The organism is Micromonospora radicis (assembly GCF_003583405.1).
GTDB classification, from domain to species: domain Bacteria; phylum Actinomycetota; class Actinomycetes; order Mycobacteriales; family Micromonosporaceae; genus Micromonospora; species Micromonospora radicis.
The window spans coordinates 1-224,563 of record NZ_QXEC01000007.1 but is presented as its reverse complement, the minus strand read 5'-3'; the positions used below and the strand labels follow the sequence as shown (position 1 = coordinate 224,563).

Here is a 224,563-nt window from a genome sequence, read left to right as displayed (position 1 = left end):
CGTACGCCGCAGCCGACCGGCGGGGGTGGCGGGGGGGGGGGGGGGGGGGGGGGGGGGGGGGGGGGAGGGGGAGGGCGATGCCGAAGGAGCTTGTCCAGTACCTCGGCGTCCCGGGTGAAGATCGCCCGCAGCACGGGCCGGGACATCGCCTCCAGGAAGAACCGGCGCATGTACCGGTGCAGGGCGATCTCCGTTGGGTCGTCGCGCATCGCGGCCACCACTGCGCCGAGCATCGCGGCGGCCTCCCGCGCGCCGACCGCGAAGAACACCTGCTCGCGGCTGCGCCAGTGCAGGTACACGGTGGGCCTCGCCCGGGCCGAGTCGCCTGGCGTCCGTAGACCTGCCGCAGGGCCCCTTCCGCAACGCTTCGTGTTGGGGAAGGGGCCCTGCTCAACATTCGTGTGCTGGACTGCTGTTCACTTCAGGTGGTACGCCTTGGTGATCCGTTGGGTCACCGTGTTGCCGGCGCTGTCCTTGGCGGTGGCGCGAAGCGACACGTGGCCGGCGCCGTTCGGGTGTTGCAGGGTGGCACTCCAGTCCCGGCCGGCCTTCTTTACCGTGGCCTGTTGCCAGGTCGTTCCGCCGTCGTAGGAGACCTCGACGGTGAGCGACACCGTCTTCGCCGCGGCGGTGCCGGTCTGGCGCTGCACCTGGATCGGGATGACGAAGGGGCGGCCGGCCGGGGCGGCGTTGCCGTCGTCGAGTGACGGCGTGAACCTGATCACCGAGGCGGGCTGCCGGACGTAGCGGTTGCCGACGTTCCGCGACTGGAAGGTCCAGCTGGCGGACACCTCCGTGCTCAGGCTCGTGAAGCTCTGCCGCATCGACGACTCGATCCGGTAGGTGGCGTTGCCGTCGGGCAGCTCCCACGACCCCACGCCGAACGGATACTCGCTGACCAGCTTGCCGTTGCGGTAGAGCGCCGTGCGTACGGTGTCAAGCACCGTGCCGCCGGTGTGCCGTGCGGCGTCGCTGTGCAGCGGCACGCTGAAACTCAGGTAGTTGCCCCACCGGATGATGCCGTCGTCCGACGTGCGCGGTGCGGGGAACGAGGGCCCGTAGGGCCCACGGTTCCAGGTGTCCTGATAGGTCCGGCCGGCCTGGTACGTCGTCGCGTCCGACGACAGGTCGGCCACCCAGTCAAGCCGTCCCTCCTCGGCCGGCACACCGAACAGCAGGAAGCCATGCCAACTGCCGCTGTTGGTGTTGAAGTACTCGACGCGCTTGCCGGGGACCGTGGTGGGCAGTTCGAGGCCCCACACACCGGTCTGGTAGTTCCTGATCTCCGGGTAGGTGAACTTGATGGCCTCCGTGCCGGGGTAACCGATGGGGAACTGTTGCTCGACCCTGGCCAGGTCGCCACTGCGGTAGTGCTTGTTAAGGCCGGTCGGCATGCGGCCCGGGAAGGTCTCGCCCACGCCGTAGAAGTAGCTGCTGTGGTCGGTGTCGAGGTCGGCCCAGTGGCTGATCACCACGCCCTGGAATCGCTCGGGTGCGACGGGCCGGCCGAGTTGGCCGGTGGCGAGACCGGTGAAGTCGGAGGCAAGGATTCCCCAGATCTGCACGTACTCGTCACTGAGGTACCTGGCGTTGACATCGACCAGGCCCGGTGTCGCAGATCGTTGCGGCACGGTCATGCGTACCGGACGCGCCTGTCGCGTGTCGATGGTGAGCGTGGTGGCACTATCCACCACCAACTCGGGCTGCACCAGCAGCGTCGCGGTCCCGTTCTCGGGGTCGAACAGGTGGCTGTTCACCCCGTACCGGCCCTTGGGCAGGCGCAGCTGCGCGGTACCCGAAGGGTCGTAGGCGGACACGACGTCGAAGCCGTCCAGCTGGTTGAGGACGGTGCGGTAGTCGCCCGTCGCGGCACCGTCGGCACCCAGGTGACGGATCGTCACCGGGTAGCTCTCCTCCTCCTTCTCGACCGCCAGCGGGGTGACCACCACGGTGTCTGCCGAGCTGGCGACGAGCCGGCCGCTGTAATGGCCGTTCGGGCTGCTGATGCTGGTGTCGGCCGTGACGGTGACCGAGACCGAACCTTGGGCGGGCACCACGACTCGCGGCGTGCTCACCGTGAACATGCCGGCCGGCGCCGGTGCGCCACCGGGGCCGGTGGGGTTCCACGCGAGGTCCAGGGTGACCGCCTCGGTGCCGGTGTTGCGCCAACTCACCGTGCGGGTGATCGGCGCGTTGTCGTCGTGCGGCCAGAGTGCCCGGCCGAACGACACACTCGCCGGCTCGCTGACCACCCGCTGGGTGATCGCCCGCGCCAGGTCGACCCGACCGGCGCCGGCCTCGAACACGGTCTGCTGCGCATCGGGCTTAGCCGAGGCCATGAGCAGGGCCTTGAGCTGTTCCGCCGGCAACTCGCCGTGTTGCTGGGCGAGCAGCGCCGCCGCGCCGGCAACGTGCGGCGTGGCCATCGACGTACCGGAGAGCACGACGTAGTCGTCTCCACCGGGGTATTCGGACAAGGTGCCCTTGCTGCGGGCGGCGAGGATGTCCACCCCCGGGGCGGTGATGTCCGGCTTCGGCCCACCGTCACCGGCTCGCGGGCCCCTGCTGGAGAAGTCGGCCAGGTTGTCGGTGCGGTCGACCGCACCGACGGCGAGTGCCGCGTCCGCGCTGGCCGGCGAGTTGACCGTGCCGGCCCCGCCGTCGTTGCCGGCCGCGACCACGAACAGCGCCCCGGTCTGCTTGGTCAGCCTGTCGACTGCCTCCTCCAGCGGGTCGATGCCGGGTTCGTCGTACCCACCCAGGCTCATGTTGATCACGTGGGCCCGCTTGTCGACGGCGGCCCACTGCATACCTGCGAGGATCGCCGATTCGGAGCAGCCGTAGTCCTCGCAGACCTTGCCGGAGTAGAGGGTCGCGTCCGGGGCCACGCCCCGGTTACGGCCTCCGGAGGCGGCGCCGCTGCCGGCGATGGTCGAGGCGACGTGGGTGCCGTGCCCGACGGTGTCGCCCGGGTCCTCGTCCTCGCTGAAGTTGACCGCGTCGGCGATGCGCCCGACCAGATCCGGGTGTTCGGCGTCGACGCCGGTGTCCAGCACCGCCACCCGAATCCCCTGACCGGTGAGTCCGGTCTGGTGCGCGGCGGGAGCGCCGATCTGCGGGGCGCTGTGTTCCAGACGTACCTTCCGTTTGCCGTCCAGCCAGACCCGCTCGACGCCGCCGGTCGCCGCCCGGGCGGCCGACCCGCCGCCGGTGACCGTGCCCCAGAACTGGCCAGGCTGTCGCTTGTCGGCGGTGGCCGCGACAGCACCGACAGCGGCCAGGTCGCGGGTCACGGTCACTCCGGCCGGCGCTGCCGTACGCCGCGCCGCGCCGTTGCCGTAGGTGAGGATCAGCGGGATGTTCGCCCGTGTGGCGTCGTCGTAGCCGGCGGCGATCAGCCCCTGCACGTCGAAGAGCCGGGGGTCGACCCGGCCATCGCGCACCAGCGGCAGGGCATCCTGCGGGATCACCAGCAGCTTGTCCCCCTGCCGCTGCGTCACGAAGCGCATGCCCGACCGGCCCTCGCCGGGACGGACGCTCGCCCCGCCCGCGGCGCGGACGGTGACCCGGTCCCCGGTGATCAGGGTGACGGTCGCCTGGCCGGTGGACACCGGTTGACCGGGGCTTAGGTGGGGGAGCCGTGGTGGCTCCGGCCGGTACGGGGTGGCCGTAGCAGTGCCCGGTACCCCGAGTACCAGGCCCATCACCAGCCCGAAGCCAGCGATTCTTCTACCTCGACGCAACTGATTCCTCCCTCGGAAGCGTCTTCGTCGATGAGAGGCCCATCGACAGCCGAAAGAGTTGCATACTGAGTATGTAGACACAAGTCGAGAGGTCAACGGCGTCGACCCCTCCTCGGCGATCGACACCATCGCCAGGCCGAGGTCGGCGGTGAGCGCGCCGTACGAGGCGGTCTGCGCGAGCAGGCTCAACGCATCCAGAACGTCCGGCGGACGCGACGCGGACACCGGTGCCGACCGCACCGCGGCCAGCACCAGATCCAGCACGCCGCTGGCCCGGCCCGGACCAGCGGGGCGGCCCGGTCGGGGCGGCCTGCCACGAGGGCGGCCCGCGCCGCCGCGAGCGTGCGTTCGACCCGTCCGGCGGGATCCTGGGAAAGCTCGGCCGCCCGTTCCAGGAAGGCCGCCGCGGCCACCACACCGCCGCGCGACTGAGCGCGGGCGGCCGATCGTACGAGTTCGGCGGCGGCACCGTCGTCGGGGCCGGCGCTGGCCTGGGCGCGGTGCCAGGCTCGCCGGTCCGGATCGGTGTCGGCGCTGGTCGCCTCGGCCAGTGCCCGGTGCGCCTGTTGCAGTTCCGACCGGATGCCGCCGGGTAGACCGCGGAGCGGGCCAGTGGGTGGCAGAAGCGGACGCCGCGAGAAGCGTCGGTCGTCGACGTGAGCCGGGGCGGCACCGACGCCACCCTCGCCACGCCGATCTGACGCGCTGGCCACCGCTGCGAGCCTCTCGCGGACTGGGCCGGACAGTGCCGTCCGGCACCCCGCCTCAGGAGGGAACGACAGTGACGTGGGCGGGACGGTCCGTGCCGCCATCGGCCATCCGGCTCAGCGCCCGGTCGACGCTGTCCAGGTCGAACGACTCTCCGGACAACGCCCGCAGATCCACGGCGTCGGTGGCCAGGATCTGTAGCGCGCTGGTGAGGGCCCAGGACTGTCGGGCGGCCACTCCCCGCACCGTCACCTCCCGCTGGTACAGCAAGTCCGTCGGCACGGCGTCGGTCAGCCGGCCCCGTTTGGCGCCCGCCACCACGATCCGGCCACCGAGGGCGGCGCACCTGATCGCGGTCGGGAGGGTCGTCGTGGCCAGCGGGACCGCGTCGACCACCACGTCGGCCCCGGCCCCGGCGGTCATCGCGTTGACGACGTCGGTCAGATCCTCGTCGTCGACCTGGACCACGCGGTCGGCGCCGAGGCGGCGGGCGGCCTCCAACCGTGCCCCGTCGCGGGCGGTTCCGGAGACGATCACCGTGCCGGCGCCGAGCAGCCGGGCGGCCACGACGCAGGCGAGCCCGCTCTGACCGGGGCCCTGGATCACCACGGTGTCGCCCGGCCGAAGTGCACCGGCGTCGCGGATCCAGGACAGTCCGTTGGACAGCGGGATGGCCAGGGTCGCGGTGTCGGCGGCAACACCCTCGGGGAGCGGGTGGTGCAGGGCGTGCGCCGGCACCGTCAGGTACTCGGCGAACCCACCGAGGGGATCGGCCCCGGGCCGCAGCGTGTTGGCCCCGTATCTGGTGCCGTACGGGCATCTGCGGTGGGCGCCGGCCAGGCAGTGCCCACAGCTGTGGCAGGGGATGAGTTCTTCGAGCAGGATCCGGTCACCGGGGCGTAGGCGCCGCCGGGAAGCGGCCGCGGCGCCGATGGCGACCACGGTCGCGGCGATCTCGTGCCCCATGACGACCGGATAGAGCTGTTCGTCCCGTTCGCCGGTGTAGATGGAGACGTCGCTGCCGCAGACGCCGCAGGCATCCACCCGTACGAGCGCCTCGTCGTCGGCGGGACGGCGCAGCGGCATCCGTTCGATGGTGATCGCGCGGGGTGCACGCAGGACTGCCGTGCGGCTCTCAGCCGGCAGAGTCATCCGATACCTCCTGGAGACGGGTCCGGATCATCGGTCGTCGTTCAGGCGGCCCGCAACGCGAACGTTCCGGTGACCGGAATCGGATGCCGGCTCCGGTGGCCGTACCACTGAGTGAGTCGGGTTTCTTGGCCCAACTCTCGACCGGCGCCAAGCATGTCCCCACCAGTGAAAGCGACGGCACCGAGTTGAGGGAGTCACGTTGACGCGACCAGGCAGGGGACTCAAGTTCGGCGCGTTCATCTCGCCTATCCATTCGAACAAGGTCAATCCCACCCTCGCCCTGCAGCGGGATGTCGAGTTGGTTGAACTGCTCGAACGGCTCGGGTTCGACGAGGCGTGGGTCGGCGAGCACCACTCGACGGGGTGGGAGTACATCGCCTCGCCCGAGGTGTTTCTCGCCTACGCGGCGGCGCGTACCCACCGCATTCGCCTCGGTGCCGGCGTGGTGTCGCTTCCGTACCACCATCCGCTCAACGTGGCCGATCGGTTTGTCCTGCTGGACCACCTCAGCCGGGGGCGGGCGGTGCTGGGGGTGGGGCCCGGAGCGTTGCCGTACGACGCCGAGGCGATCGGTATCGACACCGTCGAGACCCGGCCACGCATGGAACAGTCACTCGACGCGATCATGGCCCTCCTCAAGGGGGACCGGGTCTCCATCAACACCAACTGGTTCCAGTTGGATCGGGCGGCGTTGCAGCTGATGCCGTACCAACCCGGTGGTCTCGAAATCGCCGTCGCGGCGACCATCTCGCCCAACGGGCCCCGGTTGGCCGGCCGGCTCGGCGCATCCCTGCTGTCCATGAACGCCACCCAGCGCGCCGGTTTCAACGTGCTCGCCGAGCACTGGAGCATCATGGAGGAACAGTCGCAGCGCTATGGCACCACCGTGGACCGTGGGGCCTGGCGGATGGTCGGACCGATGTACCTGGCCGAAACCGAGGAGCAGGCACTCAAAGACGTCGAGAAGGGCCTCGACGAGTGGTGCTACTACGCCGGAACCGTCAGTACCCTGCCCATCCTCCCGCCGAGCGGGAAGGTCGACGGCTCCTGGGCCAAGACCCTCGTCGACACCGGCTTCGCCGTGATCGGCACCCCTGAGCAGGCCATCGCCCAACTGGAACGGCTCCAGGAGCAGACCGGCGGCTTCGGCACCTACCTCATCTGGGCCAACGACTGGGCCTCGGTGGAGAACACCCGCCGCTCGTACGAGTTGTTCGCCAGCGAGGTCATGCCGCACTTCAGCCCGGGCAGCCAATCCCTGATCGAGGCTGAGGAGTGGGCGGTGCTGCGGCGGCCCGATCTCACGCCGTCGGTGCTCGCCGCGCGCGAGAAGGCCCGGATGCAGTTCGAGATCGAGCGTGCGGCCTCACCCACGCCCGGATCGGCCACGGGCTGACCATGGAAACGCTGTGGAACGCGCTGCTCGGCGTCAACATGCGCCACCTCGACGTCGGTGGCGTCCGTACCCGCATCGTGGAGGCCGGGTCCGGGCCGCCACTGATCCTGCTACATGGCACCGGCGGTCACGTCGAGGGCTGGGCCCACAACGTGCGGGCGCTGTCGGCGCACTTCCGGGTCGTCGCGATGGACCTGGTGGGCCACGGGCTCAGCGACAAACCCCGCGACCTGGCGTACGTCGTGAGCGACTACACGGCGCACGTACGTGCGCTGCTCGCCGCGTTGGGCATCAGCCGGGCACACTTCGCCGGTGTCTCGTTGGGGGCCTGGGTGGCGTCCTGGTTGGCGATGGAAAGTCCCGACCTGGTCGACCGGATGGTCAACTGCGTCGGCGCGGTGTTCCGCTGGCCCGAGGGCGAGCAGGAGGTGGAGTCCAGTGAACGCCGCCGCCTGATCCGGGCCAACAACGCGCTCACCGCCGTGACCCGGGAGACGGTCCGGGCCCGCCTGCACACCCTCTTCCACGACCCGACGCTGTGCTCGGAGGAGCTGGTCGACCTGCGGCTGCGGCTGTATTCGCTGCCCGGCGTACCGGAGCTGCTGCCGAAGCTGCACCACATGATCCCCTACGACTCGCCGGCGCGGCAGCGCTTCGGCCTCACCGAGCAGCACCTGGCGAAGATCGCCGCGCCGACCCTCTACCTCTGGGGTGAACACAACCCCGCAGGCTCGGTGGCCGGGGCACGCCGCGCCGCCCGCCTCACCCCGCACGGCGAGCTGATCGTCATCCCCGACACCGGCCACTGGCCGCAGTGGGAACGACCGGCCGCGTTCAACGCCCACGTCATCGAATTCCTCCGCCGCACCGAGTCGTGAAGGAGTTGCCACGATGCTCCAGCGAATGGTGGTCTGTGCCGCACACAGCCCGTTGATCGACAGCGCCGACGCCGGTACGGCGGGGCGCGACTTCCTGCAGGCGGTGGCCGAGGCGAAGGACCGGATCGCCACCTTCGACCCGGAACTGGTGGTGTTCTTCGGTCCCGACCACTCCCGGGCGTTTACCAATCTGGTGCCGGCGGTGACCGTGGTGACCTCCGCCCACGGCTACGGCGACTGGGGCACCTCCACGGCGGCGTACGCCGTGGACACCCAGGTCGCCGAAGAGTTGGGCGCCGCGCTCGTCGATCGGACCTTCGACGTGGCGCTCGGCGCGGACATCGCACTGGACCACGGGTTCGGTCAGACCTTCCAGCAACTGTTCGGCACGCTCGGTGCGCTGCCCAGCCTGCCGATCGTGCTGAACTGCGCCAGGCCGCCCCGGCAACGGGTCGACCGGGCCATCGAACTGGGGCGCGCCGTGGGACAGGTGATCGCCGGCACCGGTCGCCGGGTGCTGTACGTGGCCTCCGGCGGCCTGTCCCACCAGCCACCGTCGATGCGGGCACACGTCACCACACTGCCCGAAGCGCAACGCGAGGCGGTCGCCCGGCGCAGCATCGCGCAGGCGGCCGAACACATCGACGCGGACTGGGACGACCGGTTCCTGCGCCACCTGTGCACGTCGGACTGGGCCGCGCTGCGCCGAATCGACGACGTCGAACTCGACGCCGTCGGCTCCGGCACCCACGAGATCCGCACCTGGGTCGCGGCCTGGGCCGCCGCCGCGCCGTCCCAGGGCGACTTCACCTACCGCCCGGTTCCCGAATGGATCACCGGGATGGGCGTCGCGGTCGGCGCCGGCTAACCCGATGCGCACCAGCGACGACATTGACCCGAGAAACCAAGGAGAGGTTGGCCTGCCATGCTGATCGTAGGAATCGGCGGAACCGTCAGCCCGGTCTCGTCCAGCGACCAGGCGCTGCGGACCACGATGACGGAGATCTCCCGGCTCGGCGCCGACACCCGGCTGTTCACCGGGGAGTTCCTCAAGGCGCTGCCCACGTACGACCCCACCGCACCGGCCCGTACCGCCGCCGCGGCGGACTTCGTCGGCGAACTGCGCCGCGCCTCCGGCATCGTGCTCTCCGGTGCGGCGTACCACGGCACGGTCTCCGGCATGTTCAAGAACGCCCTCGACTACACCGAGGACCTGGCGCTGGACAGCCCGCCCTACTTCTCCGGGCGGCCGGTCGGCTGCATCGCCGTGGCGAAGGGCTGGCAGGCGGGGGTCGGCACGTTGACCACGCTGCGCAGTATCGTGCACGCCCTGCGCGGCTGGCCGACACCGTACGGCTGCGTCGTCAACACCAGTCCCGGCGCCGGCCCGGGCAGCGGCCTCGACGGTGCCCGCGACGGCCTGTGCCTGCTCGCCGGAGAGCTGTACCAGGCGGCCCAGTTGTTCGACTCCCGCGCGACGGTGGCCGCCAAGTGACCGACCCGGAGATCGGCCGCACCCTGCGCCACGGCCCGTTCACCACCAACTACCACGATGCCGGCGACGGTGAGGTGGTCCTGCTCATCCACGGCTCGGGGCCCGGCGTGACCGCGTGGGCGAACTGGCGGCTGGTGCTGCCGGAACTGAGCCGTACGCACCGGGTGCTCGCCCCGGACGTGGCCGGCTTCGGTTACACCGAGACCAGCGGCGACGAACACGGTCTCGACGTCTGGCTGCGCCACCTGACGAGTTTCCTCGACGAACTGGCGGTGGAACGGGTCCGCGTCGTCGGAAACTCCTTCGGCGGCGCACTCGCCCTCTGGTTCGCCGTGACCCACCCGCACCGGGTCGAACGGATCGTCCTGATGGGCAGCGTCGGCACCGAGTTTCCGCTGACCGCCGGTCTGGACGCCGTCTGGGGATACGAACCCTCGGTCGAGGCGATGGAAGAGCTGTTGACCTACTTCGTGCACGACCGTTCCGCCCTGCCGCCGTCGCTGGCCGAGCAGCGGTACCGGGCCTCGACCAAGCCCGGCGCGCAGGAGCGTTGGGCGGCCATGTTCCCCGCCCCCCGGCAACGGTGGATCGACGAACTCGCCGTCTCCCGATCCCGGCTGGCGACCCTGCGGCAACCGACCCTGCTGGTGCACGGACGCGAGGACCAGGTCATTCCGCTGGAGTCGTCGCTGCGGCTGCTGGACGCCATCGACGACGCGACGCTGCACGTGTTTCCGCACACCGGACACTGGGTGCAGATCGAACGCGCCGACGAGTTCACCCGACTCGTCGTCGACTTTCTCGGCGGCCGGGCCGCCGGTGGTGCCGCGACCGAACGCGCGGGAACCGTGGGCGGCGATCGTGACCGATGACCGGATCCGGGCCGCCGCCGCCGCGCTGGAGGCCGCCGAACGTCACGCCCGACCGGTCGGTCGCGTGTCCGGTCCACCCTGGTGGATCCGACCACAGGACGCCTACCGGGTGCAGTTCGCGCAGATCGAGGCGCGGACCGCTGCCGGCGCCCGGACCGTCGGCTACAAGGTCGGCCTGACCAGCACCGGCATGCAGACCCTGCTCGGTGTCGACGAGCCGGACTTCGGCCACCTGCTCGACGACATGCGGATGCCCGACGGTGGCGTGCTCGACGCGACCGAACTGCTCTGGCCACGAGCCGAACCGGAACTCGCCCTGGTCCTCGCCGCGCCGCTCGGATCGACGCAGGTGACCGCCGAGGAGGTACGGGCCGCGACCGGCACGGTGCACTGCGCGCTGGAGATCGTGGACAGCCGCATCGAGAACTGGGACATCGCCTGGCCGGACACGGTCGCCGACAACGGATCCGGTGCGCGGTTCGCCCTCGGACCGGGACAACCCTGCCCGGCCGACGTCCGCCCGCTGACAGCGACGCTGCGCAAGAACGGCGCGACGGTGGGTTCGGCGCCGTTGTCCGAGGTCATGGGCGATCCGCTGCACGCGGTGGCGTGGCTGAGTCGCACGCTGTTCCGGCTCGGCGTCACCCTGCTGCCCGGTCAGGTCGTCCTGTCGGGATCGCCCTGTGCCGCCACCGACATCACGGCCGGAGACGAGATCACGGCCGAGATCGCCGGCCTGGCGCCGGTACGCCTGTCGGTCCGTCCCTAATCCGACCCCACCCCCGCCGGAGGAGAACCATGGTGAACATCCGCGGCGCCGACACGCCGACCGACCGGCTCCGCTGCGCCGTCGTCGGCTCCGGCAACATCGGCTCCGACCTGCTGTTGAAGCTGCGCCGCTCGACCGTGCTCGAACCGCGACTGCTGGTCGGCATCGATCCCGCGTCCGACGGCCTGCGGCGGGCCCGCAGGCTCGGCATCGAGGCCACCGCTGGCGGAGTGGACGCGCTGCTCGCGGCGGCACCCGACATCGACCTCGTCTTCGAGGCCACCTCGGCGGCGGCCCACCTCGCCAACGCACCCCGCTACCGGGCGGCCGGGCTGACCGTGCTGGACCTCACCCCGGCCGCCGTCGGACCGTACGTCGTACCCGCGGTGAACCTCACCGAGGTCCGGGCCGAACCGAATCTCAACCTGGTGACCTGCGGCGGCCAGGCGACCGTGCCGATCGTGGCGGCGATCTCCCGGATCGCGCCGGTCTCCTACGCGGAGATCGTGGCCACCATCGCCAGCCGGGCCGCCGGACCGGGCACCCGGGCCAACATCGACGAGTTCACCGAGACCACGGCCGACGCCCTGTGCCGCGTCGGCGGTGCCGCCCGGGGCAAGGCGATCATCATCCTCAATCCGGCCGATCCACCGCTCATCATGCGCAACACGGTGTTCGCCGCCGTCGCCGCCGACACCGACGTCGACGCGGTGACCGAGTCGATCGAACGGATGGTCGAGACCGTACAGGGCTACGTACCGGGGTACCGGATGAGCGCCCCGGTCCAGATCACCCCGCGCGGCGGCCCTGACGGCGGCCTCCGAGTGAGCGTGTTCCTCCAGGTCACCGGTGCCGCCGACTACCTACCGTCGTACGCCGGAAACCTGGACATCATCACCGCGGCGGCCATCGCCACCGCGGAGCGGATCCGACCGGAGCTCAAGGCGGAGGTGGGCGCATGAGCACGACCGACTCCCCGGTGGTCGATTCGACCGACCACGTCCCACCGCTGACGGGCCGGCGCATCCAGATCTGCGACACGACCCTGCGCGACGGATCCCACTCGGTGCGGCACCAGTTCTCGGCCGACGACGTGGCCACCGTCAGCGCGGGCCTGAACCGGGCCGGGGTGCCGATGGTGGAGGTCACCCACGGCGACGGACTGGGCGGGTCGTCGTTCGCCTACGGCTTCGCCCGCTGCCCGGACGACGAGCTGATCCGTACGGCTCGGGCCCAACTGACCGACTCACAGTTGGCGGCTCTGCTGCTGCCCGGCGTCGGCACCATCGAGCACCTGCGTCGCGCCGCCGATCAGGGGCTGGACGTCATCCGCGTGGCCACCCACTGCACCGAGGCGGACATCGCGGCCCAACACCTCACCGAGGGCCGCGAACTGGGCCTGGTGACGGTGGGCTTCCTGATGATGAGCCACATGCTGCCGCCGGACCGGCTGGCGGCTCAGGCTCGGGTGATGGCCGACGCCGGCGCCCAGGTCGTCTACGTCGTCGACTCCGCCGGTGCGCTGCTGCCGCATCAGGTGAGCACCCGGGTCGCCGCACTGCGGACGGCACTGCCGCCGGAGGTGTCGGTCGGGATGCACGCGCACAACAACCTGGGCTCCGGCGTACCCAACGCCCTCGCCGCGGCGATGGCCGGAGCAGACCATCTCGACGGCTCGTGCCACGGACTGGGCGCCGGTGCCGGCAACGCCGCCACCGAGGTCCTGGTCGCCGCCCTCGACCGGTGCGGCGCCGAGACCGGCATCGCCACCCAGGCCCTCATCGACGTCGCCGCGGACGACGTGGCGCGCATCTGCGCCGGGAACCTGCCCGCGCTGGACCGCACCGCCCTGCTGCTCGGCTACTGCGGCATCTACAGCTCGTTCCTGCTGCACGCTCGTCGAGCCGCGCAGCAGTACCAGGTCGCCGAGGCGGACATCATCCGGGCCCTCGGTCGGCATCGTCCCGTCGGCGGCCAGGAGGACCTGATCATCGACGTGGCGATCGCGCTGGCGCAGCGCCGCCAACCCTCCTGATCACACATCGGTCCGACGTTCCGACGAACGGAACGCCTTTCTTGTCCACCGGATCGCCGTCTCGCAGCCTGGTGGCACGGCATCAGGGTCCAGCCTCACCCGGATCCACTCGGCGATCGAAACCCCTGTCCCCGCTCAGGAACACTTAAGTGAGGTCTTCGATGCAACGTCCGTTTCTCGCCTTCTCCAGCGCGGCCCTGCTCCTGCTGATTACCGCCTGTGGCGGATCCACCGACACCCCCAGCCCCGCCGACGCCGCCGCTTCCCAGACCGGCCCGTGCACCCCCACCAGCGTCAAGGTGGCGACGCTGCCGGCTCTCGACGCCGCACCGATCTACCTCGGCAAGAAGAAGGGCTTCTTCACCGACGAGGGGATCGACCTGACGGTCGGCCCGGCCCCGGGCGGCTCGGCGACCATCGCGGCGGTCATCTCCGGCGAGAACCAGTTCGCCTACACCGCCACCCTGCCGTACATGCAGGCTCGGCTCAACGGCCTGCCCATGGTCGCCCTGAACAACGCGCAGTGGCAGGTCAAGAGCGTTGACGTGGCGGCCTCAAACGGGCACATCTTCGTCAAACAGGACAGCCCGGTGCAGAGCATCGCCGACCTTCAGGGCAAGACGATCGGCGTCAACGCCCTCAAGGGTCTGCTCCAGGTGGCCGCGACCAACGCGCTGGTGAAGGCCGGCGCCGACCCTGACAAGGTCACTTTCGTCGAGGTGCCGTTCCCCAGCACGGTGGACGCCCTCGCGGCCGGTCAGGTCGACGCCATCTTCACCGGCGAGCCGTACACGACGCTGGCCAAGCGGGCCGGCTACCGCAAGGTCGCCGACCCGTACCTGACGTTCACCCACCCGTTCCAGAGCGCCATCTACGCGACCTCGAAGAAGTACCTGCAGGATCGGCCGGATGCCGTCGCCTGCTTCCAACGGGCGCTGATCAAGTCGCTGAACTACGCGACCGAGCACGTCGACGAGGCGCGGGAGACCACCGCCGAGATCACCCAGCTGACCCCCGACGTCATCGCCGAGATGACCGCGCCGCACTGGGCGCCGGGCATCAACGTCGACTCGGCCCGGGAACAGGCCGAGGTGGCGGTCAAGTACGGGATGTTGGACAAGATGCCCGACATCGACGAGATCTTCGCCGACGCCGTACGGGCCTCATGATCCTGCACCTGTGGCGACCGGACGCGGCCGCGGGCACCAGCTCGCGGTCGCGCACCCGGCGCACCCGCAAAGCGCTCAGCGTGGCCGGCTCCACACTGCTGGCCCTGGGCTGCTGGCAGGGGATCGCCGCCTTCGCCGGCCTGCCGGCTGGCGCCTTCCCCAGCATCACGGAACTGGTCCGAGCGGCCGGCGTGGAGATCACCCAGCCGACGCTCTGGCAGGCCATCGGGCAGACCCTCAGCGGCGCGATGACCGGGCTGGCCATCGCGATCGCCGTGGGCCTGCCGCTCGGCGCGGCACTCGGCAGCAGCGACCGTGCCTTCCGCGCGGTCCGCTTCGTGCTGGAGTTCCTGCGCGCCACCCCCGCTCCGGCGATCCTGCCGCTGGTGGTCCTCCTGCTCGGCAGCGGACTGCGGATGCAGGTGCTGATGGTGGTGTTCGGCTGCGTCTTCCCGGTACTGCTGCAGACCGTCTACGGCGTACGCGACATCGATCCGCTGGCCCTGGAGACCGCCCGAGCCTTCCGGGTCGGCCGATGGCGCGCCTTCCGGTCGGTGACCCTGCCGGCGGCCCTGCCGTTCGCGTTCACCGGCATCCGGATCGCCGGCTCGATCGCGCTGCTGGTGGCGGTCGCGGTGGAGGTCCTGGTCTGGTCCTCCGGCCTGGGCGCGGGGATCAACAACGCGGCCATCGCCAACCGCCCGGCGACGATGTACGTCTTCATCGCCGTCACCGGCGCACTGGGTATCGCGATGAACGCGGCCACCTCGGTGGTGCAGCGCCACTTCCTGGACTACCAGCCCTCAGCGAGGACGTCATGACCCGCCTGGCCGGCCGGATCGGCCGATTCGCCTGGGAGATCGCCCTGCCGATCGTCGTGCTCAGCTACTGGTGGCTGGCGACCGCCGACGGTGACAACCCGTTCTTCCCACCCGCCAGTCGGGTGCTGGAGGCGTTCTGGTCCAACTGGTTCGACGAACGGTTCGTCAGCGACTTCCTGCCCAGCATGGCCCGGCTCGGTGCCAGCTATCTGCTCGCCGTCGGTATCGGCGTCGGGGCCGGCCTGCTGTTGCGGCTCTGGCGCCCGCTCGGGGAGATCGTCGAACCGCTGATCAGCTTCCTGCGCAGCATCCCGTCCGCGGCCCTGCTCCCGTTCGCGGTGCTGCTGTTCGGCATCGGCACCAACATGCAGGTCTTCCTCATCACGTTCGTCTGCGTCTGGCCGATCCTGCTCAACACCATGGACGGGGTCGCCGACACCGACCCCACCATGCTGGACACCGCGCGTGCCTTCCGGATCGGTCACCGACGGCGACTGACCCGGGTCGTCCTGATGGCCGCCGCGCCCCGGATCGCCAGCGGGATGCGGGTCAGCCTCTCGGTGGCCGTCGTCGTGATGCTCATCAGCGAGATGTTCGCCAGCACCAACGGCATCGGCTACGTGACCATCCAGGCGCAGCGGACGTTCGCCTTCGCCGACATGTGGTCCGGAATCCTGATGCTCGGCCTACTCGGCTATCTGCTCAATCTGCTGTTCGTCCGCGCCGAACGGCTGGTCCTGTCCTGGTACTACGCGAGCAAGGGCCGCTGAGGCCCGGACCAACAGAGGAGGTTGCCGTGGCGCCACTGCTGTCCGTGGAGGGAATCGGCAAGATCTACGGCGAAGGGAGATCGGCCTATCGCGCCATCGATTCGGTCACCTTCGACGTCAACGAGAGCGAGATCGTCACCGTGGTCGGGCCGTCCGGCTGCGGCAAGACGACACTACTGAAGTGCATCTCCGGTCTGCTGCCGCCGACCGACGGGCGCAGCGTCCTGAACGGCATCCCGGTCACCGAGCCGCCGGAAGGACTCGGCATCGTCTTCCAGGACTACAGCAGATCGCTGTATCCGTGGATGTCGGTCGCCCACAACGTGGCCTTTCCCCTGGCCGGGAAGGGAATTCCGAGAAACGAGATCAACGACCGGGTGGAGCGTACCCTCGCCGCGGTCGGGCTGCGCGGACAACAACGCAAGAAGCCGTTCCAGCTCTCCGGCGGCATGCAGCAGCGCGTCGCGATCGCCCGGGCGCTGGCGTACCAGCCCAAGGTGCTGTTGATGGACGAACCGTTCGCCTCGGTGGACGCGCAGACCCGCGCGGAACTCGAGGACACCGTGGTGGCGCTGCGCGCCGAGTTCAACGTGACGGTCCTGTTCATCACGCACGACATCGACGAGGCGGTCTACATGGCGGACCGCATCGTGGTGCTCACCCCACCACCGACCACCGTCAGCGAGATCGTGGAGGTCTCTCTGCCGTTTCCCCGTGACCAGATCGGCACCAAGGAACTCGCCGAGTTCGTCAAGCTCCGCAGCCACGTCTACCGGGCGGTCAAGAACCGCTGGGACGACCGGCAGCCGGGCCAGTGACGGCCCCGTCCCACTCAGCGGGGCACCACGGTAGGCAGGGCCGGCGATCTTTCCGATGCTGGGCCAGAGACAGGGAGGAAAGGATGACCACAAGCGTGAACGGTGCCGAGGGAAACGCGCTCGACCTGGTGCTTCCTGACCGGGTGCACCGCGACGTCTACACCGACCCGACGGTCTTCGAGATGGAGATGGAGAACATCTTCATGCACACCTGGGTCTACGTCGGACACGAGTCGGAGATCGCCCGTCCCGGCGACTACAAGACCACGGAGGTCGGCAACAAGCCGGTCATCCTCTCCCGCGACCGCGACGGCGCCATCCACGTGCTGATGAACCGCTGCCGGCACCGCGGCGCCACGGTGTGCCAGTGGCCGACCGGTAACGCGACCTCCTTCCGGTGCCGCTTCCACGGCTGGACCTACGACCAGGCCGGGCGGCTCACGGGCGTGGCATACCAGGAGGGCTACTCGGGCCTGGACAAGTCCGCGCTGTCGCTGGAGTCGGCACCGCTGGTCGAGTCCTACCGGGGACTGGTCTTCGCCTCGTTCGACCGGGACGTGCCGACACTGCGCGAGCACCTCGGCCCGGCGCTGGAGTTCCTGGACCGCTTCATCGACCACATCCCGGGCCACGGACTGCGGGCGGCACCGCAGGCACAGCGGCTGCGCTACCCCGCCAACTGGAAGATCCAGATGGAGAACAGCCTGGACGGATACCACGCGAACTTCACCCACGCCTCGTTCTTCTCGATCATGCAGGCACGGACCGCGCAGCCCGCCCAGTACGTCTCGGCCAAACGCACCTCCGACTCGGTGGCCCTCGGCAACGGGCACGCGATGCTCGACCAGCGGGTGGCCGCCGGCCCGGCACTACGCCGCCGGCTGGACACCCTGCCCGGCGCTCCGGCACCCGGGACGGACCTGGACGCGCTCTTCGGCGTACCGGACGGCGAGCAGCTCTACGCCGCCACCCCCGGACCCGGCTTCAACCTGGCCATCTTCCCCAATCTGGCGCTGGTGGGCATCCACCTGCGAGAGATCCACCCGGTGTCGGTGGACCGCACCGACGTGGTGCTGCGCCCGATGCTCGCCGACGGCGGCCCGGACCCGATCAACCGTCTCCGGCTGCGCTACCACGAGTTGTTCTACGGGCCGAGTGGTTTCGGGCAGCCCGACGACCTGGAGATGTTCGACCGGATCAAGGAGGGAAACTCCGCCGGCACCGACCCGTGGATCCGGCTGGATCGCGGCCTGGACCGGGAGGTGACCGAGGCCGACGGCTCCCAGCGCGGTGACATCACCGACGAGACACCCCAACGAGGCCAGTACCGGCAGTGGCGTGCGCTCATGGCCAAGCAGTGGTGACCGGCGCCCCCAACAGGTTCGTCCACGAGTCGATGAGGAGTGTGGTGATGGCGGTCGAAACCGTCCCGGCCGAACTCGCGGTCCTGCTGCGCCGGGAGGCGATGCTGCTGGACCAGCGGGACTACCACGGCTGGCTCGATCTGTTCACCGAAGACTGCCGGTACTGGATGCCCGTCGACCCGGACGCCGCCGACGAGCCGGACACCCTGTGTCATGTCTTCGACGACCACGCGCGGCTCACCGACCGGGTCTGGCGTACGGCCAACGGCGCACACACCGAGGATCCACCGGCCCGCACCGCCCGGGTACTCGGCGAACCCGTCCACCTGGCCCGCGACGCCGACGAGGTCTCCTGCTTCACCCCGTTTCTGCTGCTCTACAGCCGCCGCGGTCGGCAGGAGACCTTCGGCGGCAGCTACCAGCACCGGGCCGTGACCACCCCGGACGGCTGGCGCATCCGGGAGAAACGGATCCGACTCATCGACGGGCAGAGCGCCCTACCGGCCCTGACCATCATCTTCTGAGACCGAACCCATGTCCGACCCCGACGACGGCCTGATGGCCAGCGAGTTCGCCCTGGTCCGAGTGACCGTCGACCGGAGCGCGAACGGCCCCCGACTCAAGGTCGAGGACCTCGAGAACGGCCGCACCGTGTACCTGGAACCGCTGGAGTTGTCCAGCTTCTGCGCCGCAACCGACGACGACCGCGCGGCCTGGCTGCGGGTCGGCGCGTACCGCCGCGGCGCCGCCCCGGCGATCGACGAACCCTAGGAGGTGAACATGCCACCGACCGTGGCCGACACGATGCTCGACGTGCTGCGCGACTGGGGGATCGATCGGATCTTCAGCTGTCCGGGCAGCACCGAGGCGGCCGTCCTCGACGCGCTGACCGGCCGGACGGATCCACGCCTCGTGCTCACCACCCACGAGAGCGTGGCGGTGTCGATGGCCGACGGCCTGGCCCGGGCGACCGGCAACCCCACGGTGGCGTACCTGCACGCCAACGTGGGACTGACCAACGGCCTGAGCCACCTGTACGCCGCGCAGCTGGCCCACTCGCCGGTCGTCGTACTCAACGGGGTCAAACACCGGTCGGTACAGTCCCACGACGGCTTCACCACCGCCCGCCGGATGGCGGAACTGGTCCAGCAGTACGTCAAGTCGGCCTGGCAGTCGCAGACCGCGCAGCTGGTCCCGGAGGAGGTCAACCGGGCGATCCGGGCGTCGGTGACCGAGCCGGTCGGGCCGGTGTGGCTGGCGCTCGCCCAGGACCTGCTGGAACAGCGATGGACCGGCACCGCGCCGGACGTGTCCGCGTTCCGCTTCGAGTGTCGTGGCGCGCCGGCGCCGGACGCCGTGCGGGCCGCCGCCGACCTGATCCGCGCCGCCGAACGCCCCCTGCTGGTCGCCGGCAACGAGGTGGCTCGGTCCGATGCCGTCGACGGGGTCGTCCGGCTCAGCGAACGGTGCGGCATTCCCGTCCTGCACGAGGAGTTGCGCAGCTTCGAGCGGCCGGGCTTCCCGACCGACCACCCACACTTCCGGGGCCGCTACCACCCGCAGCATCCGCTGGTCCGCGCCGCCGACGTGATCGTGTTCCTCGGCGTCCGGCTGTTCAACGAGTTCGAGCCACCGACATCGCCGCAGATCCCGCCCGCGGCGCGGGTCGTGCACGCCCACCCCGACCCGCGCCGCCTCGGCGAGCTGCACGGGGTCGACGTCGCCCTCACCGGAGACCAGGAACTGGTCGTGTCCGCGCTGCTGACCGCACTACCCGACACACCTACCCGGCAGGTGCCCCCGCGTCCGGGCGACGAACCCCGGCCGACCGGCGGCCCGCGGACCGGGCGGCGGCTGCGCACCACCGACGTGATCGAGGTGCTGACCGACGTGCTGCGCGACCACGTCCTGGTCGCCGACGCCACCACCGCCGGCGACGAACTGCAACGCCGCGCCGTCCAGCGCGGCCCGGAGGACTTCTTCACCACCGGCTCGGGCTCGCTCGGCTGGGGCATGGGTGCCGCCCTCGGCGTCCAACTCGGCCTTCCCCATCGGCGGGTGGCGGCGATCGTCGGGGACGGGGTGTTCCAGTTCGGCATCCCGGCGCTCTGGTCGGCCGCCCGCGACCGGATCCCGGTCACCTACGTCGTGCTCAACAACGAGGGGTACGCCGCCGTCGGCCGGGCGCTGCGCCGGCTGGACGGGCGGGCCGTGCGGGTCGACGACTATCCGGGAGTCGACATCGCCGGACCACGCATCGCTGAGGTCAGCACCGCCATGGGGGTACCGGGCAGCCGGGTGGAGACCCTCACCGAACTGCGTGAACGCCTGGTGGCCAGCCGGGACGTCGAGCACCCGGTGCTGGTCGAGGTGATGACGGACCCGGCGGAGTTCCGCGGGCACGACCTGTAGAGGGGAGAAGTCATGGCGTACCCGACGTTGGGCCTGCACATCGACGGCGAGTGGATCGGGCCGGAAGGGCACCAGGTGCGGCCGGTCGTCGACCCGGCCACCGGCGCGGTACTGGCCGACCTCCCCCTGGCGGGGCAGGTTGACCTCGACCGTGCCCTGGCCGCCGCGGCACGCGGCTTCGAGCGGTGGCGCCGCACCCCACCCCAGCACCGCGGCGCCGTGCTGAAGGAAGCCGCCCGACTGCTGCGGGAGCGGGCCGAACACATCGCCGTCACCGCCACCCTGGAGCAGGGCAAGGCGGTGCGGGAGTCCCGCGTCGAGGTGGCCATCTCCGCCAACCTGCTCGAGTGGGCAGGGGAGGAGACCACACGGCTCTACGGTCGGGTCCTCGCCCGCCCCGGTGGCACCCGCAGCCTCGTGCTCAGACAACCCGTCGGGCCGGTGGCCGCCTTCGCGCCATGGAACTTCCCGATCGCCAACCCCGCACGCAAACTCGCCTCGGCCCTGGCCGCCGGCTGTTCGGTCATCCTCAAACCGGCGGAGGAGACCCCCGGCGCGGCGATCGAGGTACTGCGGGCACTCGTCGACGCCGGACTGCCACCCGGCGTCGCCCAGCTCGTCTTCGGCGTACCGGACCAGGTGAGCCGGCACCTGCTCGCCTCACCCGTGATCCGAAAGGTCTCCTTCACCGGTTCCGTCGCCGTCGGCCGGCACCTGATGCGACTCGCCGCCGACGGACTGCTGCGCACCACGATGGAACTCGGCGGCCATGCGCCCGTGCTGGTCTTCGCCGATGCCGACCTGGAGCACGCGCTGGACGTCCTGGTCGCCGGCAAGTACCGCAACGCCGGTCAGGTCTGCGTCGCACCGACCCGCTTCTACGTCCAGGAGGGCGTCCTGGACACCTTCGTCGACGGCTTCCTCGCCCGCGTCGCCCGGCTGCGTGTCGGCCACGGGTTGGACGAGCAGACGGTGATGGGACCAGTTGCCAACCCTCGCCGCGACGAGAGCCTGCACCAACTGGTCACCGACGCACAGGAGCGCGGCGCCACACGGCTGACCGGCGGCCGGCGGGCCGGGCTGTTCTGGGATCCGGTCGTGCTCACCGAAGTGCCGCCGGACGCCCGGATCATGGTCGAGGAACCCTTCGGGCCGGTGGCGTCGATCAGCTCGTTCCGCACCCTCGACGAAGCCATCGCCCTGGCCAACCGGCTGCCGTACGCCCTGGCCGCCTTCGCCTGGAGCGAGTCGGCCCGCACGGTGCTCGCCGTCGGAGACGGCGTCGAGGCCGGCATGGTCGGCATCAACACCGACCGGATCAGCGGTGCCGACAGCCCGTTCGGCGGCATGAAACACAGCGGACACGGCAGCGAGGACGGCCCCGAGGGGATCGAGGCGTACCTCGCGACCAAAGCCATCCACCAGAGTTGAGGTCAGGCATGCCAAAGGTCTTCTACACCGACGCCGACGGGGTCGTCCGCGCGATCGACGGCGAGGTGGGCGACACCGTGATGGAGCTGGCCGTCCGCAACGGCGTACCCGGCATCGTGGCCGAGTGCGGCGGCGCCTGCGTCTGCGCCACCTGCCACGTCTACGTGCGCGCCGACTTCGGCGACCGACTGCCCCCGATGGACGAACAGGAGGACGACATGCTCGACGGCGCCGCGGCGCCGCGGCGTCCGGAGAGCCGACTGTCCTGTCAGCTCACCCTCACCGCCGAGCTGGACGGCCTGAGCGTCACCACACCGGCGACACAACTGTGAGCGGGATCCTCATCGTCGGCGGCGGGCAGGCGGCCGTCCAGCTCGCGGCATCGCTGCGCGAGTACGGCGTGGACCGGCCGATCCGCCTGGTGGGCGCCGAGTCGTGGCAGCCGTACCAGCGACCGCCCTTGTCCAAGGCGTTCCTGGCCGGTCGGGCGCAGCCGGGCGATCTGCTGTTGCGGAGCATGGACTTCTACCACGCCAACGACATCGATCTGGTCGCCGGCGAGCGGGTGGTCGACATCCGGCTCGGTGCCTGCGGTGGCGTCGCCGAGACGGACTCGGGTCAGCGGTACGCCTTCGACCAGCTCGCCCTGACCACCGGCGGCGGACCGCGCCGACTGGCGGTCGACGGCGCCCGGCTCGACGGCGTGCACTACCTACGCGACGTCGCCGACGCGCTGCGGCTGCGGGCCGACCTGCCGGGCCGGGAGTCGGTGGTCGTGATCGGCGGTGGATTCGTCGGCCTGGAGGCGGCGGCGACGCTGCGCGCCCAGGGGCTGACCACGACCGTGGTGGAGGCCGCCGACCGGCTGCTTGCCCGGGTCGTGGCACCCGTGGTCTCCGACTTCTACCGGTCGGCCCACCAGCGTCGGGGAATCGACGTCCGGCTCGGTACCTCGGTCGAGGCGATCACCGGTGACCGGGGCCGGGTCACCGGGGTACGCCTCGCCGACGGCACGACGGTGCCGGCCGACCTGGTGCTGGTGGGCATCGGCATGGTCGCCCACACCGACCTCGCCACCCGCATCGGCCTCGACTGTCGAGGCGGGATCGTCGTCGACGAGTACGCCCGCACCGGGCACCCTTCGGTGGTGGCGGCCGGGGACTGCACGGCCACCCGGCTGCCTGGCGCGGGACTGGTTCGGCTGGAATCCGTCCAGCACGCCACCGATCAGGCGCGGGTCGCCGCCGCCAGCCTCGCCGGGCGCCTCCAGCCGTACCGGGCGACGCCGTGGTTCTGGTCCGAACAGGGCGACCTGATGCTGCAGATGGCCGGACTCGTCACCGGTCACGACCGGGTGGTGGTCCGGGCCGGACCGGACCCGGAACGGTTCTGCGTCCTCTACTACCGCCGGGGTCGGCTGCTCGCCGGGCATGCCGTCAACCGGCCGGCCGACTACCTGGCCGTGCGGCAGGCGTTGAGTCGGGGCGCGTCGATCCCGCCCGACCTCGCCGCCGACCTGAACACCCCGCTCAAGCAGATCCCGACGGAGCCGGTCCCATGCACCTAGCCTGTTATCTGGACCTTCGCAACCCACCGGGCTGGCGGCGCCGGTCCGCGGACGTGTTCGCCGCCGCCCTCGACCTGGTCACCGAAGCCGAACGGCTCGGCGCCTCCCGCATCTGGCTCAGCGAGCACCACTTCTTCGAAGACGGTTACCTGCCGCAGCCGCTCACCTTCGCCGCGGCGATCGCGGCCCGTACCAGCCGCATCCGGGTGGGCACCGCCGTGCTGCTGGCCGGCCTCCGCCCCGCCGTCCAGGTCGCCGAGGAGTCCGCGGTGGTGGACCTGATCAGCGACGGTCGACTCGATCTCGGCGTCGGCGTCGGTTACCGGATCCCCGAGTACGCCGCGTACGGCGCCGACATCACCGACCGGTACGGCCTGCTCGAACGGCGCATCGGGGAGATCCGCACGTGGTGGCGTGAGCGGGTCACCCCGCAGCCGGTGCAACCGGAGATCCCCTTCTGGGGTGGCTTCTTCGGCCCGCGCGGGGCCCGACTGGCCGGTCGGCTCGGGATGGGGTTGCTGTCGATGCGACGCGACGTGGTGACGCACTACCTGGCGGCGTGCACCGCGCCGGCCCGGATCAGCGCGAACGTCCAGGTGATCGTCTCCGACGACCCGGAGCGGGACTGGCCACGGATCAAGCCACACCTGGAGTACATGTGGAACAGCTACCACGCCTACGGCGCCGAGGGAACCGGCAAGCCGCCGCCCCCGCCGATCGACGCGGAGGCGTGGCGGCGCTGGACGCCCGACGGGCAGCCCCCTCGGTTCCAGGTGCTGACCCCGTCGGACACCGTCGCCCACATCAAGACGGTGACGGCCGGTCTTCCGGTGGGGGAGCTGTACGCCTGGTCCAGCATCGCCGGGATGCCCGACGACCTCGTCCAGCGGCACCAGCGGCTGTGGCTGACCGAGGTGGCACCCGCGGTCGCCGACCTCGACCCGAGCGCGACGCCCGCGATTCGGCAGGAGATCGGCGATGAGTGAGCCGCAGGTCCGACTCTGCATCAGCTTCGCGGTACTGCCCGGTCGGGCGTCGGCCTATCTGCAGGCGTGGGCGCCGCACCGCGCCAAGGCCCTGGCGGATCCCGGTTGTCTGCAGTACGAGCTGTTCGCCAGCCTGGGCACGCCGGAGCGTCTGGTGCTGCTGGAGCTGTGGCGGGACCGGGCCGCGTTCGACGAACACTGGCACCGCGAACTCAGCCGCCAGGCGGGCGGCGCGGAACACCGCGATCCCACGGTCGAGGCCGTGGCCGAAATCTACTGGGAACGCACCCGGTACCGCTGGAACGTCACCACGGCCGACTGGGACCGGGTCAGCCTGCCAAAGGAGAACCGATGACACTCTGGGATGCCGACGAACAGGTCAGGCGGGGCCTGGCCAGGTACGCATCCGTCCTGGGGGAGCAGTCGGCGCAGACCATCGCCGCGCGGATCGGCGCCGCCCGCGAGGACGGCCCTGACGCGGCGACGGCCGCCGCCGTGCCGTTCGCGATGACCTGGGGCTGGCTGCTGGAGCGGCCCGGTCTGTCCCTGCGGGACCGCAGCCTGGCCCTGGTCAGCGTAGACGTGGCGACCCGCGCGCACCGGGCGCTACGGGAGCACCTGCGTCTGGCGCTGCACAGCGGAGTGTCGGCTGAGGAACTGCGCGAGCTGTTGCTGCAACTCGGACCGTACGTCGGGTTCCCGCCCACCATCGAGGCGCGGGAGATTCTGCGCGAGGTGCTCGCCGTCCAGCCCACCGAGCCCTCCGACTGGGGTCTGCTCGGCGCCCCGGCGGCGTTGTGGCGGCTGCGTGTCGTGGTCCGCGACGTCCGCGCGGCGGCCATGGAGCACGCCCGGCTGCTCGGCTTCACCCACTGGCGGGTGGCCCGGCTCGACGGCCGCACGGTGCGCACCACGATGCACGGTCGTGCCTGTGACGGGGAGATTCTGGTGGCCCGCTCGACACACGACGGCGTCGTCATCGAGCTCGTCGAGCCGGTGAGCGGGGCGACCAGCTTCCAACAGCAGCTGGCCACCCGGGGTCCGGGCGTGCACGACATCTGCGTACTCGACGCCGACGTCGAGACCACGGGCGCGGCGGTGGACCGGCTTCGTGGGTACGGCGTCGCGCTGCGACAGACGATGGAGCTCGACGGGGCCCGGATGCACTGGCTGGACACCCGGGGGCAGATCGGCGGCTACCAGCTCAGCCTGGGCGCGCAGTCCATCTGGGACGAGCGGGTGAACGCCGAGGAACATTGGGACCTGACCGGGCTGGCCGACCCGAGGCTGGCCTACGCCGAGGCGCCGGTGGCGCACCTGGGTGTGGTGGTACGGGATCTGGAGGCCGCCACCCGTGCCTACGCCGCGATCTTCGGGCAGGGGGAGTGGCCGGTGCTGGAGTTCGACAGCCGGCTCGGGTCGCTGACCGACGCGCGGTACGAGGGCCGTGCGGTGCCGGAGGCGTTCGTCTCCAGTTCGGCGGCGGTGGGTGGGCGACGGGAGGCCCAGTTGATCGGCGGTGGCGCGGCCGGGGTGAAGCCCGCGACACCGGATCTACGGGTCGAGGTCATCCAGCCGGTCAACGGACCGAGCCGGTACCGGGAGGGCTTCCTGCGGCAGCGGGGCGAGGGCGTGCACCATCTCTACTTCGGCCCGGTGGCGGACCAGGCGGGTTGGGTGCGGTTGGAGTCTGCTCTCGCCGAACGGGGTGTCGATCGGGTCACCTACGGTCGGGCCTTCGACGAGACGGTCGAGTACGCGTACTTCGCCACTCTGGAGCGACTCGGATACGACCTGGAGGTGTTCCTGCACCATGCGGCTATCGACCGGAGTCGGGTCGCTCGGTACGTGATGCGGCACCGGTGATCTCCGGATCGGCGGGCCGCAGCGTGTCGAGTTCGGCCAACACCAGGTCGATCAGGGCGTCACGGCTGCCCTCCGGCATGGCGACCCGCTGCACCACGTGCGTGTGCATCCATCGGACGACCAGGGTGATCAGCAGCATCAGTCGCTGGGTGGTGCGTTCGGTCGGGCGCCAACCGGCGTCGACGAGCTGACGGACCGCGGCCTCGGCGCTGCGTCGCTGGACGTCGATGAAGTGTTCGGCGATCTCCGGGCCGGCCACGATCGCCTGCACCACCAGGGTGACCAGTACCGACTGCTGCTCGGACTGTCGGGCCACCCGGTCGAGCCAGGCCGAGACCGAGGCCCGGTCACCCGGTCGGGCTTCGCCGAGGGAGGCCACCGAGGCGTTCAGCGACAGCCCCTGGGCGGAGGCCACCGCGAAGGCGACGTCGGCCTTGCTCTGGAAGTGGGTGTAGAAGGTGGTCCGGCCGACGTTGGCGCGTTCGGTGATCTCCTCGACGGTGGCGGCGGCGTAGCCGTGTTGGGAGAAGACCTCTAGTCCCGCCGTGATGAGCCGCTGGCGGGTCAGCTCCTTCTGGGCCTCCCGCAGGGGGCGCTGTCGGGGGCTGGCTCCGGTGCTCGCGGTGGCCCGGCGGCGACGAGGGGGCGTCGAGCCGTCAGCCATGGACACCGCGCCACCTCCCCGTTGCGTTCGGGGCCAGATGGTACGCGGCCGACTCCCGTGGTGGTTGCCGGGGGCGTCCGGTGGCGGGAATCCTCTCGTCGCCCGTACCTCGTGCCGTGCCTCTCCGACCTGCATCTTTACCGAAAGATTTCCACCAGGTGACCGTTGACACATTTCCCGCGTGCTTCCTACTGTGTGGGGACACTCATTGAACAAGTGTCGGTGAGCGGTCATACGTCGATGAATCACGCGGCGTGGGTGGCGACACATCCCCCTCAGGAGCCGTCAATGACCGATATAGCCCCCTCTGACCCCCTAGCCGAAGCCCTGGCCGAGGTGCAGAACACCCCGGACAAGTCCGTCATGGGACGCGGGCTGATGATCATCGAGGCGCTCAGCCGAGCCGGCCGACCACTCAGCCTCGCCACCCTGGCCAAGGTCACCCAGCTACCCAAGTCGACGGTGCACCGGATGGCCAGCCAGCTCGCCGACCTCGGCCTGCTGGACCGCACCGAGACCGGCTTCAGCCTCGGCCTGCGGGTCTTCGAGTGGGGTAGCCAGGCGGCACGCCAACGGGACCTGCGCCGCGTCGCCATCCCCTTCCTCAGCGACCTCTACACCCGACTCCGGGAGACCATCCACCTGGGCGTCCTCGACGGCCGGGACGTCGTCTACGTGGAGAAGCTCGAAGGCCACACCGCGGTACGCTGCCCGACCACCGTCGGCGGCCGCCGGCCCGCCCACTCCACCGCTCTCGGCAAGGCCATGCTCGCGTTCACACCCGGCGGCATCGAGGCCGTCTGCCGGCAACCACTGCCCCTGCAGACCAGCCACACCGTCATCGCGCCCGGCCTGCTCTACCGCCAGCTGCTCAAGGTGCGCGAGACACACGTCAGCATCGAAATCGAGGAGGCGTTCGTCGGCGTGGCCTGCGTCGCGGCGCCGATCCTCTACCCCGACGGCACGGCCGCCGGCGCCGTCTCCATCACCTCTCCGGCCCTGCGCTTCCAACCCAGACACACCGCACCCGTCGCCCGCGAGACGGCGCGACGGATCTCCGCCAAACTGGCCGAGGTCGTCGCCGAACGCCGCGACGCCGAGCTGTCCACCGGCGAACACCACTGACCGTCCGGAGCACCCGTCCTGCTCACCGGGATGCTCCGCTGGGCGCCGCGGCGTGTGACGTCGAGGATGGACCTCCTACACGAGACCGGAGGGTGCGATGACGCCAGGACCGCGACCACGGACCACCCTGGTCACCGGCTCAGCCTCGGGTATCGGGGCCGCGACCGCCCACGCCGTGCGGGCCGCCGGACACACCGTGATCGGCCTCGACCGCGACGGCGCCGACATCCGCGCCGACCTCGCGACGCCGAACGGCAGGCTGGCCGCGCTCGGCGAGCTGGCCGGCACCCGGCTGGACGCGGTCATCGCCTGCGCCGGCCTGCGCGCGCCCACTCCGGACACCGTGTCCGTCAACTACTTCGGCGTGGTCGATCTGCTCACCGGTCTGCGGCCCCTGCTGCTCGACTCCCCGGCACCGAGAGTCGCCGTGATCAGCTCGGTGGCATCGATCCTCGCGGTCGACGACGCGATCGTTTCCGCCTGCCGCGACGGAGACGAACCCCGCGCCCGCCGGGAGGCGTCCGCCGTCCGCGTCAATCCCGACGGACGCCCGATGGTGTACGCATCCTCCAAGGCCGCCCTCGCCGCGTGGGTGCGTCGAACCGCGCCCACCCACGGCTGGGGCGGCAGCGGAATCCTGCTCAACGCTGTCGCGCCCGGCACTATCGCCACCCCGATGATGTCCGACCTGACAGGGTCGCCGGAGTTGCTCGAGGACTGGCTACGTCGGCTGCCCAACACCGCCGACAGGCTGGGCCAACCAGAGGAGATCGCGGCGCTGCTCACCTGGCTGACCGGCGTCGAGAACTCGATGCTCACCGGGCAGGTGATCTTTGCCGACCTGGGCACCGAAGCGATGCTGCGCGGCGACACCCTCTGGTAGCCCGTGCACGGCGACCCGCGACAACCTCCCAGCGGGCTCGATCCGGACATGCGGCGGGTTCCACCCGGCGATCGACGATCTGCTGGATCCGCTCGGCGCCATCGGAAGGCAGGCACGGACCGGACCTCGAAGCGGCGTCTGCGGGTGCGGGCGGTCGGACCGAGCACGCATTCCGAACAGCGCCTGCCACCGAAGCGAGGCGGCCGCCGGGGCGCCCGGACGCCGACCACGAGCCGCCGGGATGGATGGTTCACAGCAGCTTGTCCAGGGTGATGGGAAGATCGCGGATCCGCTTGCCGGTGGCGTTGTAGATCGCGTTACCCACCGCGGCGGCCGAGCCGACGGTGCCCAGTTCGCCGAGCCCACGGGCGCCGAGGTTGTTGACGACGGGGTCGGGCCGGTCGAGGAAGTGGATGTCGATGTCGGGGATGTCGGCGTTGACGGGGACCATGTAGTCGGCCAGGTTGCCGGCGGCCAGCCGTCCGGTGTCGAGTTCGAGCGGGTTGTCCTCCAGCAACGCGTGACCGATGCCGAAGATGACGCCGCCCACGAGCTGACTCCGGGCGGCCTGGGCGTTCACGATCCGGCCGGCGTCCACGACGGTGGTGAACCGGGTGACACGGGGTTCCCCGGTGTGCCGGTTGACCCTGACCTCGCAGAAGTGGGCGCCGAAGCTGTGGAAGTGGTACCCCGCCACCTCCGGGCCGGGCTGGGCCGTCGCGGTGGCCTCGACGCTCCGGCGGCCGATCGTGGTGAGCAGACGACCGAAGGGCATCGCGCGGCCCGCCCCCCGTAGCTGGCCGTTGACGTAGGTCAGGTCCCCGCTGTCCGTACCGTGCCAGGGCGACTGCGGGTTGGTGACCGCCTCCTGGATGAGCGCGGCGACCACCGCGGTGACGGCGGCCTCGACGGCCGGCACCGTACTGGCCGCGGCGGTCGATCCCACGGACGGGGCGCCCTGCGGCAGTGCGGTGTCACCGGCTTCGGAGCTCACCCGACGCAGCGGGATGCCCAGCCCGTGGGCTCCGGTGATGGCCAGCAGCGTGGTCGCACCGGTGCCCGTGTCCGCAGTCGCGGAGGAGACCAGGGCGGTGTCGTCGTCGCGCAGCTGGATCCGGGCCTGGATGGGTTCCGGTCTGCGGCCGCCCGGGTAGATGGCGCTGGCCATTCCCATCCCGACCAGCCACTGCCCGTCGACCCGGCTGCGGGGCGTGGCGCGGCGGGCCGACCAGCCGAAGCGTCGGGCGCCGATGCGGTAGCAGTCGTCGAGGTGCTTGCTCGACCACCCACGGTCTGTGCCGGGCGCCACGGTGGCGTAGTTGCGCAGCCGCAACGCGACCGGATCGAGGCCGGTGGCGACCGCCAGTTCGTCCATCGCGGTCTCCAACGCGAAGGCGCCGGGGGCCTCGTTGGGCGCCCGCATCGCGCAGGTCGGCGGTACGTCGAGCATGACGTGCCGCTGGTCGAACTCCACGTTCGGGATCTTGTACAACACCGCCGAGGTGTCCACGGCCGGCTGCATCCACCGGTAGCCCACGAACGGCACGGCGGCGTCGCTGACGTGACGGACCGCGTTGAGGACCCCGTCGCGGGAGGCACCCAGGGTGATGCGCTGATCGACCGCACTGCGGTGGCCGACCACGGTGAACACCTGTTCCCGGGCCAGGACCAGCATGACCGGGCGGTTCAGCTGGCGGGCCGCGGCTGCGGCCAGGGCGGCGTCGAACCACGGGAACACCCGGCTGCCGAAACCACCACCCACGTACGGGGCGATCAGGCGCACCGCCGCTGGGGCAACGCCGAGCCGCATGGCCGCCACCATGGCGGAGGTGTGGGGCAACTGCGCGCCGCTGTGCAGGGTCAACTGGGTCTGGTCGCTGTTCCACTCGGCGAGGACGGAGTGGGGTTCCATCGCGACGGGATGCTGCATCGGCTGGTGGAAGGACGCCTCCACGACGACGGCGCTCGCGGCCAGCGCCGCCTCGATGGAGGGGACGCCCGGGGCGAGGACGGTGCTGCTGGGCGCCGGCACCCCGGGCGGTCCGGTGGCCGGTACCCGAGGCTCGTCGGCCAGGGACAACCGCGGCGGCTGCTCGTCGTAGCTCGTGCGCACCAGCCGGGCGGCGTCGCGTGCCTGCTCGGACCGCTCGGCCACGACCATGGCGATGATCTGTCCCCGGAAGCGGATCTGGGTGTCCTCCAGGGGCGCGTAGTTCTCCCCGGCACCGGGCACCGCCCGCAGTCCGAGCCGGTTGAACGGGCTGTATACCTGGATGACGCCGGGAGCGTTCTGCGCCGCGACCGTGTCCATGGCGGTGATCGAGCCCCGCGCGATGGTGCTGGTGACCAGGTAGGCGTGCGCCGGCTGCACGGCCGGGTTCGAGGCCGGATAGTCGGCCGAGTACCGGGCGGCTCCGGTGACTTTCGCCCGACCATCGATGCGGTCGATGTCACGTCCAACGGGGGAGACGGTCATCGTGACTCCTGACTACGCGGGACAGCGTCATGTGCTCGTCGCGGCCGGGTTATGCCGGCGCTGTGATGCAGGTGGGTGGCCGTCCAGGCCGGCGGGAAGCCCGCCGACGACGAAACGGCACGATGGATGGGTACCCCGGTGCGCAGCGGCACGCCGGTGCCACCGAGTCGCTGCGCGACGATCTCCGCCGCGATGGACAGCGCGGTCTCCTGTGGGGTGCGGGCGCCGATGTCGAGCCCGATCGGTGAGTGCAGCCGGCCGAGTTCCCGGTCGGTCAGGCCGGCCTCGCGCAGTCGCGCCAGGCGCTGTTCGTGGGTTCGCCGTGACCCCATCGCCCCCACGTAGCCGACCGGCAGTCGCAGGGCGGCGGTGAGCAGCGGTACGTCAACCTTCGGGTCGTGGGTGAGCACACAGATGACGGTGCTGCCGTCGAGGCGTTGTGCCGCCAGATAGCGGTGCGGCCAGTCGACGACGACCTCGTCGGCGTACGGGAACCTGTCCGGCGTGGCGAACGTGGCCCGCGCATCGCAGACGGTCACCCGGTAGCCGAGGAAGACGCCCAGGCGGGCCAGCGCCGCGGCATGGTCGATCGCCCCGAAGATGAGCATCCGTGGTGCCGGCGTGTTGCACTCGACCAGCAGCGTCATCGGCTCCTGGCAGTAGCCGTCCGCCACGCCGATCTCCACGACCCCGCTCGTCCCGGTGTGCAGCAGGTCCGTCGCGTGCCCGGCAGCCACCTCATCGAGCCGTTCGTCGCCGAGGCTTCCCTCGTAATGGCCGCCGGGACGCACCACAAGCATCCGTCCGAGGTGGGCGTCCGGGCCGCGCACGAGCGTGGCCACGGCGACCGGCTTGTCCTGCGCGGCATCGGCGTACGCCGCTTCCAGGCCGGGTTCGGCACCGGGGTCGTGGTGGCGCAGAAACAGTGTGATCGTCCCACCGCAGGTGAGACCGACGCCGATGGCGTCGTCGTCGGTGTAGCCGAACCGCAGGGTCTTCGGGCTGCGGTCTGCCCGCAGCATGTCCTGGCACGCCTGGTAGACGGCGGAGTCGACGCAGCCGCCGGAGACGTTGCCGAGCACGGCGCCGTCGGCGTCGACGACAAGCGAGGCACCGGGCTGGCGCGGTGCGCTGCCCTCCACCCGGGTGACGGTGGCGGTCACGAAGGGTGTCCGGCTGCGGACCCGTTCGAGGATCTCGGTGGCGAGTTCAAGCATGAGCGCCGCCGCTGCGAGCCGGCGAGCTCACGGCCTCGGGCCGGTCGTTCATCGGCTCTCCGCCAGGACGGTGAGGGCCCGCACCAGCGTCCGTCGCAGCAGCGCGGGCTTGAACCCGTTGTGCGGCAGCGGCCGGGCCCCGTCCGCGGCGGTGCGCACCGCCGACTCGAAGACGTCGGGGGTGGCCGGCCGGCCGGTCAGGGCTCGTTCGACCGCCGGCAGCCGCCAGGGTTTGGTGCCGACCCCACCGGCGGCGATCCGCGCGGAACGGATGGTGCGACCGCGCCACTCGATGGCCACGGCCGCCGAGGTGAGAGCGAACTCGTACGACTGCCGGTCGCGGATCTTCAGGTAGACGGAGTTCGCCGCCCACATCGAGCGGGGGACGGTGATGCCGGTGATGAGCTCGCCCGGCCGCAGCACGTTCTCGACGTCGGGTGTGCTGCCGGGCAGGGCGTAGAACCCGTCGAGTGGCACCGTACGGGTGCCCCGGCCACTGACCAGATGCACGTGGGTGCCGAGTGCCACCAACGCGACGGCCAGATCGCTGGGATGGGTCGCCACGCAGGCGTCGCTGGTGCCGAGGATCGCGTGCGTACGGTTGATCCCGGTCAGCGCCGCGCAGCCGGTCCCCGGCTCCCGCTTGTTGCAGGGCGTGCTGACGTCACGGAAGTAGCCGCACCGGGTGCGCTGTAGCAGGTTCCCACCGATGCTCGCCATGTTCCGCAGCTGAGCCGACGCGCTCAGCTGCAACGCCTGAGCGATCATCGGATAGTCCCGACGCACGTTGCGGTCGGCGGCGACATCGCTCATCCGCTCGAGGGCACCGATGTGCAGCCCGTCCCGGTCAAGCTTGATGCCCCGCAGCGGAAGCCGGTTGATGTCCACCACCCGGGCCGGCGTCATCACGTCGAGCTTCATCAGGTCCACCAGGGTCGTGCCGCCGGCCAGGAAGGCCGTGTCCGTACCGGCCTGCGTGACGGCCTCGCGGACCGCGCGCGGCTGGGTGAAGGTGTAGGCCCGCATCAGCGCATCACCTTCTGGGCGTCGCTGATCGCCGCCACGATGGACGGATAGCAACCGCAGCGACAGATGTTGCCCGACATGCGCTCGCGGATCTCGTCGTCGGAGCGTGCATGGCCTTCCTGGACCATGCCGACCGCCGACATGACCTGCCCCGGCGTGCAGAATCCGCACTGGAGGCCGTCGCGTTCGATGAACGCCTGCTGCATCGGGTGCAGCCGGTCGCCCCGGGCCAGACCCTCGATCGTGGTGACCTCCCGCTTGTCGACCGTGACCGCAAGGGTCAGGCAGGACAGCACCCGCCGGCCGTCGACGTGCACGGTGCAGGCCCCGCACTGGCCACGGTCACAGCCCTTCTTCGTGCCGGTGAGCGCCAACTCCTCCCGCAGGGTGTCGAGCAGGGTGACGCGCGGGTCCACCCGTACCGTGACCGGCTCGCCGTTGACCGTGACCTTGACGGTCACGGGTTCGACGCTCGCCGCCTCGGCAGCCGGCGCGGCCTGCGCCCCGCCGGCCGCCAGCGGTACCGCCACGGCGACGGCGGCGCCGCCGCCCAGAACACTTCGCCGGGACACACCCGACCGGCCAGCGTCGTCACTTGGATTCATCGATTCTCCCGGATGGACGTCGGACGGGGTCTCTTCCTCCACCCTGACCACCGCGGGTGATGGCAGCCAGGGTCTGTCGATCCCAGGCTCGCCACGACAGTCCCGTCGGGACGTCACCGTTCGTCGATGTCGTACCCGGCGGCCACGTCACCGCACTCGACCACGGTGACGTGGGCGGCGTGTCGGCGTAGGTATCCCCGGGCTCCCTGGTCGCCACGGGCGGCGGTGATGACCTCAGCCCAGTGGTCACGACCGAGCACCACCGGGTGGCCGGGTTCACCGCCGTAGCCGGCACGGGTCAGGCAACCGGCGTGTGCCTGCGCCAGCAGTCGGGCCACCGCCGTCGGGGAGACCCCCGGCATGTCGACCAGGTGCACGCACACGGCCGAGACGTCCGGCATCCGGGTGGCCGTGTCGAGGCCGAGCCGTAAGGACGATCCCATGCCCTCGGCCCAGCCCGGATTGTCGACCACCCGAACACCTGCCAGGTCGACGACGGCTCGGGTCCGGTGGGCGCCGGCACCGAGCACGGCGATCAGCGGGTCACAACCGCCGTCGCGAAGCACGCGCAGCGCCTGCCCGAGAAAGACGGGTGCCTTGGGACCGCCGTAACGCCGGCCTGCCCCACCGGCCAGGACCAGGCCAGCGACCCGGTTGTCCGCAACGTCGGGAGGATCCACCTCAGCCCGCCGATCTGGTCGTCATGTCGTACTGGTGCTGCCCACTCTTGCGGGCCATGCCGTCGATCGTCGAGTGAAACCGCCGCGGCGACCACGGTCCGTCGGTCACAGGTTCATCGAGTCACCGCTGCGGATCGAGATGGGGGGATCGGCGGAACCTGGTTTCCTCCTCGTTGACAAGGTAAGAAACCAGCAGTACGCGAAAGGGGAGCGTCGTGATCGATCGCAGCGGGCTGGCGGAGTTCCTCCGTAGTCGGCGGGAGGCACTGCAGCCGGAGGACGTCGGGTTGCCGCGCGGGCAGCGCCGTCGGACGAACGGGTTGCGGCGCGAGGAAGTCGCGTCGTTGTGCCACATGTCGGCCGACTACTACTCGCGGCTCGAGCGGGAGCGCGGTCCGCAGCCGTCGTACCGCATGCTGGCCTCGATCGCCCAGGGTCTGCATCTGTCGCTCGACGAGCGCGACCACCTGTTCCGGCTCGCGGGCCACAACCCGCCGCCCCGGGGCAGCTCCGCCGACCACATCAGTCCCGGTCTGCTGCGGGTACTCGACCGGCTGGACGACACGCCCGCGCAGATCAACACGGAACTGGGTGAGACGCTGCGGCAGTCACCGCTGGGTGTCGCGCTGACCGGCGACACGACCCGCTTCACCGGCCCGGCCCGCTGTGCCGGGTACCGGTGGTTCACCGACCCCGCCGCCCGGCAGCTCTACGCGCCCGAGGAACACGCCTTCCTGACCCGGATGTACGCCTCAGGGCTGCGTGAACTGGTCACTCTCCGCGGGCCGGGTTCCCGGGCGGCGCAGCTGACCGAGTTGCTGCTGGCCCGCAGCGAGGAGTTCCGGCGGGTGTGGGAGGACCACGAGATCGGGATACGACCGCACGAGGTCAAGCGCTTCGTCCACCCGGAGGTCGGCGAGCTGGAGCTGAACTGCCAGCGGCTGGTCGATCCGGGCCAGGCTCACGTGTTGATGGTCTACACCGCTGTTCCCGGCACCGAGAGCTACGAGAAGCTCCAGATGCTGTCGGTCATCGGCCCCCAGACGCTGCGCTGAGACCGCCTGCGACGACGGGACACTCAGCCCTGGACGTGGCTGCGGGGCCGGGCCGACGAGCTGCCGGTCACGTTGCTCTCGGCGATGTCGCTCAGCACGGCGGACGCGGCGAGTTCGTCGCGTGCGGCGAGCCGATCGAATCCGTGGACGGCGGGGTAGGCGTAGGGACCCAGGGTCGCGATGAGGACCGCGCCGATGGCGAGGACGCCCATCAGGAGCGGGATGACCGGGTCGTAGGAGCCGAACGTGTCGTATGCCAGGCCGAGCAGCAGCGGCCCGAAGGCGGAACCCAGCAGGAACGCGGCCTGGACCGGACCGAGGATACGCCCGAAGTGGCGGGTGCCGAGGTAGCGGGTGAGGAGCACGGCGAGCAGGTCACCCTCGATCCCGAAGGCGACACCGATGAGGGCGACCGCGACGGCGGCACTGGTGAACGGCGGATGCAGGAAGAACAGCCCGCCGATGGGGGCGAGCATCACGATCGGCCCGACGACGGCGCCATGCACGCGGTCGATGATGAAACCACCGGCCACCCGCCCGACCAGGGAGGAGAGACCGAAGATGACGAGCAGCGAAGCCGCCTGGGCAGCGCTCAGCCCCCGATCGGTCATCATCGGCACGAGATGCACCTGAAGGCCGATGACCACGACACCGACCAGACCGAGCCCGAGGGCGATGCGCCAGAAGTGCCGGGTGCGGACCGCGTGGTGGAACGTCAGACCCGGGAGTTCGAGGCTGACCTCGCGGCCCGCCACCTGCGTCTCCCTGACGAGTCGTCCGTGGACGTGCCGTTCCGCCCGGGCCCGCACGAACAAGGTGACCATCGTGACCGACACGACGACGGTGATCAGAGCCAGGCACACGTAGGCCAGCCGCCACCCGACGGTGTCGATGAGCACACCCGCCAGCACCGGGGCCAGGGCCGCGCCCAGGCCGATGATGCCGGTCACGATCCCGATTGCGAGGGCGCGGTTGTTGTCGAACCAGCTCACCACCGCTCGGGTGGCCGGGACGACGGTCCCGCCGCCGAAGAAGCCCACGAAGAAGCAGGGAACGAAGTAGACCGGTGCGATCGGTGGCACCACCGCGATCAGCGCCATCGAGACCGCGAACAGCACGAAACTCGGCACGAGGATGTATCGCGCGGCGAAGCGGTCCACGACCTGCGCCACGATGAGCATGCCGAGGGCCATCCCGACGGCAGCGACCGAGTAGGCGCCGGTGACCGTGGTGCGGCTGAAGCCGGTCTCCTCGGCGATCGGCAGCACGAACAGCCCGATGGTCGCCAGGTACATCTGGGGGCCGACGGCGGCGGCAGTGCCGCCGCCGACAACCACCCACCACGGGCTCCGGGTCTTCAACGTGCGATTGGCGCCGGTACTCATGGGACTCTCCGATTGCTCGCGCGGGCTGATGGTTCAGGTCGTGACGAACGCGGTCCTGGTGAGCTGCTCGGAGACCCGCCAGACCCGCGCGGCCTCGTCGACGCTCCGCAGCGGCGGGTACATCTTCTGCTCAGCCGGCGGACCCCCCAGGTTCCCCGGGCCGCTGGGCCCGTAGAGAACACCGGACCTGGCGCCCGGGTCGGTGGCCGCCATCAACGCGGGCAGCTTCGCGGTCTCGACCGTGCCCAGCAGAATGCCACGTGCGGACAGGGCGCGGATCAGCCGGTACTGAGGGATGGCCTGGCCCCGACCCATCTCCGGCCGAGCGGCCAACAGACTGGTGGGAGCAACCCCCGGGTGGGAAAGGTTGCTGGTGATCCCCCACCCGTGCGTCCTGCTACGACGATCCAACTCCAGGCCGAACAACCCGAACGCGATCTTCGACTGACTGTAGGCACGCATCACGTCGTACGAACGGTCCCAGTTCAGATCGTCCCAGTTGATCCTGCCCCGACGCGCGGCGACGCTGACCTGGGAGGTCACCCGGGCGCGCCCAGCGGACAGCAGCGGCAGCAACCGGGCGACCAACGCGAAGTGGCCCAGGTGGTTGGTGCCGAGCTGCAACTCGAACCCGTCGGCGGTGTGCTGCCGGTTCGGCGGTCGCATCACACCCGCGTTGTTGATCAGGAGGTGGATCGGGCGACCCTCGTCTCGCAGGGTGTCACCCAGGGCCGCGACCGACTCCAACGAGGAGAGGTCCAGGCTGCGCAGCGACACCTTCGCCCCGGGAACAGCCTGCCGGATCGTCGAGATCGCGGTCGCGCCCTTACTCGGGTTACGCACCGGGAGGATCACCTCCGCGCCGGCCGCGGCCAACCGCATGGCCATCCCCAGTCCCATCCCGTCACTCGCCCCGGTGACCACCGCCAACTTCCCCGCCAGATCCGGGATCGCTATGTCGATCGACTTACGTGGCATCTGCCTGCTCCTGCTGCTCGATACGTCGTCTTGCCGTTACGGCACTGAGACTCGTGCACCGCGAGAGCGGCAACCAGGGTCTGCCGATCCGTGTCTGCCGATCCGCCGAGGCGATCGGTGATCATGAGCACCGCCACCAGAGGGGGATCGACAATCCGTGGATGCCGACGGGCAACCACGGTAGAACGGGTACAGAAGTACGGCGCTGGAGGAAACGGACATGATTGATCGAGCCGGACTGGCCGAGTTTCTGCGTCACCGGCGGCAGGCACTACAGCCCGAAGATGTCGGGATGCCCCGGGGACAACGCCGCCGGACCGCGGGCCTTCGCCGCGAAGAGGTCGCCTCCCTCTGTCACGTCTCCACCGACTACTACAGCCGACTCGAACAGGAGCGTGGACCGCACCCGTCCGAGAACCTGATCGCCGCCATCGCCCAGGGCCTGCACCTGTCCCTCGACGAACGTGACCATCTGTTCCGCCTCGCGGGCCATCATCCGCCGCCACGAGGCGCGGACAGCGAGCACATCGGCCCCGGCCTGCTGCGCATCTTCGATCGACTCACCGACAGCCCCGCCGAGATCGTCACCGAACTCGGTGAGACGCTGCGCCAGACCCCGATGGGCGTCGCACTCACCGGCGACACCACCCGATACTCCGGCCCTGCCCGCAGCTTGCCGTACCGGTGGTTCACCGATCCGACCTCCCGCGCCCGATACCACCCACACGACCACCAGCAGATGTCCCGCGTCTTCGCCTCCGGCGCGCGTAACCTGGCCACCGTTCGCGGACCCGACTCCAAGGCCGCCCGCCTCGCCCAGTTCCTGCTCGCCGAGAGTCGCGAGTTCGCCGAGCTGTGGCACGAACACGAGATCGGGTTGCGCTTCAACGACGGCAAGCGCTTCGTGCATCCCGAACTCGGCGTCCTGGCGCTCGACTGCCAGACACTCCACGACCCGGGCCAGTCACACCGCCTTCTCGTCTACACCGCCGCGCCCGGCAGCGAGACCTACCGCAAGCTGGAACTACTCGCCGCTATCGCCGCGCAGCAGCTGCCCGAGAGCGTCCCGCAGGTGGCGAGCTGACCGTCGCTCACCGGGCGAGAGAAGAGCGAACGACCGGGTGGCCGAGAACCGACGCCGGCGTGCACCCGCCGCGGGGTGACCACTTGAGGTTCCCCTCGGGACCGGACATCTCGAAACCAGACAGCGGTCTGGGGAAGGACGTCCTGGTGTCACGTCCACCGAGGTTTCCCGCGCGCGAGCAGATCGGTGTAGGTGTCGACGGCCCCGGTGTCGTGGTGGCAGCCGCGCCGGAGAAGGCGGTGTTGGCCACGTACGCCTCGCGCAGCACCGGCACCGCGACCGTCGCCTCACCCACGTCGCTCAGCCGCCCGCAGCGGTCGGCGAACTCACCTGCGGTGCGTCATCTCGTCGGCTGTCAATGGGTTGACCAGACTGTAAATCTTCTTTACCGTCCTGTTTCGACGCGTGTCTGCAGCTACCCCACGACAGCACAGGGAGCGGAATGTCCAGACTGCGCACGACCCTGGCCGGCGGCCTCGCCGCCGCACTCGCCTTCGCCGGCGTCCTGGTGGCCGCGCCCACCGGCGCGCACGCCGCGACCGCCAGCTTCGCCAAGGTCCAGGACTGGGGCGGCGGCTACGAGGCCCGATTCACCGTCCGCAACGACACCAGCACCACCATCACCAGCTGGCGGGTCGAGTTCGACCTGCCCACCGGATCCACCCTCGGCAGCTACTGGGACGCCCTGCTCACCAGCAGCGGCAACCGGCACACCTTCACCAACCGCTCCTGGAACGGCACCCTCACCGCCGGCGCCACCACCACCTTCGGCTTCATCGTCAACGGCAGCGGCACCCCCACCAACTGCACCGTCAACGGTGGATCCTGCACCGGTGGCGGAGCCGGCGACACCCAGCCGCCGAGCGTGCCCACCAACCTCCGAGCCACTGCCACGACCTCGTCGAGCATCTCGCTGGCCTGGAACGCCTCGACCGACAACGTTGCCGTCACCGGCTACGACGTCTACCGGGGCGGCGCCCTCGCCACCACCGTCACCGGCACCACGGCCACCATCGGTGGCCTGAGCCCGTCGACGTCGTACAGCGTCTCGGTACGCGCCCGCGACGCCGCCGGCAACACCTCGGCCCAGACCGGCGCGCTGACCGTCACCACCGCGGCCGGCGGCGGCAGCGGCGGCACCCCCGCCGCGACCAACGGCCAACTGCGGGTCTGCGGCGTCCAGCTCTGCAACCGGTTCGGTCGGCCGATCCAGTTGCGGGGCATGAGCACCCACGGCATCCAGTGGTACTCCCAGTGCGTCAACAACGCCTCGCTGGACGCGCTCGCCACCGACTGGAACGCCGACGTGCTGCGGATCTCGATGTACATCCAGGAAGGTGGCTACGAGACCAACCCGCGACTGTTCACCGACCGGGTGCACGACTACATCGAGCGGGCCACCGCCCGTGGCATGTACGCCATCGTCGACTGGCACATGCTCACTCCGGGCGACCCCCACCACAACCTGGCGCGGGCCCGTACCTTCTTCACCGAGATCGCCCAGCGACACAAGGACAAGACCAACATCCTGTACGAGATCGCCAACGAGCCGAACGGGGTGAGCTGGTCGTCGATCAAGAGTTACGCCGAGCAGATCATCCCGGTCATCCGGGCGCAGGACCCGGACGGCGTGGTGCTCGTCGGCACCCGCGCCTGGTCGTCGCTCGGCCTCTCCGAAGGCTCCTCGGAGACCGAGATCATCAGCAACCCGGTCAACGCGACGAACATCATGTACACGTTCCACTTCTACGCCGCCTCGCACGGCACGTCCTACCTGAACGCGCTGTCCCGGGCCGCCGACCGGCTGCCGATCTTCGTCACCGAGTTCGGCACCCAGACCGCCTCCGGCGACGGGGCGAACGACTTCGCCCGAGCCCAGGAGTACCTCGACCTGATGGCGACCAAGAAGATCAGTTGGGTCAACTGGAACTTCTCCGACGACTTCCGCAGCGGTGCCGTCTTCACCACCGGCACCTGTAACGGCAGCTCGTACACCGGCACCGGCGTCCTCAAGCCGGCCGGCATCTGGATCCGCGACCGGATCCGCACCCCGGACAACTTCCCGACCAGCTGACGTCACGGGGGGCGGGCGGCCGATTCGGCCACCCGCCCCCGCATCGCGCCTGGACCGGCAGCTGCGCGGGCCGTCGGCAACCGCGCAGGCGGGGCCTGGCCACCCTCGTCGGTGAGCCCGGTTGTCTTGACCACGAGGCAGCTGGCAGCGTCAGCACCAAGATCGAGGACCACCGCCAAGCCGACGACGATTCCACCAGGCAGCAGCGGCCAGCCTTGTTGTTGCCGGGTGGCAAGCTCGTCGCCATGATCGAGGATCTCGCGAAGGACTTCCTGCACGGCCGGTTGAAGGTGATCCGTGAGGTGCTGGTCTGGAAGCTCGATGGCCTGTCCGAGTACGACATCCGGCGTCCCCTGACGGCGACGGGGACCAATCTCCTCGGCCTGGTGAAGCATATGGCGACCTTGGAGGCCTGGTACTTCGGTGAGGTCTTCGGTCGCCCGTCCCCGGAGCCGCTGGGGCGATGGCAGGACGCCGACGGCAGCGACCTGTGGGTGAGCCCGGACGAGACCCGCGAACAGATCGTCGACTTCTACCAGCGTGCCTGGAAGCATGCGGACGCGACGATCAACGAGCTTCCCATCGACGCGCCTGGCCACGTGCCATGGTGGTCACACCCTGACGTGAAGCTGCTCAACATCGTGATCCACGTCCTTCAGGAGACCACCCGGCATGCCGGCCAGGCTGACATCCTGCGTGAGCAGCTCGACGGTCGGACCGGGCTGAGGGCCGAACACGAGGAAGAGATCGACACGGCGGCCCGCGCGACATACCGCGCGAAGATCGAGCGGGCGGCGCGGGCAGCGCCGGCGGCGCGGGCCATGCCGGCCAATCTGCCCCACAGGGCGAAGTCGAGACTACGCCCTGATCAGCCCGATCATCGGCGGCCCCGGCTGCTGATCGACATGCCCGCGGTCACCTGCCGGCGCCTGCGAACCGTCGCAAACCCCGACCCAGCCCGCGACGGCGGACGGAAGTGCGATCAAAGCGATCGGTTCCTGTTCCCGCCGGATCGTGCGGGCTTGCATGCGGCGGAGCCGAGCAGCCGGCCCTCCTGGACGGCACCGAGCCACCGCAACGACGCGGCGCGCAACTCGTCGAGTGCCTCGTGTAACGGCGGGATCCGGTCGTCGTCGATGACCGACGCCTCGACCGCGTACGCCGCGTGCTGTATCGCCAGCAGCGTCCGTGCCAGCGACTCGTCGCCGCCGGGCTCGATCTCCCTGATCTCCACCGGCCGAATCTGGCCGAGGTGATCAGGCATGCGCCAGCCGGTTCCCGCAGGTCGAGACCGCGGCCAGGAGGGTTTATCCCGCCACCGATCTGGTATTCGCGGTCCTGACCGCAGTCAACCCGGTGACCGCCACCGTCGACCGCATCGGCTGCCACCCGCTGAGCAGCCGGTCGTGACGAACACGCGCGCGCCGGTAGGGGAGGAGCCGCATGAACGGCCGACCGAACATCGTCCTGGTACACGGCGCCTGGGCCGACGGATCCAGCTGGAGTGGTGTCGTCGAACGCCTGCAGGCCGCCGGCTACCACGTCACGGCGCCGCAGTTCCCGCTGACCTCGACCGACGACGACGTCGCCCGACTACGTCAGGTCCTGAACATGCAGGACGGCCCGACGATCGTGGTCGGGCACTCCTATGGCGGTCAGGTCATGACCGCGCTGGGCACCGACGCACCGAACGTGGTCGGGCTGGTGTACGTCACGTCCTTCGCACTGGACCAGGGGGAGTCACTGCAGGCGCTGCTGGCCCAGGGCCCGATGCCGCCGGCACTGGCGCATCTGATCACCGACGGCCGAGGCTTCATGTGGCAGCCGCAGGACGACTTCGTGCAGCACTTCGCGGCCGATGTCGAGCCGCAGCGGGCCATGGTGATGCACGCCGTTCAGCAGCCCATCGCCGATTCGACGTTCCCTTACCAGATGGGTGTGCCGGCATGGCGGTCCCTGCCGTCGTGGTACCTGGTGGCCACCGAGGACCAGGCGATCCCGCCGGAGGCGCAACGTATGTTCGCCGACCGGATGGGCGCGACCATCGGTGAGGTCGCCGCCAGTCACGTCGCGATGGTCTCGCACCCCGACGAGGTGACGCAGTTCGTCAAGACCGCCGCCGAGAGCCGCACGGCGATGCCGGCGGGCCGCAACCGGCGGTGACCCCGGCCGGCTGCGGGTGCGGACGTCACCCACCGTCACGGCACTCCCCGTGATCGGACGGCCCCTGGGCAGGGTCACCGGGCGGCGCGCAGCGTGAGAACGTACTGCGCGGTCAACGCGACGGGCCGGTCCTGGTCACGCGACAGTTCCGCCAGGACGCGCGTCGCCGCGTTGCCGGGGATGTCCGCCAGCGCCTGGGCCAGCCGTCGACGTGCCGCCCCCGCCGCGGTATCCCGACCGAGGCCGGCGACCAGCCCGGTGACGATCTGGTCGACCCGCCGAGGATCATCCGCCAGGACGCTCAACGCGTCGGCCGCCGCCACGTCGTGCACCCCGTCGACCACCATGTCGATCAGCGTCGGGACCGCCTCGGTCACACCGCGTGCCCCGAGCGCCAGAGCCGCGTCCCGACGCACCGCGACGTCGGAGTGTGCGAGGGCGTCGCGCAACAGTGCGGTCGCCGTGCCGGTGGGGATCTCGGCGATGGCCCGGACGGCCCGCCGGCGTACCTCGGCGTCGTCCGCGTCGAGGCCCACCGCCAGCAGCGTCAGAGCACCGTCGCCGGACTGCGCCAGGGTCCACCGGAGCGCACCGGCGACGTTCGGGTCCGTCTCCCGCAGCGCCGCCTCGACCAGTGCCTCCACCGGCACCCCCACCTCCCGCGCGGCGGACAGCGCCGCGCGTTGACGGTTGCCGGCGCTCTCCGACCCCAACCCCTGCAGGAGCGCGACGACCTGCAGGACCTCCGACCAGTCGGCGGGCTCGGCGGCACCGATGCGACGCAGCCGGGTGAGTAGCCGCGTCTCGGCGGCGATACGTTCCCGGGTCTGCGCGATGAGCTGCTCGACGAGCGTCGCCGGGGTGAAGGCGGGGTCGTCGAGCGCGGTGCCGACGTCCCGCAGCGTCAGCCCCAACGACCGCAGCATCTCGATGTGGAAGATCCGCCGGATGTCCTCGTCGGAGTACTCGCGATAGCCCGACCCGGTACGGCCCGTGGGCCGCACCAGGCCGAGCGTCTCGTAGTGCCGCAGCATGCGGGCGCTGACCCCGGACCGTCGTGCCACGTCACCGATCAACACCGTCGGTCACCCCTGCTGACTGGTCGTGCCGCGGGCGACGATCTTCTTCGCCTCCTCGATCGCGAACTCGAAACCGCGGTCCGGGTCACGCCACAGGCCCCGGGTGGCGACGGCGTGTCGGCGTACCCGCGGGTCGGCGGCGTTCGCCGCGGCGTCCAGGATCGGCGCGCTCACCTCACCGAGCGCGATCAGCGCCCGGCTCAGGCTCAACTGCGTCTCCCGGCCACCACGACCGAGTTGGGTCGCCAGTCCGGCAGCCAGCGCGGGTTCCGCTCCCTCCGGTACCAGGGCCACCGCCGCCCGCCAGGCGCTGCGCGCCACCTCGTCGTCGGCGTCGGTCAGTAGCGCCGTGGTGATCGCCGGCCAGGCCCGCCGGTCGCCGATCTTGGACAGGGTGTGCAGCGCCTGGCTGCGGGCCTGCGCCCGGTCCGCGCGCAGCTGCGCGACCAGCACCGGGACGGTCAGCTCCGCCGGGTGGCGGGTGAGCGCCCAGGTGAGCATCTCGCGTACGGCGAACTCGGGTTCGACCGCGCACCGCGCGACCAGCGGGTCGACGAACCGGGGCCCGGGCGTCGTGCCGAGCGCCAACGCCGCCCGCAGCCGCACCGACGCGCTGCCGCTGGTCAGTCCCGGGAGAACTGTGTCGGTCATCAGGTCACCTCCTCGGGGCAAGCCTCGACCTTGTCACCGTGTCAGGGTCAAGCGGCAGCGGGGTGCGTTCTGCGGGACGCGATCTCCGGTGCCGACCGTCGGCCCGGTTGCTAGGCTGAATCCGCGGGGTCAGCCGCGCCGAACGGGACGAAGAGCCCGACGGGACGAAGAGCCCGACGGGACTAAGAGCCCCCACAGCACAACAAGCCCCACCGAACGAGGAGCGCGACATGCAGTCGGGGGACGACGACATCTCAGGGTGAGCAGCCCCGCCGCCGACCGGCCGACGCCGGGGCGGCCCGCCGCACACCGCCCTGTCTGTCCTGACCGGGGCGCCGGTCGCGTCCCGGCTCGTCCTCCCGAGGTCACCATGTCCGACGTCTGCGTCGTCTGCACCAACCTGTCCTTCTCCTGGCCCGACGACACCGTCGTGTTCCAGGATCTGTCCTGCACCGTGCCGCCCGGCCGCACCGGCCTGGTGGCCCCCAACGGCGCCGGCAAGTCCACCCTGCTACGCCTGATCGCCGGTCAGCTCACCCCGACCGGCGGCAGCGTGACCGTCGAGGGGGTGCTCGGCTACCTGCCGCAGGATCTTCCGCTGACCGGTGAGCCCACCGTGGCCGAGGTGCTGGGGGTCGCCCCCGCGCTGGCCGCGCTGCGCGCCATCGAGGCCGGCGACGCCAGTGCGGAGAACTTCGCCGCCGTCGGCGACGACTGGGACGTCGAGGAGCGCAGCCGCGCCGAACTCGACCGGCTCGGCCTGGGCGAGGTGGGCCTGGACCGCCGGCTGCACACCCTCAGCGGCGGTCAGATCGTCTCCCTCGGCCTGGCCGCCCAGCTGCTGCGCCGCCCCGACGTGCTGTTGCTCGACGAACCGACCAACAACCTCGACCTCGACGCCCGGCACCGGCTCTACTCGGTGCTGGAGAGCTGGCCCGGCTGCCTGCTGCTGGTCAGTCACGACCGGATGCTGCTGGACCGGATGGACCGCATCGCCGAACTCGACGGTGGGCAGCTGCGGTTGTTCGGCGGCAACTTCACCGCCTACGAAGCGGCCGCCCAGGCCGCGCGGGAGTTGGCCGAACGCCAGGTACGCAGCGCCGAGCTGGAGGTCAAGCGGGAGAAGCGGGAGCTGCAGCAGGCCCGCGAGCGGGCCGAACGTCGGGCCGGCAACGCCGCCCGCAACCTCGGCAACGCCGGCCTGGCCCGCATCGTCGCCGGTGGACTCAAACGCAGCGCCCAGGAATCCGCCGGCCGGGCCCAGCAGACCCACGCCAACCGGGTCAGCGACGCCCAGGGCCGCCTCGACGAGGCCAGCCGGGCGCTGCGCGACGAGCAGACCCTCACCCTGGACCTGCCGGAGACCGACGTACCGGCCGGCCGCACCCTGATCGAGGGACGGCAGCTCCAGCTGCGGTACGACAGCCGACCGTTGTTCGCCGACGACGGTCTGGAGCTGACCATCCGGGGGCCGGAACGGATCGCGCTGACCGGGCCCAACGGTGTCGGCAAGTCTTCGCTGCTGCGCCTGCTCACCGGCGAACTCGAAGCCGAGGGCGGGCAGCTGCGCCGGGCCGACGGCCGGGTCGCGTACCTGTCACAGCGGTTGGACCTGCTCGACGCCGACCGTACGGTGGCGGAGAACCTCGCCGCGTACGCCCCGGACCGGCCGCAGTCGCAGCGGATGAACCTACTGGCCCGCTTCCTGTTCCGGGGCGCCCGCACCCAGCTGCCGGTCGGCGTGCTCTCCGGCGGCGAACGGCTGCGCGCCACCCTCGCCTGTGTCCTGTACGCCCAGCCCGCGCCGCACCTGCTGCTGCTCGACGAACCCACGAACAATCTGGACCTGGTCAGCGTCGGCCAGCTGGAGAACGCCCTGAACTCCTACCGGGGCGCGTTCGTGGTGGTCAGCCACGACGAACGGTTCCTGCGCGACATCGGTGTACGGCGGTGGCTGCGGTTGGACGGTGACGGTCTGCGGGAGATCCCCGCGCCGGATCCGCGCTAGCGGGCCGGACGGCGCAACGGCGCGTCGAGCACCGCCACGCCCTGCCGGGACGGCGGGCGGTGCTCGACGGTTCCGGTGTCGGGCGTGGCGGCGATACAGTGGACTGGCCCTACCGGGGGAGGCGTCCATGACGTCGAATGAGCCAGTCCTGCCAGCTCCGTCGACTCAGCCGGCTGAACCAGTCCGGTCACCGCGTCGCCTGCTCGCGCGCCGGGCCGCCGGCGAGCCGGTGCCCGCCGCCGTCGTCGGCGTCACCCCACCGGTGCACCCGGCCGCCGATCTCAGCCTGGGTCCGGGCAACGGCCGGAACTACTGGTGGCAGCAGCTGGGTGAGCCGGTCCGTGACCGCATGATCGCCCGGGTCGGGCCGCGAGTCGACTGGTGGGCCGGCCGTCACCCCACCGACCAGCAGCGACCGTACGCCGTCGTGCTCGGCCCGCGGGGACTCGCCATGTGCACGCCGACGGCGAACGACCGCGGTGGTCGGGCCCAACTGCTCACCGTGGTGCCGTTCGTCCCGTCGTCGCTACGCCACGCGGTGGTGGTGCAGAAGCCCAGCGGGTGGCTGCCGGGCCGGCTGCGGTTGCCGGCCGCCCCGACGACCGCACCGGCGCCGCCGGACCTGCCGCTGCCGGTGGGCCTGCGTGACCTGCTCGGCAACCTGCCGGCCGACGCGCAGGCGCGCGTCCAGTGGCCGTTCGTCAACGGCGACGTGCTGACCGACAGCCGCCACTACTACCAGGGCAACGGCGACGAGCTACACGTCTGGGCGTACCTGGTCGGGCGGCGTTGGGTGACGTTCGTGTCCGGTCGGGGCAGTGGGCGTTCCGTCCCGGCGCATCGTAGGTCGTGGCAGCTGATCTGCCGGCAGGCGGAGGTGGCGCAGGGATGAGACCGGCGACCGACGACCCCGACTGGTACACCTTGCTGGGCGTGCCGGCGGACGCCACCGAGACCCAGATCCTGCGCGCGTTCCGGCGCGCGGCCCTGGTCCACCATCCCGATCGAGGCGGCGACGCCGACCGGTTCCGGTTGCTCTACCGCGCCCGCGAGACGCTGCTGGATCCGTCCCGGCGGGCCGCTCACGACCGGCGTCGCCGCGGCACCGGCACGGCACAGCGCGACTCGCCCCGGTATCCGTCGTCGGGGCCGGATTCGTCGGGGCCGGATTCGCCGTCGGCGCCGGACGAGCGGGTCGCCGACCCGTTCGAGTGGACGGCGGGCGCCGGGCCGGGCGGCGAGGACACGTCGAGTCGCAGCGCGGCCGCGCAGTCGCGGCGCGACCCGTTCGCGGCGGCCGGGACCGGCTACTCGTGGCGACGCAGCGACCGGTTCGCCTGGTGGCGGGCCGGCTGACCGTCCGATCGCGGCCGTGGGGTCAGTCGCACTTCCCGGGGCTGCCGAGCCGGGCGGGCACCAGCAGCCACTGGCCGATCACGATGGTGGTCCGGTCACCCATGTCGTTGATCTTCTGTAGGTGCCTGACCGTGGTACAGCGCCGCGCGGCGATCCTGGTCAGGGTGTCACCCCGCTTCACCACGATCGCGTCGTTCAGCAGCAGTGCGTCCAGGATCGGATTCGACGGGTCGAGGTACGGCCGGTAGAAGTAGGACGAGAGCGGGTGCGGCCAGGCCGGGTCCGCCCAGCGCGGGTCGTTGACCGACGGTAGCCCTGGCTCCCGACCGGGCAGCGCCGGCCAGGGCTGCTGACCTGGCAGCGTCGGCCAGCTCGTCCGCAGGTTGCTGGCGGCCGGTGGACGATCCAGCGGGTCGTCCCGGCCGATCACCGTGATGCCCCAGAGCCCGGCCAGTACCACCAGTACCACCAGGGTGACCCGGCGCACCGAATCCTGCCGGCGCAGCTCCTCGGCGACGAAGTCGGGTAGCCGCCCGGCGATGTCGACCCCGGTGGTCGGCCCGGCCGGGGCCGACACCGTCCGCAGCAGCAGCGGCACCGGCTCGCGTACCGCAACCCCGCGCCGGACCAGTCCCCGTCGCAGCGCGCCCACCGCCGCGGCGTCGTGGGCGGCAGCGGTCACCAACGCCTCCAGGTCCGCCAGCTCCGCCCGGCCCCGGTCGGTGTCGTCGCCCGGCACCAGCAGGTAACCCGCCGTCCAGCTCAACACCCACCGCGCCTGGCCGGTACCGGCCAGTGCCTGGCCGACCAGCGCGAACAGTGCCTCGGCGAGTTGCTCGCGGGGCTCCGCCGCCTCGGTCAGCCGGCGAGCCAGCTCGTCCTGGCGGCCCTGCGCCAACAGGTCGAGGACCGTGGCGAGAGTGGCGCGCGCGGACCTGTCGACGGCCCGAGCGGCGGCCAGCAGCCGGCCGGCCGGCTCGATCGCGAACGCCTCGGCGGCCACCTCCGCCCAGGTTTCCGGCGACAACTCCGTGGGCCGGGTGCGGGCCAACCCGTACACCTTCTCCTGCACGGCCGCCACCGGCGCCGGGTCGACGACCAGCGGTGGTGGCTGGTCCGGCGGGTGCGCTCCACCCGTCGACTGTGCCTCGATCGACGCGAGGCGCCGCGCCAGCGGCGGATGGGAATCCAGCCACGACCGGTTCGCCTCGACCGGATTCCGGCGCAGCTCCGCCAACCGCTGCCGGACCTGCGGGTCGTCCACCATGGTCGCGAACGTGCCGAACAGGTCCGCCGGCACGAAACCCAACCGCTGCACCGGCTGGACGAACATGCCCGTGAAGCCGCGCCACGCCTGCCCGAGTGCGTGGACCTCGCGCAGCGCCTCGGCGGCCTCGGCCGGACCGACCATCTCCGCCGCGCGGGCGTCGGCCTCCAACTCCTGACGTCGGCGCACGGCGAGCGACACCCACAGGAACACCTTGGCGTACGCGCCGACCACCAGCTGGTAGAACCACGGGTAGCCGGAGACACCCTGTCTCGTCCGCGCGGTCATCCGCAGCCGGAACAACGCCGACTCCAACGACGCCGCGCCCCGGTGGACGACCGCGCCGAACCGGGTGTGCCGGCCGGCGTAGTGACCGAACTCGTGGCACAGCACCGCCCGCAGGTGCGTCGGCGTCACCTGGTTCAGCAACGGCACGCCGAGATACAGGGTCCGCTCGCCGACGGCGAAGCCGAGCAGCCGGGCTTCCTCCGACACCGCCGCGTTGACCTCCGGAGTGAGGAAGATCCGCGTCGGCGCCCTGGTCTCCAACTCGCGGGCCAACTCCTCGACCAGCCGCCACAGCTCGGGGGCGTGCCGGCGGGGCAGGAACACCGCACCGGGTGGCGGTTGCTCCACCCGGCTGACCGTCGCTATCCCGTAGAGCAGTGCGAAGATCGCCGCGATGCTCCCACCGACCACCAGCGGCCAGCTGCCGTATCCGGACGGTCTGCTGAACGCACCCCAGAGCACCAGTACGACGAACAGTGCGTTCACGGTGACCAGCACGAAGGCCAGCAGGTAGACACCGGCCAGCAGCCCGACCGCGAGCAATCCGCGCAGCCACCCGAGTGCCGCGCCGGCCGCGACCACCGGCCACGGGCGAGCCCGGCGTACGGCCGCGCCGGCGCTCACCGGTCCTCCCGGAGCCGGTCGGCCACCGCCGCGCGGGCCCGTTCGACCAACTGCGGATCGGTCTCGACGGCGGCCCGTACCCAGGACTGGGTGTCCAACAGCACCCCGACCAGACGGTCCTGGCCGACGCCGACCCGAGGTGCGCCGAACCCGCCCAGCCAGCCCGTGCCCATCCCGGCCACCAGCGGCTCCCGCCCGGTCACCTCGTCGGCCGCCATCCCCAGCGCCTCCCTCAACGTCTGCCGCGCCTTGGCCACGTTGGCGGCCACCCCGCCGCGCGTCATCCGCAGCGCGGCGGCGATCTCCTGCTGCGACCAGCCCTCCAGACAGAACAGGGCCAGCGTGATCCGTTGCCGAGGCGGCAGGGTGGCGAGCAGCCGCAACACCTCGCGTGCCTCCGCGGTCTGCTCCGGCCCCGCCTGGACCGGCACGGGTAGTTGGAGCAGCCGTTCCTGACCGGTCTTGCGCCTGCGGTACACCTTCCACAGGCGCTGGACCATCACCCGCCGGACCCATGCCTCCGGCACGTCGTACTCCGCGATCCGGTCCCACACCCGGTACGCCTCGACGAACGCCTCCTGCGTCGCGTCCTCGGCATCCGCCCGGTCACCGCACAGCATGATCGCCTGCGCCAACACACCGGAGTACGCGTACGCGAAGAATCCGGCGAAGTCGCGCCGGGCGGTCACCGACCCACCTCCGGCGGCGCCGAGCGGACGGTCACCCGCGTACCGTCCGGCGCGGCGGCCTCCACCACCGCGCCCGGCCCGGCGGCCCGGACCAGGAACGCGAGGGCCTGTGCCCGGGTCCGGATCCGGGCCGGCCCGGTGTAGAGCGACACCAGTGCGTACGCCAACCGGGCGCCCGTCACCACGATCACCAACACGACAGCGTCAACCATGTGCCGCGTCCTTCCTCCGGTGCTGACCTGACATCCGAATACAGCCAGCAGCGCCCGGAAGGTTTACTCGGGCGGTTGACTCGATTATGCGGGCGCCAACCACTCCGCGAACCGCTCGCGTCGCCCAGCCGACGCCCGACGGATACGCGGCCACCGTCGGGCGCCACGCACGGTGGCGGGCCGCGCTCGATCCGGGATCGAGTGGCCTCCGCCCCAGTGGGAAGGCACTCGATCCCGGATCGAGCGTGATCATCGAAGCTGGACCGCGTCGACCTCGATGGTCGGGATCAGAACGGGCTCAGGATCAGGGCGGCGGAGTGGGGGTCGCCGTCGTGGACCAGGGACTCGAAGGCGCCGACGTCGTCGAAGGCGAAGGCGTACGCCTTACCGTCGCGCATGTTGGCGTGGACGATCCGGGCGTAGTGGTTCGTGGGGCTGTTGCGGTAGAACTCCGCGGCGTTGGTGCTGGGTTGGGTGTGGACGGTGCCCAGGGTGCCCCCGGTTCAGCGCGGCGCACAACGTCCGGGAGATCGGTCCGACCACCTGGTCGTTGGGGGCGGGTAGATCGCCGTCGCAGCCCCACACGCTGGCCGAGGAGGGCCGGTTGAACGACGCGACGACCTGACCGGCGCCGTTGGTGAAGGTCAGGACGCTGCCGGAGGTGCGGCCGTAGTAGCGCACGTCGGGCCGGTCACCGAACGGTGTCACGGTCAGCGTCCGAGAGGTGTACGCATTCCACGCCGTGGCGATGTACGGGTCCAGGTAGGTCGGGCTGAACAGGCCGGCACCGGCGGCCTTGCCGGGTGCCAGCACGCGCAGCACCGTACCGTCGCTGCGGGTGTGCACGGTGTTGGCCCAGCCGGCCTGGGCGCGGATGCCGTTGACGATGGCGTTGCGTCCGCCGGAGACGACGTCGCCGGTGCGCCGGGTGACGCCGTTGGCGCCGGTGACGGCGACCGCGTGCGGCACCGCGAACATGTCCACCTGCGAGCTGTGAGCCACAGGCCGGCGTCGTTGTAGGTGAACTCGCTCCAGTCGAACAGGATGTCGCGGTTCGGGTCGCCGGCCGCCCATGGGGCCGGCTGGACCAGGCCGGTCGGGGTGAGGAAGAACTTCTCGCCGAAGGAGAAGTAGACGCGGCCGGAGAAGCCGCGGGGGAACCGGATGGCCGTGGCGGCTCCGGTGGCCGGCCCGGGGATGGACGCGTCGGGTGCCGGCGACGGCGGGATCTGCCCGCCGGACCAGGGGACGAAGGTGCCGGCCTGGTTGACGTAGTGACCTGGTCGGCGAGGCCGGCGTGCGGCAGTTCGCCGAGTGGAGCGGCTCCGGCGGGAGCGGGTCACTCCCAGCGGAACAGCAGCCCCGCGACCAGGACGCCGACGACGACGGTCGTGCCGAGGCCGACCAGCTGCGCGGCGCCGACCGCCGTACCGGACCAGGCCGCGGAGATCGCCGCCACGGCCGCACCGAAGGGCAGCCAGCCGCCGATCGTGGCGAGCGGCGCGGGTAGCGCGTCCGGGCCACCGAACATGCCGCCGAGGGCGCCGACGAGGAAGAAGAAGACCAGACCGATCGCGACGGCGGAGTTCGGCGTCGGCGCGACCGCCGCGACGATCATGCCGGCGGCGTACATCGCCGCCATCACGAGCACGAAGACACCGAGCGTGACCCCGATGTCCGCCGGTGCGCCGACCCCGAACACCAGGAACGCCACGCCGGTGGCGAGCGCGATGCCGACGAGCGCCTGGAGCACGCTCGCGATCACCTGGGCGGCCAGCACCATGCCGGGTGACGCGGGGGTGACCGCGAGCCGGCGGAGGATGCCGGACCGCCGGTAGTAGGCCAGGAAACTCGGCATGTTGATGATGCCGATCATCGCGACGACCATGGCGAGCACCAGCGGGAGGACGAAGACCTCCAGCGCGGTACGCCCGTTCGCGACCACCTGCCCGCCGGCCGAACCGGCGCTGGTCAGCAGGATCAACAGCGGCAACCCCAGCGGTACGACCAGGCCGGCGGTGTCCCGCAGGACCATCTTCACCTCGCACCCGATCAGCGTGACCAGCGACCGGACACCCGGCCGGTACGCCGTGACCGGTGCGGGTACGGACACCTGACTCATCTTGTCTCCTCCAGATCCTTGCCGGTCAGCGCGACGAACGCGTCGTCGAGGGTGGCCGTGCCCGACCGGGCGACCAGCCCGGCGGGGGTGTCCAGCGCGAGCACCCGGCCGCCGTCGAGGACGACCACCCGGTCACACAGTCGTTCGACCTCCTCCATCGCGTGGCTGACCAGCAGCACGGTCACGCCCTCGGCCCTCAGCTGCTCGACGGTGCTCCACATGCGCCGCCGGGCCTTCGGGTCCAGCCCGGTGGTCAACTCGTCGAGGATCGCCACCCGCGGGCGCCCGGCCAGGGCCAGCGCGATCGACAGCCGCTGCTGCTGGCCGCCGGACAACTTGTCGAACACCGTTCGGCGCTGCCCGGCGAGGTCGACCAGATCCAGCAGCTCGGCCGCGGACCGGGGATCGGGATAGAAACTGCGGTACAGGTCGACCAGCTCCGAGACCCGCAGCGCGTGGTGCAGGTGGGCGTGCTGCAACTGCACGCCCAGCACCTGTCGCAGCCGCGCCCGGTCGGTTCGCGGGTCCAGCCCGAGGACCCGGACCCGCCCCTCGTCGGGTACGCGCAACCCGGCGATCATCTCGACCGTGGTGGTCTTCCCCGCGCCGTTGGTGCCGAGGACGCCGACGGTCTCACCGACGTCCACCCGCAGGCTCACGTCGACCACCGCCCGGACCGCCCGGTAGCGCTTGGCCAGGTGCTCGGCGAGGATCGCCGGCTCGGTATCGCTCATGCCCTCCGACGCTAGGCAACGGGCGACCCGAACTCCTGTCCCATAAGTCACCAGCTGCGGCCATTACTTTCGGCACCGGCTCTGGCCGGCGTCCCGACCTAGAGTGGTGGCGTGCGGCGGATGGGGACGGAAGAGTGGTCTGGCCTGGTGATGCTCGTGGTCGCGGTCGCCGTGGCCGCGCCCGGGCTGTTCGGCGCCGTCGACACCGAGATCCCCCGGGCTTGGTGGATCGTACTGTTCGTCCTGTTCATGTCGGCCCTGCTCACCTCGGTCGCCGGCATCACCCGGCGCTGGCTGCCGTACGCGGCGCTCGGCACGACGGTCGTGGCGTCGACCGCACTGGTGCTGACGGCACCGAGGATGGGCATGCTGCCGATCCTGCTGGTGCTCACCGCGGCGGTGAGCGTGTACGTCGTACCGCTGGCGGTGGGCCTGGTCGTGGTCGGGGTCAACACCGCGGTGATCGCCCTCGCCGCCGCGGCCACCCCGCGCACACCGGCGGACATCGCCGTGACCGTCGGCTTCTACCTGCTCATCCAGCTGGCCACGGTGCTCAGCTCGGTCACCCTGCTGCGGGAGCAACGGATGCGCCGCGAGCTGGCCGAGGCACACGTCGACCTGCGGGCCGCCAGCGTCCTGCTCTCCGAGTCGGCCCGGACCGCGGAACGCCTGCGGATCTCCCGGGAGCTGCACGACCTGATCGGCCATCAGCTCACCGTGCTGACCCTGGAACTGGAGACCGCCCGGCACCTCGACGGCGACCCGGCCCGTGAGCACGTCGAGCGGGCCAACCGCGTCGCCCGGGACCTGCTCGGCGACGTACGCGGCACGGTGGGGCGACTGCGCACCGAACCCTTCGACCTCGAACAGGCCCTGCTGCGAGTGGCGGCCGACCTGCCCGGGCTCGACGTGTCGATCGACGTCTCGGCGGCCGTCGCGGTGGACGAGGAGAAGAGCGCCGCGTTCGTCCGCGCGGCTCAGGAGATCGTCACGAACACGATCCGGCACGCCGACGCCCGGGAACTGTGGATCACGGTGACCGCCGACGGGACGTACACCGTGCTCGACGCCCGCGACGACGGGCACGGTGCCTGCGATCCGGTTCTCGGCAACGGACTGCGTGGGCTGCGCGAACGCTTCCAGGCACTCGGCGGCCAACTGGTCGTCGACGGTGCCGACGGTTTCCGGGTGACCGCGCGGGTGCCGGCGACATGACCCGCGTCGTGGTGGTCGACGACCAGACCCTGGTCCGCCAGGGCATCCGCGGCCTGCTCGAAGTCGCCGAGATCGACGTGGTCGGCGAGGCCGACGACGGACGGGCCGCCCTCGACGTGGTCGCGGCCAGCTCCCCCGACGTGGTCCTGCTCGACCTGCGGATGCCCCGTTACGACGGCATCTGGACCCTCGACCAGCTGCGCGCCCGGGGCGTCGACATCCCGGTGCTGGTGCTGACCACCTTCGACGACGATGCCCTGGTGCTCGGCGCCCTCCGCGCGGGCGCCCGCGGCTACCTGCTCAAGGACGTGACGCTGGCGCAGCTCACCCGGGCGATCCGGACCGTCGCCGACGGGGGGACCCTGATCGCGCCCTCGATCACCGACCGGATGTTGCGGGCGATCCGCTCCGGCCCCTCCCCGGTCGGACCGCAGGCGCTGCCGGTCCAACCCCTCACCGAACGCGAGCAGGAGGTGTTACGGCTGGTGGCGCACGGCTACAGCAACCGCGAGATCGCCGAAGGGCTCTTCCTCGCCGAGGGCACCGTCAAGAACCATGTCTCCACGATCCTCACCAAACTCGGCGCGCGGGACCGCACCAACGCGGTGCTGCGGGCCCTGCACGAGGGCATCCTCGACTGACCGGTCCGGAGCGGCAGCCGGTGCGGTGCGGTAGCCGGTGCGGTGCCGTGCGGTAGCCGGGCCGGCGCGTACGGCGCCGGCCCGGACGATCCGCTCAGAAGCCGAGCACGCTCCGGCCGCCGACCACCGGCAGGCGCAGCTCACTGTGCTTGGGCGCCACCCGCAACTCGGTGCCGCCCAGCGGCAGCAGGGTGTGTGCCTGGTCGGTGGCGAAGACGACCACGCCGATGCGGTGCCCGGCCGGGAAGACGTAGTCCTTCGGCTGCAGGGTCCACCGCAGGTCGTGCAGCTTGCCCTGCTTCAGCGGCTGGGTGCGGGCCGCGCTCACCCGGTTCTGCGGGTCCATCCAGCCCCGCGTCACCACAGTCGGCGTGCCGGTCGAGCCGACCGGCCCATAGTCGACCAGATACGCGGTGAGGTTCGCCGCCGACCTGTTGTCGATCGCCATCCGCAGCCGCATCTCGGGGCGCCCGGAGACCCGGACCTCCCGGGCCAGCTCGGGGGAGCGGTACACCAGCCGGTGCGGGTTCGCCTCGTCCGGCGCGGCCACCAGCGTGTTCGGGGACAGGGTCCGTCCCTCGTCGACGAAGCTCTGCTCGACGGTGGCCTTCGGCGGCCTACCGGTGCCGAGCGTGCCGGGACCGGCGGCGTCGGTCGCGCCCAGCGCCAGTGGCACCGTACGGCTGGCCGGGTCCGGCCAGTTGCGGTACGTGGTGTAGCCGCGGTCCTCCCGCTGCAGCACCGCGGTCGGCTCGTCCATGATCCCGTTGCGGACGTTCCACAGCCAGTAGTCGAACCAGCGGTTCTCGGTCTGCTTGTAGGTCCAGGTCCGGCCGTCGGGCAGCGTCACCGCGGCGGTGTTGCCCGGCCCGCTGTGCCCACCCTGGTGCAGCCAGATCTTGCGCGGCACGTCGCGCCGGGTCAGCTCGTCCCACCAGCCGGCGAACTGCTCGGTCCGCACGTTCCAGTCGTTGAGGCCGTGCACCACGAAGACGCTGGCCTTGACCTTGCGGGCGTCGAGGTAGTCGCGGTCCTGCCAGAACCTCGTGTAGTCGCCGGTGACCCGGTCCTGCCCGGTGGTCAGCTCGGCGATCTCGTCGGCGCACTGGCCCTCGGCCCGCGCCCGACCGGCGGTGTACTGGGCCAGGATGTCGGCGTCCTCACCCTGGTAGCCGCCGGGTGCGACGACCAGGCCGTTGGCCCGGTAGTAGTCGTACCAGCTGCTGATCGCGGCCACCGGCACGATGGTCTTCAGCCCCGAGACCCCGGTGGTGGCAACCTGGTTCGGCAGCGTGCCGTTGTAGGAGACACCGGTCATGCCGACCGCGCCGGTGCTCCAGTCGGCGGAGACCGGCGCGCCGTTCTCGTCGTACCCCTTCGCCCGCCCGTTGAGCCAGTCGATGACCGCCTTGGTGCCGAGCGTCTCGGCCTGGTCGCCGCTGGTCGGGCAGCCGTCGGAGTCACCGGTGCCGACGCTCTGGCCGAGCACCACCGCGTACCCGCGCGGCACGTAGTAGTCGTCCAGCTGGCCGGGCAGGTTGGCCTTGGCCACCGCCCGCTGCACCGTCACCTCGGCCGACCGCCGGTCGGACGGGTGGGTCACCTGGCTCTGCGGCAACTCGTCGACCAAGACGCTCGGGTACGGCACACTGCCCCAGGTGCCCTTGCGGTACGGGCTGTGCTCGAAGATGACCGGCACCTTGAAGCCGTCGGTGGCGGTCTCCCGGGGCCGGGAGATGTCGATGGCTACCCGGTCGGGGCGACCGTCGTGGTCGGTGTCCAGCGGGGTCTCCACGTACACCCGTTCCTCGATCGCGTCGGCGAGCGAGAACACCGGTTGGGTCATGCCGTCACTGACCACGATGCCCGGTGCGGGGCTCGTGGTGGACGGGGGCTGGGCGGAGACCGGCGCGGCGCTGATCAACAGCGCCCCGGTCACGCCGACGCCCAGGAGGGCCAGATGGGGGGTTCGACGCACGTGTGTGTCCCTTCGCTCGCAGCTGGTGGCCGGAGTCGACCAGGAGTGGATGGAGATCGATGATCCACATGCTAGTCCTGGTCACCCCTCCGGCGGCACCCCCGCGCCGCCCCCGCGCCGCCACCACCCCCGGCCGCACCACCCGGCCACGACAGCCGGTCACCGCACCCGGTCACGACACCGCCGCGGACCCGTCCGCTCCCGCCGTCGAGGTTACGGATGCCGGACCCGGGCCGCCGTCCTGCCCGGCCACGCCGAGCACGCCCGCCAGCCCGCGTAGCACCGCCGGGTCCGCGGCATCGGCGCGGGCGAACACGAAACGGTCCGGTCGCAGGACGACCTGCCGGCACCGGTGCCGCCGCAGCCAGGCGACGATCGCGCCGTCGACGTCGACCACGTCGACCCGCCCGCCTGCCGGCTCGGTGGCCGGTAGCTCCGTGGCCTCGGTACCGGCCGGATGCACCACGACCCACCGGATCGACATGCCGGGCGGACCGACCGGTCCGGTCGATGTGGACGGCGCGGCGGTGTCGAGGACCGCGAAGTCGGCACCGAGCACCTCGTCGAGCAGGACCGGCATGGTCGAACCGGCCACCACGACCCGGGGCTGCGGGAACATCGTGCCCACCGGTCCGTCGCGCCGCCCGTCGGCGAACAGCCCCCGGTCGTACGCCGGCAGCGGTTTGAACTCGAACCGCCGGACGAACCGGCGTACCCGGGGAATCGCCTGCGCGGCCCGCAGCGCGGTGTCCCGCAGCCAGGCGGCGCGGCGACTGCGGGCCAGGAAGACCCGCCCCAGGCGCACGCTGGTCTCCGCCATCGCCACGGTGTGCGGACGCCGCTCGGTCTCGTACGTGTCCAGCAACGCCGGCCCGGCGCCGCCGGCGAGCACCAGCGCCAGCTTCCAGGTCAGGTTCGCCGCGTCGCGCAGCCCGCTGCACAACCCCTGCCCGAGGAACGGCGGCATCTGGTGGGCGGCGTCGCCCAGCAGGAACACCCGCCCCTCCCGCCACCGTTGCGCGACGAGGTGGTGGAACGTGTAGACCACCGCCCTGGTGACGGTGAACCGGGCCGGGTCGACGTACGGCTCGACCAGCTCGGCCATCCGCTCCGGCCGCGTCATGTCGGACTCCGTCTCATCCGGTCGGAGCATGAACTCCGCCCGGTAGCTGCCCCGGGAGCCGGGGGAGACGAACGCCGGACGCCGCCAGTCGCAGACGAACGTGGTGTGCTCCTTGCGGACCGCCTCCGGCGGCAGGTCACCGGAGACCGCCAGCCACGGTTCGGCGTAACTCGCCCCGGCCAACGGAATCCGCACCGCCGTCCGGGTGGTGCTCCGCGCGCCGTCACAACCCAACACGTACCTGGCCCGCACCGGGTACGTCCGGTCCGTGGTCACGTCCCGCAGCACCAGGTGCACCCGCTCGTCGTCCTGCCGCAGGCCCACCAGTTCGGTGCCCAGGCGCAACTCGACCTCGTCGAACCGGTCCAGGCCGGCGCGCAGCGCCTGCTCCAGCAACGGCTGGTCGAAGAAGTTCAGCGGCGCGTGCCCGAAACCGAAGTCGACCTCGTCGAAGGCGATGGTGGCGAACGTCCGGCCCGCGGCGTTGACGTAGTCGGCGCGCGACGGCTGGTGCAGGTCACCGGCGATCCGGTCGAGCAGGCCGGCCTGCTGGTAGATCCGCAGCGCCTCGTCGTCGCAGGAGAACGCCCGGGGCTGGCCGTGTGCGCCGGTGCTCCGCTCGACCACCAGCGTGCGTACCCCACGCAGGCCGAGCAGGTTCGCGGTCAACGCGCCGACCGGGCCGCAGCCGACCACCACGACATCTACCTCTCCGGCGGCCGGGTACGGCGCCGGCTGAGCGGGCTTCATGACTGTTCCTCCCACGGGACCACCCGGACACCCGGGCTCAGAGCTGAGGTGACCAGCACAGCAGCCGGGTGTGGAAGGCGTGTGGAGATGTCGTTGAGGCGCCTCAGGTGCCGGCCGGATCCGCCCCGGTCACGTCGGCGTCCGCCCGTGCCCGGGGCGGGAACCGGGCCAGCAGCAGGCCGGCGCCCTGGTCGGCGGCGAGCCGGGCGCCGGTGGCCAGCGCGGCCGGATCGTCGCGGGCGAGTCCCCGTACCCGGTGCAGCTCGGCGGCGAGTACCGTCTCGCCGAGCCGGTCCACCACGGCCAAGCCCTGCCGCGCCAACGCCGCCGCGGTCTCCCGGTCACCCGCGGCCAGGTACGCCTCGGCCATCCCACTGAAGGTGACGGTGCGGGTGGCACGCAGCCCGGGACGGTAGATGGCCTCCGCCGCGGCCCGCATCGCCGCCAGCCGGTCGGTCGCGCCGCCGCGGGCGGCGGCCCACTCCCCGAAGAACTCCCCGGTGGCCACGAAGTGCGGCATGCCGTTGGCCGCACCGATGTCCCGGCACCGGGTGGCGGCGGACCGCACCGTCGACACGTCCCGTTCCTGCATGCCCAGCCACGCGGCGAACAACGCCGCGTTGGCCCGGCCGTACGGGTCGTCCAACTGCTCCGCCAGCCGCTCGGCGTCCCGGATGTCCCGTCGGGCCGCGACCGGGTCACCGCGCAGCGACCTGACCAGGGCGCGGAAGTTGTAGGCGGCCAGCACCGGCAGGCGACCCACCTGCCGGCCGAGGAGCCGCGTGTCCAACGTCCGGAGCCGGTCGATCGCGGCGGTGAGCCGCTGGTCGGCCACGTCCAGCCGGCCGGTGAAGTAGCCGACCACACCGAGCAGGTACGCACCGGCCGCGACGGTCAGCTCCGTACCACCGGTGTGGCTCTCGGTCTGGACCAGCCGCTCGGCCAACTCGGCGCACCCGGCGAAGTCGGCCTGGTTGGCGGCCAGCTCACCCAGCGCCCACAACGCCGGCCGTACGTCGGTGCCCGGGTCGACCCGCCCCAGCAGATCCCGGGCCCGGGCGCAGACCTGGTCGACCGCGTCGGCGCCGACGCCCACCGTCATCTGCAACAACGCGGCCCGATGCAGTTGTACGTCGAGTTCGGTTCGGGCCGCCACGGTGGACCCGGCGGCCATGGCCAGCTGGCGTGCCGCCCGACCCAGGTGACCGAGGGCGTCCTCGTAGGCGAAGCGTCGGGTGGCGTCGTCGGCCGCGGCCAACGACCACCGTAGATGCGCCGCGCCGTGGCCGAGCCCGACCGCCTGCCCGTAGTGGTGTGCCAGCTCGGCCGGACCGGCGGCCCCGGACCGCTCGAAGGCACCGGCCAGTCGCGCGTGCAGCACGCCCCGCCTCGGCGGGGCCAGCTCGGCGTAGGTGACCTCGGCGAACAACGGATGGCGCAACCGCACCCCGCCCGGCTCCCCCTCGGTCACCAGCTCGGCCGTGTAGGCCGCGGTCAGCGCCTCGGCGACGCTCTCCGTCGGCATCCGCAGGACCTCGGCCATCGTGGTCGCGTCCAGATCGCGGCCGGCCACGCTGAGCAACGCCAGGCAGTCGCGGGTGGTCGCGGGAAGTCCACCGAGGCGCAGCCGGACGGTGTCCCGGATGCTCGGTGGCAGGTCCGGGCCCGCCGGATCGGCCCGGGCCCGGAGCAGCTCGGTGATGAAGAACGGGTTGCCGCCGGTCCGGGCGACCAGCCGCGCCAGCACCGGCCCGGCCGGCGGCACGCCGGTACGCCGGCAGACCAGGTCGGCCACCGCGTCGGCCGTCAGCCCGGTCAGCCGGAGCCGATCGAAGCCCGGCCCGCGGGCCAGCTCCGCCACCGTCGCCACCAGCGCCGGATCCTGCTCGTACGGCCGCAGTGTGGCCAGCACCAGGGTGCGGGCCCGGGCCAGTACCGGGGCGAGGAAGCGCAGCAGCAGCAACGAATCCGGGTCGGCGGCGTGCAGGTCGTCCAGGACGACGAGCAGCCCGGCCGGCTCGGCCGCCGTGCGGACCAGCTCCGCCACCGCCTCGTACGCGTGGAACCGGGCCGCCGGATCGGGCGTCACCTCGGCGGCGGCCCCGGGTGGCGGCTCGGCGGCGAACCCGTCGAGCCGGCGCAGCGACCCGCCGCCCCCGTTGCGGGGCATGGCCGCGAGGGCCCGCACCACCTGTCGCCACAACCAGAACGGTGGCGGCTGCCCGAGATCGGGACAGCGCCCCCACACCACCGCGACACCCCTGGACTCGGCGACCGCGCCGACCGTGGCGGCCAGGCTGGTCTTGCCGATGCCCGCCTCGCCCACCACCACGGCACTGCGGCCGTTTCCGCGGGTCGCCTCGGTCAACGCCGTCACCAGCCGGGCCAGTTCGCCACCCCGGCCCACCAGCCCGCCACCCGGGTCACCGGGGCTGCTCCGGCCACCCGGCCCCGCCACGCCTGGCCCACGCGCGGCGACCGGGGCCGCCGGGGCGGTCGGTACGGCGACCACCGGAGCGACGCTCTGGTCCAGGATCGACGCGTGCAGTTCGCGCAGCTGCGCGCCGGGGTCGACCCCGTACTCGCCGGTCAGGATCCGGCGCCCCTCGTCGTACGCGGCCAGCGCCTCGGTCTGCCGGCCGGCGCGGTACAGCGCCAGCATCAACTGGCCGCGGGCGGTCTCCCGTACCGGGTGCGCCGCCACGAACTGGCGTAGCTCCGCGAGGACCGCCGCGTGCCGTCCGGCGGCGACGGCCGCGGTGAACCGCCCTTCCTCGGCGAGCAGCCGCAGCTCGGTCAGCCGGGCCACCTCCGGGCGCACCACGGTCAACTCGGCCGCCCCGGTCATCGGCTCGCCCCGCCAGAGCCGCAACGCCTCGGCGTAGTCGCGTTCGGCGGACACCGGGTCGCCGGCCGTCAGCCGGTCGGCCGCCCGGCCCACCAGCCGCCGGAACCGGACCGCGTCGACGTCGTCGGGGTCGACCCGCAGCTGGTAACCCCTCGGCTGGCTGAGCAGGACGCGGGACGCCGCGCGGGGGGAGCGCTGCGGCTCCACGGCCCGGCGCAGCCCCGCCACGTACGTGCGCAGGGTGGTGTCGGCGCTGGGCGGCGGTCGGCCGTCCCACAGGGCGTCGACCAGCCAGTCGACGGCGACGAACCGGTTCGGCCGGAGCAGGAACAGCACCAGCAGGGCCCGCTGCTTCGGCCCACCGAGCGGCACCACCCGCCCGTCCCGGACCACCTCCGGTGGCCCCAGCACCCGGAACTGCACCCCACCACCATGTTCCTCGGCCCACCCTGGCCCGGCCGAGTATGCCAGTCACCGCGCTCCGGGCCGGGCCTGCGGCCGGACTCGCGGCGGCCCCGTCAACCCATGCTCTTGGCGCCGTCGATCGCCTCGCGGACGATGTCGGCGTGGCCGGCGTGCTGGGCCGTCTCGGCGATGATGTGCAGAAACACCCGCCGCGCCGACCAGCGGGCCCCCGCCTCGAACCACGGTGCCTCGGGCAGCGGTTGACCGGCGTCCAGATCCGGCAGGGTGCGGACCAGTTCGTCGGTGCGCCCCGCGACCTGGTCGTAGGCAGCGAGCACACCGGCGAGCGTCTCACCCGGCAGCATCCGGAACGAGTTCGCGTGCTGCTCGTAGGCGGCCGGATCGGCCCCGCTGGACAGCGCGGCGGCACCCTCCACGATGAAGCCGGCCCAGCCTGCCTCGATGTACGCCGTGTGCTTGATCAGCCCGCCCACGCACAGCTCGCTCGCGGTGCTGTGCTGCCCGGCCTGCTCGTCGGTCAGGTCACGGGCGGTGTGGCGCAGGAAGAAGCGGTGCTTCTGCAGCGTCTCCAACAGGTCGGCGCGCTCGGGCGGCAGTGTCGCCGTTGCCATGGACGGCTCCTCTCGTCGGCGTCAGCCGCAGGCTAGCGGCGACCCCTGACATTCCGGGCCGGCCGGTCGCCGGTCAGTCGCCGTTGGCCAGCGTCTCCCGCATCCGCCTGATCTCGACGCTCTGCTCGACCGTGGTGCTGCTGGCCCACTGGTTGATGATCGGGTCGGTACCCAGCACCAGCGTCTCGCCCGCCATGTCGATCGCGCCCTGGTGGTGGTCGGTCATCATCGTCACGAAGAGCCGGTCGAACTCCGCGCCGCGGGCGGCGGTGAGCCGGTTGAGCGCCTCCGCCGACTGCATGCCACCCATGCTGTGCCCGTGGCCGGCACCGGCGTCGCGGTTCAGACCCCGTTCCGTCAGCCAGGTCTCCAACATCTTGATCTCCGGTTCCTGGGCGGCCAGGATCCGCTCCGCGATGAGCTTGAGCCCCGCGTTCTCGGCTCGATCCGGAACCAGCCTCGCCATCACCAGCGCCTGCTCGTGGTGCGGGATCATCATCGTCACGAAGCGGATGTCGGCGTTGTTGTGCGGCTCGCGGGCCATCGGCGTCATCTCGTTCGCCGGGACGGACTGCGCCGACTCGCCGGGCCGTCCGGGCATCAGCACCGGAGCGGTGGAGTCGGGCAGGCCGGGCAGCTCGATCGGGTCGGGAGTGCCGGTCGTCGCCGTCGGCTGCGCGTCACCGTCGGGCCACCAGACGACCAGCGCCACTCCGGCCGCGAGCACCGCGAGTACGGCCAGTTCGATCAGCAGAATCCTCCGCGATCGCCCGCGAAGCGCCCGGATCAGTACACCTAGCACAACTTGCTCCCACCGTTGGTCCGAGGATGGCCGGGATGGTAGCGCGGCCCTGACCTGCGGCGGGAGGGCTGCGATCTGAGAAAGGACGCATTGCGCCCCACCTGGTGCAATTTGCGCCCGCCGATCGCTGCCGCTGTTGCTGAACCGTGACCAGAAGGCCGAAGAACTCAGCCGACTAACAGGGTTAACCTCCCGCTACCCCTGCTCACCCATGACGAAGGGTGTCCTACATGTTCGATCCAACCCCACGAGGGAGCCGAAGGCTGGCGCTCAGCCTGGCCGCCGCAGGCGCCCTTCTCCTCGCGGCCGTCGGGGCGGCAACACCCGCCAGCGCCGCCGAGAACACCATCCCGGCGGTGGACGAGATCGTCCACAGCCCGAACCTGACCCAGATCGCGAACGTCCCGAAGTTCGGCGCGTTCGCCACCGAGGCGTCGTACAACTCGGACCTGGCGTTCCAGGGCAACTACGTGTTCGCCGGCAACTACAACGGCTTCAACATCTTCGACGTCAGCGACCCCGCCTCGCCGCAGGTGGTCAGCCAGGTCGTCTGTCCGGGTTCGCAGGGTGACCCGTCGGTCTTCGGCGACCTGCTGTTCCTCGCCGTCGACGCGGTCCGCAGCGACGACTCGTGCAACAGCGCGGGTGGTTCGGTCGCCAACCCCGACCACTGGGAGGGCGTGCGGATCTTCGACATCAGCGACAAGTCCAACCCGCAGTACATCAAGTCGGTTCGCACCGACTGCGGGTCGCACACCCTGACGCTGGCGCCGAGCAAGGACGGCAAGGACGTCTACGTCTACGTGCAGTCGTACGGCCCGCCGGCCAACGGCAGCGGGGCGTACTGCAAGCCGCCGCACGACAAGATCTCCATCATCAAGACGCCGCTGGCCGACCCGACCAGCTCCGCCGTCGTCGCCACCCCGGTGCTCTTCCCGGACGGCGGCAACACCAACACCAGCGGCTGCCACGACATCACCGTCTACCCGGAGCTGGACCTCGCGGCCGGCGCCTGCATGGGTGACGGCGTGCTGATGGACATCTCCGACCGGACGAACCCGGTGATCCTGAGCCAGGTGCGCGACACCAACTTCGCGTTCTGGCACTCGGCCACGTTCAACAACGCCGGCACCAAGGTGCTGTTCACCGACGAACTCGGTGGCGGCAGCGGCGCGATCTGCACCGCCAACTACCGGACCAACCAGGGCGCGAACGCGATCTACGACATCGTGGGCACTGGCGCCGGCCGGCAGCTGGTCTTCAAGAGCTACTTCAAGATTCCGCGGCTGAACAGCCCCCGGGAGAACTGCGTCGCCCACAACGGCTCGCTGATCCCGGCCATGGGCCGCGACATCATGGTGCAGGCGTGGTACCAGGGTGGCATCTCGGTGATCGACTTCACCGACTCCGCCAACCCGGTCGAGATCGCCTTCTGGGAGCGCGGCCCGCTCTCGGAGACCCGGTCCATCCTCGGTGGCTCGTGGTCGACGTACTGGCACAACGGGTACATCTACTCCAACGACATCCAGAAGGGTCTGGACGTCCTCAAGCTGGATGACCCGCTGACCAACAACGCCCGGGCGATCGCCTTCGACGAACTGAACGTGCAGACCCAGCCCAGCTACCCGGCCTGCACCACCATCCTGCGCGGTAAGCAGAACGGCAGCCTGACCATCAACTCCGGCATCACCTGCATGGACGGGGTGACCCAGAACGGGGCGATCAAGGTCAACCCGGGTGCCGGCCTGATCGTGTTCAACTCGAACCTCAACGGCTCGATCCACGCGGTCAACGCCTCCGTGGTGTCGATCGTGGAGAGCAAGGTCAACGGTTCGGTGGACGCCATCGGCGCCACCATCCGCGACAGCAAGGTCAACGGTTCGGTGCGGACGAGCTGATCCGCATCCCCCGTACGACAGCACAACAGCTCCGGCCCGGCGGTCCTCCGCCGGGCCGGAGCCCTGCTCGCCTGTCGTGGCCGCCCGGTGGTGGGCGCCACGAGACCGTGGTCAGGGCTTGCGGGCCACCGCACCGTACGCGTCGATCGCCTCCGCGTCGGCGTCGTCCGGCCGCCACAACGTGATCGGCACCAGACCCGGCTCCACCATCGTCAACCCCTCGAAGCAGCCGGCGATCTGCTCCGGGCTGCGCAGGATGTACGGCACGCCGCCACTCTGCGCCAGCCGCTCCGCACCGGCGACCACCGACGGGCTGGTGTCGGTGCCGTCCCAGAACACCAGGTGGCTGCCGGACGCGGTCGCGCCCATCACCGTCCCGACGATCGAGCGCACCGACTCCAGGTCCGGCTCGTAGCCCATCACGCCCATGAACATCACCGCGACGGGCTGGTCGAAGTCCAGCGTCTCCGCCGCCGCGGCGAGGATCTTCTCCGGGTCGTGGTAGTCGGCCGGCACGTACGTGGTGACCCCCTCGGTGGTCGTGCTGCCCAGCAGCGCCCGGGCGTGCACCAGCACCATCGGGTCGTTGTCCACGTAGACGATCCGCGACTCGGGTGCGACCGACTGGGCGACCTCGTGGGTGTTCTGCAGGGTGGGCAGGCCGGTGCCGATGTCCAGGAACTGCCGGATGCCGGCCTCGGCGGCCAGGTGCCGCACCACCCGGATGAGGAACCGACGGGACTGCTGCGCCATCACCACGATCTCGGGATAGACCTCGGCCACCGCGTCACCGGCCGCCCGGTCGGACTGGAAGTTGTCCTTGCCGCCCATCCAGTAGTTCCAGATCCGGGCGGCGTGCGGGATCTCGGGTTGCAGCTTCGCGGCGAGTTCGGAATCCGGGCCGGCCATGCCAGGCTCCAATCGAGAAAGTCGTCGGGGTGAGGACCACTGCTGTGGTACGACCGGCACATCGTACCGACGAGCCGTCCACTGTCGACGCGAGCCGTCCCGTCGCCGGCAAGCGACCGGTCTCGGCTACCCGGTCGTCGCCTCGGCGGTGAGCAACTGGTCGAGCGTGATCGGCAGGGACCGGATCCGCCGGCCGGTGGCGTGGTGGACGGCGTTGGCGACCGCCGCGGCGATGCCGGGCAGGCCGACCTCGCCGACCCCCTTGGTGCCGATCGGGGTGGCCCGGTCGGGCGCGCCGACGAAGACGACGTCCACCTCGCCGACGTCGGCGTTGACCGGCACCAGGTAGTCGCCGAAGGTGGCGTTGTCGACGCGGCCGGTACGGGGATCGGTGACGGTCTCCTCCAACAGCGCGTGACCGATCCCACCGACCGTCGCCCCGATGATCTGGCTGCGGGCCAGCTTCTCGTTGAGGATCCGCCCGCCGTCGACCACGGACACGACCCGGGGGATCCGCAGCAGCCCGAGGTCGGGGTCGACGTGCACCTCGACGAACTTGGCCGCGAAGGCACCCGCGGTGGCCATGCCGATCTCCTGCGGGTCGGGCGGCGTGCTCGTTCCGTCGGCGGTCAACTCGTCGAGCCCGTGCCGGTCGAGAATCGTCACGTATCCCTCACCCTGCCGCGGATCGGCCCGGTGGTAGATGCGCCCGCCGCCGACCGCGACGTCGTCGACGGTGCAGCCCCGCAGCGGCGACCGGATGTCCGTGGCGACCAGGTCGAGGAACTTGCGGATCAACTCGCGGCAACCGGCGTACACCGCGTTGCCCAGCGCGCCGGTCAGACCCGAACCACCGGCCTGCGGTGACATCGGCATGTCCGAGTCGCCGAGGTCGAACCGGACCTGGTCCAGCGGTAGCCCCAGCAGTTCCGCCGAGAGCTGCTGCATCACCGTGTACGTCCCGGTGCCGATGTCGGTGGCGGCGCTGCGTACGTAGCCGGTGCCGTCCCGCCCGATCGAGGCCCGGGCCTGGCAGGGCACCTGCCACCGGGGGTAGGTGACCCCGGCCATGCCGTAGCCGACCAGCCAACCGCCGTCGCGCATCGCGCCGATCCGCGGATCCCGGCGGGCCCAGCCGAACCGCTGGGCGCCCACCGTGTAGCACTCCCGCAGCGCCTTGCTCGACCAGGGCAGGCCGAACTGCGGATGGACCTCGGCATAGTTGCGCAGCCGCAGGTCCAGGGGGTCCATCCCCAACCGGTACGACAACTCGTCGAGCGCCGACTCCAGGGCGAAGTTCGCCTGCGCCTCGCCGGGCGCCCGCATCGATCCGGGGGCTGGGATGTTCAGCCGCCGCTGCCGGTCCCGGGTGGTCACGTTCGCGCAGGCGTACGCGCCGGCACTGGCCATCGCCAGCGGCTCGAGGTTCTCGTCGTCGACCGAGAGGGTCTGGGTAGCCTGGTGCTCGATGGCCAGCAGAGTGCCGTCGCGCCGCGCACCGATCCTGATCCGCTGCACCGTGTCGGGGCGGTGACCGACCCCGGTGAACATCTGCGGGCGGGTCAGCGTCAGCTTCACCGGCCGCCGCACCGTACGCGCGGCGAGCACCGCCAGGATCACGTGCGGCCAGACCCGCAGGCCGGAGCCGAAGCCGCCACCGACGTACTTGGCGTAGACCCGCACCGCGTCTTGCGGCAGCCCGAACACCTGGGCGAGGGTGACGTGGGTGTTGGACGTCCACTGGGTGCTGTCGTGCACGGTGAGCTGCTCGTCCTCCCAGACCGCGACGGTGGTGAAGAGCCCGAGCGGGTTGTTCGTGTTCGCCGCGGTGGTGTAGGTCGCCTCGTGCACCACGTCGGCGCCGGCGAGACCGCCCTCGACGTCACCCCGGTCGGAGTCCATGCCGAACGGGTTCTCGCGCAGCTCACCGGCGGGATCGTCGATGGCCAGCACGGGCTCGGTGCGGTCGTAGGCGACGACGACGGTACGCGCGGCGGCCGCCGCCTGGTACGCCTTCTCGGCGACCACCACGGCCACGTACTGCCCGTGGTAGCGGATCCGGTCGTCCTGCATCGGCATCGGTGGGGTCGGTCCGAGGTTGGTCGCCGGCCCGTCGGCCAGCCGCGGCGCGTTGCGGTGGGTGATGACCGCCAGCACACCGGGCATCGCCTCGGCCGCAGCGGTGTCGACGGCGGAGATCCGGCCCGCGGCGATCGTGCTGCGGACCAACGCCACGTGGGTCGTGCCGGGATAGCTGACGTCGGAGGGGTAGGCGGCCGCGCCGGTCACCTTCAGCGGCCCGTCCACCCGGTCCACGCCGGCCCCCACGACCGTCGTCGGCTCGGTCATCGTCATGCCGGGCCTCCCGCCACGGTCTGCAGGGCGCGCACCATGGTGCGTCGGGCCAGCTCCGGCTTGAAGGCGGTACCCGGCACGGTGAACGGGTCGGCGAGTTCGGCCCGCGCCGCCGCGCGGAAGGTCTCGGTGTCCGGCGGTGCGCCGGTGAGGACGCGTTCGGCCGCCCGGGCCCGCCAGGGAACCGTGCCGACCCCGCCGAGACCGACCCGGGCCTCGGCGATCGTGCCGTCCTCGATGACGAGGACGGCAGCGACGGAGACCAGCGCGAACTCGTACGACGCCCGGTCACGTACCTTCAGGTAGCCGGATCGGGCGCCGGCCGGTGGCAACGGCACCTCGACGGCGGTGACCAGGTCGCCGTGGCGCAGCACGGTCTCGATGTCCGGCCGGTCACCGGGCAGCACGTAGAACTCGGTCAGCGGGATCGCCCGTTCACCGTCGACGCCGCGGATCCGGACCACGGCGTCCAGCGCCACCAGCGGTACGCAGAGGTCGGAGGCGTGCAACGCGATGCAGCTGTCGCCGGCGCCGAGGATCGCGTGCATCCGGGCCCCCGCGCCGGTGATCGCGGCGCATCCCGACGACGGGGTCCGCTTGTTGCAGTCGGGCACGGTCGGATCGCGGAAGTAGCGGCAGCGGGTGCGCTGCAACAGGTTGCCGCCGATCGTCGCCATGTTGCGGAGCTGCGTCGACGCTCCGGCCAGCAGCGCGGTCCGGACCAGCGGCAGACGTCGGGTGACCGTCGAGTCGGCGGCTAGTTCCTCCATCGTGGTCAGCGCGCCGACCCGCAGTGTCCGGTCGTCGGCGGCGATGCCGCGGAGCGGCAGCCGGGTGATGTCGACGACCCGTTCGGGATCGAGGATGCCGTCCTTGAGCATCAGGTCGACCTGGGTGGTTCCCCCGGCGAGGTACTGTGCGGTGGGCTTCTCGCGGACCAGCGTGACGGCCGAGGCCACGTCGTCGGGCCGCAGGTACTCGAACTCGCGCACCGCTATCCGACTCCCTGAGCGGCGACCTCGCGGATCGCGGCCACGATGTTGGGGTACGCGCCGCAGCGGCAGAGGTTGCCGCTCATGAACTCGCGGATCTCCTCGTCGGAGCCGGCCCGGCGCTCCTGCAGCAGGGCGAGCGCGGACATGATCTGGCCCGGAGTGCAGTAGCCGCACTGGAAGGCGTCGTGGCGGACGAACGCCTCCTGTAGCGGGTGTCGGTGCCCGTCGGGGGAGAGTCCCTCGATCGTGGTCACCTGCCGGCCCTCGCACTGCGCGGCCAGGGTGAGGCAGGACAGCACCCGCCGGCCGTCGACCAGCACCGTGCAGGCACCGCAGGCGCCCTGGTCGCAGCCCTTCTTGGTGCCGACCAGGTCCAGTTCGTCGCGGAGCGCGTCGAGCAGGGTGACCCGGTTGTCGAGGTGCAGGTCGTGCGCGCTGCCGTTCACGGTCAGGCGTACCTGCACCCCGCTGCCGCCGGCCGGAGCGGCGGGTCCTCCGCTGCCGCGCGTGCCATCGACTCGACTCATCGCCCCTCCGTTGAGTTGTCCGGACATGCCGTACACGAAGGATAAGCTTCTCGAATCGGCGTGAAGTGGGCTAACTGCGGATCGGACGCCGACATCGCGCCGGTAGCCGTGACCGACCGACCCGGATCAGTTGGCGAAGGAGAGCGGATCGCCGCAGAGCGCGGTGCCCGGTGGGATGATCTCCTGTGCGTGGTGGATCCGGTACGGCTTCGACCCCAACTTCCCGGACGAGTCGATCGGGCTGATCTTCACCAGGCTGAGGAACTTGTTGATCACGTTAACCACCGGCTCGAGGATGGTGTAGCCGATGCCGTACGACGCCCACACGCCGAGGCCCACCCCCCGACAGACCGCCACCGGCGACCCCATCGCCGAGCCCATCGTCGTCCCGTAGGTCGTCGACAGCTCGAAGAAGAGACCGGCCTTGAGCACGAAGGCGCTGAACCCCACGTCGAAGCGCACGTTGTGGCCGACGACCAGCCCCATCACGCCGACCGGTACCCCGCGCAGCGAGTTGATCAGACTGTCTTTGCGCTGGAAGTTCTTGCTGATCTGCGGCCCGAAGGCGCCGTTGGCGTACCCGTAGCCGAGCGAACCGGCGAGGGAGAACTCGCCGCCGCCCTTGATGGTGCCCAGCTTCGCGCCGAAGGCCGTGGTGACCGTGACCGTCTGGCTGATGGTCAGGGCCAACGGCACGCCCAGCACGGTACCGAGCGGGATGCTGAACTCCACCGGGACGGGCAGCACCGCCCGGATGTTCTGGCCGTCGTCGAGCCCGGCCTCGAACGAGTACCGGACCCCGAAGCCGCCGCTGATCGACAGGTCCGCCCGGGTCACCGAGCCGCCCTTGATGGTCAGATGGAAGTCCGCCGTCGGCCGGTCGAAGGTGAGCGCGGCCCTTCCGAAGAGCTTGGTGTTGTTGCGGTCGTAGTTGAAGCTGACCGAGGCACCGCTGTTCAGGCTGACCCCGGTGGAGAAGTTGGCCACCACCGACTTGACCTCACCGCCGCCCCGGATCGGGGCCGGCTGCTCCGGCCGGGGTGGCAACGGTGCCAGTCCCAACGGTGCACCGCGGCCGACCTTGCCGGACGGGGTGGGCAGCGCGTCGGCCGCCTCCTCCGGGGCTGCCCAGAGCGGCTCCCCGGCCTGGTAGGCGACCGGATTCTCGATCACGATGCCCTGTTTCTCCAGGGTGCCGTCGCGGATCACGTCGGTGACGGTGACCGGCCCGATGGTGACCAGCAGGTCGCCCTGTTCGCGCTGGAGGTCGAGCACCCGGCCGACGCCGCGACCGGTAACGAACATGATCTTGCCGGGGGCGAGGTCGTCGGCCCGGGGAGCGACGCCGTCGATCCGCCAGGTCAGACCGTCGGCGGTCACCGACCGGACCGACCGGCCGCCGCCGCCGACGAGCACCACGTCGGGCTGGTACGTCAGGTCGGGATGCGGTACGGGGGCCATCCCGTACCGCAGCGCCGATTCGCTGTACGGGTCCTCGTCGACCGGTCCGAACCGGTCCTCCGGCGACCGGCCGGTGCAACTCGCCGTGGCGAGCAGCAGCGTCACCGTCACCACCGTGGAGACAAGCTTGCGCACCGGGAGGCTCCCTCGTCGGATCGGCGGGTCACGCGCGCCGGACCAGGCCGGGCGCAACGTCGTCACGGACGGTGGGCCGGAGCCGGACGGCGACCGTGGAACCGACTCTAGGTGCTGGCCACCGCGAAGGAATCAGGGGTTTCCCTACCCGCCGACCGGCCCGCCCAGGGCCGCTGCGGCCACCGGCCACCGGCCACCGACCACCGGACCGCACCACGATGTCGGACCGGACCACTAACCTGACTCCATGCAGCAGGCCGTGTCCCGTGGGAGCCGTGATGGCTGACGCCGACGACGTCCGTCGCCTGGCCCTGGCCCTGCCCGGGGTGGTGGAGGTCGACAGCGACGGGTTCGACTTCCGGGTCGCCGACAAGGGCTTCGTCTGGTCCTACCCGGAGCGCCAGCCCGGCAGGCCGCGCGTCATCCGCACCGACATCGCGGTGCTGTTCGTCGGCGACGAGGCCGAGAAGCAGGCGCTGCTGCTGGGCGAGCCGGAGAGTTTCTTCACCACCGCGGGCTACGACGGCCTGCCGCTGGTCATGCTCCGGCTGGACCGGGTCGACGTGGGTCGCCTGGCGGAGCTGGTCACCGACGCCTGGCGGATGCGCGCACCGCAGGCCCTCGCCACCGAGTTCGACGAGCACCTCGCCGCCCGGTGACACCGGCGGCGGCTACCCTGCCGCGGTGCCGTTGACCTTCCCCTCGCACCTGGCGCCGGTGCTGCCGCTGAAGCTGTGGCGGCCACGGTGGTTCGACGGGGTGGCGTTGGCGACCGGTGCCGTCGCCCCGGACGTGGCCTACCTGGTCGCCGGCTCGGACGGGCGCACCTTCGCCGACACCCATGCCTGGCCGGCGCTGTTCTGGTGGTGTCTGCCGGTGGCGTTGGGGTACGCCTGGGTGTTCCGGTCGTCGATCGCCACCGTCGCCGCCCAACTGCCGCCGAGCCGGCGCTTCGGCTGGCCGCGCTACGGTTCGCTGGCGGGTCGCCGGCACCGATGGTGGATCACCGTCAGCTCGGCGCTGCTCGGTGCCGGAAGCCACCTCGCCTGGGACTGGCTCACGCACACCGACGACTGGTTGTCGGTGGTGTTCGGTGTGCGCTGGTCCAGCGTCACCGACCTGCCCTGGTGGACCGTGTCGGATCTGACCAGCACGCTGCTGGGGGCCGCGGTGGTGCTCTGGTGCGCGGCGCGTCTTCCACGACGGCTCGCCCCCTGCGCGCAGGCACCTGCCGCCGTGCCCCGCCGACCCGTGCTGTTCTGGTCGTCGGCCGGCGCCGTCGCCGTCGTGGGACTGCTCACCGTGCCGCTGCTGCCGGGCGCGTCGTTGCCCGCACCCACCGGCGTACGCCTGATCCACCTCGCCGGCCTGGCGTTGCTGGCCGGCGGCCTCGCGGTACGGGCTCGGCCACCCGGTCCCGCCGGGTGAACCGGCGCCCCGGACCTTTCCGATCTTGCTGGCCGGGGTGTGGCATGGTGGCGGGATGGAACCGCAGGTGGCTGCCGGTGAAACCGCCCGGCCCGAGTCCGTTCGGGTCGGCCTGCGGGTGCTGCGCGACTACCACCGGCCGACCATCGCGCGGGTCCGGGCACTGCTGCGCAGCATGGTGACCTCCTTCGCGGTGCTCAGCGCGACGTTCTGGCTGCTGCCCGGGGTCACCACCACCGGCCTGGTCGGCCTGCTCTGGCTGGTCGGCCTGGTCAGCGTGGTCGGGGCGGTGCTGCGACCGTTGCTGCTGGCGCTGGCCACCGCGCTGGGTGGGCTCGGTGCCCTGGCCATCGGCGTCGGCGTGCAGGCCGTGGTGATGTACGTGGCGCTGCGGCTGGCCCCCGAGGCGCACGTGGCCGGGTTCGGCGTCGCCTTCGTCGCCGCCTGGCTCGCCGTCGCGCTCGCCGCAGCGGTCAACTGGCTCGCCGACGCCGGCACCGACGACACGTTCGTCAGCGAGATGCGACGGCTGATGAACCGGGTTCGGCGCCGCACCGGCCGCCGACCGGGCTGGCGACCCCGCCGACCCGCCAGCGGTACCCGGGCCGACCAGCCACCACGCGACGGGCTGCTGATCATCCAACTGGACGGGGTGGCCGCCCCCGTGTTGCAGTGGGCGGTACGCGCCGGCAACCTGCCCACCATGGGCCGGTGGCTGCGCGGTGGCAGCCATCGGATGACCCGCTGGCACACCGGCCTGCCCGCCACCACCCCGGCCGCCCAGGCGGGGCTGCTGCACGGCGAGACCCGCCACGTGCCGGCCTACCGCTGGTACGAGAAGGCAACCGGTGACGACGAACGGCCCACCGGCCGACTCGTGGTCACCAGCCGGCCCCGCGACGCCGCCGAGGTCGAGCGGCGCATCTCCACCGGTCGGGGCCTGCTGTGCGACGGCGGCGTCAGCATCAGCACCGCCTTCTCCGGCGACGCCTCCACCAGCCTGTTCACCGTCAGCCGCGCCGGCCTGCCGGGCCGCTCCACCCCCGGCTACGCGGCCTTCATGACCAGCCCCTACGGCTTCGCCCGCACGGTGGTGCTCGGCGCCGGCCAGGTGCTGCGCGAACTGCACGAGGCGCGGCGCCGCCGGGTACGCGGTGTCCAGCCCCGCGCCGACCGGGGTGGCTCCTACCTGGCGCTGCGGCCCCTGGCCAGCCTGCTCAACGACCTCAACGTCTCGCTGATCGCCGAGCAGATGGCCCGTGGCGCTCCGGTGATCTTCTGCGACTTCGTCGACTACGACGAGGTGGCCCACCACGCCGGGCCCGCCCGTCCGGAGGCGATGGCCGCGCTCGAGGCCCTCGACCACACTCTCGGCATCCTGCAACGGTTGGCGACCGAGGCGACCCGTCGTTACCACGTCGTCGTGCTCAGCGACCACGGGCAGAGCCAGGGCGCCACGTTCCGGCAGCGCTACGGCGAGTCACTGACCCAGCTGGTGACCCGGTTGACCGCGTCGCCGACGGTGGTGGCGGCACCGCCGGCCGCGGGCGGGTCGGCAGGGCCGGACGAGACGCGGGGGCGGGTCGACCGGCTGCTCGCCGAGGTGGCCGGCCGCAGCGCGGTGACCGCCGCGGCGGCCCGGGTGGCCCGTCCCCGGGTGGCGCCGGAGACGACGGGCCTGGATCCGAGCGAGGCGGACCTGGCGGTGCTCGACCCGGCCGACCCGCAGACGGTGGTGGTGGCCTCCGGCAACCTCGCGATGATCTACCTGGCCGACCATCCGGGGCGGCTGTCCCGGCAACGCGTCGACGCGGTGGCACCCGGTCTGATCGAGGGGCTGGCCGCCCATCCCGGCATCGGGCTGGTCGTCGTCGACTCCGCCGTCGGTCCGGTGGCCGTCGGCCCGGCCGGCACCCACCGGCTGCGCGACGGCCGGGTCGACGGCGTCGACCCGCTGACGCCGTACGGGCCCAGAGCCCGGCACGACCTGCTGCGCCACCAGGAGATGGAGCACGTCGGCGACCTGGTCGTGATCAGCGCGGTGGATCCCGGCCTGGACGAGGTGCCGGCCTTCGAGGAACTGGTCGGCAGCCACGGTGGGCTCGGCGGCTGGCAGAACGACGCACTGCTCGTCCATCCGGCCGACTGGCCGCAGGAGGAGGGTGAACTGGTCGGACCGGAGGCCGTGCACCGGCAACTGCTGCGCTGGCTGCACCGGCTCGGCCTGCGCCGACCCGACGACACACCGGGCCCGACCACACCGGACGTGCTCGGGTCGGACGTGCTCGGGTCGGACCTGCTCGGGCCGCCGGGGCGAACCACCGGGCAGCTGGCGGAGCCGCCCCGGCCGCCTACCGGCGACCCACGTCAGCGGCCGACAACAGCGCCGGCTGCCGGGTCGCCGGTGGCTGAGCGGGCGCCGGCTACGGGGTCGCCGGTGGCCCAGCCGGCACCGGCCGGCGCCGCCCCAACCAGCCCAGTCCCTGGCTGAGCAGCACCACGAGCAGGATCGCGGCGACCACACCCTGCCACGGCTCGGTGAAGACGGCCCCACCGAGCACGCCGATCGCGGCGTACAGCGCCGACCACAGCAGGCAGGCCGGCAGGTTGGCGACGGCGAACCGACGCCAGGTCAACCCGGTCACCGCCGCCGCCAACAACACCGGCAACCGGCCACCCGGAACGAGCCGCGACACCAGGAACAGCGACACCCGGCCCTGGCGCACCCGCGCCGACACCCGGTCGAGCCGGGACGGGCCGCGCAGCCAGCGCAACCGGCGGGCGATGCCCTCCCCACCCCGACTGAGCACCAGATACACCGCCAGGTCACCCACGTACGCGCCGACGGCTCCGGCGAGCACGACGAGCAACACGGTCACCGGATCCTGGTGCGCGGCAAGGGCGGCGGCCCCGCTGACCGCCGCACCGGTCGGCACCACCGGGACCACGGCACCGCACAGCACCACCAGGGCCAGCCAGGCCAACGCGCCGAACGTCGCCGTCATGACCGCGGCACGGTGAACGACTCACCCGGTTGCAGCACCCGTACCCGGGTCCGTGGTGCCACGCGCGCGGCGTGCCGAGCGAAGTCGTCGCCGGGCTGGAAGAAACGATCCGGCCGGATCCGGTCACAGCCGACCGGCCAGAAGGTGCCGTAGTGGATCGGCACCGCCCACCCCGTCGCGGCCCGCCGGACGGCCTCGGCCGCCGTCGACGGGTCCAGATGGCCGGCGCCGAGCGTGGGGCCCCACCCGCCGACCGGGATGAGCGCCAGATCGACCGGACCGAGATCGGCCATCTGGTCGAACAGCGCGGTGTCCCCGGCGAACCAGGTACGTGCCCGGCCCTCGACCAGGTAGCCGACGGCGGACGCCCGCTGCCGGGACCAGGGACCGCGGGCATCGGGATGGGCGGCGGGCACCGCGCTGACCGTGACGGCGCCGATGGTGGTCCGCTCGCCGGCGGCCAGCTCCGTGCAACGCCGCCCGGCCACCCCCAGAGCCCGGCGGACCAGCGGCGCGGCGCCCGCCGGCACCACCAGGGTGGTGTCGGCGGGCAGCCGGCGCAGCGAGGCGAAGTCCAGGTGGTCGGCGTGCAGGTGGGAGACGAGTACGGCGTCCGGCGCGGCCGGCAGTCGCGGGGTCGGACCACGCCGACGGCGCAGGTGGGCCAGCCGATCCCGCAGCAACGGGTCGGTGAGCAGCCGGGTGCCGGAATCCTCGAGCCACACGGTGCTGTGTCCGTGCCAGGTCAGTCGGACCACACCGTCACCCGCACCGCCGTCACGCCTGCCACCGTATCCGGCGCCGCGCAGCACACCGCATCCGGCGTCGGGCCAGGCGCCGTCGGATCGATCGCCTTCTTGTTCGTGTGATCGCTCACATGTTAGCGTGACGGCCGGGAGTCGAAGGCGAGCTGCGGACCTCGGTTTGCCGTCAGTTACTCGTTCCGCCGAAGCTCAACCACGGCGTCGACTCCTTCGCCTCGCCGGACCACTACAGGTTTCGCCCCTGTGACGATCGCGCGCGACGGGAGCCGCCGATTGACTTGATGTTGGCGCTAACATCCATCAGTCTGCATGGCTTGATCAGTTCCCGCACCCTGTTCCGCCCCGGCCGCAACAGTCCCGTCCCGGACCGGCTGGGTCACGGACGCCCACCACCACCAGGAGTCCACCGTGAAACTCGCATCTGCGCTGCTCCGCAGCGCACGTACCAGGCGTCGGCTCGCCTGGCTGGTCGCCCCACTGATGCTGGTGACGTTCTTCGCCGCGCCGGCGAAGGCGGACAACCCGATCGTCCAGCACATCTACACCGCCGACCCGGCACCACTGGTGCACAACGGCCGGGTGTACGTCTACACCGGACGCGACGAGGACGGCTCGACGTACTTCACCATGAACGAGTGGCGGGTCTTCTCCTCGACCGACATGTCGAACTGGACCGACCACGGCGTACCGATGAACCTGGGCACGTTCGCCTGGGCCGACGCGAATGCCTGGGCCGGGCACGTCATCGAACGCAACGGCCAGTTCTACTGGTACGTCCCGGTGCGGCAGCGCTCGAATGGACAGATGGTGATCGGCGTCGGGGTGTCCAGCTCACCGACCGGGCCGTTCCGCGACGCGCTGGGCCGCCCGCTGCTGGGCAACGGCGAGATCGACCCGCACGCCTTCATCGACGACAACGGCCAGGCGTACCTCTACTGGGGCAACCCGAACCTGTGGTACGTCCGGCTGAACCCTGACATGATCTCGTACTCCGGCGGCCTGACGCAGATCCCACTGACCACGGCGGGATTCGGCACCCGGACCGGCAACCCGAGCCGCCCGACCCTCTACGAGGAGGGGCCGTGGGTCTACAAGCGCAACGGCACCTACTACAACATCTTCGCGGCGGAATGCTGCGGCGAGTTCATCGCGTACTCCACCGCACCCGGACCCACCGGGCCGTGGACCTACCGGGGGACGGTCATGCCCCGGCAGGGCGCCAGCTTCACCAACCACCCCGGGATCATCGACTACGCCGGTAGCTCGTACTTCTTCTACCACAACGGCGCGTTGCCCGGCGGCGGTGGCTTCACCCGTTCGGTGGCGGTGGAACGGTTCTCCTACAACGCCGACGGGTCGATACCGGTGATGAACATGACCACCGCCGGTCCACCCCAGGTCGGCACCCTCAACCCGTACGTCACCCAGGAGGCCGAGACCATCAACTGGGGCAACGGCATCGAGACCGAAGCGTCCAGCGAGGGCGGCATGAACGTCGGCTTCATCGAGAACGGCGACTGGATCCGGGTCCGCGGCGTCGCCTTCGGCACCGGCGCCTCCTCGTTCACCGCCCGGGTCGCCTCCGGCTCCGGCGGCGGCAACATCGAGCTGCGGCTGGACAGCGCCACCGGCCCGCTGGTCGGCACCTGCGCGGTCGCCGGCACCGGCGGCTGGCAGAACTGGACCAACACCACCTGCAACGTCAGCGGCGCCACCGGCACCCGGGATCTCTACCTGCGCTTCACCGGCGGCAGCGGCTACCTGTTCAACATCAACAACTGGCGGTTCACCGCCGGCTCCGGCAGCGGCGGCAACCTGCTCACCAACGGCAACATCGAGAGCGGCACCACCGGCTGGTCGGTCTTCGGCAGCGGTACGCTCTCCGCCAACACCAGCGTCGTACGCGGCGGCACCCGGTCACTGCTGCACACCGGACGCACCGGATCGTGGAACGGCCCCAGCCAGGACATGACGTCCCGGCTGACCAACGGCCGTACCTACACGACGACGCTCTGGGTACGTTCGCAGAGCGGTACCCCCTCGGTGCGGCCGACCCTGGCGGTCACCGCCAACGGCACCACCAACTACGTCCAGCTGACCCCGGCGGCGACGGTCAACGCCAACGGCTGGACCCAGCTGACCGGTACCGCGACCGTGTCCTGGAGCGGCACCCTGTCCAACGCCCGCTTCTACGTCGAGACGGCGGCGGGCACCGACAGCCTCTACATCGACGACGTGTCCTTCCAGTGACCCGGTGACCGACCGATCACCGTGGGGCCCGGCCGACCCGGCCGGGCCCCACCGCCATGGTCGGTCCCGGACGCCGGCCTGGCCGGTGCGTGCACCTGGCGTACCCGGACGCCGCCTCACCGACGGTGCCGGTCAGGCGGCGGGGTGGGGCACGGCGGTGGTCCCGTCGAGCGTGTGTGAGCAGGGCAGCAGGATCTGTCGCTCGTGCTCGCCGGTGGGGTCGGCCAGCACGGCGGTCAGCAGTCGTACCGCGCGGCGACCCATCGCGTTGCGGGGAGTGTGCAGGCAGGCCCACGGGCGCCCGGCGATCTCACCGCCCGGGTCGTCCACCAGCAGCACCACGGACAGGTCGGCGGGGATGGTGAGCCCGCGCAGCCCGACCATCGCGGCGAGTACCCGCAGCAGGCTGACCGACTCGACCAGCACGGCGGTGGTGCCGGCGGCGAGCGCGGCGTCGAGCCACTGGGCGGTCAACTCCTCGGCGCGGTCGAAGGCCGGTGTCGGCACGGTCAACCCGAACCGTTCCAGCGCGGCGGCGAACCCCTCCCAACGGTCGGCCTGCGGTTCGTGGCGGACCACCTCGCCCAGGTAGGCGAAGCTGCGGTGGCCCATCGCGACCAGGTCGTCGACGATCCGGCCGGTGGCGGCGCGGTAGTCGCCACCGACGTAGCAGATCTCCGTACCGGGAACCTCCCGATGCCCTATGAAGACGAACGGGTGGCCGTCGGCGGCGAGCCGGGCCAGGTCGTCGCGGTGGGCGTGGTGACCGAGCAGCAGGCTGCCGGCGGCCTGGCGTAGCCCGTTGACCCCGCCCCGGTAGATCCGCCGGACCCCGGCCTCGTCCTGGGCCGCCGGCAACGTCAGCGTCCTGACCAACATGTTCAACCCGGTGCCACCGGCGCTCGGCGGTAACCGGTACTGGCAGGAACTGAACGACCGGCTCGGCGCGAGCCTCGACATCACCATGACGCCGGCCGCGGACTACCTGAACAAGCTCTCCACCATCATCGCCGGTGGCGACCTGCCCGACATGATGCTCATCTCGGCGCGGCTGACCCGGCGGGCGGACGTACTGACCCGGCTCTGCGCCGACCTGAGCGACCTGGTCTCCGGCGACGCGGTCAAGGACTTCCCGTTCCTGGCGAACATCCCGACCGACTCCTGGCTGCCCACCGCGTTCGGTTCCGGCATCTACGCGATCCCGATCCCGCGGGCGGTCGTCGGGACCATCATGTTCTCCCGGGTGGACCTGATCCGTCAGCGTGGCCTCAACCCGGATCCGGCCAACTACCAGGAGTTCGTCGAACTGGCCCGAGGTCTGACCGACGCCCGTGCCAACCGCTGGGCCTTCGGCAACCCGAAGCGGGTCATCGAGTTCGTCAGCAACATGCTCGGCGTGCCGAACCTCTGGCGGGAGGAGGGTGGCAAGTTCACCTCCGAGTACGAGACCGAGCAGCGTAAGCAGGCACTCGCCCGGGCCACCGAGATGTACCAGGCGGGGCTGTTCCACCCCGACTCGGTCGGCGGCAAGCTGAACCTGCGCGACCTGTTCGGTAACGGCACCATCGCGGTGAACGCCGACGGCTACGCCGCCTGGGACATCCTGGCCTCCACCTACGACGCCGAGGTCGGCGGGATGGCCGCACCCGGCTACGACGGCGGGCCCGGCACCAACCGCGCCGGTACGGCGATCTTCGCGTTGACCGCGTTCAAGAAGGCCGACCCCGATCGGCTGCGGCAGTTGCTGGGCATCTGCGACTGGCTCTCCACCCCGCTGGGCACCAGCGAGTACATGTTCCGCCGGTTCGGTGTCGAAGGTACGCACTACACCTGGCAGGACGGCGTTCCGGTGCGCACCGCCCTGGGCAACACCGAGGTCAAGCTGCCGCTGGAGTACATCGCCGAGTCGCCGCACGTGCTCGGCCCCGGCGACCGCGCCCGGGTGGACGCGCAGCGGGCGTACCAGGAGAAGATCATTCCGCGGATCGTCCGCAACCCCGCCGACGAACTGCAGATCCTGGCCCGCATCATGATGCCGCTGTCCAAGGCGGTGCTCGCCGTGGTGGCGCTGTTCAACGCGGTCAGCTACTGGAGCGCGTTCTTCAACGCCGTGCTCTACATCAACTCCACCGACAAGTGGCCGTTGCAGCTGGTGCTGCGCACCTACGTCGTCGACAACACCGCCATCGGCGCGGACCTGCCCGGCGAGGTGGTGCCACCCCAGCAGTCGTTGCAGATGGCGATCCTCGTCGTCTCCCTCGTCCCCATCTGCCTGGTCTACCCGTTCCTCCAGCGGCACTTCGCCAAGGGCCTGGTCATCGGAGCGGTCAAGGGCTGACCACCCGCGCCGCCGACACCCGGCACCACCGGTACCGCGTCCGCTCACCGGTACGGCGGCAGCTCGACGCCGCCCGCCCACGGCCGTCGCTGGCCACCGCACACCCCCCACCCAGGAGGAAGCTGTGAAGGGCAACCGACCGCACCCCCACTCCGCACCGACACCGCCCGCCGAGGCGGCACCGACCGAACGACCCGACGGCCGGATCAGCCGCCGGGCCCTCTCGACGCTCGGCATGGCCGGCGCGGCCCTGGCCGGCGGCGCCCTGCTCACCCCCACGGCGGCCCGCGCCGAGCCGACGGCACCGCGCGGCCGCAGCCCGCAGGCGCTCGGCGGTGCCGCCGACGTGGCCAGCGTCGCCGAGCTGCGGACCACCGCCGGCACCGCCGACGGCCAGCGCATCGAACTCGCCGGCTACCACGCCGACCGGCACGGCCTCGGCGGAGGCGAACTCTTCTGGGACGCCGACAGCACCGACCCCGACAACGGCGGCACCGTCTTCGCCGTCACCGGGACATCCACCGGACGGTGGCGGCGTCCGGTACGCAACCGGCTCGACCTGTCCTGGTTCGGCTGGACCGGCGCGGGCACCTCCGACGACTCCGATCGACTGCAAGCGGCCGTCGACGCCCTGCCGACCGGCGGAATCGTCGAGATCGGACCGGGCAAGGTCCGCATCGAGCAGACCGTCTCGGTGCAGGGCGTACCCGTCATCCTGCAGGGCGCCGGGGTCACCGACACCCTCGACTACGCCACCCAGCTCGTCGTGGCCACCGGCGCCGCCGACGGCATCCGGCTGGTCGGCGTACGCGGCGGCGGCCTGCGCGACCTCCAGGTCCGCGGCGAGGGGCTGACCGGCGGCTACCTGCTCGCCACGCAACGCTCCGGCGCCGAGAGCAGCTTCAGCAACTACATGTTCTCCTTCGCCAACGTGCGGTTCCGCGACGGATACAACGGCCTCGCCCTGCGCGCCTGCAACTCGATCCGCTTCGTCAACTGCGTCTGGAACGGCTTCAACGGGGAACACGTCATCCTGCTCAACGGCGTCGGCGACACCTCACGCGCCGACCCCGTCGAGTTCGTGCAGTGCGGCATCGCCGCCGGCACCGGCAACAACGACACCGACAACCTGGTCATCGACGGCCTCGGCGGGTCGATCAAGTTCATCGCCACCGCCATCCTGTTCGGCCGGCACGGCCTCTGGCTGCGCAACACCACCGGACAGGCCGCCCCGAAGTTCGTCTACTTCGAGGGCGGCGGCTTCGAGAACGGCCACGGCGTCCCGGTGCTGCTGGAGGCCGGCGCGCAGGCGCAGTTCGCCAACACCTACATCTCCGGCGACAACGACGACGACGCGGTACGCATCGGCGCCGGCTTCACCGGCAGCGCCACCTTCTCCAACAGCGTCATCCGCGGCTGCGGCCGGCACGGCATCGACATCGGCTCGACCCGGGTCACCGTCACCGGCTGCCTGATCGGCAACAACGGCCGTACCGCCCACCCGACGTTCGCCCGTACCGTGGCCGGCATCGCCGACAACGGCTCGGGCGGGGTCCGGATCACCACCACCGCGCCACACCGCTGGGACAGCGGCGACCGGATCACCGTCTCCGGGGTCACCGGCAGCACCGAGGCGAACGGCAAGTGGCGGATCACCGTGGTCAGCCCGACCGCCTTCGACCTCGTCGGAGTCAACTTCAGCAACCCCTACGGCGGGGGCGGCAGCGCCCACCGGCACGGCGCCGGCATCAACATCCGGTCCACCGCGTCGCGGGTGGTGATCGTCGGCAACGCCATCGGTGGACTGGCCGACGGCATCAACCGCCAGGACCACGGCATCGTCTGCGACGCCGCGGACGTCCTCGTCGCCGACAACGACCTGGCCGGCAACACGGTCGGGGCATACCAGATCACCGGCAACGAGTCCGCGCAGACCCGGTTCGTCGGCAACAAGGGCGTGCCGCAGTTCGACGGCTGGCTCACCGCCCGGCTGGACGGCACCGTCGGCAACGGCCTGGTCGACTTCGGCAACCACCTCTACCTCGACGGCCAACGCATCCGGGTGGTCAAGGTGACCCGTCGGCTCGCCGCCGGCACCTGCACCGTACGGCTGGACGTCGACGGCACGCCCGCCGGCAGCGCCGGGCTCGCCGCCAACACCACGCTGCAGGCCACCACGCTGGCGTCCCCGTTCGCGGTGGACGGCACGGACACCCCGCGCCGGCTTCGGCTGCGGATCGCCAACGCCACCGCCGCCGAAGGGCTGGAGGTGCAGTTCGCGTACCAACTGGTGAGCTGAACCCGCCGCGCCGTCGGCACCCCACCGGTTGCCGGCGGCGCACCGGGTTACCCGCCGCTGCGTCCCCCGCCGCGCGGCGCACCTGGCCGCGATCTTCGTGATCGCGGCCGCCGCGGTGATGGCCGTGACAACGGCGCCGGTGGGTCTCCGCTCGAAGCGGACTCCAGGTCGCCGACCTGGTGCCCGCCGGGTGGTTGCCGGTCACGGCACACTAGCCGGCCGGTGGCCGCCGTCGTTCCTCGGCTCCGCCCAGCTGGGACTGCAGTCGGTCCAGGCGTTCGAGGACGTCGAACATCATGATCCGCAGCGACGCGGTGTCCGCGTCCCGGTCCGTGGTCAGCCGGCCGAGGGTGGCGCCGTAGTAGAGCGCCGACAGGACCGCGGGGGTGACCACCTCGGTGACGCCCGCGCCGCGCAGGGCGGCGCCGGCCGTCCCGGTGTCCGCGATCAACCCGAGCAGGAGGTGGCTGCCGGTGACGGTGCTGGAGGCATGCTCGGTGGCCTGGGCGGCGGCGACCCTCAGCGTCGTGCGGGCGTCCCCGCCCAACGTGGCGACGGTCTCCCCGGTGGGCTGGCGGGGGATGCCGACGCGCCCCGGTCGACCGCCGAGCGCCGCGTCGATCGAGGACTGGATCGAGGCCGCGGGGAAGCCGAGGAGTTCGAGGCTGTTCAACACCAGACTCTCGCCCTCGTCGAGGAATGCCTGGAGGAGGTCGATCGGCTCGACCAGTCCCGATCCGCGCAGCGTGGCGACCTCGTAGGACTGGCGCAGGATCGCGGCGACATGATGGTTGGGTGGCGGCGTCAGCTCGACCGGTTCGGGTAGGGCGACCTCGGCGACCGCGTCGTGCGCGGCCCGGTCGGCGCCGTCGAGCGCCTGGGTCAGCGCGGACTGGCAGATCCGTGAGATCGGTAGCCGGGCCTGCCGTACCCGCTCGGCGAGGGCGTCCGGGAGATAGACGTTGATCTTCGGCACGCTGGGATCCTGTCACGGCTCGTCGGTGGGGTCGTCGCGGTTGGGGCGCAGGTCACACGAACACCCGTCTTGATCGCCCACAAATCCTAGGGGCATACTAGGGTTATGCCAATGCTGCTGACCGCCCGCCGCGCGGTCGACTACGGCCGCACCGGCAGCGCGCTCTGTCCCGGCCGCTGACCCGGCCACCGGTCGCCGACGCCTGATCGGCGCCGCACCGCCCCACCGGGACCCCATCCACCACGTCGGCCGTCCACCCGCCGACGTCCGGCCCGTTCGGTGCCGCCCGCCCCGCTACCGGCGGTCGGCCGACCACGCGTGCACCGACGAACGCGGAACACCCCGAGCCCCCACCCCCGCTCGATCCGGCATACCACCGACTACGACAAGGCTGCGACGCCATGACCCAGCACGCCCTCACCCCATCCGCGCTGCGCGGCGCGCCCTTCGGCGCCGACGAACTCACCGCCGCGCGCACCGACCTGACCGCCGGTGTCAACCGCATCTTCGCCGCCTCCGCGATGTCCGCCAGCGGGCACGGCAACATCAGCGTCCGACTACCCGGACACGACGACCTGCTGGCCGTCAACGCCGGCGAACTGTTGCGCCCCTGGCCCGCCGACGACCTGCGGATCGGCACGCCCGCCTCGCGCACGGTCAACGACGAGATCGTCGTGGTCGACCTCGACGGCCACGTCCGCTTCGGCACGCCGAGCCCGTCCGTGGCCGCCATCCTGAAGATGCATGTCGGCGTCTACCGGACCCGCCCGGACGTCAACGCCGTCATCCACACCCACTCCCCGTACGCGACCAGCTACGCCCTCGCCTCGGTCAGCCTCCCCGCCCGGTACGAGGCGCTGCTCGTACACGGCCAGGCGGTGGACGTCCCCGTCGCACCCTGGGCACCCCGCGGCACCGCCGAGGCGGTCCGGGCCATCGCCGAGACCTACCAGGCACACCCCGACACGTACGCCGTGCTGCTCGGCAACCACGGGCTCCTCGTCGCCGGAGACGACGCCAGACACGCCGCGAGCCTGGTGGTGGCCATCGAGGAAGCGGCGGTGTCCAGCATCGGCGCGCTCGCCCTCGGCGGCCCGGCGCCGTTCCCCGCCCATGTCAAGGACCACGACCTGCGCCTGCGTTTCTGACCCGGCCATCCAGCGCCGACGACCCCTCCGCAACCCGAGAATCGAGATCGCACATGTTCCGCACGACCCGTCACCCTCGCACCGCCGCCGCGGCCCGCCGCGGCACCGCCGGTCTGCTCGCCGCCACCCTGCTGACCACCGCCCTCGCCGGTTGCAACGACTCCGGCGACTCCGCCGACGCCGCCGGCAGCGACGGCCTGACGAAGATCACCCTGGCCTCGTCCCCACTGGGCCACCTCGCCCCGATCTACCTCGCCCAGGACAACGGCATCTTCGCCAAGCACGGCCTGCAGGTGGAGGTCGACACCGAGACCTCCGACCTGACCTCGGTACCCTCCGTGCTCGCCCGCAAGGTCGACTTCGCCACCGGCGATCTGACCACGCTCATCGTGGCCCGCACGCAGGGCCTGGACGTGAAGGCGGTCGTACCGGCGTCCGCGTCCACCGGCAAGGCCGGCGCCGACTACGGCGCACTGGTGGTGGCTGGCGACTCCGGCATCACCAGCCCGAAACAGCTCGAAGGCAAGACCGTGGCGGTCAACATCCTCACCAACATCGCCGCAGCCGCCGCCCGCGAGGCGGTCCGCGCCGACGGCGGCGACTCGGAGTCGCTGAAGCTCGTCGAGATTCCCTTCCCGCAGGTACCCGCCGCGATCAGTGAGGGCCGGGTGGACGGCGCCTGGGTGGTGGAGCCGTTCCTGTCCGCCGCCAAGGCACAGGGCGCGGTGCCGATCGGCTGGGGCTTCACCGACCTCGCCGAGGATCTCACCGTCTCCGCCTGGTACACCTCCGGCGCACTGGTCGCGCAGAAACCCGAGGTGGTCACCGCGTTCCGCGCCGCGATCCGGGAGGCGTTCGCCTACGCCCGCGACCACGAGGACGAGGTCCGGGCGAAGATCCCCACCTTCACCCAGATCACCCCGGACGTGGCCGGCAAGATCACCATCACCGGTTGGCGGGACGAGGTGAGCCGGCAGGCCGCCGAGAAGCTGGCCGGGTACGCGCAGCGGGACGGCCTGATCAGCACCACTCCCGACCTCGACGAGCTGATCCTGCCGTGACCACGAGCAGCCGCACGCCAGCCCCCACCCGGGGGCTGGCAGGCGGCGGCCCGGCCGGCCGCCGCCTGCTCGGCGCCGTCGGACTGCTGCTCTCCGCGGCCGGATACGAGGCGGTCACCCGAGCGTTCTTCTCCCCGCTGCACGTGCCACCGCTGTCCGCCATCCTGCCGCAAGCCCTCCGGCTGCTCGCCGAACCACGGTTCTGGACCGCGACCGGCCGAACTCTGCTGGTCGCGGCGATCGGCCTGCTGATCGCCGTACTGGCCGGCGTCGTCGTCGGCTTCGCCATCGGCTCGGTGCCGTGGCTGCTGCGCACGGCCTCCTCCACCCTGGACTTCCTGCGCCCGGTGCCGTCGATCGTGCTGATCCCCGTCCTGGTCCTGGTGCTCGACGTCACCCAGATCACCGTCCTGCTGGTCGCCGTCTCCTGCTTCTGGATCGTGCTGTTCCAGGTGCTCTACGGGCTGCGCGACGTCGACCAGGTGGCCGTGGACACCGCCCGCACCATCCGGCTCGGCCGGTGGGGCCGCATCGTCCACGTCACCTGGCCGACCGTGCTGCCGTACCTCGGCACCGCGTTGCGGCTGGTCGTGTCGGTGGCCCTCGCGCTCGCCATCACCGGCGGCCTGGTGATGGGCGCGGCCGGCCTCGGTGAGCTGATCTGGTCCAGCCAGGAGTCCGGCGAGTCCACCGGCATGTACGCGCTGGTGCTGCTGACCGGCGCAGTGGGCATCGCGCTCGACCTGGCCGCCCGCCTGGCCGAGCGACGGCTGCTGCACTGGCACGTGGCGACCCGGCGTGAGTTGGCGACCCCATGAGGGCGACGGTGATCGCCGGGCTCGCCCGGGGCACCCGCGCCGCGGCCCTCGCCCTGGGGCTACCGGTCGTGCTGTTCGTCGCCTGGTGGCTGCTCAGCGCGAACAGCACCAACATCTTCCTGCCGCCGCTGAGCCGCATCGTCGAGGCGTTCGGCCAGGTGTGGCTCTCCGACGTGTTCCTCCGCGACGTGCTGCCCAGCCTCCGGCGGCTCGCCACCGGCTACGCCGCAGCCCTACTGGTCGGTGTCGGCGTCGGCTACCTGGTCGGCCGCTGGGCGGTGGTCCGCGACCTGACCAGCCCGATCCTCGCCTACTTCCGGGTCCTGCCGGCCCCGGTGCTGATCCCGGTGCTGCTCGTCGCCGTCGGCATCGGCGACGCCACCAAGCTCATCGTCATCGCCCTCGGCGCGGTCTGGCCCATCCTGCTCAACACCGCCGACGGAGTACGCGCCGTCGACGACGTCCAACTCGACACCGCCGCCGTCTACCGGCTGCGCCACCGCACCCGGCACGGACTGATCCTGCGTGCCGCCAGCCCGCAGATCTTCGCCGGGGCCCGGCAGGCACTCGGCATCTCGCTCATCGTCATGGTGGTCAGCGAGATGCTGATGAGCACCGACGGCCTGGGCTTCACGGTGATCCGGTTCCAGCGCACCTTCGCGATCCCGCAGATGTGGAGCGGTGTGCTGCTGCTCGGCCTGCTCGGCTTCGGCCTGGCGAAACTCTTCGAACTCATCGAGCGGCGCGTCCTGCGGTGGCACCGCGGCGCCACCGGACGAGAGGAACCACGGTGACCACGGACGAAGCTCTGCTGCGCATCGTCGACCTGGGCAAGTCCTACCGGTCACGGGAACGCACCGTGCAGGCCCTCGCCGGTGTCGACCTGTCGGTCCGTGACGGCGAGTTCGTCACCGTCGTCGGGCCCTCCGGCTGCGGCAAGACCACCCTGCTGAAGATCGTCGCCGGGCTGTTGCCCGCCTCGACCGGGGACGTCGTCCTGGCCGGGCAGCGGGTGACCGAACCCCCGGCCGACCTCGGCGTGGTCTTCCAGGAGTACGGGCGCAGCCTGTTCGCCTGGAAGACCGTCCGGCAGAACGTCGAGCTGCCGCTGCGCAGCCGCGGCGTCGGTCGGACCGTGCGCCGCGAACTGGTCGCCGAGGCGCTCGACGCCGTCGGTCTCGGACCGGCCGCCGACGCCTACCCGTGGCAGCTCTCCGGCGGCATGCAGCAGCGTGTCGCCATCGCCCGGGCCGTCGCGTACCGGCCGCGGCTGCTGTTGATGGACGAGCCGTTCTCCGCCGTCGACGCGCAGACCCGCGGTGACCTGGAGGATCTGCTGGCCGGTCTCTGGCGGCGGTACGCGACGACCGTCCTGTTCGTCACCCACGACATCGACGAGGCGGTCTACCTCGGCCAGCGGGTCGTCGTCCTCGGCGCCTCGCCGGCCGGGGTCGTCGCCCAGTTCCCGATCGACCTGCCGGCGGTACGCGACCAGCTCGACACCCGATCCTCGGCCCGCTTCGGCGAACTGCGCGCCCAGGTCTACGCGCAGGTACGCCGCACACCCCAGCCCACCCGACGAGTTCCCGAGGTGACCCGATGACCAACCCACCTTCCCCCGACACCGCACCCCGCTGGCAGGACACCGGCGGCGGCGACGGCCCGCTCTGGTCCTTCCACGTCGGCGACGTCGAGGTCTTCCCGATCCGCGAGGTCGACTACTTCCCGGTGCCGACGGACTTCTTCCCCCAACTGGAGCGCGAGTCCTGGACCGACGGCGCCTTCTACACGGCCGAGCCGTTCACCCGCGACGGCCGGATCGTGCTCAACCAGGAGGCGCACCTGCTGAAGACCCGTGACCGACTGATCCTGGTCGACGCCGGAGGCGGCAACGGCAAACCCCGCAACGGCGGTGTGTTCGACCACGCCGACCGCCCCTTCCTGGAACAGTTCGCCCGCGCCGGTGTCTCCGTCGACGACATCGACACGGTGGTCTTCACCCACCTGCACGTCGACCACGTCGGCTTCGCCACCACCTCCGACGGCGCCGGTGGCTGGGTGCCGACCTTCCCCAACGCCCGCTACCTGGTCGTTCGGGAGGAGTTCGACTGGTGGACCGGCCCAGACGGCGCGGCGGCCCTGCGCCGCACCGGTGACTACATCGCCGACAGCATCCTGCCGCTGCGCGACGCCGGAGTGCTCGACCTGATCCCGGCCGACCACGTGCTCAGCCCCGAGATCCACCTGGTGCCGGCGTTCGGGCACACCCCCGGAAACGTCTACCTGGTGGTCACCTCAGCCGGTCGGCGGGCGCTGTTCGCCGGCGACATGCTGCACCACGGGGTGCAGCTGGAACGCCCGGAGTGGAGCATCCGCTACTGCGTCGTGCCGGGCGACTCGGCCGACCAGCGGCGTCGACTGCTGGAACGGGTCGCCGACTCCGGCGACCTGCTGGTCCCGGCGCACTTCCCGTTCCCGGCCGCCGGCTATGTGCACCGGGCCGAGCGTGGCTTCACGTACACCTTCATCGACCTCTGATGCCGCCGCTGTACATCGCCGACTTCCACACCCACTACGCCGGTCCGGACTACCCGGCCCTGCCACCCCACAACACCGCAGCAGAGCTGGCGCAGCGGTGGCGTGGGCTGGCCCGTCGGATCGCCGATCTGGACGGGCTGCTGGCCGAGGCCGGCCGGCACGGCGTCGACCTGCGGGTGCTCAGCGCACCACCGGCCCTGGTGACCCCGCACGGTGAACGCACCCGCCCGGACGACCTGCGCCGGCTCAACGACCATCTCGCCGAGGCGGTGGCCACCGCCCCGCAGCGGCTCCGGGGCCTGGCCACCGTCGACGCCTTCGCCGGTGACAGCGCGGCCGAGGAGGCCCTACGTGCCGTCCGCGACCTCGGACTGTCCGGGCTGGTGGTCGACTGCGCCACGGACGGGCAGTTGCTCGGCGCGACGGCCGCCCGACCCACCCTCACCGCGGCGGCCGAACTCGGCGTGCCGGTCTTCGCCCACCCGATCAGCCCGGCCGCCATGACCAGCGCCTTCGCCGGTCTCGGTCGGTTCGGTACCTCGCTGGCCCGGGGCACCGTCAACGCCGCGGCACTGCTGTCGCTGCTGGCCGACGGGGTGCTGGCAGAGCTGCCCGACCTGCACGTGGTCTTCCCGATGCTGGGGGTGGCCGGCCTGTCCCTGGCCGCCGCGACGGACGAGGGGGAGCGCATCACCGTGGCGGCCCCCGCGACCCAGCGGGCCCACGTCTACCTCGACACGATGGGTTTCACCCCGGCCGCGATCAGGTTCGCCGCCGACCTGCTCGGCGCCGACCACGTGCTCGTCGGCGGGGACTGGCCGATCGGCCAGCGGGAGACCAGCCGCGACCGGGTCGAGACGGCCCTGGCGCGAGCCGGGCTCGACGAGGCGGAGCGGCGGCTGGTCGCCGGGGCCAACACCCTGCGGCTGCTGGCCACCCGACCGGGCCGGGACGACTGAGACTGACCCGGGCAGCCGGCTACCGGCGCGGCTGCGGTACATGGCCGGTCGTGGCGCTCGATCGGCCACGGCGGATACCGGCACGCAACTCGTCGTCGGTCGCCGGGTGCCCTAGGGTGCGGGCCCGCAGCGTCGTCGCCGCGGGCCCGCACACGATGCACCGCTCAGGTCACCGCCGGGTCAGCTCACGGCCGCGCGGCCCACAGCAACGCCCGGCCCAGCTGAGGCTGGAGCCCCTTGGGGTGCAACCGGAACGTCGGGTTGGTGCCGAAGAGCACCACCGGGTTGCCGGCCGCGCCCACGCTCCGGACGATGCTGGCCTGGCCCGCCGCGGCGCTCTGCCCGGTCGCCCCCGTGGTGGCCCACCAGCCGGCCAGCAGCGGGTCCGGCCCGTACGACTGCTCCACGCTCACCCCGGCGCCGAGGTTGGTGAACCAGACCGGCTGGCTGATGAAGGCGTACGGGCTGGCGTCGGCGGTGACCGGACCGCCCCGGTTCACCACGTTCGCCACCCCGCTGGCCAGCGACGGCCCGGCGGTGGCGGTGACGCTCAGCAGCGACGTGGCGTTGCCGAAGATCGCCCCGGCGGTGCCGAGGCCGACCACGCCGCCACCACGGGCCAGGAAGGCGTCCAGCGCGGCCCGGTTCGCCGTGGTCAGGTTCGCCACGTTGAGGTTGCCGGCCACCAGCAGCACGTCGACCTCGTCGGTCAGCGTGTCGGCAAGCGTGGCGGCGGTGACCGCCCGGGTCGCGAAGCCGAGGGCGGCCAGGGTGTCCCGTGCCTCGACACCGCCCAGGTAGCCGACCACGATCTCGCCCAGCGGGGTGCCCCGCCAGCGGGCCGGGGCCCGCTCGAAGGTGACGCCGTGGGTGCGGACCGCGTCCTGGAGCAGCTTGCGGCTGCCCGGGCTGGCCTGCACCACCACCGACCCGTCGGCGAGCCGGTGCACCCGCAGGCCCTTGCGGATCAGCGAGTTGACCACCAGCAGGTCGGCGGCGTCCTGGATGTCGAGCCGTACGTCGGTGTTGGCGGGCGGCAGGGTGCCGGTGGCCACCCCGTCGTACACCCGGGTCAGCTGCACCTTCGGCAGCTTCTTGTCCCACAGCGTGTCGACGGTGGCGCCCCAGGTCAGTCCCGGGCTCCAGGCCGCCGGACCGGCGTAGAGGTCGTCCACCCGGTCGGTCAGGTCGATGCCCGGCTCCAGTAGCGAGTTGACCAGGCCCCGCTTGGGCTGGTGCAGGTCGACGACGTAAGAGCCGGCCGGGTAGCTCGTGCCGTCGGCCCGGAAGGCGTGCTTGGCCCGCCACACCCGACCGCCGCTGCCGATGAGCAGGTCGACCAGGCGCGCGGCGGCCGGCTCGGAGCGCTGCGCGGCGCCGGTCGGGATGACGTACGCCCGGGGGAAGACCGTCTGGTAGTTGTCCTCCGGGCCCCAGCCCGGCACGAAGTCGTCGGGGATGTCCCGCAGCGGTTCACCGGCCCAGCCGCGCCGGTACACCTCCGCCTGGTCGAAGATCACCTGACTGCGGTGGTCCTGGATGTAGCGCAGCGAGGACTTGATGGCCACCTCGTGCACGTCGGTGTTGATGCCGGAACGCCGGATCCGCTCCTGTGGCGTCAGGTTGGTTCCACGCGGGTTGAGCGGCGCCTCGATGGTGTACGGGATGCTGCTCTGCAACAGCGCGAACGACGGCACGTAGATCGGCGGGAAGTCGTCCCAGACCCCGGGCGCGTCGTCGCGGAACGGGATCCGCGCCCGCTGCGTCTCGGGGTGACCGAGCGCCCGCAGGTCCTCCTCGATGCCGAGCGCGTTCGGCAACGCGTGCTTGATGAACAGGTCGTACTCGTTGTTGACGTTGTGCGGCGGGGTGCTCGGGTGCAGCAGCGTCGGGCTGACGTAGCCGTGCAGGTCCAGCGTGATGATCGGCTTGGTGTCGATGATCAGCTCGCGGATCAGGTTCGTCTCGGGCTGGGAGACGATGGTGAGATCCCGGTTCAGGTCGTACCCGTTGCCGTTGGCCCGGGTGCCGGCGATCCGGCCGTCCGGGTTGGCGGTCACGTTGAAGATCAGCCGGTTGCGTTCCAGCAGCCGGGCCACCTCGGGATCGCGGCTGGTGGCGAACTCCTGGATGACCCGCAGCGCGGCGTCGGTGCCCTCCCACTCGTTGCCGTGGATGTTGGCGTTGACGAACAGCGGCGTCTTGTATCCGGCCAGCAGCCTGCGGTCGGTGCGCGCCCGCGCCGGCTCCTCCTCGATGAGGCGCTTCCACTGTTCCTGCTGGCGGGCCTGCGCCCGGGACTCCGGCGCGGTGACGACCACCGCGTACAGGTCGTGGCCGCCGCTGGACGTGCCGGCCACCCGGGCGGAGACCCGGTCACTCGCGGCCTGCAACGCGTTCAGCTTCGTGGCGATCTCGTGGTACGGCACGACGCCGATCGGGATGGAAGCGTCGGCCGGGTTCTCCGGCCAGACCGGCAACACGTTCTGCCGGGGGTAACCGGCGATCTGGTCCAGGCCGGGCGAGGACGGTGGGACGGCCGGCAACGCCGAGGCGTTCGCCGGTGCGACCCAGGCCGTCGTGCCGAGCAGGCCGAGGGCGAGCCCGGCGGTGGCCAGGCGTACGGACATTCTTCTGCGCACGATGGACAGCTCTCCTGTCGAGTGGAGCGGGTGCCGTACGCGGACGCGCGCGTAGGGCCGGAGACCTACGGCGGGAAGGACGCCCGCGACGGGCGGAAAGGGGGAGACCCGGCGTCAGCGGCAGGGTCGACAGGCGGCGCTGGCGACGCGCAGGAGGTCGATGTGACCTCGCTCCGTCAGGTGGGCGCTTCGCACGAGACAGATCCTTTATGGCGGCACATCGGAGTGTCAAGGGCCGCCGACCGACGGTTACCTCACCGCCGCCCGGCCGGATGTCGGACCGCGGGGGGTGTACCGGAGGCGGGCGAGGGTACGTCCTTCTCCGGACGCCAGTGGTGGTGCGGTGCCACGGCCGGTCCGGTCGAGTTCCGGCCGACCCGGTCGGTGCGCCGCCCGTGGAGGAGGGAAGACCGATGTCGGTGCGTGGTTGGCGCGGTGGTGCGGCAGTGGTGGCTCTGGCCATCTCGACCGGGGCCTGTGGCGGAACATCTCCCGACGACGTGGCCGCCACGTCCGAGGTCACCAGCACGCCGACCGCCGCCACCCCGACCTCGGCACCGGCCACCCCAACCGGGACCGCGTCGGCCACCCCGACGCCGACGGCCACCTCGCCGGTGCTCTCGGGCACCCGGCAGGCCACCGTCACCCGGGTCGACGGCTTCGAGGCGGGCCTGTCGCTGACCGACGAGGGACGGCTCGCCGAGGTGGACGACGACAGCGGCCGGCAACTGTTCGTACCGGTGCCGCTGGGCGGGCAGGACTTCCTGGTGATGTCGTACCGGGGCCGTGGTGGTGGCTCCGGCCCCGGTGAGCCGGTCTGCTGGCAGGTGCGCAATCCGGGCGACAGCCAGCCGCTGCACGTGCGGGGGGCGGACTGCGACGAGGACGAGGCGCGTCAGCGGTTCACCATCGCGCCCGCCGAGGGCGCCGCGGAGACGTTCCTGATCAGCAACAACTCGGCGTTCCTGCGGCACTCCCGCGACTCCGGGCTGATCCTCGAGGAGTTGGGCGACGCGGCACCGACCGACAGCTTCCGGCTCAACGACAACGGCCCGGCACCCGACCGGGGCTGAGCATCCGGCCCGTTGCTCACCGGCCGTCGCCACACCCGCTGTCGGCGCAGCCGACATCCGCGCAGGTAGCGGCGGGTGTGCCGGCGACCGGTGCGCAGCAGGCCCGGCCCCGCCAGGCATCCCAGCCCTCCTTGCCGGCCACCGTGGCGATGACCAGGGCCGCCACCGGATCCGCCCACCACCAGCCGAACAACGAGTTGACGGCCAGGCCGACGAGCAACACGCCGGACAGGTACGTGCAGAGCAGGGTCTGTTTGGAGTCGGCGACCGCCGACGCCGAGCCGAGTTCCCGCCCGGCCCGGCGCTGCGCGAGGGAGAGCACCGGCATGATCGCCAGCGACAGCGCCGCGAGGATCAGCCCGACCGTCGAGTGTTGCGCGCGGGCGTCGCCGAGCAGCGCGCGGACCGACTCGACCCCCACGTAGGCGGCCAGGGCGAAGAACGAGATCGCGATCACGCGCAGCGCAGCCCGCTCGCGCCGCTGGTGGTCGGTGGCGCTGAACTGCCAGGCGACCGCGGCGGCCGAGGAGACCTCGACGATCGAGTCCAGGCCGAAGCCGACCAGGGCGGTGGACGAGGCCAGGGTGCCCGCGGTGATCGCGACGACCGCCTCGACGACGTTGTACGCGATCGTCGCGCCGACGAACCAGCGGATCCGGCGGGCCAGTACGGCCCTGCGTTCGGCCGACGGTCCGGTGGGGGACCGGGAGACCAGCGGCAGCTCGACGGCCATCAGCAGCAGCCGTCGGTGCCGGCCGTCGGGCAGGCCGCCGGGTCCACGGCCAGGGCGAGGTCGACCAGGTCGCCGAGGGCGTGGGTGAGCCGGGCGTCGGCCAGCTGGTAGCGCGAACGGCGTCCCTCCGGCACGGCCACCACCAGGCCGCAGCCGCGTAGGCAGGCCAGATGGTTGGACAGGTTCTGCCGGCTGGTGCCGAGCAACTCGGCTAGCTCGGCGGGGTAGCCGGGCCCCTCGCGCAGCGCGAGCAGCAGCCGAGCCCGCACCGGATCGGACAGGGCATGCCCGAAACGTGCCAACGAATCCCCGTGCCCCGACATCCTCACCCGACTGACAGTACATCATCGAATGAACTCTCAGTAGGCTCGCCGACGTATCCGATCAACCACCGGGGTGGGAGGGAAGGTCGGATTCCAGCCGGGACCTGAGGTCGGCGAGCTTGTCCACGGCGGCGCGGGCGTACTCGCCGATCCAGCGGTCGTGGATGTGCCTGATCGGTAGCGGGTCGAGGTGGTTCCACCGCTCGCGGCCCTTGCGCTGGGCGATGACCAGCCCGGCGGCCTGCAGTACCCGCAGGTGCTGCATCACCGTGCACCGGTCCAGTTCCGGCAACTGGTCGCACACGTCGCCGGTGGTCCGGGCCTGGTCCTTGAGCAGGTCGAGGATCCGGCGCCGGACCGGTGACGCCAACGCCTTGAACACGCCGTCCAGATCCGTGGCATCGGCGGTTGAGGGGTCCGTGCCGCGCGGTGACATGTTATAAACCTATAACATGTCGACCCCGGGACGAGGAGATCAGTGTGGACCTGCGTTTCAAGATCGCTGGACGGATCGGTCGTCCGGTGCACGAGGTGTTCGAGGCCGTCGTCGACCCTGACCAGCTCTCGCGCTACTTCACCACCGGCGGAGCCAAGGGCCGGCTCGCCACCGGCGCCACCGTGAGCTGGGACTTCGCCGACTTCCCGGGGGCGTTCCCGGTCGAGGTGGTCGAGGTGGAGCAGGATCGGCGGATCGTGCTGCGGTGGGAGGCCGCCGACACCGCACCGCCCGGTGAGGGGGCGGCCGGCGGCGCCTACTCGACGACGGTCACCATGGAGTTCGAACCGCTGGGCGAGGCGCGCACCCTGGTCACCATCGCGGAGGAGGGCTGGCGGCCCACCCCCGAGGGCCAGCAGGCGTCGTACGGCAACTGCGAAGGCTGGACCAGCATGCTCTGCTGCCTGAAGGCATGGCTGGAACACGGCGTCAACCTGCGCGCCGGCTTCTACGCCTGAGCGTCGGGCCGGGCCCTACGCCTGGGTGCGCCGCCACTGCTGGTTCGCGCCGGTGCCGCAGCTCCACTGCACCACGCGGGCACCGTCGGCGGTGCCGGCGTTGAACACGTCGAGACACTTGCCGCTGTGCCGGGCGACCAGCTGCACGTAGCCCGTGCCGAGATCCTGTAGGCGCCACTGCTGGTTGGTGCCGCCGTGGCAGGTCCACTGGGCCACCCGGACCCCGTCGGCGGTCGCGCCGGTGCCGCCGTACACGTCCAGGCACTTGCCGCTGCTGACGCTGACCACCGAGTAGAAGCCGGCCCCGGCATCCTGGAGTCGCCAGCGCTGGTTGTCCTGGCCGTTCGCGGCCCACTGCACGACGTCCGCGCCGTCGATCGTCGCGTTGTCGTAGACGTCGAGCAGTTTGCCGCTGTGCCTCGCGGTGAAGGTGTAGCTGCCCGGCGTGGGCACGGTGGTCTGTGGGGCGAGCCGGTACAGCCCGGAGCCGTGCGCCGGGATCGGCCGGGTGAGCGTGCCGGTCACGGTGCCGAGTGCGGCGCCGGACCACAGGTCGGTCACGGTCGCCGACCCGATCCCGAGGTCGGCCAGGTTGACCGACACGTCGGCAGCGCTGTTCTCGCGGTTGAAGACGGCGACGTACCGGTGGTCGCCGCCGGGTACGTCGGCGGTCCACACCTGCCGGGTGCCGCCGCGGAGTTGGCGGTTGTTCACGCTGTTCTGGTTGACCGCCAGGACCGCGGCGTTGGTCATCAGCGCCAACTCCGTCGCTCGGTTCTCGACCAGGTTCCCGCCCCACATCAGCGGTGCCCGGTTGATGGCCCAGAGCGTCATGAGGGTGCGTTGCTCGTCGGCGGTCAGGCTGGAGTACCGCGGCGAGCCGACCGGACCGTACTTGGACAGCCGCCCGATGGGGATCATGTCCGGGTCGGGCCAGGCGCCGGTGCGGCGGTACGGAGTCCAGTTGCGCAGCTGGTCGAACAGGGCGTCCAGGGCGGGCCAGTTGTCCCACAGGTCGTTGACGATCCGCCACATGTGCGCGTTGGCCTGGACGTGCGCGCCACTGGCCAGCGGTGTCGGGCCGGGTGACAGGCTCAGCACCATCGGGCGGCCGCTGCGCTGGATGGCCAGTCGGTACCCCTCGACCTCCGCCTGCCGGTAGGTGGGTGCCGCGATGTCGTCGACCTTCACGTAGTCCACACCCCAGGAGGCCAGCAGCTGGAAGGTCGAATCCAGGTACGCCTGTGCGCAGGGGTGGGTCATGTCCAGGCCCCACATCAGGTTCAGCCAGGCCGCGGTGGTGGTGTTGTCGACCTGGTTCGCCCGGCAGGCGGTGCCCAGGATCGGTACGTTGTCGGCGACGGCCTGACGGGGTATGCCGCGCATCAGGTGGACCCCGAACTTCAAGCCCTGTGCGTGGACGTAGTCGGCCAGCGGCTTGAACCCGTTGGTTCCGGCGGCGGACGGGAACCGGGTGGTGTCGGGCAACAGTCGGCCGTTGGCGTCCATCCGCAGCCGGGGTTGCAGGTTCGCGTCCTGGTTCGGACTGTTGTTGTGCCGGCCGGGGTAGTACCAGGCCCAGTCGACCACGATGTACTGCCAGCCGTGCTGTCGCAGGTTCGCGGCCATGTAGTCGGCGTTGGCCCGGACGTCCGCCTCGGTGACGCTCCAGTTGAACGCGTCGTAGCTGTTCCACCCCAGCGGTGGCGTGTCGGCTACCCCGTTGTCCCAGGCGTCGGCCCGGTCGGGCCCGACCACGACGGCGCCCACCGTGAGGGCGAGGGCCGTGACCAGCATTGCGGCGGTGCTACGGAACCACGAGGGTGTCGGGACGGACCTCATCGGGGCCTCCAGCGGGAGCACGCATCTATCGCATTGGATCAATGTTAGCGTTAACACATCTGATGTCAAGCGCAACGTTTCGATAACGTCTGCGACACGCGTCCGGCTGGTTGTCCGACCGCTCGGGGGCCCGGCCCGCCGACGCCTCGGCGGCCCCGGGCGCGAGTCCTGCGATGAGGAAGCCGTGCCGTGGGCGCGCCGTCGCGCCGAGATCCCCGGGGGTGGCCCGGTCGATGCGCGATCGTGGCCGTCGGGCCGGGATCGGCCCGTACCGCCGGGCGCTGGCGGGCCGTAGTGTTGACGGTGCCGCCCGGCGGCGAAACAGTCTAGCAACACCAGCGCCATGGATGTTAACGTGCGCAGAGCTTTCTTCCTCGGAAAGTGTCGCGGACGGGTCGCGCCGGTGTGATCGCCAACATTGGCTCGCGCGAGCGCTCGCCGGCCCGGCCCGGCCCGGCCCGGCCCGGCCCGTCGCCGTGACGGGATCGCGGTCGACCGGAGCGCGGGGCGCCGACGGCCGTCGAGGCGACGCCACCGGACGGCGGGCCGCGCCGCCCGGCGAGCGCCTGGCGGCAATCATCCGATGTCTAGGTCGCCCGAGTCTCGGCTCCGAAACCGATTGCTACGCCCGTCCTGGCGATCTCCCGGCATCTGGTCGTTGACGTTACATCCCTGAAACGCTTAACGTCTGATGTCTGAGGCACGTGAGCTCCACACCCCCGCCACCGTGTTCTGGAGGGATCGCCATGTCCCGCACCCCGCTCACTCGCCGCTCCCTGCTGTCCGCGCTCGGCGCGGGCGGCACAGCGGCTGCCCTCGGCGTCGGCGCCGGCGGTGTCTACCGTCCGCTGCCCGTCCACGCCGCCATCCCCGGCCCGTCCAGCTACTCCGAGACCTGGGCCTCGGTGGGCCAGCACCCCGCCGCGGCCGAGTGGTTCCAGGACGCCAAGTTCGGCATCTACTTCCACTGGGGAGCCTTCAGCGTCCCGGCGTACGCCAACGAGTGGTACCCGCGCAACATGTACAACCCCGGCTCGAACGAGAACAACCACCACCGCAACACGTACGGCGACCCGTCGGTGTGGCCGTACCACAACTTCATCAACGGGGCGAACGACCGGTCCGGTCGCTTCGTGCAGTTCGCCCCCCGGCTGCGCTCGGCCGGCGGCAACTTCGACCCCAACGAGTGGGCACAGTTGTTCGTCGACGCCGGCGCCAGGTTCGCCGGGCCGGTGGCCGAGCACCACGACGGCTTCTCCATGTGGAACAGCCAGGTCAACGAGTGGAACTCGGTGGCCCGGGGACCCCGACTGGACCTGCTACGGCTGCACACCGACGCGATCCGCGCCCGCGGCCTCAAGGTGATGGTCGCCATGCACCACGCCTTCAACTTCACCGGCTTCTACCAGTGGGCGCCCCAGCAGTCCGACCCGAGCCTGCGCAAGCTCTACGGGCAGCTGGGCACCGCCGCCGAGGAGCAGCTCTGGTTCGACAAACTCCGCGAGATCATCGACCAGGCCCAGCCGGACATCATCTGGCAGGACTTCGACCTGCACCGGATCAGCGCGGCACAGCGACTGCGCTTCCTGGCGTACTACTACAACCGGGCCGTGGCATGGGACAAGGAGGTCGTCGCGACCTACAAGGACGGCCTGGAGCAGGGCGGCGCGGTCTACGACTACGAACGCGGCGGCCCCGCCGAGCTGCGTGAACCGTACTGGCTCACCGACGACAGCATCAGCAGCTCCAGCTGGAGCTACACCGTCGGGCTCGGCTACTACACGCTCAACCAGATGTTGCACTCGCTGATCGACCGGGTCAGCAAGAACGGCAACATGGTGCTCAACATCGCGCCGATGGCCGACGGCACCATCCCGACCGGGCAGCAGACGTTGCTGCGCAGCATCGGCGACTACCTGCGCCGCTTCGGCGAGTCCATCTACTCCACCCGGGCCTGGACCACCTTCGGGGAAGGCCCGACCCGGATGGGCGGCGGCTACTTCGTCGCACCGGTCGCCGGCAACGCGCAGGACATCCGGTTCACCCGCAGCAAGGACAACCGCGTGCTGTACGCGACGATCCTCGGCTGGCCGGGCAGCACGGTCAACATCACCACGCTCGCGTCGAACCGGATCAACCTCAGCTCGCTGGCCGGCGTGCAGCTGCTCGGCTCCACCGCCGGCAGCTACGTCAACCTGCCGACCCGCACCCAGGACAACACCGGACTGCGGATCACCCTGCCGTCGGCCACCGCGCCGTTCAGCGCGCCCGCGTACGTGGTGAAGCTGACCTTCAACGGGCCGATCCCGACGCTCGGCGGCGGTGCCACCGTCTCGCCCCCGGTCAGCGTCTACCAGCACACCGGCTACGAGGGCGGCGTCAGCCTCTCGGTCGGCAGCTACACCGCGGCCCAGTTGCAGACCGCCGGCATCGGCCTGCGGACCATCTCCTCGGTCCGGGTCACCGCCGGCCACCAGCTCATCGGCTACGCCAACGACAACTTCTCCGGCACCAGCTGGACCTTCAACAGCGACAACGCCGACCTGCGCAACACCGGCAACAACGACGCCATCGCCTCGCTGCGGGTCACCTTCAACCCGACGACGTACCAGCGGATCACCAACGTGACCAACGGCCTCGCCCTGGACAGCGGCGGCAGCGTCGCCTCCGGTTCGCAGCTGAAGCAGTGGAGCTGGGACAGCAGCACCAACCTCCAGTGGCAGCTCGTCGACCTGGGCACCGGCTACTACCGGATCGTCAACCGCACCAACGGGATGGTGGTCGACGGCTTCGGCCTCACCAGCAACGGCGCTGCCGCACAACAGGCGCCGTGGAACGGCAACAACAGCCAACAGTGGCAGATCACCGACCAGGGCAACCGGCGGTACCGGATCGCCAACCGGGCGACCGGGCTGGTGCTCGACGGCGGTGGTCAGGTCGCCTCCGGCTCCCTGGTCAAACAGTGGAGCTGGGACGGCAGCACCAACCTGCTGTGGACCATCACCGCAGTCTGAACCGCGCAACGCTGCTTCGACCTGTGTCGCCGTGACCCCCCGGTTGCGGCGACACAGCTCGGATGACACCAAGATATGGAGGAAAGTCAATGAATCGCAGGGCACTGACGAGCGTGGGCCTGTCCCTGATGCTCGGTGCGGCGGCCACCTTCGCCGCCGGCTGCAACAGAGACTCCGGCGACGGGACGGGCACCGGCTCGAACCAACTGGTCGGCGTGGACTACCCCCGTTCGGACACGGACTTCTGGAACTCGTACATCAAGTACGTGCCGCAGTACGCGCAGGAACTGGGCGTCGAGCTGAAGACCACCAACTCGCAGAACGACATCGCGAACCTCATCTCGAACACCCAGACGTTCATGAGCCAGGGCGTCAAGGGTGTGGTGATGGCCCCGCAGGACACCGCCGCCATCGCGCCGACGCTGTCGCAGCTGGAGAGCCGGGACATCCCGGTGGTCACCATCGACACCCGGCCGGACACCGGCAAGGTGTTCATGGTGGTTCGCGCCGACAACCGCGCCTACGGCACCAAGGCGTGCCAGTTCCTCGGCACCAAGCTCGGCGGCAAGGGCAAGGTCGTGATGCTGCAGGGCGGCCTCGACTCGATCAACGGCCGGGACCGCACCGAGGCGTTCAACGAGTGCATGCAGAAGGAGTTCCCGGAGATCACCGTCTTCGGCGAGGCCACCGACTGGAAGGCGGACGTGGCGGCGTCGAAGCTGCAGACCCGGTTCGCGTCCGACCCGGACATCAAGGGCATCTACATGCAGTCGTCGTTCGCGCTCTCCGGCACCCTGCAGATCCTCAAGCAGCGGGGCCTGCAGGTGCCGCCGACCGACCCGAAGCACGTCTTCGTCGTCTCCAACGACGGCATCCCGGAGGAGCTGAAGCACATCGGCGAGGGCCTGATCGACGCCACCGTCAGCCAGCCGGCCGACCTGTACGCCAAGTACGGCCTGGAGTACGTCAAGGCCGCCATCGAGGGCAAGACGTTCCAGCCCGGCCCGACCGAGCACGGCAGCAACATCATCCAGGTCCGCGACGGCCTGCTGGAGGACCAGCTGCCGGCACCGCTGGTGACCCTCGACGGCGCACCGATCGCCGGTGAGCCCACGGTGAAGTTCGACGACGCGTCCCTCTGGGGCAACAACGCATGAGTGCCACCCCCACGGGCCCGACCGACGGGCCGGTCGTTGACGACCGGCCCGTCGTCGAGGCCACGAACATCACCAAGCGCTTCGGGTCGACACTGGCCCTGTCCGAGGCCGGCATCGTGGTCCGGCGGGGCGAGACCCACGCCCTCGTCGGCCGCAACGGCGCCGGCAAGTCGACCCTGGTCAGCATCCTCACCGGGCTGCAGGCCGCGGACACCGGCACGGTCACGTTCGACGGCGAGCCGGCGCCCCCGCTCGGCGACCGCGACGCGTGGCGGCGTCAGGTCGCCTGCGTCTACCAGAAGTCGACGATCATCCCGACCCTGACCGTGGCGGAGAACCTGTTCCTCAACCGGCACGCCCGCGGACCCGGCCGGCTGATCCGTTGGAACGCCCTGCGTAACGACGCCCGGGAACTGCTCGCCGAGTGGTCGGTCGACGTCGACGTCCGCCAGCCCGCCTCGACGCTCTCGGTCGAACAACGGCAGTTCGTCGAGATCGCCCGGGCACTGTCCTTCGGCGCCCGGTTCATCATCCTCGACGAACCGACCGCGCAGCTCGACGGCGCCGGCATCAACCGGCTGTTCGGCCGCATCCAGGACCTGCGCGCCCAGGGCGTGACGTTCCTGTTCATCAGCCATCACCTGCAGGAGATCTACGAGATCTGCGACCAGGTGACGGTGTTCCGCGACGCCCGACACATCTTGACCGCCCCGGTGGCCGAGCTGAGCCGTCCGGCACTGGTCGCGGCGATGACGGGGGAGGACGTCAGCATGCCCGAGGCGGTGCACCGCCGGCTGTCCGCCGACGTGCCGGTGCTGCTGTCGGTGCAGGATCTCGTCACCGCCTCCGGCGCCGAGCTGTCCCTGGAGGCGAAGGCCGGCGAGGTCGTCGGCATCGCCGGCGGCGGCGGAAGCGGCAAGGTCGAGGTGGCCGAGGCGATCGTCGGCCTGGCCCGACCGGCCAGCGGAACCGTCACCCTCGACGGTCGGGTACTGCGTCCGGGCAGCGTGCCCGACGCCCTCGACGCCGGAGTCGGCCTGGTGCCGCAGGACCGGCACCGGGAGGGGCTGGTACCGCTGCTGTCCATCGCCGAGAACGTCACGATGACGGTGCCGCACCGCATCGGACGACGCGGGCTGATCTCCCCGGCCCGCCGCGACGCCGTGGCCCGGCAGTCGATCGCCGACCTGGCGATCAAGGCGTCCGGCCCACACGTGCCGGTCTCCGACCTGTCCGGAGGCAACCAGCAGAAGGTGGTCATGGGCCGGGCCCTGGCCAGCGACCCCAAGCTGCTGGTCCTCATCACGCCGACCGCCGGTGTCGACGTGCGCTCCAAGCAGACCCTGCTCGGTGTCGTCGACGACGTACGTCGTGACGGCACGGCCGTGCTCGTCGTCTCCGACGAGCTGGACGACCTGCGGATCTGTGACCGCGTGTTGGTGATGTTCCAGGGTCGGGTCGTCCGCGAGATGGCCCACGGCTGGAGCGACAACGATCTGGTAGCCGCCATGGAAGGGGTGGATCTCCACCATGTCTGAGACGCTGTCCACCACCGCGTCGCCGCCCGCGTCCCCGCCGCCGTCACCGGCGCCGCCGCCGCAGCGGACACTGGCCATCGCCCGCCTGCGGGACCTGGCCCTGGTACCGGCGATCATCGCCGTGGCCATCGTCGGCTTCATCGTGAACCCGGTGTTCCTCAGCTCCGACAACATCATCAACGTGCTGCAGAGCATGTCGGAGATCGCCATCGTGGTCCTCGCACAGACCATCGTGCTGATCACCGGGAAGATGGACCTGTCGTTGGAGTCCACCTTCGGGCTCGCGCCCGGCATCGCCGCCTGGTTGATCATCGACCCGGCCCTGACCCGCGGCCTCGGGCTCGACTTCCTGCCGTCGGCCTGGGCGGTGCCGGTGGTCCTCCTCGTGGGTGCCCTGGTCGGTGCCTTCAACGGGCTGCTCATCGTCCGGTTTGGGCTCAACGGGTTCATCGTCACGCTGGGCATGCTCATCGTGCTGCGCGGCCTGCTGACCGGCATCTCCGGAGGCCAGACGTTCTTCGCCCTGCCGGAGTCGATGACCTACCTCGGCTCGACCAGTTGGTTCGGCGTACCCGCGTCGATCTGGTTGTCGCTGTTGCTGTTCGGCGGCGGCATCGTGGTGCTCGGTTTCACCCGGGCCGGTCGGGCGCTCTACGCCATCGGCGGCAACGTCGACGCGGCCCGCGCCGCCGGTATCCGCACCGACCGGGTGCTGTGGATCGCCCTCATCGTCGCCAGCGTGTTGGCGGCGCTGGCCGGGTTGCTGATGAGCGGCCGGCTCGCCGCGGTGCCCGCCGCGCAGGGCAGCGGCGCCATCTTCCAGGTCTTCGCCGCGGCCGTCATCGGCGGCGTCAGCCTCAACGGTGGCAAGGGAACGGTGTTCGGTGCCTTCACCGGCGTCCTTCTGCTCTTCATGATTATCAATGTGCTGACGCTCGCCGGGGTGCCCGCGCAGTGGACCAACTTCCTCAACGGCACGGTCATCCTGGTGGCCCTGGTGGTCTCCCGCATCACCGGGGGCAAGGCGCAGACATGAGGTGGACCGGTCCGGCGGCCGACCGGCGGCGAGGTGGACCCATGAGCACGGGCACAGACACGTCAGATGTTCGACCCCCACAGGAGTTGCGGTGACTGAGCGCATCACGTCCGTAGAAACCATCGACGTCCGGTTCCCCACGTCCCGTCACCGCGACGGGTCAGACGCGATGAACCCCTTCCCGGACTACTCCGCCGCCTACATCCTGCTGCGCACCAGCGCGGGAGCCGAGGGCCACGGCCTGGTCTTCACGGTGGGCCGGGGTACCGAGATCCAGGTCGCGGCGGTGCAGTCGTTGGCCGCCATGGTGGTCGGCCAACCGGTCGACGAACTGGTCGCCGACCCCGGGGCCCTGGCCCGCCGGCTCGTCGGCGACAGCCAGATCCGCTGGCTCGGGCCCGAGAAGGGGGTCGTGCACATGGCCGCCGGCGGCCTGGTCAACGCGGTGTGGGACCTGGCCGCCCGGCGGGCCGGCAAGCCGTTGTGGAAGCTGCTGGCCGACCTCACCCCGGAGCAGCTGGTGGCCCAGGTCGACTTCCGCTACCTGCGCGACGCCCTCACCGAGCAGGAGGCGTTGGCGCTGCTGCGGACCGCGGCCGACGGGCGGGCCGACCGTGAACGGATCCTGGTCACCGAGGGCTATCCCGCGTACACCACCACGCCGGGCTGGCTGGGCTACGACGACGAGAAGCTGGCCCGGCTCTGCAAGGAGGCGGTCGAGGCGGGATACCAGCTGATCAAGCTCAAGGTCGGGGGGAACCTGGCCGACGACGTACGGCGGATGGGCATCGCCCGCGAGGCCGTCGGTCCGGACATCAGGATCGCCGTCGACGCCAACCAGATCTGGGGCGTACCGGAGGCGATCGCCTGGATGCGCGAGCTGGCCCGGTTCGACCCGTACTGGATCGAGGAGCCGACCTCACCGGACGACGTGCTCGGGCACGCCGCGGTGCGCAAGGCGCTGGCCCCCGTCAAGGTGGCCACCGGCGAGCACGTGCACAACGCGGTGATGTTCAAGCAGCTGTTGCAGGCCGACGCCGTCGACGTGGTGCAGATCGACGCCTGCCGGGTGGCCGGGGTCAACGAGAACCTGGCGATCCTGCTGCTCGCCGCCAAGTTCGGGGTGCCGGTCTGCCCGCACGCCGGTGGGGTGGGGCTCTGCGAACTGGTGCAGCACCTGGCGATGTTCGACTTCGTCGCCCTCAGCGGCAGCACCGACGACCGGGCCATCGAGTACGTCGACCACCTGCACGAGCACTTCACCGACCCGGTACGGATCAGCGGCGGACGCTATCTGGCACCGCAGGCGCCGGGCATGAGCGCGGAGATCGTGCCCGCCGCGTTGTCCGACTACCGCTACCCCGACGGCCCGGAGTGGGCGGCGGGCACGACGGGAGCAGCCACGGCATGATCATCGACGCTCATCACCACCTGTGGCGGCCGGAGCGCGGCTACACCTGGCTCGACGAGCCGGGGCTGGACGTCATCCGGCGACCGTTCACCCCGGCGGACCTCACCGCCGAGCTGACCGCGACCGGAGTGGACGCCACAGTGCTGGTGGAGGGTGGACGCTGCCACCCCGACGAGGCGGCCGAGTTCCTCGGCTACGCCGCCGACACCGAGTCGATCGTCGGGGTGGTGGCCTGGATCGACGTGGCCGCGGGCGACGTCTGCGAGAGCATCGCCGGATACCGCCGGCTGCGCGGCGGCGAGTACCTGGTGGGGCTGCGTTCGCAGGTGCAGGGGGAGGCCGACCCCGACTACCTCGACCGGCCCGAGGTGCGTCGCGGACTCGCCGAGATCGCCGCCGCCGGGTTGGTGTTCGACCTGGTGATCCGGGTCGACCAACTGCCGGCGGCGGCCCGGGTGGCCCGGGCGCTGCCACAACTCCGCCTCGTCCTCGACCACCTGGGCAAGCCCCGGATCGACGAGGGCGCGGCGGGGTTGCGCCGCTGGCGCGCTCCGTTGGCCGAGCTGGCGGCCAGCCCCAACGTGGTCGCCAAGCTCTCCGGCATGGTCACCGAGGCGCGGCCGGACTGGTCGCCGGGGGACCTGCGTCCGTTCGTCGAGGTGGCGATCGAGGAGTTCGGTCCGGAACGTCTGATGTTTGGTTCGGACTGGCCGGTATGTCTGCTCAGGTCCGACTATCCGGGCGTGCGGCGGGCGCTGGAGGCGGTGCTGCCGCCGCTGTCCGGGGCGCAGCGGCAGGACATCTTCGCCGGCACCGCGGTGCGTACCTACGAACTGGCCGGGCGGGTGGCGCACCTCGTCCCGGCCGTGCCGCCGGCATGACCGTGCGCCTAGGCGTCCTCCGCCGCCTTGGCGGCCAGCACGGTACGCAGCCACGCCTCCGAGGTGTTGACGTGCATCAGCGCGCTGGCCTGAGCGAGCAGTTGGTCGCGCGAGCGCAGCGCGAGGTAGATCGCGTGGTGCTCGTCGATCGTCTTGTGCGCCGCGTTGCCCTCGATCAGGCCGCGCCACACCCGGGCCCGCAGGGTCTGGCTGGACAGCCCGTCCAGCAACGAGGTGAGGGTCTCGTTGCCGGTCGTCGCGATGACCCGGTGGTGGAAGGCGGCGTCGAACTGAATCAGCTTCTCGGCGTCGTCGGCGGCTGCCCGCATGTCCTCGAGGATCTGGGCCAGCTCGTCGAGTTCGGCCTGGGTCATCCGCAACGCCGCCAGGCCGGTCGCCACCGGCTCCAACATCCGCCGGACCTCCATCACCTCCAGCAGGGTGTCGTCGCGCAGCAGCTCCACCGCGACGCCGAGCCCCTCCAGCAGCAGCCGGGGCGCGAGGCTGGTGACGTACGTCCCGTCGCCGCGGCGCACGTCGAGCACCCGGGCCGACTCCAGCACCTTCACCGCCTCCCGGACCCCGCTGCGCGACAGCCCCATCTGGGCGGCCAGTTGCGGTTCCGGCGGCAGCCTCGTGCCGGGCGGCAACTCGCCGGTCTGGATCATGCTCCGGATCTTCGCGATCGCGTCGTCGGTCAGTGCCACGCGGGCCCCCTTCGCGCTGGACACCCATGCGCCGTCGGCATGGAGTCGACCCCGACGACGTGGCTCGCCATCGGCAACGCCACCCACTATATAGACATCCGATGTTTGTCGCCGTCGCGGTCGGACCGGCGATTCGGTCCCGGCGTATGGCCATGCCCGCCGGCCCGATCCCGGCGAATGGCACACCCCGGCGGCACACCTGCGCGGAAAGGCGTGTGATCCCAATGCAGTACCGTCCACTGGGCCGCACCGGCCGTACCGTGTCGATGCTCGGCTACGGCGCCTCGCCGCTGGGCGGAGTCTTCGGCCCGGTCGACGAACAGGCCGGTGTACGCGCCGTGCGTACCGCACTCGACCTGGGCGTGAACATCATCGACGTGTCTCCGTACTACGGCGACACCGTCGCCGAGACGGTGCTCGGCCGGGCCCTGCGCGGGGTCGACCGGGACAGCTACCTGCTGGCCACCAAGGTCGGCCGGTACGGCGAGGCGTCGTTCGACTTCTCCGCGGCCCGGGTCACCGCGAGCGTCGAGGAGAGCCTGGCCCGGCTCGGCACCGACCACCTCGATCTCATCCAGTGCCACGACATCGAGTTCGGTGACCTGGACCAGGTCATTGACGAGACGCTGCCCGCCCTGGCCGGGCTGCGCGACGCGGGCAAGGTCCGTCACCTCGGCATCACCGGCTACCCACTCGAAGCCCTCACCCGGGTCGCGGCGGCGACACCGGTGGACACCGTCCTGTCCTACTGCCGCTACACCCTGCTGGACCGGGCGCTGGCCGCCGCCGCACCCGAGTTCGCCGAGCGGGGCGTCGGGGTGATGAACGCGTCGCCGCTGGCCATGGGGTTGCTGTCGCACCGCGGTGCGCCGGCCTGGCATCCGGCCCCGCCGGAGGTCCGGGCCGCCGCGTCCGCCGCGGCCGCGCTCTGTGCCGAGCGGGGCATCGACATCGCCCAGGTCGCGCTGCGGTTCGCGGTCGAACCGGCGCAGTTCGCCACCACCTTCGTGGGTTCGGCGAGCCCGGAGAACATGGCCCGCAACGTGCGCTGGGCGCTCACCCCGGCCGACGCCGAACTGCTCGCGGACCTGGAGAAGCTGCTGGCGCCGGTGCGCGACCGGGCCTGGCCCAGCGGACGCCCGGAGAACAACATCCCCGCGGGAAGGAACTGACGTGCGACGGTACGGCTGCGTGATCCGCCTCCGCCCGGAGCATCGGGACACCTACCTGCGGCTGCACGCGGAGGTCTGGCCCGGCGTGGAGCAGACCATCCGCGACTCGAACATCCGTAACTACACCATCTTCCTCCACGGCGACCTGCTGTTCGGCTACTACGAGTACGTCGGCGACGACCACGAGGCCGATCAGCGCAAGATGGCCGCCGACCCGCAGACCCAGGCGTGGTGGAAGCTGACCGACCCCTGCCAGGAGTCCCTCGCCGAGCCCGGCTCGGGACACTGGTGGGCCCCGATGCAAGAGATCTGGCACCTGACCGAGGAGACGGCGTGAACCGCAGCGCACAGTACGTCGGCGACGGCACCTTCGTCGTCGAAGCCACCGAGCCGGTGCCGCCCGGCCCCGGCGAGGTACGCCTCGACGTCGCGTACACCGGCATCTGCGGCACCGACCTGCACATCGCGCACGGCGCGATGGACCACCGCGTCCGCGTCCCGGCGGTGATCGGGCACGAGATGTCGGGTCGCATCGCCGAGATCGGTGCCGGGGTGACCGGTCACCGGGTGGGCGACCCGGTGACGGTCATGCCGCTGGACTGGTGCGGCGAGTGCCCGGCCTGCCGCGCCGGACACACCCACATCTGTCACCGGCTCAACTTCATCGGCATCGACTCACCGGGGGCGATGCAGCGCTCGTGGACGGTGCCGGCCCGGATCCTGGTGCCCCTGCCGGAGCAGATGTCGCTGGCGCACGGCGCGTTGGTCGAGCCGACCGCGGTGGCCGTGCACGACGTGCGGCGTTCCCGGTTGACCGCCGGTGAGCACGCCGTCGTCATCGGCGCCGGGCCGGTCGGCCTGCTCATCGGTGTGGTCGCCCAGGCCACCGGCGCCACGGTGACGGTGCTCGAACTCGACCCCGGGCGCCGTGCGCTCGCCGCCGACCTGGGCCTGTCCACGGTGGACCCGGCCGACGTGGACGTCGCCGGCTACGTGCAGGACCACACCGGTGGCGCCGGCGCCGACGTGGTGTTCGAGGTGTCCGGCTCGGCGGGCGGGGTGCGGACCGCGACCGACCTGCTCGCGGTACGCGGTCGGCTGGTCATCGTGGCGATCCACCCCAAGCCCCGGGAGGTGGACCTGCACCGGGTCTTCTGGCGCGAGCTGGAGATGATCGGCGTGCGGGTCTACCAGCACGACGACTACGCCGAGGCGGTCCGTCTGGTCCACGAGGGGCAGGTTCCCGCCGACCGGCTGATCTCCCGCATCGTGCCGTTGGCGGAGGTGGCGCAGGCCTTCGAGGCCCTCGCGGCCGGCGGTGACGTGAAGGTGCTCATCGACTGTGGAGGAGACGCGTGAACCCGTTCGACCTGTCCGGCCGGCTGGCCGTGGTGACCGGCTGCCGGCGTGGCATCGGCCTGGCCATGGCGGAGGCGCTGGCGGCGGCCGGCGCCGACGTGATCGGCGTGAGCGCGTCGCTGGAGGCCAGCGGGAGTGCCGTCGCCGAACGGGTGGCGGCGCACGGGCGTACGTTCGTGCCGTACCAGGCCGACCTGTCCGACCGGCAGGTCGTCCGCGAGCTCGCCGGCTGGCTCGGTGAGCGGGACCGGCCGGTCGACATCCTGGTCAACAACGCCGGCACGATCCGTCGGGCGCCGGCTGCCGAGCACGGCGACGAGGACTGGGACCACGTGCTGGAGGTCGACCTGTCCGCGCCGTTCGTGCTCGCGCGCGAGCTGGGCCGGGACATGATCCGGCGGGGCAGCGGCAAGATCATCTTCACCGCGTCGATGTTGAGCTTCCAGGGTGGCGTGACGGTGCCCGGGTACGCCGCGGCGAAGTCCGGCATCGCCGGTCTGACCCGGGCGTTGGCCAACGAGTGGGCGCCGCACGGGGTCAACGTCAACGCGATCGCCCCCGGCTACATCAGCACCGACAACACCCAGGCCCTTCGGGAGCAGCCGGAACGCAACCGGTCGATCCTGGAGCGGATCCCGGCCGGTCGGTGGGGCCGCCCCGAGGACATCGCCGGTGCCACCGTGTTCCTCGCCTCCGACGCCGCCGCCTACGTGCACGGCACCGTCATCCCGGTCGACGGCGGTTGGCTGGCGCGCTGAGCCGACGGTCCGGGCGGACCCGGCGAGTGAACGTGAACAATGCCTAACCGGCTTCGAGAGGATGCCGCTGAGAAGGTGACACTTATTCCCAATGACTCTAATCTATCTCTTGTAATGTTATCGCTAACCCGATATCTTTCGGGATGGGAGTGATGGGCGCCTCCGGCATCCAGCGGATCCGCTGAGGACACTTCCGTATTCCTCGACGCCGGACGCCGTCGGTCCGCGGGGCAACCGCCACCGCGGGCCACGGCCGGTGCCGAGTGGCAGCAACATCGGTCGCGCACCTCCGGGACACCGGGCTGCGGTCGACCCTGCCGTCACCGCGTCATCTCGCCGGCCCACGCCGTACCGCGCCGTGCCCACCGGCCGGTACGACCGCGCGCCCGCGGAGGAAGGGAGGAAGACCCACCTCTCGCTGAGCTGTCCGACCACGTGCACGCCGCGTCCCACCGTCCCCTCGCCGGCCCCGGCCGCCGACCGACGCGAGCCATCCGCTCGGACCGCTCCGCAAACGGCGGGCCACACCCCGCCGCCACCACCACCGACGGTGCACCGCACCGTCCACGCGTCGATCCCGACGCGGAAGGAGATCCACATGCGCCTGCGATCGTTCCCGCACCCGACCGAGTCGAGAGGAGCCGCGTGATGCCGCGACGCAGAGGCTTCCTCGCACCGCTCGCCCTCGGAGCCACCGCACTGGCCCTGACCATGGTCGCCACGACCCTGGCCGGTAACCCCGGCACCGCCGGCACGGCCGCCCAGGCCGGCACCGTCGCCGTCGCCGACGTCGGCACCCTCGCCGCGACCGCCGGCTGCGGTCGGGCACCAGGGCTGGGCAGTGGTACGCACACCATCCAGAGCGGCGGCAAGAGCCGCAGCTACATCCTGCGGGTGCCCGACAACTACCAGCAGAACAACCCCTACCGGTTGATCTTCGGATTCCACTGGTGGGGTGGCACCGCCACCGACGTGGCCACCGGACAGACCGTGCAACGCGACGTCTGGTCCTACTACGGGCTGCAGCGGCTGGCGAACAACAGCGCCATCTTCGTGGCGCCGCAGGGCATCAGCAACGGCTGGGCCAACGCCGGCGGCGAGGACGTCACCTTCGTCGACGACATGATCCGTCAGATCGAACAGGCCCTCTGCGTCGAGACGACGCAGCGCTTCGCCGTCGGCTTCAGCTACGGCGGCGCGATGAGCTACGCACTCGCCTGTGCCCGGCCCACCGTGTTCCGCGCGGTCGCCGTCTACGGCGCACCCCGCGAGCTGAGCGGATGCAGCGGCGGCACCCAGCCGATCGCCTACTTCGGTGCGCACGGCATCAGCGACAACATCGCCACCGGTCGGGCCCTGCGCGACCGGTTCGTCCGCAACAACGGCTGCACCGCCCAGAACCCGCCGGAGCCGGCCCAGGGCAGCCTCACGCACCGCACCACCACCTACTCCGGCTGCCGGTCCGGCTACCCGGTGACCTGGGCCGCCTTCGACGGCGGGCACATCGCCGCCCCGCAGGACGGCGCTCCCGGTGACAGCGGCTCGCGTACCTGGCTGCCCGGCGAGACCTGGAACTTCTTCACCCAGTTCGGCGGCAGCACCCCGCCGCCCGGCAACGGCGGTATCCCCACCGGCTGGGCCCGCATCACCAACGTCGCCACCGGCCTCGGGCTGGACAGCGGCGGAACCGTACCCACCCAGTCGATGCTCAAGCAGTGGACCTACAACGGGAACACCAACCTGCACTGGCAACTGGTGGACTCCGGCGGTGGCTTCTACCGGCTGGTCAACCGGACCAACGGCATGGTGGCCGACAGCTGGGGTGACGCCAGCAACGGCGCCACCGCCGTACAGGCGCCGTGGAACGGTCACGTCAACCAGCAGTGGCGGCTGAACAGCCTGGGCAACGACCGCTACCAGATCATCAACCGGGGCACCGGCACCGCGTTGGACAGCGGTGGTGACAGCACCGTCGGCTCCCGCGTCAAGTTGTGGGCGCCCGACGGCAGCGCCAACCTGCAGTGGAGCATCGCCGCGATCTGATCGAGGCGACCGGCGGCGCGGGCATCGCCCGCGCCGCCGCGGCCACTCCGGTCCTCCGCACCCGGGCACGGAGAACGGGGGCGGATCCCGAACGTGGGATCCGCCCCCGGCTCATCCTCGGTGTGCGTGCGCCGCGCTCAGGCGCCGATCGCGATGGCGAAGACGTGCATCGTCGGCACGCCCGCCGCCGGCCGGGCGCTGATGTTGGGCAGCTCGACCCGGGCCACCGCCTTGTTCTGCAGCGCCACGCCGACGTAGTAGACGCAGGCCGGCGTCGTCACCCGCTGGTTGCCGGGCCGGTTCTGGTACTGCATCACCACCGCCGCCGTGCCGCCGGAGTGCGGCCCGCCGTACCAGTCGGGGGTGCTGAGCGTGAACGACTGCCGCGTCCCGTCGGCGTACACCACCGTGCCGGTGCCCGACACGGCGCCGTACGTGCCGGTGGCCAGGAAACCGAGCGTACGGCCGGTGCCGGTCACGCTGATCGACTGTCCCGAGGCGATGGCGTTGTCGGCACCGCCCGGTGCCACGTTGGGCCAGCGGAAGTTCACCCCGTTGCGGCTGACGGTGGCTCCCGGAGTGACCCCGGCCTGCGCCAGCGCCTGCGCGGAGAGGGTGGCCCCGTTGCCGTCGAAGTTGCCGGCACCGGTGTTGGTGTCGTTGGTGGTGCTGACGTTGGTGAAGCTCTGCTCCAACGTCGGCGTGGTGCCGCCGCCGGAGGGCGTGACCCGGTAGGTGCGACCGGCCTGCACGGTGACCTCGACGAGGTCGGTCGCCAGCCGGGTGGTGCGCGGCACCGAGCCGTCGGCGACGTCGACCACGCTGTGGTTACCGGTGAACAGCCGGCTACGCAGCCGGACGGTGCCGGCCCGGTCCGGCCGGACCAGGATCTCGGTGGCCTGACCGCTGCTCCAGGCCACCCCGACGGTGTACCCGCCCCGCGCCCGCAACCCGCTCACCTGGCCGGTCGGCCAGGCCGCCGGCAGGGCGGGCAGCAGGTGCAGCTCCCCGGCGTGGCTCTGCAGCAGCATCTCGGCGACGCCGGCGGTGGCGCCGAAGTTGCCGTCGATCTGGAACGGGGGGTGCAGGTCGAACATGTTGGGGGCGAGGCGGGCGGGGGTGGCCAGGAAGCGGATCAGGTCGTGCGCCCGGTTGCCCTCCTCCATCCGCGCCCAGAAGTTGATCTTCCAGGCGAGGGACCAGCCGGTGCCGTCGTCGCCGCGGATCTCCAGGGTCCGGCGGGCCGCCTCGAACAGTTGTGGCGTACCGCGCCTGGTGATCTGGTTGCTGGGCGCCAGGCCGTACAGGTGCGAGATGTGCCGGTGGGTGCGCTCGGTCTCGGTCCAGTCGTAGAGCCACTCCATGATGTTGCCCCGCGAACCGATACGGTTCGGCGCCAGGCGGTCCCGGGTGGCGCGGACCTGGGCCCGGAAGGTGCTGTCCACATTGAGGATCTCGCTGGCCCGGGCGCACCCGTCGAACAGGTCCCGCAGGATCTGGTTGTCCATGGTCGGCCCGGCGCAGACACTGGCGTCGGCGTGGTGGCCGATCTCCGGCGAGTTCGACGGGTTGGTCACCAGGTAGCCGAGCGTCGGTTCGGTGACCAACGTGTCGAGGAAGAACTGGGCGGCACCCTTCATCGCCGGGTAGTTGGCGCGCAGGAACTCGACGTCGCCGGTGAACAGGTAGTGATCCCAGATCAGCGTGGCCAGCCAGGCGCCACCGGTCTGCCACATGCCCCAGAAGGCCCCGTCGACCACCGAGGTGGCCCGCCAGGCGTCGGTGTTGTGGTGGGTGACCCAGCCGCCGGCGCCGTACTGCACCTGGGCGGTACGCGCCCCGCTGACCGCGAGATCCCTGATCATGTCGAAGACCGGGGCGTGGCACTCGGACAGGTTGGTGGTGTTGGCCGGCCAGTAGTTCATCGGCAGGTTGGCGTTGATGGTGTACTTCGAGTCCCAGGCCGGGGTCAGCGAGTCGTTCCAGATGCCCTGGAGGTTGGCCGGTTGGGTGCCGGGTCGGGACGAGGAGATCAGCAGGTACCGGCCGAACTGGAACAGCAGCGCGGAGAACTGCGGGTCGTTGACGTTGTTGTGCTGCGAGATGCGTACGTCGGTGGGCTGGTCGGCGGCGGCCGTGCGGCCGAGGTCGAGGTTCACCCGACCGAACAGCGCCTGGTAGTCCGAGACGTGCCGGGCGCGCAGCTGGTCGTAGGCGACGCCCCGGGCGGCCGTCAGGTGGCGGCGGGCGATGCCCTGGTAGTCGCCGCCGACGTTGCGGTAGTTCACGTAGCTGGAGCCGATCGAGATCAGCAGGGTGACGCTGTTGGCGTTGGTGACCCGCAGGGTGCCCGCGGAACTGGTGACGCTGCCACCGCTGACGACCGCGCTGGCCAGCGCCAGGAAGCGGACCGCGCCGGTGACGCCCTCCTGGTTGCCGGAGACCCCGTCGAGGCCGATCGTGCTGCCGTCGGGGCTGGAGACGGTGGTCCGCTGCGGACTGTCGAAGGTGGCGGTGAAGCTGATCGAACCCGTCCGGTCCGCGGTGAGCCGCATCGCGATGACCTGGTCGGGTGCGCTGGCGAAGACCTCCCGCTGGTAACGCACGCCGTTCAGCACGTAGCTGACGCTGGTGATGGCGGTGGTGAGGTCCAACTGGCGGTTGTACTGCGACGCGGTGCCCGAGGGGAAGGTGAGCCGCAGGTTGCCGACGGTCTGGTACGCCAGCTGCCCGACCGGGTTGCCGAGCATGTTCTGGTTGATCAGGTTTTGTGCCTGGGTCCACTGGTTGGCGAAGACCAGCCGCCGGATCTCCGGCAGCGCCGCCAGACCTCTGGTGTTGCTCGGGTCGTGCGGTCCGCCGGCCCAGACCGTGTCCTCGTTGAGCTGCAGGCGTTCGGCATCGACGTTGCCGAACACCATGGCGCCGAGGCGTCCGTTGCCGATCGGCAACGCCCGCAGCCAGTCGGTACCGGCGGACCGGTCGTACCAGAGTGCCAGGTCGTTGGCGGCCAGCACCTGTGGTGGCGCCACCGAGTCGGCTCGGGCCATGGCGGTCCAGGGAACCGGCAACAGCGCACCGCCGGCGCCGGCTGCTCCCATCTTGAGCGCCTGCCGTCGCGTCACGTCTGACATCGATCCTCCAAACGGTGGCCGTTCCCGGCCACCCGAAGAACTGTGCGGGGCAGATGTCGGGGTGGGGAGCGTCGTGGCTGCACCGGTTGCCGCGCGGGGGTGGGGCGCCCGTCGACCCCGTCTCGGAACATGGGGTGGTGAAGCGGGTGGCGACGGTGGCGCGCTGGGGTCCAGGAAGGCCGCGTGGCAGCCCCTCGAACGCTCAGACATCTGATGTGTTGCGCGAAGGTTACTCCGGCGTGACGGAATAGGCAATGGTTGATTCAAGCCCTCGTCGGGCTCGCCTGAGGTTGATGCCGGAGGTGGGCGTCGCGGGCTGACCGGCGCTCAGTGCGAGGGCGCCGTCGGCGACGACGGGTGGTGCCGGCCAACCGGCGGTCGCGGCGGAGCGGCGCCCAGGTCAGGCCCGCAGATACATCGGATGTATCACGATCAGTGTCGGCGGCGACGAGCCCGGGGCTGCCGGACGGTGTCCGGGCCGGCCTCGTGCAGGTCGACGACGTTGCGCGGGGAACTGCCCGTGCGCCGAGCCTCCGGTCCGCCAGTGGCGGCCGAGCCGCGCCGGCCGCCGGCCGGGTCGGTGGGAGCCGCGTCGCGGCGACTGCTCCGGCCGGTGCCGGTGGGCGGCTCGTGGCGCGCCGTGGCCGGGCCGGCGGTGGACGGCTCGCGTCGGGTGTCGGCCGGATCCGTGGTCGGGGCGGCCCCCCGCTGGTGCGCGAGCCGGTGCAGGGCGGCTTCGCGGTTGGCCGCAGGCTCGGCCGCGGCCAGCCCGCGGGCGTACGGGACGACCGACTCGGGGAAGCGGTAGCGGTCGCCACGCTCGATGAGCAGTTGGGCGCTCCGGAGGGCGTTCAGGCCCTCACGGGCGCGGACCAGGGTGAGATTCCCCAGCGCGGCGGCCGCGGCGGCATCGAAGTCCGGGCCGGGATGCAGACCGAGATACCGCAGCAGCCGCTGCCGGCTGGCGGGCAGGTCGCGATAGGACAGGTCGAAGGTGGCGGCCGCCGCCAGTTCCTGCCCGGCCAGCCCGGGAAACCGGTGAACCGCCCGGTCGAGGTCCGCGGTGAGCGCGGCGACCGACTGGTCGGGACGACGACGCAGGTGGGCGGCGGCGAGGTTGATCGCCAGCGGTAGGCCGGCGCAGAACGCCACGAGCCGCTCGGTGGTGGCGTGATCGAGGTCGGCGCGCGGTCCCAGTTGGGCGACGAGCAGTCCGCGGGCCTGGTCCGGGGTGAGAGGATGCGGGGAGGTGCCGGCGGTCGACACGGTGCTGGCCGTCAGTGTCCAGCGACCGGAAACCGGCGGCGGGCCGGAGATGCGGCGACCCGGGCGGGTGGGGTCCGGTGACATAACCGCATGGCAGCACCTCGAATCGGATGAGACATCTGATGTGTTGCGGGAAGGTTACTCCGGCGGGTCGGGGTAGGCAATGGCAGATCGGCATCGATGTCCGCCTTGGGGGGATACCCGGCATCAATACATCTGACGTGTCTCTTCGTGGGGATCGTGGGGCGTTCCGTGGGGCCGTCCGGACCGCCGGACCGCCCCACGGAACCACCGGTGAGAGTCAGGCGATGAACTTGAAGTAGGAGCGGTACTGGAATCCGTTGTCGAGGGTCAGGACGAACTCGCGGCAGGCGCCGGCCCAGGCGGGGTCGGTCTTCCAGACGTAGTTGTACTGACCGTTGCCGCTGACGGACATCGTCGAGTTGCCCGGGTTGACTGCGGCGACGGGTGTCGGGCGCGGGGTGATCGGGCCGTCCGGGTTGACGGTGCGTAGGGTGTCGCAGTCGACGAGTCGGGAGTAGGGGGAGTTGCTGGCGAGGATGTCGAGGCCGCGGTTGGTGCCGAGGTTGAACTTCATGGGTGCGGCGTCACCGGCGGGCAGGGTGTTCAGTTCGGGTTGTGCGTTGCGGTCGGTGAAGTCGCTGCGGCAGGAGGGGTGGGTGTCGAAGGCTTCGGTGTTGTCGTCGCGGTTGGTGGTGCCCTGTACGGCGCTGTAGCCGAGGCCGCGGCGGGCGAAGGAGGCCCACAGGGTGCAGGAGTTGTCGCCGCCGGTCAGTGCGGCGTCGGCGGCGATGATGGCGTTGCGGCCGACCACGAAGCCGGGGCCGCAGCCCTGCATCTTGAGCCCGTCCATGACCAGTTGCATGGCGAGGTTGTTGCCGCCGGTGTCCCACGCCTCGTACACGTTGGGGTTCAGACCGTGCTTGTCGATCAGGTCCCAGGTCATGTCCCACAGCACCGCGGCCCAGCCGTGGCCGATGCCGTGTGGTGCGGCCAGTGAGGTGCCGTTGAGCCAGCCGCCGGTCTTGATGCTGTCGTAGGTGAACGGCTGGATCTCCATGTTGCGCGAGTACGGCCGCGGCCGGATGCCCGCGCCGCTGCGGTCGTCCTGGAAGAGGGCGTACGGGCCCATGCCGCGCACCCCGTCGGCCGTGTCGAACGCCGGGTCGAGCAGCATGGTGAGCGCGAAGTAGTCGCTCCAGCCCTCACCCATCTGCTCGTTGCCGCTCAGGCAGTTGACGCCCGGGCCACCGGTGAGCCGGTTGGAGATGCCGTGACCGTACTCGTGGATGACGATTCCCGCGTCGAAGTCGCCGTCGCGGATGCCCGGGTGGCTCGGGTGCTTGCGTACCGAGCCGGTGACCTGCCCGTCGGTGATGGCGGCCTTGATCGTGTTGCCGTCTGCCTGGGTCACCGCGACCGCCGGGATGGCGACCGGAGTGGTGGTCATCGCGCCGGTCAGTACCGGCGCCGCGCCGGCCGCGTTGTGCGCGACCACCACGGCCCTGGCACCGAGGGACTGGGCCACCTGGGCCCGGAGCAGATACGTGCAGGCGGCCGTACCACCGTCGACCACCGCGATCCAGTTGCCGTCCGGCAGCGTCTGCGGGTACGTGGCCGTGTTGCAGCCGGTACCGCCGTAGACCAGGCCGTGCCCCGGCAGGCCGGCGACCGAGGGGGCCGGGCTGAACCGGGACCAGGTGGCGTCGAAGGAGCCGACGCCGTCGACGACGAGTTGGTTCTGGGCGCCGAACTGGTTGCCCGGCCAGAGGTACATCTGCATTCGGGGGGTGCCGCCGTCGGCGGCGGGGGTGGAGAAGTTGGCGTTGTTCGAGCCGCCGCCGTCGGCGGCTTCGGCCCGGACGTAGTCGCCGCCCACGCCGCCGCGACCGTAGTTGTTCATCTGGAAGTTGCCCGACGCCTCGTCGAACCCGTACAGGTAGGTGACGTCGTGGATGACGTTGTTCCAGTAGAACAGGTTCGCCGTGGCCGCGTCCCGGTAGCTCTGCGCGTGCTCGTTGACGTCCATCGGGAAGTCGAAGCTCAGCCCGGCCCCGCCGTCGGGGCTGCTGCCGAAGTCCGGCTGGTTGTTGTTGTCCTGGTCCATGTACGCGTGGACGTTGTTGCCCTGCGTGGTGGTGAACTCCGGACCCGGCACCCCGTCGGTGTCGTGCCAGCCGTACGGCGACGCGAGCGCGTCCGCCGGGTTGGTGACCACGCTGCGCGGACCGTCGTTCGGGCTCTCGCTCGGATACCCGTAGACGTGGTAACTGGAGCCGTCCTGGACCGGGTCGGGCGTACCGAGGGCGGGGTTGCCGGCGGCCAGCGTACGACCGGAGACATGGCCCAGGGTGTGCGCCATCTCGTCGGTGTCGTGGTGCACGGTCCAGTCGTCGGCGTCGAGCAGGTCGCCGGTCTCGGCGTCCACGGTGGCGTTCCACAGGTGGTCGTCGTCGGCGTCGTCGATGACCAGCTGCCAGGCCAGGCGCAGCCCGTCCTCGGTGGGCTGCCAGCCCAACTTCGCCGGGATCGGCTCCTCGGAGATCCCGCTGTCCGACACCACCGTCTTCTGCGCCGCGCCACCGGCACGGCTGAGCACCTTGGGGCTCTTCGGCGTGGCGAGGTCCAGGCCCTCGGCAGCCGCCGCCACGGCTTCCACGGCACCCAGGTCGGCGTTGCCGGAGGTGCGCTTGGTGAGGTCGGGGACGAGGGTGTCGCCGACGAGGATGACGCTGCCGTCTTTGGCGATGTTGACGGTGGCGGTGGCGCCGAAGACTTCGAGGTTCTGGTGGCGTTGGGCGAGGTTGACGTGGGTGACGCCGTTGTGTCGGCTGGTGTAGCTGGACAGGATGCTGAGGTCGCTGAGGTCGGTGGTGGTGACGCCGTGTGCGGTGGGGTTGCCGCGGAGGTAGCGGATGGCGATGTCTTCGGGGCTGCCGTGGTTGGGTCCGGTGAGGAAGATCGGGTTGGTCTTGGTGGTGGTTTCTTCGGGTGCGGCTGAGGCGGGGTTGGCGGCGATGGTGGTCATGGAGGCGACGAGTGTGGTGGACAACAGCACCACCGCACCGCGGCTGCGGCGTGATCGACGGGGTTGTAGGGGCACCTCTGCTCCTTTTGGGGGTTGAAAGGACAGCACGGGGCTCCGACCCACCCCACCAGGTGTGATCACGGTGAGTGAGCAGTCCCCTGCGAGGTGAATCGCGTTGACGCTACGGTGCAGCTCACGACGGGTCATCCGACGGGTGACCAAACATTTCTATGGTTGACTTCGACAGGTGTCGGGTCGCCGCGCCCGTGCCAGGATGAGACGTGCCCGAGGAGCCGAAACCACCGATCGCCTTCACCACCACCTGCCGCGTCGCGGCGGCGCCGGACGAGGTGTACCGCCACCTGAGCGACCCGCACAGCTACATCGGACTGTCGCCGCTGGTGGTGGCGGTGAACGACGTGTGTACCGGCCGGGACCCCGAGGGACGTGCGGTGACCGACTACGTGGCCGTCGAGCGGTTCCGGTTCCTTCGACTCCTGCGATGGGACAACCCGATCCGGGTCCGCATGGTCGCCACCCGACCGGGCGCTCAGCTGGTCAGCGACGTGGTCAGCCCAGGGTGGGTGCGGCTGCGCGCGGTGGTCGACCTGACCGCCGAGACGGACGGCACCCGGGTGCGGGAGCAGGTCACCGCCACCGCACCGACGCTGCTGCGGCGGTTCGTCGCCGGTCAGGCTCGGCAGGTCGCGGCGTACCGGGCCGCCGAGCTGACCCGCCGGATGGCGGCGCGAGGCTGACCGGCCACGGCGCGGGTACGGGCTGCCCGGCACCGCCCCGCGTCACCGTCACCCCCGGCACCGACGATCAGGACAGGTTGTCCCCGTGGGTCAGGGTCTCCCAGGCGACGAAGAGGTTGTTGGTGCCGGCCGGACGTTGCTGCAGCGTGAGGCTCCGGGTGTTGGTCATCGAGTTGCCCAGCCGGTTGGCCATGGCGTTGTATCCGACCTCGGTGATCGGGCCGAGCCCCCGGGTCAGGCTGCCACCGCACAACCAGCCGGGCACGGTGGCACCGAGCTGGTACTGCGAGTGGAAACCCAGCGCGTGTCGCAGCCGCTCACCGACCTGCGGGTAGAGGTCGCGGCCCTGGATCCGGGAGGTCTCCGCGACGTGCGAGATGGCGGCGATGCCGTACCCGGTGTGGGTGAAGTCCCGGCAGGTCTCCTGGGCCAGGCCGGCCACGAAGGTGGACTGTCCGTGCCAGTAGTTGACGATCTGGGTACGGGTGGTCAGGCCGCTGCCCGGCACCGTGTACGGCAGGTCGCCGTCGCTGGGCAGGTAGACGAAGGCGCGGGCCCGGTTGAGGAAGCGGGTGACCGCCGCGTCGTAGGCGGCTCGGTCCTCCAGGAAGACGGCGATCCCGACGGTCGCCTCCATCATGGACAGTTCCCAGTTGCCGTTGCTGCTGGAGCCGTTGCGTACCACCGGTAGGTAGACGTTGCGCAGCATGGTCGCGAAACGGCCGGCGTTGGGCCAGCTGCCGTAGGTGTACCGGATGATCTCCGCGGCGCGGGGCCAGACCGAGCCCGCCCACCCGGTCTGCAACGGCGCGTTGCTCCCGGTGTGCGACGTGATCGTGGCCGACCAGGCGTCCATCAGCTGGATCGACTTCTGGGCGTACCGGGAATCCCCGGTGAGGTGCCAGGCCAGCGCGTGGGTGTACGCGGCGATGGCGTCCTCACGCTCGTCGGTGCAACCGTTGTTGGGGTTGGAGTAGGAGCCGCACTCGACGACGGCGCGCGGCGCCGGGGTCCGGGTCAGCGAGGCGTACCGGCTGCTCATCATCTGGTTGAACGCCGACGTCCAGGGCTGCGCGCCGGCCTGTACCCGGCCCCGGACGAAGTCGAGCTGGCCGCGGCTGACGTGCACGCCGGGGTGCACGAAACCGCCGGCCGGGGGAGGGGAACCGGTCGGTAGCAGCCAACTCTGGTTCGCGTTTCCGGTGCAGGTCCAGAGCTGCAACGGGGTGCCGTCGGCGGAACTCTGCCCGGTCGCGTCGAGGCACTTGCCGGAGTTCGGGTTGACCAGTTGCGTGCCACTGGCCGACCAGCGTTGGGCGGCGGTGCCGTTGCAGTCGTGGATCTGCACCCGGGCGCCGTTGGCGGTGTTCGCGGCGGCCACGTCGAGGCACTTGCCGAGCCCGCGGATGGTGCCGTCGTCGGCGACCGTCCACTGCTGGGCGTTGCTGCCGTTGCAGGCGTACAGCTGCACCTGGGTGCCGTTGGCCGGGTTGGCGGCGGCGATGTCCACGCACTTGCCGCCGAGTCCGGTGATGGCGCCCACCGTCGCCGCCGAGGCGGGTCGGCCACCGGCGACCAGGCCGGCCGCGGCGCCGAGCAGGCCGACGACGACCGCGGCGGTGAATCGGGTGACGGCCCGGGGGGCACCTCGTCTGCTCGGCAATCGCGCCACGTCCGCTCCTTCGCCCACCGACTGTTAAGTGTGTTAATCATTACAGGTGGGTCGACCGTTCTCAATGCGATGCGGGCCGCGAGGTCAGGCGGGATCCGCGGCGTGCAGCAGCCGGAGTTGACCGATCTCGGCGACGTTCTTCATCAACTCGGCGTTGACCCAGGCGAGCAGGTGCGCCACGGTGTGCGCCGGGTCGTGCGGCCAGGGGAACGGCGCGACCTCGTCGAGGTCGGCGTCGCTCAGCCCGCCCAACACGTCGAGCCACTCCGCCCGCAGCTGCCGGAGCCACTCGATGGTCGCCGCACGCCGAGCGGTTATCGGTGCGGGCGTCACCGGATGCCGGGGGTCGGTGCCCAGGGCCAGGGCACGTCCCGGAAGGCGGCCTCCACCAGCAGCGCCTCCACGCCGCGCAGGAACGGCTCGACCCGTTCCGTCGGGAAGTACCGGGTGTCGGCGGTGACGACCAGCTCGACCGCGCCGGCCGCGTCGAGCACCTGTAGCCGGCAGCGCCACGGGAACTGGGCGAGCTCCGGCAGCCAGCGGAACGCGGTGTCGGACCGGATCGCCCGCAGCTTCGTCTCGTCCGGTCCCGGCTGCCCCGCGTCCACCTCGCGCAGTAGCCGCGCGTCGTTGAGGTAGCAGTAGGGGGCCAGGAACGTGCGGTGGTCGTGACCCAGGTCGGTGAAGGTGCGCTCCCACTCGGCCGGGTCGTAGTAGGCGTGCCGGTAGGCGTCCAGCGCCGCCCGCCCCGCCCGGGCCAGCAGCTCGGTGAAGCCGGGACGACCGGTCAGGTCGAGCCGGCACAGCCCGATCTGGTTGAGGGTGCCGACCGCCCGTTCGTGTCCTGGCTGGAACCGGTTGTTGGCCATCACGACGATGCCGCAGTTCTGCTGTCCACCGTCGGCGCTCAGCCCGGCGGCGGTGGCCGCCAGGATCGCGTTGGAGGTGCTGGTCCGGTTGCGGGCCGCGACCAGCCGTACCGCGTGGTGCACCGCCGCCGAGACCAGCGAGCCGCGCCGGTAGCGGGGTGCCGGGGCCGCCCCGACCGGCTCGGCGAGGCTCGGCGTCAACCCCGCGAACTCCCGGACCCAGTACGCCACCGCCCGCTGCGAGCGCCGCTGCTCCCCGTCGCGTTCCTGGCCGGCGAGGTCCAGCGACTGCGGGCCCGCCGGGGTGTCCACCGCGCCGCGCAGCAGCAGTGCCCGCAGGTCACGCAGCACGAGGTCGCTGGCGTGGAAGTCGACCGTGGCGTGGCTGAAGACCACCACGACCTGCCGCACCCGGTCGTCGACCGTGACCAGGGCGGCCCGCAGCGGCCACTCGGTGACGTGGTCGAACCGGGGCGCGCGCAGCCGCTCGGTCAGCGCCGCCGCGGCGTGCCGGCCGTCGGGATCGTCCCGGGGCCGGGACACCGCGTGCACGAGCACCGGCAGCCGTCCCGCTGCCGCCGCCTCCTGGTGCAGCTCGTCGTCCCGGCGGCGGAACCGGGTGCGCAGCGACTCGTGTCGGGTGACCAGCGCGCCGACCGCGTCGAGCGCCCGCGCGGCGGTCACCTCGGCCCGCGCGGGCACCGGCAGCGTGCGGGGCAGGCTCAACACCCGGTACCCGGCGGGGGAGTCGAACTCGTCCATGCTGCGCCACATCGCCCGCTGCCCCCAGGTCAGCGGCGCGCTCGCGGCGCGTACGCCGTCGAACGGCACCGACACGATCTCCTCGCCGTCGGCGACCCACCCGACGGCCGAGCCAGGGGTGGTGCCCGAGCCGACGGTGCTGCCCGAGCCGGCGGTGGTGCCTGGGTCGGCGGTGCTGCCGGGGGCGGTGCCTGGGGCGGCGGCGGTGGTCGTCGACCAGGGCCATGGCAGGTCGGCGAAGGCCGCCTCGACCAGCAGCTCCTCGAACTGGCGGAGGAACGGCTCGACCGAGTCCATCGGCAGGTGCCGGGTGTCGGCGGTCAACGTGACACCCACCCCGCCCGGCTCGTCGACGACGTGGGCCAGCAGGTGCCAGGACGCCTGCTGCAGCCCGGCGGTCCAGGAGAAGGTGCTGTGGGCCATCGCGGCGCGCAGCTCGGCCGGCGTGGTCTCGGGCGCCGGGGCGCCACCACCGACCGCGAGCCGGACGTCGTTGAAGTAGTGATGGGGCAGGAACGCCGTCTCGTAGTCGATGCCCTGCTCCTCGAAGGCCGCCCGCAGCGCGGGCGGCTCGTAGTAGGCGTGCCGCAGTCCGTTGAGGGTGGCCGTCCAGACCCGCGACAGCAGCTCGCCGAAGTCCGGTCGGCCGCTCAGGTCCACCACGCAGAAGCCGATCTGGCCCAGGTTCGCCACCGCGTCGGCGTACTCGGTGCGGAACCGGTTGTGCGCCATCGGGAAGAGACCGGACACCGTCCGGCCCGACATGCGGGTCGCCACCGCGTGGTAGCCGGCCGCCATGACCGCGGAGACGCTGACCCGGTACCGGTCGGCGATCAGCCGGGCGGCCGTGTCGACGGCGGAGGAGACCAGTACGCCGCGACGCAGCGGCGGGTCGAGTCCCGGTCCGGTCGGGGTCAGCGGCCGGAGGGGGAGCCGCTGGTACTCCCGGAGCCAGTACGCCACCGCCCGTTGCGAGCGCCGTCGGTCGGCACCGTGCTGCTGCCGGGCCACCTCCGGCGACTGCGGGCCCGCCGGGGTGGGCAGGTCGCCGCGCAGCAGCAACAGCCGCAGGTCGCGCAGCACCACTTCGGCGGCGTGCGCGTCCACGGTGGTGTGACTGAACACCACCACGACCTGTCGTACCCGCTCGTCGACCGTCACCAGGGCCACCCGCAGCGGCCATTCGGCGGCATGGTCGAACGCCACGTCACCGAGCAGGCTCGCGACCTCCCGGGCGGCCTCGGCGCCGTCGCCCGCGCCGGTGCGCACCAGCACCGGCAGCACCCCCGCCGGCTCGGTCTGCTGGGCGGGTCCGCCGTCCACCAGGGGCAGCCGGGTGCGCAGCGAGGCATGCCGGCTGACCAGCGTACCGACCGCGTGGGTCGCCCGCGCCACGTCGATCGCGGCCCGCGCCGAGACCGGCACCGTACGGCGCAGGTTGAGGAAGCGGTGGTTCGAGCCGAACCTGCTGATCGAGCGCCACAACACCTGCTGGGCCCAGGTGGGTGGGGCGGTGCCGGACCCGGCACCGGAGAACTCGACGTGCCGCAGCGGGGCGCAGGCCCACTCGGCGGGGACAACCACATCGACGGATCGCATCCCCGACGGTACGACGAGCCGTTCCGCCGCCGGATCGATCGATTGAGTGTTACACAGTGGACCGATCAGCCGATCCAACCTGTTGGATGCGCCGTGCAGACTACTGGCTCCCATCCGTCATCGGAGTGAGGCGTTGCGTGACCAACCTTGACGTGCCGGCGCGGATTCGTCCCGGTTCGCCCGAAGTGAACTTCCGCACCGGCCAGCCCCGCCTGTCGTTCGGCCAGGAACGGATCTGGTTCACCGAGCAGCTCACCCCCGGCACCGCCGCGTACGTCGTATACACGACCGTCCGGCTGCGCGGACCGCTCGACGTCGACCTGCTGCGGGCCGCCCTCGACGCGACCGCCGCCCGGCACGACAGCCTGCGCATGCGGTTCACCGAGAACGCCGACGGTGAGCCGGTGGTGCAGGTGCTGCCCGAGGTGCGGGTGCCGGTCACGGTCAGCACCGCCGCCACCGAGGAGGCCGCCCGGGAACTGGTCGCCGCCTCCGTCGACACCCCGTTCGACCTCACCGCCGCCCCGCTGCTGCGGGCGCTGCTCGTGCGGACCGGCCCCGACGACCAGCTCCTGCACCTCGCCATGCACCACATCGTCAGCGACGGCTGGTCGCTGGACATCCTCCTGCGCGAGGTCGCCGCCGGCTACGGCGCGTTGCGCGACGGCGGCACCCCGCCCCCGGCACCACCGACCGGCTACCTCGACTACGCCGCCTGGCAGCGGGCCCGACTCGACGGACCGGCCCAGGCCGACGCGTTCGCCTACTGGACCGGCACCCTGGCCGGGGTACCCGCACTGGAACTGCCCACCGACCGGCCCCGCCCACCGGTGCAGTCGTACGCCGGTGACACGCACCGCTTCACCATCGACGCCGACCTCACCGACGGGCTGCGCCGACTCGGCCGCGCCCACCGCAGCACCCTCTACATGACCCTGCTCACCGGCCTGCAGGCCGTCCTGTTCCGCTACACCGGCCAGCGGGACTTCGCCATCGGCTCCCCGGTCGCCGGCCGGGTCGTACCGGAGCTGGAGAACCTCGTCGGTCTCTTCGTCAACACCCTCGCCCTGCGGGCCGACCTGTCCCGCGGCGAACCCGACGACGCCGGCACCGAACCCGGCTTCGGGGCCCTGCTGCGACGCACCCGCACCACCGTGGTCCGCGCCCTGGCCCACCAGGAGACCCCGTTCGAACGGCTGGTCGCCGAACTCAACGTGGCCCGCGACGTCAGCCGCACCCCGGTGTTCCAGGTGCTGTTCACCCTGCAGAACTACGGCCAGGGCGGCAGCCGCTGGCCCACCGGGCTGCGCGCCGAGGGCGTCGGCACCGACGCCACCACCGCCCGCTTCGACCTGTCGCTGTACGTCGGGGAGAGCGCCGACGGACTGCGTGGCATGTTCGTCTACAACACCGACCTGTTCGACGCCGCCACCGTCGCGCGGCTGGCCACCGGTCTGCAGACCTTGCTGCGGGCCGCGGTCGCCGAGCCGGACCGGCCCGTGGTCGACCTGGACCTGCTCGACGCGGGCGAGCAGGCCCGGGTGCTGGCCCTGGCCCGGCCCGAGTCCGACGACACCGCCGGGGTCACCGGCACCGCCACCACGCTGGCCGACCTGATCGACCGGCACGTCACCGCCACCCCCGACGCCCCGGCCGTGGTCGGTGACCACGACACGCTCAGCTACCGCCAGCTCGACCAGCGGGCCGACCAGCTCGCCGGCTGGCTACGCCGCCGCGGCATCGGCCCGGACCAGCTGGTCGGCGTGCTGCTGGAACAGTCGACCGAGCTGGCCGCGACGCTGCTCGGGGTCCTGCGGGCCGGCGGGGCGTACCTGCCCCTGGATCCCGAACAGCCACCCGCCCGGTTGGCCCTGATGCTCACCGACGCCCGCCCCCGCATCGTGCTGACCAGCTCCGACCTGCGCGATCGGCTGCCCGCCGACACGGTCGTCGGCTGCCTCGACGAGATCGCCGACGAACTCGCCGACCAACCCGCGATCCGCCCACCGGCCACCGGCACCGGCGAGGACCTCGCCTACGTCATCTACACCTCCGGCTCCACCGGCACCCCGAAGGGGGTGGCCGTGGCACACCGGCAGGTACTGAACTACCTCGACGGGGTGGCCGACCGGTTCGGGATCGTCCCGGCCGCCCGGTACGGGCTGTTGCAGTCGATGTCCTTCGACTTCAGCGTCACCGTCTTCTACCTGGCCCTGGCCACCGGCGGCGCGGTGCACCTGCTGCCCCGCCGCGGCACCGGTGCCGAGATCGCCGAACTGCTGCGGGCCCGGCGCATCGACTACCTGAAGATCACCCCGTCGCACCTGAGCGCGTTGACCGCCGACGCCGACCCGGCCGACCTGCTGCCCGCCCGCGCGCTGATCCTCGGCGGCGAGGCCTCCGAACTGGACCGGGTCGTCCCGCTCGCCGCCGCCGGGACGACCCGGGTGTTCAACCACTACGGCCCCACCGAGGCCACCGTCGGCGTCACCACCTACGAGGTCACCGCCGACGGGCCGCGCACCGGACCCGTACCGCTCGGCCGACCGCTGCCGCACGCCCGCGTCCACGTACTCGACGACCGGATGCGCCCGGTACCGGTCGGCGTGCCCGGCGAGCTGTACCTCGGTGGCGACCGGCTGGCCCGCGGCTACCTCGACCGGCCCGAGCTGACCGACGAACGGTTCGTGCCCGACCCGTACGGCCCGCCCGGCGCCCGCCTCTACCGCACCGGCGACCTGGCCCGCTGGCGCGCCGACGGGCAACTGATGTTCCTCGGTCGCCGCGACCACCAGGTGAAGATCCGTGGCTACCGGGTCGAGCTGGGCGAGATCGAGGCCGCGCTGCGCGACTTCCCCGACGTCCGGCAGGCGGCGGTGCTGCTGCGCGACGACCGGCTGGTGGCGTACCTGGAACCGGAGCCCGACACCGACGCTCCGGACCTGACCGGGCTGCGTCGCGCGCTCGCCGACCGGCTGCCCGAACACATGCTGCCCAGCCGCTGGGTGCTGCTGGACCGGCTGCCGCTGCAGGAACACGGCAAGGTCGACCGGCGGGCCCTGCCCGAACCGACCGACGAACCGCCGACCGGGCAGCGGGTGCCGCCGGACGGCCCGGTGGAGACCCTGGTGGCCGGGATCTGGCAGGCCGTGCTGCGGGTGCCCGAGGTCGGCGCCACCGACGACTTCTTCGAGCTGGGCGGGCACTCGCTGCTGGCCACGCAGGTGGTGGCCCGGCTGCGCCGGGAACTGCCCACGGTGTCCGGGGCGGCCGCACCGGCGGTCAGCGTGATGGACCTGTTCCGCCACCGCACCGTACGCGAGCTGGCCCGGCTGGTCACCGACGGCGACGCCGCCACCGGCGGGCTGCTGCACGAGCTGACCCCGCCGGTACCCGCCGGGCGACGGGTCGCCACCCTGGTCTGCGTACCGTACGGCGGCGGTAGTGCGGTGGTGTACCAACCGCTGGCCGACGCGCTGCCGTCCGGCTACCGGCTGCTGTCGGTGGCGGTACCGGGCCACGACATCGGCCTGGCCGACGACCCCGCGCCGATCGACGAGGTGGCCGCCGACGTGGTCGCGGAGATCCTGGAGCGGGTGACCGGACCACTGATCCTCTACGGCCACTGCGGCCCCGGTGGCGCGCTCGCGGTGGAGGTGGCCCGCCGGCTGGAAGCCGTCGGCCGGGAACTGGACGCGGTGTACCTCGGCGCGGTCTTCCCGTTCGGCCGGCCCGCCGGTGGCCCGCTCGGGCCGCTGCTGCGCCTGCGGCTGGCCGAACGCCTGCGCAGCGACCGGATCTACCGCACCTGGCTGCAGGCGCAGGGCACCGACATCGGCGCACTCGCCCCCGACGAGGCACGGTTCCTGATCCGGGCCATGCGGCACGACGCCGAGGTGTCCGAGGAGTACTTCACCGACCTGATGCGCCAGTCGGTGACACCGCTACGGGCACCGATCATCTCCGTGGTCGGCGAACGCGACCGCAGCACCGACTTCCACGAGGAGCGGTACAAGGAGTGGCACTTCCTCGGTGACCGCACCGCGCTGGCCGTGATCGACGAGGGCGGCCACTACTTCCTCAAGTACCGGGCCACCGAGCTGGCCGAGATCGTCACCGACGTGCACCGGCAGGTCGACGCGCCCGCCTCGACCGTACCGGAGCAGCCTGTCTCGGCCGTACCGGCGCAGCCTGTCCCCGCCCAGCCGGCCTGGCAGCTCGCCGCGGTGTCCCACCAGGGCCCCGGCTCGCCGCCGACCAGCCGGACCGGCGCGGACACCGCACCGCCACCGAGCCTGCGCCGCTTCGCGCTGGTCGCCACCGGGCAGATCCTCTCCGGCATGGGCAGCGCGTTGACCACCTTCGCCATCCCACTGTGGATCTACACACAGACCGGGTCACTCGCCCGGTTCGCGTTGTTCGCCGTGCTGGCCCTGCTCCCCGGCCTGCTCATCGCGCCGCTGGCCGGGGCGCTGGTCGACCGGTTCAGCCGGCGGGCCGTGCTGTTGACCGCCTGCGCCGCCGCGGGCGGCGGCAACGCCGCCCTGGCCGCGCTGGTGCTGTTCGACCGCGCCGAGGTGTGGCACTTCTACCCGTTCACCGCCTGGCTGTCGGTGGCGCTGGCGTTCCAACGCCTCGCCTTCGTCTCGGCGGTGCCGCAGCTGGTCCCCAAGCGGTTCCTCGGCCACGCCAACGGTCTCGCCCAGACCGCCGTCGGGCTCACCCAGTTCGTCGTGCCGTTGGCCGCCGTGGCCCTGCTGCAGGCCGTCGGACTGCGCGGCATCCTCCTGGTCGACGTGGCGTTCTACCTCTTCGCCATCACCGTGCTGGCGGTGGTGAAGTTCCCCCGTACGCTGGCTCTGCAACGCCGCGAGAGCATCGGCGCGGAGATCCTCGCCGGCCTGCGGTACGCGCTGCGACGCCGGGAGTTCCGGGCCATGCTGGCCTTCTTCGCGGCGCTGAACTTCTTCCTCTTCCCCGTGCTGTTCCTGCTCTCCCCGCTGGTGCTCGGCTTCGCCGACCTGAACGAGGTGGCACAGGTCGCGCTCACCGGCGGCGTCGGCGCGGCCGTCGGCGGCCTGGTGATGCTGGTCTGGGGCGGGCCGCGGCACCGGCGGATGCGGGCGGTACTGCTCGGCACCATCGGCATCGCACTGGCCGCCGTGCTGACCGGACTGCGACCGAACCTGCTGCTCATCGCCGCCGGCGCCTTCGGCATGTACGCCGCCCTCGCCATCGTCAACGGCGTCTACCAGACGATCATCCAGACCAAGGTGCCGCCCCGCGTCCACGGACGCGTCTTCGCCCTCAACCAGATGGTCGCCCAGTCCACCCTGCCGCTGGGCTGGGGACTGGTCGCCCCCGCCGCCGCCCGGGTCGCCGAGCCGATGATGCTGGCCGACGGGGCGCTGGCCGGCACCGTCGGCGTCGTGCTCGGCGTCGGCCCGGGACGCGGCCACGGGCTGCTCTACGTGCTGTTCGGGCTCTGCATCGCGCTGACCGCGCTGGTGTCGCTGGTCGCCCCGGTGCTCGCCCGGTTCGACGACGAGGTACCCGACGCCCCGCCGGACGACCTGGTCGGCATCGAGGAACGCCAGGCCAGGACCGCCGACGCCGGGGCGCCGCCGGTGCCGGCCGGGCGGGACGGCGGGCCGAGGTGAGCACTGTCGAACCCCGGACCGTGCCCGACCTGCTGGACTGGCGCGCCACCCTGCACCCGCAGCAGGTGGCGATCGAGGTGGCCGGCGTGGACCGGCTGACCTTCGCCGACTGGGCCACCGGCGCGTACACCGTCGCCGCCGCGTTGCGCCACCGTGGCGTACGCCGTGGCGACCGGGTCGGGCTGCTCTTCGGCGCCCGGGACTGGACCCGGTTCGCGGTCGCCTACTGCGGCGTGCTGCGCGCCGGTGGGGTCGCCGTACCGCTGTCCGACCGGCTCGCCGCCGGGCAACTGGCGTACGCGCTGACGCACTGCGCGGCCACCGCCGTGGTGGCCGGCACCGACCGTCCCGAACCGCCGGTCCCCGCCGACCTGCCGGTGTGGAACTGTGCCGACCTGCTCGCCACCGCCGCCACCGGGGCACCCCGCCCCGACGACCCGTCGGCGGCACCCCGCCCCGGCGACCTCGCGCAGATCCTCTACACCTCCGGCACCACCGGCCGCCCGAAGGGGGTGGCGGCCAGCCACGCCAACCTGACCGCCGGTGCGCCCACCCATCCCCGCCGGCTGGCCCTGGCCCACTCCCGACGGTTCCTGCACGCCTTCGCCATCGGCACCAACGCCGGGCAGACCATGCTGGTCAACGCGCTCACCGCCAAGGCCGGCGCGCTGACCCTGCCCCGGTTCACTCCGGTCCGGTTCGCCCGACTGGTCGAGGCCGACGGCACGGGCACCGTGTTCGTCGTCCCGTCGGTCGCCGTCGAACTGCTCGACTCCGGCGCGCTGGCCGGGCGGGACACCAGCGGCGTACAGCTGATCGGCTCCACCGCCGCCCCGCTGGCGCCGGCCGTCGCGGCCCGGCTGGCCGAGGCGTTTCCGCAGGCCACCATCGTGAACTACTACACCTCCACCGAGGCGGCACCGGCCCAGACCACCATGATCTACGACCCGTCCCGGCGGGACGCGGTAGGCCGACCGGTCGGCGGTCAGCTGATGGTCGCCGACGCCGACGGCAATCCGCTGCCCGCCGGGACGACCGGCGACGTGTGGCTGCGCGCGCCCTTTCCCCGCGCCTACTACCGCGACGAGGCCGCCAACCGGGTCACCTTCCGCCAGGGGTGGGTGCGCATGGGCGACGTCGGCCGGGTGGACGCCGACGGCTACCTGTACCTCACCGACCGGCACCAGGACGTGATCAAGACCGGTGCGTTCAAGGTCTCCACCCTGGAGGTCGAGGCGGCCCTGTACGAACACGCGCTGGTCGCCGAGGCCGCCGTGGTCGGCGTACCGCACCCGGTGCTCGGCTCGGCGGTGGCCGCCGCCGTCGTGCCCCGGTCACCGTCCGGACCCGACCGGCTGACCCTGCCCGTCCTGCGTGGCTTCCTGGCCGACCGACTGGCCGACTACCAGCTGCCCGCCCGCCTGCTGCTGCTCGACCGGCTGCCCCGCAACGAGGGCGGCAAGGTGCTCAAACGGCAGCTCATCGACCTGTTCGACGCCTGATCACCACCACCGCACAACCCTGGGAGCACATGTGGGCACCGCCGAGGCTACCTCCGCACAGCACGCCGTCTGGTTCACCGAGCAGGCCGGGGTCGCCGGCACTGCCTACCACATGGCGTTAGGGATACGGTTCGGCGCCGAACTGGACCGGCGGGCCCTCGTCGCGGCCTGCGCCGCGCTCACCGAGCAGCATCCGATCCTCGCCGCCCGGGTGGACGGCGACGCCGACGGCACCCCACGCCTGGCGCCCGCCGACACCCGACCGGCGGTCGGATTCGGGGAGCTGACCGATGCCCGTGTCGCCGAGGAGATCGCCCGCCCGTACCAGCTGGCCACCGGGCCGCTGGCCCGGTTCACCCTGCTGACCGGCGCCGACGGCACCCACCTGCTGCTCGTCACCGCCCACCACCTGGCCTTCGACGGCACCTCCAAGGACGTGCTCGCCCGGGATCTGGCCGCCGCGTACGCCGCCGCCCGCGACGGCGTACCGGGCCGAGGCGCCCCCGACGGGTACGCCGGCCTCGCCGCGGCCGAACAGCAGCGGGTCGCCGTCGAGCTGCCCGCCGCCCGCGACTACTGGTCCCGACACTGGTCCGGGCCGGGCGACGTGGTCCTGCCCGGCCTGCGCCGGCTACCCACCGGTGCCGAACCCGGTGCCGCCGTCGACCTCGACCTGCCGGCCGAACTGGTCGACGGTGTCGCGCGGGCGGCCCGGTCGCTCGGGGTGACCCGGTTCGAGCTGCTCTTCGCGGTGCTGCACGAGCTGCTCACCCGCTACGGCAACCGGGGCGTCCCGCTCGGGGTGGCGCTGTCCACCCGTACCCCGCAGCAGGCCGACCGGGTGGGCCTGTTCGTCAACGAACTGCCCGTCGCCGTCGACCCCGCCGAGGGCACCTTCCGCGCCCACGCCCACGCCGTCCGTGCCCGGCTGCGCGAGGTCTACCGGCACCGGGCCGTACCGCTGGCGCAGGCCGTCTCCGGGCTGCGGCCCGCACCGGCGCTGACCCCGGTCAGCGTCGGATACCGGCGCCGGGGCGCCGAGCCGGTCTTCCCCGGTGTGTCCAGCCGGGTCGAGTGGACCCTGTTCGGCGGCGCCGCCCGCAACGCCCTGCACGTCCAGATCGTCGACGCGCCCACCGGCGTCACGGTCAGCCTCCAGCACAGTCCGGCGGCCATCGACACCGACGCGGTCCGGCGGATCGGCGCCCACCTGCTCACCCTGCTCGCCGCGGCGGTCGCCGACCCCGACCGGCCGGTGGCGCAGCTGCCGCTGCTGCCCGACGAGGAGCTCGACCGGGTCACCCGCGGGTTCAACGACACCACCCGCGGCTATCCCGTCGAGGCGACGATACCGGCGCTGTTCGCCGCGCGGGTCGCCGTGGAACCCGACGCGCCAGCCGTGGTCGACGGCCACCGGACGTTGACGTACGCCCAGCTCGACGCCGCGGCCACCCGGCTCGCCGGGCTGCTGCGCGGGCACGACGTCGGCCCGGGCACGCTGGTGGCGCTGAGCCTCGACCGGTCCTGGCAGGCCGTGGTGAGCATGCTGGCGGTGCTGCGCTGCCGGGCGGCGTACCTGCCGATCGACCCGAACCACCCACCGGCCCGCCGGCAGGCCGTGCTCGCCGACGCCGACCCGGCGCTGGTGCTCACCGACACGGACACCGATACGGACACGGACACCGGCACCTTGCCGCAGCGGTCCAGCCTGGCCCTCGACACCGTCGACCTGCTCGACGGACCGGTTCCGGCGGCCCCCGCCGACCCGCCGACCGGCGCCGACCTGGCATACGTGCTCTACACCTCCGGCTCCACCGGCGCGCCCAAGGGGGTGGCGGTGCGGCACGCGGCACTGGCCAACACCCTGCTCGGCGTGCGGGACCTGCTGGACAGCGGGCCGCAGCACCGCTGGCTGCAACTGACCTCGCCGGCCTTCGACATCTCCACGGTGGAGGTGTTCCTGCCGCTGGTCACCGGCGGCGCGGTGGTGATCGCCTCGGCGCTCAGCGCGCTGGACGGCGCGGGTGTGCTGGCACTGGTCCGCGCCACCGGCGTCACCCACGTCCAGGCCACCCCGTCGGGCTGGCGGGTGCTGCTGGAGGCCGGTCTCGACGCCGCGCCGCCGCTGGTCGCCCTCGCCGGTGGTGAGGCGCTGCCGGTCGCGCTGGCCCGGCAGCTGCGGGCCCGCGCCGCCCGGCTGGTCAACGGGTACGGCCCGACCGAGGCCACCGTCTACGCCACGATGGCCGAGATCCCCGTCGACCCCGACGAGGTCACCATCGGCCGGCCCCTGCCCAACGTCCGGGCGTACCTCCTGGACCCGGCGGGCCGACCGGTGCCGATCGGGGTGCCCGGCGAGCTGTACCTGGCCGGTGCCGGGCTGGCCGACGGGTATCTCGGCCGCGACGACCTGACCGCGCAGCGGTTCGAGCCGGACCCGTACGGTCCCGTCGGCATGCGTCGGTACCGCACCGGTGACCGCTGCCGGTGGCTGCCCGACGGCCGGATCGAGTTCCTCGGCCGGACCGACCACCAGGTCAAGATCCGTGGGCACCGGATCGAGTTGGGCGAGGTCGAGGCCAGACTTCTCGACCATCCGGCGGTGGCCGAGGCGGTCGCCGTGCTGCGGTCGGCGGCCGACGAGCCGCGCCTGGTCGCGTACCTGGTCCCCGGGCCGGGTGGGCCGCCGGAGCCGGCCGAGTTGCGCCGGCACCTGGCGGTGAGCCTGCCACCGGCTGCCCTGCCCGCCGACTACGTGACGCTGGACCGGTTCCCGCTGAACGCGAACGGCAAGGTCGACCGGGCCGCGCTGCCCGTGCCGCCGACCCGCGACGATCGGATCGTCCCGCCCGCACCGGCCGCCGCAGCCGAGCCGGCAACGGCCGATCCGGCTGCGCCCGCCGACCCGACCGGGGCGGTCGAGCCGGGCGCGGCGGTCGACGATCCGGTGGTCGCGCAGCTGCGCCTGATCTGGCAGGAGGTGCTGCGCATCGCCGAGGTCGGCGCGCACGAGGACCTGTTCGACCTGGGTGGGCACTCGCTGCACATCACCCGGATCAGCAGCCGGATCCAGCAGCGGTTCGGGGTCGAGGTGCCGCTGGACGCCTTCTTCGACACCCCGACCGTCGCCGAGATCGCCGAGATCGTCCGCCAACAGTCGAAGGGAGCCTGACCGTGGTCGACACCGAACTGCGTACGCGCATCGCGCGACTGGTGAGCGAGGCCACGGCGGGGGAGGTGTCCGCCGCCGACGTGCTCTCCGGCGACTCCCTGGTCGCCCTCGGCGTGGACTCCCTGGGCCTGCTGCGCCTGGTCGACGCGATCGAGCTGGAGTACGACGTCGAGGTCGAACTGGGCGGCCCCGGCAGGTCGGTGGAGACCCTCGACGACCTGGTGGCCCTGCTGGCCGCGGCCGGGGCTACGACCGGTCGGGACGCGCCCGCAGGTAGCTGAGCACGGCCAGGGTCTTGGGGTGTTCCGGGCCGAGCAGCCGGGTCCAACCGGCGAGCAGGTCCCGGAACTCCGCCTCGGCCTCGGCGTGCCGCCCCTGCTGCGACAGCACGGTGGCGAGGTTGGTGCGGGCGTTGAGCACATCGGGGTGTTCCGGGCCGAGCAGCCGGGTCCGGACGGCCAGCAGGTCGCGCAACTCCGCCTCCGCCTCATCGAGGCGGCCCTGTGCGACCAGGACGACGCCCAGGCTGTTGCGGGTGCTCAGGGTGTCCCGATGTTCGTCGCCCAGGGTCCGGGACCGGATCGCCAGCACCGCGCGGAACTCCGCCTCGGCCTCCTCGTGCCGGCCCTGGGCGTCCACCATCACCGCCAGGTTGCCGCGGACGTTCAGGGTGTGCGGGTGTGCCGCGCCGAGTGACCCGGTCAGCGTGGTGAGTACCGCGCGCAGCTGGGTCTCCGCCTCGTCGTGCCGTCCCGACAGGCCCAGCGAACTGGCGAGGCTGTTGCGCATGCTCTCGGTCTGCGGGTGGTCGGCACCGAGGACCCGGGTGGAGAGCCGGACCAACTCCTGGAACTCCGCCGCCGCGGCGTCGTACCGGCCCTGCTTCTCCCACACCACCGCGAGGTTGCCGCGGACAGTCAGGGTGTCGGGGTCCTCGGCACCGTACAGTCGGGTCCGGATCGCCGCCAGGGCTCGGAACTCGACCTCCGCCTCGTCGAGTCGGCCCTGTTCCCGCAGCAGGACGGCCACGTTGTTGCGGCTGGTCAGGGTGTCGGGATGCGCGGTGCCGAGCAGCCGCAGCTGCACCGCGAGTACCGCCCGGAACTCCGCCTCCGCCTCGGCGTACCGGCCCTGGCCGTCGAGCACCACGGCGAGGCTCTGCCGGGTGGTCAGGGTGTCGCGGTGCTCGGCGCCGAGCAGCCGGGTGCGGGCGGTGAGCACCTCGCGGAACTCCGCCTCCGCCGCGCCGCGTCCCGCCTGCAGGTCCAGCACGACCGCCAGCCGGTTGCGGGTGGCCAGGGTGTCCGGATGGTCGGCGCCCTGCAACCGGCTCCGCGCGTCGAGCGCCTCGCGCAACTGCGTCGCCGCGGCCGCGTACCGCCCCTGCTCGCGCAGGGCTGCCCCGAGCGCCTCCCGAACTGCCTGGGTGTCGAGGTCGTCCTGGTTCACGTCGGGGTGGGTGACGTACCGCCGGAGCAGGGTGACGCCGGTACGGGCCAGGCGCCCGGTCCGGGCGTCGGACGGGATGGCGTCGTACAGCCGGCGCAGTTCGGTGTGGCCGAACCGGTCGGCGTGCCGCTCCAGGCCGGACGCGATCGCCTCGTCGACCGGTAGCTCCGCGAAGGCGGCGACCCTGATCGCCGCGGCGGTCATCCGGGGCGGGTCACGATCGAGTACGGCGGTGAGTGCGGCGCCGGCATCCGGGCTGTGTGCCGCGGCCCTGGCCAGGGTGGCCAGGACCCGTTCGGTGCGGACGGTGTCGTCACTGGTGGCCGCCGCCAGCGCCGCGGCGAGCGGCGGATCGTGGGCGACGGCACCGACGGCGTAGCGTTCCCACAACACCGCCGGCAGCCGGGGCGACAGCCAGTCCGGCACCTGTTGCGGGTACAGCCCCCGGAGCCAGTCGGCCAGCCGACCCGCCCGCTCCGGTCCGATGGCGCCCGCGGGGGAGTGCACGTGGGCGAGCAGCCGCCGCGCGGCCTCGGCGTCGGCGGCACCGACCAGCGCGGCGAGCAGGAGTGCCTGCTCGAGCACGATGCCGGGCAGGTGCTGCAGGTCGGCCTGGCGGGCGGAGCTCTGCCAGCGTTCCCGTTCGGCGGCGAAGAGCCCGGCCGCCGCCGTGGCGGTGTCGACCCTGGCGCCCACGTCGGTGCGCGCGGCGAGCGCGGCGGCGGCGTGCAGCAGCACGACCGACGGTGGCGGGTCGGCCGGCGCCAGGACCACCGGCGGCACCGGCGCCTCCTCGGCCACGAAGCTCCGCAGGGCGCGGGCGAAGAACTGCTGTTGGCTCTTGGCGTCCCCGACGATCGTCGGCAGCGTCACCTGCGCCCGGTACGGCAGCCGCGGCAGGACCCGGGCGGGCTGCCCGCCGCGTACCGCCGTCCACCAGGCGTCGTTCACCCGGCTGATCACGACCAGCCGGACCTCGTCGCCGGCCGTCTCCGCCCAGGTGGTGAGGATGGCGTCCAGGTCGTCACGGGTGTCGGCGTCGTCGACGACCAGCACCACCCGCCGTCGCAGCGCCGCCGCGGCGGCCACCGCCGCCCGGCCCTGACCGGGTATCACCCAGCCGCACGGCAGCGTGAGCCGCTGCGCCACCTCGACCAGCAGCCGGCTCTTGCCCACACCGGGAGCGCCGTTGAGGTAGAACACCGAGGCCGGGGACGGGGAGTCGGCCATCGCCCACTGCACCAGTTGTCGGGCGAACCGGTCGTGCAGCACGCTGAACGGTACGGCGCGGCGTCCCGGAAGCAGCACCGTCAGCAGGCTGTCGTCGTCCGCACTCGACCATCGTGGACTTTCCGGTGCGGCGGTGGTGACCGCCGCCCAGGCCTGCGCCCGCAGCCGCTGGTCGGTCCGGCGCTGCCACAGCAGCCCGCCGTACAGGCCGGCGCCGCCGGAGATCACCCCCAACCCGGCGGCCACGTACCAGCTGACGAAGTTGGCCAGCGCCGCGGTGACCGCAGCGGTGAGCAGTAGACCCACCCCCGCGACACCCGCGCCGTTCAGCCGCAGCCGACTCGCCCAGCGGCCCTGCGTCACGCCCGCCCCCTCCACCCGATGACGTCACGGTCACTCTGCGGCGGCGCGATGCTGTGCCGAAACCCATGATCGGACAGTGCGGACGGTCTGTACCGCCACAAGTGCGGCACGTTGCCGTTGCGGTCAGACGGTGACCACGAGCTTGCCGAAGGTGTGCGTACGGGCGAAGTCGGTCAGCGCCCGTACGCCGTCGTCGAGGCGGTACCGGCGACCGACCGTCACGCGCAGACCGGCCACGTCGGACATCCCGCCGAGCCGCCCCTGCGTGTCGAGCACCAGTTCGAAGTGGACGTCGTCCCGGTCGAGGTAGTCGGGCCGGGGCGGCGGGAAGGTGATGGTGTAGAGCCGCCCTCCCGGCCGCAGGGCCTGACCGACCCGGCGCAGCCGGTCGCTGGGCAGCACCAGGTTGAACGCCACGTCGACCGGGCCGGGGTACGGGTCGTCGTAGCCGATCACCTCGCTGGCACCCAGGGCAAGTAGCGCCTCCGCGTCGGCCGGTTTGCCGGTGGCGATCACCCGGGCGGGGCGCAGCAACGGCAGCAGCGTGGTGCCGACGCCGCCGGTGGCGCCGACGACCAGGAGGGTGTCCCCGGCCGAGGGGGCGGCGGTGGCGATCAGCGCGCGGGCGGTGAGGCCGGCGGTCGGCAGCGCGGCCGCGTCGGCGACCGTCAGCCCGGGTGGCCGGTGGGCGATGAACGGCGTGTCCGCCTCGAAGACGGCGTACTCGGCGAGGGTGCCGGTGGTCAGGCTGGGTCGACCGGCGCCCATCATCGCCCGCAGTGCCCGGGGTACGGCGTGGCCGAACACCTCGTCGCCGACCCGGTACGCGGTGACGTCGGGGCCGACGTCACTGACCGTTCCCGCGAAGTCGTTGCCGGGGACGTGCGGGAAGGTGAGGTCGGCGACGCCCCGGAGTTCGCCGCCCGGCACCCGCAGGTCGATCGAGTTGATCGACGCGGCGGCGATCCGTACCTGGATCTGTCCCGGGCCGGGGTGGGGGACCGGCAGGTCGGCGACGGTGAACTGCTCAGGGGGACCGTAGTCGGTGGCAATGACAGCCTTCATGTCTCCCTCACCGTTAATCGGACCGGGTGGTCAGGTTATGGCTAAACGGACCGCCCGGTCAAGTTGTTAGGGTGGCGCCATGGCCACCGCCGATCGCCCGCTGCGCGCCGACGCCGCCCGTAACCGGGCGGCGCTGTTGGCCGCGGCGGAGGCGGAGTTCGCCGAGCGGGGGCTGGAGGCGTCGGTCGCGGAGATCGCCCGGCGGGCCGGCATCGGCAAGGGCACCGTGTTCCGGCACTTTCCCACCAAGGACGACCTGCTCGCGGCGGTGGTGCTGGATCGGGTCGACGGGCTCACCGCGCTGGCGAGTCGACTGTCGACGGCCGACGACCCCGGCGCCGCGCTGCTGGAGTTCCTCGACGCCGCAGCCAGCCGGCAACAGCAACTGGACCTGTCGTTCCTGCGCGAGGCCGGTGAGGTCAACGACCGCCTCGGCGCGTCCCGGGCGCGGCTGTTCGAGCAGGTCGTACTGCTCGTCGACCGCGCGCAGGCGGCGGGCGCGATCCGCAGCGACGTCACCGGCCTGGACGTCATCCTGCTGATGTGCGCGCCGAACCACGTGGCCGGCTTCGTGCCCGGCGCCCCGCCCGGACTGTGGCGCCGCTACCTGGCGATCATCTTCGACGGGCTGCGGTCGCCCGGCTCGGGGCCGCTGCCGCAGCCGCCGCCCGATCCGGTGGGGCACCCCGAACGCTTTCGGTCATCCTGAATGAAAGTTTGCTCAGGGGAGACGTAAGTATCGACGTGGCCGGGTGGGGGGCGTTAGTCTCCGAGCCGAACAGCCGTCGATGTGAGGGGGCCGATGTCCCGGAAGACCGGTAGGCCCTCCTACCTGCTGACCCCGCCGGCCCGCGGGCGGCGTTCTTCGACCCGGCTGCTGCCCGCCGCAGTGGCGGCGGCGCTGGCCGCCGGGCTGGTCGGCGGGCTGATCGGCTACGCGGTGGGTCGACCGGGCGCGACCGAGTCGAGCATCGCGCAGTTGCAGGAAGCCGACGCCCGCCGCGACGCGCAGCAGATCGTCGAACTCACCGAGATGGCACATCGGACCGGAGAGCAGCTGGCGCCGATCCTGGTGGCCGTCCGGCAGGCTGCGGAGGCGGAGCGTCCGCCCGAGGCCGCACAACTCCGTCAGTGGCAGCAGACCATGCGGCAGCTGGCCGAGCAGTACGCCGATCCGCCGTCGGGAATGACCGCCACCAACGTCGCCCGCGGCGGCCTGCGCGGTGCGGTGGAGCAGGCGGCGGTGGCCGTCGACACGCTGGCCCTGGCGACCGTCGATGGCGCCACCGCGGCCGACGAGCTGTTGGCGCTGGCGGCGCGGCAGGCGACCCTCGCCGTGACCACCTGGTCGGTGGCGGCGACCCAGCTCGACCAGATCAACATCGACGCCGGCCACGGCCACCAGCACGTGCACCTCGACACCGGCGAGCCGGGCGGTGCGTTCGGGCCGGACGGCGCGGCCGAGGGGCACTCCGACTGATCTCCCGCCGGTTCGGTCGGCCCCTGGCGTGCCGACGCATTCCGGCCTCCGTGGCACTGGCACCGTCAACGGCCGATCCCTGCGCGGTCGGCCGACAGTGCCATCTGTGCTGCCGCCGCGCCCGTCCGGTGCGGCGACCGCGTCGGCCGGAACTTCCGATGAACTTCCGGAAGTCATTGACGGTTATGAAACAACGCTGTAATACTTCGGGTCCAGTAAGGCCGATGCGATCCCTTTGTCAGGGAATCGTGGGCAACATCCCTATCCCGCGAGTCCGGATTCATGCTGCCCGAATTCGGGGACCGGACCCGGAAGGAGCATCAGATGACCAAGGATTCTTCCCGAGCACCGGGACGGCCGAGACGGCTACGGGCCGCGCTGGTCCTGTCGGCCGTCGGCCTGTTGGCAGTGGCCGGAGCGGTGGTGCTGCCCGGAAGCGCCAGCGCCGCGACCACCCTGGGCGCCTCCGCTGCCGAGCAGGGTGGACGGTACTTCGGTACCGCCGTCGCGGTGAACAAGCTCAACGACTCGGCGTACACGACCATCCTGAACCGCGAGTTCAACCAGGTCACCGCCGAGAACGAGATGAAGATCGACGCGCTCCAGCCGCAGCAGGGGCAGTTCAACTTCGGCAACGGTGACCGGCTCGTCCAGCACGCGCGCAGCCGCGGCATGCAGGTCCGCGGCCACACCCTGGCCTGGCACTCGCAGCAGCCCGGCTGGATGCAGAACATGTCCGGCACCACCCTGCGCAACGCGATGCTCAACCACGTGACCCAGGTCGCCACCCACTACCGTGGGCAGATCGCCTGGTGGGACGTGGTCAACGAGGCGTTCCAGGACGGGTCCAGCGGGGCCCGCCGCGACTCGAACCTCCAGCGCACCGGCAACGACTGGATCGAGGCCGCCTTCCGGGCCGCCCGCCAGGCGGACCCGAACGCCCAGCTGTGCTACAACGACTACAACATCGACAACTGGACCGACGCCAAGACCCAGGCCGTCTACCGGATGGTTCAGGACTTCAAGAACCGGGGCGTACCGATCGACTGTGTGGGCCTGCAGTCGCACTTCACCGGCGGTTCGAACTACCCGGGTAACTACCGCACCACGCTGTCCAGCTTCGCCGCCCTCGGCGTCGACGTGCACATCACCGAGCTGGACATCCGCAACGCGCCGAGCGACGCCTACCGCAACGTGGTCAACGACTGCCTCGCCGTATCGCGTTGCAAGGGCATCACCGTGTGGGGCATCCGCGACTCCGACTCGTGGCGCTCCAACGAGAGCCCACTGCTCTTCGACGGCAACGGCAACAAGAAGGCCGCCTACAACGCCGTACTCACCGCGTTGAACAGCGGCAACCCGGGTGGCGGCGACCCCACTCCGGCGCCCACGACCCCGGCGCCCGGCGGCTGCACCGCCACGATCACGCCCGGCCAGGTCTGGGGTGACCGCTACAACACGTCGGTGACCGTCAGCGGCGCCAGCACGTGGTCGGTGGTCGTCGTCATCACCGCGCCGCAGCGCATCTCCGCCACCTGGAGCGGCAACCCCACCTGGGACGGCAGCGGCAACGTGATGACGATGCGCTCCAACGGCAGCGGCAACACGTTCGGCTTCACCACGATGATGAACGGCAACTCCAGCGCCCGGCCGCAGATCAGGTCCTGCACCGTGGGCTGACCTCACCCGCTTCGTCGGCCGTGCGGATTGCCCGCACGGCCGACAGCGCGTCATGACCACTGGGCCGCCGCGACGACGTGCGGGATCACACCGGATCGGGCGCTCGTGCCTGGGCGGTCAGCGCGGCGCCGGGCGGTAGTCGAACCAGTCGAAGGAGGCACTGCCCCCGGTGACGTAGAGGCCGAACACCCGGCCGGTGAAGCCGGCGGCGACCTCGGTGGACAGGTAGCGGCCGTCGAGTTCGGCGAGCACGACCGGGCCGTCGTCGGTCAGCACCGCGAGGCTGACCGTGTCGCAGGCGGCGGGGCGTACCCCGAAGGGGGCGTCGGGGGCCGCGACCTGGTCGGCGGCGGTCACCGTCGGTGGGAGCACATCGGCGGTACGGGTGGCGATGGTCAGGGTGACCGGGCCCGGCGGCACCGACAGCTCGCCGAAGACCTGGCGGAACGGACCCACCCGGCCGCCGACCCGCACCCGGCCGTCGCAGACCTCGATGTCGTAGTGGTGGGCCTCGTCGACGCGCAGCGTCAGCCCGGCCCGGCCGGCACCGGGGTCGACGCGGACCCCGGCCCGGCAGTCGTGGTGCTCCTGGCGCCGGACCACCATCGTCGCGCCGGCCCGGTCGAGGGTGCTTCCGGCGGCGTGCAGGGTGAGCCAGCCGGGGCGGTCGGTCAGCGACCAGCTGGACGACGGCCGGTCCCGCAGCGACATCCACTGCGGTGCGAGCGCGGCCGTGTCGAAGTCATCCCGGTACCCACCCGGCGCGGACGGGGCGGCCAGGGCGGGCGGGCTGCCGGGCGGTGCGACCGTCACCTCCTCGACCGGGTCCACCACCGGCCAGCCGTCCACCCACCGCACCGGCGCCAGGAAGGTCTCCCGGCCGAGCACGTGGTACGGCGGCCACTGCCCCCTGGCCCGGATGCCGAGCAGCACCAGCCACCAGCTGCCGTCGGTCGCCTGCACCAGGTCGGCGTGGCCGGTGGCCTGCACCGGCCGGTTCGTGCTCCGGTGGGTCAGGAACGGGTTGACCGGTCCCGGCTCGAACGGGCCGCGGATGTTCCGGGAGCGGGCGACGGAGACGGCGTGCCCGGTGTGCGTACCGCCCTCGGAGACCAGCAGGTACCACCAGTCGCCGATCCGGTACAGGTGTGGCGCCTCCGGGTACTGGCCACCGGTGCCGGACCACATCGGCACCGGACCCTCCAGCACGGTGCCGGCCGTCGGGTCGATCCGGTACGACTCCACCCCGGAGACGGTCAACCAGCAGTCCCCGTTGTCGTCCCAGGCCAGCGACGGGTCGACGTGCGGCAGGTCGAAGTGGACCGGCTCGGACCACGGCCCGGCCGGGTCGGTGGCGGTGACCAGCAGGTGTCGGCCGATGCTGACGTTGGTGGTGACCATCCAGAACCGGCCGTCGTGGTGGCGGATGGTCGGCGCGAAGACGCCGCCCGAAGCGTGCGTGTCCGGCGGCAGTTCGAGCTGGCTCGGCCGGTCCAGCACGTTGCCGATCTGCCGCCAGTTCACCAGGTCACGGCTGTGGAGGATCGGCACGCCGGGGAAGTACTCGAAGCTGGAACAGACCAGGTAGTAGTCCTCGCCGACGCGGCACACGCTCGGATCGGGATGGAAGCCGGGGACGACGGGATTACGGAAGGTGGCGGCATCGGTCATACGTGTCGATGCTAGGCCGTGTGTCGAAGTTGGCGGTGGCGGCGATGAGATTCCGGTTCGACCCAGGCTCTAACCGACGACGCAGTTCGGCTGGCCGGAGACAGACCCGCGGGTAGGCGTGATTTCACCCTGAAATTTTTATTTCACCATGAAATCAGCGCTCTGGAGGTAACCCACTCCCGGGCTACCAGCCACGGCGCCGCCGCCGATCATCCGCCGCTGTCTATCGATCACCGGCCCGCCGCGTCCGACTTCGAGACACGACCGAGGCGTTGACCGGCTCGCCGCGGGCCCGGCGGACCTACGCTCGGGTGCCCGCCGCCGTGACGCCCCGGTCGCAACGGACGATCGGGGCAGGCGCACGGCGAACGACTTCGTTGACGGCGGTTTCCGGCTGTCGTACCTTCACACTGACATCCATCGATTCAGGGCATGGTGGCTGAGCCGGCGCCTTGTCCGCCGGGCGACCCCGGGCACGGTCGCCGGGCGAGATGGGCCGCGACGTCACGACCTGCGCCTCGGCGCTGGTCCGAGCGTCGCGCACGCCGCCGCCGGCCGCCGTGTCGACCCCACGATCGTCCCGATCGGGCGCGATCGCGTCGACGTGAGCGCGAACATGTCGAGTGCTTCGGCCGGCGGTCCGCTACCGAAGGAGAGATCCATGGTGAAGCGCCATCGCCTCACGCTGCTGGCCGTCACGGTGACGGTCGCCGTCGTCACCGCCACCGTCGGGGTCGCCGTCGCCCAGGCCGCCGCGGTCGGCTGCGCCGTGCGGTACGCCGTCTCCGCCCAGTGGCAGGGCGGCTTCAACGCCGACGTGACCATCACCAACCTCGGCGACCCGGTGTCGTCCTGGCGGCTCGTCTGGTCCTACGGCGCCGGTCAACGGGTCACGCAGGCGTGGAACGCCACGGTGACCCAGAGCGGCAGTCAGGTGACCGCGACCAACGTGTCGTACAACGGCGCGATCGGCACCAACGGCGCCGCCGGTTTCGGCTTCAGCGGCTCGTGGAGCGGCAGCAATCCGGCACCGACGACGTTCACGCTCAACGGGGTGACCTGCACCGGTTCCGGCAACCCCGGCCCGACGCCGTCCCCGACCGTCACCACCCCGCCGCCGGTCGGGGACTACGCGCCCGTCGGCCCGCTCTGCCGCAGCAGCGACCTGATCGACATCGGCAAGTACTGGATCCCCAACAACCAGTGGGGCGCCACCGGCGCGACGGGCAGCCAGTGCATCTGGACCAACGGTGGGTCGGGGGACCGGATCCGGTGGGGGACCGACTACACCTGGAGCGGTGACGCCGGCAGCGTGAAGTCGTACGCGGCGGCGATCCTCGGGTGGCACTGGGGCTGGCGGCGGCCGAACACCGGGCTGCCCGTGCAGGTCTCCGCGAACCGCAACGTCAACACGTCCTGGCAGTTCACCGTCACCGGCAGCGGCAACATGAACGTCGCGTACGACATGTGGTTCCACCCGATGGCCAATCCCGGCGCGGGTGACCAGCCCACCGACGAGCTGATGATCTGGCTGTACCGCGCCAACGCCTACCCCGCCGGCACCCGCCAGGGCACCGTCACCATCGCCGGCACCACCTGGGAGGTGTGGCGTGGCTACGTGGGCACCTGGAACGTCTACTCGTACGTGCGGACCAGCAACACCACCAACGCGTCGCTCAACATCCGCGACTTCACCAACGACGTGGTCTCCCGTGGCTGGATGAGTAGCTCGAAGTACCTGACCAGCGTCCAGGCCGGACCGGAGATCTTCACCGGCGGCGGCCAGGTGCAGACCGGCTCCTACTCGGTCACCATCGGCTGACCGGCATCGAGGAGCGTCATTGACCGCTACCGTTAACACTCTTTAAGATTTGGCTGCCTCGAGGAACCGACCCAGTCCACCCGTACGCCCCGGCGGGCGCCGACCATCGGCACCCGCCGGGACGGCACGGCGCCGCTACCTGCCAACGGGAAGGCCCTCGATGTCCTCACCACGTCCCCGCCCCCGCTCGGCCCTGGCCGCCGGCCTGCTCGCGCTGGTCACCGTCGGCGCGACCCTCGCCGTCACCCCGACCGCCGCGCAGGCGGTGGTCCTGCCGAACAACTTCAAGAGCGTCGGCTACATGCCGTCCTGGACCGGCAACGTCAACTCGGTCCAGTACCACAAGCTCACCCACATCAACTACGCGTTCGTGCTGCCCAACAGCAACGGCACCCTGCGCGCGGTGGAGAACCCCAGCAAACTCTCCTCGCTGGTGTCGTTGGGCCGGGCCAACAACGTCAAGGTCTCCATCGCCATCGGCGGCTGGAACGACGGCGACGACAGCGCCTTCGAGGCGCTCGCCGCCAACGCCGGCACCCGCACCACCTTCGTCAACAGCGTGGTCAACTTCGTCAACCAGTACGGCCTCGACGGCGTGGACATGGACTGGGAGTACCCGGACCCGGGCGCCTCGGCCAACAACTTCAGCCTGCTCATGTCTCAGTTGAGCAACGCGCTGCGCCCGCAGGGCAAGCTGCTCACCGCGGCCGTGGTGGCCGAGGGCTACTACCGCGACGGGGTGCCCACCGCAGTCTTCAACTACGTCGACTTCCTCAACATCATGGCGTACGACGGCGGTAGCCCACACGCCAACTACGACTGGTCGATCAACGCGGTCAACGGCTGGAAGGCCCGTGGCCTGCCGGCCAGCAAGGCCGTCCTCGGGGTGCCGTTCTACAGCCGACCCGGCTACTACACGTACACCCAGTTGGTCGGCATGGACCCGGCGAACGCCAACCGGGACTGCACCACGGTCGGCGGCGCCCAGCAGTGCTACAACGGCGTCCCGACGGTCAAGCGCAAGACCCAGTGGGCGATGGCCAACGCCGGCGGCATGATGAACTGGGAACTCACCCAGGACACCGGCGGCTCGACCTCGCTGGTGAGCGCGATCTACGACACCGTGATGGGCGGCACCCCGCCGCCGACCGGCCGGACCGGCCAGATCACCGGCATCGCCGGCAAGTGCGTCGACGTCGCCGCCGCCGGCACCGCCAACGGCACCGCCATCCAGCTCTACACCTGCAACGGCACCAACGCGCAGCGGTGGACGGTGGCCACCGACGGTACGCTGCGCGCCCTCGGCAAGTGTCTGGACGTCACCAGCGCCGGTACCGCCAACGGCACCCCGATCCAGCTGTGGGACTGCAACGGCACCGGCGCCCAGGTCTGGCAGGCGCAGTCCAACGGCACGCTGCGCAACCCGGCGTCGAACCGGTGCCTCGACGCCACCGGCAACAGCTCCGCCGACGGCACCCGGTTGCAGATCTGGGACTGCTTCGGCGGCGCCAACCAGGTCTGGCGCCTGCCGGCCTGACCCCGAACGGTCCGTCCACGCCGGCACCGGTGTGGACGGACCCTTCGGCGACTCCGCCCACCGGGTAACCCGTTGCACGATCCGCCGCGCCTCGGCCCGACACTGCGGCGACAGGGACGCCGGAGCGGGTGGGTGGGGGAGGTGGCCGCCGTGCCGCGAGCAGCTCCTGGCCGAGTGAACGAGCCGCCCGGGGACGCGGGCCCCGGTCAGGGGCGCAGGGCGTAGAAGCCGCGCCACGGCGCGCCGCCACCCCACAGCTGGTAGCCCAGGACGAGCGCCAGCAGGTAGCCGGCACCCGCCGGGCCGGCCAGCAGCCAACCGCCGCCGGCCAGCACGGCCAGCGCCAGCAGCATCGTCAGGTGCCGCCTCGCCGGCTCGGTGGAGCCGAACATGTCGAGTTCGACCGGGCTCAGCTCGTAGTTGCCGGGCGGTCGGGCACGGGCCGTGCTCGCCGGCCAGAGCCGCCCCACCCCGGCCACGTCGACCAGGTACATCCGCCGCAGCCCCGGGCAGCGACGCAGTTCGACGGTCAACGGCACCTGGCCGACGCCCCACGGATTGCGGTCCAGCCAGCGCACCAGCCGTCGATCCCAGACGATCCGCTGGTACCAGGTCTGATGCGTACTGTGTAGTTCGAGCCAGAAGGACGTCGGCTCGGTGCCCCAGTGCAGGCGTGCCACCCGTACCCGGGCTGTCGCCGGTCGGCCTTGCCGCAGGGCACCGAGCGCCCAGCGCCCGAGCCGCCACGTCCACGCCCAGGCCAGCACGAAACCGGGCAGCAGCACCAGTTGGACGACCACCGTGCGCCCGGGCGGTTCGATCTCGAAGAACTCGGGGTACGCCGGCATGACCTCGGCCGGCTGGGACGGGTCGTACCGTACCGGTACCTGGCCGCCCTCCGGATAGCTGGCGGTGTCCAGCGGCTTCCACCGCACCCGCCAGTCGTCGCCCGTGTGGTCGCGGTAGGCGACCTCGATCCGGTCGTCCGCGCCGAGCCGGGTCGCGGTGACGGTACCCAAGGCGCTTGCGGTCAGCGGCGCGTCCTGCTGCCGCTCCCACTCCGCCAGGTACCACACCGTGCCGGCGATGGTCACCCCCAGCAGCAGCCAGCCGGTGAGGACCTTCCCGAGGGCGAGGTTCGCCCGCTGCGGTACGCCGACGGGCGACAGCGGCGACGGCGCCCCGACCGCCGGGGTCGACGGCACGAAGGCGTGCCGCCACTCTTCCAGGTAGTTGCGGGCTCCTTCGGCGGTCGCCGCGTGCTCGGGGTCGACCGGAGGCGTCGTCGTCTCCGCCTCGGTGTGCAGGACGGACCGTAGGTGGTATAGGCCGAGCCCGACGAAGAAGACCGCGAGCCCGGCTCCCCACATCCAGGTCTGGCCGTCGGTGTAGAGGGTGCCCGCCGAGGGACTGCTGACCCGGCCCGCCACGGTCGTACCGTCGTCGAGGGGGTCGGGGTGGCGGTCCTGGAGCGTCACCGCGCCGATGCGGACGGCCCCGTCGGTGGAGACGAACGGCCCGGAACAGGTCCACTGTGGGCCGTCGTCGGTGTCGGCGTACACGCAGTCCTCGACGGTCATCGTGCCGGCAATCCCGCCGTGCTCCGCCCGGAACGAGTCGATCGCGAAGACGGACCCCCAGATCGCGCAACCGAAGAGGACCGCGACGAACGAGAGCATCAACCAGTCGTGGAGCCCGAACTCGCGGATCCGGCGCAACGGTCCTCCCGATCGTCGTCACCCCGTCGCGGCACGCACGGCCACCTGCTGGCGCCGCGGCCTGCTGCCACGGCCACCTGCTGGCGCCGCGGCCCGGTGGCGCGACGGCGGGGTGGTCGACACTGTAGGCGACCCCGGCGACCGGAGCGCCCAGCGCCGATAGTCTCGACGGATGACGGAACCGGGCACGGAGCGGGCCGCGGCGCTACTCGGCCAGGCCCGGCGGGTGGTGGTCTTCACCGGCGCGGGCATGTCCGCCGAGAGTGGTGTGCCGACCTTCCGCGACGCGCCCACCGGCCTGTGGCAACGCTACGACGCACAGGAGTTGGCCACCCCGGAGGCGTTCGACGCCGACCCGGCTCTCGTCTGGGGCAGTACGTCATGTGGCCACCCTCGCGCACGCCCGCCGTACCGGGCAACCGACTTCCCGTGTCGCGCGGGGCGGTCGGCGCGGGGCCCGGGAAGTGTCAGCCGGGGCGGCTATCCTCACGCCTCGTGACGTCGCAGTTGAACGAGATGCCCGCCGAACTGCTGGAACTGTTTCCGGACGAGGAGCGGAGAACGCTGTCCGTGCCGCTGCCGGCCGGGCGGACGGTCCGCGCCGACGAGGCTGCCGACGATCGACCGGTGCTGTGGCTGAGCGACGATCCGGCACCGGCCGGGCTGTGGTCCCGGTTGCACGCGGCGCATCCGGATTCCGGGCTGTGGCCGTTGCTGTTGGACGGTCTCGACGGTGACCCGTCCCGGCCCTGGGCTGTCGGCGAGTTCTGGCCGGAGCGCACGGCCCCGCTCGCCGGGCACGACGCCGAGCGGCTGCTGGCCGGCTGGTGGGCCGACTACACCGGCACCGACGACGGGAACGACACCGTGGCCGCCGCCCGGCGGGAGGCGATCACCGCCCCGTACGGTCGGGCCTGGCCGGGGCTGGCCCCGGCCGCCCCGCCGCGGGTCGCGGCGCCGCAGCACGCCGAGCACTGGGCCGAGCAGCTGTCGCAGGCCCAGCCCGCCATGCGGCTGGGCCTGGTGCCCGCCCAGCGCGGCAGCGACGCGTTGGCCGCCGTTGGCTGGCAGGGCGCGATGAACTACACCGGTCCGGCCGAGTTGTGCGCGGTGCTGGGCAGTTGGGAGGAGCGCTTCGGGGTGCGAGTGATCGGGGTCGGCTTCGCCGAGCTGTACCTCAGCGTCGCCGCGCCGCCGGCCGACACCGCCGCGGCGCTGCCCGTCGCCGCCGAACACTTCGCCTTCTGCCCGGACAACATCTGGCAGGGGCAACGCCCGTGCACGCTGGCCGCCTACGCCGAGCGCCTCGTCGACGCCCCCACCTGGGCGTTCTGGTGGGACTGAGGCGCGCCGGAGGCGGCTGCCCGACGGTTGACCGGCTCACGCGGCCGGAGGCGGCTGCCGGACGGTGGTCAGGGTGACCAGGAACGCGGCGTGGTCGGTGGTCCGGTCCATGTCGACGCTGCGGGTGGCGTCGATCTTCAGCTCGGCCGTCGCCATGAGCTGCTGCACCCCGCCGTCGTGCCGGTGCCCGTAGCCGGCCGGTACGCAGGACCGCACGTCGGGTGAACCGCCCTGCCGGAGGTTGAGGTCACCACTGACGACGGTGGGCCGGTGCCCGGAGTCGGCGTGCAGCTGTGGGACGGCCGTGCCGAGCAGGTGCGTGCACTGCGCCAGCGCCAGGGTGGCGCTGGTGTACGCCAGGTGCGTCGTGCAGGCGAGGAGGTCGGTGCCGGCCTCGACACAGAGCCAGGCGCGTTGCTCCGGGTCGGCCGGGTCCTGCGCCGGGTAGAACCCGTGGTGCACGGCGTGGCCACGGTCCGGTGCGGCGAGCCGCACGAGGACTCCGATGCCGTACCGCTGCCCGTCGACGCACCGGTACGGCTCCCCGGTGCGGCCGTTGCGCGCCGGCTGGAAGGCGGCCACCACCACGTCGTCGGGTACCTGCCGCATCGCTCGTTCCAGCGTGTCCACGTCACCGGAGCAGATCTCGTTGAGGGTGACGACCTCGGGTCGCTCGGCCCGGATCACCTCGGCGGCCTGGTCGACCGCCCGCCCGGTGTAGCAGCCCAGGGCCATGCCGCTGTTGCACAGGTTCAGCTGCAGCACCCGAAGCCGGACGGTCTCGGCCGGGCGCAGCACCGTACAACCGGCCAGCAGGGCGGCGACGAGGATCAAGCCGACGACGGGCCCGTGGTACGCGCGGCGAACGATGCACCTGCCCTTACTCGCGGAGGGGTGCCAAGCGTACCGGTTCCTGGTCCGCCCGGCGGCACCGTCGGGTACCGCCGCGCTATGAGGAAAGAGGTATGGGTCGATGTATTCCCGCTGCCCTCCGCGTCGTCCTAATCTGCGGCTGCCGGTGACCCCGGCGTTGCCTACCCGTAGGAGCAGACGTTGCGAGTCACTCCGGTGTTGCGTGCGTTCACGGCCTTGGCACTGGCCTCCGTCGCCGTGCTCGTCGTCCCGACCACAACCGCCGCCGCTACCGCTCCGGCCGCCGCCCTGGCGGTTCCGGACATCTCACTGACCAACACGAAGGCGCATCTGCAGCAGTTCCAGTCGATCGCGACCGCCAACGGCGGCAACCGACGCTCGACCAGCGCCGGCTACACCGCCTCGGTGGCGTACGTGTCGAACCGGCTGACCGCCGCCGGATTCACCGTGACCCGACAGAACTGCACCTCCGGCTGCACCAGTGGCGCCGGCCCGAACGTGATCGCCGACTGGCCGGGCGGTGGCGACCCGAACAGCGTCTACCTGTTCGGCGCACACCTGGACGGAGTCTCCGCCGGCCCGGGAATCAACGACAACGCCTCCGGTTCGGCGACGCTGCTGGAGATCGCGCTGACCCTCGCGGCGACCAACCCGAGCCTGACCAGCCGGGTACGGTTCGCCTTCTGGACCGACGAGGAGCAGGGCCTCAACGGGTCCAGGTTCTACGCCAACACGCTGCCGAGCACGGAGCGGGCGAAGATCAAGGCGTACTTCAACTTCGACATGGTCGGCTCCACCAACGGTGGCTACTTCATCAACCGGATCACCTCCGTACCCGGCCAGACCCTGAAGGCCTACTACGACTCCATCGGCGTGCAGACCGAGGAGAACACCGAGGGCGCCGGCCGCTCCGACGACGCCCCCTTCAACGCGATCGGCATACAGACCTCCGGCGTCGCGGCGGGCGCGTCCCGGGCGAAGACCGCCGCGCAGGTGGCCAAGTGGGGTGGCACGCAGAGTGCGTTCGACCCCTGCTACCACCGGGCGTGCGACACGTACCCGAGCAACATCTCCGACACGGTGCTCAACCGGGCCGGCGACGCGGCCGCGTACGCGTTGTGGACGCTGGCCACCGGCACCCCGGCGACGGTGGTCTGGTCGGACACCTTCGAGACGGCCACCGGCTGGACCGTCAACCCCGCCGGCACCGACACCGCCACCACGGGACAGTGGGAGCGGGGTGTCCCGCAGGCCACCAACTCCAGCGGCCCCAAGCAGCTCGCCGCCACCATCTCCGGCACGAACGATCTGGTCACCGGCAGGCTCGCCGGTGCCTCCGCCGGTGACTACGACATCGACGGGGGTACGACAAGCGTCCGCTCGCCCGCCATCGCGCTGCCCGCCACCGGTCCGTTGACGCTGAAGCTGTCCTGGTATCTCGCCCACGGCAGCAACGCCACCAGCGCCGACTTCTTCCGGGTCTCCGTCGTGCACAACGGTGGCACCACCGCCCTGTTCACCCAGCTGGGCAGCGCCACCAACCGCGACGCGGCCTGGGCGTCGGGTAGTTGGAGCCTCACCGGCTACGCCGGCCAGAGCGTGCGGATCCTCGTCGAGGCCGCCGACGCCGCCACCGCCAGCCTGGTCGAGGCTGCCGTCGACGACGTCGTCATCACCCAGGGATAGGACGGATCCGACATCCGGCCCGGTCGCCGTCCCCGGTACCGGGGACGGCGACCGCGGGGTGTGGCGGCGAGTCTCCTTGGTTTCATCCTCGTCGTGCCCGGCCTCGACATGGCGCTCGGCCCCTCGAGCTGAGGAGCAGACGAGCCGTCGAGGCGCTGCCGGACACCACCATGGTCGGTGTCTCGGTGCCCGCTCACCGACCCAGGCGGCGGTCGACGGGGCCGATGATCCGGTCGACCAACTCCGGCACCCATTCGACGTACTCGACCTCGGCCCCACCGGCATGCCGGGCGTACAGGTAGCGGCCGGTGGGGCTGGTCGCCTCCGTTGTGGTGATCTCGCCGCCCGCGGCGGTCAGTCCGGCGACGACCGCGTCCAGATCGTCGACGATCACGGTGGCGGAGGCGTGCGCGTAGCGGGCCCGTTCCTCGGCTGGGCCGGCGATGACCAGGAAGTCGCCGATCGCGGCCAACTCGATTCCGTCGAACGCGAACCGCAACTCCGGCTCCGTGCCGACCAGGGTCCGCAGCGACGGCAGCGAGGCGTCGAGGTCGTCGACCCAGAGCCGGGCGTACGTCTTCAAGATGGTCATATCCACTCCGTTACGTTGGGATAGCCGACCAGACCGTAGGGCAGTGGCCGTCGGCTGCTCACCGCGACCCTGCGCCAGTTGGAGCGCAACGGGTAATCCGTCGGACGCCCCATCCCACCGTGCCACCACGCACCGAGTACCGGCTCACCCTCGCCGGTCGGGAACTCCACCACCCGGTCAACGGTCTCTGCCGGTGAAACCCGACGCCCCCTCGCCCCCGTTGATCATGAGGTTGACGGCGGATGTCGATCTCCTGAGTGCCGCCAACCTCATGATCAACGGGGCCGAGGGGGGTGGGTGGGGTGGGGTGGGTGGGGGGTTAGGGGCGGAGGGGGTAGGGGACGAAGGTGCTGCGGTTCTCGTCCACGTCCAGTTGGCGGCTGATGGGTGGGGCGGCTCGTTGGGGGCAGGTCATCCGTTCGCAGGTCTTGCAGCCGGGGCCGATGGGGGTGGCGGCCTCGGCGGCGTGCAGGTCCATGCCGGTGGAGTAGACCAGTCGGCCGGCGTGCCGGGTCTCGCAGCCCAGCCCGATCGCGTACACCTTGCCGGGCTGGCCGTAGCCGCCGTGGTGCCGGATGATCGTACGGGCGATCCACAGGTAGCGCTGCCCGTCGGGCATCGCGGCGACCTGGGTGACCACCCGACCCGGCGAGCTGAACGCCTCGTAGACGTTCCACAGTGGACATGTGCCGCCGGTGCGGGAGAACGGGAAGCCGGTGGCGGACTGGCGTTTCGACATGTTGCCGGCCCGGTCGACCCGGACGAACGAGAACGGCACGCCGCGCGCCCGGGGGCGTTGCAGGGTGCTGAGCCGGTGGCAGACCGTCTCCCAGCCGATCGCGTAGTGCTGGGTGAGCAGGTCGATGTCGTACCGGCGTTGCTCCGCGGCGGCCAGGAACTGTTCGTACGGCAGCAGCAGCGCCGCCGCGAAGTAGTTGGCCAGGCCCACCCGGGTCAGGATCTGGGTCTGTACGTCGTCGAACCGCTCCGACTCCACGATCTCGTCGATCACGTCGGCGAGCTCAAGCAACGCGATCTGGGCGGCCATCCGCATCGCCTCCTGCCCGGCCCGCAACGACGTGGACAGGTGCAGGGTGCGCGTCTGCGGTCGGTACCGGTGCAGCTCGCCACCGAGCGCCACGGCGTCCTCGCGCCGGATGCCCACCCCGTGGCGTTGCGCCAGCCGGTCGCGCAGCAGCCCGCGGACCTCCCCACGGCGCAGCCCCATCTGCGTGGCCAGCCGCTCCGCTGACTCGTCCAGCTCCGGTACGTAGTTCTGCCGCCGGTAGAAGAACTCGGTGACCTGGTCGTGCGGGCTGCGACCGACCCGTTCCCGGTCGCCGACCAGCTCGGCGAGCTGCTCGTCGGCCTGCTGGTAGCGGCGGTGCAGCTCGATGACGGCGGCGGCGACCTCGGGCAGCCGGGTGGCCAACTCGGTCAGCTCCGCCGCGCTGGCCCGGCCGGGCAGCGCCTCCCGCAGACCGGTGACCAGTCGTGGGGTGTCGTGCGCGGCGAACACCGACGGGTCGACGCCGAACAGCTCGGTGATGCGCAGCAGTACGGGCACCGTCAGCGGCCGGGTGTCGTGCTCGATCTGGTTGAGATAGCTCGGGGAGATGCTCAGGTGCCGGGCCAGCTCGGTCTGGCTGAGTGCCCGTTCCTCGCGCAGCCGACGCAGCCGGGCCCCGGCGAAGGTCTTGGTGATCGCCCCCACCTCCGTTCGCCACGTTTGGTCGGCACACATTAGCACCGCTGCGAATGGAGGCTTTAACAACTTGGCAAAAGGACCGTTCAGGTTTTCAAGAATTGGCTTCTTCCGTCTCTCGACCCGACCGGTGGGCCGTGTGACCGTGGGTTGCACACCGGCGGTCCGGCAGTGGCGCGCAGCTACCCCGGTGTGACCCGCGATTTGTGAAGGGACGAGAAACGATGCCTACCCCGGTCGAGCAGTTGCAGCAGGAATGGGACACCAACCCGCGTTGGCGGGGAGTGCGGCGCAGCTATGGCGCCGAGGACGTGGTGCGGTTGCGGGGCGCGATCCAGGAGGAGCACACCCTGGCCCGGCACGGGGCGAACCGGCTGTGGCGGCTGCTGAACACCGAGGACTACGTCCACGCCCTCGGTGCGCTCACCGGCAACCAGGCCGTGCAGATGGTCCGCGCCGGCCTGAAGGCGATCTACCTGTCCGGCTGGCAGGTCGCCGCCGACGCCAACCTCGCCGGGCACACCTACCCGGACCAGAGCCTCTACCCGGCCAACTCGGTGCCCGCGGTGGTCCGCCGGATCAACAACGCACTGCTGCGCGCCGCGCAGATCACCACCGCCGAGGGGGAGACCTCCGGGATCGACTGGCTGGCCCCGATCGTCGCCGACGCGGAGGCCGGCTTCGGCGGCGTGCTCAACGCGTACGAGCTGATGAGCGCCATGATCGCGGCCGGCGCCGCCGGGGTGCACTGGGAGGACCAGCTCGCCAGCGAGAAGAAGTGCGGTCACCTCGGCGGCAAGGTGCTGATCCCCACCGGCCAGCACATCCGCACCCTGGAGGCGGCGCGACTGGCCGCCGACGTGGCCGGCGTGCCGACCGTGGTCGTCGCCCGTACCGACGCCCAGGCGGCCACGCTGCTCACCACCGACGTGGACGAGCGGGACCGCCCGTTCGTCACCGGCGAGCGTACCGCCGAGGGCTTCTACCGGGTGCGCAACGGAATCGGGCCGTGCATCGCCCGGGGCCTGGCCTACGCCCCGCACTCCGACCTGCTCTGGATGGAGACCAGCACCCCCGACCTGGAGGTGGCCCGCCGCTTCGCCGAGGCGATCAAGGACGAGTACCCGGACCAGCTGCTGGCCTACAACTGCTCGCCGTCGTTCAACTGGCGCAAGCACCTCGACGACGCCACCATCGCCAAGTTCCAGCGGGAACTCGGCCACATGGGCTACAGGTTCCAGTTCATCACCCTGGCCGGCTTCCACGCCCTGAACTACTCGATGTTCGACCTGGCCCGAGGCTACGCCACCGAGGGGATGCCGGCCTACGTCTCGTTGCAGGAGCGGGAGTTCGCCGCCGAGACGGCCGGCTACACCGCGGTCAAGCACCAGCGGGAGGTGGGCACCGGCTACTTCGACCTGATCAGCACCGTGCTCAACCCCGCCGCCGAGACCACCGCGCTGCGCGGCTCCACCGAGGAGGAACAGTTCTCATGAGGTACGAGATCATCGGCCCGATGGTCGAACGCTTCGACGAGGTGCTCACCGCCGACGCGCTGGAGTTCCTGGTCACCCTGGACAGCGAGTTCGCCGCCCGCAGGGTGGCCCTGCTGGACACCCGCCGGGCCCGCCGGGACCGCTTCGCCACCGGCCAACTGCCCGACTTCCTGCCCGAGACCGTCGGCATCCGGGCCGACCCGACCTGGCGGGTGGCCCCGGCGGCGCCCGGGCTGGTGGACCGGCGGGTCGAGATCACCGGCCCGCCGGACCGCAAGATGACCGTCAACGCGCTGAACTCCGGCGCCAAGGTGTGGCTCGCCGACTTCGAGGACGCCACCGCACCCACCTGGCACAACGTCATCGGTGGACAACTCAACCTGATCGACGCCCTCGACCGGCGGATCGACTTCACCGACGCGCGCGGCAAGCGGTACGCCCTCGGCGAGGCCCTGGCCACCATCGTGGTCCGGCCGCGTGGTTGGCACCTGGTGGAGAAGGGAATCGTGGTGGACGGGCGGCCGATCTCGGCCAGCCTGGTCGACTTCGGCCTCTACCTGTTCCACTGTGCCCGCCGGCAGCTCGACGCCGGCTGCGGGCCGTACTTCTACCTGCCGAAGTTGGAGTGTCACCGCGAGGCGCGGCTGTGGAACGACATCTTCGTCTTCGCCCAGCACTACCTGCGGCTGCCGCAGGGCACCATCCGGGCGACCACCCTGATCGAGACGGTCACCGCGGCGTTCGAGATGGAGGAGATCCTCTACGAGCTGCGGGACCACTCCGCCGGGTTGAACGCCGGCCGGTGGGACTACATCTTCAGCATCATCAAGAACTTCGGGCAGTGGCCGGACTTCGTCCTGCCCGACCGGGCCGAGGTGACGATGACGGTGCCGTTCATGCGCGCGTACACCGAACTGCTGGTGCGGACCTGTCACCGGCGCGGCGCGCACGCGATCGGCGGCATGGCGGCCTTCGTGCCCAGCCGGGATCCGCAGGTCAACGAGGCCGCCCTGGCCCGGGTGCGCGCGGACAAGCAGCGGGAGGCCGGCGACGGCTTCGACGGCTCCTGGGTCGCCCACCCCGGCCTGGTGCCGACCTGCCGGGAGGTCTTCGACGCGGTGCTCGGCGAGCGGCCGAACCAGCTCGACCGGCGGCGCGACGAGGTCGAGGTGGCCGCTGCCGACCTGCTCTCGGTCGACAAGACACCGGGCCAGGTCACCGCGGCCGGCGTGCGGTCCAACATCGCGGTGGCGCTACGGTACGTCGACGCCTGGCTGGGCGGCACCGGCGCGGTGGCGTTGTGGAACCTGATGGAGGACGCCGCCACCGCCGAGATCGCCCGCTGCCAGGTGTGGCAGTGGTTGCACCACGGCACGCCGCTGGCCGGTGGCGGCGCCGTGACCGACGAACTGGTCCGGTCGCTGCTGGCCGAGGAGTTGGCCGCGCTGACCGAGGGCCGTGCCGGTGCCGACCGGGAGCGGGCCGCCCACGCCGCCCGCATCGTCGAGGAGACCGCCCTGGCCGAGGAACTGCCGGCGTTCTTCACCACCGCCGCCTACGCCCGCCACCTCGGCCCACGCCGCTGACGCGGCGTCCCCCCTTCCTGTTGATCATGAGGTTGGCGGCAGTTTGGAGATCGATATCTGCCGCCAACCTCATGATCGACGGCGCGGGGCGCGGGGCGCGGGGCGCGGGGGAGGGGGGAGGGGAGGGGAGGGGAGGGGGTCAGCCGTCGATTCGGGTGATGTTGCGGATCTTGTTGGAGGCGTCCAGCGCGGCCACCTTGTACGCCTCGGCCAGGGTCGGATAGTTGAACACGGTGTCGACCAGGTAGTCGACCGTGCCGCCGCAGCCCATCACCGTCTGCCCGATGTGGACGATCTCGGTGGCGCCGGTGCCGAAGACGTGTACGCCGAGCAGGCGCCCGTCGTCGGGGGAGACGAGCAACTTCAACATCCCGTACGAGTCACCGACGATCTGGCCGCGGGCCAACTCGCGGTAGCGGGCGATGCCCACCTCGAACGGGGTGGCACTGTCGGTCAGCTCCTGCTCGGTCTTCCCGACGAAGCTGATCTCCGGGATGGTGTAGATGCCGATCGGCTGCAACTCGTGCATGGCGCGGACCGGCTCGCCGCAGGCGTGCTGGGCGGCCAACCGGCCCTGTTCCATCGACGTGGAGGCCAGCGCCGGGAAGCCGATCACGTCGCCCACGGCGTAGATGTTCGCCACGCTGGTGCGGTAGTTCGCGTCGACCTGGATCCGCCCCCGCGTGTCGGCCGCCAACCCGGCCGCCGCCAGGGCCAGATCGTCGGTCTGACCCTGCCGGCCGGCGGAGTACATCACCGTGTCGGCGACGATCTTCTTGCCGCTCTTGAGGATGCACAGCGCCGCGGTCTGGTGCTTCTCCACCGCGGCCACCTCCTCGCCGAAGCGGAACGTCACCGACAGCTCCCGCAGGTGGTAGCGGAGCGCCTCGACGACCTCCTCGTCGCAGAAGTCGAGCATCTTGTCGCGGCGTTCGACCACCGTGACCTTCGTGCCGAGAGCCGCGAACATCGAGGCGTACTCCATGCCGATCACGCCGGCGCCGACCACCACCATGCTGCGCGGCACCGCCTGCAGGTTGATCAGTCCGTCGGAGTCCACGATCGTCCGGTCGTCGAAGTCGACGCTGTCCGGACGGGCCGGCCGGGTGCCGGCGGCGATGATGGCCTTGTCGAAGGTGACCCTGGACTCGTGTCCGGACTCGGCGTCGACCCAGACCGAGTGGTCGTCGGCGAACCGCCCCGTTCCGGTGATCAGCGCGACCCGGTTGCGGGTCAGCTGGTTGCGGATCACGTCGGTCTGCCGGTTGATCACGTGTTGGGTCCGGGCGGCCAGGTCGCCGACCGTGATCTCGTCCTTGACCCGGTAGCTGCTGCCGTAGAGGTCGCGTTGACTCAGACCGGTCAGGTAGAGCACCGCCTCGCGCAGCGTCTTGGACGGGACCGTGCCGGTGTTGATGCACACCCCGCCGATCATGTCGGGGCGCTCCACGAGACCCACCCGCCGGCCGAGCTTGGCGGCGGCGATCGCGGCCTTCTGGCCGCTGGGTCCGGACCCCAGCACCAACACGTCGTAGTCGTTCACGCTCTCAAGCGTCGCAAGATGTGCCGGCCTGCGCCATAGTCGGGCTACCCGGCAGTCGACCTTTTACCGTCCCGGAACAAACCTCGTGGCGTCATCGCGGGGCCGCGCTCTCGTCGTCCGGCCGGGCCGTCGACGGATGGTGGACGACGACGTCGGTGATCGCCCCATCGCCCATGATGACGACGCCGTTGCCGTGCGCGTTGCGGGGACCGGCGGTCGCCGTCGGTTCGTCGCCGCGCACCGCGGCCACGAAGTCGCGGACCAGGCCGCGGTCGGTGGCCAGCAGCTCGACGACCGGCAACCGCACCTCCTCGACGACGTACCGGTTGGTGAGGTCCATCCGCGAGCCGTCGCCCTGCTGCACGACGTGGGCTCCGGTCACGTCGCTCTGGTACGACGGCCGGAGCCGGATGGTGGCCCGCTGCTGTGCCGGGTCGGCCTCGGGGGCGAGCAGCGGAGCCAGCGTGGCCTGGAACCGAGCGAGCAGCACGCGGTCGTCGGGCCTGGCCAACAGTTGCGTGAGCGCCTCCCGGGGCCGCCCGTCGGTCAGCACCGGGTCCAGGGAACAGGACAACCGGCGTACGTGGTAGTGGTCGACCGAACGCAGGACGCAGTTGTCCGCCGTCGCCACGGCGGTGGAGTTCATCGCGTGCACGGTGTCGGCGGGAAAGAAGCGGCCCACTCCGGCCACTCTGACCCGGCCGTGTGCGGGCGCCGCCACCTCGGCGACCGGGCGCAGGTGGGGAGTGATCCGCAGTGGACGGTCGCCCGTGGTCCGGAAGGTGAGGGCAGGCGGCTCCGGCTGGTCGTCCGGACCATGGTGCCGGGGCGAGCGTACCTCGACCCGACGGGCAGCCATGGCCGCCACGATGCCCCGGTGAACGGCGTCCTCGACGGACGCGTCCCGGATCGGAGGTGGCGCGGGCGGGTCGGAGTGCTCGCGCGGCCTCCGGTCCCGTGGCGAGTCGAATCCCTCGAACCGCATCCATCGAGCGTCGCACACGTGCAACCCGATGGCCACCCTCCGTGTCCGTATCCGGACTCGGTCCGGGCGGGCCCGTCGGCGACGTGCGCCGGGCGCGGGCCCGTCGATTGACAGGCAAGCGGATGCTTGCCTATTGTTCGGCGGGTGGGCGACGTGTACCGGGCGCTGGCGGATCCCACCCGGCGCGCCATCCTCGACGAGCTGCAGGACCGCAGTGGCCAGACGTTGTTCGAGCTGTGTGTCCGGCTGACCGGCAGGGGGTTCACCTCGACCCGCCAGGCGATCTCACAGCACCTCGGGGTGCTGGCCGAGGCCGGTCTGGTGGTGATCCGACGCGAGGGCCGATACATGTTCATCGACCTCGACACGTCCCCGCTCCAGCAGATCTATCAGAGATGGCGGGTGACACCATGCGAATCGGACACATGAGCATCTTCGTCGACGACCAGCGCAAGGCGCTGGCGTTCTACACCGACGTGCTCGGCTTCATCAAGAAGACCGAGGTGCCGCTGGGCGAACACAGTTGGCTGACCGTGGTGTCCCCGGACGACCCGGACGGCGTGGAACTCGTGCTGGAGCCGGACCAGCATCCGGCGGCGGGCGCCTTCAAGAAGGCACTGGTCGCGGACGGGATCCCGGTCACCATGTTCGGGGTGCCGGACGTGGCCGCCGAGTGTGAACGACTCAAGGGGCTCGGCGTGACCTTCACCCAGGAGCCGCTGACCATGGGCGGCATGACGACGGCGGTCTTCGACGACACCTGCGGCAACCTGATCCAGATCGTGGCGCCCGGGGCGTAGTCGGTGACGCCCAGCCGTCCGGTTGGGGGCCACGTTGGCCTTTCGGCCAACTCCCGCGACCGAGCGCAGCCCTGATAGGTTAGCCTTACCTAACAGGAGGTGCTCATGGGGTTCGCCGCAGAGGTGCGCGAGTTGACCAGGGCGGACCATCGGGCCGCGCAGCATGTGGCGTACTTCGACGCGCTGCTCTCTGGGCAGCTCGACCGGGCCGGGTACGCCGCCCTGCTCGAACAGCTGCAGGTCGTCTACCAGACCCTGGAGGAGGCGGCCGAGGCGATGCGGGAGGACCCGGTGGCCGGTCCCTTCGTCGTCGACGAACTGCGTCGGCTGCCCCGCATCGCCGAGGACCTGTCCTTCCTGCGCGGGCCGGACTGGGCGGCCCGGATCACGCCCGGCCCGGCCACCCGGCAGTACCAGCAACGCCTGCGGGAGGTCGCCTTCACCTGGCCGGCGGGCTTCGTCGCCCACCACTACACGCGCTACCTGGGCGACCTCTCCGGTGGCCAGGTGATGGCCCGGGCGCTGCGCCGCACGTTCGGCTTCGACACCGACGGCGTCCGGTTCTTCCTCTTCCCCGGGCTGGACCCGCGTACCTTCAAGCAGTACTACCGGCAGCTACTCGACACCGTGCCCTGGGACGCCGTCGAGCGGCAGCGTTTCCTGGACGAGGTGTCGTGGGCGTACCGGCTGAACACCGCCATGCTCGACGAACTGGGCCGCGCCGTGGCCCCGGGGAAGGCGGCATGAGCGGCCACGCCCCGTTCCCGCCCGAGGTGATCGCGGCCGTACTGCGGCACATGAACACCGACCACGCCGACGACTGCCGGGTGATCTGCCAGGGCCTCGGCGGCCAGCCGACGGCCACCGCGGCGATCATGTCCGGGATGGACGCCGACGCGATGGAGTTCGTCGCCACCGTGCACGGCGACCCGGTCGCCGTGCGGGTGCCGTTCTCCAGCCGGCTCACCGAACGCCGCCAGATCCGCGCCGAGGCGGCCCGGATGTACCGGGAGGCCTGCGCGGCGCTGGGCCAACCGCCGCGCCCCGACGCCAGCTGAACCGCACGCGAGCCCGGGGCCGGGGCCAGTGGAACGAGGTCATGATCTAGGTGAGGTACCGACGACGCCAAGCAGTCCGTTCGGCGACGCGCCTGGACCTCCTCGAACGCGAGGTACCGGCCCGGCATCATCAGGGCAAAACGTCGCCCCGATCAGCTCGACAACATCCCGGCCCTGGCTGTTCAGGCTCCGCTGGGCTGAACGGTCTTACCACCGCGTCCCACCGACGCCGGAGTGGTCCGACGGCTGCCGGGTCGAGCAGTCACCCGCCACCGGCGTACGCGATGAAGGCCCCCACCCGGTGGGTCGTCAGCCGGGCGGGCGTACCGGCACCACCAGCGGGACGCCGGTGCGTGGATGCGGCAGCACCTCGATCTCGTGCTGGTAGACGGCGCTGAGCCGGTCGGCGGTCAGCACCTCGGTCGGCGGGCCGTCGGCGACGAGCCGGCCGCCGGCCAGCAACGCGATCCGGTCCGCGTACGCGGCGGCCAGACCCAGGTCGTGCAGTACGACCACGACGGTGCCGCCCTGCCGGGTGCGTTCCCGGGCCAGCGTGAGCACCAGCTCCTGGTGGTGCAGGTCCAGCGCGGCGGTCGGCTCGTCCAGCAGCAGCATCGGGGTGCGTTGGGCGAGGACCCGGGCCAGTGCGGCGCGGGCCTGCTCGCCGCCGGAGAGCGCGGAGAAGACCCGGCCGGTGAAGGGCCGCATCCCGGTCAGCCGTAGCGCCTCGTCGACCGCGTCGTCGTCCTCGGCGGCGTGCCGGGTGCCGGCCCACGGGGCACGCCCCATCGCGACCACCTCGCCGACGGTGAACGGGAACGACATGGTGGTGCGCTGCGGCAGCACGGCACGCAGCCGTCCCAGCTCGACCGGAGCCCAGCGGGCCAGCGGCCGACCGGCGAACTCGATGTCGCCGTCGGCGGGTGGCAGATCGCCGCAGATGGCGCCGAGCAGGGTGCTCTTGCCGGCGCCGTTCGGCCCGACCAGCGCCAGCAGTTCGCCCGCCGCGACGCTGAACGTCACGTCGGAGAGGATCGGGCGGTCGCCCCGGTGCACCCCGAGCCGGTCGACGCGCAGCCTGGCCTCGACCGGGCCGACCTGCGGCAACGTGCGGGTCCGTCTCATCCCCAACCTCCGGCCCGGGCCCGGGTACGCCGCAGCAGCCAGAAGAAGCACGGCCCGCCGACCACTGCGGTCAGTACGCCGAGCGGCAGTTCCTGGTAGTCGACCAGGGTCCGGGCGGCCAGGTCACCGGCGACCACCACGATGGCCCCGCCCAGCGCGCTCGCCGGCAGCAGCAGCCGGTGGCCCGGGCCGGCGACCATCCGGACCAGGTGCGGCACCACCAGCCCGACGAACGAGATCACGCCGGTGAAGGCCACCGCCGCCGCGCCGAGCAGCGCGGTCACCACGATCATCCGCAGCCGGAGCCGTTCGACGCGGACGCCCAGGTGCCCCGCGGACCGGTCGCCGAGGGCGAGCAGGTCGAGGCGGCGCGCGGTGGCGACGGCGATCCCGACGCCGACCGCCGCGCACGGCGCGGTGATGCCCACCGCCGCCCAGTTCGCCTGTGCCAGGCTGCCGAGCTGCCAGAACGCGATGGCCCGGACCGCGTCCGTGTCACCGAAGAACATCAGCAGACCGATCAGCGCGCCGGCCACCGCGTTCACCGCGATGCCGGTCAGCACCAGGGTGACCACCTCGGTACGTCCTCCGGCGCGCGACATCGAGTAGACCAGGCCGGTGGCGGCGAGGCCGCCGAGGAACGCCCCGGCGGCCACGGTCCAGCCGCCGAGCGCGGCGGCTCCGGTGACGATGACCGACGCCGCGCCGACGGCGGCACCGGCGGAGACCCCGATGACGCCCGGCTCGGCCAGCGGATTGCCGAAGACGCCCTGCATCAGTGCGCCCGCGCAGCCGAGCGCCGCCCCGACGACCACGGCGAGCACGACCCGGGGGAAGCGCACCACCCACAGTGCGCTCTCCCCGTGCGGGGCACTGGGCAGGGGCCCGACGTCGAGGCCGACCCGGTGCAGGATCGAGCCGAGGACCTCGGCCGGTGGCACCCGGACCTGCCCGGTGCCGGCCGCCACGAGGCAGAGCAGAACGAGGGTGACGCCCAGCCCGACGAGCAGCGCCGTCCGTCTCATCCGCACGATCGGTATACCGCCTCGGCGAGGGCCTGGATGGCGCGGCCGGTCCGGGCACCGAAGGTGAGCAGCAGGCCGTCGTCCATGTCCACGATCCGGCGGTGCCGGCCCGCCGGGGTCTGACCGACGCCGGGCAGGGCGAGCAGGCCGTCGACGCCGTCGACCGACGCCAGACCCTCGGTCATCACCAGGATGACGTCCGGTGCCGCGTTGATCAGACCTTCGCTGGTCAGCGGCCGGAACCGGGACAGCCCGAGCTCCGTACCGGCGTCGGTCGCCCCGATGGCCCGGATCATCTCGTCGGAGCCGGCGCCCCTGCCGCCGATCAGGTAGACCCCGGCGGTGCCGCGCACGTACAGGAACGCCACGCGCGGTGGGGCGGTCCCCGCGGGGGCGGTCCGGCGGGCCGCGGCGAGCTCGGCGTCGACCCGGGCCACCAGCCGTTCGCCGGCCTCGGGCACACCGAGCGCCGCCGCGATGGCCCGGATGTTGCGGGGGATGGCGGCGAGGCTCTGCTCGTCGTCGACCAGTACCACCGGGATGCCGGCGCGACGCAGTTGGGCGAGGACCTCGGGCGGGCCGATGCTCTCGTCGGCGATGACCACGCTCGGGTTCAGCCGCAGGATCGCCTCGGCGGACAGGTCGTGCCCGGCCGGGGTGACCACCGGCAGGCCGCTGGCGGCGGAGAAGGTGGTGGAGGTGTCACGCCCGATCACCCGGTCACCGAGGCCGAGGCTGAACACGATCTCGGCGATCGAGCCGTAGAGGTTGACCGGCAGGATGCGGCTGGCGTCGGTGACCGTGACGCTGCTGCCGTCGGCCGAGGTGACCGTGGCCGGCAGCGCGCTGCCGGGATCGGCGCCGATCGGTGCGACGTCGGTGTCGGTGACCACGGCGGTGGCCGGTCCGCAGCCGGCCGGCGACACCGTGGCCGGCGCCGCGGCGGCGCAGCCGGTGAGGCCGAGCAGCGCGGGCAACGCCAGCAGCGCGGGTAGCAGGCGCCTCATCGGGGGGCCCGTCGCCGCCGTCGGGCGCGCAGCGCCACGAGCAGGACCAGCAGTACGGCGAGGCCGGTGAGGACGGCGGTGAACCAGCGGCCGGCCGGGCCGCTGTCGCTGACCTGGATGGTGTGTACCTGCTCGCCGGTGTCGGCGGTCCCGTCCGCTGCGGTCCCGTCGTCCGTGCCGGTCCCGGCGCCGGCCGGGTCGACGGTCGTGGCCGGGTTGCCGGCCGACGCGGGCGTACCGGTCGGTCCGGTGCCGGTGGTCGGTGCGGTACCGGTGGTCGGTGCGGCGGCGGTCCTGGCCGCGGTGGCCGGTGCCGCGGTGGTGGCGCGGGGGCTCGGGCCGGAGGTCGCGGTGGCGAAGGTGACCGGCACCCGTACGTCCTGCGAGCGGTCCGAGCTGCGGGTGTGGTCGTTGCGGCTGGCGACCACGCACCGGCGGGCGGTGCAGTCCACGTCGCCGATGCGTGCGGTGATCTGGATCTGGACGCTGAACGATCCGCCGGAGCCGTACGGGACGGCCAGTCCCTCGCCGTAGGCGGGTGGGTTGGACGAAATCCAGTGTGAGGCTCCGGTGGCGCCGCTGGTGTCGATGCCGCCGCCGCAGGGGGAGGGTGCCGTGTCGGGGCCGTTGTCCACGCAGTACGCGACGTAGACGCCCTTGCTGGTGTCGTAGCCGGATCCGGTGACGGTGACGGTGGCACCCCCGAGGGGGATTCCGCTCGTCCTGGTGACGGTGAGCCGTTGGCCGTCGGGGCCCTTGCCGACCGTGTCCGCGTAGGCGGGGTTGGCCGTGAGGGTGCCGAGGGCCAGCAGCATCGCACTGACCAGGGCAGCGGCGAGGCGGGCAGGCATGAGCGACCTCCGGAAGATTGGTTAGGCTAACCTAAGTAGATCTTGACGGTCGCGCAAGAGGGTGTTCGGAGGATTCTCGCCAAGATTAGGTGAGCCTAACCTAATCTCGCCCTCCCCCTTCTGAGAGGAACACACATGTCCGTACCCAGACCCGGCGGTATCCGCCGACGGTCGTACCGGTGGGCGTCGGCGGCCCTGCTCGGCGCCGCCGCGTCACTGGCCGTGGTGAATCCCGCGGCCGCGGCGCCCGTCGACGTCACCGGGGGGAGCCTCGACTGGGGCTTCAAGAGTTCGTTCCGCGCGTACGTCTCGACCGGCAACGGCAACCCGCCGATCGCGGTCGGCGACGGCGCCACCCGAAACGCCGACGGCACCTTCAGGTTCCCGGCCACCGGCGGCACGTACGACAGCGCCACCGGCGCGACCACTGTGAACTACGGCGGCACCGTCGTGTTCTCCTACCCGGCGCACTTCTTCACCATCACCCTGACCAACCCCACCGTGGTGGTGGACGGTGCCGGCGGCTCCCTGCTCGCCGACGTCGACCTCCAGGTCAGCGGCGGCGGTTTCGAACCGGTGCAGATCGAGCAGGCCGCCATCGCCACCCTCGGCACCGGCGCGACCAGCCCGACCGTCGCCGGTGAGACGGTGAGCTGGAGCAACCTCACCACCACGCTCACCGAGACCGGAGCGGCGGCGTTCGCCGGCTTCTTCACCGCCGGTACGGCGCTGGACCCGGCGTCGGTCACCTTCACCACCGCGAGCGGGGGTGGCACCCCCGCCACCCCGACGGTGACGGTGAACCCGTCCGCCGCCCTCGACACCGAGGGTGCCACCGTCACCGTCACCGGCTCCGGATTCGACCCGGACGCCAACGGCGGTGTCGGCGTCTACGTCGCCTTCGGACCGAAGGGCGACAACCACTGGACGAACTCCCGCCCGTACAAGCCGGTCAAGTGGGTGCACAAGAACGCCTCGTCGTCCGCCGCGCAGGTCAAGCTCGACGCCGACGGCAGCTTCAGCACCACGTTGGACCTGGTGCCGAGCTACATTGACGGCAACGGCGACCCGGTCGACTGCACGGTGACCCAGTGCTACGTGTTGACCTTCGCCGCGCACGCCTCCAGCGACCGCAGCCAGGACACCTTCACCCCGATCACCTTCGGCGGCGGTACGGGTGCTCCGAGCGGAGCCGAGCAGGAGATCACCGCCCAGGTGCTCCAGTCCGGCCCGTTGACGCTGACCTCGGCCGGCAACGCCGTGGCGTTGTCCGCCGTACACCCGGGTGCCGTCGCCGGTGGCGCGCTCAACGCGGTGACGGTCAACGACCTGCGGGGCACCAACGCCGGCTGGAACGTGGTCGGCCAGGTGGAGGACTTCACCAGCGCGCTCGGCGGCGTCATCGCCGCCGACAACCTCGGCTGGGCGCCGAGCGCGTCGGTGCTCCCCGACGACCTGGTGGGTACGCCCGGAGTGGTCACGCCGGGCGGGCGGGCCAACCCGGGTGACGGTCTGGGCAGCGCACGAACCCTGTGCGCCGCCGCTGCCGGCGCCAGCGCCGGCAGCTTCCGGTGCGCCGCCGACCTGGACCTCGGGGTCCCGGCCGCGACCGCGCCGGGGGACTACGCCGCCACCCTCACCCTGACCCTGTCCTGACGCGTGGAAGGGCATCTTGTTGTGCGCAGAACGATGACGAGGTGCCCTTCCCCGCACCTGGTCGCCACCGCGGTCCTCGCCGTGCTCGTCACCGCCCTGGCCGCCGGCCCCGCCGCCCTCGCGGCACCGGCCGCCGGCCCTGCGGTCGGTGTGGCACCGGCCGCCGGCCCCTCGGTCGGTGTGGCACCGGCCCCCAGCCCCTCACCGCCGGACGCCGGCTTCACCTGGGCGGTGCAACCGTCCGGCCCCTCCGGTCCCACCGGCCGCAGCTACTTCGTCTACGACGCCGAACCCGGCCAACGCATCGAGGACCGGGTCGCCGTCACCAACCTCGGCAGCAGCGCGATGACCTTCGCCGTTTACGGCGCCGACGCCTTCACCACCACCGACGGCGGTTTCGCCCTGCACCCGGCCAGCCGACCACCGGTCGACGTCGGCGCGTGGACCACCTTCGCCGAACGGACCTACCGGGTGCCCGCCGGGAAGCAGGTGATCGTGCCGTTCCAGCTCACCGTGCCGGCCAACGCCACCCCCGGTGACCACGCCGGGGGCGTGGTCGCCTCGATCGCCCAGCTCCGGTCCACCGACAGCGGCGGGCAGGTCAACCTCGACCGGCGGGTCGCCGCCCGGATCTACCTGCGGGTGGCCGGACCGGTCCGTCCCGGCCTCCAGGTCGAGGCGATGCGGATCGGCTACGACAATCCGCTCAACCCGTTCGGCACCGGTCCGGTCGTGGTCAGCTACCGCCTGCGCAACAGCGGCAACACCCGGCTGACCGGTACCACCCAGGTACGCCTCAACGGGCCGTTCGGCCTCCGGCTGGCCCGCACCGAGCCGGTCACCGTGCCCGAGGTGCTGCCCGGCGCGGCGATCACCATCACCGAACAGGTCAACGGCGTCGTTCCGGCCGGCCGGCTCGCCGCCGACGTGGTCGTCGACCCCGCCACCCCGGACCGGATGCTGCCCACGGTGACCCGCACCGCCACCGTCTGGGCCGTGCCGTGGGTGTGGACCGCCGTCCTGCTCACCGCCGTCGGTTGGCTGCTCGCCAGCCGGTTGCGGGCCCGCCGCCGTGCGGAACCGGCCGACACGTGAGGCCGCTGACGTACGCCGTCGCGCTGGTCGCCGGGCTGGCCCTGACCGGCGCCCCGGCCCCGGATCCCCGCGTCGGGCTGGACCGGTCCGAGGCGAAGCCGGGCGAGCGGGTGCTGGTGCGGCTCACCGGTTGGCCCGCCGGCACCGTGGTCATCGAGCTGTGCGACGCCGGTACGCCGCCGCGCTGCGCGGTGGACACCTCGGCGCAGATCCACCTGCCCGGTACCGGCAGCGGTGGCGCCCCGCTGACCGTGGCCGCCCCACCCGGCGGCTGCCCCTGCCGGGTGCGGGTGACCACGTTGGACACCCGGCTGTCGGCGGGTGCTGCGCTGGTCGTCACCGGCGCACGCCCGACGGCCGTCGGCGCCGCCGCGCCGACGGCGATCCGCCCGGTGGTCATCGCCGATGCGCAGCTCGAACGCGACGACGGGTGGGCGGCGTACTTCGGTCTCGCCAGCCGGCGGACCCTGGTGCTGCGCCTGCGCAACGAGCAGGCGGCACCGGCGCCGGTGTCCTGGTCGTTCAGCGTCGGCCGCGGCCCGGAGCCGACCGGATTCGTCGTCCCACCCGTCCCGCCCGACCTCGGCGCCGGTGAGGAACGCGAGGTCCGGATCCCGGTGGCGCTGCCCGCACCCGCCCTCGGTGCGTACCAGATCCACGGCGAGATCGTCACCGCCGGTACGTCGAGCCGGGTCACCGCCAGCACCGAGCACCAACCCTGGGGCCTGGCCGGGCTGCTCGGCCTGGTGGCAGCGGTGCTGGCGGCGACAGAGGTACGCCGGCACCGTGCCCGGTCGGCCCCACACTGACCGCAAGCAGCAGGCCAAGCGCTGAGTCATCCGCCCGACGGGCGTCGGCACCCGGTGCCGGCGCCCGCCGTCGCGTCCGCCCGGACGTTCACCCCGCCCGGGTGGCCCGCCGTCGTACGCGCCGGCCCCCGCGCCGGTCGACTTCGCCGTGTCGCCGGTCCGGTTCTGGCGTGTCGGACCCTGTCGTCACAGAATGTTGACCCATGGATGACGGTGAGCGATTGTCGGGGGTGGTGATCCGCATCCGGCGCGGCGACGACCCGGTCGGCGTGGTGACCGACCACGACGCCGCCGAGCGGGCCGCCAGCTACCCGACCCTGCGGATCGGGGCCCCGTCGTTCGGCTACGCGGTGGACCTCGGCGGCGGGCGATGGCGCATTCACGACCTGGCCGAGGACACGCCGCAGGCCGCCCGGGACGCGCTGGCCCACCGGTTGCGCGAGCAACTCGCCGCCGGCGTCGGCGCGGACCTGGCCGCCGAGCTGGCGGCGGTCGGCCGGGTGCTCGACTGGAAGAAGGTCGACGAGGTGACGGTCGGCGGCCGCCGCCACCGCGTGATCCGGGCCGACACGTTCACCCGGTTCGGCCCGGACGGTCCGGAGCCACCCCGACCCACCGACCCCGACCCGCGGCAGGCCGACATCTGTGACGACTTCCTCGGCGGTACCGACCTGATCGCCGATCCCGGCGCACCCACCGGTGTGGGGGCCGCCCTACTGAAGATCGAGCTGCTGCCCGCCCACTATCCCCGCGCGCGGGTGCCGGTGGACGTGCGAGCCGACAGCGTCGCCGCCGTCAGCTCCCATCCCAACGGGGTCGTGCTGCCCACCCGGTACGCGGTGGCCGAGCAGGTGGCCGGTGGCTGGCAACCGTCGAGTCGGGCGGTGGCGACCCCACAGCAGGCCCGTGACCTGATCCTGTTCGACTTCCGGTGGCTGGTGCCGCGGATCGCCAACCCGACCGAGCGGGAGGCCGCCGAGTACCGGCGGGCCGCCGACGAACTGGAGGCGACCCGGGCCGACGAGGTGAATGTGCTCGGACGCCGGTTCCGGGTCATCCGCATCGAGACGCTCCTGCGCTTCTGCGCCGACGGGCCCGAGCCTCCACGTCCCTCCGATCCGGATCCGGAGCCGCCGCCCGAGGCGCACTTCGCGCAACTGCGCGCCGAGGGCCGGCTGCCCGACCTGGACATCGACTGATCCCTGACCGGCCGCGTCTCAGCCGGGCCGGTGCGCCGACGTCCACCCCTGGCGGTGTAGCCGTTCCACCCCGTCCAGCAGCAGGTCCAGCGCGAACTCGAACTCGAACTGGTCGTCGCAGCCCGGCCCCACCACCGACCCGTCATCGTGGGCCGCGGCGCGGGCGATCTCCGCGAGGTGCGGGAAGCGGGCCGCCATCTCGGGTGGCATGTCGGCGGAGGGCTGATCCGCGGCGGCGCCGGAGCGACCGGTGTCCCGGGCGGTGTCGAAGAGTTCCTGGCTGAAGCCGAGAACCCGACTGCCCATCGCGTGCATGACGTGGTGGGCGAGGTCGGCCGAGAAGCCGCCGGCCCGCAGTGTCCCGACCACCGAGTCGAGATAGGCGAGCAGGCCCGGGGTCGCCATGTTCCGGGACTCGACGGCGAGCGGTGCCCAGGGATGCCGGCGCAGCGCCTGCCGCGCGGAGAGGATCCGGCCGCGTACCGACTGCTTCCAGCCGGCGCCCGGTGCCGGTGGATCGATCTCGGCGACCACCAGATCGATCATCGCGTCGAGCAGCTCGTCCTTGTTGGACACGTGTTTGTAGAGGGCCATCGGCGCCACGCCGAGGTCCTGGGCGAGGTTGCGCATGCTGAGTGACTCGATGCCGGCCGCGTCGGCGAGCGCGACGGCGGCGCGCAGGATCCGATCCCTGCTCAGCGGCGTCCGGCGCAGCGTCTCGGCCTGGTCAACCATTCGCGTCCTCGTTCGTCCGGTATCGCGGAGAACCATATCCGGCTTGACGGGTGTACGGCGTACACCTATCGTTCTCGATATCAGGTGTACGCCGTACACCAGGGAAGGGGAGTGGGCATGAGAGCGATCGTCCAGGACCGGTACGGCCCACCGGAGACGCTGCGGCTCGCGGACGTCGACGTGCCGGTACCCGGCTCCGAAGAGGTGCTCGTGCGCATCGAGGCCGCCGCGCTCAACGCCTATGACTGGCACGTCATGCGCGGTGACCCGCGGCTGGCGCGGCTGAGCCTGGGGTGGTCCAGGCCCCGGGCCCGCATCCGTGGCCGCGACTTCGCCGGCCGGGTCACCGCCGTCGGCACCCAGGTGCGGCAGATCCGCCCGGGCGACGCCGTCTTCGGCGACCTTGGTGACGCCAACGGTGCGTTCGCCGAGTACGCCTGCCTCCCCGAACACCTGGTCGCACCGGCACCGGCGAACCTGACCCCGCGGCAGGCCGCCGCCCTGCCGCTGGCCGGCGTCACCGCCCTGATGGGACTGTCCGACCTCGGGCAGGTCGAGCCCGGCCAGCGGGTCCTCGTCAACGGGGCCTCCGGCGGGGTCGGCACCCTGGCCGTCCAACTGGCCAAGGCCCTCGGCGCGACGGTGACCGGGGTCTGCCGCACCCGCAACGTCGACCTGGTCCGCTCCCTCGGCGCCGACCAGGTGGTCGACTACACCCGGACCGACTTCACCCGCCACGCGGGCCGCCACGACCTCGTCCTCGACCTGGTCGGCAACCGCTCGATCACCGCGCTGCGGCGGTCTCTGACCCCGACCGGCACACTGGTGCTCTCCGGGGGTGGCGTCTACCGCGGCGGTAGCCTCGTCGGACCCGTCTGGCTCCTCACGCGCGGCCGGCTGCTGGCGCCGCTGGTCCGGCAGCGCATCGCCATCCTGACCGCCACGCCCAGCCGCCCGCACCTCGACCGGCTCCGGGCCCACGCCGAGGCCGGCCGCCTCACCCCGGTCGTCGACCGGACCTACCCGCTCGACGAGGTGCCGCAGGCCATCCGCTACCTCGAAGCAGAGCACGCCCGGGCCAAGGTGGTCATCACCGTGTGACGACAAAGCGAATGGCAGGAAGATGGTGCTCTTCCTGCCACTCCCAACATATAGCACATACGGGGTCTTGCGGCAAGACCCCGGTGATGCCGCAGAATCTCCGCCCGGAGCCAGTACCTGCGCAAACAGGGCATTGGCGGAAGCAGACCTCGGCGAAACGGGTGGCAGATGTTCGATGTGATCATCGTGGGTGGCGGACCGACGGGCCTGCTGCTGGCAGGGGAGTTGCGACTGCACGGGGTGGGCGTGCTCGTGCTGGAGAAGGAGACCGAACCACCCCGGTACGTTCGCGCGCTCGGCCTGCACGTACGCAGCATCGAGGTGCTGGACCAGCGTGGCCTGCTGGAACGGTTCGCCGCACACGGCCGGCAGTACCCCGCCGGAGGCTTCTTCGCCGGCATCGAGAAGCCGGCGCCCGACCGGCTGGACACCGCCCACCCGTACGTCCTCGGCATCCCACAGCCCACCACCGACCGCCTGCTCGCCGAGTGGGCCGCCGAACTCGGCGCCGAGATCCGGCGCGGCTGCGCACTGGTCGGGCTGACCCAGGACCAGCAGGGCGTGACCGCCGAACTGGCCGACGGCACCCGGCTGGCCGGCCGGTACCTGATCGGCTGTGACGGCGGCCGCAGCACGGTCCGCAAGCTGATCGGCGTCGGTTTCCCCGGCGAACCCAGCCGCGTCGAGACGCTACTGGGCGAGATGGCGGTGGACGTGCCGCCGCAGACCGTGGCCGAGGTGGTCACCGAGGTCCGCAAGACCCAGAAGCGGTTCGGCCTCGGACCCGTCGGCGACGGGATGTACCGGGTCGTCGTACCGGCGGCAGGGCTCGCCACCGACCGCGACGTCCCGCCGACCCTGGCGGAGTTCCGCCAGCAACTGCGCACGTACGCCGGCACCGACTTCGGCGTGCACTCACCGCGCTGGCTGTCCCGCTTCGGCGACGCCACCCGGCTGGCCGAACGCTACCGGGTCGACCGGGTGCTGCTGGCCGGCGACGCCGCGCACATCCACCCGCCCACCGGCGGCCAGGGCCTCAACCTCGGCCTCCAGGACGCGTTCAACCTCGGCTGGAAACTCGCCGCCGAGGTGAACGGCTGGGCACCACAGGGGCTGCTGGACAGCTACCACACCGAACGGCACCCGGTCGCCGCCGACGTACTGGACAACACCCGCGCCCAGATGGAACTGCTCTCCACCGAACCGGGGCCGCAGGCGGTACGCCGACTGCTGACGCAGCTGCTGGACTTCGACGAGGTCAACCGCTACCTGACCGAGAAGATCACCGCGATCGGCGTCCGCTACGACTTCGGCACCGGCCACCGGCTGCTCGGCCGGCGGATGCGGGACGTGCGACTGCGCGGCGGGCGCCTCTACCAGCTGACCCACGCCGGCCGGGGACTACTGCTCGACCAGACCGGCCGGCTCTCCGTGGCGGGCTGGGCGGACCGCGTCGACCACGTCGTCGACGCCAGCGCGGAACTGGACGTACCCGCCGTACTGCTGCGACCCGACGGCCACGTGGCGTGGGTCGGCGACGACCAGCAGGAGCTGCTGGGCCACCTGCCCCGCTGGTTCGGCACCGCCGGGTAGCCCCGCCCGAGCGGGCGGAGCGGGATGGCGAGTATCGCCCCGGTCAGTGATGTTCGACCCGTTTTGCCGGTGGTGGCCCGGGTATCGCCCTGGCATCTGGTCGTCGTGTTCCAGGAGGTACCGGCAGCGATGGAAACCCGCAATCCCGCCAAGGCGGTCAAGGACGTGGTGGAGTCGGCGGCGGAGAAGGTGGCCGACGTGCTCAGCCCCGACGTGCCCGGCGCGCCGGGCAGCGCCCCACCGGCGGTCGGGGAACCGACCACCCCGCACGGTCCACTGCCACCCAAACCGGAGCAGGGATCACCACAGACCCGTACGCCGACCGGCGCCCGCACCGGGGCGCCGGCCACGGCGACGGGGCAACAGGGTGACTTCCTCACCACCTCGCAGGGCGCCCGGCTGCGCGACACCGACCACGCACTGAAGGCGGGCCCACGCGGACCGGTCCTGCTCCAGGACCACCACCTGCGCGAGAAGATCACCCACTTCGACCACGAACGCATCCCCGAGCGGGTCGTGCACGCCCGGGGAGCCGGCGCGCACGGCGTGTTCACCGGGTACGGCACCGCCGAGAACGTCACCCGGGCCGCCTTCCTGGCCAAGGGCCGCGAGACGGAGGTCTTCGTCCGCTTCTCCACCGTGCTCGGCTCGCGGGGATCGGCCGACACGGTCCGGGACACCCGTGGCTTCGCCACCAAGTTCTACACCGACGAGGGCACCTTCGACCTGGTCGCCAACAACATGCCGGTCTTCTTCATCCAGGACGCCATCAAGTTCCCCGACATCATCCACGCGGCCAAGCCGCACCCGGATCGGGAGATCCCGCAGGCCCAGAGCGCCCACGACACGTTCTGGGACTTCGTCTCGCTGCACACCGAGGCGCAACACCACACCATGTGGAACATGTCGGACCGGGGCATCCCGCGCTCGTACCGGACCATGGAGGGCTTCGGCGTCCACACCTTCCGCCTGGTCAACGCGGCGGGGGAGACGGCGCTGGCGAAGTTCCACTGGAAGCCCAAGCTGGGCGTGCACTCCCTGGTCTGGGAGGAGGCGCAGCTGCTCGGCGGCATCGACCCGGACTTCCACCGCCGTGACCTCTACGACGCCATCGAGGCCGGCGCGTTCCCCGAGTGGGAACTCGGCATCCAGGTGTTGCCCGACACCCCGGAGGAGACGTTCGCCGGCATCGACCTGCTCGACCCGACGAAGATCGTGCCGGAGGAGCTGGCGCCGGTACAGCCGGTCGGCCGGTTGGTCCTCAACCGCACCCCGTCGAACTTCTTCGCCGAGACCGAGCAGGTCGCCTTCCACGTCGGTCACCTGCCGCCGGGCATCGACGTCACCAACGACCCGCTGTTGCAGGGCCGGCTCTTCTCGTACGTCGACACGCAGTTGACCCGGCTGGGCGGACCGAACTTCTCGCAGATCCCGATCAACCGGCCGCACGCCCCGGTCAACGACATGCTGCGCGACGGCTTCCACCAGCACGCGGTGCACGCCGGAGTGGCACCGTACCGGCCGAACTCGCTCGACGGCGGCAACCCCTTCCCGGCCGGCGACGACGACCACCCGTTCGTCGACGTACCGGTGCAGGTGACCGCGGCGCCGAAGATCCGGCAGAACCCGGCCTCCTTCGACGACCACTTCAGTCAGGCCCGGCTGTTCTGGCTGAGCATGTCCCCGGTCGAGCGGGAGCACATCATCCGCGCCTACACCTTCGAACTGGGCAAGTGCTACCACCAGGCGATCAAGGAACGTCAGCTGCGGTGCCTGGCCAACATCGACCCGGTGCTCTGCGCCGAGGTCGCCACCGGCCTGGGACTGCCCGCACCGGAACCGACCCTGCCGTTGGCGGAGGTCACGCCCAGCCCGGCGCTGTCCCAGGTCGGCCGGCAGTGGCCGGGCGACGGCCGGCTGGTCGGCATCGTGGTGGATTCCGACGCCGACCTCGACACCGTCGGCCAGGTACGCCGGGCCGTGTTCGCCGCCGACATGGTGCCGTTGCTGATCGCCCCGCACGGCGGCCGGCTGGGCGACCTGCCGGTGCAGCGCACCTTCGCCACCGGCCGGTCGGTCGAACTGGACGCGGTCCTGCTCGCCACGGCGCCGGTCCCCGCGCCGGACGCGCTGCCGGCCCGCGACGCCAGGGCCGACGCCCCGGGCGCCACCACGGTCGACCCGCGGGTGCTGCTGCTGGTGCAGGAATGTTGGCGGCACGCAAAGCCGATCGGCGCCTGGGACACCGGTGTCGCCGTGCTGGACCGGGCCGGGGTCAGCGGAACGCCGGGTGTCGTCACCGGCGACACCGCCGCCGACGTCTTCGTCGGCGTGCAGCAGTTGATGGCCCAGCACCGGGTCTGGGAGAGGTTCCCCGCCCCGGTGGGCTGACCCGTCGTGGCCCCGGCGGTCCTGCCGTGGCCCCGGCGAGTCTGGCGCGAACCGATGTGGAGGCTGCCCGGCGCGCGACCGGCCGGGCAGCCTCAGCCGTCCTCGGCGCCGTCGAGCAACGCCTGGCGCAGGGCGAGCCGATGCTCGCGGCGGATCTGCGCCTCCCGGTAGCGGCGCCGGTCGCCGTCGGTCTCGGGCAGCAGCGGCGGCACCGGTCGGGGTTGGCCGTCGTCGTCGACGGCGACCATCACCAGATGGGCGGTGGCCACGTCGGTCGGCGGCACCGCCCGGTCCCACCGGTCGGCGGTGACCTTGACGGCGACCTCCATCGAGCTGCGTCCCGCCCAGGTGATCCGGGCGTCGACGTGGACCACGTCACCGACGCGCACCGCCCGCAGGAAGGCCGTCTCGTCGATGGCGGCGGTGACCGCCGGCCCGTCGGAGTGCCGGGCGGCGACCACCCCGGCCACTGAGTCGATCAGGTTCAGGATCCGGCCGCCGTGGACCGTGCCCATCAGGTTGGTGTGGTGCTGGTCCATGATCTGCGACAGGGTCAGGTGTGACGCCGACGGGGGTCGGCCGGTGAGGGTGCTGGTGTCGTACATGGCTCATCCGTCCTCGGGAAGCACACCGTCGAACCCACCGGCGCGCACGTCGAGGACGCGCACCAACGGCGCGTCACCCGTACGACCCGCCCGCGCGGTCGACGGCAGCGCACACACCGCGTGTGCGCGGCGCGGGCAGGTCTTCGGACTCGCGGGCGCGACCGGCCTTCACCGGTCTCCTACTGGCCGTCGCTTCCCGGACCTCGCGGTCCAGTGCTCGGTTGACGGCGGTCGTTCCCACTCACCGCTGCGGGGCAGTCCCGGAGTCACACCGGGTTCCCTCTTACGACGCCCGGCCGATGCTCGGCCGGGCGAACCAGCGCCGCCGACACCGTATCCCGGACGGGGCGCTCCACCCGCCACCCCGGTACCGGTTGTGAGCCACCTCCCTCACCGGGGTGCCACGCCACCCCCGCCTGGCGCGGCGCGTCGGGTGCCGACCCGGACGCTTCGGGCGGCCGCGGCGTGCGGGAGCGAACCGTCGGCCATCCCGTCGCCGACGGTCCGCTCCCGGCACGCCGCAGCCGGCGGGATCCGCCTCCCGCGTACGCGGTGGGTCCACCCGCCGGTGGCCCGCAGCACCGGGCGCGGGTGGCTTGTGCCACTGAGCTGCACAAGCCACCCGTCCGGCCGTTTGCCACCTCCCTCGGCCGGCTCGCACCGGCCGCGACAAACGGAGTTCAGGTGCGTTGGTGACGCGATCGCTCACCGCCGCGCGGGCAGCCGTCCGGACGCCACCGACCAGGACGGCTCGTCGGCGGCGACGTCGAGCAACAGTTCGGTCACGTGGTCGGCCAGGTCGACGCCGTGTCCGAGCGGATCCGGCAAGGCCTCCTCGAAGACCACCGCGACGGTGTCCGGCCGGCGCACCGCGGCGACGAAGTCCTGCACCAGCAGCCAACTGTCGAAGTCCAGGTAGAACGAGCCGGCCCCACCGTGCCCGCAGCGGCGGGTGGCGGACCCGGTGCTTCGTCGCGACAGCGCGACGAAGCACCGCCGGGGGATGCCGTGCGTCGCTCGCCACCGCGCCAACCGCAGCAGGTAACCGCCGTCGCGCTCGCCCGGCCTGGCGACGGGAACCTGGTCGGCGGGGAACGAGACCCGGGCCCGCCCGAGGACCAGCTGGCCGACGGTCAGCCGGGGCCAGCGGTGCGGGTGCTCGGCGACCTCCGGTGCCCGGCCGAGCGGCGAACCCGGCGGCGTCTCACCGGACAACACGGCGAGCAGCCGCGACAGCGGAGGAAGCCGGGACCCGGTCAGCAGTCCGGTGTGCACCACGCGTACCGGCTGTCGGCGGCTGCGGGAGCGCAGCGCCAGCAGGCCCGACCGGTCGTCCAGGTGCACGTCCAGGTCGGCGACGGGCAGCCGGGCGGTGTCGGCCAGCACCAGCGGCGGTTCCCCGGACACCGGTACGCCGAGCCACCGGCCCCGGCCGCCCACCTGGCGCCCACCCGCCGACGGGTCCGGCACGCCGATCGTCCGCCGGACGCCGGCCAATCGGTCCGACCGGGCCCGCATCGCACCGAACCCGGGGTGCAGGGCGTTCACCACGGCCTGCAGGTAGCCGCTGGGCGTGTGGGTGATCTGCAGACCGGCGCAGAGCGACCGCAGCGGGGGTACCCAGTCGGGATATCGGGCGGTGGTGGCCCGCAGCACGCCCACCTCGACGCAGACGCCCGTACCCACCGGGGCGTCGACAGCGGGGGCAGCCTCCCCGCCCACCCCCGCTGTCGACGCCGGTGTCCCGGCGGCATGCTCCGCCGCCGGGTGTGGGGACAACGCGGCGAGGGCGCTGTCCACCACCTGTCCCAGTTGCCGCACCGACGGCCACACGCTGTCCCGGGTACTGCGGTAGAGCGTCGGGTCCGACCAGTCGGCCAGTTCCGCGGCGTCGCCGGCGATCCGCTGGTACTCGCGGTAGAACTCCGGCACGGGCAGCGGGCCGCGGGCGCGGATCCGCGCGCCGAACAGTTCGGTGAGGATCAGCCGCGCCGGCAGCGTCGGCGCGAACGGCGCGAGCCAGCCGCGGAGCGCGTCGAGGTCGGCCGCCACTGGCGCCCACCAGCGGGTACCGCAGGTGGCCAGCGGTGGCGGGGGTGGCCTGCGGTCGCGGATGGTGCGGACGGTCGGCGCGCTGATCCGGGTCGCGCCGGAGCCACCCGGTGCGCTGCCGACCGACCGGCGTGCGCCGGCCAGCAGCCGGACCCGGCGGTCGTGGTACTCGGCGACGTCGTCGCCGGTGCGTCGCGGCCCGGGGTGCGCCACCACCGGTGGCCCGTACCGCACCCAGGCCACCGGGCCGCTGGTGGGGAACACACCACCCGGGTCGGTCTGCGCCGCGGCAAGGCTGAGCCGGCGGACCAGGTCACGGAGCGTACGCTCGCCCGGTGTCCGGTCCGGGTCGGCGAGCCAGCCGGCGAGGTCGGCGGCGAGGGCCGGATCGCCACGGTCGAGGGCGAGCCGGAACACCGGATCGGCGGCCAGTTCCCGAACCGCGAGAAGCCGGTCGACCCGCTCGTCGGCCAGCAGCCCGTCGACGAACTCCGCGGCCGGCGTCCCGGCGGCCTGCCGGCCGCCCGCCAACGTCTCGTCCAGCAACCGGGCCAGCGGCTCGGAACGGAGCCGAGCCAGCGCGCCGACGGGCAGGCAGGAACGGTTCAGCACCGTCAGCTCCGGATCCCAGCGTGTCATCGCAGCCCCACCCGGTGGGCCGACGCGACGTCCGCGGTGGGCGTGTCCCGAGCCGCCTCACCTGGGGCTTCTTCGCGCATGAACACCTCGACAGCCGCCGTCCGAACAGGTCGCCGATCTGGCGGCCGATGGTACGGTGGCCGGCGTATCAACCGTGCACATTCGACGTACAACTGAACCCGTCCTTCAGGCCAGGCCGTCGGCTGGAGTGAGGCATGTATCTCCGCTTCGACCTTCTCGGCCCGTTGTCGGTGTCCCGGGCCGGCCAGCCAGTCGATCTCGGCTCCGCCAAGCAACGGCTGCTGCTCGCCCTCCTGCTCAGCCGCCCGGGCGAGGCGGTCCCGACCGACGAACTGGTGAACACGCTCTGGGGTGACCAGCCGCCCGCGTCCGCCGGCGCCAACATCCGCACCTACGTACGCGGACTGCGGCAGGCCCTCGACTGCGCCGGACGGATCGTCACCACCAGCGGGGGATACCTGCTCTGCGTGCAGCCCGACGAACGGGACCTCGACCGCTTCGACGCCGCGGTCGCGCGCGGACGCGACGCCCTGGCCGATGGCGACCCCGAACTGGCCGAGACCGAACTGGCCGAGGCGCTGGCCCTGTGGCGCGGGCCGGCGCTGGCCGGACTACCGCTGCCACGCGCGTTGTCCCGCTGGGTAGACCGGCTGGCCGAGCGGCGTCTGCTGGCCGAGGAGGACCACGCCGCCGCGAAACTGGCGCTCGGCGCCGGCGCCCAGGTGATTCCCCGGCTACGTGCCCTGCTCGAACGCCATCCGCTGCGGCAGCGCGCCTGGGCGCACCTGATGACCGGGCTCTACCACAGCGGCGACGTGGCCGGGGCGACAGCGGCGTTCCGGCAGGCCCGGCAGATCCTCGCCGAGGAGACCGGGATGGACCCGGGGCCGGAACTGACCCGCCTGCACGACGACATCCTGCACCACCGATGTCCCCGCGCGGCAGCGGCACCGCACGCCCCGGCCGCCGCGCCCCGCACCCGCCCGGCCCAGCTGCCACTGGCCACACCGAACTTCGTCGGCCGGCGAGCCCAGCTCACCCGCCTCGACGTGGCCGTCGGCGCCCCCGACGGCGAGCCGACCTCGGTGGTCATCACGGTGGTCTGCGGGATGGCCGGCATCGGCAAGACGGCGCTGGCGCTGCACTGGGCGCACCGGGTCGCCGACCGCTTCCCCGACGGCCAGCTCTACGTCAACCTGCGCGGCTACGACGACGGCGAGACCGTCTCCCCGGCCGACGCCCTGCTCGGCTTCCTCGAGGCGCTCGACGTGCCACCGGCCCGCATGCCGAGCAGCACCGACGCCCGGACCGGTCTCTACCGCAGCCTGCTGGCGAACCGGAAGATGCTCATCCTGCTCGACAACGCCCGCGACGCCGAGCAGGTGCGACCGCTGCTGCCGGGCGCCGGCCGGTGTGTCGTCGTGGTCACCAGCCGCGACCAGCTCAGCCACCTGGTCGCCGCCGAAGGCGCCCGGCTGCTGACCCTCGACGTGCTGACCGACACCGAGTCGATGCACCTGCTGCACAGTCGGGTCGACGGGCAACGGCTCGACGCCGAGCCCGCCGCCGTGGCCGAGATGATCGAAGCCTCCGGCCGGCTACCGCTGGCCCTGTCGATCGTGGCGGCGCGGGTGGCCACCCGGCCCCGCTTCCCGCTCGACGCGATCGCCGCCGAGCTGAGGACACCGGAGACCCGGCTGGAGGTACTGGCCGACGGCGACGTGCGGCGGGTGTTCTCCTGGTCGTACGAGGCGCTGAGCCCGGACGCGGCCCGCCTGTTCCGGCTGCTCGGCCTGCACCCGGGGCCGGAGTTGAGCGGCGCCGCCGCCGCGGCGTTGCTCGGCTGGCCGCGTGCCGCGGTGACGGTGCTGCTCAAGGAACTGACCCGGCTGCACCTGCTGACCGAGCACCAACCCGACCGGTACGCCTTCCACGACCTGCTGCGCTCCTACGCCGCCGAGTTGGCGCAACGCTCCGAACAGGCCGGCGACCGGCGCCGAGCCCACCGCCGGATGTACGACCACTACCTGCACAGCGCCTACCCGGCCGGGCGGCTGGTCCAGCCCCAGTGGCCGCCGGTGGCCGTGTTGCCGCCGCTCGGCGGCAACGTCCACGTGCCGATGGCCGACCAGGACGCCGCGCTGGCCTGGTTCGCGACGGAACGACAGGTCCTGCTGCGGGTGATCCGGCAGGCCAACGCGACCGGTTTCGACGCGTACGCCTGTCAGCTCGCCTGGGCCCTGACCACCTTCCTGGCACCGCGCGGATTCTGGCAGGACCAGTTGACCGCGCAGCAGGTGGCGCTCGAATCGGCCGAACGCCTCGGCGAGCCGGCGGCACAGGCCAGCGCCAACCGGCTGCTCGGTCGGGCCGCGTACCGGCTGGGCAAGTACGACACGGCCGGCGCCCACCTCCAACGGGCGATCGAGCTGTACGAGCAGATCGGTGACCGGGCCGGCCTGGCGCAGACCCTGCACAACTACACCGAGCACTGTTTCGTGCTCGGCCGACGCGACGAGGCGTTACGGCACGCCCGGGAGACGCTGCGGCTGCACCGCGCGGCCGGCAACCGGGCGGGCGAGGGGCGGGCGCTGAACGCGATCGGGTACCTGCACGCGGTCCAGGGTGACTATCCGCAGGCCATCGCCGACTGTACGGCGGCGCTCAACCAGCAGCGGCTCATCGACGACCACAACGGCCAGGCGGCCACCCTGGACAGCCTCGGGTTCGCCTACCACGGGCTGGGCGACCACGACCGGGCGGTCTCCTGCTACGAGCAGTCCGTCGAGCTGTTCCGGGCCTCCGCCGACCGCTACCACCAGGCGGAGACCCTCATCGGCCTCGGCACCGTCCGGGCCGCGACCGGGAACACCAACGCGGCGGCGGCCGCCTGGCGGCTGGCCGCGTTGATCTACGACGAACTGGGTGATCCCGCCGCCGCCGACGCCCGCCGCCGGATCGCGGAACTCGGCCCCGCCCCGGGCCGGTCGGCGCCCGCGGAGCCGCCCGGAGTCGTACGGTGACAACGCCGCACCGACTATCGGCTGTCAGCGCAGCACCAGCAGGTCCAGCGTGTCGACCACCGGCCCGGTGTCGGCCCGAGCCGCGCGGCGCAACCGTTCCACCCCGGCGGCGTACTCGGCATCGGTGATCAGTTGCAGCAGGGTGTGTGCCTCCCGCCGCAACGTGCCGGCCGCTTCCCGCAGCGACCCGGCGGTCACCTGGGGGACCGGTTCGACGGCGGTCAGGGTGAGCCCACCGACCACAGGGGTGTGACCGCAGCGGGCCCGCATCGCCGCCGACGGTTCGACGGCGACCACCTCCGTGCCGGGGAACCAGGCGGTGAAGGCGCGCGCCCAACTGCCGGTACCGGCACCCAGGTCGAGTAGGCGCCGGCCGGGGCGCGCGGTGAGGTGGCGGGTCACCGCCGCCCGCCACTCGGCCAGCCCTTCGTCGGTGAGATGCCGGGTCGCCTCGAACGCCGTCGCGTCGGTGTCGTCGTACCCGATCCGAGCCATGCCACCAGCCAACTATCCGCCCACGGTCGGTGGCAAGACCACGCTGGCGTGATTCGCATCCGCCGATCCCGACCGGCCGGCACTGTGCGCAACCGCACGCGGTCTGGCGCCACTGGCCCGGGCCGTGCTGCCGTAGCCTCGGCGAGATGAGCGCCGATGTCGATGTGCGGGGCTGGCTGCGCGAGCGGGGCGCCGAGAGGGTAGAGCATCCCGGTGGGACGCTCTACGCCCACCTGTGCCGGGTCCAGCAGCGCCTGGCCGACCTGGGGCACGACGCGCACGTGCAGGCGGCGGGTCTGACCCACGCGGTCTACGGCACCGACGGGTTCGACGTGGCGTTGCTCGACCGCGGCGACCGGGACCGGCTGCGTGAGCTGATCGGTGCCGACGCCGAGGCGCTGGTGTACCTGTACGGCGCCGGTGACCGGAAACGCTCCTGGCGGCGGCTCGCCGCCACCGGTGAGATCTTCGACCGCTTCACCGGGCAGCGCCATGTGGTCCGCCCCGGGCAGCTCACCGCGCTTGTCGACCTGAGCATCGTCAACGAGTTGGACGTTCTCGCCCAGCTGCCCGCCCTGCTCGACCGGCACCGGACGTACTTCGCCGAGCTGTTCGCCGGATGGGCGCCCGCCACCTCCCCGGCGGTGCGCGCCGAGGTGGTACGGCTGTTCGGCTCCGCGTAGTGGCTACTATCGACGGCGATGGGTGGACCGCAGCTGCTGGGCGTCAGCGACCTTCATGTCTCGTACGCGGAGAATCGGGCGGTCGTCGACGCGCTGCGGCCCGACCGGCCGGACGACTGGCTGCTGGTGGCCGGTGACGTCGCCGACCGGTTCGAGGACGTCGAGTGGGCGTTGCGGCTGCTGCGGGAACGGTTCGGCACGGTCGTCTGGGCCCCCGGCAACCACGAGCTGTGGACGGTGCCGGCGGACCCGGTGACGCTGCGGGGTGAGGCGCGTTACCGGCAGCTGGTCGAGCTGTGCCGCCGGCTCGGCGTGCACACCCCGGAGGATCCGTACCCGGTGTGGGAGGGCGCCGACGGTCCGGTGACCGTGGCGCCGCTCTTCGTGCTCTACGACTACTCGTTCCTGGCACCGGGAGCGAGCACCAAGGCGGAGTCGCTGCGCATCGCCGAACGCTCCGGCGTGGTCTGCACCGACGAGTTCCTGCTGCACCCGGAGCCGTACGACAGCCGCGAGGCGTGGTGCGCGGCGCGGGTGGCGTACACCGAGCGGCGGCTGGCCGCGCTGCCACCCGACCGGCCCACCGTGCTGGTCAACCACTATCCGCTGGTGCGGGAGCCGACCGACGTGCTGTGGTACCCGGAGTTCGCGCAGTGGTGCGGCACCACCCGTACCGCCGACTGGCACCTGCGGTTCCGGGCCGCCGCGGTGGTCTACGGGCACCTGCACATTCCGCGGACCAGCTGGCACGACGGCGTGCGGTTCGAGGAGGTGTCGCTCGGCTACCCGCGCGAGTGGCGGCGTCGTGGCGACAGCCCCCAGCCGATCCGGCGGATCCTGCCGGCCGGCTGAACGGCGCCGACCGGGGCGTCGGCGCGGCGCCCGCTCAGACCCGCCCGGTGACCAGGTACTGCATCTGGTGCTCGTGGTTCGGCGCGACACCGTACTGCCGGTCCAGCTCGTAGATCGAGGTCAGCGCCGTGGCGGTGACCTGCGTCAGGCCCGCCGCCTCCAGTATCGCCACGGTCTGGTCGATGGAGGTGGCGGTGGCCAACGGAAGCGCGGCCCGGACGTCGGCGTCGTAGTGGTCGGTGAAGTTCTCCGAGGCGTTGTCGAGGCCGTCGGGGAACCAGGTGCTGTCCACCACGGCGACGATCCCACCGGGGCGTACCAGCCGCATCCAGTTCGCCACCGCGGTCTTCGGCTCGCGCAGCGTCCACATCAGGTAGCGGCTGGTCACCGCGTCGAAGCTGGCGGGCGGGAAGTCGGGTCGCACGGCGTCGCCGTACCGGATGGTCGGGCCGTCGGCGACGGTGGCCGCGTGCCGGCGGGCCTCGGCGAGCATCCCTTCGGCCAGGTCGATGCCGGTGACCCGGTGTCCGAGTCCGGCCAGCACCATGGCGACCTGGCCGGTGCCGGTGCCGACGTCGAGCACGTCCGACGGTGCCGCCGGCAGGGCCTCGGCCCAGATCCGGGCCCAGGCCCGCTGGTCGGCGTCGAACCGGTCGGGCCGCTGCTGGTACGCGTCGTAGTCCGGCGCCCGGCCGGTCCAGTACGCGTTGATCCGCTCCTGCGTGCTCATGCGGCACTCCGTTCCTCGGCTGGCTGGTCGATCGGGTGGAACAGCAGGTGGATGGCGCCGTCCAGCTCCAGGCGTTGGATGCCGATGCCGTAGACGGGTTCCAGGACACCCGGGTCGAGGACCTCGTCGGTGGTGCCGGCGGCGGCGACGCCGCCGGCACCGAGCAGCACCAGGTCGTCGCAGTAGCGGGCGGCGAGGTTGAGGTCGTGCAGCACGACCACGCAGCAGGTGTCGAGAGTCCGCACCAGCTGCAGGATCTCGTGCTGGTAGCGGATGTCCAGGTGGTTGGTGGGCTCGTCGAGCAGCAGGTGGGTGGCCTGCTGGGCCAGCGCGCGGGCGATCAGCACCCGCTGCCGTTCACCGCCGGAGAGCTGGGCGAACGCCCGCGCGCCGAGGTGGGCGGCGCCGACCCGGGCCAGGCAGCGGGCGGCGATCTCGTGATCGGCGCGGCTGGTGCGCTGGAACGTCGACAGGTGCGGCCCCCGACCCAGCAGCACCAGTTCCGCCACCGTCAGCGCGGTCTCGCCGCCGGTCTCCTGGACCACCACGGCCAGCCGCCGGGCGGCCTCCCGCGCCGGCAGCGTGGCCAGCTCGTCGCCGTCGACGGTGACCTGCCCGCTCCGGCTGCGCAGGGCGCCGTAGAGCAGCCGCAGCAGGGTGGTCTTGCCGCTGCCGTTGGGCCCGATCAGGCCCAGGACCCGGCCGGGTCGGGCGGTCACGCTCACCCCGTCGATCACCGGGTTGGTGTCGTAGCGCCAGGAGACGCCGGTCGCCTGGATCACGTGCCGTCCCCGAAGCGCCGCACGATCCGCTCCAGACCGTCGACCGACAGCGGGGAGGGCGGCTCGGTGAAGTTGAACAGCTGGGTCATCACCTGGCCGTCGCGTACCGCGGTGAGCTTCTCGGCGCCGGGCAGCCCGGTCAGCGCCTGCGCCACGGCGGTGGGATCACCGTCGCCGTGGAGCAGGATCAGCACGTCGGGGTCGCGCCCGAGCAGTTCCTCGACGGTGACCTCGAAGACCCGCTCCTGGACATCACCGAAGACGTTGCGCAGGCCGGCGGCGCGAAGCTGCGGGTGGGCCATGCTGGCGGTGCCGTAGGCGTACGTGGTGCCGCCGCCGACGGTCGGGTACAGCACCGCCGCGGTGCGCTCGGCAGCCGTACCCGCCGCAGCCTGGATCTTCGCCGTCCGGTCCCGCAGCGCGGTGACCGCGGTGGCCGCCTCGGCTTCGCGGCCGAAGACCCGACCGTAGGTCTCCAGCTGGCGGTAGACGTCGTCGAAGCTCGGCACGGCGGTGCTGCCGGGGCACATGGCCGGCTCCTCGAGCAGCGGGATGTCGACGGCCGAGAGCGTGTCGCGGGAGAGGTTGTCCACCTCGCCGAGGACCAGGTCCGGCTGCTGACCGATCACCACCTCCTTGGAGATCTGGAGGTGGCCGCTGGTGTCGGTCTTGTCGGTCAGCAGCGGGATCCGGTCCAGCTCGGCGAGGGTCGCGGCGTCGTAGTACTCCGTCGGGTACTGGCCGGCGCGGGCGGTGACCCGGTCGAGCACCCCGAGCGCGTGCAGGTACGGTACGGCCGCGCTCTTGAGCAGCACGACCCGTTGCGGCGCGGCGGCGAAGGTCACGTCCACGCCGCAGTTGGTGACGGTGACCGGGTAGCCCGGGCCGGCGGCGGTCGGCGCGTCGGCGTTGCCGCCGCAGCCGGCGGCGACCAGCAGCAGCGTGGCGGCGGTGGCGGCGACCCGGATGGTCTTCATCGGTACCTCTCAACAGCTGGGGCGCTCATGCGCCGGTGGCGTGCAGACGACGGATCAGGACCAGCAGGAAGGGCGCGCCGAGCAGAGCGGTGATGATGCCGATCGGGATCTCCTGCGGCGCCAGCAGCATCCGGGCGAGCACGTCGGCCCAGACCAGCAGGATCGCCCCGAGCAGCGCGGCGACCGGCACCACCCGGACGTGCGGTGCCCCGACGATGCGCCGGGCCAGGTGCGGGACGACCAGGCCGACGAAGCCGATGCTGCCGGCGGCGGAGACCAGCACCCCGACGCTCAACGACACCAGGACGAGCAGGCGCAGCCGGAAACGGTCCGGTGACACCCCCAGGGTCTGCGCGGTCTCTTCGCCGATGGCCAGCACGTCGAGCCGCCGTCCGACCACGGTCAGGTAACCGATGGTGCCGATCAGCACGATCGCGGCCACCGCCAGCAGGGCGTTCCAGCGGGCCAGCCCGAGCGATCCGAGCAGCCAGAACATCACCGATCTGGCGCCCTCGGCGGAACCCGAGGCGAAGATCAGGAAACTGGTGGTCGCGTACAGCGCGTAGCCGACGGCGACGCCGGAGAGCAGCAGCCGGATGGAGGTGACCCGGCCGCCGCTGCGGGCGATCAGGAAGACCAGCAGGGACGCCGCGAGCGCGCCGAGGAAGGCGCTGGTGGACAGCGCGTACTGGCCGAAGCCGGCACCGGCGCCGAAGAGGATCGCCGCGGCGGCGCCGCTGGAGGCGCCGGAGTTGATTCCGAGCAGGTACGGATCGGCCAGGACGTTGCGCACCATGGCCTGCAACGCCACTCCGCACACGGCCAGCCCGGCACCCACGAGCATGCCGAGCAGCACCCGGGGGAGGCGGACCTGCCAGACGATGGCCTCCTGCGGAGGCGTCCACGTCACCTCGCCGGGCAGACCGACGAGGTGGTGTCCGATGATCCGGGCCACCGTCGGCGGCGGGATGCCGACGGCACCGGAGCCGACCGCGACGACGCCGGTGACCAGCAGCCCGGCGGTCAGCGCGAGCAGCCAGAGCCCGGTGCGGCGGCGCTGTGCCGCGATTCCGAGCAGATCTTGTTCACCCGTGGCGAGGGCGGTGACGGTCACCGTGCCCCAATCTGCACTACTGTTGCTCTTGCAAGATACTGGCAAGAAGCTAACAGCAAGATCAGCGGGACGGAAGTCGGTGAGGTCTTCTTCACCCGTCGGGCGGCACCCGCGGCCGATGCCGCCGACCCGGCAGGAGAGATGCTGAACGGCGTCGCGAGCCGGTGCGGCCGGGCCCTGCCCCCGGGGATGGCGGCGCGCGACGCCGTTCAGCTACACACATGGTCGCCCGGACGGCGCCGATAGTTCCAGCCCCCGGTCGGGCACGTTTGCGTGACGGTCAGCCCGCCGCCGACCCCGGCGCATCACCGGCGTGCCGCAGCGCGGGCCGGCGCGCGGCAACGACGACGATCTCCACGCCGCTGTTCGGGCGCGTCGGAATCCGGTGCAGCGGAATGTCCAGATCCTGGTCGGGCACCTGGTAGTCGAGCCGCGCCAACCGGATCGACAGGGCGCGCAGCAGCGCCACGGTGATCTGCTCACCGGGACAACGGTGCCCGGTACGGGGATCACCGCCACCCTGCGGGATGAGGTCGAACGCCCCGATCTCCCGACCGACGAAGCGGTCCGGATCGAACCGGTACGGATCCGGCCACAGCCGGGCGTCGTGGTTCTGGCCGTACAGGTCGAGCAGCACGATGGCACCGGCCGGGATCTCGGTGCCCTGCCACGTCAGGTCCGTCACCGCCCGCCCACCCACGAAGGGCGCGAACGGGTAGAACCGACGCACCTCATGAGCGAACGCCTCGGCGAAGGTGGAGTCGCCCGCAGCGAGCCGGTCCCGGTACCGCGGCCAGCGGTGCAGGGCATGACCGGCGAAGGTGACGAACCAGGTCACCGCGGCCGTCGGGCGGAGAATGTTGAGCAACTCCACCGCGGCGACCCGCGGATCCAGCAGCCGGCCATCCGCCTCGCGGTGCTCGGCCACCGCGACCAGCGCCGAGTTCGGCGGCGCACCGACCCGGCCGTCCCGGATCCCGGTGACCAGCCCGGCGAGCCAGCGTTCCCGCCGTACCCGGGCCCGCCGCGCGCGCCAGTGCCGCGGCCCCGCCGTGCCGAAACCGTCCACCATCGCGACCAGATCGGCCGCCAGTGCCGCTTCGTCGTCCCGGTCGACCGGAATCCCGGCCCAGTCGGCGACGGCCCGGGTGAGCACCTGCGCGGCCTCGTCGAACAACACCACCGGCCGCCCCACCCAGGAGCGGGCGGCGCCGTCCCAGGCCGCCTCGGCCCGCTCCACCAGGGCACCGAACCCCCGGTCCATCAGCAGCGCGGTGAACATCGCCTTACGGACCCGGTGCGCCTCGCCGTCGAGGGTGTGCACCGCCCCCTTGCCGAACAGCGTCGCCTGCAACGGCTCCGGTACGCCACCGCCCCGCCGTACGTGCCGCTCGTCGTAGAAGAAGCGCACCGCGTCGGGGCCGTGCAGCGCCACCGCCCGTTGACCGGCCAGCCGGGTCCGGAACACGTCTGTGTCGCCCGCCCGCAGACGGTTGGGCAACCACCCGTACCCCTGGATCGCCAACGTCAGTGTGTCGTCCACGCGTCCCATCAACTCAACCGGCATAGGCTGCTCCTGCCCGCTGCGGCCCCGGTCAAACCGGCGCGGGCCGACCGGCTGGCACCGGCCGACGGCCTCACGGCCACGGCCAGCAGACCGACCGCCGCCTGGGGCGTGGTGAGAAAACCGGTGAAGAAGCGGGGATTCGGTGCCGACCCACCGCTGGCCTGGAGGGCCAGCGAGCCCTCACCCAGCGTCGAGGAGGCGAGAGGGCGGTACGTCTGCACTGCGTTCACGCCGCCGGACGGCGCTGGCCAGGTGGCGGGTGCCGGCGGGCATGAGCGGCCAGGTGCACGAGTTCGACGCCGCGGACGACGAGACGGAGCACCCGGCTGGCGTGGGCGAACCTCGCCCGCCTGGTCGAGACGGGCGAGGTCTGACCGGTTCGCCTCAGTGCGCCGCGACGGCCACCGGCTCGGGCTCCACCTCGACGGTCAGCCGGGCCGGGCGGACCACGAGCAGCAGGACCAGCAGCGCCGCGACCAGACCACCAGCGATCACCAGGGCCATCGCCACCGCGCCGGTGCCGAAGACGCCCACCATCGGGGCGGCCACCGCCCCGATGCCGAACTGCACCGCGCCGAGCAGGGCCGACGCGGTACCGGCCGCCTCACCGTGCCGGCTCAGGGCCACCGCCGGGGCGTTCGGCATGGCCAGACCGGTGGCGGCGAGCACCACCCACAGTGATGCGAGCACGGCCGGCAGCCCACCGAACCCGGTCACCGCGACCGCGAGCAGCACCAGCGCGGCGGTGGCGCCCACGAGCAGCGCGGCCAGCAGGATGCGCTGCGGAGAGTAGCGGCGTAGCAGTCGTACGTTGGTCTGGGTCGCCGCGATCAGGCCGATCGCGCCGGCACCGAACGCGAAGCCGAACTGCTGCTCGTCGAGGCCGTACTGCCCCTGCAGGACGAAGGAGGAACCACCGACGTACGCGAAGATCGCGGCCATCGCCAGCCCGGCGACCAGCACCAGCCCGACGAAGGGGCGGTCGCGCAGCAGGGAGCCGTAGAGCCGGACGGTGGGCAGCACGCCGCCGCGCTGCCGGCGTTCGGGTGGCAGCGTCTCCCGCAGCCCGAACATGGCGACCAACATCAGCAGCACCCCGAAGACCACCAGGGCCGCGAAGACCCCCCGCCACTGCGTCCAGCGCAGCAACTCGCTGCCGAGCGTCGGCGCCAGCACCGGCGCGGCGCCCATCACCAGCAGCAGCCGGGAGAGCAGCTGGGCGAAGGACGAGCCGCTGAACAGGTCGCGTACCACCGCCATGGCGATGACGGCGGCGGCCGCGGCGCCCAACCCCTGGACGACCCGCAGCGCCCCGAGCACCCCGATGCTGGGGGCGAGGGCACAGCCCACCGAGGCCACGATGTGCAGCGCGGTACCCGCGATCAGCGGGTTCCGGCGTCCCACCGCGTCGGAGAGCGGGCCGATCAGCAGCTGGCCCAGGGCCAGACCGATCAGCGTGCCGGTCAGCGTCAGCTGCACCGCCGCCGAGGTCGTCCCGAAGTCGTCGACGATGGCCGGTAGGGCCGGCAGATACATGTCGATGGTCAGCGGACCCACGGCGATCAGTGAGCCGAGGACGAGGATGAGCCGCAGACGTTGCCGCGGGGTCATCAGGTCACCCGGCATCACCGGCTTCGGCGGCGCGGCCGGGTCGACGGCGGTCATCGGGCCGACTCCGGACGGTACGGAAAGAGGGCAGGCTGAAGTACGACCATCACACCTGGCTGCAACCCGTGATCGCCGTCCTGATTCCCGCCCGGCCCCTTGGTAACGCAGGTCACAGTCTTCGGGGCGGGGGGCATTCCCAGGTCGGCGCAGCACGACCGGATATGACCTAGCTGCCTAGGATGCCATACGGATGGTGGCCTCCGACACCGGGGCAACGGACCGGGTGGGCGAGCCGGACGGCGAGGCCGCGGAGTGGGGCTGGTTCGCCCTCGACCGGCTACCGGGGCCCGCGGGCCGGACGTTTCACCCGCGCTGCGGCTGGACGTTTCAGCCGGCGGTCCTGATCAGGTCGGCCGCCCGCCAGGCCAGCGCCATCACCGGGGCGTTGATGTACCCCGAGACGATGACCGGCAGCACCGAGGCGTCCACCACGCGCAGCCCGGCCACGCCCCGGACCCGCAGCTGCGGGTCGACCACGGAGTCGTCCCCCGGCCCCATCGCGCAGGTGCCGACGGCGTGGTAGCCGCAGTAGCCGAGCGCCACACCGGCCTGGACGATCTCGTCGTCGTCCTGGACGGCCGGTCCGGGCAGCGTCTCGGCGGTGATCCGCTTGGCGATCGGGCCGGTGGCGAAGAGTTCCCGGGCCCGGCGCAGGGCGCCGATGGCGACCCGACGGTCGTGTGCGGCGTCGAAGTAGTTCGCCACGATCCGGGGCGGGGTGCCGGGGTCGGCCGAGGTGATGGCGAGGCTGCCCAGGCTCTCCGGCCGGGTCACCGTCACCTGGGCCATCAGGCCCGACTCGGCTTCGAGTTCGATCGCCCGTCCGGGGCGCCGGGGCGCGGCCGAGAACGGCGCGATCAGCAGTTGCGCGTCCGGGTGTCCGGCCTCGGGCCCGGACCGGATGTACGCGCCGACGTCGTACACGGGAAGGGCCAGCGGTCCGCGTCGGGTGAACAGGTAGCGCAGCATCTCCCGGGCCTGGCCGAGTGGCCCGTTGAGTCGCGGGTTGTAGCCGGCGCGGCCGGCCAACCGGAACTGCATCGGGGTGGTGCGGTGCTCGCGCATGCCGGTGCCGACCCGGGGTCGGTCGAGCAGCACGTCGACGCCGGCGGCGCGGAGCGTTTCCGCCGGTCCGACGCCGGAGACCTGGAGAAGTTGCGGTGAGGCCAGTGCCCCGGCGGCGAGGATCACCTCCGCGGCGGCCCGGTAGTCGACGGTCTGGCCGCCGCGGTGGGTGCGGACGCCGACGGCCCGCCCGTTCTCGACCAGGACACGCCGTACGAGCGTGTCGACGACGACGGTCAGGTTGGGTCGGTGGCGCACCGGGTGCAGGAAGGCGTCGGCGGCGCTGCTGCGGCGACCGTCGCGGATGGTCGCCATCAGGTAGCCGATCCGTTGGCCGTCGTCGGCGTTGAGGTCGTCGACCCGCTTCCAGCCCAGCTCCTCGCCGGCGGCGATGGTCTCCTCGCAGATCTCATCGGTGCCGGTGGCGGTGGACAGCCGCAGCGGGCCGCCGGTGCCGCGTACGTCGGAGGGGCCGAGGGGGTTGTCCTCCAGCTGTTTGAAGATGGGCAGCATGGTGTCCCAGCCCCAGCCGGGGTTGCCGAGTCGTTCCAGCTCGTCGTAGTCGATCCGGTCGCCGCGGGCGTACACCATGCCGTTGATGGAGCTTGAGCCGCCGACCAGTCGGCCGCGTTGCCAGATCTCCTGGTGCCCCGGCCGTACCTCGGTGGGGTAGTGCCAGGCGGTGCGCTTGTCGTCCATCAGCCGGCTGAATCCCTTGGGGATGCGGACCCAGGGGCTGCTGTCCCAGCCGCCGGCCTCGATGAGCAGTACGCGGCTGGCCGGATCCTCGGTCAACCGGTTGGCCAGCACGCAACCGGCCGAACCCGCACCCACCACGATGTAGTCGAACTCCGCCATCCCGGGACCCCCCGTTGTGCGCGCCGAAGACTGCACACACGGTATTGCCTTGATCACCGATTGGGAAGGATGTGTCGATCTCGATGTATGTGTCGGGCCGGTCGCCGGCCCCGAACGCCGTTGTCGGGGCCGGCGACCGGCGGCTCATCCAGGGTGCGGGGACATCAGGAGGCGTCGGTGGCGGCGCCGGCGGTCACCGTGCGGCGCTCGGACGGGTAGCGGATGTTCTCCACCATCTCGGCGATCTCGTCCCGTGGCGGCGCGGTCATCTTCGACACCGCGATCGTCACGATGAAGTTGACGATGGCGCCGATGGTGCCGATGCCTTCCGGGCTGATGTCGAGGATGTGCGGGTTGGCCTCGGTGCCGAACACCGGCAATGTGTAGATCATGTAGGTGGCGGTGAACACCATGCCGGTGATCATGCCGGCCGCCGCGCCTGCCGAGTTGCATCTCTTCCAGAAGATGCCGAGCACGATGACCGGGAAGAAGCTCGCCGCCGCCAATCCGAAGGCGAATGCCACCACCTGGGCCACGAACGCGGGCGGGTTGATGCCGGCGTAGATCGAGATCAGCACCGCCAGACCCATGGCGATCCGGCCGGCCAGCAGCCGCTGGGCGTCGGTCGAGTCCCGCTTGACCCGGCGGAAGTACAGGTCGTGGGAGAACGACGACGAGATGACCAGCAGCAGCCCGGCCGCGGTGGACATCGCGGCGGCCAGGCCGCCGGCGGCGACCAGGCCCACGATCGGCGCCGGCAGGCCGGCGATCTCGGGGCTGGCCAACACCAGGATGTCGTTGTTGACGATCAGGTCGGCCCCGGAGGTCGGGCTGTTGCTGACCGAGTTGATGGTCGTCACCCCGTCGCCGACGGTGACCAGACCCGTCGCCGCCCAGTTGTTGACCCAGGACGGCAGCGCGTCGGCCGAGACGCCGTTGACGCCCTGCAGCAGGTTCAGCTTGGTGAACGCGCCCACCGCCGGGGCGGTGGTGTAGAGCAGGGCGATGAAGAACAGCGCCCAGAATGCCGAGTAGCGGGCGCCGCGCACGCTCTTGGTGGTGTAGAACCGGACGATCACGTGCGGCAGGCCGGCGGTGCCGATCATCAGCGACATGGTGACCAGGAAGACGTCGATCTGCGGGCGGGCCGCGAAGGCGTCGGTGAACTGCGCCAGTCCCAGTTCGAGGCTGATCGCGTTGAGTTCGTCGAGGATCTGCCCGAACGACACCTGCGGGACGGGGATACCGGTCATCTGCTGGGCCACCGCGACGGCCGGGATCAGGTAGGCGACGATCAGCACCGTGTACTGGGCGACCTGGGTCCAGGTGATGCCCTTCATGCCGCCGAGTACCGCGTACAGGCCGATGATCACCGCGGCGACGATGACGCCGCCGGTGACGTCCAGGCCCAGGAAGCGGCTGAAGACGATGCCGCCACCGCGCATCTGTCCGACCACGTAGGTGAAGGAGATGATGATGGCGGCGACGGCGGCGACGGTCCGGACCGTTTCCGAGTACCGGTCACCGACGAACTCGGGGACGGTGAACTTGCCCCACTTGCGCAGGTAGGGGGCGATCAGCAGGGCCAGCAGTACGTAGCCGCCGGTCCAGCCCATCAGGTAGATGGAGCCGTCGGAGCCGAGGAAGGCGATCAGGCCGGCCATCGAGATGAACGACGCCGCGGACATCCAGTCGGCGGCGACGGCGGCACCGTTGGCGACGGTCGGGATGCCCTGGCCGGCGACGTAGAAGCCGGCGGTCTCCTTCACCCGGCTGCGCCAGGCGATGTAGAGGTAGACGGCGAACGATCCGCCGATGAAGACGAGGGTCCAGAGCTGGATGTCGCTCACTTGGCCGCCCCCTCGGTCTCCGGCTCATCGACACCGAACTGGCTGTCCAGGCGGTCCATCATCTTCGCGTACACCAGAATGAGGATCACGAAGACGTAGATCGATCCCTGCTGAGCGAACCAGAAGCCGAGCGGGAAGCCGGCGATGACGATTTCGTTCAGCGGCTCGATCAGCAGCACGCCGAAGCCGAACGAGACGATGAACCAGATGGCCAGCAGGATCACCATGAGCCGCAGATTGCGGCTCCAGTACTCCTTGCGCCAACCGTTGTCCGGCGGTGCCGAACCCGGCGGTGGTGGTTCCCCACCCCGGGTCTCCTTCTCGGGGGTTACCTCGGTCATGTCTTGGCGCCTCCTGGTCGGTACGAAACGGCGGATCCGGTGAGGGCTGCGACGGGGTGCCCGACTGGTGGTGGCACAGGCTGTTGCCGCTGCCCGGCCGCCCACCCGCGCCGTAGTGCTGGCTGGCGTGGCTGTGCGGTCGGTCACACCTTTAGTCTCGGAAGGGAACGCGACGGCACCGAGCCAGGCAAGAGCCGATCTGCAAGACGGCGGTTTGGTGTCGGTGAACGGTCCGTTCGGTGCCGTGAGCGGCGGAGCGGGTGGCGTGAGCGGCCGTCGCCGGTCCGGTTTGCGGGTGTTGCCACCGATCCGGTGGCCGCCCACCGACCCGAATCGACCGTTCACCGATCGTCGGTACGCCGGTGGGGCGCGGCCACCTACCATCCGGAAATGGCCGACACCGCACCCGCCGCCGCTCCGGTTCGCCGTCGCATCCTCCACGCCGGCAGCCTCGGCATGATCGTCGGCGGTCTCCTCGCCCTGGTCGGCTCGGTGCTGCCCTGGGTCATCACCCCGTTCGGCACGCTCAACGGCGCGGCCGGTCCCGGCCTGTGGACGTTGAGCGTGGCGTTCCTCGCCATCGCCGGTGCCCTGCTGCCGTACCGCCGGGTGGCCATCGCGCACAGCCTGATCCCCGGACTGACGGTGGCCCTCATCGTCGGCTGGCAGGCCGCCCGCCTGATCAGTCTCAGCGCCAGCACCGACAGCTGGGGACAGTTGATGCCGGGTATCGGCATGGTGATGGCCGCCGGTGGTGCCGTGGTCCTGATCCGGACCGGGATCCGGCTGCTCGCACTGCGCTGACGGTGTTCGCCGGCGGCTCGCGGGTGAACCTCGGGCCGTGCGCCGCCGGCGAACGGATCCGGCCCCCGGTGAAACCCGCCGCCGACCTCGCGCGTCATCTGGCTGAATCGCACGAGGATCCGCCAGCCGGCGCGGCTGCTGAGCTCGGCGATCGAGTCGGCCGGGAGGAACTGTGTTGGTGCGCAAGTGGCTTGCGGGTGCGAGCCTGGCGGCGTTGATCGGCGGCGCCGCAGCAGTGTATGGCGTGACGTCGGTCACCGCCGGCGAGGGCCCGGTGAGCGGGACGGCTCCGGTGGGCGGGACGGCTCCGGTGGGCGGGACGGCTCCGGTGGGCGACGGGCGGTCGCCCGAGGCGCCGCTGGATACGGTGGTGACGCTCCTTCCGTCAGGGGAGCCGAAGGTGGACCAGGTGCTCTCCGGCAAGCGTCGGGTCACGATCGTCCGGGTGGGTGCGTTCGAGTCGGGGCTGGCCCTGCTCGACGGCGGACGGCTGGCCGAGGTCGACGGCGCCGAGGGGCGGCAGCTGTTCGTGCCGACGCCGGTCGGCGCGGGGCAGTTCCTGATCAAGGCGTACCAGAGCGGCGGCAGCGGGCAGCCGGTCTGCTGGCAGGTGCGCAACCCGGGCAACACCAAGCCGCTGTACGTGGGGGGCGCCACCTGCCGGGCGCACGATCCGCAACAGCGGTTCGAGATCCTGCCCGCCGCCGCGGGAGGCCCACGCGAGTACGTGATCAGCAACCGGTCGGCGTTCCTGCGCGACACCGTACGCAACGGTCTGATCATGGAGGAGCTGGGTGACGCGGCGCCGTTCGACAGCTTCCGGTTCATCGACAACGGCCCGGCCCCGCGTCAGTAGTGACCCCGGCAGCGGCCCGGTCGGTAGCGGCCGGCCGGGCCACGCTCGGCGTCCCGATTTCCAGAATCAACCAGGTCGGGTGGAGACTTTGTCCGATGCGTGACGCAGCGGAGTTCGACGCCTTCTACTCCGCGTCCGTGCAACGGGTGCTGGGCCATCTGTACGCCATGATCGGTAACCGGTCCGAGGCCGAGGACGCGGTGGCGGAGGCGTACGCCCGGGCCTGGGACCGGTGGGCCGCCGTGCGGGAGTGCGACAGCCCGGAGGCGTGGGTACGCCGGGTGGCGTACCGGGTGGCGGTGAGCGCCTGGCGCAAGACGGTCAACCGGCTGCGCGCCCATCGCCGGGAGGTGTCCGAGCAGCAGGTGGAGGGCACCTCGGTCGACCACGTCGCGATCGTGACGGCGCTGCGGCAGATCTCCGCCGAGCAGCGTCGGGCCGTGGTGCTGCACCATCTGGTCGGGTTGAGCGTGGCCGAGATCGCGGCGGAGATCGGCACCAACGAGAACACCGTCAAGACGCGGTTGGTCCGGGGACGTCGGGCGCTCGCGGCACACCTGACCGAACCGGAGTACGCCAGCGGAAGGGGGCGCGGCCATGAGCTCTGATCACCAGCTCGACGACGCCCTGCGGGCGCTGGCGGGCCACGGCGGGCGGGGGAGGGTCCCGGCGGTGGCCGACATCCGCCGGCGCGGCGACAGTCGCCGTCGACGCCGACGGGCGACCTCGGTCGCGCTGGCCGCGGTCGCCGTCATGGCGCTCGGCACGGGCGTCGCGCTGACCCGTCCCGACGACACCCCGCGCCCCCAGCCGATCGCGCCGGCGGGCCCGACGGCCACCACCGAACTGGCCAGCCCGCCACCCAGTGGCAGTTCCAGTCCTCCGGCGGCCCCCACCAGTAGTGATCCACTGCTGTCCGGGGAGCGTCAGGTCGCCATCGTGCGGGTGGAGGCGTTCGAGGGCGCGTTGTCGATCCTCGACGACGGTCGGCTGGGCGAGGTCGACGGCGTCGAGGGGCGGCGGTTGTTCGTGGTCGCGCCCTCGGGGCCCGACACGTACCAGATCCGGACCGCCGAGCCGGGCACCGACCTGACCGACACCTGCTGGGAGGTGCGGTCCTCGGGTAGCCAACCACTGCGGGTCGAGGCGGCCCCCTGCGTGCCGGACGAGCCGAGGCAGCAGTTCAGGCTCGTCGGTACCGGCGGGACGTACGCGATCAGCAGTCAGGCGGCGTACCTGCGGAACTCTCCGACCTGGGGGCTGATCCTCGAGGAGGCCGGTGACGATCTCGGGACCGAACGGTTCCGGTTGGTCGACAACGGGCCCGCGCCGAAGTGACCCGGTAGGTGCCCGACCGGGCGGATCGGGTGGGAAGCGGGCGCGATGTAGCCCGAATCGGGCAGGTGATATGCGGGTAATGCGCGATATGACCGTTATCGCCTGCCCGTTCGGTGGTGGGAGCCGGGCAACAAAACCACCCGATTGGCCGCCATGTGACCGCGGTCACGGGCTCGTCGCGGTGTTACAAAAAGACACACGAGTCGACGGGAGGTGTGCACAGTGGACGCGAACCAGCGCCGACACCACATCCTCACCCTGGCGCGCCGCCAGGGCGACGTCGACGTCCGCAAACTCGCCGCCGACCTGGCGGTGGCGCCGGAGACGATCCGCCGCGACCTGGCCCTGCTGGCCCAACAGGGACTGGTCCGCCGCACCCACGGCGGCGCGTACCCGGTCGAGACCGCCCGGTTCGAGACGACCCTGGAGACCCGGGCCACCCGGATGGTCGTGGAGAAGCGCCGGATCGCCGCCGCCGCCATCGAACACCTCGGCGACGCCGAATCGATCTTCATCGACGAGGGTTACACCCCGCAACTGATCGCCGAGGCCCTGCCCACCCACCGGCCGTTGACGATGGTGACCGCCTCCCTGCACACCGCGGCGGCCCTGGCCGAGTACCCGAGCGTCACCGTGCTGCTGCTCGGCGGCCGGGTCCGCGGCCGCACGCTGGCCACCGTCGACCACTGGGCCACCCGGATGCTCGCCGGCTTCGTCATCGACCTGGCCTACGTCGGCGCCAACGGCATCTCCCGCGAGTACGGCCTCACCACCCCGGATCCCGCCGTCGCGGCGGTCAAGGCCCAGGTGATGGCGGTCTCCCGGCGGGTGGTCTTCGCCGGCGTGCACACCAAGTTCGGTAGCCACAGCTTCTGCCGCTTCGCCGACGTCGCCGACGTCGACACCATCGTCACGGACACCGCGCTGCCGGCATCCGAGGCGCACCGGTACTCCCTGCTCGGGCCGGTGGTGCTGCGCGTCTGAGCGCCGCCGACCGACGTTCCGCCCACCTCACCACCACCCACCACGGAGGTTCGCTGTGCCCAGAACACGAACTCCCCGCCGATGGCGCGCCACCCTTGCCGCCGCACTGGCGGTCGGCCTGACCGCCACCGCCTGTTCCGGCGCGGGTGGCGGCTCGTCCGACGACGGCACCGCCATCACGGTCCTGATGGTCGGCAACCCGCAGATGGAGGACCTGGCCAAGATCACCGCCGAGAACTTCACCGCCGACACCGGGATCACCGTACGGTTCACCATCCTGCCGGAGAACGAGCTACGTGACCGGGTCACCCAGGACGTTGCCACCCAGGGCGGCCAGTACGACGTGGCCACCATCGGCGCGTACGAGGCACCGATCTGGGCGCAGAACGGCTGGCTGCACGAACTCAGCTCGTACGCCGACGCCGACAGCGGCTACGACAAGGCCGACCTGCTCGGCCCGGCGGTCGCCTCACTGTCCGGCGCGGACGGCAAGCTCTACGCCGCCCCGTTCTACGGCGAGTCGTCGTTCCTGATGTACAACCGGGAACTCTTCGCCGCGGCCGGGCTGACCATGCCCGAGCGACCCACCTGGCAGCAGGTCGCCGACTTCGCCGCCCGGCTCGACGACAAGCAGGCCGGCGTCGCCGGCATCTGCCTGCGCGGCCTGCCCGGCTGGGGCGAGCTGTTCGCCCCGCTGACCACCGTGGTCAACACCTTCGGCGGCACCTGGTTCGAACAGGACTGGACGCCGAAGGTCAACGCCCCCGAGTTCACCGCGGCCACCAAGTTCTACGTCGACCTGCTGCGCGCCCACGGCCAACCCGGCGCACCCCAGTCCGGCTTCACCGAGTGCCTCAACACCTTCGGCCAGGGCAAGGCCGCCATGTGGTACGACGCCACCTCCGCCGCCGGCACCCTGGAAGACCCCAACTCCAGCACCGTCGCCGGCAAGGTCGGCTACGCGTACGCCCCGGTCGACAAGACCGACTCGGCGGGCTGGCTGTGGGTGTGGGCCCTGGCCATGCCGAAGACCACCAAGAACGCCGACGCCGCCTGGCAGTTCATCTCCTGGGCCACCGGCAAGGAGTACGAGCGGCTGGTCGGCGCCACGCTCGGCTGGTCGCGGGTGCCGGCCGGCAAACGCCAGTCGACGTACGAGATCCCCGAGTACCGCGACTCCGCCGCCGCGTTCGCCGACATCACCCTCAAGTCCATCCAGGAGGCCGACCCGGTGAACCCGGGCGTGCAGCCGCGACCCGCGCTCGGGGTGCAGTTCGTCGGCATCCCCGAGTTCGCCGACCTCGGCACCAAGGTCTCCCAGGAGGTATCGGCCGCGATCGCCGGCCAGGTCAGCGTCGACAAGGCACTCGCCGACGGGCAGCGGCTGGCCGAGGAAGCCGCCGCCAGACACCGGTAGTCGCACGCCGGGGCCGGCACCCGTCCGGCCCCGGCCCTGCCCCGAGGTGGAGCGATGAGTACGACCATCACCAGCGGCGTGGACGCGACAGCGCCCCCCGCCGTACGTCCCACCCGCCCGGACCGCCGGCAGCGCTGGAGTCGCCGCGCCCCGCTGCTGCCCGCCCTGGTCTTCGCCATCGTGGTGACCCAGCTGCCGTTCCTGTTCACCGTCTACCTGTCCACCCAGAGCTGGAACGCGCTGCGGCCGGGCAGCCGCGAGTTCATCGGCCTGGCCAACTACGCCACCGTGCTCTCCGACGCCCGGCTGCGCGCCGCCCTGGTCAACACGGTGGTGCTGACCGCCTCGTCGGTGCTCGTCTCGGTGCTGCTCGGCCTCGGCCTGGCCATCCTGCTGGACCGCAGGTTCCCCGGCCGGGGCATCGTACGGACCCTGCTCATCACCCCGTTCCTGGTGATGCCGATGGCCGCGGCACTGCTCTGGAAGCACGCCATCTACAACCCGTCGTACGGCCTGATCAACGGCATCTTCGGCGGCAACACCGACTGGGTGTCGCAGTATCCGATGGTCTCCGTGGTCGCCGCGTTGGTCTGGCAGTGGACCCCGTTCATGATGCTGATCATCCTGGCCGGTCTGCAGAGCCAGTCCCTGGAGACGCTGGAGGCCGCCCGGGTCGACGGCGCCGGCCCGTGGCAGACCTTCACCCGGATCACCCTGCCGTACCTGCGGCCCTACCTGGAACTCGGTGCCCTGCTCGGCTCGATCTACCTGGTGCAGACCTTCGACGCGGTCTTCACCATCACCCAGGGTGGACCCGGCCGGGCCACCACCAACCTGCCGTACGAGATCTACCTGACCACCTTCCGCAAGTTCGAGTACGGCGAGGCCGCCGCGGCCGGCGTCGTCGTGGTGATCGGCACCATCCTGGTCGCCACCTTCGCGCTGCGGGTGATCTCCAGCCTGTTCCGGATGGAGGACGCGCGATGACCCGTACCGCGAACCCGGCCCGGCGCACCGCGGGCCGCACCGACGCCGTCTGGACCGTGCTGGCCTGGCTGGCCGGGCTGCTGTTCTTCCTGCCGGTGGCATGGATGGTGCTCACCGGCTTCAAGCGGGAGGTCGACGCCGCCAGCAACCCGCCGTCCTGGTTCTTCACCCCGGTGCTGGACGGCTACCGGCAGGTCTTCGACCGTGACCTGACGCCGTACCTGCTCAACTCGTTGATGGCCAGCCTGGTCTCCACCCTGCTGGTGCTGGTGCTGGCCACCCCGGCCGCGTACGCGCTGTCCATCCGTCCGGTGGCCCGCTGGCGCGACGTGCTGTTCTTCTTCATCAGTACCAAGATGCTGCCGGTCGTCGCCGCTCTGCTGCCGGTCTACCTGCTGGTGCAGAACCTCGGCATGCTGGACAACGTCTGGACCCTGATCGTGCTCTACACGGCGATGAACCTGCCGATCGCGGTCTGGATGATGCGCTCGTTCCTGCTGGAGGTACCCACCGCGCTGATCGAGGCGGCGGCGATGGACGGCGCCAGCCTGCTGGTCACCATCCGGCGGATCCTGCTGCCGATCGTCGCGCCCGGCCTGGCCGCCACCGCGCTGATCTGCTTCATCTTCAGCTGGAACGAGTTCTTCCTCGCGGTCAACCTGACCGCCACCCGGGCCGGCACCTCGCCGATCTTCCTGGTCGGCTTCATCACCTCCGAAGGGCTGTTCCTGGCCCGGCTCTGCGCGGCGGCGACCATCGTGTCGCTGCCGGTCGTGCTGGCCGGCTGGATCGCCCAGAAACAACTCGTCCGAGGACTCTCCATGGGGGCCGTCAAGTGAAAGCAGCAGTCATCGTCACGCCGGGCACGATCAGTGTGGAGTCCGTACCGGACCCGACGCCCGGCCCCCGGGACGTGGTCGTCCAGGTGGCCGGCTGCGGCATCTGCGGCACCGACCTGCACATCATGGACGGCGAGTTCGCCCCCGCGTACCCGATCGTGCCCGGCCACGAGTTCGCCGGCACGGTGGTCGCACTCGGCTCCGACGTCACCGAGGTCCGCGTCGGCGACGCGGTCGCCGTGGACCCGTCGCTGCACTGCGGCGAGTGCTACCAGTGCCGGCGCGCCCGGGGCAACCTCTGCGAACGCTGGAACGCCATCGGTGTCACCGTCGCCGGTGGCGCCGCCGAGTACGCCCTCGCCCCGGTACGCAACTGCGTGGTGCTGCCCGAGGGCGTCGACCCCGCCGAAGCGGCCCTGATCGAGCCGCTGTCCTGCGCGGTACGCGGCTTCGACGTGCTGCCCCGCCGGCTGGCCGACCACTACCTGGTCTACGGCGCCGGCACCATGGGCCTGATGATGCTGGAACTGGCCAAACGCTGCGGCGCCGCCACGGTCAGCGTGGTCGACCCGAACCCCGACCGCCTCGCCACCGCGGTGCAGCTGGGCTGCTCGGCCAGTGCCGCCACCGCCGAGGAGTTGGACCGCCCACGGGGCTGGGACGTCGTCATCGACTGCACCGGCGTGCAGGCCGCCATCACCGACGGCCTGGCCCGGGTCGCCCCCGCCGGCACCTTCCTCCAGTTCGGCGTCAGTGAGTACGCCACCCGGGTCCCCATCGAGCCGTACCGCGTCTACAACAAGGAGATCACCGTCACCGGCTCGATGGCCGTCCTGCACAGCTTCGACCGCGCCGCCGAGCTGTTCACCGCCGGTGTCCTGGACCCGGAGGTCTTCATCAGCCACCGCTTCCCGCTGGCCTCCTACGCGGAGGCGATGACCCAGTTCCGGACCGGCCAAGGCCGCAAACTGCTGATCAGTTCGTAGCGGGCACCGCCGCGGGGCGGGGTGGTGGCGGTCCCGGCGGGAGGTGTTCCCGCCCCGCCATCACCGTGACACGGCCCGGACACCGGCGTCAGTTGTACGGCATCATCGGGAACCAGCCGACGCCGAAGAGCGCGGGAACTCGCAGATCCCAGTAGACGACGGTGAAGACGCCCAACATGAGCAGCAACGCGCCGGTCACCACGGCGCTGCGCGACGGGTCCGCGGCCCACCGGAGAAAGCCGCCCCGGGTGACGAGCACGACGACGAGGAACAGCAGTGTCACGATCAGGATGTTGCCCAGCGACTGAAGAACGAACGCGAGTGCCCCGTTGAGCGGGTTCCCGGTGTCCACGGCCCAGTGGAACAGCTTGTTGAACAGCGGGTACGGCCGGCCGACGAGGAAACCGCCGATGAGCGCGCCGATGGTGACGACGCGGGCCACCGGCCGGCCGGCGAACACGTCGCGGACCATGCCGAGGGCGGCCAGGCCGAGGTAGACCAGGGCCAGCCCGATGAGACCGAACACGACGGACGACTGGATGAGCCGCACCGGCATGCCACCCACGGTGTCGGTGGACAACTGCGGTAGCCGGTCACCGAGCAGCACCCCGATCACCCCGTACGCGGCGGAGACCGTCACCATTCCCAAGGTCATCCAGGCGACCGGACGCCACAGCGCGGCGAGGGTGTATCTCGCGATCCCGGCTCGTCCCGTGCTGGCCTCGGACAACGGGCCGACCGAGGCGAGCATGGCGATGTTGCAGGCGGTGAAGGTTCCGGCCAGCCCGGAGACGAACGCGAAGAGCAGGCCGGCGGCCGTACCGGTGATCGGGGTGGCCTTGGCGTCGTGGCCGAGTGCCGCGTTGGCCATCGTGTCGCCGATCACCGAGTCGACGAGTTCGAACGACCACAGGATGGCCAGCAGGATTCCGCCGAGCACCGCGAGGATCGCCGCGCGTGTCGGTGGCCGGCTCCTCGTCGTCGGGGGCGGTTCGAGGCGGAGGGCCGGACCGTTGTCCAGGTTGGCCATCTTCGGTCGTCCTTCCACATCGACGGCAGCGCAGTCGTGACACAATGTAGGATCAGTGACGGCAGAGAGCTACTTCTATCTTGCGGACCTCGGCGCGGCACTGTCGTGGCGCTTGTCGTGGCGGGTCAGCTTCGGCTGTGCCTGGGACGGATGCCGGTCCGGGTCGCTGCACCCGCCGAACCAGCAAATGATCCACGTCATCTTCTGGGTCACCGAGATCGCATCTGCCGCCGTGATTGTGGAGATGGTCATGGTCGGTCGAAGTCTCCCCGTAGCGCCGTGTTCGACCCGGGAACTGTCGGAACAACTTCCGGAAACTGGGCGCGTCGAACCCGACACGCTGTGCCGGCCGTCGACATTGTCACTAAGCTGAACCGGCGGCTACTCTGTGCCGATCCGGCGATCGAAGGTCGCCGAAACTTTCGACGCGGCTATCGCTACGGAGAATCGACATGACGACCGCAACAAAGAGCCCGGCAACGCTCGGGCCCCACGGCGGCGAGGCACCCGGCCGGCTGATTCGAAACCCGGTCCTACCCGGCTTCAACCCTGACCCGTCGATTCTGCGCGTCGGCACCGATTACTACATCGCCACGTCGACATTCGAGTGGTACCCCGGGGTCCGGCTGCACCATTCGACCGACCTGGTGAACTGGCGCCCGCTCGGCGGCGTCCTCACCGAGCGGCGGCTTCTCGATCTCACCGGTGCGGGTGACTCCTGCGGTGTGTGGGCGCCCGACCTGTCGTACGTGGACGGCGAGTTCCATCTCCTGTACGCCGACGTGGCGAGCTTCGCCAGCGGGTACTGGGATCCGCAGAACTATCTGGTCACCGCGCGTGACCTGGCCGGGCCCTGGTCGGACCCGGTGGTGCTGCATGGGCGGGGGTTCGACGCGGCGCTCTTCCACGACGAGGACGGCACCACCTGGATGCTGTCGATGACCGCGGACTGGCGGCCGGGCCGTGACCGGTTCGCGGGCATCCAGATCCAGCAGTACGACCGCGCGGCCCGTCGCCTCGTCGGCACCGAGCGGATCATCTTCCACGGCACCTCCGTCGGCGTGACCGAGGGCCCGCACCTGTACCAGAAGGACGGCTGGTACTACCTGGTGACCGCGGAGGGCGGCACGTCCTGGACGCACCAGGTGACCGTGGCCCGTTCCCGTAGCCTGTTCGGGCCGTACGAGGTCGATCCGGCCGGTCCGATGCTCACCTCGAACGGTCGCCCGGAACTGGAACTGCAGAAGGCCGGTCACGGCAGCCTGGTGTCCACCCCGGACGGGCGGTGGTACCTGGCGCACCTGACCGCCCGGCCGTACACCCCACTCGGAAGGTGTGTGCTCGGCCGGGAGACCGCGATCCAGGCGGTGCAGTGGCCGCCGGGGGAGTGGCCGCGCGTCGAGGGCGGGGTGCCGGCGGTGGTCGTACCCGTGCCGGGCGACGCCGAGCCGGCAGCGGAGCCGGCAGCGGAGCATGACGACTTCACCGAGCCGACGCTCGGCCCGGAGTGGTCGACGCTGCGCCGTCCCGCCACCGCGGACTGGGTCGATCTCACGTCGCGTCCCTCGTTCCTGCGGATCCAGGGCGGGCAGTCGCCGGTCGGCCGGCAGCGTCCGAGCCTGGTCGCCCGCCGGGTCACCTCGAAGCAGTGCGAGCTGACCGCACACCTGCACTTCTCGCCCGCCAACTACCGCCAACTCGCCGGCGTCACCGCCTACTACAACACCCGTAACTGGCACTACGCCTACCTGACCGCCGACGACGACGGACGCCCGGTTCTGGAGGTGCTGTCGGCGGACAACGGCCGGCGCACCATGCACGACGCGTGCCGCGTCGAACTGCCGGGGACAGACGAGATCACGCTGCGGGTCACCTTCGACGGCCCGCACGTCACCTTCGCCTATCGACCGGCCGGCGCGACGCGCTGGGTCGACCTGCCGGCGGAACTGGACGCGACCATCCTCTCCGACGAGTACGCGGCCACCCTGGTGGACGGTGAGCCGGACGGCTGGGGCTTCACCGGGGCGTTCGTCGGCCTGTGGGTCCAGGACCTGGGCGCCGAGGGCGGGTACGCGGACTTCGACTGGGCCTCGTACCGCCACTGCTGAGTATCGGTCACCGCGATCGCGGCCGGGCGTGTGCACCGTTTGTCGGTGTCACGTCCGGCCGCTGCGCGTGTTTCACCGGCTGATGCGGTGGCGCGGTGTGTGGAAACATGGTCGACGTACGTCGATTCGTTGAACGGGGGATCACCGTGACGACACAGTTGTCCAAGGCCGCCGCCGTACCGGGTCCGACCGGGCATCCGCTCCTCGGCATGCTGCCGGCGCTCCGCGACGACCTGCTGGGAGCGATCCTGGACGGGTTCCACCAGCACGGCGACGTGGTGGCCTACCACGTCGGTCTGCCTCGGGGGCCACGCGCGGTGAGCGTGGACGTGATCAACGTGCACCACCCCGACGGCATCCACCAGGTCCTCACCACGCCGCAGGTCTTCAGTCGCCGCGCGAGCGCGTACGAGATCCTTCGGGAGTTCATCGGTGAGGGGCTGCTGACCAGCGAAGGAGACCGCTGGCGGCGGCAGCGGCGCACGCTGCAACCGCTGTTCACGCCGCGCCGGGTGGCCCGCTACACCGAGCTGATGGCCGACGAGGCGGCCCGCGTCGTCGACGAGCTGGCGGTCACCGCGGGCTCCGTCGTGGACCTGTACCAGGTCATGCAGCGCTACACGATGCGGGTGGTCGGCCGGGCACTGTTCGGCGACGACATCGACGAGGTCGTCCCCCGCCTGCAGGAGCTCATGCCGATTCTGGGTGACCTCGCGCTGGCGCGCGCCCTGCAGGTGGTCAAGCTGCCGTTGAGCTGGCCGACGCCGCGGGCGCGCCGGATCGGGCAGGTCCGCGCGACCCAGTACGAGATCGTCGACCGGATCATCGCCGACCGCCAGGGCCGGGCGGGCGGTGCGGAGAACGAGGACCTGCTCGGTCGGTTGTTCGCGGCCGAAGACCCGGAGACCGGTCAGGCGCTGTCCATCGAAGAGATCCGGGACCAGGTGCTGGTGTTCCTGCTGGCCGGGCACGAGACGACGTCGGCCGGGCTGGCCTTCACCATGCACCTGCTGGGTCGGCATCCCGAGGTGCAGGAGCGGGTCGTGGCCGCGATCGGTACCGGCGACGAAGAGTTGGTGCGGGCCGCCGTCATGGAGGGAATGCGGCTGTACCCGCCGGTGTACAGCATGGAGCGGATGTCCGAATCCGATGTCGTCGTCTCCGGCTACCGGATCCCGGCCAACACCAAGGTGGTGATCACCCCCTGGGTGACCCACCGGCATCCCGAGTTCTGGCCCGATCCGGAGCGCTTCGAGCCCGACCGGTTCCTCGGCCGGCAGGAACGACCGCGCTACGCGTACTTCCCCTTCGGCGGCGGGTCGCGCAGCTGCATCGGGGAACACTTCGCGCTGCTGGAGATGACCGCACTGCTGAGCGCGTTGCTCGCCCGCTACCGGGTCGACACCCGCGACGAGCGGCTGGCGGTCGTGCCGAGGGTCACGTTGCGTCCCGCTGGCCCGGTCCGGGCCACGCTGACCCTCCGGTGAGCTGGTGCCCCGGCTGATCCGGGCCGGATCAGCCGGGGCATCCTCCGACGGTCGTTCAGCGTTCGGCGACCGGCGTCCCGTCACCCGTCGTCACCGGCAACGGCTCGATGGCGGGCGGCGCGGCGGGCGGAGGGTCGGCGGCCCGCGTGCGGGGGCGGGAGCTGGCGAACCGGCGCATCATCGGCCGCTCCACGCCGGAGTGCAGCAGCCCTGCCAGGCCGAGCGTGACCAGGTATGCGCCGAGCATGACGGCCAGCGCGGCGGCGACGCCGAAGCCGTCCGGGGCTATGTTGCCGGCGCCGTACAACACCAGGATGTGAATGAGGTAGAACGCGAACGACGTGTCGCCCAGCCAGCCGGCGACCCGCCCGCGCAGCGGTGAACGGTGCCCCTCGACGTCCGCCCGGGCCGCGGCCGCCACCAGCAACGAGAGCGGGACGACCATCGCCGCCACCACCGAGTAGAGCAGCGGCACGACCTGGGAGACGCCGTAGCAGGCCACCGTGATCAGGGCGGCGGCGGGCAGGCTCAGCCGGAACCACTTGCCCCGCATGACGAGCTGGGCGATGACGATCCCGAGGACGAAGTCCAGCATCCGGATCAACGGGAACTGCTGCACGAACCAGAACTGCGGAAACGCGGCGTCCGCGTAGGTGTACGTCGGCTCGGCCGGCAGGAACGTCGTGGAGACGACGGGTGCCACCAGCGTCGCGGCGACGATGCCACCCGCGATCGACCAGAGCCAGGCCGGGGAGAGCCGTCGGAACCCCGCGAGTAGCCACGGGAACGAGGCGTAGAAGAAGATCTCGCAGCTCAGCGACCAGCTCGGTGGGTTGATCCCGTTGAAGATGAACTCGTTCGGAATCCAGCTCTGCACCAGCGTGACGTTCGCCAGCGTCGGCCACAGCGGCGCGCCGCCGCGGACCAGGATCATGAGCACGATCACCGCGGCGCAGACGACCAGGTGGTTCGGCAGGATCCGGGCGGCCCGGCGCCGCCAGAACCGGCGCTTCGGCTCGTAGTCGGCAGCCGACCAGGTCAGCACGAAGCCGCTGAGGATGAAGAAGAAGCCGAGAGCGGCAGATCCGGTACGGCTGAGGGCGCCGTACCACCAGTCGTCGATCCGCTCGTCGGCGAAGAAGCCGAACAACGTCGTGTGGGAGAAGAAGACCGTGACCGCGGCGACCCCCCGCAGCCCGTTGAGCGTCGGCAACTGCCGGGCCATTCGTCCCGCCTGCGCTGTCATCGGCGGCCACCCTCCGTGGTCTCGGACAACTCCTGTCTGCGTACCGGCCGGCGCGTCCGGAACGCCTCCTCCGCGATGTCGGCCGCCCGCCGCACCCCGTCCAACTCCGCGATCCGGTGCTGGTAGTGCTGCGCCTTCGCCCGGTAGGCGGGGTCGCCGCCCACCGTGTCGATCGCCGCCCGCAGCCGCGCCGGGGTGACCTTGTGCACCGGGATGAACTCGCCCACGCCGAGGTACTTGAGCCGGGCGGCCACGCCCGGCTGGTCGTTGCCGACGGGTAGCGCCACGATCGGTACGCCGTGGGCGAGCGATTCCAGCGCGGTGTTGATTCCGGCGTGCGTGATGACGAGAGCCGCCCGCGCCAGCAGGTCCAGCTGTGGCGCGTACCGGACCACGAGCGGGTTGCCGGGCAGGTCGGTCGGCGGCTCGGCGTCCGTGCTGCCGAGGGAGATGACCAGTTGCGTGTCGCGTCCGGCACCCGCCTCGGCGATCACCTCGAACACGCGTGGGAGGCGGTTCTGGAGGGTACCCATCGACGCGTAGATCAACGGACGGTCGTCGAGCTTCTCCCACGGGAACGGCACCGGCTCGGTGCTGTCCCGGTCGTGGAACGGCCCGGTGTAGTGGAACGCGTCCGGCAGCCGGCTACGCGGGAAGTCGAAGAACGGCGGTTGTTGGGTGATCTGCGCGAGGTCCGAGCCGTCGTTGACTCCGTCGACCGGCGGTAGGCCCCACTCGGCGCGACGTTCGTTGATCCGTTGCAGCACCGGCCGGATGACCCAGGCGACCACCTGGTCGCCCAGCATGTTGCGCGCGCGTGCCAGCAGCGAGGGACGGTACGGCCAGGCCGTCATGAACGGCGGCACCCCGGGTTCGGTGTTCAGCGCCAGCGCGTTGCAGACGTTGACGACCGGGATGTCGAGGTGTTCCGCGACGGAGTTCCCCGCGCCGTAGACCTGGTCCACCAGCAGCGCGTCCAGACCGTGCCGCGCCACCAGGGCCGGCAGATCCCGCAGCAGAACCTCGACCTCGCGCACGTACCCACGGACGATGAAGCGGATCGCGGCCAGGCCACTGCGCCGGCCCTGTTCCTCGGCGAAGCGGGCCAGCGAGCCGACCGGGAACTCGCGTTCGCCGATCGGCGCGAAGCCGAACCTGGCCGTGAACGACTTCGTCGCGGCGTCCGGCAGGGACACCAGGGTGACCCGGTGGCCCCGACGGAGTAGTTCTCTGCCGAGCGTGGCCATCGGGCTGAGGTGACCGGTGTAGTCGGGGACCACGAGCCCGATGTGGAAGGTGCGCGGAGTGGACATGGGTCGCTCCCTTGCTGGGTTCACACCACCGTCGTCAGGCACGACGGATGCACCGAGAACTCGGCCGGGGTGGATCCGACGATCTCGCCGTCCACCTCCACCGGCAGCGGGCGGTCCGCGTCGACGCGTACGGTGCGGACCTCCTGGAGGTGGATCGCCGGGTGTCCCGCAGCGGCGCCGCGGAACACCCGCCACATCAGCCCGACCACGCCGACCCGGCCGACACCCGCCACCCGTACCGCGTCCAGGTGTCCCGCCCGTGCCGGCCGGGGACGACCGAAGGTCAGCCCACCGGCGAAGTACGGCACCTTGAGCACGGCGAGATTGGTGATGATCCGGTGCGACGGTTCGCCGTCGAGTTCCAACCGCACCGCCACGGGCCGCCAGCGGGCGAGCGTCCGGAGGCTGGACGCCGTCTCGGCGAGTGGCAGGTGGAGCCGCTTGAGCACCCGGTTGACCGGGGTCTTCTCGGTGAACCGCTGACCGATCACGCTGATCAGGCCGACCGTGCCGCCGACGAGGAAGTACCGGTGCCCCCGGGTACCGTCGGGCCGGGTGAAGGTCACCGTGCCGACGTCGGTCTGCTGGTCGCGGGTGCGGTCGAGCAGGCCACCGAGGTGGGCGACCGGCCGCCGGCCGCGAGCGAAGTCGTTGCAGGTACCGGCCGGCACGTACCCGAGCCGCACCTTCTCGCCGCCCGCCGCCAGCATCCCGTTGGCGACCTCGGACAGCGTGCCGTCGCCGCCGACCGCCACCACCGTGCCGTACCCGTCCTCGACCGCCTGCCGCCCGAGGGCGATGCCGTGCCCCGGGTAGCGGGTGACCCAGCACTGCGCGTCGGGTAGTTCCGCGGCGATCCGCTGCTCGGTCGTGCGCCCGCGCCGGACCCCGGAGGAGGGGTTGACGACACAGACGACCCGGTCCTGCTCATCGGCGGCCATGCGTCTGCTCCATCGCCAGTTCCGTCAGGGTGTGGGACAGCGCCTCCGCGAACCCGAACCGGGGTGCGTAGCCGATCGACCGGATCCGGCCGACGTCGTACCGCATCCCCCCGGCGACGGACCGCACCGCGTAGCGGGTGAGCAGCGGCCGGCCGGATCGGGTGCCGATGGCGGCCCACCCGGCCACTTCGGACAGGGCTCCGGCGGCCAGTGCCGCCCCGAAGGGGATCGAGGCGGTCGGTGGCCGTGCCCCGATCCGCTCGGCCACCGCGGCGAACAGCTGCCCCAGGGACAGACCGTACGAGTCGCCCACGATGAACCGGCCACCCGCGCCCTCGGGGGAGGTGCCCGCCAGCACGATCGCCTCCGCCAGGTTCACGCTGTAGGTCACCTCGATCGGGGGCGCGCCGCGGTCGAACTGGACGAGCTTGTTGTTCCGCAGCCCGCGTACCAGCTCGGGCAGGAAGTTGCGGTCGCCGGGGCCGAACACCCAGGAGGGGTAAACCACAGTGACGTCCAGGCCGTTTCCGTGGTAAGACCACGCCAGGTCCTCCCCGGCTGCCTTCGACCGCGGGTACGGGTATCGCGGCACCCGTCGCGGCGACGACTCGTCGATGACCTTCGCCGGCCGGAAACCGAAGACGTCGACCGTGCTCAGGTAGACGAATCGGGAGACGCCGCAGCGCCGCGCCTCGTCCAGCATCGCGCGGGTGCCGTCCTGGTTCACGCGCCAGATCCGACGGCCGGGTCGCCAGTCGGTCAGATCGGCGGCCGCGTGCACCACGAGTTCCACGTCCGCGCAGGAGCCGCGCAGCGACGCCGGATCGGTCAGGTCACCGACATGAGCCGCGTAGCTCGCCCCCGGCACGGGCGCCCGCACCAGCCCGCGCACCGACCATCCCCGGTCCCGCAGCGCGGCGGCGACCGCGCGGCCCACACAGCCGGTGGCCCCCGTCACCAGCGCGACACCGGACCCCATCACGCGCCCTCTGCCAGCAGGGCACGCAGGTCGGCCAGCAACGAACCGGCCGGGTCGAGCGCCCGCATGCGTAGCAGCAGGTCCCGCAGTTCTCGGCGCTCGCCCGACTCGTCGAACAACAGCAGTTCCGGGCCGGCGACCAGCTGTCCCACGTGGACGGGCTGCAGGCCGCGCTCCGCCAACGCCTGGGAGCAACGCTGCGCGTCGGCGGGATCGACCGCGTACAGCAGCTCGAACTCGCCCCACTCCGCGGCGGCCGAACACCACCGAGGCAGGTACGTCGAGTCGGCGATGGCGGAGACGACCGGCGCATACACCTCGTCGCGTAGCACCACCTCCACGCCCAGACCGTTGAGTTCGGCGAGGCTGACCGCCGCACTCGTCAGCCCGTCGCTGGTGTCGATGCACGCCCGGGCGTACCGGCGTAGTGGCTCGCCCGCGGCCACCCGCGCCTCGGGCAGCCACGGCTCGCCCGCCCCCGGCCCGCCCAAGGCCAGGGCCCGGAACCCGGCCGCGTTGCCGGCGCCGATCGGGCCGGTCACGTACAGCGCGTCGCCGGCCCGGGCGCCGATCCGGCTCAACACCGATCCGCGCGGGACGGTGCCGAGGGCGCACGAGGTGAAGCTCTCCTCCTCGGCCCAGTTGGTGTCGCCGCCAACGACGTGACAGCCGTACCGTTCGGCGGCGTCGGACGCGCCGCGCCCGAACTCGCGGGCGTCGTCGAGGGTCCACCTGTCGCGGCGCAGCGAGCAGGAGACCAGCACGGCGACCGGGTCGGCGGCCACCGCGGCAAGGTCGCTGACGCTGACGGTGGTGGTCAACCAGCCCTTCGCGTACGGCGTGCTGACGGTGGCGAGTTCGGCACCGTTGTTCAACGTGTCGACCGTCATCGCCAGCAGCCCGGCGGCACCCAGGTCGAGTAGTTCGGCGTCGGCCTCGAAGGCGCTGTTGAGTTGCCGCGGCGACCGGACCATGCACTCGCGTATCGCGGTGATCAGGCTGCCCTCGGCCGCGTCCAGGGACAACCGGTTCCAGGCGGTGGAGGTCACGTCACGCCTGCCGGGACGATTGGGTCGCGCGCAGCGTCAGCTCCAGATACACCAGCATCGGAACGGCGACGACGAGGAAGAGCGTCGGTCGGTGCAGCGCGCCGAGCGACAGGAAGAACAGGGTGGTCGCCCGGATGAACCAGACCAGCGCCTCGTACGCCCGGGTCTGCGGTGCCCGGATGAGCGTCACGAGACTCTGCGTGAACCCGAGCCCGGACGCGACGAGGAGCGCCCAGAAGACGATCTCGGCGTAGGCACCCGTACGATCGGCGCCCGCCACGGCGGCCGCGCCCGCGGCCACCACCGCCACCACCGGGAACACCACGGCGATCCGGGCGGAGGCCCTGGTGCCGATGGCCACCGGCAGCGTGCGGTAGCCCGCGACCCGGTCGCCCTCGATGTCCTTGAAGTACCCGACGAGGCAGAAGCCGCTGAACACGACCGCGACGAGCGCCGTCTGGAACCAGGTCACCGCCGGGATGTCGAGCCATCCGGCGTCGGGTCGCACGGCCACGGCGCCGAGCACCGTGAACAGCGCCATGTCGACGCCGTTGACGAGGTTGCCCAGCATCGGGATGCGCTTGGTGAAGGAGTAGACCAGATGCCCGCCGATCGCGATGACGCCCCACAGCGCCAGCGTCGGCGCGACCACGACGGCCACCACCATCAGGGTGGTGGACAACGCGAGCGTCACCCCCAGGCCGACGTGAGGGTTGATCACCCCGGTGACGAACGGGCGGTCCGGAGCGTTCACCGCGTCGGCCTTGCGGTCGAACCAGTCGTTGATGACCACGCCGACGCCGTATCCGAGGGTGCAGAAGAGCAGCCCGATCACGATGCTCGCGGCGCTGGCCCCGGCCGGCGGCGCGGTCATGCCGACCAGACCGGCCGACAGCGAGAAGGGCACGAAGTGCAGCCGCCACATCCGCGCCCAGGCCACCGCCTGATCCCGGGTCGTGACTGCGGGTTCGAGCTGGCTGACGGTCATCGATCCTCCAGGGGCATCAGGTCGCGGACTTCGGCGAACGCGGCGACGACGCGCTTGAGCTGCTCCGGGGTGTGCGTGGTGGAGAAGCTCGCGCGCAGCCGGGGCGACGCCGCCGGGGGGACCACCGCGTTGACGTACACGCCGCGGTCCAGCAGGTTGCGCCACGCGCGCAGGGTCTGCTGCATGCCGTCGAGCCGCACCGACACGATCGGCGTCTCGCTCGGGAACGGTTCGTAGCCCAGGGCGGTGAGTTCCCGACGGACGTACGACGCGTTCTCCACCGCCTGGCGGCACAGCCACGGCTGCGCCCGCAGGATGCGCAGCGCGGCGTACGCGGCGGCCAGGTTGGCCGGTGTGGCGGAGGCGCTGAAGATGAGGCTGCGCGCGTGGTGGCGCAGGTACTCGATGACATCCTCCGGACCGAGCACCGCACCACCGATCGACGCCAGCGACTTGCTGAAGGTGACCGTGACGAGGTCGACCTCATCGGTGACGCCGAAGTGGGCGCTGGTACCCCGGCCTTCGGCGAGCACCCCGATGCCGTGCGCGTCGTCGACGAGCAGCCGGGCGCCGTACTGCCGACACAGCCGTACCACCTCGGTCAGCGGGCACAGATCGCCCGCCATCGAGTACACCCCGTCCACCACGACCAGCCGGCCGGCGTCCGAAGGGCTGGCCGCCAACTGCCGCTCCAGGTCGTCCATGTCGTTGTGGGCGAACCGGCGGGTCTTCGCCCGGCTCATGCCGCAGCCGTCGTAGACCGAGGCATGCGCCTCGCGATCGAGGATGGCCACGTCGTGTCGCGACAGCAGCGACGCGATCACTCCGACGTTCGCCTGGTAGCCGGTCGGAAACACCAGCGCGGCCGGCATGCCGAGGAAGTCGGCCAGTTCGCGTTCCAGTTCCTCGTGCAGGGGTGTGTTGCCGTTGAGTAGCCGTGAGCCCGTACGCGACGATCCGTACTCCTCGATCGCCGCCTGCGCAGCCGCTTTCACCCGCGGGTCGGAGGTGAGTCCGAGGTAGTTGTTCGAGCCGCACATCAGGACGTCGCCGTCCGCGGTCTGCGCGACGGTCGCGTCCTGCCCCTCGAAGGGAGTGAAGTACGGGTACAGCCGGGCCGCGCGGGCCTCCCGGCTCTCGGTGTATGACCGGCAGCGACCGAAGATGTCCACTGTCACCACGGTTCGGTTACCCCTCTCGTCTGGTGCCCCGTGTGCGTCTGGCCAGGTGGCGGACCTGCTGCCCCAGTTGTCGGCGACGACAGCGCGCCAAGCGGCCGCGCATCGGCGACGGAGGCCGGCGGCGCGTAGCCGCGGTGCGGGGGAAGGCGGGTGCCCTTCGGCGCGCTCCTGGATCCTCGCCATGAGGTCGCCGGGGTGTGGTGTGTCGCCATTCCGGAGGCGAGGCGGTAATCCGGGCCACCGCGGTCCGTATTAGCTTCGCGGCTGGCGAACATCAGTCGGCATCAGGCCAACAGGGGCTTGCGATGGCCTCCGGAAGTCAAGGCCGAAACCGATTGGCGCGTTGCTACGGCAGCGCGAGGAAAAAGACTTCTCGGTGGCTGTGCATAGACCGTTACCTCCCCCGTCCCGCTGTGGAGAATCACCAGCGGCAGTCGCTTGACGATCTCTATGGGGCAGGATGCTACGCCGGGTCCGCAGCGCAAGTCCACCCCACTTCGGTCGACGGATCCTCCCCGCCGCCGCGCTTCGTGCTGTTGTTGCAGGCGACGTACGTCAGGCGACGAGCGAGGGCATGACAAGGTTCACGTCGTCGGTTCGGCAAGATCAATGAATAGTCGTCGGTGAATCGACTTGTGTGCCCGGGCGCCGTCCCGGGTGGCGGCGCCGGGTACGCCGTCGAGCCGTCCTTCCGTCCGTCGATGAGGCGACCATGGCCCCCGGCCGGCCGGGCACGCCGATGGGGGAGCGCCATCCGGCTGGCGCGACTGCTCGGCTTCGCCTGCGTCGGCGGTCACGATGTGGCGGGCGAATGTTCAGCTGAATGTGGATAATGATTGACCGTGGCGCATCGCAGCAGACTCTCGACGATCCTGATTGACGTACCAAGCGGTGCGGCACCCGCATCCATCGCCTTCTGGTCGAAAGCACTTGGCGTGCCGGCACGTACAGTCCCCGACGAGCCGCAGTTCACCGCCCTGCACCGGGCATTGCCCGAGATGATTCTGGCGGTCCAGGCCGTCGATGGTCCGGCCCGATATCACGTCGACATCGAGACCGACGACGTCGAGGCCGAGACGCGCCGCCTGATCGCACTCGGCGCCGTCGAGGTCGGCCGCTGGCTGGAGTGCGTGACCTTACGGGCCCCGGGCGGCCACCTCGTCTGCGTCATTCCGTGCCACGGCGACCCGGACACCTTCGCGTCGCTGTCCCAGACATGGGAGTAGCCGCACCGTCGGTGTCGCGCGTTCACCGTCGCGTAGGTGGCGGACCTGGCGGGTGGCGGGGCGGTGCGTGCTGATCGGGGCGCATCCGGACCGGGCGCTGCGTGCGGCCGGCGGTCAGCGGGCCGTCGAGATGGGCGACGGGCAGATGTCAGCAAGTTGCTCGGGTCGCCTTTCCGGCTGCGGCAACCCGAGCTTCATTCACGCTACTGTCGCGGATGCTCCTGCCACGAGAGGACAGTATGCAAACAACCATGACGCGACGGATCCTGGCCACCGGTCTGGCCGTTGCGGCGGCAGTCGCCGTGGGTGCCGCGACGGCGGTGGGCGCCACCCCCGGGGGGGCGGGCGCGGCGGCGCCCGGCGACCAACTCCTGCTCGCGCGCGTCTCGACGAGCGCGGTCCCGACGACGCGGCAGGTCGTCGGGGCGGTCGCGGTCGGAGACAGGTATCCGTACGTCTTCGTCGTCGGGACCGACGGGAACCTCTGGATCAACTGGCAGGACGAGTCGGAGCAGTGGAACTGGTCGAACATGGGCACGCCTGCCGGAGTCGGCCTGCGGACGCCGATCGGCGTGACGGTCGTCGACAACTTCAGCCGCCCGTACGCCTTCCTTCTCGGCACCGACCAGAACGTGTGGAGCCTGTGGCGGTCGAGCACGAGCTGGCAGTGGCGCAACCAGGGCAGCCCACCGGGAGCGAACTTCGTGAGCTGGCCGAGCTTCGCGGCGGTCGCGGTGAACGGCACCAGCCCGTACCTCTTCGTTCGTAGCGACGGCGACGAGACGGTGTGGGTCAACTGGTGGAACGGCGCCGTGTGGAACTGGACCCACATCAGTTCGCCACCCGACGGCATCGCGGCCACCGGGCCGGTCGGTGTCCTGCTGGAGGACGGCACCCCGCAGGTCTACGCGGTCAGCAACTTCGGGAACCTCTGGAGCACGCGCTTCGACGACGCCCCCGCGCCCTGGGTCGACCTCGGCCGACCCGACGGTGTGTTGCTCACCGACGCCAGCACCGCCTTCGGCGCCCACAGCGCGGTGCAGGCCGCACCGGACGCCCGGCCGTACCTGTTCGCCACCGGCGGCGACGACAACGTGTGGCTACGTTGGTGGACCGGAAGCCAGTGGCAATGGCGCAACATGGGCGCACCACCGGGACAACGACTGGTTCCCGGCACGCTCGGCGCTCTCTCGGTCGGCGGCACGTCGCCGTACTCCTTCTTCGCCACCGACGGGGGTGGCCTGTGGATCAACTACTGGGATGGGCAGGACTGGTACTGGAGTGACCAGAGCCCACCGTTCCGGCCCACGCTCAACGGCGCCGCGGTCCTCGCGTCGCAGAACTCCACCCGACCGGCGATCTTCCTCCGGGACACCAGCGGCAACCTGTGGAGCCGATGGTGGAACGGCAGCCACTGGAGCTGGACTAACCGAAGCGCCTAGGCACGGGCGGCACCGCCGCCACGAACGGGATGGCCGTCCCGACACCGAGTCGGGACGGCTGTTCCCCCGTCGCCGTCCAGCGCGGCCCGACCCGCTCCGGCCAACCGTCGTCCGCTGGTCGTCCTGAGGCAGGTCCGTCGGCCCGCGCGGCGGCGCTGGCGTGGGCTCACCGTGCCGGGTCGTCGTCGATCCCGGTGCCGGGCCCGCCCGACGCCGCGGTGCCGGCCGTCGCCCGGGCCCGCCTGGCCTGCCCGATCGGCCCGAGGTGGGTGTGTTCGAAGCCCTCGGCCGTCTTGAGGCCGTAACCGAGGGCGCGATCGACGGCGATGTGGAACACCCACGCAACGGCCAGCACGCCGAGCCAGTCGATCCGGTCGCCGATCCCGGCCGCGGCCACGGCGATCGCGCCGAGCGCCGCCGGCACCGCGTAGGAGTGCGCCAGATTGTAACACACGGCGCCGAGCCGTGGCCCGCGCAGGTACCCGAGCATGGACAGGTCGAAGACGAGGAAGAGCGCGAGCAGCGACCACCACGGGTACCCGGCGGCGACGGTCACGACGACGGCGAGAGCCGCGACGGCAGCGGCCTCGATACGCTGCGCGGCGATCGGGCTCAGGTACGGCATCTCACCCCTCGGCGTCGGTCGGAAGGCTCTGCTGGACGCAGCTGACCGTACCTCCGATTGACGGCCGACATCACGCCGTCGGCGAAGCCGCCGCCCCGCAGCAC

183 protein-coding genes, 4 pseudogenes and 1 riboswitch are annotated in these 224,563 nt (G+C 71.7%); of the genes and pseudogenes, 105 read left to right on the top strand and 82 right to left on the bottom strand.

The window, feature by feature from the left end; translation table 11 throughout:
• Positions 1-416: 416 nt before the first annotated feature.
• From D2L64_RS10300 to D2L64_RS10290, 3 genes are all read right to left on the bottom strand, one after another.
• On the bottom strand, positions 417-3,707 hold the full coding sequence (locus D2L64_RS10300) for a S8 family serine peptidase (RefSeq protein ID WP_407663077.1): 3,291 nt from the start codon (positions 3,705-3,707) through the stop codon (positions 417-419).
• A 221-nt stretch (positions 3,708-3,928) separates the two neighbouring features.
• Positions 3,929-4,456, bottom strand: a complete 528-nt coding sequence (locus D2L64_RS10295) for a hypothetical protein (RefSeq protein ID WP_199714488.1) — start codon at positions 4,454-4,456, stop codon at positions 3,929-3,931.
• Between the two features lie 52 nt (positions 4,457-4,508).
• A complete protein-coding gene (locus D2L64_RS10290) occupies positions 4,509-5,603 on the bottom strand; it encodes a zinc-dependent alcohol dehydrogenase (RefSeq protein ID WP_119574763.1) in 1,095 nt (364 codons plus the stop codon).
• A gap of 199 nt (positions 5,604-5,802) precedes the next feature.
• Here D2L64_RS10290 and D2L64_RS10285 point away from each other — a divergent pair, with 199 nt between their 5' ends.
• The 22 genes from D2L64_RS10285 to D2L64_RS10180 all read left to right on the top strand — a co-directional run bounded on the left by D2L64_RS10285 (position 5,803) and on the right by D2L64_RS10180 (position 26,252).
• On the top strand, positions 5,803-6,999 hold the full coding sequence (locus D2L64_RS10285; RefSeq protein ID WP_119574760.1) for an LLM class flavin-dependent oxidoreductase: 1,197 nt from the start codon (positions 5,803-5,805) through the stop codon (positions 6,997-6,999).
• A 2-nt stretch (positions 7,000-7,001) separates the two neighbouring features.
• The gene (locus D2L64_RS10280) at positions 7,002-7,877 is read left to right on the top strand and encodes an alpha/beta fold hydrolase (protein WP_119574758.1); all 876 of its coding nucleotides are present in this window, start codon (positions 7,002-7,004) and stop codon (positions 7,875-7,877) included.
• A 13-nt stretch (positions 7,878-7,890) separates the two neighbouring features.
• Positions 7,891-8,745, top strand: a complete 855-nt coding sequence (locus D2L64_RS10275) for a DODA-type extradiol aromatic ring-opening family dioxygenase (RefSeq protein ID WP_119574756.1) — start codon at positions 7,891-7,893, stop codon at positions 8,743-8,745.
• A gap of 57 nt (positions 8,746-8,802) precedes the next feature.
• Positions 8,803-9,372 (top strand): NADPH-dependent FMN reductase, encoded by a 570-nt coding sequence (locus D2L64_RS10270; protein WP_119574754.1) that lies wholly within the window; start codon positions 8,803-8,805, stop codon positions 9,370-9,372.
• Positions 9,369-10,244: an alpha/beta fold hydrolase gene (locus D2L64_RS10265; protein ID WP_119574752.1), complete on the top strand. Its 876-nt coding sequence runs from the start codon at positions 9,369-9,371 to the stop codon at positions 10,242-10,244. Before D2L64_RS10270 ends, D2L64_RS10265 begins: the two co-directional genes overlap by 4 nt.
• Positions 10,234-11,013, top strand: coding sequence for a 2-keto-4-pentenoate hydratase (locus tag D2L64_RS10260; protein ID WP_147376224.1), 780 nt, complete (start codon positions 10,234-10,236; stop codon positions 11,011-11,013). The genes D2L64_RS10265 and D2L64_RS10260 overlap by 11 nt, the downstream gene beginning before the upstream one ends.
• A gap of 29 nt (positions 11,014-11,042) precedes the next feature.
• The gene (locus tag D2L64_RS10255) at positions 11,043-11,975 is read left to right on the top strand and encodes an acetaldehyde dehydrogenase (acetylating) (RefSeq protein WP_119574748.1); all 933 of its coding nucleotides are present in this window, start codon (positions 11,043-11,045) and stop codon (positions 11,973-11,975) included.
• A complete protein-coding gene (gene dmpG / locus D2L64_RS10250) occupies positions 11,972-13,048 on the top strand; it encodes a 4-hydroxy-2-oxovalerate aldolase (RefSeq protein ID WP_119574746.1) in 1,077 nt (358 codons plus the stop codon). The genes D2L64_RS10255 and dmpG overlap by 4 nt, the downstream gene beginning before the upstream one ends.
• Positions 13,049-13,209: 161 nt before the next feature.
• Positions 13,210-14,217, top strand: a complete 1,008-nt coding sequence (locus D2L64_RS10245) for an ABC transporter substrate-binding protein (RefSeq protein ID WP_119574744.1) — start codon at positions 13,210-13,212, stop codon at positions 14,215-14,217.
• Positions 14,214-15,038, top strand: a complete 825-nt coding sequence (locus tag D2L64_RS10240) for an ABC transporter permease (RefSeq protein ID WP_119574742.1) — start codon at positions 14,214-14,216, stop codon at positions 15,036-15,038. The genes D2L64_RS10245 and D2L64_RS10240 overlap by 4 nt, the downstream gene beginning before the upstream one ends.
• Complete coding sequence (locus tag D2L64_RS10235; RefSeq protein WP_119574740.1) at positions 15,035-15,808, top strand: ABC transporter permease; 774 nt, start codon at positions 15,035-15,037, stop codon at positions 15,806-15,808. Before D2L64_RS10240 ends, D2L64_RS10235 begins: the two co-directional genes overlap by 4 nt.
• Positions 15,809-15,834: 26 nt before the next feature.
• The gene (locus tag D2L64_RS10230) at positions 15,835-16,626 is read left to right on the top strand and encodes an ABC transporter ATP-binding protein (RefSeq protein ID WP_233558895.1); all 792 of its coding nucleotides are present in this window, start codon (positions 15,835-15,837) and stop codon (positions 16,624-16,626) included.
• Between the two features lie 83 nt (positions 16,627-16,709).
• Positions 16,710-17,990: an aromatic ring-hydroxylating oxygenase subunit alpha gene (locus tag D2L64_RS10225; protein ID WP_119574738.1), complete on the top strand. Its 1,281-nt coding sequence runs from the start codon at positions 16,710-16,712 to the stop codon at positions 17,988-17,990.
• Positions 17,991-18,037: 47 nt separating this feature from the next.
• Entirely contained in the window at positions 18,038-18,514 is a 477-nt protein-coding gene (locus tag D2L64_RS10220; RefSeq protein WP_158603491.1) for an aromatic-ring-hydroxylating dioxygenase subunit beta, read from the top strand.
• A 10-nt stretch (positions 18,515-18,524) separates the two neighbouring features.
• Entirely contained in the window at positions 18,525-18,761 is a 237-nt protein-coding gene (locus D2L64_RS10215; protein ID WP_119574734.1) for a hypothetical protein, read from the top strand.
• A 9-nt stretch (positions 18,762-18,770) separates the two neighbouring features.
• The gene (locus D2L64_RS10210) at positions 18,771-20,402 is read left to right on the top strand and encodes a thiamine pyrophosphate-binding protein (protein WP_147376222.1); all 1,632 of its coding nucleotides are present in this window, start codon (positions 18,771-18,773) and stop codon (positions 20,400-20,402) included.
• Positions 20,403-20,414: 12 nt separating this feature from the next.
• Positions 20,415-21,833: an NAD-dependent succinate-semialdehyde dehydrogenase gene (locus D2L64_RS10205; RefSeq protein WP_119574730.1), complete on the top strand. Its 1,419-nt coding sequence runs from the start codon at positions 20,415-20,417 to the stop codon at positions 21,831-21,833.
• An 8-nt stretch (positions 21,834-21,841) separates the two neighbouring features.
• Positions 21,842-22,165: a 2Fe-2S iron-sulfur cluster-binding protein gene (locus tag D2L64_RS10200; RefSeq protein WP_119574728.1), complete on the top strand. Its 324-nt coding sequence runs from the start codon at positions 21,842-21,844 to the stop codon at positions 22,163-22,165.
• Entirely contained in the window at positions 22,162-23,400 is a 1,239-nt protein-coding gene (locus D2L64_RS10195; protein ID WP_119574726.1) for an NAD(P)/FAD-dependent oxidoreductase, read from the top strand. The genes D2L64_RS10200 and D2L64_RS10195 overlap by 4 nt, the downstream gene beginning before the upstream one ends.
• Positions 23,391-24,386 (top strand): LLM class flavin-dependent oxidoreductase, encoded by a 996-nt coding sequence (locus D2L64_RS10190; RefSeq protein WP_119574724.1) that lies wholly within the window; start codon positions 23,391-23,393, stop codon positions 24,384-24,386. Before D2L64_RS10195 ends, D2L64_RS10190 begins: the two co-directional genes overlap by 10 nt.
• The gene (locus tag D2L64_RS10185) at positions 24,379-24,741 is read left to right on the top strand and encodes a putative quinol monooxygenase (protein ID WP_119574722.1); all 363 of its coding nucleotides are present in this window, start codon (positions 24,379-24,381) and stop codon (positions 24,739-24,741) included. The genes D2L64_RS10190 and D2L64_RS10185 overlap by 8 nt, the downstream gene beginning before the upstream one ends.
• Complete coding sequence (locus D2L64_RS10180; RefSeq protein ID WP_119574720.1) at positions 24,738-26,252, top strand: carboxymuconolactone decarboxylase family protein; 1,515 nt, start codon at positions 24,738-24,740, stop codon at positions 26,250-26,252. The genes D2L64_RS10185 and D2L64_RS10180 overlap by 4 nt, the downstream gene beginning before the upstream one ends.
• Here D2L64_RS10180 and D2L64_RS10175 read toward each other — a convergent pair.
• A complete protein-coding gene (locus tag D2L64_RS10175; protein ID WP_233558897.1) occupies positions 26,206-26,916 on the bottom strand; it encodes a TetR/AcrR family transcriptional regulator in 711 nt (236 codons plus the stop codon). The two genes, D2L64_RS10180 and D2L64_RS10175, sit on opposite strands and share 47 nt — an antisense overlap.
• A 288-nt stretch (positions 26,917-27,204) precedes the next feature.
• On the opposite strand from D2L64_RS10175, the gene D2L64_RS10170 reads away from it, so the two are divergent.
• Both D2L64_RS10170 and D2L64_RS10165 read left to right on the top strand, forming a co-directional pair.
• Positions 27,205-28,041 carry an IclR family transcriptional regulator gene (locus D2L64_RS10170; protein WP_158603489.1) on the top strand — a complete coding sequence of 279 codons (837 nt, stop codon included), beginning with the start codon at positions 27,205-27,207 and terminating at the stop codon, positions 28,039-28,041.
• A gap of 97 nt (positions 28,042-28,138) precedes the next feature.
• Positions 28,139-28,924 (top strand): SDR family oxidoreductase, encoded by a 786-nt coding sequence (locus D2L64_RS10165; RefSeq protein WP_119574716.1) that lies wholly within the window; start codon positions 28,139-28,141, stop codon positions 28,922-28,924.
• A gap of 250 nt (positions 28,925-29,174) precedes the next feature.
• Here the strand turns inward: D2L64_RS10165 and D2L64_RS10160 are convergent, their stop codons facing one another.
• The 5 genes from D2L64_RS10160 to D2L64_RS10140 form a co-directional block, all read right to left on the bottom strand.
• Positions 29,175-31,400 (bottom strand): xanthine dehydrogenase family protein molybdopterin-binding subunit, encoded by a 2,226-nt coding sequence (locus D2L64_RS10160; protein WP_119574714.1) that lies wholly within the window; start codon positions 31,398-31,400, stop codon positions 29,175-29,177.
• Positions 31,397-32,617 (bottom strand): XdhC family protein, encoded by a 1,221-nt coding sequence (locus D2L64_RS10155; RefSeq protein ID WP_119574712.1) that lies wholly within the window; start codon positions 32,615-32,617, stop codon positions 31,397-31,399. The genes D2L64_RS10160 and D2L64_RS10155 overlap by 4 nt, the downstream gene beginning before the upstream one ends.
• 48 nt (positions 32,618-32,665) lie before the next feature.
• Entirely contained in the window at positions 32,666-33,643 is a 978-nt protein-coding gene (locus D2L64_RS10150; protein WP_119574710.1) for an FAD binding domain-containing protein, read from the bottom strand.
• Positions 33,643-34,104 (bottom strand): (2Fe-2S)-binding protein, encoded by a 462-nt coding sequence (locus tag D2L64_RS10145; protein ID WP_199714495.1) that lies wholly within the window; start codon positions 34,102-34,104, stop codon positions 33,643-33,645. The genes D2L64_RS10150 and D2L64_RS10145 overlap by 1 nt, the downstream gene beginning before the upstream one ends.
• Before the next feature lie 257 nt (positions 34,105-34,361).
• The gene (locus D2L64_RS10140; protein WP_233558894.1) at positions 34,362-34,928 is read right to left on the bottom strand and encodes a nucleotidyltransferase family protein; all 567 of its coding nucleotides are present in this window, start codon (positions 34,926-34,928) and stop codon (positions 34,362-34,364) included.
• A gap of 215 nt (positions 34,929-35,143) precedes the next feature.
• Here D2L64_RS10140 and D2L64_RS10135 point away from each other — a divergent pair, with 215 nt between their 5' ends.
• Positions 35,144-35,983, top strand: coding sequence for a helix-turn-helix transcriptional regulator (locus D2L64_RS10135; protein ID WP_119574706.1), 840 nt, complete (start codon positions 35,144-35,146; stop codon positions 35,981-35,983).
• Between the two features lie 23 nt (positions 35,984-36,006).
• Here the strand turns inward: D2L64_RS10135 and D2L64_RS10130 are convergent, their stop codons facing one another.
• A complete protein-coding gene (locus D2L64_RS10130; RefSeq protein WP_199714487.1) occupies positions 36,007-37,368 on the bottom strand; it encodes an MFS transporter in 1,362 nt (453 codons plus the stop codon).
• Positions 37,369-37,401: 33 nt separating this feature from the next.
• Complete coding sequence (locus D2L64_RS10125) at positions 37,402-38,346, bottom strand: SDR family oxidoreductase (protein ID WP_119574704.1); 945 nt, start codon at positions 38,344-38,346, stop codon at positions 37,402-37,404.
• Between the two features lie 220 nt (positions 38,347-38,566).
• Between D2L64_RS10125 and D2L64_RS10120 the strand changes: the two genes are divergently transcribed.
• From D2L64_RS10120 to D2L64_RS10105, 4 genes and pseudogenes are all read left to right on the top strand, one after another.
• Positions 38,567-39,430, top strand: coding sequence for a helix-turn-helix transcriptional regulator (locus D2L64_RS10120; protein WP_119574702.1), 864 nt, complete (start codon positions 38,567-38,569; stop codon positions 39,428-39,430).
• Between the two features lie 442 nt (positions 39,431-39,872).
• Positions 39,873-41,504, top strand: coding sequence for a cellulase family glycosylhydrolase (locus D2L64_RS10115; RefSeq protein ID WP_119574700.1), 1,632 nt, complete (start codon positions 39,873-39,875; stop codon positions 41,502-41,504).
• A 245-nt stretch (positions 41,505-41,749) separates the two neighbouring features.
• Positions 41,750-42,310 (top strand): annotated as a pseudogene (locus D2L64_RS10110) (DinB family protein); the annotation flags it as partial.
• A 637-nt stretch (positions 42,311-42,947) separates the two neighbouring features.
• Complete coding sequence (locus D2L64_RS10105) at positions 42,948-43,667, top strand: alpha/beta hydrolase (RefSeq protein ID WP_119574698.1); 720 nt, start codon at positions 42,948-42,950, stop codon at positions 43,665-43,667.
• A 74-nt stretch (positions 43,668-43,741) separates the two neighbouring features.
• On the opposite strand, the gene D2L64_RS10100 is transcribed toward D2L64_RS10105, so the two are convergent.
• Together D2L64_RS10100 and D2L64_RS10095 are read right to left on the bottom strand one after the other, a co-directional pair.
• A complete protein-coding gene (locus tag D2L64_RS10100; protein WP_119574696.1) occupies positions 43,742-44,746 on the bottom strand; it encodes a HEAT repeat domain-containing protein in 1,005 nt (334 codons plus the stop codon).
• A 6-nt stretch (positions 44,747-44,752) separates the two neighbouring features.
• On the bottom strand, positions 44,753-45,397 hold the full coding sequence (locus D2L64_RS10095; RefSeq protein ID WP_119574694.1) for a HEAT repeat domain-containing protein: 645 nt from the start codon (positions 45,395-45,397) through the stop codon (positions 44,753-44,755).
• A gap of 370 nt (positions 45,398-45,767) precedes the next feature.
• Here D2L64_RS10095 and abc-f point away from each other — a divergent pair, with 370 nt between their 5' ends.
• From abc-f to D2L64_RS10080, 3 genes are all read left to right on the top strand, one after another.
• A complete protein-coding gene (gene abc-f, locus D2L64_RS10090; RefSeq protein ID WP_119574692.1) occupies positions 45,768-47,405 on the top strand; it encodes a ribosomal protection-like ABC-F family protein in 1,638 nt (545 codons plus the stop codon).
• Between the two features lie 127 nt (positions 47,406-47,532).
• Positions 47,533-48,297 (top strand): hypothetical protein, encoded by a 765-nt coding sequence (locus D2L64_RS10085; RefSeq protein ID WP_233558893.1) that lies wholly within the window; start codon positions 47,533-47,535, stop codon positions 48,295-48,297.
• Positions 48,294-48,761, top strand: a complete 468-nt coding sequence (locus D2L64_RS10080; protein ID WP_119574690.1) for a J domain-containing protein — start codon at positions 48,294-48,296, stop codon at positions 48,759-48,761. The genes D2L64_RS10085 and D2L64_RS10080 overlap by 4 nt, the downstream gene beginning before the upstream one ends.
• Before the next feature lie 22 nt (positions 48,762-48,783).
• Here D2L64_RS10080 and D2L64_RS10075 read toward each other — a convergent pair whose 3' ends face one another.
• The 6 genes and pseudogenes from D2L64_RS10075 to D2L64_RS10050 form a co-directional block, all read right to left on the bottom strand.
• On the bottom strand, positions 48,784-50,940 hold the full coding sequence (locus D2L64_RS10075) for a M48 family metalloprotease (RefSeq protein ID WP_199714485.1): 2,157 nt from the start codon (positions 50,938-50,940) through the stop codon (positions 48,784-48,786).
• Positions 50,937-51,629 (bottom strand): RNA polymerase sigma factor, encoded by a 693-nt coding sequence (locus D2L64_RS10070; protein WP_119574688.1) that lies wholly within the window; start codon positions 51,627-51,629, stop codon positions 50,937-50,939. The genes D2L64_RS10075 and D2L64_RS10070 overlap by 4 nt, the downstream gene beginning before the upstream one ends.
• The gene (locus tag D2L64_RS10065; RefSeq protein WP_119574686.1) at positions 51,626-51,841 is read right to left on the bottom strand and encodes a hypothetical protein; all 216 of its coding nucleotides are present in this window, start codon (positions 51,839-51,841) and stop codon (positions 51,626-51,628) included. Before D2L64_RS10065 ends, D2L64_RS10070 begins: the two co-directional genes overlap by 4 nt.
• Positions 51,842-52,128: 287 nt before the next feature.
• Positions 52,129-53,115: pseudogene (locus D2L64_RS10060) on the bottom strand (beta-1,3-glucanase family protein); the annotation flags it as partial.
• A gap of 65 nt (positions 53,116-53,180) precedes the next feature.
• Positions 53,181-53,963, bottom strand: coding sequence for an ABC transporter permease (locus D2L64_RS10055; protein ID WP_119574684.1), 783 nt, complete (start codon positions 53,961-53,963; stop codon positions 53,181-53,183).
• Positions 53,960-54,697, bottom strand: coding sequence for an ABC transporter ATP-binding protein (locus D2L64_RS10050; protein ID WP_119574682.1), 738 nt, complete (start codon positions 54,695-54,697; stop codon positions 53,960-53,962). The genes D2L64_RS10055 and D2L64_RS10050 overlap by 4 nt, the downstream gene beginning before the upstream one ends.
• Positions 54,698-54,817: 120 nt before the next feature.
• On the opposite strand from D2L64_RS10050, the gene D2L64_RS10045 reads away from it, so the two are divergent.
• Together D2L64_RS10045 and D2L64_RS10040 are read left to right on the top strand one after the other, a co-directional pair.
• Complete coding sequence (locus D2L64_RS10045; protein ID WP_233558892.1) at positions 54,818-55,912, top strand: sensor histidine kinase; 1,095 nt, start codon at positions 54,818-54,820, stop codon at positions 55,910-55,912.
• Entirely contained in the window at positions 55,909-56,553 is a 645-nt protein-coding gene (locus tag D2L64_RS10040) for a response regulator (RefSeq protein ID WP_119574678.1), read from the top strand. Before D2L64_RS10045 ends, D2L64_RS10040 begins: the two co-directional genes overlap by 4 nt.
• Positions 56,554-56,647: 94 nt before the next feature.
• On the opposite strand, the gene D2L64_RS10035 is transcribed toward D2L64_RS10040, so the two are convergent.
• The 5 genes from D2L64_RS10035 to D2L64_RS10015 all read right to left on the bottom strand — a co-directional run bounded on the left by D2L64_RS10035 (position 56,648) and on the right by D2L64_RS10015 (position 65,091).
• Complete coding sequence (locus D2L64_RS10035; RefSeq protein ID WP_233558891.1) at positions 56,648-58,531, bottom strand: Xaa-Pro dipeptidyl-peptidase; 1,884 nt, start codon at positions 58,529-58,531, stop codon at positions 56,648-56,650.
• Positions 58,532-58,703: 172 nt separating this feature from the next.
• Positions 58,704-60,404, bottom strand: coding sequence for a bifunctional 3-(3-hydroxy-phenyl)propionate/3-hydroxycinnamic acid hydroxylase (locus D2L64_RS10030; protein WP_119574675.1), 1,701 nt, complete (start codon positions 60,402-60,404; stop codon positions 58,704-58,706).
• Positions 60,405-60,507: 103 nt separating this feature from the next.
• Complete coding sequence (locus tag D2L64_RS28255; protein WP_119574673.1) at positions 60,508-63,675, bottom strand: AfsR/SARP family transcriptional regulator; 3,168 nt, start codon at positions 63,673-63,675, stop codon at positions 60,508-60,510.
• A 95-nt stretch (positions 63,676-63,770) separates the two neighbouring features.
• Entirely contained in the window at positions 63,771-64,289 is a 519-nt protein-coding gene (locus tag D2L64_RS10020) for a DinB family protein (RefSeq protein ID WP_119574671.1), read from the bottom strand.
• Positions 64,290-64,362: 73 nt separating this feature from the next.
• Positions 64,363-65,091, bottom strand: coding sequence for a DUF305 domain-containing protein (locus tag D2L64_RS10015; RefSeq protein WP_233558890.1), 729 nt, complete (start codon positions 65,089-65,091; stop codon positions 64,363-64,365).
• 230 nt (positions 65,092-65,321) lie between these two features.
• On the opposite strand from D2L64_RS10015, the pseudogene D2L64_RS10010 reads away from it, so the two are divergent.
• Positions 65,322-66,707, top strand: a pseudogene (locus D2L64_RS10010) (LVIVD repeat-containing protein); the annotation flags it as partial.
• A gap of 393 nt (positions 66,708-67,100) precedes the next feature.
• On the opposite strand, the gene D2L64_RS10005 reads toward D2L64_RS10010, so the two are convergent.
• From D2L64_RS10005 to D2L64_RS09985, 5 genes are all read right to left on the bottom strand, one after another.
• Positions 67,101-67,898, bottom strand: a complete 798-nt coding sequence (locus tag D2L64_RS10005; protein ID WP_119574667.1) for an SAM-dependent methyltransferase — start codon at positions 67,896-67,898, stop codon at positions 67,101-67,103.
• Between the two features lie 126 nt (positions 67,899-68,024).
• Complete coding sequence (locus tag D2L64_RS10000; RefSeq protein WP_119574665.1) at positions 68,025-70,253, bottom strand: xanthine dehydrogenase family protein molybdopterin-binding subunit; 2,229 nt, start codon at positions 70,251-70,253, stop codon at positions 68,025-68,027.
• A complete protein-coding gene (locus tag D2L64_RS09995) occupies positions 70,250-71,245 on the bottom strand; it encodes an FAD binding domain-containing protein (RefSeq protein ID WP_119574663.1) in 996 nt (331 codons plus the stop codon). The genes D2L64_RS10000 and D2L64_RS09995 overlap by 4 nt, the downstream gene beginning before the upstream one ends.
• A 2-nt stretch (positions 71,246-71,247) precedes the next feature.
• Positions 71,248-71,775: a (2Fe-2S)-binding protein gene (locus D2L64_RS09990; RefSeq protein ID WP_199714484.1), complete on the bottom strand. Its 528-nt coding sequence runs from the start codon at positions 71,773-71,775 to the stop codon at positions 71,248-71,250.
• Between the two features lie 126 nt (positions 71,776-71,901).
• Positions 71,902-73,371, bottom strand: coding sequence for a hypothetical protein (locus tag D2L64_RS09985; RefSeq protein ID WP_233558889.1), 1,470 nt, complete (start codon positions 73,369-73,371; stop codon positions 71,902-71,904).
• Positions 73,372-73,649: 278 nt separating this feature from the next.
• Here D2L64_RS09985 and D2L64_RS09980 point away from each other — a divergent pair, with 278 nt between their 5' ends.
• The 3 genes from D2L64_RS09980 to D2L64_RS09970 are packed head-to-tail and all read left to right on the top strand — an operon-like array spanning position 73,650 to position 77,290.
• On the top strand, positions 73,650-74,030 hold the full coding sequence (locus tag D2L64_RS09980) for an MmcQ/YjbR family DNA-binding protein (RefSeq protein ID WP_119574799.1): 381 nt from the start codon (positions 73,650-73,652) through the stop codon (positions 74,028-74,030).
• A gap of 25 nt (positions 74,031-74,055) precedes the next feature.
• Complete coding sequence (locus D2L64_RS09975; protein WP_119574660.1) at positions 74,056-74,799, top strand: DUF4184 family protein; 744 nt, start codon at positions 74,056-74,058, stop codon at positions 74,797-74,799.
• Between the two features lie 55 nt (positions 74,800-74,854).
• The gene (locus D2L64_RS09970; RefSeq protein WP_233558888.1) at positions 74,855-77,290 is read left to right on the top strand and encodes an alkaline phosphatase family protein; all 2,436 of its coding nucleotides are present in this window, start codon (positions 74,855-74,857) and stop codon (positions 77,288-77,290) included.
• On the opposite strand, the gene D2L64_RS09965 is transcribed toward D2L64_RS09970, so the two are convergent.
• Genes D2L64_RS09965 through D2L64_RS28250 form a run of 3 tightly spaced genes read right to left on the bottom strand, consistent with a single transcriptional unit; the run spans position 77,223 to position 78,681 of the window.
• On the bottom strand, positions 77,223-77,804 hold the full coding sequence (locus D2L64_RS09965; RefSeq protein ID WP_119574658.1) for a DedA family protein: 582 nt from the start codon (positions 77,802-77,804) through the stop codon (positions 77,223-77,225). The two genes, D2L64_RS09970 and D2L64_RS09965, sit on opposite strands and share 68 nt — an antisense overlap.
• Entirely contained in the window at positions 77,801-78,562 is a 762-nt protein-coding gene (locus D2L64_RS09960) for an MBL fold metallo-hydrolase (RefSeq protein ID WP_119574797.1), read from the bottom strand. Before D2L64_RS09960 ends, D2L64_RS09965 begins: the two co-directional genes overlap by 4 nt.
• A complete protein-coding gene (locus tag D2L64_RS28250; protein WP_267898665.1) occupies positions 78,550-78,681 on the bottom strand; it encodes a hypothetical protein in 132 nt (43 codons plus the stop codon). Before D2L64_RS28250 ends, D2L64_RS09960 begins: the two co-directional genes overlap by 13 nt.
• A gap of 295 nt (positions 78,682-78,976) precedes the next feature.
• On the opposite strand from D2L64_RS28250, the gene D2L64_RS09955 reads away from it, so the two are divergent.
• Entirely contained in the window at positions 78,977-80,818 is a 1,842-nt protein-coding gene (locus D2L64_RS09955; RefSeq protein ID WP_119574656.1) for a family 43 glycosylhydrolase, read from the top strand.
• Positions 80,819-80,950: 132 nt separating this feature from the next.
• Here the strand turns inward: D2L64_RS09955 and D2L64_RS09950 are convergent, their stop codons facing one another.
• Positions 80,951-81,697: a substrate-binding domain-containing protein gene (locus D2L64_RS09950; protein ID WP_119574654.1), complete on the bottom strand. Its 747-nt coding sequence runs from the start codon at positions 81,695-81,697 to the stop codon at positions 80,951-80,953.
• On the opposite strand from D2L64_RS09950, the gene D2L64_RS09945 reads away from it, so the two are divergent.
• Positions 81,696-83,156 carry an extracellular solute-binding protein gene (locus D2L64_RS09945; RefSeq protein WP_119574652.1) on the top strand — a complete coding sequence of 487 codons (1,461 nt, stop codon included), beginning with the start codon at positions 81,696-81,698 and terminating at the stop codon, positions 83,154-83,156. The genes D2L64_RS09950 and D2L64_RS09945 overlap by 2 nt on opposite strands.
• 124 nt (positions 83,157-83,280) lie before the next feature.
• On the top strand, positions 83,281-85,455 hold the full coding sequence (locus tag D2L64_RS09940; protein ID WP_119574650.1) for a right-handed parallel beta-helix repeat-containing protein: 2,175 nt from the start codon (positions 83,281-83,283) through the stop codon (positions 85,453-85,455).
• Positions 85,456-85,666: 211 nt separating this feature from the next.
• Here D2L64_RS09940 and D2L64_RS09935 read toward each other — a convergent pair whose 3' ends face one another.
• Entirely contained in the window at positions 85,667-86,431 is a 765-nt protein-coding gene (locus D2L64_RS09935; RefSeq protein WP_119574648.1) for a Clp protease N-terminal domain-containing protein, read from the bottom strand.
• Positions 86,432-86,832: 401 nt separating this feature from the next.
• Here D2L64_RS09935 and D2L64_RS09930 point away from each other — a divergent pair, with 401 nt between their 5' ends.
• The 7 genes from D2L64_RS09930 to D2L64_RS09900 are packed head-to-tail and all read left to right on the top strand — an operon-like array spanning position 86,833 to position 92,955.
• Positions 86,833-87,579: a class II aldolase/adducin family protein gene (locus tag D2L64_RS09930; RefSeq protein ID WP_119574646.1), complete on the top strand. Its 747-nt coding sequence runs from the start codon at positions 86,833-86,835 to the stop codon at positions 87,577-87,579.
• Positions 87,580-87,632: 53 nt separating this feature from the next.
• Complete coding sequence (locus tag D2L64_RS09925) at positions 87,633-88,640, top strand: ABC transporter substrate-binding protein (protein WP_119574644.1); 1,008 nt, start codon at positions 87,633-87,635, stop codon at positions 88,638-88,640.
• Entirely contained in the window at positions 88,637-89,458 is an 822-nt protein-coding gene (locus D2L64_RS09920; RefSeq protein WP_158603488.1) for an ABC transporter permease, read from the top strand. The genes D2L64_RS09925 and D2L64_RS09920 overlap by 4 nt, the downstream gene beginning before the upstream one ends.
• Positions 89,455-90,252 (top strand): ABC transporter permease, encoded by a 798-nt coding sequence (locus D2L64_RS09915; RefSeq protein WP_119574640.1) that lies wholly within the window; start codon positions 89,455-89,457, stop codon positions 90,250-90,252. Before D2L64_RS09920 ends, D2L64_RS09915 begins: the two co-directional genes overlap by 4 nt.
• Positions 90,249-91,061 (top strand): ABC transporter ATP-binding protein, encoded by an 813-nt coding sequence (locus D2L64_RS09910; protein WP_233558887.1) that lies wholly within the window; start codon positions 90,249-90,251, stop codon positions 91,059-91,061. The genes D2L64_RS09915 and D2L64_RS09910 overlap by 4 nt, the downstream gene beginning before the upstream one ends.
• On the top strand, positions 91,058-91,996 hold the full coding sequence (locus D2L64_RS09905; protein WP_119574638.1) for an MBL fold metallo-hydrolase: 939 nt from the start codon (positions 91,058-91,060) through the stop codon (positions 91,994-91,996). Before D2L64_RS09910 ends, D2L64_RS09905 begins: the two co-directional genes overlap by 4 nt.
• Positions 91,996-92,955, top strand: a complete 960-nt coding sequence (locus D2L64_RS09900; RefSeq protein ID WP_119574636.1) for an amidohydrolase family protein — start codon at positions 91,996-91,998, stop codon at positions 92,953-92,955. Before D2L64_RS09905 ends, D2L64_RS09900 begins: the two co-directional genes overlap by 1 nt.
• A 185-nt stretch (positions 92,956-93,140) precedes the next feature.
• Here D2L64_RS09900 and D2L64_RS09895 read toward each other — a convergent pair whose 3' ends face one another.
• Together D2L64_RS09895 and D2L64_RS28480 are read right to left on the bottom strand one after the other, a co-directional pair.
• Entirely contained in the window at positions 93,141-95,597 is a 2,457-nt protein-coding gene (locus tag D2L64_RS09895; protein ID WP_233558886.1) for a M14 family zinc carboxypeptidase, read from the bottom strand.
• A gap of 114 nt (positions 95,598-95,711) precedes the next feature.
• On the bottom strand, positions 95,712-95,792 hold the full coding sequence (locus D2L64_RS28480) for a putative leader peptide (protein WP_407663075.1): 81 nt from the start codon (positions 95,790-95,792) through the stop codon (positions 95,712-95,714).
• Between the two features lie 218 nt (positions 95,793-96,010).
• Between D2L64_RS28480 and D2L64_RS09890 the strand changes: the two genes are divergently transcribed.
• Positions 96,011-96,670, top strand: coding sequence for a hypothetical protein (locus D2L64_RS09890; RefSeq protein WP_119574632.1), 660 nt, complete (start codon positions 96,011-96,013; stop codon positions 96,668-96,670).
• A 16-nt stretch (positions 96,671-96,686) separates the two neighbouring features.
• Here D2L64_RS09890 and D2L64_RS09885 read toward each other — a convergent pair whose 3' ends face one another.
• From D2L64_RS09885 to D2L64_RS09875, 3 genes are all read right to left on the bottom strand, one after another.
• The gene (locus D2L64_RS09885) at positions 96,687-97,403 is read right to left on the bottom strand and encodes a cation diffusion facilitator family transporter (RefSeq protein ID WP_119574630.1); all 717 of its coding nucleotides are present in this window, start codon (positions 97,401-97,403) and stop codon (positions 96,687-96,689) included.
• A complete protein-coding gene (locus D2L64_RS09880) occupies positions 97,403-97,726 on the bottom strand; it encodes an ArsR/SmtB family transcription factor (RefSeq protein WP_119574629.1) in 324 nt (107 codons plus the stop codon). The genes D2L64_RS09885 and D2L64_RS09880 overlap by 1 nt, the downstream gene beginning before the upstream one ends.
• 61 nt (positions 97,727-97,787) lie before the next feature.
• Positions 97,788-98,162: an ArsR/SmtB family transcription factor gene (locus D2L64_RS09875; protein ID WP_119574627.1), complete on the bottom strand. Its 375-nt coding sequence runs from the start codon at positions 98,160-98,162 to the stop codon at positions 97,788-97,790.
• A 44-nt stretch (positions 98,163-98,206) separates the two neighbouring features.
• Here D2L64_RS09875 and D2L64_RS09870 point away from each other — a divergent pair, with 44 nt between their 5' ends.
• Positions 98,207-98,680: an SRPBCC family protein gene (locus D2L64_RS09870; RefSeq protein WP_119574625.1), complete on the top strand. Its 474-nt coding sequence runs from the start codon at positions 98,207-98,209 to the stop codon at positions 98,678-98,680.
• 15 nt (positions 98,681-98,695) lie between these two features.
• On the opposite strand, the gene D2L64_RS09865 is transcribed toward D2L64_RS09870, so the two are convergent.
• Entirely contained in the window at positions 98,696-100,477 is a 1,782-nt protein-coding gene (locus D2L64_RS09865) for an RICIN domain-containing protein (protein WP_158603487.1), read from the bottom strand.
• A gap of 791 nt (positions 100,478-101,268) precedes the next feature.
• On the opposite strand from D2L64_RS09865, the gene D2L64_RS09860 reads away from it, so the two are divergent.
• The 6 genes from D2L64_RS09860 to D2L64_RS09835 all read left to right on the top strand — a co-directional run bounded on the left by D2L64_RS09860 (position 101,269) and on the right by D2L64_RS09835 (position 109,559).
• Entirely contained in the window at positions 101,269-103,536 is a 2,268-nt protein-coding gene (locus D2L64_RS09860; protein ID WP_119574621.1) for an alpha-L-fucosidase, read from the top strand.
• Positions 103,537-103,625: 89 nt separating this feature from the next.
• Positions 103,626-104,693, top strand: coding sequence for a sugar ABC transporter substrate-binding protein (locus tag D2L64_RS09855; protein ID WP_119574619.1), 1,068 nt, complete (start codon positions 103,626-103,628; stop codon positions 104,691-104,693).
• A complete protein-coding gene (locus D2L64_RS09850) occupies positions 104,690-106,231 on the top strand; it encodes a sugar ABC transporter ATP-binding protein (protein WP_119574617.1) in 1,542 nt (513 codons plus the stop codon). Before D2L64_RS09855 ends, D2L64_RS09850 begins: the two co-directional genes overlap by 4 nt.
• Positions 106,224-107,267, top strand: a complete 1,044-nt coding sequence (locus tag D2L64_RS09845) for an ABC transporter permease (RefSeq protein ID WP_119574615.1) — start codon at positions 106,224-106,226, stop codon at positions 107,265-107,267. Before D2L64_RS09850 ends, D2L64_RS09845 begins: the two co-directional genes overlap by 8 nt.
• Before the next feature lie 91 nt (positions 107,268-107,358).
• A complete protein-coding gene (locus D2L64_RS09840; RefSeq protein ID WP_119574613.1) occupies positions 107,359-108,678 on the top strand; it encodes an enolase C-terminal domain-like protein in 1,320 nt (439 codons plus the stop codon).
• Positions 108,675-109,559 carry an amidohydrolase family protein gene (locus D2L64_RS09835; protein WP_119574793.1) on the top strand — a complete coding sequence of 295 codons (885 nt, stop codon included), beginning with the start codon at positions 108,675-108,677 and terminating at the stop codon, positions 109,557-109,559. Before D2L64_RS09840 ends, D2L64_RS09835 begins: the two co-directional genes overlap by 4 nt.
• Before the next feature lie 8 nt (positions 109,560-109,567).
• Here D2L64_RS09835 and D2L64_RS09830 read toward each other — a convergent pair whose 3' ends face one another.
• Positions 109,568-110,266, bottom strand: coding sequence for a FadR/GntR family transcriptional regulator (locus D2L64_RS09830; protein ID WP_119574611.1), 699 nt, complete (start codon positions 110,264-110,266; stop codon positions 109,568-109,570).
• Positions 110,267-110,490: 224 nt separating this feature from the next.
• On the opposite strand from D2L64_RS09830, the gene D2L64_RS09825 reads away from it, so the two are divergent.
• The 5 genes from D2L64_RS09825 (at position 110,491) to D2L64_RS09805 (ending at position 115,598) form a co-directional block, all read left to right on the top strand.
• Positions 110,491-111,438 carry an aldo/keto reductase gene (locus D2L64_RS09825; RefSeq protein ID WP_119574609.1) on the top strand — a complete coding sequence of 316 codons (948 nt, stop codon included), beginning with the start codon at positions 110,491-110,493 and terminating at the stop codon, positions 111,436-111,438.
• Position 111,439: 1 nt separating this feature from the next.
• The gene (locus D2L64_RS09820) at positions 111,440-111,775 is read left to right on the top strand and encodes an L-rhamnose mutarotase (protein ID WP_119574607.1); all 336 of its coding nucleotides are present in this window, start codon (positions 111,440-111,442) and stop codon (positions 111,773-111,775) included.
• Positions 111,772-112,797: a zinc-dependent alcohol dehydrogenase gene (locus D2L64_RS09815; RefSeq protein WP_119574605.1), complete on the top strand. Its 1,026-nt coding sequence runs from the start codon at positions 111,772-111,774 to the stop codon at positions 112,795-112,797. Before D2L64_RS09820 ends, D2L64_RS09815 begins: the two co-directional genes overlap by 4 nt.
• Positions 112,794-113,555, top strand: coding sequence for an SDR family oxidoreductase (locus tag D2L64_RS09810; protein ID WP_119574603.1), 762 nt, complete (start codon positions 112,794-112,796; stop codon positions 113,553-113,555). Before D2L64_RS09815 ends, D2L64_RS09810 begins: the two co-directional genes overlap by 4 nt.
• Before the next feature lie 648 nt (positions 113,556-114,203).
• Positions 114,204-115,598, top strand: coding sequence for an RICIN domain-containing protein (locus D2L64_RS09805; protein WP_119574601.1), 1,395 nt, complete (start codon positions 114,204-114,206; stop codon positions 115,596-115,598).
• A gap of 137 nt (positions 115,599-115,735) precedes the next feature.
• Here D2L64_RS09805 and D2L64_RS09800 read toward each other — a convergent pair whose 3' ends face one another.
• The 3 genes from D2L64_RS09800 to D2L64_RS09790 all read right to left on the bottom strand — a co-directional run bounded on the left by D2L64_RS09800 (position 115,736) and on the right by D2L64_RS09790 (position 123,122).
• Positions 115,736-118,732, bottom strand: coding sequence for a glycoside hydrolase family 95 protein (locus D2L64_RS09800; protein WP_119574599.1), 2,997 nt, complete (start codon positions 118,730-118,732; stop codon positions 115,736-115,738).
• Positions 118,733-119,164: 432 nt separating this feature from the next.
• On the bottom strand, positions 119,165-120,082 hold the full coding sequence (locus D2L64_RS09795; RefSeq protein WP_119574597.1) for a hypothetical protein: 918 nt from the start codon (positions 120,080-120,082) through the stop codon (positions 119,165-119,167).
• Positions 120,083-120,299: 217 nt separating this feature from the next.
• Positions 120,300-123,122, bottom strand: a complete 2,823-nt coding sequence (locus tag D2L64_RS09790; protein WP_233558885.1) for a M36 family metallopeptidase — start codon at positions 123,120-123,122, stop codon at positions 120,300-120,302.
• A gap of 206 nt (positions 123,123-123,328) precedes the next feature.
• On the opposite strand from D2L64_RS09790, the gene D2L64_RS09785 reads away from it, so the two are divergent.
• Positions 123,329-123,805 (top strand): SRPBCC family protein, encoded by a 477-nt coding sequence (locus D2L64_RS09785; RefSeq protein ID WP_119574595.1) that lies wholly within the window; start codon positions 123,329-123,331, stop codon positions 123,803-123,805.
• 67 nt (positions 123,806-123,872) lie between these two features.
• Here D2L64_RS09785 and D2L64_RS09780 read toward each other — a convergent pair whose 3' ends face one another.
• From D2L64_RS09780 to D2L64_RS09770, 3 genes are all read right to left on the bottom strand, one after another.
• Positions 123,873-125,477 carry a ricin-type beta-trefoil lectin domain protein gene (locus tag D2L64_RS09780; protein ID WP_233558884.1) on the bottom strand — a complete coding sequence of 535 codons (1,605 nt, stop codon included), beginning with the start codon at positions 125,475-125,477 and terminating at the stop codon, positions 123,873-123,875.
• A gap of 84 nt (positions 125,478-125,561) precedes the next feature.
• Positions 125,562-125,810, bottom strand: coding sequence for a DinB family protein (locus D2L64_RS09775; RefSeq protein WP_233558883.1), 249 nt, complete (start codon positions 125,808-125,810; stop codon positions 125,562-125,564).
• Positions 125,807-128,707, bottom strand: a complete 2,901-nt coding sequence (locus D2L64_RS09770) for a condensation domain-containing protein (protein ID WP_158603486.1) — start codon at positions 128,705-128,707, stop codon at positions 125,807-125,809. Before D2L64_RS09770 ends, D2L64_RS09775 begins: the two co-directional genes overlap by 4 nt.
• Positions 128,708-128,844: 137 nt before the next feature.
• On the opposite strand from D2L64_RS09770, the gene D2L64_RS09765 reads away from it, so the two are divergent.
• From D2L64_RS09765 to D2L64_RS09750, 4 genes are read left to right on the top strand one after another with little or no spacing between them, the layout of a single operon-like run.
• Positions 128,845-134,367, top strand: coding sequence for a non-ribosomal peptide synthetase/MFS transporter (locus tag D2L64_RS09765; RefSeq protein ID WP_119574589.1), 5,523 nt, complete (start codon positions 128,845-128,847; stop codon positions 134,365-134,367).
• Positions 134,364-135,869 carry a class I adenylate-forming enzyme family protein gene (locus D2L64_RS09760; RefSeq protein ID WP_233558882.1) on the top strand — a complete coding sequence of 502 codons (1,506 nt, stop codon included), beginning with the start codon at positions 134,364-134,366 and terminating at the stop codon, positions 135,867-135,869. The genes D2L64_RS09765 and D2L64_RS09760 overlap by 4 nt, the downstream gene beginning before the upstream one ends.
• Before the next feature lie 31 nt (positions 135,870-135,900).
• Positions 135,901-139,041, top strand: a complete 3,141-nt coding sequence (locus tag D2L64_RS09755) for a non-ribosomal peptide synthetase (RefSeq protein WP_199714483.1) — start codon at positions 135,901-135,903, stop codon at positions 139,039-139,041.
• Between the two features lie 2 nt (positions 139,042-139,043).
• The gene (locus D2L64_RS09750) at positions 139,044-139,322 is read left to right on the top strand and encodes an acyl carrier protein (protein WP_119574587.1); all 279 of its coding nucleotides are present in this window, start codon (positions 139,044-139,046) and stop codon (positions 139,320-139,322) included.
• Here the strand turns inward: D2L64_RS09750 and D2L64_RS09745 are convergent.
• Together D2L64_RS09745 and D2L64_RS09740 are read right to left on the bottom strand one after the other, a co-directional pair.
• Complete coding sequence (locus D2L64_RS09745) at positions 139,288-142,083, bottom strand: tetratricopeptide repeat protein (protein WP_119574585.1); 2,796 nt, start codon at positions 142,081-142,083, stop codon at positions 139,288-139,290. The two genes, D2L64_RS09750 and D2L64_RS09745, sit on opposite strands and share 35 nt — an antisense overlap.
• A 123-nt stretch (positions 142,084-142,206) precedes the next feature.
• Positions 142,207-143,148 (bottom strand): NADP-dependent oxidoreductase, encoded by a 942-nt coding sequence (locus tag D2L64_RS09740; RefSeq protein ID WP_119574583.1) that lies wholly within the window; start codon positions 143,146-143,148, stop codon positions 142,207-142,209.
• A 79-nt stretch (positions 143,149-143,227) separates the two neighbouring features.
• On the opposite strand from D2L64_RS09740, the gene D2L64_RS09735 reads away from it, so the two are divergent.
• The 3 genes from D2L64_RS09735 (at position 143,228) to D2L64_RS09725 (ending at position 146,308) form a co-directional block, all read left to right on the top strand.
• The gene (locus D2L64_RS09735) at positions 143,228-143,857 is read left to right on the top strand and encodes a TetR/AcrR family transcriptional regulator (protein WP_119574581.1); all 630 of its coding nucleotides are present in this window, start codon (positions 143,228-143,230) and stop codon (positions 143,855-143,857) included.
• Between the two features lie 93 nt (positions 143,858-143,950).
• Positions 143,951-144,628, top strand: a complete 678-nt coding sequence (locus D2L64_RS09730; protein WP_119574579.1) for a hypothetical protein — start codon at positions 143,951-143,953, stop codon at positions 144,626-144,628.
• A gap of 324 nt (positions 144,629-144,952) precedes the next feature.
• Complete coding sequence (locus tag D2L64_RS09725) at positions 144,953-146,308, top strand: endo-1,4-beta-xylanase (RefSeq protein WP_119574787.1); 1,356 nt, start codon at positions 144,953-144,955, stop codon at positions 146,306-146,308.
• Positions 146,309-146,425: 117 nt separating this feature from the next.
• Here the strand turns inward: D2L64_RS09725 and D2L64_RS09720 are convergent, their stop codons facing one another.
• Complete coding sequence (locus tag D2L64_RS09720) at positions 146,426-147,979, bottom strand: glycoside hydrolase family 43 protein (RefSeq protein WP_119574577.1); 1,554 nt, start codon at positions 147,977-147,979, stop codon at positions 146,426-146,428.
• 661 nt (positions 147,980-148,640) lie between these two features.
• Here D2L64_RS09720 and D2L64_RS09715 point away from each other — a divergent pair.
• Positions 148,641-149,801: a GH12 family glycosyl hydrolase domain-containing protein gene (locus D2L64_RS09715; RefSeq protein WP_158603485.1), complete on the top strand. Its 1,161-nt coding sequence runs from the start codon at positions 148,641-148,643 to the stop codon at positions 149,799-149,801.
• A gap of 160 nt (positions 149,802-149,961) precedes the next feature.
• Positions 149,962-151,338: a glycosyl hydrolase family 18 protein gene (locus D2L64_RS09710; RefSeq protein ID WP_119574575.1), complete on the top strand. Its 1,377-nt coding sequence runs from the start codon at positions 149,962-149,964 to the stop codon at positions 151,336-151,338.
• Between the two features lie 206 nt (positions 151,339-151,544).
• On the opposite strand, the gene D2L64_RS09705 is transcribed toward D2L64_RS09710, so the two are convergent.
• Positions 151,545-153,056 carry a DUF3592 domain-containing protein gene (locus D2L64_RS09705; RefSeq protein WP_119574573.1) on the bottom strand — a complete coding sequence of 504 codons (1,512 nt, stop codon included), beginning with the start codon at positions 153,054-153,056 and terminating at the stop codon, positions 151,545-151,547.
• Positions 153,057-153,228: 172 nt separating this feature from the next.
• Here D2L64_RS09705 and D2L64_RS09700 point away from each other — a divergent pair.
• Positions 153,229-153,429: pseudogene (locus D2L64_RS09700) on the top strand (Sir2 family NAD-dependent protein deacetylase); the annotation flags it as partial.
• A gap of 122 nt (positions 153,430-153,551) precedes the next feature.
• Entirely contained in the window at positions 153,552-154,400 is an 849-nt protein-coding gene (locus D2L64_RS09695; protein WP_199714482.1) for a DUF4253 domain-containing protein, read from the top strand.
• Between the two features lie 36 nt (positions 154,401-154,436).
• Here D2L64_RS09695 and D2L64_RS09690 read toward each other — a convergent pair whose 3' ends face one another.
• On the bottom strand, positions 154,437-155,234 hold the full coding sequence (locus D2L64_RS09690; protein WP_233558881.1) for an endonuclease/exonuclease/phosphatase family protein: 798 nt from the start codon (positions 155,232-155,234) through the stop codon (positions 154,437-154,439).
• Positions 155,235-155,471: 237 nt separating this feature from the next.
• On the opposite strand from D2L64_RS09690, the gene D2L64_RS09685 reads away from it, so the two are divergent.
• Positions 155,472-156,959: a M20/M25/M40 family metallo-hydrolase gene (locus D2L64_RS09685; protein WP_119574781.1), complete on the top strand. Its 1,488-nt coding sequence runs from the start codon at positions 155,472-155,474 to the stop codon at positions 156,957-156,959.
• 193 nt (positions 156,960-157,152) lie between these two features.
• Here the strand turns inward: D2L64_RS09685 and D2L64_RS09680 are convergent, their stop codons facing one another.
• The gene (locus D2L64_RS09680; protein ID WP_119574569.1) at positions 157,153-157,551 is read right to left on the bottom strand and encodes a VOC family protein; all 399 of its coding nucleotides are present in this window, start codon (positions 157,549-157,551) and stop codon (positions 157,153-157,155) included.
• A 20-nt stretch (positions 157,552-157,571) separates the two neighbouring features.
• Here D2L64_RS09680 and D2L64_RS28475 point away from each other — a divergent pair, with 20 nt between their 5' ends.
• Entirely contained in the window at positions 157,572-157,748 is a 177-nt protein-coding gene (locus D2L64_RS28475) for a winged helix-turn-helix transcriptional regulator (RefSeq protein WP_119574779.1), read from the top strand.
• Between the two features lie 122 nt (positions 157,749-157,870).
• Here D2L64_RS28475 and D2L64_RS09670 read toward each other — a convergent pair whose 3' ends face one another.
• Entirely contained in the window at positions 157,871-159,265 is a 1,395-nt protein-coding gene (locus tag D2L64_RS09670) for a short-chain fatty acyl-CoA regulator family protein (RefSeq protein ID WP_199714481.1), read from the bottom strand.
• A gap of 215 nt (positions 159,266-159,480) precedes the next feature.
• Here D2L64_RS09670 and aceA point away from each other — a divergent pair, with 215 nt between their 5' ends.
• Both aceA and aceB read left to right on the top strand, forming a co-directional pair.
• Positions 159,481-160,752, top strand: coding sequence for an isocitrate lyase (gene aceA / locus D2L64_RS09665; RefSeq protein WP_119574565.1), 1,272 nt, complete (start codon positions 159,481-159,483; stop codon positions 160,750-160,752).
• Complete coding sequence (gene aceB, locus D2L64_RS09660; RefSeq protein ID WP_119574563.1) at positions 160,749-162,338, top strand: malate synthase A; 1,590 nt, start codon at positions 160,749-160,751, stop codon at positions 162,336-162,338. Before aceA ends, aceB begins: the two co-directional genes overlap by 4 nt.
• A gap of 139 nt (positions 162,339-162,477) precedes the next feature.
• Here aceB and sthA read toward each other — a convergent pair whose 3' ends face one another.
• Positions 162,478-163,881: a Si-specific NAD(P)(+) transhydrogenase gene (sthA, locus tag D2L64_RS09655; protein WP_119574561.1), complete on the bottom strand. Its 1,404-nt coding sequence runs from the start codon at positions 163,879-163,881 to the stop codon at positions 162,478-162,480.
• Between the two features lie 91 nt (positions 163,882-163,972).
• Positions 163,973-164,866, bottom strand: coding sequence for a hypothetical protein (locus D2L64_RS09650; RefSeq protein WP_119574559.1), 894 nt, complete (start codon positions 164,864-164,866; stop codon positions 163,973-163,975).
• Positions 164,867-165,010: 144 nt separating this feature from the next.
• Here D2L64_RS09650 and D2L64_RS09645 point away from each other — a divergent pair, with 144 nt between their 5' ends.
• From D2L64_RS09645 to D2L64_RS09630, 4 genes are all read left to right on the top strand, one after another.
• On the top strand, positions 165,011-165,295 hold the full coding sequence (locus D2L64_RS09645; RefSeq protein WP_233558879.1) for an ArsR/SmtB family transcription factor: 285 nt from the start codon (positions 165,011-165,013) through the stop codon (positions 165,293-165,295).
• Positions 165,277-165,666, top strand: coding sequence for a VOC family protein (locus tag D2L64_RS09640; protein WP_119574775.1), 390 nt, complete (start codon positions 165,277-165,279; stop codon positions 165,664-165,666). The genes D2L64_RS09645 and D2L64_RS09640 overlap by 19 nt, the downstream gene beginning before the upstream one ends.
• 105 nt (positions 165,667-165,771) lie before the next feature.
• Positions 165,772-166,413, top strand: a complete 642-nt coding sequence (locus D2L64_RS09635) for a biliverdin-producing heme oxygenase (RefSeq protein ID WP_119574557.1) — start codon at positions 165,772-165,774, stop codon at positions 166,411-166,413.
• Positions 166,410-166,724, top strand: coding sequence for a DUF2470 domain-containing protein (locus tag D2L64_RS09630; protein ID WP_119574555.1), 315 nt, complete (start codon positions 166,410-166,412; stop codon positions 166,722-166,724). Before D2L64_RS09635 ends, D2L64_RS09630 begins: the two co-directional genes overlap by 4 nt.
• A 309-nt stretch (positions 166,725-167,033) precedes the next feature.
• On the opposite strand, the gene D2L64_RS09625 is transcribed toward D2L64_RS09630, so the two are convergent.
• From D2L64_RS09625 to D2L64_RS09610, 4 genes are read right to left on the bottom strand one after another with little or no spacing between them, the layout of a single operon-like run.
• A complete protein-coding gene (locus tag D2L64_RS09625; protein ID WP_119574553.1) occupies positions 167,034-167,849 on the bottom strand; it encodes a heme ABC transporter ATP-binding protein in 816 nt (271 codons plus the stop codon).
• Entirely contained in the window at positions 167,846-168,874 is a 1,029-nt protein-coding gene (locus tag D2L64_RS09620) for a FecCD family ABC transporter permease (RefSeq protein ID WP_119574551.1), read from the bottom strand. Before D2L64_RS09620 ends, D2L64_RS09625 begins: the two co-directional genes overlap by 4 nt.
• Complete coding sequence (locus D2L64_RS09615) at positions 168,871-169,881, bottom strand: heme/hemin ABC transporter substrate-binding protein (protein WP_119574549.1); 1,011 nt, start codon at positions 169,879-169,881, stop codon at positions 168,871-168,873. Before D2L64_RS09615 ends, D2L64_RS09620 begins: the two co-directional genes overlap by 4 nt.
• Positions 169,878-170,732 (bottom strand): hypothetical protein, encoded by an 855-nt coding sequence (locus D2L64_RS09610; protein WP_119574547.1) that lies wholly within the window; start codon positions 170,730-170,732, stop codon positions 169,878-169,880. Before D2L64_RS09610 ends, D2L64_RS09615 begins: the two co-directional genes overlap by 4 nt.
• Positions 170,733-170,867: 135 nt before the next feature.
• On the opposite strand from D2L64_RS09610, the gene D2L64_RS09605 reads away from it, so the two are divergent.
• The 4 genes from D2L64_RS09605 (at position 170,868) to D2L64_RS09590 (ending at position 175,491) form a co-directional block, all read left to right on the top strand.
• Entirely contained in the window at positions 170,868-172,388 is a 1,521-nt protein-coding gene (locus tag D2L64_RS09605) for an HtaA domain-containing protein (RefSeq protein ID WP_119574545.1), read from the top strand.
• Between the two features lie 33 nt (positions 172,389-172,421).
• Positions 172,422-173,483 carry a WxL protein peptidoglycan domain-containing protein gene (locus D2L64_RS09600; RefSeq protein WP_119574543.1) on the top strand — a complete coding sequence of 354 codons (1,062 nt, stop codon included), beginning with the start codon at positions 172,422-172,424 and terminating at the stop codon, positions 173,481-173,483.
• Positions 173,480-174,292, top strand: coding sequence for a hypothetical protein (locus D2L64_RS09595; protein WP_119574541.1), 813 nt, complete (start codon positions 173,480-173,482; stop codon positions 174,290-174,292). Before D2L64_RS09600 ends, D2L64_RS09595 begins: the two co-directional genes overlap by 4 nt.
• A 203-nt stretch (positions 174,293-174,495) precedes the next feature.
• Positions 174,496-175,491 (top strand): DUF5954 family protein, encoded by a 996-nt coding sequence (locus D2L64_RS09590; protein ID WP_233558878.1) that lies wholly within the window; start codon positions 174,496-174,498, stop codon positions 175,489-175,491.
• Between the two features lie 18 nt (positions 175,492-175,509).
• On the opposite strand, the gene D2L64_RS09585 is transcribed toward D2L64_RS09590, so the two are convergent.
• Entirely contained in the window at positions 175,510-176,226 is a 717-nt protein-coding gene (locus D2L64_RS09585) for a TetR/AcrR family transcriptional regulator (protein ID WP_119574537.1), read from the bottom strand.
• A gap of 117 nt (positions 176,227-176,343) precedes the next feature.
• Here D2L64_RS09585 and D2L64_RS09580 point away from each other — a divergent pair, with 117 nt between their 5' ends.
• The 3 genes from D2L64_RS09580 to D2L64_RS09570 all read left to right on the top strand — a co-directional run bounded on the left by D2L64_RS09580 (position 176,344) and on the right by D2L64_RS09570 (position 181,311).
• Positions 176,344-177,327, top strand: coding sequence for an NAD(P)-dependent alcohol dehydrogenase (locus D2L64_RS09580; RefSeq protein ID WP_119574773.1), 984 nt, complete (start codon positions 176,344-176,346; stop codon positions 177,325-177,327).
• Positions 177,328-177,495: 168 nt separating this feature from the next.
• On the top strand, positions 177,496-178,920 hold the full coding sequence (gene rox / locus D2L64_RS09575) for a rifampin monooxygenase (protein ID WP_119574535.1): 1,425 nt from the start codon (positions 177,496-177,498) through the stop codon (positions 178,918-178,920).
• A 129-nt stretch (positions 178,921-179,049) separates the two neighbouring features.
• On the top strand, positions 179,050-181,311 hold the full coding sequence (locus tag D2L64_RS09570) for a catalase (protein ID WP_119574771.1): 2,262 nt from the start codon (positions 179,050-179,052) through the stop codon (positions 181,309-181,311).
• Between the two features lie 92 nt (positions 181,312-181,403).
• Here D2L64_RS09570 and D2L64_RS09565 read toward each other — a convergent pair whose 3' ends face one another.
• On the bottom strand, positions 181,404-181,916 hold the full coding sequence (locus D2L64_RS09565) for an acyl-CoA thioesterase (RefSeq protein ID WP_119574533.1): 513 nt from the start codon (positions 181,914-181,916) through the stop codon (positions 181,404-181,406).
• A 117-nt stretch (positions 181,917-182,033) separates the two neighbouring features.
• Positions 182,034-182,252, bottom strand: a riboswitch (cobalamin riboswitch).
• 369 nt (positions 182,253-182,621) lie between these two features.
• A complete protein-coding gene (locus D2L64_RS09560; protein ID WP_119574531.1) occupies positions 182,622-184,607 on the bottom strand; it encodes a lantibiotic dehydratase in 1,986 nt (661 codons plus the stop codon).
• A 215-nt stretch (positions 184,608-184,822) separates the two neighbouring features.
• Between D2L64_RS09560 and D2L64_RS09555 the strand changes: the two genes are divergently transcribed.
• Positions 184,823-187,651, top strand: a complete 2,829-nt coding sequence (locus tag D2L64_RS09555) for an AfsR/SARP family transcriptional regulator (protein WP_119574529.1) — start codon at positions 184,823-184,825, stop codon at positions 187,649-187,651.
• 24 nt (positions 187,652-187,675) lie between these two features.
• On the opposite strand, the gene D2L64_RS09550 is transcribed toward D2L64_RS09555, so the two are convergent.
• The gene (locus D2L64_RS09550) at positions 187,676-188,146 is read right to left on the bottom strand and encodes a class I SAM-dependent methyltransferase (protein ID WP_119574527.1); all 471 of its coding nucleotides are present in this window, start codon (positions 188,144-188,146) and stop codon (positions 187,676-187,678) included.
• A 146-nt stretch (positions 188,147-188,292) separates the two neighbouring features.
• Here D2L64_RS09550 and D2L64_RS09545 point away from each other — a divergent pair, with 146 nt between their 5' ends.
• Positions 188,293-188,829, top strand: a complete 537-nt coding sequence (locus D2L64_RS09545; protein ID WP_119574525.1) for a DUF6817 domain-containing protein — start codon at positions 188,293-188,295, stop codon at positions 188,827-188,829.
• A gap of 18 nt (positions 188,830-188,847) precedes the next feature.
• Entirely contained in the window at positions 188,848-189,681 is an 834-nt protein-coding gene (locus D2L64_RS09540; RefSeq protein ID WP_119574523.1) for a metallophosphoesterase family protein, read from the top strand.
• A 34-nt stretch (positions 189,682-189,715) separates the two neighbouring features.
• On the opposite strand, the gene D2L64_RS09535 is transcribed toward D2L64_RS09540, so the two are convergent.
• From D2L64_RS09535 to D2L64_RS09495, 9 genes are all read right to left on the bottom strand, one after another.
• On the bottom strand, positions 189,716-190,411 hold the full coding sequence (locus tag D2L64_RS09535; RefSeq protein WP_119574521.1) for a class I SAM-dependent methyltransferase: 696 nt from the start codon (positions 190,409-190,411) through the stop codon (positions 189,716-189,718).
• Positions 190,408-191,193, bottom strand: a complete 786-nt coding sequence (locus D2L64_RS09530) for an ABC transporter ATP-binding protein (RefSeq protein ID WP_119574519.1) — start codon at positions 191,191-191,193, stop codon at positions 190,408-190,410. The genes D2L64_RS09535 and D2L64_RS09530 overlap by 4 nt, the downstream gene beginning before the upstream one ends.
• On the bottom strand, positions 191,190-192,170 hold the full coding sequence (locus D2L64_RS09525) for an ABC transporter substrate-binding protein (protein WP_119574517.1): 981 nt from the start codon (positions 192,168-192,170) through the stop codon (positions 191,190-191,192). The genes D2L64_RS09530 and D2L64_RS09525 overlap by 4 nt, the downstream gene beginning before the upstream one ends.
• A gap of 25 nt (positions 192,171-192,195) precedes the next feature.
• Positions 192,196-193,284 (bottom strand): FecCD family ABC transporter permease, encoded by a 1,089-nt coding sequence (locus tag D2L64_RS09520; RefSeq protein ID WP_119574515.1) that lies wholly within the window; start codon positions 193,282-193,284, stop codon positions 192,196-192,198.
• A gap of 280 nt (positions 193,285-193,564) precedes the next feature.
• Complete coding sequence (locus tag D2L64_RS09515) at positions 193,565-194,851, bottom strand: cytochrome P450 (RefSeq protein WP_119574513.1); 1,287 nt, start codon at positions 194,849-194,851, stop codon at positions 193,565-193,567.
• 384 nt (positions 194,852-195,235) lie between these two features.
• On the bottom strand, positions 195,236-196,516 hold the full coding sequence (locus tag D2L64_RS09510) for a multidrug effflux MFS transporter (protein ID WP_233558877.1): 1,281 nt from the start codon (positions 196,514-196,516) through the stop codon (positions 195,236-195,238).
• A 330-nt stretch (positions 196,517-196,846) separates the two neighbouring features.
• Positions 196,847-198,442 (bottom strand): GMC family oxidoreductase, encoded by a 1,596-nt coding sequence (locus D2L64_RS09505; protein ID WP_119574511.1) that lies wholly within the window; start codon positions 198,440-198,442, stop codon positions 196,847-196,849.
• Between the two features lie 164 nt (positions 198,443-198,606).
• Positions 198,607-200,292 (bottom strand): sodium:solute symporter family protein, encoded by a 1,686-nt coding sequence (locus D2L64_RS09500; RefSeq protein ID WP_119574509.1) that lies wholly within the window; start codon positions 200,290-200,292, stop codon positions 198,607-198,609.
• Positions 200,289-200,633 carry a DUF4212 domain-containing protein gene (locus D2L64_RS09495; RefSeq protein WP_119574507.1) on the bottom strand — a complete coding sequence of 115 codons (345 nt, stop codon included), beginning with the start codon at positions 200,631-200,633 and terminating at the stop codon, positions 200,289-200,291. The genes D2L64_RS09500 and D2L64_RS09495 overlap by 4 nt, the downstream gene beginning before the upstream one ends.
• 390 nt (positions 200,634-201,023) lie before the next feature.
• On the opposite strand from D2L64_RS09495, the gene D2L64_RS09490 reads away from it, so the two are divergent.
• The 9 genes from D2L64_RS09490 to D2L64_RS09450 all read left to right on the top strand — a co-directional run bounded on the left by D2L64_RS09490 (position 201,024) and on the right by D2L64_RS09450 (position 208,844).
• Positions 201,024-201,437, top strand: coding sequence for a hypothetical protein (locus tag D2L64_RS09490; RefSeq protein WP_119574767.1), 414 nt, complete (start codon positions 201,024-201,026; stop codon positions 201,435-201,437).
• A 400-nt stretch (positions 201,438-201,837) separates the two neighbouring features.
• Positions 201,838-202,293 carry a hypothetical protein gene (locus D2L64_RS09485; protein ID WP_233558876.1) on the top strand — a complete coding sequence of 152 codons (456 nt, stop codon included), beginning with the start codon at positions 201,838-201,840 and terminating at the stop codon, positions 202,291-202,293.
• Between the two features lie 95 nt (positions 202,294-202,388).
• Complete coding sequence (locus D2L64_RS09480; protein ID WP_119574503.1) at positions 202,389-202,901, top strand: RNA polymerase sigma factor; 513 nt, start codon at positions 202,389-202,391, stop codon at positions 202,899-202,901.
• Positions 202,891-203,631: a hypothetical protein gene (locus D2L64_RS09475; RefSeq protein WP_119574501.1), complete on the top strand. Its 741-nt coding sequence runs from the start codon at positions 202,891-202,893 to the stop codon at positions 203,629-203,631. The genes D2L64_RS09480 and D2L64_RS09475 overlap by 11 nt, the downstream gene beginning before the upstream one ends.
• A gap of 222 nt (positions 203,632-203,853) precedes the next feature.
• A complete protein-coding gene (locus D2L64_RS09470; protein WP_199714480.1) occupies positions 203,854-204,615 on the top strand; it encodes a DeoR/GlpR family DNA-binding transcription regulator in 762 nt (253 codons plus the stop codon).
• Between the two features lie 55 nt (positions 204,616-204,670).
• Entirely contained in the window at positions 204,671-206,032 is a 1,362-nt protein-coding gene (locus D2L64_RS09465; RefSeq protein ID WP_233558875.1) for an ABC transporter substrate-binding protein, read from the top strand.
• A 54-nt stretch (positions 206,033-206,086) separates the two neighbouring features.
• On the top strand, positions 206,087-207,019 hold the full coding sequence (locus D2L64_RS09460; RefSeq protein WP_119574497.1) for a carbohydrate ABC transporter permease: 933 nt from the start codon (positions 206,087-206,089) through the stop codon (positions 207,017-207,019).
• Positions 207,016-207,858: a carbohydrate ABC transporter permease gene (locus tag D2L64_RS09455; protein ID WP_119574495.1), complete on the top strand. Its 843-nt coding sequence runs from the start codon at positions 207,016-207,018 to the stop codon at positions 207,856-207,858. Before D2L64_RS09460 ends, D2L64_RS09455 begins: the two co-directional genes overlap by 4 nt.
• Positions 207,855-208,844, top strand: a complete 990-nt coding sequence (locus tag D2L64_RS09450; protein WP_119574493.1) for a zinc-dependent alcohol dehydrogenase family protein — start codon at positions 207,855-207,857, stop codon at positions 208,842-208,844. The genes D2L64_RS09455 and D2L64_RS09450 overlap by 4 nt, the downstream gene beginning before the upstream one ends.
• Before the next feature lie 88 nt (positions 208,845-208,932).
• Here the strand turns inward: D2L64_RS09450 and D2L64_RS09445 are convergent, their stop codons facing one another.
• On the bottom strand, positions 208,933-209,874 hold the full coding sequence (locus tag D2L64_RS09445; protein ID WP_119574491.1) for a hypothetical protein: 942 nt from the start codon (positions 209,872-209,874) through the stop codon (positions 208,933-208,935).
• A gap of 55 nt (positions 209,875-209,929) precedes the next feature.
• On the opposite strand from D2L64_RS09445, the gene D2L64_RS09440 reads away from it, so the two are divergent.
• The 3 genes from D2L64_RS09440 to D2L64_RS09430 all read left to right on the top strand — a co-directional run bounded on the left by D2L64_RS09440 (position 209,930) and on the right by D2L64_RS09430 (position 213,469).
• Positions 209,930-210,247 (top strand): hypothetical protein, encoded by a 318-nt coding sequence (locus tag D2L64_RS09440; RefSeq protein WP_119574489.1) that lies wholly within the window; start codon positions 209,930-209,932, stop codon positions 210,245-210,247.
• A gap of 79 nt (positions 210,248-210,326) precedes the next feature.
• Positions 210,327-211,982 carry a glycoside hydrolase family 43 protein gene (locus tag D2L64_RS09435; RefSeq protein WP_119574487.1) on the top strand — a complete coding sequence of 552 codons (1,656 nt, stop codon included), beginning with the start codon at positions 210,327-210,329 and terminating at the stop codon, positions 211,980-211,982.
• 146 nt (positions 211,983-212,128) lie between these two features.
• The gene (locus D2L64_RS09430; RefSeq protein WP_158603484.1) at positions 212,129-213,469 is read left to right on the top strand and encodes a cytochrome P450; all 1,341 of its coding nucleotides are present in this window, start codon (positions 212,129-212,131) and stop codon (positions 213,467-213,469) included.
• A gap of 55 nt (positions 213,470-213,524) precedes the next feature.
• Here the strand turns inward: D2L64_RS09430 and D2L64_RS09425 are convergent, their stop codons facing one another.
• The 7 genes from D2L64_RS09425 to D2L64_RS09395 are packed head-to-tail and all read right to left on the bottom strand — an operon-like array spanning position 213,525 to position 221,163.
• A complete protein-coding gene (locus tag D2L64_RS09425; protein ID WP_119574483.1) occupies positions 213,525-214,715 on the bottom strand; it encodes an acyltransferase family protein in 1,191 nt (396 codons plus the stop codon).
• The gene (locus D2L64_RS09420; RefSeq protein ID WP_119574481.1) at positions 214,712-216,028 is read right to left on the bottom strand and encodes a glycosyltransferase; all 1,317 of its coding nucleotides are present in this window, start codon (positions 216,026-216,028) and stop codon (positions 214,712-214,714) included. The genes D2L64_RS09425 and D2L64_RS09420 overlap by 4 nt, the downstream gene beginning before the upstream one ends.
• 20 nt (positions 216,029-216,048) lie before the next feature.
• The gene (locus D2L64_RS09415; RefSeq protein ID WP_119574479.1) at positions 216,049-216,969 is read right to left on the bottom strand and encodes a diacylglycerol/lipid kinase family protein; all 921 of its coding nucleotides are present in this window, start codon (positions 216,967-216,969) and stop codon (positions 216,049-216,051) included.
• The gene (locus tag D2L64_RS09410) at positions 216,956-217,948 is read right to left on the bottom strand and encodes an NAD-dependent epimerase/dehydratase family protein (RefSeq protein WP_119574477.1); all 993 of its coding nucleotides are present in this window, start codon (positions 217,946-217,948) and stop codon (positions 216,956-216,958) included. Before D2L64_RS09410 ends, D2L64_RS09415 begins: the two co-directional genes overlap by 14 nt.
• The gene (locus tag D2L64_RS09405; protein WP_119574475.1) at positions 217,948-218,997 is read right to left on the bottom strand and encodes a thiamine-phosphate kinase; all 1,050 of its coding nucleotides are present in this window, start codon (positions 218,995-218,997) and stop codon (positions 217,948-217,950) included. The genes D2L64_RS09410 and D2L64_RS09405 overlap by 1 nt, the downstream gene beginning before the upstream one ends.
• Before the next feature lies 1 nt (position 218,998).
• Positions 218,999-219,985: a UbiA prenyltransferase family protein gene (locus tag D2L64_RS09400; protein ID WP_119574473.1), complete on the bottom strand. Its 987-nt coding sequence runs from the start codon at positions 219,983-219,985 to the stop codon at positions 218,999-219,001.
• Complete coding sequence (locus tag D2L64_RS09395; RefSeq protein WP_199714479.1) at positions 219,982-221,163, bottom strand: aminotransferase class I/II-fold pyridoxal phosphate-dependent enzyme; 1,182 nt, start codon at positions 221,161-221,163, stop codon at positions 219,982-219,984. Before D2L64_RS09395 ends, D2L64_RS09400 begins: the two co-directional genes overlap by 4 nt.
• Positions 221,164-222,008: 845 nt before the next feature.
• On the opposite strand from D2L64_RS09395, the gene D2L64_RS09390 reads away from it, so the two are divergent.
• Together D2L64_RS09390 and D2L64_RS09385 are read left to right on the top strand one after the other, a co-directional pair.
• Positions 222,009-222,392, top strand: coding sequence for a VOC family protein (locus D2L64_RS09390; RefSeq protein WP_119574469.1), 384 nt, complete (start codon positions 222,009-222,011; stop codon positions 222,390-222,392).
• Between the two features lie 251 nt (positions 222,393-222,643).
• The gene (locus D2L64_RS09385; RefSeq protein WP_119574467.1) at positions 222,644-223,834 is read left to right on the top strand and encodes a hypothetical protein; all 1,191 of its coding nucleotides are present in this window, start codon (positions 222,644-222,646) and stop codon (positions 223,832-223,834) included.
• 166 nt (positions 223,835-224,000) lie between these two features.
• Here the strand turns inward: D2L64_RS09385 and D2L64_RS09380 are convergent, their stop codons facing one another.
• Positions 224,001-224,459 carry a DUF4260 domain-containing protein gene (locus D2L64_RS09380; RefSeq protein ID WP_119574465.1) on the bottom strand — a complete coding sequence of 153 codons (459 nt, stop codon included), beginning with the start codon at positions 224,457-224,459 and terminating at the stop codon, positions 224,001-224,003.
• Positions 224,460-224,563: the final 104 nt, after the last annotated feature.

Excerpts from the sequence above, each read along its gene's own strand:
- D2L64_RS10290 (WP_119574763.1), bottom strand. The coding sequence starts at position 5,603 with ATGACTCTGCCGGCTGAGAGCCGCACGGCAGTCCTGCGTGCACCCCGC.
- D2L64_RS10280 (WP_119574758.1), top strand. The coding sequence starts at position 7,002 with ATGGAAACGCTGTGGAACGCGCTGCTCGGCGTCAACATGCGCCACCTC.
- D2L64_RS10275 (WP_119574756.1), top strand. The coding sequence starts at position 7,891 with ATGCTCCAGCGAATGGTGGTCTGTGCCGCACACAGCCCGTTGATCGAC.
- D2L64_RS10270 (WP_119574754.1), top strand. The coding sequence starts at position 8,803 with ATGCTGATCGTAGGAATCGGCGGAACCGTCAGCCCGGTCTCGTCCAGC.
- D2L64_RS10255 (WP_119574748.1), top strand. The coding sequence starts at position 11,043 with ATGGTGAACATCCGCGGCGCCGACACGCCGACCGACCGGCTCCGCTGC.
- dmpG (WP_119574746.1), top strand. The coding sequence starts at position 11,972 with ATGAGCACGACCGACTCCCCGGTGGTCGATTCGACCGACCACGTCCCA.
- D2L64_RS10245 (WP_119574744.1), top strand. The coding sequence starts at position 13,210 with ATGCAACGTCCGTTTCTCGCCTTCTCCAGCGCGGCCCTGCTCCTGCTG.
- D2L64_RS10240 (WP_119574742.1), top strand. The coding sequence starts at position 14,214 with ATGATCCTGCACCTGTGGCGACCGGACGCGGCCGCGGGCACCAGCTCG.
- D2L64_RS10235 (WP_119574740.1), top strand. The coding sequence starts at position 15,035 with ATGACCCGCCTGGCCGGCCGGATCGGCCGATTCGCCTGGGAGATCGCC.
- D2L64_RS10225 (WP_119574738.1), top strand. The coding sequence starts at position 16,710 with ATGACCACAAGCGTGAACGGTGCCGAGGGAAACGCGCTCGACCTGGTG.
- D2L64_RS10220 (WP_158603491.1), top strand. The coding sequence starts at position 18,038 with ATGGCGGTCGAAACCGTCCCGGCCGAACTCGCGGTCCTGCTGCGCCGG.
- D2L64_RS10215 (WP_119574734.1), top strand. The coding sequence starts at position 18,525 with ATGTCCGACCCCGACGACGGCCTGATGGCCAGCGAGTTCGCCCTGGTC.
- D2L64_RS10210 (WP_147376222.1), top strand. The coding sequence starts at position 18,771 with ATGCCACCGACCGTGGCCGACACGATGCTCGACGTGCTGCGCGACTGG.
- D2L64_RS10205 (WP_119574730.1), top strand. The coding sequence starts at position 20,415 with ATGGCGTACCCGACGTTGGGCCTGCACATCGACGGCGAGTGGATCGGG.
- D2L64_RS10200 (WP_119574728.1), top strand. The coding sequence starts at position 21,842 with ATGCCAAAGGTCTTCTACACCGACGCCGACGGGGTCGTCCGCGCGATC.
- D2L64_RS10190 (WP_119574724.1), top strand. The coding sequence starts at position 23,391 with ATGCACCTAGCCTGTTATCTGGACCTTCGCAACCCACCGGGCTGGCGG.
- D2L64_RS10185 (WP_119574722.1), top strand. The coding sequence starts at position 24,379 with ATGAGTGAGCCGCAGGTCCGACTCTGCATCAGCTTCGCGGTACTGCCC.
- D2L64_RS10180 (WP_119574720.1), top strand. The coding sequence starts at position 24,738 with ATGACACTCTGGGATGCCGACGAACAGGTCAGGCGGGGCCTGGCCAGG.
- D2L64_RS10175 (WP_233558897.1), bottom strand. The coding sequence starts at position 26,916 with ATGGCTGACGGCTCGACGCCCCCTCGTCGCCGCCGGGCCACCGCGAGC.
- D2L64_RS10170 (WP_158603489.1), top strand. The coding sequence starts at position 27,205 with ATGACCGATATAGCCCCCTCTGACCCCCTAGCCGAAGCCCTGGCCGAG.
- D2L64_RS10165 (WP_119574716.1), top strand. The coding sequence starts at position 28,139 with ATGACGCCAGGACCGCGACCACGGACCACCCTGGTCACCGGCTCAGCC.
- D2L64_RS10160 (WP_119574714.1), bottom strand. The coding sequence starts at position 31,400 with ATGACCGTCTCCCCCGTTGGACGTGACATCGACCGCATCGATGGTCGG.
- D2L64_RS10155 (WP_119574712.1), bottom strand. The coding sequence starts at position 32,617 with ATGCTTGAACTCGCCACCGAGATCCTCGAACGGGTCCGCAGCCGGACA.
- D2L64_RS10150 (WP_119574710.1), bottom strand. The coding sequence starts at position 33,643 with ATGCGGGCCTACACCTTCACCCAGCCGCGCGCGGTCCGCGAGGCCGTC.
- D2L64_RS10130 (WP_199714487.1), bottom strand. The coding sequence starts at position 37,368 with ATGAGTACCGGCGCCAATCGCACGTTGAAGACCCGGAGCCCGTGGTGG.
- D2L64_RS10125 (WP_119574704.1), bottom strand. The coding sequence starts at position 38,346 with ATGCCACGTAAGTCGATCGACATAGCGATCCCGGATCTGGCGGGGAAG.
- D2L64_RS10120 (WP_119574702.1), top strand. The coding sequence starts at position 38,567 with ATGATTGATCGAGCCGGACTGGCCGAGTTTCTGCGTCACCGGCGGCAG.
- D2L64_RS10115 (WP_119574700.1), top strand. The coding sequence starts at position 39,873 with ATGTCCAGACTGCGCACGACCCTGGCCGGCGGCCTCGCCGCCGCACTC.
- D2L64_RS10105 (WP_119574698.1), top strand. The coding sequence starts at position 42,948 with ATGAACGGCCGACCGAACATCGTCCTGGTACACGGCGCCTGGGCCGAC.
- D2L64_RS10095 (WP_119574694.1), bottom strand. The coding sequence starts at position 45,397 with ATGACCGACACAGTTCTCCCGGGACTGACCAGCGGCAGCGCGTCGGTG.
- abc-f (WP_119574692.1), top strand. The coding sequence starts at position 45,768 with ATGTCCGACGTCTGCGTCGTCTGCACCAACCTGTCCTTCTCCTGGCCC.
- D2L64_RS10085 (WP_233558893.1), top strand. The coding sequence starts at position 47,533 with ATGACGTCGAATGAGCCAGTCCTGCCAGCTCCGTCGACTCAGCCGGCT.
- D2L64_RS10080 (WP_119574690.1), top strand. The coding sequence starts at position 48,294 with ATGAGACCGGCGACCGACGACCCCGACTGGTACACCTTGCTGGGCGTG.
- D2L64_RS10065 (WP_119574686.1), bottom strand. The coding sequence starts at position 51,841 with ATGGTTGACGCTGTCGTGTTGGTGATCGTGGTGACGGGCGCCCGGTTG.
- D2L64_RS10055 (WP_119574684.1), bottom strand. The coding sequence starts at position 53,963 with ATGAGTCAGGTGTCCGTACCCGCACCGGTCACGGCGTACCGGCCGGGT.
- D2L64_RS10050 (WP_119574682.1), bottom strand. The coding sequence starts at position 54,697 with ATGAGCGATACCGAGCCGGCGATCCTCGCCGAGCACCTGGCCAAGCGC.
- D2L64_RS10045 (WP_233558892.1), top strand. The coding sequence starts at position 54,818 with ATGGGGACGGAAGAGTGGTCTGGCCTGGTGATGCTCGTGGTCGCGGTC.
- D2L64_RS10040 (WP_119574678.1), top strand. The coding sequence starts at position 55,909 with ATGACCCGCGTCGTGGTGGTCGACGACCAGACCCTGGTCCGCCAGGGC.
- D2L64_RS10030 (WP_119574675.1), bottom strand. The coding sequence starts at position 60,404 with ATGAAGCCCGCTCAGCCGGCGCCGTACCCGGCCGCCGGAGAGGTAGAT.
- D2L64_RS10020 (WP_119574671.1), bottom strand. The coding sequence starts at position 64,289 with ATGGCAACGGCGACACTGCCGCCCGAGCGCGCCGACCTGTTGGAGACG.
- D2L64_RS10005 (WP_119574667.1), bottom strand. The coding sequence starts at position 67,898 with ATGGCCGGCCCGGATTCCGAACTCGCCGCGAAGCTGCAACCCGAGATC.
- D2L64_RS10000 (WP_119574665.1), bottom strand. The coding sequence starts at position 70,253 with ATGACGATGACCGAGCCGACGACGGTCGTGGGGGCCGGCGTGGACCGG.
- D2L64_RS09990 (WP_199714484.1), bottom strand. The coding sequence starts at position 71,775 with ATGAGTCGAGTCGATGGCACGCGCGGCAGCGGAGGACCCGCCGCTCCG.
- D2L64_RS09980 (WP_119574799.1), top strand. The coding sequence starts at position 73,650 with ATGGCTGACGCCGACGACGTCCGTCGCCTGGCCCTGGCCCTGCCCGGG.
- D2L64_RS09970 (WP_233558888.1), top strand. The coding sequence starts at position 74,855 with ATGGAACCGCAGGTGGCTGCCGGTGAAACCGCCCGGCCCGAGTCCGTT.
- D2L64_RS09965 (WP_119574658.1), bottom strand. The coding sequence starts at position 77,804 with ATGACGGCGACGTTCGGCGCGTTGGCCTGGCTGGCCCTGGTGGTGCTG.
- D2L64_RS09945 (WP_119574652.1), top strand. The coding sequence starts at position 81,696 with ATGTTCAACCCGGTGCCACCGGCGCTCGGCGGTAACCGGTACTGGCAG.
- D2L64_RS09950 (WP_119574654.1), bottom strand. The coding sequence starts at position 81,697 with ATGTTGGTCAGGACGCTGACGTTGCCGGCGGCCCAGGACGAGGCCGGG.
- D2L64_RS09930 (WP_119574646.1), top strand. The coding sequence starts at position 86,833 with ATGACCCAGCACGCCCTCACCCCATCCGCGCTGCGCGGCGCGCCCTTC.
- D2L64_RS09925 (WP_119574644.1), top strand. The coding sequence starts at position 87,633 with ATGTTCCGCACGACCCGTCACCCTCGCACCGCCGCCGCGGCCCGCCGC.
- D2L64_RS09915 (WP_119574640.1), top strand. The coding sequence starts at position 89,455 with ATGAGGGCGACGGTGATCGCCGGGCTCGCCCGGGGCACCCGCGCCGCG.
- D2L64_RS09905 (WP_119574638.1), top strand. The coding sequence starts at position 91,058 with ATGACCAACCCACCTTCCCCCGACACCGCACCCCGCTGGCAGGACACC.
- D2L64_RS09900 (WP_119574636.1), top strand. The coding sequence starts at position 91,996 with ATGCCGCCGCTGTACATCGCCGACTTCCACACCCACTACGCCGGTCCG.
- D2L64_RS09890 (WP_119574632.1), top strand. The coding sequence starts at position 96,011 with ATGTCGGTGCGTGGTTGGCGCGGTGGTGCGGCAGTGGTGGCTCTGGCC.
- D2L64_RS09885 (WP_119574630.1), bottom strand. The coding sequence starts at position 97,403 with ATGGCCGTCGAGCTGCCGCTGGTCTCCCGGTCCCCCACCGGACCGTCG.
- D2L64_RS09880 (WP_119574629.1), bottom strand. The coding sequence starts at position 97,726 with ATGTCGGGGCACGGGGATTCGTTGGCACGTTTCGGGCATGCCCTGTCC.
- D2L64_RS09875 (WP_119574627.1), bottom strand. The coding sequence starts at position 98,162 with ATGTCACCGCGCGGCACGGACCCCTCAACCGCCGATGCCACGGATCTG.
- D2L64_RS09865 (WP_158603487.1), bottom strand. The coding sequence starts at position 100,477 with ATGCTGGTCACGGCCCTCGCCCTCACGGTGGGCGCCGTCGTGGTCGGG.
- D2L64_RS09860 (WP_119574621.1), top strand. The coding sequence starts at position 101,269 with ATGTCCCGCACCCCGCTCACTCGCCGCTCCCTGCTGTCCGCGCTCGGC.
- D2L64_RS09855 (WP_119574619.1), top strand. The coding sequence starts at position 103,626 with ATGAATCGCAGGGCACTGACGAGCGTGGGCCTGTCCCTGATGCTCGGT.
- D2L64_RS09850 (WP_119574617.1), top strand. The coding sequence starts at position 104,690 with ATGAGTGCCACCCCCACGGGCCCGACCGACGGGCCGGTCGTTGACGAC.
- D2L64_RS09845 (WP_119574615.1), top strand. The coding sequence starts at position 106,224 with ATGTCTGAGACGCTGTCCACCACCGCGTCGCCGCCCGCGTCCCCGCCG.
- D2L64_RS09835 (WP_119574793.1), top strand. The coding sequence starts at position 108,675 with ATGATCATCGACGCTCATCACCACCTGTGGCGGCCGGAGCGCGGCTAC.
- D2L64_RS09825 (WP_119574609.1), top strand. The coding sequence starts at position 110,491 with ATGCAGTACCGTCCACTGGGCCGCACCGGCCGTACCGTGTCGATGCTC.
- D2L64_RS09805 (WP_119574601.1), top strand. The coding sequence starts at position 114,204 with ATGCCGCGACGCAGAGGCTTCCTCGCACCGCTCGCCCTCGGAGCCACC.
- D2L64_RS09800 (WP_119574599.1), bottom strand. The coding sequence starts at position 118,732 with ATGTCAGACGTGACGCGACGGCAGGCGCTCAAGATGGGAGCAGCCGGC.
- D2L64_RS09795 (WP_119574597.1), bottom strand. The coding sequence starts at position 120,082 with ATGTCACCGGACCCCACCCGCCCGGGTCGCCGCATCTCCGGCCCGCCG.
- D2L64_RS09770 (WP_158603486.1), bottom strand. The coding sequence starts at position 128,707 with ATGCGATCCGTCGATGTGGTTGTCCCCGCCGAGTGGGCCTGCGCCCCG.
- D2L64_RS09740 (WP_119574583.1), bottom strand. The coding sequence starts at position 143,148 with ATGAAGGCTGTCATTGCCACCGACTACGGTCCCCCTGAGCAGTTCACC.
- D2L64_RS09735 (WP_119574581.1), top strand. The coding sequence starts at position 143,228 with ATGGCCACCGCCGATCGCCCGCTGCGCGCCGACGCCGCCCGTAACCGG.
- D2L64_RS09730 (WP_119574579.1), top strand. The coding sequence starts at position 143,951 with ATGTCCCGGAAGACCGGTAGGCCCTCCTACCTGCTGACCCCGCCGGCC.
- D2L64_RS09725 (WP_119574787.1), top strand. The coding sequence starts at position 144,953 with ATGACCAAGGATTCTTCCCGAGCACCGGGACGGCCGAGACGGCTACGG.
- D2L64_RS09720 (WP_119574577.1), bottom strand. The coding sequence starts at position 147,979 with ATGACCGATGCCGCCACCTTCCGTAATCCCGTCGTCCCCGGCTTCCAT.
- D2L64_RS09715 (WP_158603485.1), top strand. The coding sequence starts at position 148,641 with ATGGTGAAGCGCCATCGCCTCACGCTGCTGGCCGTCACGGTGACGGTC.
- D2L64_RS09710 (WP_119574575.1), top strand. The coding sequence starts at position 149,962 with ATGTCCTCACCACGTCCCCGCCCCCGCTCGGCCCTGGCCGCCGGCCTG.
- D2L64_RS09680 (WP_119574569.1), bottom strand. The coding sequence starts at position 157,551 with ATGACCATCTTGAAGACGTACGCCCGGCTCTGGGTCGACGACCTCGAC.
- aceA (WP_119574565.1), top strand. The coding sequence starts at position 159,481 with ATGCCTACCCCGGTCGAGCAGTTGCAGCAGGAATGGGACACCAACCCG.
- aceB (WP_119574563.1), top strand. The coding sequence starts at position 160,749 with ATGAGGTACGAGATCATCGGCCCGATGGTCGAACGCTTCGACGAGGTG.
- D2L64_RS09650 (WP_119574559.1), bottom strand. The coding sequence starts at position 164,866 with ATGCGGTTCGAGGGATTCGACTCGCCACGGGACCGGAGGCCGCGCGAG.
- D2L64_RS09640 (WP_119574775.1), top strand. The coding sequence starts at position 165,277 with ATGCGAATCGGACACATGAGCATCTTCGTCGACGACCAGCGCAAGGCG.
- D2L64_RS09635 (WP_119574557.1), top strand. The coding sequence starts at position 165,772 with ATGGGGTTCGCCGCAGAGGTGCGCGAGTTGACCAGGGCGGACCATCGG.
- D2L64_RS09630 (WP_119574555.1), top strand. The coding sequence starts at position 166,410 with ATGAGCGGCCACGCCCCGTTCCCGCCCGAGGTGATCGCGGCCGTACTG.
- D2L64_RS09625 (WP_119574553.1), bottom strand. The coding sequence starts at position 167,849 with ATGAGACGGACCCGCACGTTGCCGCAGGTCGGCCCGGTCGAGGCCAGG.
- D2L64_RS09620 (WP_119574551.1), bottom strand. The coding sequence starts at position 168,874 with ATGAGACGGACGGCGCTGCTCGTCGGGCTGGGCGTCACCCTCGTTCTG.
- D2L64_RS09615 (WP_119574549.1), bottom strand. The coding sequence starts at position 169,881 with ATGAGGCGCCTGCTACCCGCGCTGCTGGCGTTGCCCGCGCTGCTCGGC.
- D2L64_RS09610 (WP_119574547.1), bottom strand. The coding sequence starts at position 170,732 with ATGCCTGCCCGCCTCGCCGCTGCCCTGGTCAGTGCGATGCTGCTGGCC.
- D2L64_RS09605 (WP_119574545.1), top strand. The coding sequence starts at position 170,868 with ATGTCCGTACCCAGACCCGGCGGTATCCGCCGACGGTCGTACCGGTGG.
- D2L64_RS09600 (WP_119574543.1), top strand. The coding sequence starts at position 172,422 with ATGACGAGGTGCCCTTCCCCGCACCTGGTCGCCACCGCGGTCCTCGCC.
- D2L64_RS09590 (WP_233558878.1), top strand. The coding sequence starts at position 174,496 with ATGGATGACGGTGAGCGATTGTCGGGGGTGGTGATCCGCATCCGGCGC.
- D2L64_RS09585 (WP_119574537.1), bottom strand. The coding sequence starts at position 176,226 with ATGGTTGACCAGGCCGAGACGCTGCGCCGGACGCCGCTGAGCAGGGAT.
- D2L64_RS09580 (WP_119574773.1), top strand. The coding sequence starts at position 176,344 with ATGAGAGCGATCGTCCAGGACCGGTACGGCCCACCGGAGACGCTGCGG.
- rox (WP_119574535.1), top strand. The coding sequence starts at position 177,496 with ATGTTCGATGTGATCATCGTGGGTGGCGGACCGACGGGCCTGCTGCTG.
- D2L64_RS09570 (WP_119574771.1), top strand. The coding sequence starts at position 179,050 with ATGGAAACCCGCAATCCCGCCAAGGCGGTCAAGGACGTGGTGGAGTCG.
- D2L64_RS09565 (WP_119574533.1), bottom strand. The coding sequence starts at position 181,916 with ATGTACGACACCAGCACCCTCACCGGCCGACCCCCGTCGGCGTCACAC.
- D2L64_RS09560 (WP_119574531.1), bottom strand. The coding sequence starts at position 184,607 with ATGACACGCTGGGATCCGGAGCTGACGGTGCTGAACCGTTCCTGCCTG.
- D2L64_RS09555 (WP_119574529.1), top strand. The coding sequence starts at position 184,823 with ATGTATCTCCGCTTCGACCTTCTCGGCCCGTTGTCGGTGTCCCGGGCC.
- D2L64_RS09550 (WP_119574527.1), bottom strand. The coding sequence starts at position 188,146 with ATGGCTCGGATCGGGTACGACGACACCGACGCGACGGCGTTCGAGGCG.
- D2L64_RS09545 (WP_119574525.1), top strand. The coding sequence starts at position 188,293 with ATGAGCGCCGATGTCGATGTGCGGGGCTGGCTGCGCGAGCGGGGCGCC.
- D2L64_RS09540 (WP_119574523.1), top strand. The coding sequence starts at position 188,848 with ATGGGTGGACCGCAGCTGCTGGGCGTCAGCGACCTTCATGTCTCGTAC.
- D2L64_RS09535 (WP_119574521.1), bottom strand. The coding sequence starts at position 190,411 with ATGAGCACGCAGGAGCGGATCAACGCGTACTGGACCGGCCGGGCGCCG.
- D2L64_RS09525 (WP_119574517.1), bottom strand. The coding sequence starts at position 192,170 with ATGAAGACCATCCGGGTCGCCGCCACCGCCGCCACGCTGCTGCTGGTC.
- D2L64_RS09515 (WP_119574513.1), bottom strand. The coding sequence starts at position 194,851 with ATGCCGGTTGAGTTGATGGGACGCGTGGACGACACACTGACGTTGGCG.
- D2L64_RS09510 (WP_233558877.1), bottom strand. The coding sequence starts at position 196,516 with ATGACCGCCGTCGACCCGGCCGCGCCGCCGAAGCCGGTGATGCCGGGT.
- D2L64_RS09505 (WP_119574511.1), bottom strand. The coding sequence starts at position 198,442 with ATGGCGGAGTTCGACTACATCGTGGTGGGTGCGGGTTCGGCCGGTTGC.
- D2L64_RS09495 (WP_119574507.1), bottom strand. The coding sequence starts at position 200,633 with ATGACCGAGGTAACCCCCGAGAAGGAGACCCGGGGTGGGGAACCACCA.
- D2L64_RS09490 (WP_119574767.1), top strand. The coding sequence starts at position 201,024 with ATGGCCGACACCGCACCCGCCGCCGCTCCGGTTCGCCGTCGCATCCTC.
- D2L64_RS09480 (WP_119574503.1), top strand. The coding sequence starts at position 202,389 with ATGCGTGACGCAGCGGAGTTCGACGCCTTCTACTCCGCGTCCGTGCAA.
- D2L64_RS09475 (WP_119574501.1), top strand. The coding sequence starts at position 202,891 with ATGAGCTCTGATCACCAGCTCGACGACGCCCTGCGGGCGCTGGCGGGC.
- D2L64_RS09460 (WP_119574497.1), top strand. The coding sequence starts at position 206,087 with ATGAGTACGACCATCACCAGCGGCGTGGACGCGACAGCGCCCCCCGCC.
- D2L64_RS09455 (WP_119574495.1), top strand. The coding sequence starts at position 207,016 with ATGACCCGTACCGCGAACCCGGCCCGGCGCACCGCGGGCCGCACCGAC.
- D2L64_RS09445 (WP_119574491.1), bottom strand. The coding sequence starts at position 209,874 with ATGGCCAACCTGGACAACGGTCCGGCCCTCCGCCTCGAACCGCCCCCG.
- D2L64_RS09435 (WP_119574487.1), top strand. The coding sequence starts at position 210,327 with ATGACGACCGCAACAAAGAGCCCGGCAACGCTCGGGCCCCACGGCGGC.
- D2L64_RS09425 (WP_119574483.1), bottom strand. The coding sequence starts at position 214,715 with ATGACAGCGCAGGCGGGACGAATGGCCCGGCAGTTGCCGACGCTCAAC.
- D2L64_RS09420 (WP_119574481.1), bottom strand. The coding sequence starts at position 216,028 with ATGTCCACTCCGCGCACCTTCCACATCGGGCTCGTGGTCCCCGACTAC.
- D2L64_RS09415 (WP_119574479.1), bottom strand. The coding sequence starts at position 216,969 with ATGGCCGCCGATGAGCAGGACCGGGTCGTCTGTGTCGTCAACCCCTCC.
- D2L64_RS09410 (WP_119574477.1), bottom strand. The coding sequence starts at position 217,948 with ATGGGGTCCGGTGTCGCGCTGGTGACGGGGGCCACCGGCTGTGTGGGC.
- D2L64_RS09400 (WP_119574473.1), bottom strand. The coding sequence starts at position 219,985 with ATGACCGTCAGCCAGCTCGAACCCGCAGTCACGACCCGGGATCAGGCG.
- D2L64_RS09385 (WP_119574467.1), top strand. The coding sequence starts at position 222,644 with ATGACGCGACGGATCCTGGCCACCGGTCTGGCCGTTGCGGCGGCAGTC.
- D2L64_RS09380 (WP_119574465.1), bottom strand. The coding sequence starts at position 224,459 with ATGCCGTACCTGAGCCCGATCGCCGCGCAGCGTATCGAGGCCGCTGCC.